This is a genomic window from Actinomadura violacea, assembly GCF_017573465.1.
Lineage (GTDB): Bacteria > Actinomycetota > Actinomycetes > Streptosporangiales > Streptosporangiaceae > Spirillospora > Spirillospora violacea.
In genome coordinates this window covers 1-230,686 of the sequence record NZ_JAGEPF010000020.1, presented here as the reverse complement: position 1 = coordinate 230,686, position 230,686 = coordinate 1, and the positions used below count along the sequence as shown (strand labels likewise).

The following is a 230,686-nucleotide window of genomic DNA, read 5'->3' as shown; positions in this document are numbered from 1 at the left end:
CTACGTGTCGGTCTACGCCGACCTGACCCGGACGACCGAGGACGCGTCCAAGGCCGCCGAGCTGCGGTGGCGGGCGCTGCGCGCGGACCTGGAGGCCCAGCACGCCCCCAAGGACACGCTCCGCGCAGTCGAGCGGACCATCGACGAGGAGATGGCGCAGCGCCGTTCCGAGGGCCTGGTGGTCTTCGCGGCGGACGGCGATGTGCTGCACACCGACCGGCTCCCCGGCCCGCCCCGGTCCGCTCACGCCTGCGTCGCCCCGCTCCCCCACGTCGTCCCCTACCTCGCCGACCGCGGCGACCGGTTCCCGCACCTGATGGTCATCGTGGACCGGCGCGGCGGCACCATCGACTGCGTGCACGCCGACGGCCGCCGCGAGCACGTCGAGGTCGAGGGCGACGAGGACTACCCGATCCGCAAGACCAAGGCGGGCGACTGGAACCAGTCGCGCTTCCAGCGCTCCTCGGAGAACGTCTGGAAGGCCAACGCCAAGAAGGTCGCGCAGAAGATCGACCGGGTCGCCGAACGCTGCGGGGCCGAGGCCGTGCTGATCGCCGGCGACACCCGCGCCCGCACCGCCGTCCTGGACGAGATCTCCGAGCCCGTCCTGGAGCGCACGGTCGAGGTCGACAAGAACACCGGCGCCGGGGACCCCGACCTGCGGGCCGAACTGGAGCGGGTCCTGAAGCTGAAGACGACCGAGCACGTCATGGCCGTCGCGGAGCGCTTCGACCGGGAGCTCGCCAACGGGCAGCGCGCCGTCGCGGGCCTCCCGGCGACCGTCCAGGCCGTCCGGCAGGGCCAGGTGGAGACGCTCATCCTGGACGACGACCCCGACTCCCCGGCCCGCCTGTGGATCGGTCCCGACCCCGCGCAGGTGGCCGCCGACCCCGACGAGCTGCGCAGCGAGTTCGGCGTCGACGACCCGACGCCCGAGCGCGCCGACGCGGCGCTCGTCCGGGCGCTGACCGCCACCGACGGCGACCTGGTCGTCCTCCCGTCCGACGGCCCGAACTCCGGCCTGCACGTCGGCGCCGTCCTCCGCTACACGGCATGAAAAAGGGAGTGGCGAGGAGCCGAAGCTCCTCGCCACTCCCGACCTCGAGTGGAGCTATGGGGATTCGAACCCCAGACCTCCTCCATGCCATGGAGGCGCGCTACCAACTGCGCCATAGCCCCGCGGTCGAGGAAAAGCTTAGTGCACGCTGAGAGCACTTCGGACGCCGCGGGCCGCGGAGGACGCTCCTCCGTGGCCCGCGGCGGACGTCACTGCTTGGTCGACTTGTAGACGTACCAGTGGTCGTTGAGCGTCGGCACGTGGACGGTGAGGCTCTTCGGCCATTCGAGCGGCAGGCCGAGCAGGTTGTACTCCTGCGGCTGCTGCGCGGACTCGGAGGCCTTCTCGGACGCGGGCCGCTGCGCGGTGCCGGTGGCGGGCGCCTGCTCCTTGCCGACGGTGTTGTCCTTGCCGACGGTGCCCTGCTTGCCGGCGGTGTTCTCCGAGCACAGGATCTTGCCGAGGTCCGGGGTGCTCGGGAGCAGCTTCAGCACCGACAGGACCTTGACGGCGCGCGCGCAGTCGCCGTTGTCCGCGGGCGTCGAGGTGGTCGTCGTCGTGGTGGCAGGGCCGGGCGGCGGCGCGTCCTGCGCCGACGCGGGGGCGGCGACGGCCACGGCCGAGGCCGCCGCCAGCGCGGCGGGCAGCAGCCCTCTTACGGAGATCCGGCTTCGCATAGGTACAACCCTCATCTCGATCACATCACCACTACGTGGCGTGTTCCCGTGTGATCGAGGCGGCGAAGCGCGGCCCGGCGAAAGGTAGCCGCCGCCATGGGCAAGGCTTTGCGCTCGGCGCGGCGCGGGCATCGCCGGGGTACCGGCGCAGCGCCGCATTCCAAGAGAAGCCCCCACGGCGCCCGCATTCCGCTCAACCTGGGTAGATCACCGCTTAGGGGCGCACTCCGGCATGTCAGGTCCAGCCGAGGCGGTCTCGGACCTCGTCGGGGGCGTAGCCGACCCGGCCGGCCTCGCCGATCCACACCATCCCGTCGGCCTCGGTGACGGCGCCGACGGAGTGCTCCTGCGGCATCCGCGGCTCGATCGCCAGCCGGACCTGCAGCCGCGGATCGAACCGGCGCAGCTCGTCGATGAGGTCGCCCACGGTGACCTCGCGCTTCGCTCCCCTGCGGTGTCTGCCCATACCCCGAATGAAACCATCCCGCCGGCACCACCCAGAACATTCGTCCCAGAATGTCCGTTTGATCTTTACCTCAGGCAACCCAGGACTGTGCGCAGCGTAAGCACGCGGGGGGCAAGGGGGCGAAGCCCCCCAAAAGCGCGCAGCGCGCGCAAGGGGGCGTGGGGGCGAAGCCCCCACATCGGGGGGCACGGGGGTCGTCCCCCCGAAAAACACAGCGGACTCCGGCTAAGTCGACTGAAAGTCGACGAGCACCAGAGTCCGTCTCGTGGAGCTATGGGGATTCGAACCCCAGACCTCCTCCATGCCATGGAGGCGCGCTACCAACTGCGCCATAGCCCCGCGCGACTGCGTGGACGTTCATCCCGCAGCGCTCCGCCAGTGTATAGGACACCGGGGGTCGGTCTCGAATCAGTTCCGGCCGTCAGGCCCCGTTGTCGGTGCGGTCGTCCCCGAGGACCGGTTCGGGGAGGGTTCCGGCGTTGTGCTCCGCGAGGCGCCAGCCGCCGTCGCGCATCTCGGTGACGACGGACCAGCAGCAGTTGGACAGGCCGCCGAGGCGCTCCCAGGTCTCCTCGGGGAGGCCGATGAGGTGCGACATGCCGAGGCGCAGGGCGGCGCCGTGGGACGCGACGACGAGCCTGCCGGTGGGGGGCAGTTCGTCGAGGGCCCGTCCGAGGGCGGCGCCGACGCGCTCGGCGACCTGCGCGCTGGTCTCGCCGCCGGGCGGCTGCCAGGCGGCGTGCTCCTCGGGGTAGCGCTCGCGGATCTCGCGGGCGGTGAGGCCCTCCCAGGCGCCGCCGTCGCGCTCGATCAGGTCCTTGTCGTACTGGACGGGGAGCCCGGTGATGTCGGCGAGCGCCTGGGCGGTGTCGGCGGCCCTGCGCAGCGGTGAGGCGAGCAGGGCGGTGGGCCGGAGCCCGGCGAGGAGCCGGGCGGCGCGGTGGGCCTGCGCCACGCCGGTGTCGTCCAGGGGGATGTCGGTCTTGCCCTGGAAGCGGCGTTCGACGTTCCAGGCGGTCTGGCCGTGCCGCCACAGCAGCAGGGTGCGCTTGCCGGGCTCGCGGGAGGGGCGGGCGTCACTCACTCGCGCTCCCGACGGCGCGGGCGCGCTGCTCCATGTGGGCGTTGACGGCGTCGGGGAGGGCGATGAGGGGGCAGTCCTTCCAGAGCCGCTCCAGGGCGTAGAACACCCGGTCCTCTTCGTGCTGGATGTGCACGATGACGTCGGCGTAGTCGAGGAGCACCCAGCGGCCCTCGCGCTCGCCCTCGCGCCGGACGGGCTTGGCGCCGGCCTCCTCGCGGAGGCGCTTTTCGACCTCGTCGACGATGGCGCGGACCTGGCGGTCGTTGGCCGCCGAGCAGAGCACGAACGCGTCGGTGATGACGAGCTGCTCGCTCACGTCGTAGGCAAGAATGTCGTCGGCCAGCTTGTCGCCCGCCGCCTCGGCGGCGATCCGGACGAGCTGTGCCGCCCTGTCGGATGCGGTCACGATGCGCTCGCGATCCTCCCTGTTGGGGTCGTCTCGGCTAACACCTTCTCACGGGTGGCGGCCGGAGTCCCTGTTCGTCGATGTTCGGGCTGGTACGGGCGTCCAGTCCCATGCTCCAGGGTATGCGGCGCTCCGCGCTGATCGTCCGGCCGAAGATCCAGGTCAGCGCCTCTGTGGGGGCCGCCCCCGGAACGGCAGATTGAAGGACGCCTTACGCCCCAGGCGCCCGTCAGGCGGCGTCGGCGCGGTAGAGGTCGCGCTTGTTGATGTACTGGACGATGCCGTCCGGCACGAGGTACCAGATCGGCTCGCCGGAGTGGACGCGCTCGCGGCACTCGGTGGAGGAGATCGACAGGGCGGGGACCTCCATGAGCGAGACCCTGCCGTCGGGCAGGCCCGGGTCGGCGAGGCGGTGCCCGGGGCGGGTGACGCCGACGAAGTGCGCGAGCTCGAACAGCTCGTCGGTGTCGTGCCAGGTGAGCATCTTCTCCAGGGCGTCGGCGCCGGTGATGAAGAACAGTTCGGCGTCGGGGCCGTGGATCTGCCGCATGTCGCGCAGGGTGTCGACGGTGTAGGTCGGGCCGGGGCGGTCGATGTCGACGCGGCTGACCGAGAACGCCGGGTTGGACGCGGTGGCGATCACGGCCATGAGGTAGCGGTCCTCGGCGGCGGCGACCTTGCGGCCCTCCTTGTGGGAGGACAGGCCGGTGGGGACGAACACGACCTCGTCGAGCGAGTAGAAGTGGGCGACCTCGCTGGCGGCCACGAGGTGCCCGTGGTGGATCGGGTCGAACGTGCCGCCCATGATCCCCAACCGCCGCTTTTGCGTCATGGCGACGAGAATAGCCAGCCGGGGCGGGGCCCGGAACGTCCGCCCCGCCCGGAGGTCAGCTCAGGCCGGGCAGCGGCGGGCGGCCGTCGTCCCAGGACACGACGCGGACGGCCTTGCCGACCTCGGGCCTCGGGACGGTCCCCGCGGGCAGCACGACCACGTCCGCGGTGAGGCCGAGCGCCTCGTGCAGATCGTGGACGAGCCGCTCGCGCGGGTCGCCGGACACGGCCTCGCAGGCGACGAGGAGCCGGACGGCGGGGGCGCGCCGGTCCACGACGAGCTGGTAGTGCGGGTGGACGAGCCCGGACCCGAGCAGCACCCGCTCGACCTCGCTCGGGTACACGTTGACGCCGCGCACCACGATCATGTCGTCGGCGCGCCCGATGACCTTGCTCATCCGGACGAGCGTCCGGCCGCAGGGGCACTCGCCGCGGGTGAGGGAGGCGATGTCGCCGGTGCGGTAGCGCAGCAGCGGCAGGGCCTGCTTGGTCGGCGTGGTGAAGACGAGCTCGCCTGGCGCGCCGTCCTCGACGGGCTCGCCGGTGGACGGGTCGACGGCCTCGACGATGAAGTGGTCCTCGTTGACGTGCAGTCCGTCCTGCTGGAGGCATTCGGTGGCGACGCCGGGCCCGATGACCTCCGACAGCCCGTAGATGTCCATCGCCTTGATCGGCAGGACGGCCTCGATGGCGGCGCGCAGCTCGGCCGACCACGGTTCGGCGCCGAACAGGCCGGCCTTCAGCGCGGGCAGTTCCACGCCGGCCTCGGCGACGGCCTCGCCGAGCCGCAGCGCGTAGGCGGGCGTGCACGTCAGGACGTCGGCGCGGAGGTCGGCGAGCATCCGGACCTGCCGGTCCGTCATGCCGCCCGACATCGGCACGACGGTCGCGCCGAGCGCCACGGCGCCCTGGTGGATGCCGATGCCGCCGGTGAACAGCCCGTAGCCGTAGGCGTTGTGCACGATGCTGCCCGGCACCGCGCCCGCGCACGCCAGCGACCGCGCGCACATCGCCGCCCACAGGTCGAGGTCGGCCTTGGTGTAGGCGACGAGCGTCGGGCGCCCGCGCGTCCCGCTGGAGCCGTGCACGGCGGCGACCTGGTCGCGCGGCACGCTGAGCATCCCGAACGGGTAGCCGTCCCACAGGTCCTGCTTGGTGGTGAACGGGAGGCCGCGCAGGTCGGCGAGCGTCACGTCGGCGCCGCCCGTGACACCGGCGTCCTTGAGGCGCCGGCCCTGCACCCCGCCGGCCGCGACGAGCCGGTCCACCAGCCCCCAGAGCCGGTGCCGCTGCAGGGCGGCACGCTCGTCGGTCGACATAGCCTCGGCTCTGGGATCGAACATCGCGCCTCCCGGGCAGGCCACAGCCGGACGCGGGCCCGCAGCGGGGAACCCTCCGGCGAAGTGGTTCGTCGGAACTACCATGCCAGACATGACGGAGAACACACCGGATCGGGCACGCACGCGCTTTCCCGGGATCAGTTCCCGGGCCTACGAACACCCGGCGGACCGTTCGGCGCTGGTCGCGCTGCGCTCGCTGTCCGGGTTCGACGTCGTCCTGCGCAAACTGTCGGGGCTGGTCAACGAGCGGTCGCTGCGGCTGATGTTCCTCGGCGGCACGGTCCGCGTCGGGGACGACCAGTTCCACCACCTGAACGACATGGTGCGCGACGCCTGCTACATCCTGGACATGCCGGAGGTCCCGGAGGTCTTCGTCCGGCAGGACCCGACGCCGAACGCGATGGCGCTGGGCTCCGACCACCCGTTCATCGTGGTGAACACCGGGCTGCTCGACCTGCTCGACGACGAGGAGCTGCGGTTCGTCATCGGGCACGAGGTCGGGCACATCCTGTCCGGGCACGCGGTGTACCAGACGATGATGCAGATCCTGCTGCAGCTCGGGTCGCGGCTGGCGTGGCTGCCGCTCGGCAACATCGGCATCGCGGCGATCATCATCGGGCTGCGCGAGTGGTTCCGGAAGGCGGAGCTGTCGTCGGACCGGGCCGGGCTGCTGGCCGGCCAGGACCTGGACGCGGCCAAGCGCGTCAACATGAAGCTGGCGGGCGGGACGCGGCTGCACGAGATGAGCAGCGAGGCGTTCCTGCAGCAGGCGCGCGAGTACGACGCGGCCGGCGACGTGCGGGACGGGCTGCTGAAGTTCCTGAACCTGCTCGGGCAGTCGCACCCGTTCGCGGTCATCCGGTTCGCCGAGATCGACCGGTGGGCGCGCAGCGGCGAGTACGAGCGGATCATGGCGGGCGACTACCCGCGCCGCGACGACGACGGGAACGCGTCGGTCAGCGACGGCATCAAGGACGCGGCGCGCTCGTACCGCGAGTCGTGGGAGCGGACCGCGGACCCGTTCGTCGGCAAGGTCCGCGACATGGCGGACGCGGCGGCGAACGCGGCGGGCGGCCTGTTCGACCGCTTCAACCGCCGGGACAACTAGCCCGCGGGAAAGACCAGGACCGCCGTGACACGGACACGGCGGTCCTTTTCCTTGCCGGAACGCGGCGGGTCAGAACGGGGCGGGGACGAGGAGTTCGACGTTGCGGTCGGCGGTCTCGCCGCGGCGGTGCTCGGCGCGCTCCTGCCAGTCGTTGCCCGCCAGCTCGCGCGACAGCGACGCCAGGTGGACGGGGTCGGCGAGGCGGCCGCCGTGGGACGCGGGGCCGGCGGAGTCCAGGATGGTGGCGAAGACGGACAGGGTGCCGTCGCGGTTGTCGGCGAGTTCGACGATGCGGCTCTGCTGCGGGAAGTCGATGTGCGCGGCCGTGTTGACCTCCCAGAAGCCGCCGCCGGTCTTGCGGGCGTGCGGGATGACCTGGTTGCGGTGCGTATGCCCGTTCACCCACAGCACGACGTTGGGGTAGCGCAGCAGCAGCGCCTCGACGTCGTCGCCGAGGACGCGCCCGCCGCCGAGCGGGTTCGTCAGCGAGGCGATGGGGTGGTGGCTGAACAGGACGAACAGCCGGTCCTTCGCAGTGCGGTGCACGGTCGAGCCGTCGGCGGCGAGAGAGCGGCTGCTGCCCGCCTTGAGCTGCGCTTCGAGCCACGCGAACTGGGCCTTGTCGAGCGAGCCCTCGGAGTAGCCGTTGGGGTTGACGGTGTCGAGGACGAGCCCGCGGACGATGCCGCGGTCGAAGGCGTAGTAGGCGGTGCCGTCGCGAAGGTTGGCCTGGGTGAAGCCGTGGCCGTGCAGCGACGCCGACGTGCGGAAGTGCTCGGCGACGACCTCGCGGCGCGCCAGCATGCGCCGGTTCGGGTCGGGGGTGACCTGGCGGAACAGGCCGCCCGCTGCGCCGCGCTCGCGGCTGAGCCGGACGAGCTCGCCGGCGTCGGCCCCGGTCATCATGCGGGCGAGCCGCTGCGCCTGCGCGTCGTCCGCCGGGGCGCCGATCTTGATGCCGCCGGTGGCGAGGCCGGAGACGAGCGGGTTGACCGGCAGGTTGCCCTGGATGAGGCCGTCGTGGTTGCCGAACGCGGCGAGCCACGGCATGGTCAGGCCGGTCGCCTGGAACGGGCGGCGCGCGGCGTCGATGAGGCCCTTGACCCGCGGGAACCCGTACTTGGCCATGGGGATGTCGGGCTGCGCGCCGGGCGGCGGGCCGTCGGGGTGCCAGAAGGCACGGTCGTAGGACGCGTGGTCCATGACGCCCTCGTAGCGGTTCGGGTCGCCGGAGTCGGGGCGGATCCGGCGGCCGTCGAGCAGGTCGATGATCCAGCGCAGCTCGTTGTACTGGACGTTGTCGGCGGCGTCGCCGGTGTTGATGGTGAACGACAGGCCGAGGCCGGTGGCGGGGCCGCGGCCGACCTTGTTGATCGCCTGGACCATCGCCTCGGCGACCTGCGTGGTGAGGATCTCCTGCGGCCGGTACGCGCCCTCGACGGGCAGCATGCCGACGGCGTCCTTGAGCCGGTCGGCGAACTCGACGCGCGCCGGTGACTGGGCGTCGATGATGTGCACGTCGGTGAGCTGCCCGAACGCCAGGACGCCGCGGCGGGTCGCGGCGCGCTTCGGGGAGGCGGTGCCGCCGAGGTCGCGGCGGAGCAGGTGCGGCTCGCCCGGACCGGCGGTGACGGGCCGGTAGCCGCCGGCGCCCGGCTTCCCGAGCAGGTACGTCCGGTCGAGGGTGGTGCCGGCGGCGGGGCCGCGCAGCGGGGGCGCGGCCGCCGCGGCGGGACGGGCGGGGAACGCGGCGAGTCCGGTGGTGGCGATCCCCGCGCCGAGGGCGGCGCCCTTCAGGACGCGGCGGCGGCTGATCTCAGGATTCACAGCCGCATCAGACCATGCCGAGCAACGTGACATCAAGGGTCACAGTGTCACAATTCCGCCTGAGCCGCCCCCGGCGCGGCGCTCCGCCCGCGGCTCAGCCGCGCAGATGCCCCTCGCCCGTGACGACGTACTTGGTGGACGTCAGCTCCGGCAGCCCCATCGGGCCGCGCGCGTGCAGCTTCTGCGTGGAGATGCCGATCTCCGCGCCGAACCCGAACTCCTCGCCGTCGGTGAACCGCGTCGAGGCGTTCACCATCACCGCGGCCGAGTCGACCAGCGCGACGAACCGCTTCGCGGCCGGCTGCGACGTCGTGACGATCGCCTCGGTGTGCCCGGACCCGTACGTGCGGATGTGCGCGACGGCGTCGTCGAGGGAGTCGACGACGCGGCCCGCGATGTCCAGCGACAGGTACTCGGCGAACCAGTCGTCCTCGGTCGCCGCCACCACATCGTCGCCGTACGCGCGGATCCGCTCGTCGCCGTGGACGGTGACACCGGCCTGCTTGAGCGCCTCAAGCGCGCGCGGGACGAACGCGTCGGCGACGTCGGCGTGCACCAGGAACGTCTCGGCGGCGTTGCACACCGACGGGCGCTGCGTCTTGGCGTTCAGCAGGATGTCGACGGCCATGTCCACGTCGGCGGCGGCGTCCACGTACACCGCGCAGTTCCCCACGCCCGTCTCGATGACCGGGACGGTCGACTCCTCCACCACCGAGTTGATGAGCGAGGCGCCGCCGCGCGGGATCAGCACGTCCACCAGCCCGCGCGCGCGCATCAGGTGCTTCACCGACTCGCGGGACGTGCCCGGGACGAGCTGCACCGCGTCCGCCGGGACCTCCGTCCCCGCCAGCGCCGCCTGCATCACCTGGACCAGCACGGTGTTGGAGTCGTGCGCCGACGACGAGCCGCGCAGCATCGCCACGTTCCCGCTCTTCAGGCAGAGCGCGGCGGCGTCCACGGTCACGTTCGGGCGGCCCTCGTAGATGATCCCGACGACGCCGAGCGGCACCCGGACCTGCCGCAGCTCCAGCCCGTTCGGCAGCACGCCCCCGCGCACCGACTCCCCCACCGGGTCGGGCAGCGCCGCGACCTGACGCACCGCGTCGGAGATCGCGGCGATCCGGCGCTCGTCCAGGCCCAGCCGGTCGATCATGTACTCCGAGATGCCGGCCTCGCGGGCCCGCGCGACGTCCGCCGCGTTCGCCTTGACGATCTCCGGGGCCGCCGCGACCAGCGCGTCCGCGATCGCGTGCAGCGCCGCGTCCTTCGCCGCCCGCGGCAGCGGCGCCAGCCCCGACGCCGCCTCCCGGGCGCGCCGCGCCACCATCAGGAACTGCTCGCGCTCGCTCATCGCGAACTCCTCACTGCTCGGTCAGGACCACCAGGTGGTCGCGGTGGATGATCTCGCGCTCGTACTCGGCGCCCAGCTCGCGCGCCAGCCAGCGGGTCGAGCGCCCCATCAGCTCGGGGATCTCGGACGCGTCGTAGTGCACCAGGCCGCGCGCGACGACCCGGCCCTCCGGGTCGCACAGGTCGACCGGGTCGCCCGCCGCGAAGTCGCCCTCGACGCCCGTCACGCCCGCGGGCAGCAGCGACTTGCGCCGCCGCACCACCGCGTCCACGGCGCCCGCGTCCAGCGTGACGCGGCCCTGGCCGGTGGTCGCGTGCGCGAGCCACAGGTCGCGGGTCGACCTGCGGCGGCCGTCCGCCGGGTGGAACAGGGTGCCGACCTCGTCGCCCGCCAGCGCGTGCGCGGCGGACGCGGCGTCGGTCAGCACCACCGGGACGCCCGCGATCCGCGCCGCCTCGACCTTGGTGACCATCCCGCCGGTGCCGACCCGCCCCGACCCGCCGAGCTCGACCTGCGCGAGGTCGGCCGGGCCGTGCACGTCGGTGATGCGCCGCACGCCGGGCCGCCGCGGGTCGCCGGTGTAGAGCGCGTCGACGTCCGACAGCAGGACGACCGCGTCCGCGCGGGTCAGGTGCGCGACCAGCGCGGCGAGCCGGTCGTTGTCGCCGAACCGGATCTCGTCCGTCGCGACGGTGTCGTTCTCGTTCACGATCGGCAGGATCCCGAGCGTGATCAGCTGCTCCAGGGTGCGCTGCGCGTTGCGGTGGTGCGAGCGGCGGATCATGTCGTCCGCGGTCAGCAGCACCTGCCCGACCGTCGCCCCGTAGCGGGCGAACGAGGAGGTGTAGCGGGCGAACAGCAGGCCCTGCCCGACGCTCGCCGCCGCCTGCTGCGTCGCCAGGTCGCGCGGCCTGCGGGTCAGCCCGAGCGGGCCGAGGCCCGCCGCGATCGCGCCGGACGACACGAACACGATCTCGGCGCCTGCGGCGCGGCGCGCGGCCAGCACGTCCACCAGCGCGTCGATGCGGTTCGCGTCGATCGTGCCCTGCGCCGTGGTGAGCGACGACGAGCCCGCCTTCACCACGATCCGGCGGGCCTTCGCGATCGCCTCGCGCTCGCTCATCGAGCCTCTCTCCTGCGGGGGGTGCGGTCGGTGTCTCCCAGGGAGCCTCGGGGACACCGTCGGGCCTAGCTGTAGCCGTCCAGGCGGCGGTCGGTGCCGCGCGGGCCCGCCGCGACCTCGCCGGCGACGATCTCCGGTTCCCAGTCGAACACGACCGAGTCGTCCGGCGTGCCGATCAGCACGGTCGCGCCGGCGCTCGCGCCCGCCTCGGTCAGCGCGTTCTCCACGCCGAGCCGCGCCAGCCGGTCCGCGAGGTAGCCGACGGCCTCCTCGTTGGCGAAGTCGGTCTGCCGCAGCCACCGCACCGGCTTCCCGCCGGTGATCAGGTAGGTGTTGTCGCCGAGGTCCTTCACCTCGAACTCGGCGCCGCCGTCGACCGGCTCCGGCCGGATCACGATCCGGGTCGGCTCCGCCGGCGGCAGCGACGCGCGGTACTCCTCGACCATCGCCGCCATCGCGAACGACAGCTCCCGCAGCCCCTCGTGGGACGCCGCGGACACCTCGAACACCTTCAGGCCGCGCGCCTCGAACTCCGGCCGCACCAGCTCGGCGAGGTCGCGGGCGTCGGGCACGTCCACCTTGTTCAGCACGACGATGCGGGGCCGGTCCGACAGCGGACGGTCGCCGAGGACGCGGTCGTAGGCCTGCAGCTCGCGCTCGATGACCTCGAAGTCGCTGACCGGGTCGCGGCCCGGCTCCAGCGTCGCGCAGTCCAGCACGTGCGCGAGCGTCGAGGACCGCTCGATGTGGCGGAGGAACTCGTGGCCCAGGCCGCGGCCCTCGCTGGCGCCCTCGATCAGGCCCGGCACGTCCGCGACGGTGAACGCGATGTCCCCCGCGCTCACCACCCCGAGGTTCGGGACCAGCGTCGTGAACGGATAGTCGGCGATCTTCGGCTTGGCCGCCGACAGCGCCGCGATCAGCGACGACTTGCCGGCGCTCGGGAAGCCGACCAGCGCGACGTCCGCGACGCTCTTCAGCTCCAGCACCACGTCGCGCTCCTCGCCCGGCTCGCCGAGCAGCGCGAACCCGGGCGCCTTGCGCTTGGCCGTCGCGAGCGCCGCGTTGCCGAGCCCGCCCTGCCCGCCGCGCGCGATGACGAACCGGGTGCCCTCGCCGACCAGGTCCGCGACGACCGTGTCGCCCTCCTTGACCACGGTGCCGTCCGGGACGGGCAGCACCACGTCGGCGCCGTCCGCGCCCGTCCGGTTGCCGCCCTGCCCGGGCCGCCCGTTCGCCGCCTTGCGGTGCGGCCGCCGGTGGTACTCCAGCAGGCTCGCGGTATTGGAGTCCACGACCAGGACGACGCTGCCGCCGCGCCCGCCGTTCGCCCCGTCCGGGCCGCCGAGCGGCTTGAACTTCTCCCGGTGGATCGACGCGCAGCCGTTGCCGCCGTTGCCCGCGGCGACGTGCAGCACCACCCGGTCGACGAACTGGGCGCCCGTTCCCGCACCAGCGGCCACGGTGGATCCTCCTCGGTGTACGGCCCCATGAACAGGGCGAAGGGGCGGACCAAGACCGGTCCGCCCCTTGGAAAACGTCTGATGCAGGCGGACTACTCCGCCGGCGGGACGATGCTCACGGCATTGCGGCCGCGGTACCGGCCGAACTGCACCGCACCCGCGACCAGCGCGAACAGCGTGTCGTCGCCGCCGCGCCCGACGCCCGGGCCGGGGTGGAAGTGGGTGCCGCGCTGCCGGACGATGATCTCGCCCGCGTTGACGACCTGGCCGCCGAACCGCTTCACGCCGAGGCGCTGGGCGTTGGAGTCGCGACCGTTACGGCTGGACGATGCGCCCTTCTTGTGTGCCATGTGACCGCTCTCCCTTACTTGCCGGAGCTGATGCCGGTGATCTTGACCTCGGTGTACGGCTGACGGTGGCCCATCCGCCGCTTGTAACCGGTCTTGTTCCGGTAGTGCATGATGTTGATCTTCGGGCCCTTGACCGCGCCGAGGATCTCGGCGGTCACCTCGTAGCCGGCGAGGTCGGCCGTCTTGCTGACGACGTTGTCGCCGTCCACGACCAGCAGGGCCTGAAGCTTGACGGTCGAGCCGACGTCGCCGGCCAGCTTGTCGACGGTCAGCACGTCATCGACGGCGACCTTCTCCTGCCTGCCGCCTGCGCGGACAATCGCGTACACCGCGGAAACCTCTCGTCTGCGCGCGCTTCCGGACTGAACCGGTCCCGCGCGTGGTCCACCAGCCCCCGGATGAGGGCCTACCCCCGGCACCGGGCCGAGGGCGGCACGCCAGGGCGGAGCCCCGGCGCTCTCTGCTTCTCCCCCGCCGGATCGGCCGGGGTGCGCACCGAACGGGACCCGGTTGGGGCCTCGCGGTGCAGGTCCGGACACGTCACAAGACGCGCCGAACCCCAAGTGTACTGCATCCCCCGCGCCCGCCAGGTCGCGCCGGCCCGGCCCCCACCGGGCCGGCACGCCGTGCGGGCTACTCGCTGTCGGCCTGCGCCGTCGCGCGGGGACGGCGGGCGCGGCGGCGGCGCGGCGCCTCCTCGGCGGGCTCCGCCTCCTCGGCGGGCTCCGCCTCCTCCGCGGCCGGGGCGGCGTCGGCCTCGGCCGGGACGGTGCCGTCGGCCTCGGCCGGCGCGGTGCCGTTCGAGGAGACGGCGACCGGCTCGTCGTCGAGGATCCCCGGCGAGGTGCCCGCGACCTCCTCGGCGGCGTCCGCGGCCTCGACCGCCGCCTGCGCGGGCGGCTCCTCGCCGTCGACCTCCGGCGGCGGGCCCGCAGGACGCTTGGCCGGACCGGACTTCTTCGGCCGCGACCGGACCGGCTCGGGCCGCGCGGCCTCCGGCTCCTGCGCCGGGGCGGGCTCGGCCGCCTTCTTCGGCTCGGCCGGCTCCTTCTTCGCCTCGTGCTGCGCCAGCTTCTCCTCGACGGCCTTCTCGACCTCGCCCTTGCGCTTGCGGCGGCGGCCCGACTCCTTGCCGGCGGCCTTGTCCGGCTTCGGCTCGACCGGCGTCAGGTGGACGTGGATGCCGCGGCCGTTGCAGGACTCGCAGGTCTCCGAGAACGCGTCCAGCAGGCCCTGCCCGACCCGCTTGCGCGTCATCTGGACCAGGCCCAGCGAGGTGACCTCGGCGACCTGGTGCTTGGTACGGTCCCGCGACAGGCACTCGACGAGGCGGCGCAGCACCAGGTCCCGGTTGCTCTCCAGCACCATGTCGATGAAGTCGATCACCACGATGCCGCCGACGTCGCGCAGCCGCAGCTGGCGGACGATCTCCTCGGCCGCCTCCAGGTTGTTGCGGGTGACGGTCTCCTCGAGGTTGCCGCCCTGCCCGGTGAACTTGCCGGTGTTGACGTCGATGACCGTCATCGCCTCGGTCTTGTCGATCACCAGCGAGCCGCCGGACGGCAGCCACACCTTGCGGTCGAGGGCCTTGGCGATCTGCTCGTCGATCCGGAACGCGCCCAGCACGTCCTGGTCGCCCGTCCAGCGCTCGACCCGCTCCGCCAGGTGCGGGGCGACGTACTCGACGTACTCCGAGACGGTGTCCCAGGCGCCGTCGCCGGAGACGACGAGCTTGGAGAAGTCCTCGTTGAAGATGTCGCGGACGACCCGGATCGTCAGGTCGGGCTCGCCGTACAGCAGCGACGGCGCCGACGCGGTCTTGACCTTCTTCTGGATGCTGTCCCACTGGGCGGCCAGGCGCGACACGTCGCGGCCCAGCTCCTCCTCGGTGGCGCCCTCGGCGGCGGTGCGGACGATCACGCCCGCGTTGTCCGGCATGACCTTCTTGAGGATCGACTTCAGCCGGCTGCGCTCCTTGTCGGGCAGCTTGCGGCTGATGCCGGTCATCGAGCCGTCCGGCACGTACACCAGGTAGCGGCCGGGCAGCGAGACCTGGCTGGTCAGCCGGGCGCCCTTGTGGCCGAGCGGGTCCTTGGTGACCTGCACCAGCACCGACTGGCCGGACTTCAGCGCGGACTCGATCCGGCGCGGCTGGCCCACCAGGCCCGCCACGTCCCAGTTGACCTCGCCCGCGTACAGCACCGCGTTGCGGCCCTTGCCGATGTCGACGAACGCCGCCTCCATCGACGGCAGCACGTTCTGCACCTTGCCGAGGTAGACGTTGCCGACGTACGACTGGTGCGTCGCGCGGTTGACGTAGTGCTCGACGAGGACGTCGTCCTCCAGGACGGCGATCTGGGTCCGCTCGCCCTCCTGCCGCACGACCATGACCCGCTCGACGGCCTCGCGGCGCGCCAGGAACTCCGCCTCGGTGATCACCGGCGGGCGGCGGCGGCCCTGCTCGCGGCCCTCGCGGCGGCGCTGCTTCTTGGCCTCCAGCCGGGTCGAGCCCCGGACGGACTGGACCTCGTCCTCGGCGGCGGCGCGCTCCTCGCGGGCCGTGCGGACGTGCACGACCGTGTTCGGCGGGTCGTCGGAGCCGGTCGGCTCGGCGTCGGTGCCCGAGCGGCGCCGCCGGCGGCGACGGCGGCGGCTGCCGCCCGGGCCCTCGCCGTCCTCATCGCCCTCGGCCTCGTGGTCGGCCTCGGCGTCCTGCTCGTCCTTCTCCTTGTCCTTGTCCTTGGCCTTCGCGGACCTGGACTTGGACTTGGCCTTCGCGGGCTTGGCGGCCTCGTCCTCCTTGGCCTCCCTGCCCTCCTTGGCGTCCTTGGCGTCCTTGGACTCCTTGGCCTCGGCCTCGTGGTCCTCGGTCTCGTCGCCCTCGTCGCCGTCCTTGCCGCCGCGGCCCCGGCCGCGGCCGCCCCGGCGGCGGCGCCGGCGCGACGGGCGGTCCTCGGACTCGTCCTCGTCGGAGGGCCCGTGGTCGCCCTCCTCCTCGGCGGTCTCCTCGGACGGCTCGGCCTTCGGCTCGTCCTTGGGCCGCGCGGCCGGCTCGGCGGTCGGCTGCGGCGGCTGGAAGACGACCATGGGCGGCTGGAACGTCACGCCCGGGACGCCGACGCCGCTGGCGGGCTCGGTCTCCGACACCTGGGCGGCCTCCGGCTCGGCCCCCGCGACCGGAACGGAGGGGACCTCCGGCACGGACGGCACCGGCGGGACGGTCGGCGCGGCGGGCGCCTCGTCGTGCTGGGCGGCGGCGGTGGTGCGGCGGCGGGTGCGGGTGCGGCGCGCGGGCTCGGCGGGCGCCTCAGCGCCCTCGGCCTGCTCGGCGGTCTCAGTGGTCTCGGCGGCGGCCTGGGCGGGCTCGGCCACGACCTCCGGGGACGTCTCGGCGCCCGTCGGCGGGACCGGCTCCGCGGTCTCGGCGGCCTTCGCGGCGCGGGTGCGGGTCCGGGACCGGGTGGTCTTCTTCGCGGGCGGCTCGGCGGCCTCGGCGGCTGCCTCGGGTTCAGCCTCGGCCGCGGCGGCGGGGGCCTCGGCCGCGGGCGCCTCCTCGACGTCCGGCGGCGGTCCGGCCGGGCGGCTCGCCCGGCGGCGCGGCCGCGACGTCACGCCCGAGGCGGCGCCGTTGCGCGTCCCGTTCTCGGTGCCCGCGCCCTCGGCCGCGGTTCCGGTGGTCTCTTCTTCGGTGCCTTCGGCGGTGGCCGCATCGGCTTCGTTATCAAGCATCCGGGCAATCTCCCGTCAGGCTCCCGGGCGCGACCGCCCGTTCCGCCAGGGGGCGGATCGGTGCGGTGCGCCGCGCGGGAGCGCTCCGTCAGTCATCGGCGTCGTCACCGCCGGACGGTGGTCCGGTCGTGACGACGAAGTCGTCGGGGGTGCGCCCGCCGTCCCCTGCGGGGCCGGTTCCGTGTCGCCACGGCTTCGGCCTCACGATCAGGCGCTGACGGCATCCGCGCTCGCGGGGTCCCCGGGCCGCGGCGTTGCGCCGCCGGCCGTCCCGGCTTCGTCGCCGGACGGCAGGCCGGTCTCCCGGTCCGGATCCAGCGGATCCGCGAGGCCACCGGTGGCCGCGTCCAGGGGCCCCTGCGCCAGCCTGGTCACCAGTGGCGGTGACGGCGGCGCTAGGTCGGCGACCTGGCGCAGTCCGGTGAGGATGTCGTCGGGTCGTACGGCGGGTGTGGAATGCCGAACAACCATTCGAAGTATCGCACAAGGGGCATCCGCCGCCTCCGCGGCGCGCCGGTCCAGCTCGCAGGCGGACACGGCAGCGCGCACGTCGAACCGGCGCCGCCCCTTCTTGGTGAGGCGCTCCACCTCGATGCTCCCGGCGGCCAGGAAGGCGGCCACGGCAGCGGCGGCGGCGTCCTGCGCCACCCCGTCCAGCCGGATCCGCCATTCGGACGCCTCGAGCCGCTCGGCGAACGCGGCCGGCCTGGCCTGCGCATCGCCGCCGCGTCCCGGCCCGGCGGGCACGACATCCAGGATGTCGAGCCCCGGGGGCAGGGCCGCGTCGAGATCGGCCTGCACCCGCGCAGGGTCGCGGGTCTCGGTCAGTCCGATCTCGAGGTACTCCGCCTCACTGGCCACCCCTGTTGCCGCCGCACCCGCGTACGAGATCTTCGGGTGCGGGGTGAATCCGCCGCTGAACGCGACAGGGATCCCGGCGCGCCGTACGGCGCGTTCCACGGCCCGGGAAATGTCGCGGTGGCTCGTGAACCGCAGCCTGCCGCGCTTGGCATAGCGCACGCGCAGTCGCTGGGTCACGGGGGCCGGCGCCGGTCCCTCCGGCATGGGTGCCAGGGTTCTGGTCCTTCCTACTCGTGCCGAGTCCAAAAACAAGGTCTCTCTATAGAGTACGGGGCGGCGGGCATCGTTGCGCCGGGGCCCGGCCCCGGAGCGGCCGCGCCCCGGCCCGCGACGGGCCCGGAAAGCCCGATTCCACCGGCGGTTCGCGGCGCCGGAGGGCCCCGTCAGACCACCGAAAGCGGAAGCAGCTTCCGGCCCGTCGGGCCGATCTGGATCTCCGTGCCCATGGTCGGGCAGACGCCGCAGTCGTAGCAGGGCGTCCAGCGGCAGTCCTCGACCTCGGTCTCGTCGACGGCGTCCTGCCAGTCCTGCCAGAGCCACTCGCGGTCCAGCCCGGCGTCGAGGTGGTCCCAGGGCAGCACCTCGACCTCGTCGCGCTCGCGGACGGTGTACCAGTCCAGGTCGACGGGCCCGCCGGCGAACGCCTTCTCGGCGCAGGCCGTCCAGCGCTCGTAGGAGAAGTGCTCGCTCCAGCCGTCGAAGCGGCCGCCGTCCTCCCACACCGCGCGGATGACCTTGCCGACGCGGCGGTCGCCGCGCGACAGCATGCCCTCGACGATCGACGGCTGGCCGTCGTGGTAGCGCAGGCCGATCGCGCGGCCGTACTCCTTGTCGCCGCGCAGCTCGTCCTTGAGGGCCTTCAGGCGGCGGTCCACCGTCTCGTGGTCGCACTGGGCCGCCCACTGGAACGGGGTGTGCGGCTTCGGCACGAACCCGCCGATCGACACCGTGCAGCGGATGTCCTTGCGGCCGGTCGCCTCGCGGCCCGCCTGGATGACCCGCTTGGCCATGCCCGCGATCGCCAGGACGTCCTCGTCCTCCTCGGTGGGCAGCCCGCACATGAAGTACAGCTTGACCTGCCGCCAGCCGTTCTCGTAGGCGGTGGTGACGGTGCGGATCAGGTCGTCCTCGGTGACCATCTTGTTGATCACCTTGCGCATCCGCTCGGAGCCGCCCTCCGGCGCGAACGTCAGCCCGGACCGCCGGCCGCCGCGGGAGAACTCGTTGGCGAGCGTGATGTTGAAGGCGTCCACCCGGGTGGACGGCAGCGACAGCGAGGTGTTGGTGCCCTCGTAGCGGTCGGCGAGGCCCTTGGCGACGTCGCCGATCTCGCTGTGGTCGGCGCTGGACAGGCTGAGCAGCCCGACCTCCTGGAACCCCGACTCCTTGAGCCCCTGCTCGACCATGTCGCCGATCGTGGTGATCGACCGCTCCCGCACCGGGCGGGTGATCATCCCGGCCTGGCAGAACCGGCAGCCGCGGGTGCAGCCGCGGAAGATCTCCACGCTGAACCGCTCGTGCACCGTCTCCGCCAGCGGCACCAGCGGCTTCTTCGGGTACGGCCACTGGTCGAGGTCCATGACGGTGTGCTTCTCGATCCGCCACGGCACGCCCGGACGGTTCGGCGCGACCCGCTGGATGCGCCCGTCCGGCAGGTACGTCACGTCGTAGAAGCGCGGCACGTACACCCCGCCGGACGCCGCGAGCCGCAGCAGCAGCTCGTCGCGGCCGCCGGGCGACCCCTCGTCCTTCCACTCCCGGACGACCTCGGTGATCGCCAGCGCGATCTCCTCGCCGTCGCCGAGCACGGCGGCGTCGACGAAGTCGGCGATCGGCTCGGGGTTGAACGCCGCGTGGCCGCCCGCGACCACGATCGGGTGCTCGTCGGTGCGGTCCGCCGCCTCCAGCGGGATGCCCGCGAGGTCCAGCGCCGTCAGCAGGTTGGTGTAGCCGAGCTCGGTGGAGAACGACACCCCGAACACGTCGAACGCGGCGACCGGGCGGTGCGCGTCCACGGTGAACTGCGGGATGCCGTGCTCGCGCATGACGGCCTCCATGTCGGGCCAGACCGAGTAGGTCCGCTCCGCCAGCACGCCGTCGCGCTCGTTCAGGATCTCGTAGAGGATCTGGACGCCCTGGTTCGGCAGCCCCACCTCGTAGGCGTCCGGGTACATCAGCGCCCACCGGACGTCGGTGCCGTCCCAGTCCTTGATCTGCGAGTTCAGCTCACCGCCGACGTACTGAATCGGCTTCTGCACGCTCGGGAGCAGCGGCTCCAGGCGCGGGAAGAGCGACTCGACAGGCATGGCGGTGTCCTCCGTGCTGCAGACATGGGATGAACGCCCAGCCTACCGCCGCCCGGCCGGTCGAACGGGCGGTGCTCAGTCGAACGGGCGGCGGCGGATGTGCACGGCCTGCAGCAGGCCGAAGGCGATCATGTTGGCGAACGTCGCGGACCCGCCGTAGGACACGAACGGCAGCGGCAGGCCGGTGATCGGCATGATGCCGAGCGTCATGCCGACGTTCTCGAACGTCTGGAACGCCAGCCAGCACACCACGCCGGTCGCCACCAGGGTGCCGAACAGGTCGGCGGCCTGGGAGGCGATCCGCAGCCCGCGCCACAGCACGAGGCCGAGCAGCAGGACGATCACCGCCGCGCCGACGAAGCCGAGCTCCTCCCCCGCGACCGTGAAGATGAAGTCGGTCTGCTGCTCCGGGACGAAGTGCCCGCCGGTCTGCTGGCCGTGGAACAGGCCCTTGCCGAACGGGCCGCCCGAGCCGATCGCGATCCGCGCCTGCTGGGCGTTGTAGCCGGCGCCGCGCGGGTCCGCGGACGGGTCCAGGAACGCGGTGAACCGGTCGATCTGGTACTTCTTCAGCAGCCCGAAGAAGAACACCGCGGCGCCGGCCGCCGCGCCGCCCCCGACGAGCGCCACCAGCCAGCGCTTCTGCGCCCCGGAGACCGCCAGCATGCCGAGCACGACGGCGATGAACACCAGCGTGGTGCCGAGGTCGGGCTGCAGCATGATCAGGACGCCGGGCACCCCGGCGAGCGCCAGCGCGAGCAGCACGTCCCGGCGGCCGGGGCCGATCTCGCCGTCCCGCGGCTCGCCGAGGATCATCGCGAGCAGCACCACCAGGCCGACCTTGGCGAACTCCGACGGCTGGATCTGGAACCCGCCGCCGAGCACGATCCACGAGTGCGACCCGTTGATCGTGGAGCCGAGCGGGGTCAGCACCGCGAGCAGGCCGACGCACGCCAGCGCGTACAGGATCGGGACGTAGGCGCGCAGCAGCCGGTAGTCCAGCACGGTGACGACGCCGCCGAGCACGAACCCGATCAGCAGGTTGAGGACGTGCCGCTTCAGGAAGCCCTCGGGGTCGTCGCCGTGCTCCAGCGCGAGCTGGAACGTCGCCGACCGCACCAGAAGCGCGCCGACGACCGACAGCACCAGCACGGTGACCGTCAGCGGCCAGTCGAGCTTGCGCAGCCCGGCGAGCCGCCCCTGCCACAGGCTCCGGTCCCCGTACCCGCCGACCGACCCGGCCCCGGTGGTGTTCAGCATCGTCCCGCTCCGATCGGCGGCTCGAAGCCCCTCGGGGCGGTCACGGCGGTCCCGGCGGTCACGGCGCGGTCCCCTCGACGGGCGCCTTCGGCAGATCGGAGGGGAGCCTGCCGTCCGTCAGCAGCGGCTTCTGCTTCTTCGTCCCGTACATGGCCTCCCAGATCTCCCGGACGGCCGGGGCCGCCGTCACGGCGCCCTGCCCGCCCTGGGCGACCATGACGATCACCGCGTACCGCGGGTTCTTCACCGGGCCGAACGAGGCGAACCACGAGTTGTCGTCCTTGCCGTAGACCTCCGCGGTACCGGTCTTGCCGGCCACGTCGACCTTCTTGAAGTCGAAGCCGTTGAACGCCCCGGCGGCGGTGCCGCTCTTGGTGACGCCCGCGAGGCCGCCCCGGATGTAGGCCAGCACCTTCGGGTCGACCGGCAGCTTCGTCGGCGGCGGCGTGGTGATCCGGCGCTCGACGCTGCCGTCCGGCCGCAGCACCGCCTCGCCGAGGCGCGGCGTGAACAGCCTGCCGCCGTTGGCGACCGCCGCGTACGCGCGGACGAGCTGCAGCGGCGTGACCAGCACGTCGCCCTGCCCGACCGAGAAGTTCGCCGCGTCACCGGCGCGCCACACGTAGCCGTCGACGCAGTTCTCCGCCGCGACCGCCTTCAGGTACGCGGCGCGCGCCGGGTCGGTCTTCTGCACGTCGGGAAAGCCCGTCTTGGCGGCCTTGCAGTCGCCCTTCTTGGTGGCGTCCCAGTAGTCCTTCTTCCACCCCCGGTCCGGGATGCGGCCGCTGGACTCGCTCGGCAGGTCGATGCCGGTGGCCTTCCCGAACCCGTAGCTGCGGGCCATCTTCACCATCGGGTCCGACGGGTTCCTCTTCGGGTGCATCCCGCCGTCGCGCAGCCACTCCTCGTACGCGAACTTGTAGAAGACGGTGTCGCACGACTTCACCAGCGCGGTGTGCAGGCTCATCGAGCCGAGCGCCTCGCCCTCGAAGTTGTGGAACGCGCGGCTGCCGACGTCGAACGAGCCGGGGCACTGGTAGGTGCCGTTCAGCGCGTAGCCGTCGCTCACCGCCGCCGCCACCGAGGAGACCTTGAACGTGGAGCCGGGCGCGAACTGGCCCTGGGTGACCCGCGAGATCAGCGGCTCGCCCTTCTTCTTGCCGAGCAGCGCGTCGTACTCGTCCTGGGAGATGCCGCCGGTCCAGATGCTCGGGTCGTAGGTCGGGTAGCTGGCCATCGCGACCATCCGGCCGGTCTGCACGTCCATCACCACGGCGGCGCCCGCGTCGGAGGGGTGGCCGGACTTGCGGCCGTTCTCGATCGCGTGCTTCAGCGCCTTCTCCGCCGCGCCCTGCACGCCCGCGTCGATGCTGGTGACGAGGTTGCCGCCGGGGATGGCGGCCTTCTCCTCGGCGGTGCCGGTGACGCGGCCCTGGCTGTCGACCAGCACCCGGCGGAACCCGGGCTCGCCGCGCAGCGCCGCGTCGTACTGGGCCTCCAGCCCGGCCCGGCCGATCAGGTCGACGCCGCTGTAGCCGGTGACCTTCAGGCCCTTGCGCTTGTCGAGCTCCTCCTGGGTGATCGGCTGCAGGTAGCCGAGCACCTGCGCGGCGGTCGCACCCTCCGGCCGCGGGTAGTCGCGGACGGCCTGGACCTGCGCGGTCACGCCGGGGAAGTCCTCCTGGCGCTCCATGATCTGCAGCGCGCGCTTGGGGTCGACGTGGTCCTCGACAGGGATCGGCTGGTACGGCGAGCCCGGCCAGCACGGCCGCTTGATGCCGGGGCCGCACAGCCGGATGCGGTTCGCCACGTCCTGGTAGTTCGTGCCGAGGACGCCGGCCAGCCGCGACAGGACGGCCTTGCCGCCGTCCTTCTGCCGCGACAGGGTCGTCCGGTCGACCGACACGACGAGCGCGCTGCGGTTGCGGACGAGCGGGATGCCGCGGTCGTCGAGGATCATCCCGCGGACGGCCGGGACGACGATGTCGCGGGTGCGGTTCTGGTCGGCGAGCTGCTGGTAGTGCGAGCCGTCGAGGATCTGCATCGACCACAGCCGGCCCATCAGGACCAGCAGCAGCAGCCCGACCATCACGTACAGGACGACGAGGCGGAAGTGGGTGCGAGGGTTCACAGGCCGCCGCCCCGCCCCGACATCGCGCGGTAGCGGGCGGCGGGCACCGACAGCCGGTCCCCGCGGGAGCGTTCGCCGCGTTCGTACCTGCGGGTGACGCGCAGCACCGCCCACACGATGAACGGGCTGGCGACGACGTCGTATCCGACCTGCAGCGGCACCATGCCCGACACGGTGCCCCACTGGGCGCGCGGGTCGCCGAGGATCATGCCGGTCACCGCGTACAGCACCGTGCCCGCGAGGGCGCCGGCGGCGACCGCGAAGAACGGCACGACCGTCTGCCGGTCCATCTCGGCGGACGCGATGCCGCACAGGTAGCCGATGAGGCAGTAGACGAGCGCGTACCGGCCGATGGTGTGGTCGGCGGGCGGGATGATGTCGGCGGCGAGCCCCGCCAGGAACCCGGTGACCATCCCGGTCATCGAGCCGAAGACGAGCGCGAGCGCCACCACGGCGAGCAGCACCAGGTCGGGCTGCACCCCGCCGGGCAGCGGCAGCCGGTTGGCCACCGACACCTGCAGGATCAGCGCGACCACGATCACCAGCACGGTGGTGAGGGTGCGGCCGGTCTGCGACGTCTCCGGTGGGTTCAGCACGTCATCCCCCCGAGCTCGGGTTCGCGGACGGGGTGGCGGTGCCGCCCGCTTCGGTCTTGGGTCCCTTCTTGCCCTTCTTCTTCTTGCCGCCGGGCGAACCGCTGGGGGACGGCGTCGGGCTCGGCGAGGGCGGCGGCGCCGGCTTGGCCGGCAGCACCGCGTCGCGCGGGTCGGTCTTCGGCGGGGCCACCACGACGGCGACCACGTCCAGGCTGGTGAAGTGCACGAACGGCTTGACGTAGGCGGTGCGGGTCAGCCCGGTGGAGGAGGCGTCGATGCGCTCCACGGTGCCGATCGGGACGCCCGGCACGTACGGGCGCTCGCCCTGCGAGCCGAGCGTGACGAGCCGCTGCCCGACCCGCATCGGCGCGGCCGCGTCCAGCAGCTGGAACCGCAGCGGGGTGGCGCCGCCGCCGAGACCGCGCCGCCCGGAGCCCTGCACGATGCCGATCTCCTTGGAGTCCTCCAGGCGGGATCCGACGGAGGAGGTCTGGTCGGTGGCGAGCAGCACGGTCGAGGTCGCGGGGCCGACCCGGGTGACCCGGCCGACCAGCCCGTCCGCGCTCATCACGGTCATGTCGGCGCGGACGCCGCTGCGGCTGCCGACGTCGATGGTGACGGTGTCCTCGAAGCCCTGGCCGGCGGAGATCACCTGCGCGGCGAGGATCTTGTAGCCGCCCATCCCGGCGGTGCCGAGCAGCCGCTGCAGCTGCGCGGAGCGGTCCTGGTCCAGCCGGTTGGAGCGCAGCTGCTCGCGCAGCCGCTGGTTGTCGCGGGCGAGCCGGTCGGCGCGGCGCTTCTCGCCCGGCGCGTCGGTGATCGCGTCGAAGGTGCCGCCGACCGGCCGCACCACCGACGCCGACGCCCGCTCGACGGGACCGAAGACGGCCGCGCCGGCGCTTCTCAGGCCGCTCAGCGGCGAATGGTCCCCGCCGCGGTAGTCCACGGTGATCATCGCGAGGGCCGCGACGAGCAGCACGCCGAGGACCGTGCGGGTGCGCCGGGTGTCCTTCACCCACCGACCTCCGGATTCTGTGGTCGCCGCCGGGAGTTCAGTGCCGCGACTCCGGCACGAGGACCTGCCGGAGCGACTCGAAGTCCTCGACGCACTTGCCGGTGCCGAGCACCACCGAGTCGAGCGGGTTGTCCACCAGGTGGATCGGCATCCCGGTCTCCTCGCGGAGCCGCTCGTCCAGGTTCTTCAGCAGCGCGCCGCCGCCCGTCAGGGCGATCCCGCGGTCCATGATGTCGCCGGAGAGCTCGGGCGGGCACTTGTCGAGCGTGGTCTTCACCGCGTCCACGACGGCGTTGACCGGTTCCTCGATCGCCCGCCTGACCTCCTCGGCGGAGATCACGACGGTCTTCGGCAGCCCGCTGACCAGGTCGCGGCCGCGGATCTCGGCGTGCGGCTCTTCCTCGCCGCCGGGATAGGCGGACCCGATCGCCATCTTGATCTCCTCGGCGGTCCTTTCCCCGAGCATCAGCGAGTACTCCTTCTTGGAGAAGGAGATGACCGCCTGGTCCAGCTCGTCGCCGCCGACCCGCACCGACTGGCTCGTCACGATGCCGCCGAGCGAGATGATCGCGACCTCGGTGGTGCCGCCGCCGATGTCGACCACCATGTTGCCGGTCGGCTCGTAGACGGGCAGCCCGGCGCCGATCGCGGCGGCCATCGGCTCCTCGATGATGTAGACGCGCCGGGCCCCGGCCTGGTAGCCGGCGTCCTTGACGGCGCGCTGCTCCACCCCGGTGATCCCGCTCGGCACGGCCACCACGATGCGCGGCTTGGCGAAGTGCCGGCGCTTGTGGACCTTCTGGATGAAGTACCGGAGCATCCGCTCGGTGACGTCGAAGTCGGCGATGACACCGTCCTTGAGCGGGCGGACCGCCACGATGTTGCCGGGCGTGCGGCCGATCATCCGCTTGGCCTCGATGCCCACCGCGACGATCTTGCCGGTGTTGGTGTTGATCGCGACCACGGACGGCTCGTTGAGGACGATGCCGCGCCCCCGCACGTACACGAGCGTGTTGGCGGTGCCAAGGTCGACCGCCATGTCACGGCCGAGAAACGACAGCTTGTTACCCATGAAGAAAGGGAGCCCTTCATGATTGTCGGGCGTGTATAGCGGCGCGTCCATCGTAACGTGCCGGCGCGCTCGCGGGCAGTCGCCCCCGCACCGCGCGTCTCCCAAAAAACGGGTCCTGACCAGCCCGCTTTTAGCTAAAGCAACGCGGGCCGGAGAGCTCCGGCCCGCGTGTCGTGCGCGTCCCCTGCCAGGCCGTGGGCAGGCCTCGCCGACCGTGGCAGGGGTTCCCGGGGGTCGCCCCCTGGGGAATGTCAGCCGAGCTCGGGGAAGAAGAGCTTGATCTCGCGCTCGGCGGAGTAGGTGGAGTCGGAGCCGTGGACGATGTTCTCGCCGATCTCCAGGGCGAAGTCGCCGCGGATGGTGCCGGGCGTGGCGCTGACCGGGTCGGTGGCGCCGGCCAGGGCGCGGAACGCCTCGATGGCGCGCGGGCCCTCGACGACCATGGCGACGAGCGGGCCGCCGGTGATGAACTCGACGAGCTCGCCGAAGAACGGCTTGCTGGAGTGCTCCTCGTAGTGGGCCTCGGCGGTCTCGCGGGCGAGGGTGCGCAGTTCGAGCGCGACGAGGGTCAGGCCCTTGCGCTCGATCCGGGAGACGACCTCGCCGACGACGCCGCGCCGGACGCCGTCGGGCTTGACCAGGACGAGAGTGCGCTCGGACACGTGTGTTTCTCCTTGGGGAATTCAGATTGGGTGAGCGCGCGAATCCTACCCGGCTTCGGGCGCCGGGGCGGATTCGGCGGCGGTGCGGCCGTTCCGCTCGGCGCCGCGGTTCCGTTCGACGGCGCCGTTCCGTTCGGCGGCGCGGCCGTGCCGGGCGATGAGGCGCAGGGTGAGGGCGGCCAGCAGGACGGCCGCCGTCCCGGCGACGAGGAGCCAGGTGCGGTAGCCGCCGGCGAGCGCGTCGAGGTGCCGCGCGCCGGTGAGCGGGTGCGCCCGCCGCAGCCGGGTGGCCTGCAATGAGAGGACGAAGAGCTGCCCGGTGAGCACGGCGGGGAAGCACAGTGACAGGCCGAACAGTGCGGCGCCGGTGTGCGCGTCGCGCAGGGAGGCGGCGAGCGCGAGCCCGGCGCCGGTGCCGAGCGGGACGAGGAGGACGAGCGGGGTCCAGCGTCCGGCGGGCCCGGCGGCGAGGGCGAGGCCGATGCCGGCGGCCATCAGGGCGTAGCCGGCTGCGACGGCGGCGCGGGGGCGCGCGCGGGACGCGGCGAGCGCGCCGGTCACCGCGGCCAGCGCGCCGGCTACGGGCGGCAGCGGCCCGGCGGCGGGGGCGCCCGCGGCGGCGAGGCCGGACAGCGGCGCCGCGAGCGGGTAGGTGAGCAGGCCGGCCGCCACCATCACGACGGCGCAGCCGAACGGGCCGCCCTCCGCGCCGCCGGCCGCCGCGAGGCCGGCGAGCGCGGCGAGCGCCGACACGGCGACGGCGAGGCGGGCGCCCGGCGACCATCCGTGCGCGGCGACGACGGCGAGGAACGCGAGGGCCGCGACGGGGACGGACGGCAGGGCGAGCCGTCCGCGTTCGGCGAGGCGCGGCGGCGGCAGCGCCCACGGGACGCGCCCGCGCAGCAGGGCGCCGAGGACGGCGGCCGCCGCGGCCGCGGCGGCGAGCCAGGGATAGGGGGCGAGCGCCGCGTGCCAGCCGGACGGCGCCGAGCCCGCGCGCGGCGGCGGGACGGCGTGCAGCGCGGCGTGCATTGCCAGGGGCATCGCGACCAGCAGCGCGGCGGCGAGCACGCCCGCCCAGAGCGCGGAGACGACCGCGTTGCGCCGTTCCCACACCAGGACGAGGGAGGCGGGCAGCGCGATCCCGGCGCCGGCGCCCTGCACGGCGCGGACCGCGCCGGCCAGCGGCACCGAGCCGGCGAACCGGACGGCGCCGAGCCCGCCGAGCAGCACGGCGAGGCCGGTGGCGAGGACCGCCCACGCGGGAAGGCGGCGGGCGGCGACGGCGGCGAGCGGGACGGTCAGCGCGAGCGCGGGCAGCGACAGGCCGGTGGCGCGCAGCAGCGCGGGGATCTGCGCGTCGCGCAGGCCGAGCGCGTGCGCGGCGGCGGGGACGGTGCCGGCGGTGGCGTCGGGCACGACCAGCACCGCGGCGGGGACGGCGGTGACCGCGGCCAGCAGCGCGCCGAGCGCCGCGCTGCGTTGTGCCGCGGTGGGACGGTCCGGCGCCGCGATCGGGACGCCGGGGTGGTCGTGCGCGTGGGAGAACTGCGCGTGGGAGGACACGGCGCGCTCCTTCGGAGGTCGCCCCCACCGAACGCACTATTTCCCAATAACGAAGAATGTCGGAATTAATGGTGTGCGGAACGCGGGGATCGGCGGAGGAAATGATGCCGTCCCCGTGAATTTAGCGCGCCGCGAGCCCGCGCACCTTGCGTCCCATCCAAAAGGCCGTCAGCCACAGCGCGCCGAACACCGCGCCGAGGAAGAACATCGCCGGCACCATGAACCCGGTCGCGATGATCGCCACCTGCAGCACCGAGCCCGCCGCGAACGACCAGCGGAACCGCAGCAGCCCCGCCATCAGCAGGCACACCACCGCCAGGCCGCCGCACACCGCCCCGGCCGTCGCCCCCGGCACGTCCAGCACCGAGATCGCCACCGGGATCGCCAGCGCGATCACGATCGCCTCGCAGGACAGCACGGTGGCGTACAGCCGCCGCACCGGGTCCGCGGCCTTGCGGCCGCCGCCCGCCGCGTCCTGAGTCGTGCCCTCGGTCATCGCGGTCACCGGCCCTCCTCGACCCGCAGCAGTGTCCTGGCGTCGCCCGCGGTGACCACCGAACCGGTGATCAGGACGCCGGCGCCGCGGTACTCGCCGGTCTCCTCGGCGAGCCCGATCGCGCGGTCGATCGCGTCGTCCAGCCGCTCGGCGACGTGCACCCGCTCCGGGCCGAAGATCCCCTCGGCGAGCTCCGCCAGCTCCTCGGGCGGCAGCGAGCGCGGCGAGGAGTTGCGGCTCACCACCAGCTCGGCCAGCACCGGTTCGAGCTGGTCGAGGACCCCGGCGACGTCCTTGTCCGCGGCGACGGCGAGCACGCCGACGAGCCGGGTGAAGCCGAACGACTCGGTGACGGTGGCGACGGTCGCCGCCATCCCCGCCGGGTTGTGCGCCGCGTCCAGCAGCACGGTCGGCCCGGTCCGCGCGACCTCCAGCCGCCCCGGCGACGCCGCCTTGGCGAACCCGCTGCGCACGAGGGCCGGATCGAGCTGGCCCTCCTCGCCGCCGAGGAACGCCTCGCCGGGCGCGATCCGGGTGGCCGCCTCCAGCGCGACCTCCCCCCGGGTCGGCGCGCCGCTGGCGAACGCCTCGACGGCGGCCAGCGCGGTCGCCGCGTTGCTCGCCTGGTGCTCGCCGAACAGCGGCAGGAAGACCTGGTCGTAGGAGCCGTGCAGGCCGCGCAGGCTGATCATCTGGCCGCCGACCGCGACGTCCCGGTCCAGCACGCCGTACTCGATGCCCTCGCGCACCACGGCGGCGCCGGTCTCCACGACCCGCCGCAGCAGCACCTCGGCCGCCTCGACGGACTGCTGGGACAGCACCGCGACGGAGCCCGGCTTGATGATCCCCGCCTTCTCCCCGGCGATCTCCTCGATGGTGTCGCCCAGGTAGCGGGTGTGGTCCAGGCCGATCGGGGTGACGACGGCGACCGTGCCGTCGGCGACGTTCGTGGCGTCCCACGTGCCGCCCATGCCGACCTCGACCACCGCCACGTCGACGGGCGCGTCCGCGAACGCGGCGAACGCCATCGCGGTGAGGACCTCGAAGAACGACAGCGGCACCTCGTTCTTGCCGTCGATCAGCTGCACGTAGGGCAGCACGTCCTGGAACGCCTCGGCGAACCGCTCCTCGCTGATCGGCTCCCCGTCGATCGCGATCCGCTCGCGCAGCGTCGTCATCTCGGGGCTGGTGTACAGCCCGGTGCGGAGGCCGCGCTCGCGCAGCAGCGACTCGATCAGCCGCGCCGTGCTGGACTTGCCGTTGGTGCCCGCGACGTGGACCACCGGGTACGCGCGGTGCGGCTCGCCCAGGACGTCCACGAGGTCGCGGATCCGGTCGAGGGTCGGGTCGATCTCCCACTCGACGCCCCGGCTCATGATCGCGTTCACGGCGCCGCGGTAGTCGAGCGGCTCGGTTGCCTGGCTCACGGTGAGAGCCTATCCGCCGCCACCGGGCGCCCCGTCCGCACCCGTGGCGGGCGGGGGCGCGCGGAGTGGAAGCATGGAGGGTATGCGGGCTGACGAGGTTTTCTTCCGGGAATGGGAGCGGCGTCGTCCGGGCGAGACGCGCAGCCTCGCCCGCGCGCGCGAGTTGGCGGAGGCGCTCGACGTCCTGTCCCCCGGCGTGCCGGTGCTGACCGTCGTCGGGTCCAAGGGCAAGGGGACGGCGGCGACGTACGCGTCGGCGTTCCTCGCCGCCTCGGGCCTGCGCGTGTGCACCGTCACCAGCCCCGGCCTGCGCACCAACCGCGACCGGATCAGGATCGACGGCCAGGCCGTCTCCGAGCCGGAACTCGCGCACCTCGACGATCTGCTGGACACGGCCATGGCGGAGCTGGGGCCGCCGGTGGACGGCTACCTGTCGCCGTCCGGGCTGTTCACGCTGGCGGGCGTCCTGCACGCGCGCCGGACCGGCGCCGACGTGCTGGTCCTGGAGGCCGGGATGGGCGGCCGGTCCGACGAGGTCTCGCTGTTCCCGCCGGACGTGGTCGCGATCACGCCGGTGTTCCTCGAACACGCCGGGGTGCTCGGCGGCACGCCCGCGGAGATCGCCGCGGAGAAGCGCGGCGTGGCCGGGCCGGGCGCGCGGATCGTGTCGGCGCCCCAGTCCCCCGACGTCGCGGACGTCCTCGGGCCGGTCGAGTACGCGGGCGACGGCGGCGCCCCCGCCGGACTGCTGCCCGCCGGGCTCGGCCGCGCGGCCGCCGCCACCGGGATCACCGCCGCCCGCCGCCTCACCGGCGGCGATCCACCGGAGGAGACGCTGCGGGCGGTGCTGTCCACGGTCGTGCTGCCGGGGCGCATGTCCTGGCACACCGTGCCCGGGACGGCCACCACGCTGCTCATCGACTCCGCCATCGACGGGACGGGCGTCGCCGCCGCGCTCGCCGCCGCCTGGGACCGCTGGGGCGAGATCGACCACGCCGTCGTCTGCCTGCCCGACCACAAGGACCTCGACGGGGCCGTCCGCGCGCTCGGCGACCTGCCCGTCACCTACGTCCGGCTGCCGCAGCCGCACCTGCGCTTCACCCGGCCGCTGCCGCCGGCCTGGGACGTCGTCGGCGCCGGCGCCGTCACCCCGGAGGCGCTCGCCACGCTCGGGCACCGGGTGGCCGTGCTCGGCACCGTCTACTTCACCGGGCTGGTCCTCGACCGGATCGACGCCGGCACCGAGCGGCTGTTCCTCCCGCCGGCTACCGTGCCGGCTTCTCGACGTCCTTCCGGATCCGGCGCATGACGTCGTCCATCAGCGAGAAGTCGGGGTTCACGGTCGGCCGCTCGGACGCGACGACCCCGTAGGAGTCGCGGGTCGCCCACGCGCAGTACGTGTGAGTCTCGGCCAGCACCGCGAACGTCCCGCACTCGGCCCGGCCGCCGTTCTGCCCCGGGTTGCCCTGCCCGCCGGAGATGAACGTGCTGGGCCGCAGCTTGCGCAGGTACGCGGCCGGATCGCCCACCGCGCCCGTCCCGCCGACGAACAGCACGCTCGTGCGCCCGAGCGGGTCGGTGTACACCGCCGAGCCGTTAGGGGAAGCCGGGACGCCGGCCCCCCGCACGGCCGCCATGACGAACGGGAACGCCGCCGCGGCCGCGGGCGCGGTCGCGTCCTTGGTCATCCCGCCGGCGCGCGGAACCGCGGTGATCCGCCGGCTGGACGCCGTGGACAGCCCGCCCTTCCCGCCGTTCCCCGCGACCGGGCCGTCCGGCTTGAACGCCAGGAGGCCGACCAGCAGCACGGCGACCAGCGCCACGCCGATCCCGGCGCCGAGCAGCAGCCCGGAGACCTGCCTGCGCTCGCGTACCGGCTCCGCCGGGCCCGGGAGGGCGGAGCCGAGCGGAGCCGCGCCGAGGGGGGCCGCGCCGAGCGGCGCCGGCATCGCGTGCGGGCCGGTCCCGTCCACCAGTGCGATCGGCCCGGTGCCGTTCGGCAGGGCGATCGGGCCGGTGCCGTTCGGGATCGGGTGCCCGCCCGTGCCGTTCGGGAGCGGATGCCCCCCGGTTCCGTTCGCGATCATCTGTGGTCCCGTCCCGTCCGCGGCCTCCGCCGACCACCACGGCGGCGAGGTCCCCCAGGGCGCCGGGGCGACAGCGAAATCCTCGGGCGCCCTGCCGTCCTCATCGACCTTCCGGCGGCTGGGTTCGTCGCCCGGCACACCAGGGCGGGAGGGTGGTTCGGCCATTTCACTCCCGAGGATTCCGTACCGCGTCAACTTGTCGGCCGCGAACGACCGGGCTCGTCGCCTCAGCCGGCCACACCGATTCATGCTCTCCGGCGCGGCCGGCTGCCGCGCGCGCAGTCACATCCGCCGCGAACCCGCGGCGCGGGACCGTTGACCGGGCCCCACGCTGGGACGAACCCAGCGACATCCACGCGATCAAGGCCATCTGAACCGTTTCCCCGGCAAGCCGGTTCGTGCCTTCCAGGCTCACGAGCGGACACGAAGACAGTACCGGACCGCCGCATCGTCCATAGCGGGAAACACAAGTGCTTCGACCGTGGGCACCGCCGGACCGCGCCGCGCTCAGGCCGGCGGCAGCGCCGCGAGCTGCGCCTCCAGCCGCTCGATGGCCGCCTCCGACTGCGCCAGCCGGTCGCGGTTCTTGGCGACGACGGCCTCGGGGGCCTTCGCCATGAACGCCTCGTTGCCGAGCTTGCGCCGCGCCTGGTCGGCCTCCTTGCGCGCCGCCGCGAGGTCCTTGTCGAGCCGCTTGCGCTCCGCCGCGACGTCGATCACGCCGGCGGTGTCCAGCCGGACCGTGACGCCCTCGACCGGCAGCGACGCGGTGGCCGCGAAGCCGTCGCCCGGCGCGGTCAGCCGCAGCAGGGCGCGGACGCCCTCCTCATGCGGGGCGAGCGGCGACCCGCCCCACTCCAGCGCCGCGGCGACCTTCTGGCCCGGCTTGAGCCCCTGGTCGGCGCGGAACCGGCGGACCTCGGTGACGAGCCGCTGCAGCGACTCCACGACCGCCTCGGCGTCCCGGTCGGCGCGCGCCGCCTCGGCGGCCGGCCACGGCGCCGTCACGAGCGTGCCGGCGCCGGTCAGCGACGTCCACAGCTCCTCGGTGACGAACGGGACCACCGGGTGCAGCAGCCGCAGCAGGTTGTCGAGCACCTCGCCGAGCACGCGGCGCGTCGCCTCGGCGCGCTCGTCCGCGAGCTGGACCTTCGCCAGCTCCACGTACCAGTCGCAGACCTCGTCCCACGCGAAGTGGTAGAGCGTCTCGCACGCCTTGGCGAAGTCGAACGACTCCAGCTGCGCGTCGACCTCCGCGATGACCGCGTGCAGCCGCGACAGGATCCACCGGTCCACCGTCGTGAGCTCGGCGGGAACATCGCCGCGGACGTGCGCACCGTTGATCATCGCGAACCGGGTCGCGTTCCACAGCTTGTTGCAGAAGTTGCGCGAGCCCTGCGCCCACTCCTCCGCCACCGGGACGTCGCCGCCCGGGTTCGCGCCGCGCATCAGCGTGAACCGCGTCGCGTCCGCCCCGTACCGCTCGATCCAGTCGAGCGGGTCGACGACGTTGCCGAACGACTTGGACATCTTCTTGCCGTGCTGGTCGCGGACCATCCCGTGCAGGGCGATCGTCTTGAACGGCTCGGCGCCGTCCATCGCGTACAGCCCGAACATCATCATCCGGGCGACCCAGAAGAACAGGATGTCGTACCCGGTGACCAGCACCGACGTCGGGTAGAAGCGCTCCAGCTCCGGCGTCTTGTCCGGCCAGCCGAGCGTCGAGAACGGCCACAGCGCCGAGGAGAACCAGGTGTCCAGCACGTCGGCGTCCTGCGTCCACCCGGCGGGCGGCTCCTCGTCCGGGCCGGGGCAGGCGGTCTCGCCGTCCGGGCCGTACCAGACCGGGATGCGGTGGCCCCACCACAGCTGCCGGCTGATGCACCAGTCGTGCATGTTGTCGACCCACTCGAAGTAGCGGGACGCCATCTCCGGCGGGTGGATCGCCACCCGGCCGTCGCGGACCGCGTCGCCCGCGGCCCTCGCCAGCGGCTCCACCTTCACGAACCACTGCAGCGACACCCGCGGCTCCACCACCGTGGAGCAGCGCTGGCAGTGCCCGACCGAGTGCTCGTACGGCCGGATCTCCTTGACGATCCGGCCCTGCTCGCGCAGCGCCGCCACGACCGCCGGACGCGCCTCGAACCGGTCCAGGCCCTCGAACGGGCCGGACGCCGTCACCACGCCCCGCTCGTCCATCACCGACATCGAAGGCAGCGAGTGCCGGCGGCCGATCTCGAAGTCGTTCGGGTCGTGCGCCGGGGTCACCTTGACCGCGCCGGTGCCGAACGCAGGGTCGACGTGCTCGTCGGCGACGACCGGGATGCGGCGCCCCGTCAGCGGCAGCTCGATCTCCCGGCCGACCATGTGCGCGTACCGCTCGTCGTCCGGATGGACGGCCACGGCGGTGTCGCCGAGCATCGTCTCCGCCCGCGTCGTCGCCACGACGAGCTCGTCGTCGCCCGAGCCGTACCGGATCGACACCAGCTCGCCGTCGACGTCCTCGTGCTCGACCTCGATGTCCGACAGCGCCGTCAGGCAGCGCGGGCACCAGTTGATGATGCGCTCGGCGCGGTAGATCAGCCCGTCGTCGAACAGCCGCTTGAAGATCGTGCGGACGGCGCGGGCGCGCTGGTCGTCCATCGTGAACGCCTCGCGCGTCCAGTCGACGGAGTCGCCGAGCCGCCGCATCTGGCCGAGGATCCGGCCGCCGGACTCGCCCTTCCACTTCCACACCCGCTCGACGAACGCCTCGCGGCCGAGGTCGTGCCGGGACAGGCCCTCCTTGGCCAGCTCCCGCTCCACGACGTTCTGCGTGGCGATGCCCGCGTGGTCCATGCCGGGGATCCACGCGGTCTCGTACCCCTGCATCCGGCGGCGCCGGACGAGGGTGTCCTGGATCGAGTGGTCGAGGGCGTGCCCCATGTGCAGCGAACCGGTGACGTTCGGCGGCGGGATCACGATCGAGTACGCGGGCCGGGACGGGTCGCGGGACGGGTCTGCGGTGAACAGCCCCGCCGATACCCACCGCTCGTAGAGCCGGCCCTCGACATCGGCCGGTCGGTACTGGGTGGGCAGGTCGACGTCCGCGGCGGCCCCCTGGCCGCGCTCACTGCTGGGCTGTGTCACGGCCAACAATTCTACGGGGACCGCGCCGGTCCCACGGCCCGCCCCGCGAGGTCCGCCCCCGCCTCCCCCGTCCAGAGAGCGTTTTCCCGCCGCGGACGGGACACAGGTCACCTGACACCGGGTCGCCTCCACGGAAAGGGTGATGCCGAGACGCCCGCGACACCGGGGCGAAGGGAGATGGGACGGGATGCGAGCGGTAGTGGCGCGCACCGCCGTGGTGGCCGGCGCGTTCGCCGCGGGAGCGGTCGCGGCGCACGCCGCGGCGATCCCGCACCTGCTGCGCCTCACCCGCGACCTGCAGCGCTCCCGCGAGCGGATCCTCGCCAGCCGCGAGGAGGAGCGCCGCCGGCTCCGGCACGATCTGCACGACGGGCTCGGCCCGACCCTCGCCAGCCTCGCCATGTCGCTGGACGCGGCGCGCATCACCCTCGCCGCCGAGCCCGAGCGGACCGACCCGCTGCTCGCCGACGTCCGGGACCGGCTCGCCGGCGCCGTCGGCGAGATCCGCGACCTCGCGCACGGCCTGCGCCCGCCCGCGCTGGACGACCTCGGCCTCGTCGCCGCCATCGAGTCGTTCGCGGAGGGCTGCGCCGAGCGGGTGGACGTCCGGTTCGACGGCGGGCCCGCCGAACTGCCCGCCGCCGTCGAGGTCGCCGCGTACCGGATCGTCCAGGAGGCGCTGACGAACGTCCGGCTGCACGCGCCCGCCAGCACCGCGATGGTGCTGCTGCGCCGCGACGCCGACCTGCACCTGACGGTCGCCGACACCGGCCCCGGGATGCCCGACGCGGCCCGAGGCGGCGACCGGCCGAGGCCGCGCCGCGGGCTGGCCTCGATGAAGGAGTGGGCGGCCGAGCTCGGCGGCGGATGCACCGTCACCTCGCGGCCCGGCGGCGGGACCGTCGTGTCGGCCCGGCTGCCCCTGCCCGCGCCCGGCGCCGCCGGGTACCATCGTGCTCCGCCCGGACGCCGGAGCGGGCACCCCTGAGCAGGTGAGCGGAGGCCGCCGATGACGGACGCGATCCGGGTCCTCATCACCGACGACCACCCGGTGTTCCGGCAGGGGCTGAAGGGCCTGCTGCAGGCGCTGGGCGTGGAGGTCGTCGGCGAGGCCGAATGCGGCCCCGACGCGGTGCGGATGGCCGCCGAACTGCAGCCCGACGTCGTCGTGATGGACCTGCACATGCCCGGCGGCAACGGCATCGAGGCCACCCGGACCATCACCCGCACCAGCCCCCGCATCGGGGTGCTGGTGCTGACCATGTTCCGCGACGACGACTCGGTGTTCAACGCGATGCGCGCGGGCGCCCGCGGCTACCTGCTGAAGGAGTCCGGCGCCGAGGAGATCGCGCGGGCGGTGCGGGCCGTCGCGGCCGGCGAGGCCATCTACGGGCCGGAGATCGCCCGCCGCGTCCTCGCCTACTTCACCGACATGCCCGACCCGCGCCAGGCCGCGTTCCCGCAGCTCACCGAGCGGGAACGGGAGGTCCTCGAACTGATCGCGCAGGGCCGCAGCAACGCCGAGATCGCCGCCACGCTGTTCCTCAGCCAGAAGACCGTCCGCAACCACGTGTCGAACATCTTCATGAAGCTGCACGTCGCCGACCGCGCCCAGGCCATCGTCCTCGCCCGCGAAGCCGGTCTCGGCGAATCGCGCGCGTAACCCGCCGACCGCAACCGGCAGGGGGCAGGGGGCGCGGGGGCGGAGCCCCCGCATCGGGGGTTCCAGGGGGTCGCCCCCCTGGGGGATATGTGATCGGGGCAGTGGTCCGCGCTTTCTGCGGACACACTGCCCCGATCACACCCCGATCAGGCGCTCTTCTCGCGCGGCTCCCGCTTGGGGCGGTCGCGCGGGACGAGCGTCGGGTTGACGTGCTCCAGGACCGCCTCGCGGGTGATCACCACGCGCGCGACGTCCTGCCGGCTCGGCACCTCGTACATCACCGAGAGCAGGACCTCCTCCATGATCGCGCGGAGGCCGCGGGCGCCGGTGCCGCGCAGGATGGCCTGGTCGGCGATCGCCTCAAGGGCGTCGTCGGTGAACTCCAGGTCGACCCCGTCCAGCTCGAAGAGGCGGTGGTACTGGCGCACCAGCGCGTTCTTCGGCTCGGTCAGGATGTTGATCAGCGCTTCCCGGTCCAGGTTGTGCACCGAGGTGATCACCGGGAGCCGGCCGACGAACTCGGGGATCATGCCGAACTTCAGCAGGTCCTCCGGCATCACGTCGCCGAGCACCGCCGAGGACTCCTCGAAGTCGGACTTGGAGCGGATCTGGGCGCCGAAGCCCATCCCCTGCTTGCCCACCCGGGACTCGACGATCTTCTCCAGGCCGGCGAACGCGCCGCCGCAGATGAACAGCACGTTCGTGGTGTCGATCTGGATGAACTCCTGGTGCGGGTGCTTGCGGCCGCCCTGCGGCGGGACGCTCGCGGTGGTGCCCTCCAGGATCTTCAGCAGCGCCTGCTGGACGCCCTCGCCCGAGACGTCCCTGGTGATCGACGGGTTCTCGCTCTTGCGGGCGATCTTGTCGACCTCGTCGATGTAGATGATCCCGGTCTCGGCCTTCTTGACGTCGTAGTCGGCCGCCTGGATCAGTTTGAGGAGGATGTTCTCGACATCCTCGCCGACATATCCGGCCTCCGTCAGCGCCGTGGCGTCCGCGATGGCGAACGGGACGTTGAGGAGTTTGGCGAGCGTCTGCGCGAGCAGCGTCTTGCCGGATCCGGTCGGGCCGAGCAGCAGGATGTTGGACTTGCCCAGTTCCACCTGGTCGTCCCGGCCCACGTCACCCGACTGGATCCGCTTGTAGTGGTTGTAGACGGCGACCGACAGCGCCTTCTTCGCCGTCTCCTGCCCGATGACGTAGGAGTCCAGGAACTCGTAGATCTCCCGCGGCTTGGGCAGGTTGTCCCACTTCAGGTCGGAGGTCTCGGAGAGCTCCTCCTCGATGATCTCGTTGCAGAGATCGATGCACTCGTCGCAGATGTACACGCCCGGACCCGCGATGAGCTTCTTGACCTGCTTCTGGCTCTTCCCGCAGAACGAGCACTTGAGCAGATCACCACCGTCGCCGATGCGTGCCACCCAACTGTCTCCTTTTCGTGGGGCCGCCCGTCTGAGAGGGTGCGGCGCGGCCGGCTGGCGTCCCGAGGGCTCTCGACGTTGGACTCGACGTTACCGCCTCCAACGGACTCGGTGAGCCCCTCGCCCGGAAGTATGGCCACCGGGCTCGGGACTCCCGCGTCCTACGTCCTCAGGACGACACTACCTCCGCCTTGCGCTTCCTGCTGGCGAAGACATCGTCGATGAGACCGTACTCCTTGGCCTCATCGGCGGTGAGGATCTTGTCGCGCTCGATGTCGCGGCGGACCTCGTCGATGCTCTTGCCGCTGTGCTCGGCCAGGATCGTCTCCAGCAGCTCGCGGATCCGCATGATCTCGCGGGCCTGGATCTCGATGTCGCTGGACTGGCCGTAGGTGCCCTCGGTCGCGGGCTGGTGGATCAGGATCCGCGAGTTCGGCAGCGCCGCCCGCTTGCCCGGCGTACCGGCCCCGAGCAGCACCGCGGCGGCCGAGGCGGCCTGGCCGATGCAGACCGTCTGGATGTCGGGCTTGACGAACTGCATCGTGTCGTAGATCGCCGTCATGGCGGTGAACGAGCCGCCGGGCGAGTTGATGTAGATGCTGATGTCGCGGTCCGGGTCGATCGACTCCAGCGTGATCAGCTGGGCCATCACGTCGTTGGCGGACGCGTCGTCGATCTGCACGCCGAGGAAGATGATCCGCTCCTCGAAGAGCTTGTTGTACGGGTTCATCTCCTTGACCCCGTACGTGGTGCGCTCGACGAAGGAGGGGATGATGTACCGGTTGTCGACCGGCGTCGGGGACCCGCCCGCCTGGACGCCGGGCCGGGTCAGATCGCTGAAGCCGGGTCGGATGAGATCGCTCACTGTGTGCCTCCGATAGTGATTCAGGTCGTCAGGAGACCGTGCCCTCGGAGGGCACCTGGTTGGCGCTGAGCACCACGTGGTCGACGAATCCGTAGTCCTTGGCCTCGTCGGCGGTGAACCAGCGGTCCCGGTCCGAGTCGCGCTCGATCTGGTCGAGCGGCTGGCCGGTGTGCACGGCGATCTTCTCGGCGAGCGTCTTCTTGACGTACAGCATCTGCTCGGCCTGGATCTTGATGTCGGACGCGGTGCCGCCGATGCCGCCGGACGGCTGGTGCATCATGATCCGGGCGTGCGGCAGGGCGTAGCGCTTGCCCGTGGTGCCCGCGCACAGCAGGAACTGGCCCATCGAGGCGGCCAGCCCCATCCCGACCGTCACGATGTCGTTCGGGACGTACTGCATGATGTCGTAGATCGCCATGCCGGCGGTGACGGAGCCACCTGGCGAGTTGATGTAGAGCGTGATGTCGCGGCGGCCGTCCTCGGCCGACAGCAGCAGGAGCTCGGCGCAGATGCGGTTGGCGATGTCGTCGTCGACCTGCTGGCCGAGGAAGACGATGCGCTCGCGCAGCAGCCGCTGGAACAGCTGGTCGCCCAGGGGCAGCAGGGGCGCCTCGGCCACCCGCGCCTGGATCCGCGACGACTCGTCGAAAGTCGGAGGCATGCTCACCGGGTGTTCCTCCGGTCCTTTTAATCGGTTCGGATGATTGGACAGTAACGCGCTCACGACCCCCTTTAAGCCCGGGGGGCCGCGTTTTCGCCAGGGGCGTACCCACGCCCTCGCGAGGTATGGACGATCTCCGCGAACGCGACACGCCCCGCACCCGGAGCTCGGGTGCGGGGCGTGTCGGGAACGCGCAGGACGGCCTGTGCCGCCCTCGCCCTACTTCTTGTCGCCGTCCTCGGCGCCGGCCTCCGGGGCCTCCTCAGCGGCGGCCTCAGCCGTCTCCGCGAGGGTCTCCTCGGCGGACTCCTCGGCGGACTCCTCGGCGGACTCCTCGGCCGCGGCGGTCTCAGCCTCGGTGTCGGCGTCGGTCTCGGCTTCAGCCTCGGCGGCCTCGCCGTTCAGCTCGCGCTGCACGGCCTCGACGTCGATCTCGTTGCCGGACTCGTCCTTGACCTTGACGTGCTCGACCACGAGGTTCAGCGCCTTGCTGCGCAGCACCTCCGACACGATCGCCGGCAGCTGGTTGTTCTGGGTGAGGTACTCGGCGAGCTGCTGCGGCGCCACGCCCATCTGCATGGCCTGCGTGACGACGTACTCGCTGAGCTCCTCGTTCTCGACGTTCAGCTCCTCCTGGACGGCGAGCTGGTCGAGGACGAAGCCGCCCTTGACGGCGAGCCGGGCCGCGTCGGCGACCTCGGTGTCGAACTCCTCTTCGGACTTCTCCTCGTCGGAGAGGTAGTCCTCCTTGGTCATGCCCGCCATCTGGAGCTGCTGCTCCAGCTGCTGGTTGCGGCGGCCGATCTCCTCCTCCACCACCTTCTCGGGCAGCGGGATGTCGATCTTCTCCAGCAGCGCCTCGAGGGCCTTGTCGCGCGCGTCGGACAGCTGCTGCAGCTTGACCTGCCGGCCGAGCCGGACGCGGACGTCCTCGCGCAGCTCGCCGATGGTGTCGAACTCGCTGGCGAGCTGGGCGAACTCGTCGTCCAGCTCGGGCAGGTTCTTCACCTTCACGCTCTGCACCGTGACGGTGATCTCGGCCTCCTCGCCGGCGTGCTCGCCGCCCGCGAGGGTGCCGGTGAAGGTCTTGTCCTCGCCGGCGGACAGGCCGACCAGCGCCTCGTCCAGGCCCTCGATGGCCGACTTGCTGCCGACCTCGTAGGAGTAGCCGGTGGTGGAGGCGTCCGCCACCTCCTCGCCGTCGATGCGGGCGACCAGGTCGACGGTGGCGAAGTCGCCCTCCTCGACGGCGCGCTCGGCGGTGGTCAGCGACGCGAACCGCTCGCGCAGGTTGCCGACGGTCTCCTCGACCTGCTCGTCGGTCACCTCGGCGTCGTCGACGACGACCTCGATGCCGTCGTAGTCCGGCACCTCGAACTTCGGCCGGATGTCGACCTCGGCGGTGAAGGCGAACTGGGAGCCGTCGTCCAGCTCCGTCACCTCGACCTCCGGCTGGCCGAGAACGAAGATCTCGGTCTCCTCGACGGCGCGGCCGTACAGCTCGGGAAGCGCGTCGTTGACCGCCTCCTGCAGGACCGCACCCCGGCCGACGTACTTGTCGATCAGCGGGGCGGGGACCTTGCCGGGCCGGAAGCCCTTGATCCGCACCTGCTGCGAGATCTCCTTGTACGCCTTGTCGAGGTTCGGCTTGAGCTCGTCGAACGGAACCTCGACGGTGAGCTTGACCCGGGTGGGGGTCAGCTCCTCGACATCGGTCTTCACTGGGGTAGGTCTCCTTGATCGGGCGCTGTCTCCGCCGCGGCGTTCGACGCGTGCTCTTTCCTGCCTGCGAGCGCCCGGCCTCGGCGCACACGGCCGCGATGCCGCGCCCGTCTGCGTCTTCTCAGCCGGTCGGTCTTCGCGGGCGCGGGCATGCCGAGATGCGGCTCCGCGCCCTCGCGCGCCAAGTCTATGGGGTAGCGGCGGCGTCTGCGGACATCGCGGGGGGCTCGGACCGGCGAATCCCTGTCAACAATCCCGTACAGGCAGTGACATTTGACACCCGGACCCCCCATACTCGTCCGGGATGAACGGGATAGCCGCGGCCTTCAGCGCGACCGGCCTCTACTACCTGGGGTTCGCCGTCTTCAAACTGGCGGCGGACCGGATGGCCCCTGTGCGGGGCAACCGGATCCTGCACATGATCTGGACGATCGTGAGCAACTGGATCTTCCTCCTCGCCCTGGCCGTCGTGCTCGGCGGGCTCGGCCTGCAGATCGTGGCGCTCGGCAAGCTGCCGCTGTCCACCGCGGTGCCGATCTTCATGTCCGGGGTCGTCCCGCTGCTGCTGATCGCGATGGTGTTCTTCGGCGAGCGGCTCACCGCCCGCGAGTGGCTCAGCCTGCTGCTGATCGCCGCCGCGATCCTGCTGCTCACCGCGTCCATCAGCGGCCACGAGCCGATCCGGTCGGGCGGCGTGCCGCTGTGGAAGATCGCGGTGGTGGTGGCGCCGGCGGTGCTGGTGCCGGTGCTGATCCTGGTGCTCGGCGACCACCGGCCCGACGGCCGGCACGCCCGCCCCGTCACGGGCATCGCCTACGGGCTGAGCTCGGGGTTCCCGGTCGGCACCGCGGAGCTGGCGATCAAGGGGTGGAGCGACGACGCGCACGCCACCGGCCTGCGGATCGCCGCGACGCCCTGGCCGTACCTGACGGTGCTCGCGGCGGCGATCGGCTTCGGGATCATGGTGATGGCGTTCCAGCGCTGCCGGGTGTCGATCGTGGCGACCGTGATGACGGTGAGCGCCAAGTCGTTCCTGCTGACCATGGGCACCTTCATGTACGCCGAGTCGTGGCCGAAGGACATGGGGCACTCGGCGATGCGGTTCGGCGCGCTGCTGCTCGGCGCGGTCGCCGTCCTGCAGTTCCCGCGGCACCGCCCCGTCGCGGAGGACGACCGCCCGCACGAGGAGGTCTCCGCCGCGCAGGACCCGTTCGGCGGTCCGGCGGTGGGCGGCCCGGCGCTCGGTGGTCCGCAGCTCGGGCAGCAGCGGCCGCCCGCCCCGCAGGTGCCGCCGCAGGCCGCGCCGGAGCAGTACTCGGTGCCGCCGCAGCGCAGCCCGTACGCGCAGGATCCGCTGGGCACGGGCCCTTACAACATTCCGGGCCGCCCGCCGCCCGGGCCGCCGCGCCGCTCCCCCGCGCCGGAGCAGCACACCGAGACGGGCTCGGACGGCCGCTGGCGCGGGACCGGCCGCTGACCGGAACGGGCCAGATCGCCGCCGGGCGACGCTGAACCGCCGCGAGCCGCCGCCCCGGGGTGACCGGGGACGACGGCTCGCAGCGGATGAACGCCCGTCGGGGTCGGCTCAGCGGGACTTACGGTCGCCGCCGGGCAGGCCCTTGTCGAGGCCGGCGCGCCGGAGGGCGTCGGCCATCGCGCCGCCGCCGGAGGAGCCGCCATGACCGGACCGGCCGCGTCCGCCGCCCTGGCCCTGGTTCTGGCCGCGCCCGCCGCCGCCCTGGCCTTGGTTCTGGCCGCGTCCGCCCTGGTTGCGACCGCCCTGCCCGCGCCCGCCCTGGTTGCGTCCGCCGCCCTGGCCGCCGCCTTGGCCGCCGTTCTGGCCGCCGCCGCCCTGGTTGCGGCCGCCGCCCTGGGCGCCCCGGCCCGGCCGGCGCTGGTCGCGGTCGCGGGGCTCGCCGCCGCGTCCGCCCCGCTGGTCGCGGCCCGGCTCGTCGTCCAGCCGCAGGGTCAGCGAGATCCGCTTGCGCTGCAGGTCGACGTCCAGGACCTTCACCCGGACGATGTCGCCGGGCTTGACGACCTCGCGCGGGTCCTCGACGTACTTGTCCGACATCGCGGAGATGTGGACGAGCCCGTCCTGGTGGACGCCGACGTCCACGAACGCGCCGAACGCGGCGACGTTGGTGACGACGCCCTCCAGCAGCATCCCGGCCTCGAGGTCGGAGAGCTTGTCGACGCCCTCCTTGAACGTGGCCGTCTTGAACGCCGGGCGCGGGTCGCGGCCGGGCTTCTCCAGCTCGGCGAGGATGTCGGACACCGTCGGCAGCCCGAAGGTGTCGTCGACGAACTCGCCGGGCTTCAGCGAGCGCAGCACGGCTGTGTTGCCGATGAGCGCCTTGATGTCGCTGCCCGCGGCCTCCAGGATGCGGCGCACGACCGGGTAGGACTCGGGGTGCACGCTGGACGCGTCGAGCGGGTCGTCGCCGCCCGGGATGCGCAGGAAGCCCGCGCACTGCTCGAACGCCTTCGGGCCGAGCCGCGGGACGTCCTTGAGCCCGGAGCGGCTGCGGAACGGGCCGTTGGCGTCGCGGTGGGCGACGATGTTGTCGGCGAGGCCCTCGCCGATGCCCGACACACGGGTGAGCAGCGGCGCGGACGCGGTGTTGACGTCCACGCCGACCGCGTTCACGCAGTCCTCGACGACGGCGTCGAGGGAGCGCGACAGCTTCACCTCGGACACGTCGTGCTGGTACTGGCCGACGCCGATCGACTTCGGGTCGATCTTGACGAGCTCGGCGAGCGGGTCCTGCAGGCGGCGGGCGATGGACACCGCGCCGCGCAGCGAGACGTCCATGCCGGGCAGCTCGCGGCCCGCGTACTCCGACGCCGAGTACACCGACGCGCCCGCCTCCGACACCATGATCTTGGTGAGCTTGAGGTCGGGGTACCGGGCGATCAGGTCGGCGGCGAGCTTGTCGGTCTCGCGGGACGCGGTGCCGTTGCCGATGGACACCAGGTCGACGTTGTGCTCGCGGGCGAGCTTGGCGAGGGTCTCGATCGACTCGTCCCACTTCCGCCGCGGCTCGTGCGGGTAGATCGTGTCGGTCGCGGTCACCTTGCCGGTGGCGTCGACCACGGCGACCTTCACGCCGGTGCGCAGGCCCGGGTCCAGGCCCATGGTGGAGCGGGTGCCGGCGGGCGCGGCGAGCAGCAGGTCGCGCAGGTTCGCGGCGAACACCCGGACGGCCTCGTCCTCGGCCTCCTGCCGCAGCCGGGTGCGCAGGTCGATGCCGAGGTGCACGAGGATGCGGGTGCGCCAGGCCCAGCGGACGGCGTCGGCCAGCCACCGGTCGCCGGGGCGGCCCTGGTCGGCGATCCGGAACCGGCGCGCGATCTCCGCCTCGTAGGAGCTGCGGGCGGCCGGGTCCTCGGGCGCGTCCTCCGGCTCCAGGTCGAGGTCGAGGACCTCCTCCTTCTCGCCGCGGAACAGCGCGAGGACGCGGTGCGAGGGCAGCTTGGCGAACGGCTCGGCGAACTCGAAGTAGTCGGCGAACTTCGCGCCCGTCTCCTGCTTGCCGTCGCGGACCCGGGACACCATGCGCCCCTGGTTCCACATGCGCTCGCGCAGCGCGCCGATGAGGTCGGCGTCCTCGGCGAACCGCTCCACGAGGATGGCGCGCGCGCCCTCCAGCGCGGCGGCCGCGTCGGCGACGCCCTTCTCGGCGTCCACGTAGCCGGCGGCCTCGGCCTGCGGGTCGCGGGACGGGTCGGCCAGCAGCAGGTCGGCGAGCGGCTCGAGGCCGGCCTCGCGGGCGATCTGCGCCTTGGTGCGCCGCTTGGGCTTGTACGGGAGGTAGATGTCCTCCAGCCGGGCCTTGGAGTCGGCCGCCATGATCTGCGCGCGCAGCTCGCCGGTGAGCTTGCCCTGCGACTCGATCGACTCCAGGATCGCGGCGCGGCGCTCGTCCAGCTCGCGCAGGTAGCGGAGCCGCTCCTCCAGCGCGCGCAGCTGCGCGTCGTCGAGCGCGCCGGTCGCCTCCTTGCGGTAGCGGGCGATGAACGGGACGGTCGCCCCGCCGTCGAGCAGGTCCACCGCGACCCGCACCTGCCCGTCGCGGACGCCGATCTCCTCGGCGATGCGCTCGGTGATGGGCCGGATCGAGGGCTCGTCGCCCTCCTGGCCGGCGGACGTCTGGCTGATGGTCGCTGTCACAGCTTCGATTCGCTTTCTCCCCTGGGTGTCGCCTGTGCATTGTCCAGGGATCGGGGCCGGTTGTCTTGTCACCGGTCGAATGACGGTGGGTCCAGCACCACCCGTCCGGCGGGGGAAGAGTGGGTCTAGCACCACCGAGCCCTGGATCGCGCTCGACCACAATGGTGGAGATCCACCGCTATGGCGATTCCTTGGAGGACCGGGTGAGCGAGCTACTGCGCAAGTACTGGCGCCGCGCGCTGAGCTGCACGCTCCCCAGCCTGCTGCGCGGGGTGCTCCAGATCGTCGTGGCGTTCGCGGTGAACCTGCCGCTGTTCATCGTGGCGGTGCTGGCGATCGCGTTCATCCCGCTGGGCGTCGGCGTCGTCCTGGTGCCGGAGGTGTTCCGGGCGATCCGGTCGGTCGCCGACCAGCAGCGCACGTGGGCGGCCGAGTGGTCCGGCGTGAAGATCCCCGTCCCGTACCGGCCGGAGCCGGCCGGGCTCGGGCCGTTCCGGCGGCTCGGGCGGCTGCTGGCCGATCCGGCGTCGTGGCGCGACCTGCTGTGGACGATCGTGAACGTGCCGGTCGCGCTCGTGCTCGGCGTGCTGGCGGGAGGGCTGGCGCTGTACGGGCTGGAGGGCATCTTCGTCGCGCCGTGGCTGGCGTGGGTGAGCGACTACGGGTGGGGCCCGTTCTGGCCGCTGAAGGACTGGGGCGTCGTCGGGATCGCCGGGCCGGTGGTGCTGGGCGCGGTGCTGATCGCGGTGTCGGGGCCGGTCGGGCCGGTGTTCCTGAAGGCGCACGCGCTGTTCTCCCAGTCGCTGCTGGCGCCGACGCGCGCCGCGCTGGCCGCGCGGGTCGAGCAGCTCGCGGAATCGCGGTCGGAGACGGTGGACGCCTCCGCCGCGGAGCTGCGCCGCATCGAGCGGGACCTGCACGACGGCGCGCAGGCCCGGCTGGTGGCGCTGAGCATGAACATCGGGCTGGCCGAGGAGATGATGAAGCATGACCCGGAGATGGCGGCGAAGCTGCTCGCCGAGGCGCGCGAGTCGAGCGGGACGGCGCTGACGGAGCTGCGCGACCTCGTCCGGGGGATCCATCCGCCGGTGCTGGCCGAACGCGGCCTCGACGGCGCGGTGCGCGCGCTGGCGCTGACCCTGCCGCTGCCCGTGGACGTGCACGTCGACCTGCCCGGACGCGCGGAGGCGCCGGTGGAGTCGGCGGCGTACTTCGCGGTGGCGGAGATGCTGGCGAACGTGGTCAAGCACTCGGGTGCGGCGCGGGCGTGGCTCCAGATCGAGCATTCCGGCGGCCGGCTGATTATGATCATCGGGGACGACGGGACGGGCGGCGCGGACCCCGCGGCGGGGAGCGGCATGCGCGGGATCGAGCGCAGGCTCGCGGCCTTCGATGGGACGATGGCCGTGACGAGCCCGCCCGGCGGGCCGACCGTCGTGACCCTGGAGCTGCCGTGCGCGTTGTCATCGCCGAGGATCTCGCCCTCCTCAGGGACGGGCTGATCAGGCTGCTCGGGGCGTTCGGCTTCGAGGTCGTGGAGGCGGTGGACAACGGGCCGTCGCTGCTGCGGGCGCTGACGACGCACCGCCCGGACGTGGCGGTGGTGGACGTCCGGCTGCCGCCGACGTTCACCGACGAGGGGCTGCGGGCGGCGCTGGAGGCCCGCAAGCAGGTGCCGGGGCTGCCGGTGCTGGTGCTGTCGCAGCACGTGGAGCAGCTGTACGCGCGGGAGCTGCTGTCGGACAGCTCGGGCGGCATCGGCTACCTGCTGAAGGACCGGGTGTCGGACGTCAAGCAGTTCGTGGAGGCGGTGCGGCGGGTCGCGGGCGGCGGCACCGCGCTGGATCCGGACGTGGTGGCGCAGCTGCTGACCCGGCACGCCCGCGAGGAGCCGCTGCAGCAGCTGACCCCCCGCGAGCGCGAGGTGCTGGGGCTGATGGCCGAGGGCCGCTCGAACGCGGCGATCGCCGCGAAGCTGTTCGTGACGGAGAAGGCGATCAGCAAGCACACGAACAACATCTTCGGCAAGCTCGGGCTGCCGCCGTCGGAGGACGACAACCGCCGCGTGCTCGCGGTCCTGGCCTATCTCGGCGGCTGACCCGCCGCGCGCCGGTGCAGGGTCACTGCGCCCATGGCGGGACGATCCGCTCGTCGCCCTGCGGCGCCAGCTCGCACTTGCCCGGGTCCACGACCGCGTCGGGGTCGTAGGCCAGGCAGCCGGCGTGGGCGGCGACGAGAGCGGTGAAGCCCTTGTCCGAGGCGGTCAGCTGGCGGGGCAGGTGGGGAGGCAGGACGACGGTGTCGCCGGGTCCGGCCTCCATCTTCCGGCCGTCGAGGTCGACGGTGACGGCGCCGTCGATGAACGTCCACACCTGCTCTGTGTCGAAGGCGTGCAGCGGGCCGGTGCGGCCGGGCGTGGCGTCGACGCGCCAGACGGCGATGCCCTCGGTGCCGCCCTGGGTGGGCGTCGCGAGGGTGGTCATCACGCCGTTCGGCGTCTCGGTGCGGCGGCGGTCGGCGTTGCGTACGAGCGTCATGGTTCCCCATCCCGTAAATTGGTCAATGTGGTTGTCCATATAGTCAACGAGGTTGTCTTTCATGTCAAGCGCCCCGCCCGACCCGCCCGGCTTCGAGCTGCCGCTGCGGCTGCTCCTGGCGTTCCAGGCGATCCTGGATGAGCTGCACGCCGAGCTCGCCCGCGAGGGCCATCCCGGCATGCGGCCGATGCACGGCTTCGTCTTCCAGGCGATCGGCCCGGACGGCACCACGGCCGTGGAGCTCGGCCGCCGGCTCGGCGTGTCCAAGCAGGCCGCGGGCAAGATGGTCGAGTCGCTGGAGCGCGCCGGGTACGTCGAGCGCGCCGCCGACCCGGCGGACGCGCGGCGCAAGATCGTCCGGCTGACCCCGTACGGCGTCGACGCGCTGATGCGATCCGCGCGGATCTTCGACCGGATCCGGGACGACTGGAGCCGGCGGCTCGGCGCCGACCGGGTGCGCGCCCTGGAGGGCACCCTGCGGGCGATGACGCCGGCCGATCCGTGGCGCCTCGACATCCCCGGGTGGTTCGGGACGGCCTGAACCACCGTTCCGGTCTTTCTCCGCGAGGCCGTCCCGTACGTCCCCAGGCAGGCGCCCAGACCACCGGCGCCCGGCCGCCCGGGGCCTCCGGGAGGGCTTGAACGGCCGTGTTCACCCGGTTACCATCACCCCAATTTCTTAGGAAACTTTCCTAAGAGAAAAGCGGGGATTCCTGTTGGTTCGGGGGCACGGACGAACGGAGAATCATGTCCAGACCGGGCGGAAGGCGAGCCGTCGCGCTCGCCACCGCGGCCACCCTCGCACTCGCGACGTCCCTGCTCACGGCGCCACCGGCGCCCGCGGCGGGGGCGGTGACGGCCACCTGCGCCAAGACCTCGGACTGGGGCACCGGCTTCGAGGGCAACTGCACGATCAGCAACGGGACGGGCGCCGCCATCAGCGCCTGGAAGGTCGAGGCCGACCTGCCGTCAGGCACGTCCATCACCTCGGTGTGGAACGCGACGAAGACCGTCTCCGGCGGCCACTACACCTTCGCCAACTCGAGCTGGAACGGGACGGTCGCCGCTGGCGCGACCACGAGCTTCGGCTTCGACGGCACCGGCTCCGGCTGGCTCACCGGCTGCAAGGTCAACGGCGCCGCCTGCGACGGCTCGGGCACCCCGCAGCAGGACACCCAGGCTCCCACCGCTCCCGCGAACCTGCACTCCACGTCCAAGACCGCCACGAGCGTCTCGCTGGCCTGGGACGCCTCGACCGACAACGTCGGTGTCACCGGCTACGACGTGTACAACGGCGCGACCAAGGCCGCCACGGTGTCCGGCACGAGCGCCACCGTCTCCGGCCTGTCCGCCAAGACCGCCTACAGCTTCACCGTCAAGGCGCACGACGCCGCCGGCAACGCGTCCGCCGCGTCCGGCGCCGTGTCCGTCACCACCGACGACGGTGGCGGCGGCAACCCGGGCGGCGGCGGGAACAAGGTCGTCGGCTACTTCACCGACTGGGGCGTCTACCAGCGCGCCTACTACGTGAAGAACATCGACACCAGCGGGTCCGCCGCCAAGCTCACCCACCTCAACTACGCGTTCGGCAACGTCACGGGCGGCCAGTGCGCCATCGGCGACGCCTACGCCGACTACCAGCAGACCTACACCGCCGCGAACAGCGTCGACGGCGTCGCCGACACCTGGGACCAGCCGGTGGCGGGCAGCTTCAACCAGCTCCGCAAGCTGAAGAAGAAGTACCCGAACCTGAAGATCCTCTGGTCGTTCGGCGGCTGGACCTGGTCCGGCGGGTTCGGGCAGGCCGCCGCGAACCCCGCCGCCTTCGCCGACTCCTGCTACAAGCTCGTCAAGGACCCGCGCTGGGCGGACGTGTTCGACGGCATCGACATCGACTGGGAGTACCCGAACGCCTGCGGGCTCTCCTGCGACACCAGCGGCCCCGACGCGTTCAAGAAGCTGATGGGCGCGCTGCGCGCCAAGTTCGGGTCGAGCAGCCTGGTCACGGCCGCGATCACCGCCGACGCGAGCGACGGCGGCAAGATGGACGTGACCGACTACGCGGGCGCCGCCCAGTACGTCGACTGGTTCAACCCGATGACCTACGACTACTTCGGCGCCTGGGACGCGCAGGGGCCGACGGCCCCGCACTCGCCGCTGACGTCCTACCCCGGCATCCCGCACGCGGGCTTCAACACCTCCGACACCATCGCCAAGCTGAAGGCCAAGGGAGTGCCGGCGGGCAAGCTGCTGATCGGCATCGGCTTCTACGGGCGCGGCTGGACGGGCGTCACCCAGTCCGAACCGGGCGGCACCGCGACCGGCGCCGCGCCCGGCACCTACGAGGCCGGCATCGAGGACTACAAGGTCCTCAAGGGCAAATGCCCGGCGACCGGAACCGTCGCGGGCACTGCCTACGCCAAGTGCGGCAGCGAGTGGTGGAGCTACGACACCCCGTCCACCATCGGCGGGAAGATGGCCTACGCCAAGGGCCAGGGCCTGGGCGGCGCCTTCTTCTGGGAGCTGAGCGGGGACACGACGGGCGGTGAGCTGATCACCGCCATCAAGAACGGCCTCGGCTGACGCTGCTCCCCGGGGCGCGCCCTCCCAGCGTCCCGTGAAGCGCGGCCGAGCCCGATGGGGCCCCTGACCGAAACCGGACGCCGGTCAGGGGCCCTTCCACGCGTTCACTCCGGCCACGCGGGCGGCGGCTCCTCCGGGTAGAACACCGGCCACATCAGCTCCCGCACGACGGCCCGGATGTAGTCCCGCGCCGAACCGCGGACCATGGGGTGCTCCGCCCGGAACGCGTCCCAGTCGAAGCCGTCCTCGATCCGGTCGCCGTAGCGCCACACCATGCCCACGAGCAGCCCCGCGTCGGCGAAGTCGTCGTCGGCGGCCAGCAGCTTCGCGGAAGGCCGGACGGCCCTGAGCAGCCAGGTGTCGTACAGGTCCTTGCATTTGGGCTGCGATTCCGTCCACAGCCAGCGGAGCTTCCAGCACAGCGACTGCTCGGGGGTCGCCGCCTTCAGATACAGCGGCGCCTCTCCCGACGGCCGCGGCACGGCGGTCCGGCACGGCGGGACGTGCAGCGGCTCGTCGAAGGCGAAGTCGACCTGGACCGTCCCGCTCGCGTCGCCGCAGTGCCAGGGCAGCGTCAGCCGGAACCCGAACCGGTCGTCCGCCCTGTCGCGCACCAGGCTGTAGTCGTCGCCGTAGGCGTAGATCCTCGACCGCACGACCCGGCTCGGGACGAACCGCAGGCCCTCCATCAGCTCGGTCCGGGGCGCGAGGTCGATGGCGTCGAAGAGTTCCTCGAAGATTCCCGCGGTCCGCCGCTCGTCGTCGTCCCAGACGTCCGAGTCGACCACGAAGTCGAGGTCGTGGGGCCGGCGGGCGTCCTGCCCGTACCAGGCGCGCATCAGCGCGCTGCCGCGCAGCACGAGGTGCTCGCCCCACTTCGACCAGGAGATCGCGTCGAGGACGTGGTCGAGCGCACCCTCGTGCGCGATCTCCTGCAGGGTGGGCTCGTGCGGGGCCATGCCCAGGAGCGGCGGGTCCTCCGTCATCGTGTCTCCTCCGGGTTCTCCTCGATCCAGCCGTCGTCCAGGGACTCGTCGGCGTCGTGCACGACGAACTCCCGCTCCACCGAGACGATCTCGTGGCCGCGCGCCCGCAACTCGCCCGCCAGCGCGTCCAGGCGCCGGGCCGCCGTGCGGGCGCCCACGCACCGGCAGCGCTGCGTGACGAACCGCTCCTGCCGGCCGTCGGCGCGGACGCGCCGGGCGTTGCGGGACAGGTGCGCGGTGTGCGGGCGCGCGGCGCCGGCCAGCGCGGCCGCGTCGAATCCGGGGTCGAGCAGCAGCTTGAGGTGGTGCTCGAAGTAGTACCCGGGGCCGAGCGCGTCGGCGTCGTCGGCGGGGACGCCCGCGTTCCACGGCGCCGCCTCGACCTTCACCCGCGCGACCTCGAAGCCGTCCGCGCGCAGGTCGGCGGTGGTCCGGACGGCGTCGCCGAGGGCGTCGGCGAACGTGCCGCGGGTGCGCAGCGTCAGCATCGGCTGCGAGGCGACCCGGCCGCGGTCCAGGACGATGTGGACGAACTTCAGGCCGCGCGCCGCCGCCCACCCCGCGAGCCGCTCGGCGGCGGCGGGGCGGGCGGTCAGGTGCGTCTCGAAGTCTCCGGCGAAGTCCACACACGGATGGTCGCAAACCGGCCACCGCGGGACCTACCGGTTTTCCGGACGCCGCCTCCGGGAGGCCGCCGGTCCCTAGAAGTCCTGGCCCCCGTCGATCGTGAGGATCTCGCCCGTCATGTACGGGTTGGCCATGAGGAACAGCACGGCGGCCGCGGCCTCGTCGGCGGTCCCGAAGCGGCCGAGCGGGGTCTGCAGCCCGGCCTCCGCCATGGCCTCGTCCCCGGCCCGGTCCGCGCCGGCGCTCAGCACGCCGCGCGCCAGCGGGGTGTCGATCATCCCGTAGCGGACGGTGTTCGCGCGCATCCGGTGCGGCGCGAGGTCCACGGCCAGGGCCCGGGTGAGCGTCTCGATCCCGCCGAGGGCGGAGAGCACCGTCATGCCGGGCCGTGGCCTGACGATCAGGTTGCCGGACGTCAGCGTGATCGATCCGCCCGGGTTCATCCTCGGCACGGCCGTGCGCGCGGCGGCGAGCGCGGGCCACAGCCGCCCGTCGAACGCCCCGCGCGCGGCGTCCCGGGTGACCTCGGTGATCGGCTGGGTGCCGGCGAACCCGCCGGCGGTGAGCAGGACGTGGTCCACGGTGCCGGCGCGCTCGAAGGTCTCCTCGAGCGCCGCGTCGTCGGTGGCGTCGCCCGCGACGCCGAGGACCTCGGCGTCCGGGCCGGCGGCGCGGGCGTGCTCGACGGCCGCGTCCAGCCGCGCCTTGTCGCGCCCGGTCAGCACGACGCGCGCGCCGAGCGAGGCCAGCATCGCGCCGGCGGCCAGGCCGATGCCGGAGCTGCCGCCGAGGATGACGGCGCTCTGCCCGGCGAGGCCCTGGGGCAGCGGGGAGCGGACGGGGATCGGCGTCTCGATGGCGGTCATCGCGTTCTCCTCAAATAAAACATCCGGTTGGTTTAACCATGGTCCACCGGGAGGGGCGAAGTCAACCGGATGGTTTAATTCAGGGCATGACGTACGACGCGGAGGCCACCCGGCGGCGGATCTTCGACGCCGCCACCGCCGAGTTCGCCGCGCACGGGCTCGCCGGGGCCCGGATCGAGCGCATCGCGCTCAAGGCCCGGGCCAACAAGCAGGCGATCTACCTGTACTTCGGCGGCAAGGACAAGCTGTTCGGCGAGGTCGTGCGGTCCAAGGTCGACGAGGTCTGCCACGGCGCCGAGCTCCGGGCCGCCGACTTCGCCGAGGGGATCGGCCGGCTGTTCGACTGGTACCGGGAGAACCCCGACCTGGTCCGGCTGCTGCTGTGGGAGGCCCTGGAGGGCAGCGGCGAGGTCCAGGGCGAGCCCGAGCGCCGCGAGGACTACCGGGCGCGGGTCCGCGAGTTCCAGACCACCGGCGTGGTCCGGGCCCCCGCCGGCGAGGAGGGCACGCGCCTCACGCAGGACCGGATCTTCACCATCCTCGGCCTGGTCGCGTGGAACTTCGCCGTCCCGCAGCTGCGCCGCCTCGTCCTGGACGAGGACGACGACGAGGCGGCCCTCGCGCGCCGCCGCGCGTCCGTCGTGGAGACCGCGCGCGCCCTCGCCGAGGCGGGGATCTTCACGTGACCGGACCGGGCCCGAGCGCGCTCCCGGCGCCGCGCGCCGTCCTGTTCGACCTGGACGGGACGCTGCTCGACCACGCCGGCGCGGCGGCCGAGGCGATCGCCGCGTCGTTCCCGGACGAGGAGCCGGGACGGCTCGTCCGGCGCTGGCTGGAGCTGACCGAGACCTCGGTCGACCGGTACCTGGCGGGCGAGCTGACGTTCGCCGAGCAGCGGCGCGCCCGGATCGTCCCGCTGGCCCGGGAGCTCGGGCTCGGCGACTGGGACGACGCGCGGGCCGACGCGTGGATCGGCGGCTACATCGAGCGGTACGCGGCCGCGTGGCGCGCGTTCCCCGACGTGGCCGGCCCGGTCGCGGCGCTGGCGGGGCGCGGCCTGCGGCTCGGCGTGATCACCAACGGGGACGCCGGCCAGCAGCGCGCGAAGATCGAGGGGATCGGGCTCGCGGACCGGCTGCCGTACCTGGTGACCTCCAGCGAGACCGGCGCGGCCAAGCCCGACCCGGAGATCTTCCGCGTCGCCTGCGCCGGGCTCGGCCTGGACGCGCGCGACGTCGTCTACGTGGGCGACCGGCTGGACGTGGACGCGCGGGGCGCCGCGTCCGCCGGGCTGGCGGGCGTATGGCTCGACCGGTCCGGCGCCCCCGCGCCGGACGGCCTGGACGTGCCCCGCATCACGTCCCTGGACGAGCTGCCCGGGCTGCTCACACCGTGATGCCGGCGAGCGCCGACCGCGTCGGCTCGATCGCGATGATCTCGTAGCGGACGCGTCCGGTGCGCAGGAACGGGTCCCCGGCGGTGATCTCCTCGATGCGCTCGCGGTCGGTGCCGTCGGCGAGGATCACCCCGCCGACGCGCGGGTCGCGGCGCGCGGTGAGCAGGAACGTCCCGGCCTTCATGTGCCGGTCGACGTACTCGTAGTGCTCGGGGATCAGCGCGTCCAGCTCGCCGAGGACGCCGTCGTCGTAGTGCAGCAGCAACAGGAACATGCGGGCAGTGAACGGCGCGTGCGGCCGTCCCGTCCACGAGGCGCCGCCTAAGCCGGATGAGGACGCGCCTAACGCCGCAGACGGCGGGCTATCGCCTCGGCGCGCGCGTGACCGGCATCACGGCGCCAGGCGAGCGCGAACCTCAGGCGCGGCGCGTCCGCGGCGAGGGGCCGCCACACGAGCCCGGGTTCGGCCGCCCACGCGGGGCGCAGCGCGACGATCGGCTCCCCGGACGCCAGCTCGGCCCGCTCGACGGCGCGCCGCGCCGTCGAGACGCGGGTCTCCGGGTCCCAGCCCGCCGCGCGGCAGGCGTCGAGGACCGCGTCGTGGTAGCCGGACGCGAGGCCGCGGTCGAACCACAGCAGCCGCTCCCCCGCCAGGTCGCGCCACGCGACCGCGTCCCGCGCGGCGAGCCGGTGGCCGTCCGCCATCAGGACGCCGAGCGGCTCGTCGTGGACGATCTCGCGCGCCAGCCCGGCGAGGTCGGCGGGCAGCGTCACCACGGCGAGGTCCAGCTCGCGGCGGCGCAGCGCGACGAGCTGCCGGTCGGTCGCGGCATCCTCGTACACGGGCCGGACGCGGGCGTCGCGCGCCGCCGCGCCGAGCCGTCCGGGCAGGTCGGGCGGGACCCCGGGCGGCACGCCGACGACCAGGGCCGCGGTGGCCGACGACGCGTCCGCCACGGCCCGCGCGCCCCGCTCGGCGGCGGCCAGCGCGGCCCGCGCCTCCGGCAGCAGCGCGGCGCCGGCCGGCGTCAGCTCCATCCCGGCGGCGGTCCGGTCGAACAGGGCGGCGCCGAGCTCGCGTTCGAGCCCGCGGATCTGCTGGCTGAGCGAGGGCGAGCGCAGCCCGAGCCGTTCGGCGGCGCGGGTGAGGTTCGCCTCCTCCGCGACCGCGACGAAGTATCTGAGCCGCCGCAGTTCCACGGCCCCAGTCTCCCGGACGCCGCTACCGGTCCGGTGGCTCGGTCCGGGCGAGGACGGCGCGGGCGCGGCTCTCCCCGGCCGCGTTCCCGAGGCTGCGGTACAGGTCGAGGGCCTCGCGGGCGGGCCGCGCCGCCGCCGCGCGGTCGCCGGCGTCCAGCAGGATCTCGGCGAGGGTGCGGCGGCCGCGCGCCTGCCACCAGCGGTCGCCCAGCCCGTCGAACTCCGCGACGGCCCGCCGGACGGTGCCGGCGGCCTCCGCATGGCGGCCGAGCCGGGCGAGCGCGTTGGCCTCCGACACGCCGGTGCGCGCGACGCCCCAGGTGTCGCCGAGGTCGGCGAGGACCCGTCCCGCGGTCCGCACGAACGTCAGTTCGCGCAGGCCGTTGCGGGGATCGCCGACCTCGCCCGCCGCGCGCAGGCAGCGGGCCTCCTCCCACTGCTCGCCGCGCAGCCGGAACGCCTCGGCGGCGCGTTCCAGCGCGGGCGCGGCGAGGCTGTACTTGACCTCGGCCGCGGCCTCGTCGCCGGACGCGTGCAGCGCGCGCCTCGGACGCGAGCACTTCCCCGAGCGCGCGCAGCGTCTGCGCCTCCGAGTACCGGTTGCCATTGCGCTGGAACACCGCGAGCGCGCTCTCCAGCAGTTCGCGGGCCTCCGCATAGCGGCGTTGCGCGAGCCGCAGTTCAGCGAGATTGCGGCGGGTCCGCGCCTGCCACCACGCATCGCCCTCCGCCTCGAACGCCTCGATGGCCTCGGACAGGTAGCGCTGCCCCTCGTCCAGATTGCCCGCGTCCCTGAGGCACATCCCCGTTGACCTCAGCGCGCGCGCCCGCCACCACGTCTCCCGGTTACCGGTGAAGATGCGAAGCGCTTCGGCGGCGTCCTCGCCCGCCAGATCGATCTGACCCTGGTCACCGCGCACCGACGAACGCTCCAGCAGCGCGATGCCGAGCGAACGGTCGTCCAGATGGCCCGCGGCGGTGCAGGTCAGCTCCGCCGCCGCCTTCCACTCCGGCCAGAACACGCGCAGCGAATGGAACAGCGAACACGCCGCCCGCCCCAGCCGCCACACCAGCGTCCACATCCCGCGCTCCGCGCCCTGCCCGAGCAGCGCCGGCAGCGCCGGACGCTCGCTCGTCAGCCAGTCGACCGCCGCGAACCCGAGGCCCGGCACCTGCCCCGAGCCGCGGTGCCAGTCCTGCGGCCACCGGCTCGCCGCGACCCGCTCCGCCCGCTCCCGGTACCCGTCCAGCAGCCGCTCGACCGCCGCGTCCCGGTCCTCCCGGGAGTCCTCCTGCTCGGCCCGCTCCAGGGCGTAGAGCCGGACGAGGTCGTGCAGCCGGTACCGCATCCGGCCCGTCGCGTCCGTCCCCGAGCACTCGGCGAGCTGCGCGTCCACGAGGGCCTCCAGCAGGTCCTCGCCCTCCAGGTCGGACACCCCGAGCAGCGCGCCCGCCGCCCACGCCTGCACGTCCGGCGCCGCCTGCACGCCGAGCGTGCGCAGCAGCCGCCGCTGCGTCGGGCTGCAGTCGTCGTAGCTGAGCGCCAGGCTCGCCCGGACGCCGCGGTCGATGCCGTGCTCCAGCTCCCCCAGCCGGCGCCGCTCGTCCCGCAGCCGATCGGCCAGCACCCGCGGCGTCCACGACTCGCGCGCCGCGAGCCGTCCCCCGCAGATCCCGACCGCCAGCGGCAGCCGCCCGCACAGCTCGGCGATCTCCGCCGCCGCCTCCGGGTCCGCGCCGACGCGGTCCCGCCCGGCGAGCCGTCCGAGCAGCTCCACGGCGTGCCCGGCGGTGAACTCGGGCAGCCGCCGGTCGAGGTCGTTCAGCAGGCCGAGCGGCTGCCGCGACGTCACCAGCACCGCGCAGCCGCCGCCCGGCGGCAGCAGCGCCCGCACCTGCGCCGCGTCGCGCGCGTTGTCCAGCAGCACCAGCAGGCGCCGCCCCCGCGTCCACGTCCACCACAGTTTCTGCAGCTCGGGCAGGCCGCCGGGGTCGGTCGCCAGCCGTACCCCGAGCGCCTGCAGGAACCCGAGCAGCACGTCCTCCGGCGGCACCCGCGCCCCCGCCGCGCCCCGCAGGTCGAAGTACAGCGCACCGTCCGGGTACCCGTCGGCGATCTCGTGCGCGAACCTCGCCGCGAGCACCGACTTGCCGACGCCCGCCGGGCCGTGCACCGACACCACCAGCGGCGACGCCGGCGACCCGGACCCGGCGGCGACCGCACGGCGCAGCTCGGCCAGCGACGCGTCCCGCCCCGTGAAGTGCGCGATCACCGGCGGCAGCTGCGCCGGGACCGCCCCGCCCGTGGCCTCCGCCGCCGGCCCGGGCCGCTCCGCCGGCTGCGCGCCCCACGCCGCGACCCCGGCCAGCGCCGCGACGCCGCCGGTCACGGCCAGCTGCACCGGCGCGGGCAGGCTGAACGCGTCCAGCGACGTCGTCACCGCCGTGATCACCGCGGTCAGCCCGCCGACGAGCCACGGCGCCGCCAGCCGCGCCCGCCGCACCGCCGGGGCGGCGCCGTCCGGCGCCTCCGGGGCAGCGCCGTCCGGGTCCGGCCGCGGGCGCGCCCCGGACGTCCCGTTCGGCATCGGCGCCCTCCGTCCCGTCCCCACCGATCATGGGGCGCCGGGCCCGCGCGGCGGCGGAACCCGCCGGGAACAGGCGGTTAACAGCGCGTTCCGCCCTCACTCCGTCCGCAGCACCGCCTCGATCTCCAGGACGATCTCGACCTTGTCGCTCAGCCCGAGCTTCCCGCCCGGCACGGTCGCGGCGTCGCCGACGCCGAACTCCAGCCGGCTGATCTCGCCGGTCGCGGTGAACCCGGCGCGGGCGCCCTTGAACGGGTCGTCCTGCCGGAACGCGTCCGGCCCGAACCCCTCGACCACCAGGTCCAGCGAGACCGGCTTGGTGACGCCGTGCAGCGACAGCTCCCCGTCCAGCACGAACCCGTCGCCGGCGGCGCGCACGCCGGTGGACCGGAACGTCATCTCCGGGTACTTCTCGACGTCCAGGAAGTCGGCGGACCGCACGTGCTCGTCGCGCTGGGCGTTGCCGGTGTCGACCGACGCCAGGCCGATCGTCGCGGTCACCTCCGAGCGCAGCGGGTCGTCGCCGGTCACGACGGTCCCCTCGAAGGTCCCGAAGCGGCCGCGCACCTTGCTCACCATGAGGTGCCGGATCGCGAACCCGACCCCGGAGTGCAGGGGGTCGATCGTCCAGGTGCCGGCGACGTAGTCGGGGATCTCGACAAGCTCGGCGGTCATCGTGTCTCCTTGGTTATGACCAGTAAGGCGGTTCCTTTCGGGAACCGTCTCCATGGTGCGGATCCACGCGCCATCACCACAAGAAGGCACTTTTTTCTGCCTCGGTTCCCTGGAGATAACCATGGACGTCAACGAGCACACGGCCGCCGGATGCCGGGGCCGGGAGATCCTCGAGCGGATCGGCGACAAGTGGTCGCTCCAGGTGATCGCCGTGCTCGGCGAGCGGACCCTGCGCTTCACCGAGCTGAAGCGCGAGATCGAGGGCGTCAGCCAGCGGATGCTGACCGTCACGCTGCGCGGCCTCGAGCGGGACGGCATCGTCGTCCGGACCGTCTACCCGGTCGTGCCGCCCCGCGTCGACTACACGCTCACCCCGATGGGCGCGACGCTCCTGGACGCCGCCATCACGATGGTGGCCTGGGCCGAGAGCCACCTCGGCGAGATCGACGCCGCCCGCGCCGCCTACGACGCGCGCACCGCCGAGACCGAGGCCCTCAAGTCCCGGTGAGCCCGCCGTCGCAGAACACGCACACGTAGTACTCGTCCTTGACGACGTTCAGCTCGCCGCAGCCGGGGCAGCGCCGGAAGACGAACGCCGCGGTGAAGCCGTCCGGGCGCGCCAGGCCCGCGCGGTCGAGCGCGCCGGCGACGTCGGGCCAGCACGCCGGGTCGGGGCAGTAGCCGGTCGACTGGTTGCTGACCTCGGTCGCGCGCCACTCGCCGCGGACCCGCTCGAACGTGATCTCTCCGGCGGCGAGGACGGGGCTCCCGGCGGCGCAGGCGACGTGCTCGGTGCGGCGCGGCGCCAGCCGGAGCGTCCCCGCGAGGTCGACGACGTAGGTGAACGGCTCGTCGTCCGGCTCCAGGCGGTCGATGTCGGCGGATGACGTGACGGGCGCGCCCATGACACCGGGACGCACGTGGGCGAGGAGTTCGGGCGGCCCCGTGTACGCGTACACAGGCGCAACCGTAAGGGGGCCGGCGGTCGGGGGCGAAGGGAATTCGCGGTGCCGAACGAGGGTCGGCTCGGTTAGCGTTACAGGGAACGTGTCCGCGAACGGGAAAGCGTCCGATGGTCTTTCACGAGGTGGGGCGGCGAGCTAGCCGCGCCGAGCTGGGGAACGAGCAGTCGTGCCCGGCCCGGCTCGGCGGTGTGCGCCGTCATCCCATCGACCTCGTGAGGCCGTTCCATGCGCTCTTCTGAGATCCGTTCCACCTTCCTGGACTTCTTCCGGGAACGCGACCACCGCGTCGTCCCGTCCAGCCCGCTGATCCCGCCGGATCCGACGCTGCTGCTGACGAACGCGGGCATGAACCAGTTCAAGCCGTACTTCCTCGGCGAGACCGAGCCGCCGCATCCCCGCGCGATGTCCGTGCAGAAGTGCGCGCGGACGTCCGACATCGAGAACGTCGGCCGGACGACCCGGCATTCGACGTTCTTCGAGATGCTCGGCAACTTCTCGTTCGGCGACTACTTCAAGGCGGAGGCCGTCGCCTGGGCGTGGGAGCTGTTCACGCGCCATTACGGCCTCGACCCGGAGCGCATCTGGGTCACCGTGTACCTCGACGACTCGGAGGCGGAGGACCTGTGGCGCCGGGTCGGCGTCCCGGCCGAGCGCATCCAGCGGCTCGGAATGGAGGACAACTACTGGTCCATGGGGACTCCGGGCCCCTGCGGGCCGTCGTCCGAACTGCACTACGACCGCGGCCCCGCGTTCGGGCGCGAGGGCGGTCCGGCGGTGGACGGCGAGCGCTACCAGGAACTCTGGAACCTGGTGTTCATGCAGAACGTGCGCGGCGAAGGAACCGGTAAGGGCGATTACCCGATCCTCGGCGAGCTGCCCGCGAAGAACATCGACACGGGCCTCGGCCTCGACCGCCTCGCGGCCGTCCTGCAGGACGTGGACACCGTCTGCGAGACGGACCTGCTCGCGCCGACCCTGCGGCTCGTCCAGGAACTCGCGGGACGCCCCTACCCCGGACGCGACGGCGGCGAGGACTCCATGTCGTTCCGCGTCGTCACCGAGCACGCGCGGTCCATCGCGTTCCTCATCGCCGACGGCGTGCTGCCCGCGCGCGACGGCCGCGGCTACGTGCTGCGCCGCCTGATGCGCCGCGCGGCCCGGCACGCGCGCCGGCTCGGCGTCGACGAGCCCGTCCTCGCGCCGCTGACCGGCAGCGTCATCGGCAACCTCGGCGGGACCTGGCCGGAGCTGGAACGCCAGTCCGAGCTGATCGAGCAGGTCGTCACGGCGGAGGAGGAGGGATTCGAGCGGACGCTGCGGCAGGGCACCCGGCTGCTGGAGTCCGCGATCTCCCGGGCGGACACCACGCTGTCCGGGCAGACCGCGTTCGAACTGCACGACACCTACGGCTTCCCGATCGACCTGACCCTCGACGCGGCGCGGTCCGCGGGCCTCACCGTGGACGAGGACGCGTTCGCGGAACTGCTGGAGAACCAGCGGCGGCAGGCGCACCGGGCGGGCCGGGACCGCAAGGGCGACGCCGTCGCGCGCCGCGACCTGTACCGGCGGGTCATCGCCGAGCACGGCCGCACCGACTTCGTCGGCTACTCCGCCACCCGCGCGGACACGCGGATCGTCGCGCTCCTCGACGGGACGGGCACCGCGCCGGTCGCGTCCGAGGGCGAGGAGATCGAGGTGGTCCTCGCGCGCAGCCCGTTCTACGCGGAGGGCGGCGGGCAGGTCGGCGACACCGGCACGATCCGCACGCCCGGCGCCGTCCTGGAGGTCGTGGACACCCGTCCCGGCATCGACGGGCTGCACGTGCACGCCGTCCGTATCGTGGACGGCGAGGTCCGTCCCGGCGACGACGCGGAGGCGGCCGTGGACGCGGACCGGCGCGCGGCGACCGCCCGCTCGCACAGCGCCACGCACGTCCTGCACGCGATGCTGCGGCGCGTCCTCGGCGACCACGCGGCGCAGCGCGGATCCCGCGTCGAACCCGGCCGCCTGCGGTTCGACTTCGCGCACTTCTCCGCCGTGCCCGAGATCGGCATCGTCCAGACGCTCGTCAACGAGTACCTGGCGGACGACCCCGACGTACGCGTGTGGGAGGCGTCCCGCGCCGATGCGGAGGCGGCGGGCGCGGTCGCGCTGTTCGGCGAGAAGTACGGCGACGACGTCCGCATCGTGGACATCGGCGACGCGTCCCGCGAGCTGTGCGGCGGCACGCACGTCGGGCACGGGTCGCAGGCGGGGCCGGTGCACATCGTCGGAGAGTCGTCCATCGGCACCGGGCTGCGCCGCATCGAGGCGCTCACCGGACCCGATGCGCTCCGCCACTTCGACCACGAGCGGTCGCTGCTGGCCGAACTCGCCGCGCTGCTGAACGTCCCGCCCGACCAGGCGCCCGGCCGGCTGCGGCAGCGCCTCGACCTGCTCGCGGAGACGCAGCGCGAACTCGACGCGCTCCGCCGCAACGAACTGGACGCGCTCGCGGCACGCCTGGCATCACATGCCGAACCGGTGCCGTCCGGCTGGCTCGTCGCGCAGCAGGTGGACGACGCGACCCCCGCCGACCTGCGCACTCTCGCGTCCGCGATCGTCTCGTCCGGCGACGGGCGCGGCCTCGCCGTCCTCGGCACCGCGTCCGGCGGCAAGGCGCAGCTGGTCGCGGCGGCCGGGCCCCGCTCGGACGTCCGGGCGCGCGATCTGCTCACCGACGCGGCACGCGAGGTCGGCGGCGGCGCGGGCGGCAAGGGCGCACTCGCGAACGCGGGCGGCCGCCGGCCCGAGAACCTCGCGAAGGCGATCGCGGTCGCGGCGGCGCACGCGCGAACCCTCTGAGACCTTCGGCGCACCGGCGTTTCCGCCGGTGCGCCGGGGCTCATCCGTTGGGCAGGATCACCGCGCGCCCGTTGATCCGCCCCGCGTGCAGCCGCTCGTACGCCTCCGGCGCCTCGTCGAGCGAGTACGTCTCGACGTGCACGTCCACCACCCCGGCCCGGGCCAGCTCCAGCACCTCGATCAGCTCGGCGCGGCTCCCCCAGTACGGCGCCCGCACCGACGCGTCGTACGGCACGACACCGAACCCGAGCTGCGCGATGCCGCCGCCGATCCCGACGATCAGCACGTCCGCCTCCACGCCCGCGACGGCGGTCGCCGTCGCCACCGTCGGCGGGGCCCCGACGAAGTCGAACACCGCCTGCGCGCCGAGCCCGCCGGTCAGCTCCCGCACCCGCGCCGTCGCCCGCTCGTCCGACAGCACCGTCTCGTGCGCGCCGACCGTCCGGGCCAGCTCCAGCTTCTCCTCCGACACGTCCAGCGCGATCACCCGCGCCGGGCTCATCGCCCGCAGCACCTGGATCGCCACGTGCCCGAGCCCGCCCGTCCCGATCACCACCGCGGCGCTGCCCGGCACCAGCTTCGGCAGCGCCCCCTTGATCGCGTGGTACGGCGTCAGGCCCGCGTCCGTCAGCGGGACGTTCCGCACCGGGTCCAGGTCACCGAGCGGCACCAGATGCCGCGCGTCGTCGACCAGCAGGTACTCGGCGATCGCCCCGGGGGCGCCCAGCCCCGGCGGCCGGATCCCCAGCTCGTCCGCCCGCAGGCAGTAGTTCTCCTTGCCCTGCGCGCACATCAGGCAGGTCCCGCACCCCCACGGCCCGTACACGGCGACCGACTCCCCGACCGCCACCCCCTCGACGCCGTCCCCGAGCGCCGCCACCATCCCGGCGCCCTCGTGCCCGAGCGTCAGCGGCAGCGGGAACCCCAGCTGCTCCGCCGGCCAGCTCATCACCGCGATATCGGAATGGCAGACCCCCGCCGCCGTGACCTTCAGCAGCACCTGCCCCGGCCCCACCACGGGATCCGGCACCGTCACGACCTCCGGCGCCCCGCCCACCTCGCGATACTGCACCGCCTTCATGGCTCCCCCTCCGACGACGGCCGCCCCGCCCGGGCCGGCCTTCTCCCTCGCCGCAGGGCATGCCCCCGAACCCCACATTCCACCCACTCCAGCGGGCGGGCTCACCAGGACGCCGGCTCGCCGCCCTCCCGCCGGACACACTCGATCCAGTACCGTCCGTCGCCGTCCCGGCGGGCGCCGTGGATGTCACGCCGCCGTGCGGGTCGCGCCGGACGCAGCCGAGCGCGTGTGCCAGACCGGCGAGGTCTGGGCGCTGCGGCGCAGGCGAGAGCTTGAGGTCCACCAGAACCAGGAGTTCCGACATGGTCCAGGAGGCTCCGCGGCCCCCGTCGGCTGAGCTACCTGTTGGGTCCCGCGCGCAGCTGCGCGCGGGACCTTCTTGCGTACGGACTCAAGCTGCCGATGCCTGAGATGCTCGACCGCGGTCAGTGCGGGGTGAGCGTGTGCAGCCGCTCAGACGGGACGAGGATGACGTCGCGGGATCCGAAGCGGGGCAGCGGCACGTCCGCGTTCAACTGCTCGTCGGTGATGGCATGGAGGGACGTGTCGCCGATCGCGCGGACCTCGTAGCCGGCCCCACGCAGCTCGCAGATCAGCTTCCGCAGTCGAGGCACATTCTTGAGCACCTCGATGACGATGGTGGGGCGCTGGGCCAGCAGCCAGGGCCGGACCGATTCCAGCACTGTCGCCTCGTAGCCTTCGATGTCGAGCTTCAGCAGGTCGACGCCTTCGACCAACTCGCTCATCGGCCGGGTGGGGACGGTCACCGTGGTGCCGGCCGGGCGGTCGTTGATCCCTTCGGCGCCTTCCGACAGGTAGGCGCCGGTGGGTGCGGCGTACTGCTCCTGGTCGGGCAACGCCAGCTGCATGGTGGCGGGCGCGCCGTCGCCGACCACCGCGGCCTGCACCACCTGGACGTTGCCGAGCCCGTTGAGTTCGACGTTGCGGGAGACGATCGCGGCGGCCTCGGGGTTGGCCTCCACGGTGGTGTACGGGGTGCCTGGTGCGGCGTTGGCGCCTTGGACGGTGTAGTAGCCGATATTCGCGCCGACCTCCAGGATCCGGCCGGCCTGGGCGCATAAGACGCGCCACCAGTGCGTCTCCGCACCCTCGTAGCCGGTTGCGCCGTACCAGAACAGCAGCTGCACCAGGCGGGACCGGACCACGGTGAGGCGGACGTCCGGTCGGTCCGGTAGCGCAATCTCCTCAAGCGGGGTGAGGGGCCGGTGGCGGAGGACGCCGGCGAGCGGCCCCCACAGCCGTCGGGTCGCGCCGGACGCCGCGAGGTTCCGGTTCCGGACGGCGATGACGGCGCCCATCGGGGTGATCGTCAGTGCGTGGGAGAGCGCGATCCGGGCGCGGACGCGCGCTCGCGTGGCTGGGGAAAGAGACATGGCGGCCTCGCTCGCTGCGAAGGTTAAGGGAAAGTGAGCGGGAGGTAAACCGTGCCCTAACCAACGCGGCGAAGCAGCCGTTGTGGCCTTTCTGGACCAAAGGCGGCCAAAAGGGGGTCCGGATGCGGCCACCGGGGTTTCGGCTGCTTCAATCCAGCTGCTCCGGCAGGAAGATATCGCCCTTCCGTGTTTCCACGGAAAGGGCTCGGCGCCGAGCCGCCCGACCGAATACCACCGACGGTTTCGGAAGCGCACTGTGTGCGTTGCCCATCAGCGGTGACCACGGCGCGTGTACTAGCCGTATACCGGCTCCCGGCACAGTGCATCCACAAGCATCGAGACGGCCCAGGTGGGCCTTCACAAAGGGGAGTGACGTGCGAAAGATCGCGAAAACCGCCATGGCCGCCGCGCTGACCGCGAGTGCGGCACTGGGGGCCGGCATCACAGGCGCGTTGCCCGCCCACGCCGGAAACGCTCCGATCCCGGCCGACTGCAGCGGCAGGTCCGGTGAAGCCCACCTCCACCGCTTCGTGCGCTACAACAACGTGCACATGCGGAAGTACAACAACGTCGATGCCCAGTGGGTGGCCACGCTGTCAAAGGGCAAACGACTGCACAGCTTCTACCCCGAGGTCGACACGCAGGGCCGCCGGATGTGGGCGTCCCGGGCTTACGTCCACGGCAAGTACGTCTGCGGCTACGTCTACGCCTCGAGCATCCTCTGGAACAAGAGCTGGTGAGGCTGCCGGCCCGCGCGATCTGCCGCCGGTTCGAGGTCTCCGAGCCCCTGGCGGTCGTTCACCCGGCCGGCCCCTCCCGCGCAGGGGCGTCCTCGGCCTCGTTCGGTCTCTCCAGTCGATGAACCGTCGGCCCCGCGCGCATGACAGGAGGCCCCGCGCCGAATTGCGCAGGGCCTCCTCGATGCGGGACTCCTCAGGGCCAACCGGACGCGCCGCGGCGGGGTCCGAGCACCGATTCCAACGCGTTGCGCCTGATCTAGTCAGGCGGCGTGGTGACCTGCTCGAGTCGTCAGCGGTCAGTCTGGAAGGGGCTTGGCCTCCTCGCCGAGGACGGCGTGCGGTTGCCGTTCAGGCATCGCGTGAGGCTCTCGCCTCTGCGTGCAGCCTGGCTACCTGCTCGCGGAGCCGAGCCGGCTCCGTGTTCGCCTCGCCCAGCTGGCCTTCGAGCTCGGTAGCGCGGTCCTTGGCTTTGCGGGGTGGGCTTCCCGGCCCGCTGGAGCCTCGAGCGTCCTCACCTTCCGGCGAGGAGACGCCCCCTCCCGGGAACGACTCCCCGCCCGCCCAAGACGGCCCGGATGCCCCGGGGCCCGGCACCCTCTCACCGTCCACCTGAGTCACCGACCCTCGATCCGGCCGACCAGCCCGACGACGTCGAGCCGGCCTCCTGGCTGCCCCTCTTCGACGAAGCGCTGCCCGCGCTGGCCCCCCCTTCTCTGACCCTCCCGAGGAGCGTTGACGGCGTACGCCGAACGCCGCGGCGACTACTACCGCGGCCGCTACAAGAACCCTCCCGCCGTGGAGGGCGTGTCGGTCGAGGAATGGCGGCGGCTCCCGGAGGGGCTGCGCCGCCCGGCCAACGGAGGCCGGGACCCCAGCGCCGGCGACATCACCCTGGCCGCGTGGCTGGAGGCGGTCTGGTGGCCGGCCCAGGATCTCGCGGACCGCACCGTCGACCGGTACACCTACTGTCCGAAGGGGCAGATCCTGCCGACCTTCGGGGTCGTCCGATCAACTCGCTGGTCCACCCGCAGGAGTTCGGCACCTGGGAGCGGGGCCTGCAGCCTGTCGACGGCGTCCAAGGCGCGTGCGCTGCTGTCGACGATCCTGGCGGACGCCAAGGCCGCCAGGCTGGTGGAGGACAACTGCGCAGCCCGCCTTCGGGGCCGGAGCCGCAGGCGCGGCCGGGTCCACCGGCAGGGCCCCAGGGACAGCAGGAAGGCGTGGCCGACCGGGGCGCTGCTGGTGGCCGAGCGGTGCGCGCTGCTCACCGGGCAGGACGACGACCTGGTGATGTGGCTGACGTGCGCCTGGTGCGCGCTGCGGTGGGGCGAGCTGATCGGGCTGCAGCCCGAACCACCGCCACGGCAGGCTGTTCGTGGAGTAGCAGCTCCGCGAGCTGGACGGCCGGTTCACCCGGGAGGACCCCACGGACGACTCGTTCCGCAACGACAGCGGCGACTACTTCGAGGCGCTTGACCTGCCGCCGCTGCTGGGCGAGCACGTCCTGCCGGCAGGGCCGGTCCTGGCCGACGTCGCTGGGGCATGGCCCAGCGAGCCGCTGCGTCCCGCGTGGCCGTTCGCGGCCGATGATGACTGGGCGCCGCCGCACCGCCAGGGGCGTCCGCGGTTCGACCGGCCGGCGGTGCAGGTGCGGGCCGTCGCGTGCCGGACTGCCCGGCCGTGGAGGGCCAGCGGCGCGTGACGCGGGCCGGCGGGGCCGCCGAGGACCATCGGGGGCGGCGTGCCCTGGCCGCCGCCTCCGGGCTCGTCCAGGACCGGGCGCTGGCGTCGTGGCTGCCTCTGAAGCCGGGGCTAACGCCGCACGGGCACAAGGTGTGGCTGGACGAGGAGAGGATGCTCGAGATCCTCCAGCATGATCGGTTCGGGCATTCGATGTCGGCGATCGGCGGTACCTACTCGCACGTGTCGGAGGCGATGCGCGCCGATCTGAGGGCGGTGCTGCAGGAGCGGTGGGAGACCGCGCTAGGCCAGCGGGCGGCGCTGTCGCCCCGCTCCCCCGTACGGTTGCTGGATGAGCTACTCGCTCCCCCGCGGGAGACCTGTCCGGAGATCGTCTCCCGATCTCCGTGTCGACTCCCCCACGTGAGAGAGCCGAACACCGTCTGACCTGCGTCGGGCTGGCGGGATTCGAACCCACGACCCCTGGCACCCAAAGCCAGTGCGCTACCAAGCTGCGCTACAGCCCGCGACCGCCGCCGTCCCCGGCGACGCGTGAAGTCTAATGCCGATCAGGCCCGTCCGCCTCGCTCAACCCGGCATTCCGGCCGCGGACCCGTTCGCCCACCGCAACCCGGTACGCTACCGTTGACGAGCGAGGGCCCAGTCGGCCCTCCAACCCCTCGCGGGCGTAGCTCAATGGTAGAGCCCCAGTCTTCCAAACTGGCTACGCGGGTTCGATTCCCGTCGCCCGCTCCCACTGAGAAGGCCCAGGTAGGAAGCCTGTTTCCCCGCCTGGGCCTCGTCTTTTCTCGAGATCGCTTTCGCTCACGTGCACGGTCGTGTGGGGGGCGGGCGAACGTTGTTCGTTTGGGGGCTTGCCTGCCTGGTGGCACCGTAGGTGGCAGCAGGGAAGGGGAGCCGTGACCACTTACGCCTTCGACGAGGACCGTCACGCGATCATTGCGATACAGGAGATCGGCGCGAGTCGCGCCGCCTCCACGTTCGCCGAGGTGCGGCGTGATGTTCCGGCCGACGCGATCCGGCACCTCGCTGAGGCTCTGAGCCGGCTGTCCGCCCAGGTCTGGCGTACCTACACCCATCCGGCCTCAGCCGCGGACGAAGAGGGCGCGCAGGAGCGGGAGGCGTTCACGGTCGTGGAGGTGGCGCTTACCCGGCCGAACCTGCCGTCGGGCGGCGTGTTGGAGGTGGCGTACAACCCGGTCGAGGAGGGCGCGCACCGTGTCGGCCGTGCTCTGCACGACATCGACGACGACGATCTGAGCAAGCGGGTCAGGGCCGAGGTGCGTGCCGAGCTGGCCGCCATTGAGCAGGCCGAACTCGGCGATCTCAGCGGCCGCGCCCGCCAGGCTCTGGCTCTCACGCGCGCGGACGCCTCGCCCGTCCAGGTCCAGGCCGCCGACAAGATTTTGGACGCGGACCCGTTCGGTGGTCCGGGCCTGTTCAAGGACATCGAGCCCGCGGCCGCCGCCATCGCGGCGGCGCACTGGCTCCAGGCCGCCGCCGATGTCACCACGGATGCGACCGGCTACGCGACCACGGAGATCCTCCAGGAGGCCGACAACATCGAGGCCCTCGCGCACGAGACCCCGACCCTCGTGCTCGAACAGCTTGAACTCGGCCTCAGCCCCTACGAGACGATCACCACGCTGATCCGGGGTGCGATGACCGTCGCCGAAGGCAGGATCCCCGATCTCGGCGAACTGCTCGAACACGTCACCGAAGTCGAGATGCTGGCCCGCCAGGACCCGGGACTTCGCTTCGCACTGCTCAAAGAACTGCGCACCACTCCCCTGGACCCCAAGCGTCCGGCTCACGGCCTCCTGGAGGACATCCTCGGCGGCATCCGCGGATGCTGGCTCATCTACCAGGAAGACGCCTCGGAGGACGACAGCGACTTCACCGAAGAGGTCCGTGCGGAAGCCAATGCGCACCGCGATCGCCTCACCTGAGATGTCAGGCGGACGTCTTGGCGGCGGCGAGCAAGGCTGTCGTCAGTGCGCGCCGGGTGGGGCGGGGCACCGCCAGTGCGGTGGGGACGAGGATCGGCGGGTCCGGCTCGACGAAGGAGACCGCCGCCGATTCCGCGCGGACGGCGCTGGTGGGGAGCAGCGCCCAGCAGCGGCCGGCGGCGATGGGCCCGGCGAGGATGTCCTGGGCGTGGGTGAGGGTGGGGCCGGGACGGGGAGTGAAACCGGCGGCCTGGCAGGCGTCGGTGATCAGGTCGTGGGTGCCGGGGTCCTCGTCACGGGCGGCGAGGGCGAGGGGCAGGTCGGCCAGGGTCGCGAGGTCGGCGGCGGTGCCCGCACGGCGTGCGGGGACGGCGAGCAGGAGCGGCTCGTCCCACAGGTGGTGGGCGGCCACGCCGGGCGTGCTGCGCGGTGGGGCCGAGACGAACGCGGCGTCCAGGTCCCCGGAGGCGACCGCGGCGAGCTTGTCCGGGACCGACGACGTGGTCGTCAGCTCGACCGTGACGTCGGGGTGGGTGGCGCGGAACGCGGCGAGGATGTCCTCCAGGCGCCTGCCGAGTCCGCGTGCGCTGCCGACGCGCAGGGTGCCGGTGCCTCCGGCGGCCAGGTCTGCGGCGGCTTTCGCGGCGCGGTCGATGCCGCGTAGCGCGCGCCGGGCGTGGGGCAGGAACGCCTCGCCGTCGGCGGTGAGCCTGATCTGGCGACGCGAGCGGTCGAACAGGGTGAGCCCGAGTTCGCGTTCGAGGGCGGCGATCTGCTTGCTCACCGCCGGCTGGACGATGTGCAGCGACTCCGCGGCCCTGCCGAAGTGGCCGGTCTCGGCGACGGCGACGAAGTAGCGAAGCTGGCGGACCTCCACCCGTGACCTCCACTGATTCCCATCGGTGATTGTTCCACGGTGAATTCGCTGATTGATGGCGGCTCTCCCGCACCGCTGCACTGGAACCGCACATACGCGATGGGGGGAGAACCGGTGCCGGAGAGTGAGTCGAGACGATGGCGGGCTTTCGCGGTCTGCCTGATGGCCGGGTTCATGACGCTGCTCGATGTCAGCGTGGTGAACGTCGCGCTGCCATCCGTGCAGGCGGGTCTGCGGACCTCGCCTGCGCAGCTGTCATGGGTGGTCGCCGGCTACACGCTGGCGTTCGGGCTGGTCCTTGTTCCCGCGGGCAGGCTCGGTGACGGCCTGGGCCGCCGCCGGGTGTTCCTGCTCGGTCTGGCGGCGTTCACGGTGGTCAGCGCGGTGTGCGGGCTGTCGGTGTCCGGGGGCTGGCTCGTGGGGGCCCGGCTCGGGCAGGGCGCCGCGGGAGGGTTGCTGACGCCGCAGATCGTGGGGTTGATGCAGCAGTTGTTCCAAGGGCGCGAACGCGGCACCGCCGCCGGGTTCTACGGCGCGATGGTCGCGGCGGCCACCGCGGTCGGCCCGTTGATCGGCGGCCTGCTGATCCAGCTCGCCGGTTCGGCGGACGGCTGGCGCTGGGTCTTCTTCGTGAACCTGCCGCTCGGCGCGGTGACGTTCGTTCTCGGGGTCCGGCTGCTCCCCCGCGACCGCGGGCGCGAGCGGGGAACCCGTCTCGACCTGGTCGGCGTCGTGCTGCTCGGCGCCGGGATCACCGCGGTCATCCTGCCGCTGATCCGGGCCGAAGGGGCGCAGCGGTCCGTGCCGTGGTCGCCGGTCGGGCTCGGCGTCGTGCTGCTGGCATGCTTCGTCGCCTGGGAACGGCACTACGGCCGCGGTCACGGGTCGCCGCTGGTCGACCTCCGTCTGCTGCACCATCGGCCGTATGCGATCGGGTCCGTCATCGGGGTCGTCTACTTCGCCGGCTACACCGGCCTGGTGTTCGTGCTGTCGCTGTACTTCCAGCAGGGCCTGGGATATTCGGCGCTCGCCGCGGGTGCCGCCGGGGCGCCGTTCTCGATCGGCTCGTCGGTCAGCGCCGCGCTCGGCGGTCGTGCGACGTATCGCTTCGGCCGTTCACTGGTCGTCGCCGGAACTCTGACCGTGGTGCTCGCGCTGGTGACCGTCGGCCTGCTGATCCGCCTCTACGACGGGACTCCGATGTGGGCGGTGCTCGCCGGGCCGCTGCTGATCGCGGGTGCGGGCAGCGGGCTGGTGATCGGACCGAACCTGACGCTCGCCCTCCAGGACGTCCCGCCCGTCCAGGGCGGCACGGCGGCAGGGGTCCTCCAGACCGGGCAGCGGCTCGGATCGGCGTTCGGCCTCGCGGTCGTCGCATCGTCGTTCCTCGGTGCGCTCGCCGCGTCCCATCGCGATTTCTCCCTTGCCGCCGGACGGGGCGTGTTCACCTCGGCCGCCTTTGTGGGCGTCGCACTGGCGGCCGCCGTCGCAGACGTACTCGGCTCGGCGTACCGACGCCGGCGGACGCCGCCTCGTCGGCCGGGCGGCGACCGCAGCGGGCGAAGCCGGCCCATACGGCGATGACATTACGGTCCGGGGCGGCCCGCCGGCGTTGGGGCGCCGGCGGGTCGCGTCCTGTCGGTCAGTTGTAGAAGGTCGCGCTGTGGAGGTCCACGGGGTTGGCGGTGTCGCCGGTGGCCACGCCGTACACGGTCGTGAAGGCCGAGCCCGTCGAGACCAGGCCGGTGTAGTCACCGAGCATCCGGCCGGAGCTGGTCGACGGGACGGCCCGCGCGTCGAACGGGCCCTCGATGTGCCGCTCGCGCCACGAACCGGGCTTCGTGCAGTCGCTCGCGCAGGTCACGGCCCAGAGGTCGGTGGGCAGGGTGGCGGCGGAGGTGTTGTGGCGGAAGTCGTAGTACGTGACTGCCAGCGCGCCGTCGGGGGACGCGGCGATCGCCGGGACCGCGGCCGAACCGGTGGGGGTCTTGTCCACGCGGACCGGGCTGGACCAGGTCTTCCCGCTGTCCGCCGACCGGGCGTACGCGACGTGGAAGGTGCCGTCGGCGTCCTGGCTCTGCCAGACCGCGTTCACCGTCTTGCCGTTCGGCTGGGCCGCCAGCAGCGGCAGCGTCGCGTTGCGCACCGGGTCGCCCGAGCCGTCCGGGTCCGGGATCTTGGTGCCGACGGTGAAGGGGGCCGCCACGTCCAGCGTCGGCGCCGACCAGGTGCTCCCGCCGTCGGATGAGCGGATGACCTGGGTCGCGGCGCCGGTGTCGGTCTCCTGGTGCATGCCGATCAGCAGCGTCCCGTCGGCCATCGGCACCAGCTCGGTGCCGATCGCGCCGCTGTTCGCGGGGAAGTCGTACGCCTTCTTCGTGGACCAGGTGCGCCCGTCGTCGGTCGACTTCGCCAGGTAGACCGGCTGCACCCACTCCCCGTTCGACCGGGTGTCGACCCGGTCCCAGACCGCGTAGACCACGCCCGGGTGGTACGGGTCGGCGGTGACCGTCGGACGGTCGTTGAAGAACTCGGGGTCATCGTCGCGCTGCAGGGTCGCCGGGGCGTCCCAGTGCTTGCCGCCGTCACCTGACCGCGACACGAGGATCGCCGTCGTCTCACCGGTGCGCGACAGCGAGAACGACGCGGCGACCGCCGCACCGGACGGCGTGACCGTGACCCAGTGGTCGGTCGTGACGTCGTAGTCGCCGCCATCGCAGCGGGAGAAGGCGGGCCGGTTCGCCGACGGATGCCAGCTCGCCCCGTAGTCGTCGGACACGGCGGTGACGGCCCCGTTGCTGCCGTACCGGTTCCACCGGTCCTGCTGGTACACCGTGACGAGATGCCACGGCCGCTTCGGGTCCCGCGCCACCATGGGCTGGACCTCGGTGTTCGGGTTGAGCACGTATCCGTCGCCCGCGGGCGAGCCGCAGTCGGCGGACAGCGCGCTGGCACCCGAGACGGGCACCACGCGGGCGGGATCGGAACCATCTGCAAAGGCGGGCTGAGCCGCGACGGTGCAGGCGAGAACGGTGGCCGCCGCGGCCATCACCGACGTGGAACGTCGTTTCAACGTACCTTCCTCACTTCGGGAGCGTCGCCGCGGGAAAGCGCCGGTACAAGCGGATACCGCCACCTGCCCCGCAGGCGTCGAAGGGCACGCCGACCCTACAATTCCAAGATCAAGAAGATGCCGCCGTTGACACGATGTTGCGCGCCGGAAGAACGACCCGTGACCCTCGCGGCGAGTGGCCTACATCGGGATCGGTCCCGGGTCGCTAAGGAATGCCGCAGACCCGCCATCGCGCGCTTCCTGCAGCGCCGCAATTCGGGTGAACAGGCGCGGGCTCATCGTCGCCTTCCAGGCACTGAGCGGTTGCACCAGCCAATCCGTGTGCTCGGCGGGATCCAAGACGATCCGTTCGAGTTCGGAGGCCGTGAGCACCCCGCCGTCGAAGACGGCGAACGGGTCCGCGTCGCCGTGCTCGACGTTGCCGCCCGGAAACTGCCAGGCCTCCACACCGTGCGCCGAGCGCAGAGCGAGCGGATTGCCCTCGGTATCGGTGAAGTACAGAGCCGCGTACATGGTGGCGTTGGGAAGAGTCCGCACGTACTCGTCAGGGGGCAGCCAGCTCACGGGCGCTCCTGCTTTCCTCGGCGAGTCATTCGCCGAGAGGGTGGCCGGTCGTCGCGTCGACGTGCGCCGGGATCTCGTCGTGGCGGTCGCCGACCGTGAGCGTCCCGGTGGGCTCGAACATCAGGATCGCCGCGCCCGCGGCCGAGGACGGCTTGTGCTCCGTGCCGCGCGGGACGGTGAAGACCGCCCCCCGGACGAGCCGGACCGTGCGCTCCCCGGCGGCCTCCCGCAAGGCGATGTCCAGCTCGCCGTCCAGCACGAGGAAGAACTCGTCGGTGTCGTCGTGGACGTGCCAGACGTGCTCGCCCTCGACCTTGGCGATGCGCACGTCGTAGTCGTTGACGTGGGTCACGACGCGGGGGCTCCACAGCGCGTCGAACGAGGCCAGGGCCGTGGCGAGGGTGACGGGTTCGTTGTTCATGGACCGATCCTCGCGGGTGGAGCATCGCGGAGAGAAGTGCTAGGAATCGCACATGGCGCAAGATTCCTCTCACGCGGGTTCCGCGGCGGGCCCGCACCGTGTCGTGGTGATCGTGGACGAGAACTCCAACCCCTTCGAACTCGGCTGCGCGACCGAGGTGTTCGGCCTGCGCAGGCCCGAGATCGGCCGCGACCTGTACGACTTCCGCCTCTGCGCGTCCGAGCCGCGCACCCTGATGCGGGACGGCTTCTTCACCCTGACCGGGGTCGCCGGCCTGGACGCGGTGGACGCGGCGGACACCGTGATCGTCCCGAACCGGCCCGACGTCGAGGTGCGCCGCCGCCCGGCCGTGCTCGACGCCGTCCGGCGGGCCCACCGGCGCGGCGCGCGGCTGGTCGGCTTCTGCAGCGGCGCGTTCACCCTCGCCGAGGCCGGCGTGCTGGACGGGCGCCGGGCCACCGCGCACTGGCAGTGGGCGGACGCGTTCCGGGCCCGGTTCCCCGCCGTCCGGCTTGAGGAAGACGTGCTGTTCGTCGACGACGGCGACATCCTCACCGCCGCCGGGAGCGCCGCCGCCCTCGACCTCGGGCTCCACATCGTCCGCCGCGACCACGGCGCGGAGGTCGCCAACGCGGTCAGCCGGCGGCTGGTGTTCGCGGCGCACCGGGACGGCGGGCAGCGGCAGTTCGTGGAGCGCCCCGTCCCCGACATCCCCGACGAGTCACTCGCGCCCGTGCTGGCCTGGGCGCAGGAGCGGCTGGACGCGCCGTTGACGGTGGCCGGTCTCGCGGCGCGCGCGGCGGTGAGCCCGGCGACGCTGCATCGGCGCTTCCGCGCGCAGCTCGGCACGACGCCGCTGGCCTGGCTGACCGCGGAAAGGCTCACCTTGGCCTGCCGGCTGATCGAGCGCGGCGAATCGCGCCTGGACGTGGTCGCCCACCGCAGCGGCCTCGGCACCGCGACGAATCTGCGCGCCGTGATGCGCCGCGCGACCGGCCTCTCTCCGTCCCAGTACAGGCACCGTTTCGGCCCGTCCCCGCAGAAGACGCCCCGCAACAAAACCTTGTCGTCGGCAAGCGACACCACCGAAAAGCATGCCGCCGGATAATGTTCCGCTCTCCACGCGCCCATGCGCGAGCGCGAGGTGATAGGGGCGGGATCGGAATCGGGTTTGCGGACAAGGTGATCACCGGGGATGGCAACCCATTCCGGGCCGGCGGGCATCTCACAGGCCAGGAACTCGAATTCAGGTGTGCGATGCTGCGAATTCATTTCACCGGTGAGGATCTGTCGCGTACCCGCCTCGCGAAGGGCCCTGATGCGATGTGGGAGACGGTGCTCAGCCTGTACCGGTTGCGCCGCGTTCAGGGCTCGGTCGTGTTCGGCCATTGGCGGCGCGCGGTCCGGGCGCAGGTTCCCGCCGATGCGCGTTTGCTGACCGATCTGGTGCCGTCCAGCGGATACGCGGTCGATTTCCTCACGCCGGCGACCGCGACCGGCACCCTGCAGGACGGCATGGAGGCGTTGCGGGCGACCCCGGCGCGGCGGCTGCACGAGGACGTGACCGAGCTCGCGGCGCGCCACCCCGGGAGCCCGGTGCCGGCGTGGGCCGGCGGGCTCGCGCGGGGCGAGCGCGGCACGCTGGAGCGGGTCGCCGACGCGGTGAGCCGCTACACCTCGGCGTGCCTCGCCCCGTACTGGGACCGGGTCGCGAAGGGCGTGGGCCGCGACCTGGCGATGCGCCGCCAGACGCTCGCCGAGGCCGGGTGGCCCGGGGTGCTCGCCGGCATCCATCCGTCGGCGCGCTGGGACTCCCCCGTCCTGGAGCTGGCCTACCCGGCCGATCACGACATCGTCCTGGACGGCCGCGGCCTGGTCCTCCAGCCGTCGTTCTTCTGCTGGGGGCAGCCGGTGACCTTGCTGGACACGGCGCTGCCGCCGGTGCTCGCCTATCCGGTGACGCCGCGTCCGGACTGGGCCGGCTCGGTCGTCCAGGACGACCGCGCCTCCGCCGCGCGGACCGGCGGCCGCGCCTTGGCCGCCCTGGTGGGCCGGACTCGTGCGCGCGTGCTGGAGGCGGTGGCCCTCGGAGACTGCACCACCACGCAACTGGCCGCGCGCACCGAGCTGCCGCTGCCGACCGCGAGCCGGCACGCCTCGGTGCTGCGCGACGCCGGCCTCATCGGCACCGAGCGGGACGGGCAGGGCGTCCGGCACTGCGTCACCGCGCTCGGCCGGTCCCTGATCGAGGGCCGGCCCCGGCGACCGTGATCGCGCTCGGTCGCCGGGGCGGCGGGCCCCCGTCCGCCGGGTCGTGCGTCAGTGCCAGTGGCCGTCGCAGGTCCGGTGGCTGCCTCCCTGCTTGCAGACCTGCATCCAGAAGTCCTTCATCTTGTATCCCGACTCGTTGGTCCAGTTGCGGATGCTGAGCGTCTTGGGCGACTTGTAGCCCTTGGTGGTGCGGATGTAGGTGGTGACCGTCTGCCACTTCACCAGGTTCCAGTAGCGGAACTGGACCCGGAACGCGGCGTACTTGCCGTCGGCCTTGCTGTCGCGGACGTATCCGTTCGCGAAGATCTGGTCGGGGTTCCAGCACAGCGTCCCCCATGCCTTGGCGCCGCTGATGCTGCTGGACGCCTTGCGGCACTTGGTGCTGCGCGCGTTCTCCCCGGCCGCCGGCCTGGCCGGCGCCTGCCGCGCGGCCGCGGCGGGACGGGCCGCCGGACGTGCGGCGGCGCCGGCGGGAGCCGCGGCGGCCACGGCCACGAGGCCGGCGCCCGCCAGCCCGGTGGCCATGACCGCGGAGATGGTCCTGGCACTGCTCATTTCGCTCACCCCGTTCGTCGCCGGGCTCCGTACGAGCCCGGGCCAGTGGTTCAGGGCGACTATCGATCGCCGCGGCGGATGCCGGAAGACCTTTCCATCACCGCGCAAAGGCGTAGCGCCCCGGGCGTCAGCGGCGATCGGGGGCGGTCGGTGGGGTCGAGAGCCGGGGTGTGCGGGCTACGCCGATGAGGGCGGCCGCCGCGAGCAGCAGGAGCGCGGTCACGGCCAGGGCTCCGGAGAGGCCGGCGTGGTCGGCGACCGCGCCGCCGCCGAGGGCGCCCAGCGCGATGGACAGGTTGAAGGCCGCGACGAGCAGCGATGACGCGCTCTCGGTCGTGGCGGGCGCGGCCTTGAGCATCCAGTTCTGCAGGCAGACCGACACGCCGCCGTAGGCCAGCCCCCAGACGATCAGGAGTCCGGTTCCTCCGGCGGGCCCAGGTTCGGCGAGTGCGAGCACCGCCGTGACGGCGCCGATCGCGACGCAGATCTGCAGCAGGGTGGTGCGCAGGTGCCGGGCGGAGCGGGCTCCGGCCGCGAAGTTGCCCGCCACGCCCGCGACGCCGTACGCCATCAGCAGCGCCCCGACCAGGCCGTCCTCGACGCCGACGGCGTGGAGGACGGGCCGGACGAAGGTGTAGGCGGTGAAGTGGCCGCCGACGACGAGGACGGTGATCAACACTCCGAGCCGCACCGCCGCGTTCTCCCGCAGCAGCAGCCCCAGGTCGCCGAAGCCGATCGTGCCCTGCGAGGGCAGCTTGGGGACGAGCGCGAGCAGCCCGGCCAGGGCGAGGAGTCCCAGCACGCCGACCGCCGCGAACCCGGTGCGCCACCCGGTCAGGTCTCCGATCGACGTCCCGGCCGGCACGCCGAGGACGGACGCGGTCGACACCCCGCCGAACACGACTGCCGTCGCGCGGCCGACGTGCCGAGGCGGCACCAGCCGGACGGCGAGTCCCCCGGCGATGGCCCAGAACCCGCCGACGCCCACGCCGATGACCACCCGTGCCAGCAGCATCACCGCGAAATGGGTCGCCGCCGCGCAGGCCAGGTTCGCCACGGCCACGAGGCCGACGAGACAGACCAGCAGCAGCCGGCGGTCCGCCCCGGCGGCCAGGACGGTGATCAGCGGCGCGGACACCGCCGCCACCAGGCCCGGGACCGTCAGCATCAACCCGGCCGTCCCGTCCGCGACACCGAGGTCGCGGCCGACCGGAGTGAGCAGGCCGACCGGCAGCAGCTCGGAGGTCATCAGGGCGAAGATCCCCAGCGTCACCGCCAGCACCGCCGCCCAGGCGCGGGCCCCGGCCGGGGTCTCCGTCATCTGCATCCGGCCCGCCGGGGTCGTCCGGGGCCTCCGGCGACGCGGCGCCCGCGCAAGGCAATGATCAACATAAATCTGGATGTTACATATCCAGATTGCGGTTCACCAGCCGCCCGTTCACGTTCTGTCGTTATCCACAGGAAACCGGGCCCGTCTCCGGCCGGTTCTCGTAGGGGCGCTCCCCAGCCTCCGGTACTACGCTGCTTTGCCGTGACGCGCCTCGACACCGCCCGGATCCGGGCGGCCCGCAAGGTGATCGACCCGGTGTTCCTCGACAGTCCGCTGTACCGCTGCGAGGCGCTCGAACCCGGGCTCGGATGCGCGGTGAGCATCAAGCTCGAAACGGCGAACCCGGTCCGCAGCTTCAAGGGCCGCGGCACCGAGGTCGTCGCGAGCCTGCTCGCCGACGAGGGCCGGGACGCCGTGGTGTGCGCCAGCGCGGGCAACCTCGGCCAAGCCCTCGCCTGGTCCGGCCGTCGCCGCGGGCTCGACGTCACCGTCGTGGCGTCTCGCGCCGCGCCCGCCGCCAAGCTCGACCGCATCCGCGCGCTGGACGCCAGGTTGGAACTGGTGGACGGCGACTTCGACGTGGCGCGCGAGCACGCCGCGGCCATCGCGCGCCGCGACGGCGTCCGGCTCGTCCAGGACAGCCTGGACATCGAGACCTGCGAGGGCGCGGCGACCATCGGCCTGGAACTGGTGGAGGACGCGCCGCCGTTCGACGCCGTCCTGATCGCCCTCGGCGGCGGAGCGCTCGCCACCGGCGTCGGGCACGTGGTGAAGGCGCTGGCACCGGGCGTCGAGGTCATCTGCGTCCAGCCGGCGGGCGCGCCGGCGATGACGCGCTCGTGGCGCGGGCGGCGCGTCGTCACCACCGACACGGCCGACACCATCGCCGACGGCGTCGCCGCTCGGTATCCGATCCCCGCCGTGCTGGACGACCTGCTCCTGGTCGCCGACGACGCCGTCCTGGTCGAGGAGGCGTCGATCGTCGCCGGCATGCGGATGCTCTTCGAGCGCGCCGGGCTGGTCGTCGAGCCGTCGGCCGCGCTCGGCATGGCGGCGGTCCTCGAAGACCGCGACCGCTTCGCCGGCCGCCACGTCGCCACCATCGTGTGCGGCGGCAACGCCGACGTGGACGCCTACCGGCGCTGGATAGGGAGCCCGTCTTGAGGCGCAGGCTCGATCCCGGCGGCTACGACGCCGAACTGCGGCGGCACGGCGAGGACCCGGCGCCGCGGCACGCGCGGTTGAGCGGCTGCGCGAGACGCTCGCGGCGCATTTGAGCGACGACGGCGTCCGCTTCGACTCCCGCGCCTGGATCGTCACCGCCCGCCGTCCCTGACCCAGGCGGGGCGCAGAGACGGCGGGGTGGTCACGGGCTCAGGCGGTCAGGTCGGCCACCACCGCCTTCACCCGGGTGTAGGTGCGGTGGGCCTCGTCGCCGTTCTCGCGGCCGAAGCCGGAGTCGCCGTTGCCGCCGAACGGGACCTGGTCGCTGAGGACGCGGTAGGTGTTCAGCCAGACGACGCCCGCGCGCAGGTCACGGGCGAGGCGGTGGGCGCGGGCTCCGTCCCGCGTCCACACCCCGGCGGCGAGGCCGTAGCGGGTGTCGTGCGCCTTGGCGAGCGCGTCGGCCTCGTCGGTGAACGGCGCGGCGGCGAGGACGGGCCCGAACACCTCCTCGCGCATGAGGTCCGAATCCGGGTCGGCGCCGTCGAACAGGGTGGGCGGGGTGTAGTAGCCGCCGGCGAGGCGCGGGTCGTCCGGGAGGGGCGCCTCGGCCAGCAGGCGGGTGCCGTCGGCGCGGGCCCGGTCGATGGCGGCGAGGGTCTTGTCCCGCTGGACGGCGGTGATCTGCGGGCCGAGGACGGTGCCGGGCTCGCGCGGGTCGCCGACCCGGATGGCCGCGACGCGCTCCGCGAGCCGTTCGACGAAGGCGCCGTAGACGTCCTGCTGGACGTAGAGCCGCGACCCGGCGACGCACATCTGCCCCGTGGTCGTGTAGAGGCCCCCGACGACGCCGTCGACGGCCCGGTCCAGGTCGGCGTCGGCGAAGACGAGCTGCGGCGACTTGCCGCCGAGCTCCAGCACGACGGGGGTCAGCCGCTCGCCGGCGGCGGCCGCGATGCGGCGGCCGTTCAGGGTGCTGCCGGTGAAGCTGATCAGGTCGGTGCCGGGGTGCGCGACCAGCGCCTTGCCCAGGTCGGCGCCGCCGAGCGCGATCTGCACGACGCCCTCCGGGACGCCCGCGGCGTGCAGCGCGTCCAGGAGCCGGAGAGTGGTGAGGGGCGTCTCGGGGGCCGGTTTGAGGATGCAGGCGTTGCCGAACGCGATGGCCTGCGCGGCCTTCTTCGCGGCCATGCGGAGGCCGACGTTCCACGGCGTGATGCCGAGGACGACGCCGTGCGGCTCGCGGACCGTGTAGGCGAGCAGGTCGCCGGAGACGGGGACGGTCGTGCCGGTGGCCTTGTCGGCCCAGCCGCCGTAGTAGGCGAGCGCGGACGCGCTGCGCCGCACCTCGTTGCGGGTGATCGACGGGAGCTTGCCGGTGTTGTCGGTCTCCAGCTCGGTGAGCTCGTCGGCGTCGGCGGCGAACAGGCGGCCCGCCTCGACGAGGATCCGGCCTCGCTCCGGCGCGGGGGTGCGCGCCCATTCCCGCTGCGCGGCGCGGGCCGCGGCGAACATCGCGTCGAGGTCGTCCGGCGAGGTCTCCGGCAGCTCGGCGAGGGTGCTCCCCGTGATGGGCGAGTGGACGGTGAGCATCGTCAGTCCCCTTCGTCGAGGCGGGTCGCGGTCCCGGCGAGGAGGCCGCCGTCGATGACCAGCTCGCTGCCGGTCATGTAGGACGACTCGTCGGAGGCGAGGTAGACGACGCCGGGCGAGATGTCGGCGGGCGTGGCGATCCGGCCCATCGGGTAGTCGCGGACGCGCTTGGCGAGGCCGCCGGTGGCGCGGGCGCGGGCCAGGAAGTCGGTGTCGACCATCGGCAGGATCAGGCAGTTGACCCGGATACCGTCCTTGACCAGCGCCATCGCCGCGTTGCGGGTCAGCGCGCGCACGGCGCCCTTCGCCGCCGCGTACGCGACGCCGTGCGCGGGCGGGCGGACGCCGAACGTGGACGCGACGTTGATGATCGACCCGCCGCCGGCGCGGCGCATCGCGGGGATCGCCGCGCGCATGCCGAGCCACTGGCCCTTCTGGTTGACGGCGACGACGTGGTCCCAGTTGTCCTCGGTCTCCTCGGCCACGTCGCCGGGCGTCATCATCCCGGCGTTGTTGACCAGGACGTCGAGCCGCCCGTGGCGGTCCTCGGCGATGCGGACGGCGGCGTCCCAGTCGGCGGCGAGCCGGACGTCGAGGTGCACGTAGTGCACCGGCAGGCCCTCGCCGCGCAGCCGTTCCGCGGTCGCCTCGCCCGCGTCGTCGAGGATGTCGCCGATGACGACGCCCGCCCCCTCGCGGGCGAGCATCTCGGCGTGCGCGGCGCCCTGCCCGCGCGCCCCGCCGCTGATGAGCGCCACCTTGCCGTTCAGGCGCATGCGTCCCCCTTCGATCTTCCGCGCGGCGTCCGGCGCGCCGCGGTGCCCCGCGTCACTTGGCGTAGTCCGGGGTGTAGCCGGCGATGTCCTTGCTCTCGTGGCGGGTCTCGCTGATGGCCTTCACGCCGCCGGGGACACCGGCGTCCGGGCGCAGCAGCAGCGACTCGGTCGCGGGCGCGTGGCCCTTCACGGTGTAGTCGAGCGGCGGGAGCAGGCCCTCGGTGTCGACGTTCTTCAGCTGGCTCACCGCCTTCAGGACGCCCTCGCGCGTCAGGTCCTTGTCGTCGCACGCCTGCTGGAGCACCTTGGCGTACACGACCGCGGACGACTGCCCCAGCGTGACGTTGCTGTCGAGCTTCGTGTTCGGGTACTTCTTCTGGTACGCGGCGACGAAGTCCTGCACGACCGGCAGCTTCATCGACGGGACGGCCCACGACTGCGCGACGGTGACCCGGTCGAGGGCGGGCTTCTTGGACGCGCCCTCCAGCAGGTCGCCGCTCCAGCCGGCGCCGTTGACGACGATCGGGACGCGCAGCCCGGCGGACTCGCTGGCGACCGCGACGGAGCCGAGCTGCTTCGGCGACGCGCTGACCAGGATCGCCTTCGCGCCGGCGTTCTTGATCCCGGCGATCTGCGAGGTCAGGTCGGTGTCGGTCGGCTTGATCTTGACCTCCGTCAGCTTCAGCCCGTGCTTGCGCGCCATGTAGCGGCTGCCGCTGATGGCCGTCCCGCCGTAGTCGCCCTCCAGGTAGACGTGCGCGATGGTGTCGCCCTGCTTGACCGTCCCGTCCTGGAGCCACGCGTCGAGCGCGTTGATGACCTCGTAATCGTAGGTGGAGCCGGCACCGAGGATGTTCTCGCTCTTCAGCAGCGGTCCGGCGCCGCTGGCGGGGTAGACCAGGACCTTGTCGCCGGCGTACTTGTCGATGAGCGCGGCGTTGACGCCGGAGCCGAAGACCTGGCTGAAGCCGAGCACCTTGCGGGCGAGGTCGGAGTAGAGGGTCGTCGCCTTCTGCACGTCGTAGCCGTGGTCGACGACGTCCAGCCTCACCTTGCGCCCGCAGACGCCGCCCTTCTCGTTCAGCTGGGAGAAGTACAGCTGGTGCGCGTTGGTGATCTTGGTGTCGTTGGCGGCGAACGGGCCGGTCAGGTCCGCCATCTCGCCGAGCGTGATGGTGCCGGCGGTGACGCCGGGGCCGGTCTTGACGCCGTCGGAGCCGACGGAGTCCTGCTTGACGGCCTTGGAGCTGCAGCCGGCGGCGAGCAGGGCGAGCGCGGCCAGGCCGGCGAGGGTGCGCGTGCGGTTCATGGACGTCCTCCGCGGGGGTGGGGTGTGGTGGATGGGTGCGTGCGGACGGCGGGGGGCGCGGGCAGCAGGGCGCGGACGCGGCGGGCCACCGCGGCCAGCCCGTCCGGCTCGAAGATCATCAGCACGATGACCAGGGCGCCGTAGAGGTAGCGGGCGAACGAGGACGGGTCGACGCCGCCGGAGCCCGGCTCGGCGAGCAGCGGCAGGGCGTCCACGTAGCGGCCGAGCAGCAGCGGCAGGCCGGTGACGATCGCGGCGCCGACGACCGAGCCGCCGACGACGCCCATCCCGCCGAGCACCGCCATCGCCAGGTAGTCGATCGACATCGTGAGGCCGAACGAGTCGGGCACGACCCGCCCGACGATCAGCGCGTACAGCACGCCGGCGACGCCCGCGTACACCGACGACAGCACGAACGCGGAGGTCTTGGCGCGGCGCACCGCGACGCCCATGACGGCGGCGGGGACCTCCCCGTCCCGGACGGCCTGCAGGCCGCGGCCGGGGCGCCCGGCGACGACGCCGCGCGCGAACCACCAGGCGAGCGCCGCGAGGACGACGCCGAGGTACCAGAGCAGCTCGTACTGCCCGAGCGGCACGTTGAACACGGTGATGCCGGAGTCGTCGCCGAACTTCAGGCCGAACAGCGACAGCCGCGGGGTCGGGCGCCCGTCGTAGCCGCCGGTGAGGTCGGTCGCGCTGTAGAGCACGTGCTGGCCGATGTAGACGAGCGCGAGCGTCGCGACGCCGAGGTACAGGCCGCGCAGCCGCGACGAGATCGGGCTGAACGCGAGCCCGGCGAGGCCGGCGAGCGCGGGCGCGAGGACCGCGGCGAGCCAGGTCGGCAGGCCGAGCCCGATCCGGTCGTCGGTCCCGGCGAGCGCGACGTACCCGTACGCGCCGACCGCGAGGAAGAACGCGTGCCCGAGCGACAGCTGCCCGGCGACGCCGCTGAGCAGGTTCAGGCCGATCGCGCCGATCGTGGCGGCGCAGACGAACAGCCCCATCTGCAGCAGCGAGGTGTCGGCGTAGAACGGGACGACCGCGAGGACGACGGCCGCGACGGCGAGCAGGACGCGCCTAGACACGGGCGGCCGCCTTCGTCCCGAACAGCCCGGACGGCTTGACCAGCAGCACGAGCAGCATGACCACCCACGGCATGACGGACCCGAAGCCCTGCCCGAGGAAGGTGAGCTGCCCCTGGTAGCCGGACGCGAGGCTCTCCGCCAGGCCCATGATCACGCCGCCGACGAGCGCGCCGGTCATCGAGTCGAGCCCGCCGACGACCGCGGCGGGGAACGCCTTGAGCGCGGTCTGCCCGGTCGCGGCGTCCATGCCGGGCGACGGGGAGGCGGTCAGGAACACGCTGGCGACGGCGGCGAGCGCGCCGGCGATCGCCCACGCGCTGAGCGTCACCCGGTTGTGCCGGACGCCCGACAGCATGGCGGCCTCGGTGTCCTCGGCGGTGGCGCGCATCGCCACGCCCCAGCCGGTCCGCTGGAACGCCAGCCCGAACAGGCCGATGAGCACGAGCGCGGTGGCCATCGCGGCGACGCGCGTCTGCGCGACGGTGACCGGGCCGATGTTCACCACGGCGTTCCCCCACGGGTCGCCGAGGTGCAGCATGTCGGACCCGATCCGCCGGGTGAGGTCGGTGAGCAGCACGATGTCCAGCCCGATGGTGACGATCGCGGCGACGTCGTGGCGGGCGCCGCGCTGGCGCAGCGGCCGGATCAGCAGCCGGTCCACGAGCATCGCGAACGCGGCGGTCGCGGCGACGCCCGCGAGCGCGGCGAGCCAGAACCCGGTGTGCGGGGACAGCCGGGCGATGACGTAGCCGCCGCCGAGCAGCGTCGACCCCTGCGCGAAGTTGATCACGTCGGTGCTGCGGAACACCACGACGAACCCGACGGAGATCAGCGCGTACAGCATGCCCAGCGACACGCCGTTGACCAGCAGCTCGATCAGCTTGGTCACTTGTCCTCCTGATGCTGGTCCTGGTTGGCCACGGCCTCGGTCCCGGCGCCGGTCCCGGCCTCGGTCCCGGCGTCGGTCCCGGCGTCGGTCTCGCCGAGGGCGCCGCCGAGGTAGGCGCGCAGCACCTCGGGGTGGCGGCGCACCTCGTCCGGGGCGCCGTCGGCGACGAGCCGGCCGAAGTCGAGGACGGTCACCCGGTCGGAGACGTCCATGACGAGGGTCATGTCGTGCTCGATGAGCAGGACGGACACGCCGGTGCGGTCGCGGACGTCGCGGATGACCCCGGCGGTGCGGGCGGTCTCCTCGTCGTTCATGCCGGCGACGGGCTCGTCCAGCAGCAGCACCGACGGCTCCATCGCCAGCGCCCGGGCGAGTTCGAGGCGCTTCTTGTCGCCGTAGGACAGCAGCCCGGCGGGCCGGTCGAGCAGCCGGGACATCCCGACGAGCTCGGCGATCTCGGCGGCCTTCGCGCGTCCCTCGCGGGCCTCGCGGCGCGCGGACGGCAGCCGCAGCCCGGACGCGATCACCCCGGCGCGGGTCAGCACGTGCCGGCCGAGCAGGATGTTCTCCAGCACGGTCTGCCGTCCCGACAGGGCGATGTTCTGGAACGCGCGGCCGATGCCGAGCCGCGCGATGCGGTGCGGCGCGAGCCCGGTGAGCCGGTTCCCGCCGAGCGTGACGCTCCCGCGGTCGGGGGCGTAGACGCCGCAGATGACGTTGAAGGTGCTGGTCTTGCCGGCGCCGTTCGGGCCGATGACGGCGTGCACGGTGCCCGGCTCGACCCGGAACGACACCCCGTCCAGGGCGGTGACCCCGGCGAAGCTCAGCGCCACGTCCTCGACGGCCAGTACCGCGTCTTCGGCGGCCTGTTCCCCGGTCACGGCTTCACCCCCATGTACAGCTCGCGGACGCGGGCCGCGTCGATCTCCTCGCCGACGCGTCCGGACAGCGAGACCCGGCCGACGTCCAGCACGTAGGCGGTGCCGGCGAGGCTGAGCGCCATCGCGGAGTTCTGCTCGACGAGCAGCACCGCGGTGCCCTGCCGGTTGATCTCGTGGACGGCGTCGGCGATCCCGGCGATGATCTTCGGCGCGAGGCCGAGGGACGGCTCGTCCAGCAGCAGCAGGCGGGGCCGCGCCATCAGCGCGCGGCCGATCGCGAGCATCTGCTGCTCGCCACCGGACAGCATCCCGGCGCGCGCGCCGAGCTTCCTGGTGAGCGCGGGGAACAGGGTGAGCACGCGTTCGCGTTCCCGCGCGCGCTCGCCGCGGTTCTTCAGCGCGCTGCCGCCGACCCGCAGGTTCTCCTCGACGGTGAGCCGGCCGAACACGTGCCGTCCTTCGGGGACCTGCACGATCCCGCGGCGGACGATGTCGGCCGCGTCCCGGCCGGTCACGGGCTTGCCGTCCCAGCTGATCGAGCCCTGCCGGACGGCGCCGCGGTGCAGCCGCAGCGTGGAGGAGATCGCGCGCAGGACGGTGCTCTTCCCGGCGCCGTTGTTGCCGAGCAGCGCGACGACGGACCCGGCGGGCACCCGCAGCGACACGCCCTTGAGGACGCGTCCGGCGCCGCCGTACTCGACGTGCAGGTCGTCGACGACGAGGGCCGGCCCGCCGGTCATGACGCCCGCTCCTCGCGCAGCCGCTTCTTGAGGATCTTGCCCATCGCGTTGCGGGGCAGGTCGTCGACGAACTCGACGGCGCGGGGCCGCTTGTACCCGGCGACCCGCCCCTCGGTGAACGCGACGAGGTCGTCCTCGGTGGCGTCGGCGCCCGCGGCGCGCTCCACCACCGCGTGGACGCGCTCGCCGAGGTCGGCGTCCGGGACGCCGATCACCGCGACGTCGGCGACGGCCGGGTGGGCGCGCAGGGCCTCCTCGATCTCGGCGGGGTAGATGTTCACCCCGCCCGCGATGATCATGTCGGTGCGGCGGCCGGTGACGTAGAGGTAGCCGTCGGCGTCGAGGTGGCCGAGGTCGCCGGTGCGGAAGTAGCCGCCGGCGTCCAGGACGTCGGGGCCGAGCGGGCCGCGGCCGAGGTACTCGGGGATCATCCGCGGGGTCCAGACGAGGATCTCGCCGGTCTCCCCCTCCGGCAGCGGGGCGCCGCCGTCGCCGACGATCTTCACCTTGACGTGCCGGAACGGCCGGCCCGCGGCGCCGGGCTTGCGGCGGTGCTCCTCGGGCCGCATCCCGGCGATCATGCTGGCCTCGGTGCAGCCGTAGCCCTCGTAGAGCAGGCCCTCGCCGAAGTACTCGAACACCCGCTCCTTCAGCACGTACGGGACGGGCGCGGCGCCGACGCTGACCTTGCGCAGGCTCGACACGTCGTACTTCGCGCGGACCTCCGGCGGCAGCGCGAAGATCCGCTGCAGCATGGTCGGGACGGCGTGCCAGTGCGTGACCCGGTGCTCCCCGATCAGCCGCAGGGCCTCCTCGGCGTCGAACCGGCGCTGCAGGACGGCGACGCCGCCGTTGCCGAGGCACGCGTTGGCGTGGTTCGGGCCGGCCGCGTGGTGCATCGGCATGTTCAGCAGCGCGCGCCGGTCGTCGCCGGAGGAGAAGTCGTCGAACCGGGTGGAGTCGAGGTAGCAGCTGAGGATGTCGGGGTCGGCGGTCGGCGTCTGCCGGAACGCGCCCTTGGGGCGGCCCGTCGTGCCGGAGGTGTAGACGATGAGCTGCGCCTGGTTCCGCGCGACGCGCGGCTCCGGGTCCGGCTGCTCGGCGAGCAGGTCCGCCAGGCCGAGCAGTCCGTCCGGCGGGTCGACGTGCGCGACGAGCCCGGCGCCGGCGGCGCGCAGCGCGTCCTCCACCGGGCCGGGGTCGCGGACGTCGAGGAACGCCGCCTCGGTGCGGCTGTCCTCGGCGATGTAGGCGAGTTCGGCGGGGGTGAGCCGCAGGTTCATCGCCACCTGGATCGCGCCGAGCTTGGCGAGGGCCGCGTTGACGACGAACCATTCGATCCGCGGCCGGACGGCCACGCCGATGCGGGAGCCGGCGCCGTAGCCGCGGGCGGCGAGGGCCGCGGCGAGCCGGTCGGCGCGCTCGTTCCACGCCGCCCAGGTCAGGCTCCGGCCGCCCTCGACGAGGGCGGCGGCGTCCGGACGGGTGCGGGCGAAATGTTCGGGTCCGGCTGTCGCTTGTGCGTTCAGCTCCGCCTCCTCGGCTGGTGCACACGGCGCTGACCTGCACAGATCGGGCCCGGTGCTGTGTCGTCGATCACAATGGCGAGGACGATAACAAACTTCTTGGACATTCAGCAAGGATTCCCTCATGCTGGGCCCATGCCCGAACCCCACCCCGCGGCCCCCGCGGCCGCCATCGCCGACCCGCGCCCCTCCGGCCCGCCCGACCTGCGCGGCGTCGCCTGCACCGCCTGCGGGCGGGTCGCCTTCCCCGCCCAGGACCTCGGCTGCGAGCGGTGCGGCGCGGACGGCGCGGCGCTGCGTCCCGCCGCCCTCGCCGGCACCGGGACCGTCGCCGCGGCCGCCGTCGTGCGCCGCCACGACGGCCCCGGCATCGACGCCCCGTTCACGGCCCTCGCGATCGTCCTCGACGACGGCCCCTTCGTGCACGCGCTGCTGGACGGGGACGGCGGCCCCGCGCCGGGCACCCGCGTCGAGGCCGTCGCCGCCGGGACGGACGGCGACGGCGCCATCGTGGAAGTGCGGTTCGCCGTCTCGGGAGACGCCGCGGGAGGTGCCGCGTGAAGCTGCGCGACATGCGGCCGGTGTACGTGATCGGCATCGGCCTGCACCGGTACCGGCCGCTCAGTGACGTGCCCTACGTCCGGCTCGGGCTCACCGCCGTGCGGGCCGCCCTCGCCGACGCCGGCATCGCCTGGCGCGACGTGCAGGGCGCCTACACCGGGGCGACGCGGCTCGGCATGGCGGTGTCGCGGCCGATGCTCCGCCACCTCGGCGCGACCGGCATCCCGATGACGCAGGTCGAGAACGCCTCGGCGTCCGGGTCGTCGGCGTTCCGGCTGGCGTGCATGGAGGTCGCCGCCGGGGTGTCCGACGTCGTCCTCGCCATGGGCGTCGACAAGCCGGCGCCGGTGAAGCGCGCCGAGTCGCTGGCCGGGCTGCCGAGCCTCGCGGGCGGGCACATCGTCCCGTTCACCAAGTACGCGCTGCTCGCCGACGAGTACATGACCCGGTACGGCGCGTCCCCCGCCGACATCGCCGCCGTCGCGGTGAAGAACCACCGCAACGGCGCGAGGAACCCGTTCGCGCACCGGCAGAAGGAGCGCACGCCCGAGGAGGTGCTCGGCGACCGGCCGATCGCCGGCCACTTGACCCGGCTCCAGTGCTGCCCGGTCGGCGAGGGCGCCGCCGCGGTGATCGTCGCGTCCGCCGAGGCCGTCGAGCGGCTCGGCGTGGACCGCGCCCGGTGCGTGCGCGTGACCGCGTCGGCGCAGCGCAGCGAGGAGCTGTACGGGCCGAAGAGCTTCGACGCCGAGCTGACCCGCGAGACGACCGCCGCCGCGCTCGCCGACGCCGGCGTCGCCCCGTCCGGCGTGGACGTCGTCGAACTGCACGACGCGTTCTCGATCGAGGAGCTCCAGTACGTCGAGGCGATGGGCCTGTGCGGCGAGGGCGAGGCCGCCGGACGGCTCCGGGCCGGCGAGTTCGACATCGGCGGGCGGTGCGCGGTGAGCCCGTCCGGCGGGCTGCTCGCCATGGGCCACCCGGTCGGCCCGACCGGCGTCGGGCAGGTCGCCGAGGTGACCCGGCAGCTGCGCGGCGAGGCCGGCGACCGGCAGCAGCCGGGCGCCCGCACCGGGATCGCGCACATGGTCGGCGTCGGCGCGGTGTGCATCGTCCACGTCCTCGAAGGCCCCGCACCGCAAGGCGAGGCACGGTGAAGGTCGACGCGCGCCTTCCGCAGGGCCTCCCGCTCGACGGCGTGGCACGCACCGCCCGGGCCTGCGAGGACGCCGGATACGACGGGCTGTGGGCGCGCGAGTCGGCGCACGACCCGTTCGTCCCGCTCGGCGTCGCGGCCGAGCACACCGCGGCGCTGCGGCTCGGCACGTCCATCGCCGTCGCGTTCGCGCGCAACCCGATGAACCTCGCCCACCTCGGCCACGACCTGGCCTTCTACAGCCGCGGCCGGTTCGCGCTCGGCCTCGGCAGCCAGGTCCGCGCGCACATCGAGCGCCGCTACTCGATGCCCTGGAGCGCGCCCGCGCGGCGGATGGCCGAGCTGATCGCCGCCGTCCGCGAGATCTGGCGGTGCTGGGCGAGCGGCGACCGGCTGGCGTTCGAGGGCGACTTCTACCGGCACACGCTGATGACCTCGGCGTTCACCCCGGCGCCGCACCCATTCGGGACGCCGCCGATCCTGCTGGCCGCCGTCGGGGAGAAGATGACCGAGGTCGCCGGCGCGGCGGCGGACGGGCTGCTCGTCCACGGCTTCACCACGCCGCGCTACCTGCGCGAGGTCACGCTGCCGACGCTCGGCCGCGGGCTCGCCGCGTCGGGCCGCGACCGGATCGAGGTGAGCGCCCCCGTGCTGCTCGCCACGGGCGCGACCGAGGAGGCCATGGCGGCGTCGGTGCGGGCCGTCCGCAAGCAGATCGCGTTCTACGGCAGCACCCCCGCCTACCGTCCGGTCCTGGAGCTGCACGGATGGGCGGAGCTGGCCGACGAGCTGCACGAACTGTCCCGCGCGCAGCGGTGGGACGCGATGACCGGGCTGGTCGGCGACGACGTGCTGAACGCGTTCGCGGTCGTCGCCGAACCGGACGGGGTGGCCGGCGCGGTCCGGGACCGCATGGACGGCCTGGCCGACCGGATCAGCTTCTACACCGTCGCCGACACCGATCCCGAGATCCTGGCGCGGGCGGCCCGCCGGCTCGGGGCTTAGCTCCGGGCCGTCAGGCGGCGCCGTCGAGGACCTCGCGCAGCCTGCGCGCGAACGCCTCGGGCTCGCCGGGGTGGCCGAACTCGTCGCCGAGGAAGCCGCTGTGGTGGCTCGGGAACCCCGTCGCCGGCAGGCCCAGCAGCGCGGCCGCGGCCTCCGAGGTGCGTCCGGTCAGCAGGCCCTTCGACTCCTCCCCCACCGCGATCACGATCCGCGTCGGCGCCGCCTTCAGCGCCTCGACGTCGAGCCGGTACCCGCTGACCGCCCAGGAGCGGTCGGACAGCAGCGGGTCGCCGCGCGAGCCGTCGTCCTCGGCCGGCATCCCGAACTGCGCCGGGTCCGGCGCCGGGAGCGCGAGGTAGTCGTCGGTGAACTCGCCCTGCCACGAGGCCATCGCTATGAAGGCCGCCATGCCGGCGCCCGAGCCCTTGGCCTCGTAGACGTCCCGGACGGCGGCCCGCGCGCGCTCGGCGGCCTTGGCGTCGGGGAGCGCCGGGATCAGCGGCGGCTCGTGCGCCACCAGGACCGTCACGTCGCCCGGATGGGCGGCGACGAGCGCGAGCGCGGTCACCGCGCCGCCGCTGCTGGCGAACATCTCGACCGGGCCCGCGCCGAGCGCCTCGATGATGGCGTGCACGTCCTCGGCCTGGACCTCGGGGGCGTGGTCGGTCCTGCCGTCCTTGCGGACGCTGCGGCCGAGGCCGCGCGGGTCGTAGGTGACCACGGTGCGGTCGGGGAAGTGCGACGCCGGCGTCGCGAACCCGCTCGCGTCCATCGGCTGGCCGATCATGAGCAGCGGCGGGCGGCCGCCGGCGGGAGGCAGCGGCCCGCGGACGTCGTAGACGAGGTCGGCTCCGGGGGTGTGCAGTGTCCTGGTGTCCATGCCCGTACCGACCGCCGGCGCGCCGGGAACTCATCGCCGCGCAGAGGCGGCATTCGTTCAGGGGCGGCATTCGTTCAAGGGCGGCATTCGTTCAAGGGCGGCATTCGTTCAAGGGCGCAGGCCGTTGACCACCGACGAGACCGCGGCGCGCCGCGCCTCGTCCAGGTCGAACCCGTCCGGGTCGACGAGGAACTGCAGCGTGATGCCGCGCAGGATGCCGCCCAGGTAGACGGCCGTGCCGCCCGGGTCGACGTCGGCGCGGACCGTCCCGTCCTCGACGCCGCGGACGATCCACTCCTCGAACTCGGCGCGCATCTCCGCCAGCCGCGTCGCCATGGCCTGCCGCAGCTCGGCGAGGTCGCCGACCGACTCCAGCGCCAGGACCAGCACCACCTTCGCCGGCACCGGGTCGCGGCCGAGCCGGGACAGGTACGAGTCGAGCATCAGCTCGATCGCCTCCAGGCCCGGCAGGTCCTGCTCTTTTCGGCGCAGCACCTGGCTGACGTAGGAGTCGCGGATCGTCGTCAGGACCGCCTCCATCAGCCCCTGCTTGGAGCCGAAGTGGTAGCCGACCAGGCCGCGGCTGACCCCGGCCTCCTCCTGGATCCGCGCGACGGTCGTGCTGCGGTACCCCTCGTCGGCGATGATCCGCATCGTGGCGTCGACGAGCGCGCGCTTGGAGGCGTCGCTGCGTTCGCCCTGGGTGAGCTGCCGGCCCGCCACGGGTCCCCCTGCACGAATTCCCATTGGTGACTGGGTCACATTACCGGCGCGGGGCCGTCATTTCCGCCAAGACGGCGCACGGCCCTCGCCGAAGGCCTTCAGGCCCTCGTCGCGGTCGGGCGAGTCCAGCGCGGGCCGCGCGACGGCCATCTGCGCGTCGAACGCCTCGTCCTCGCCGCTCCACTCGAACGCGCGGCGGACGATCTCCTTGGTGGCCCGCACCGCGAGCGGCCCGCCGAGCAGGATCCGCTCGGCCAGTTCGAGCGCGGCGTCCACCGCGTGCCCGGGTTCGGCGAGCTTCCCGACGACGCCCCAGCGCTCCAGGTCGCCGGCGCCGTAGCGGTCGCCGGTGAGGGCCATCATCATCGCCGCGTGGTACGGCATGCGGCGCGGCAGCCGGATCAGCCCGCCGCCGACGGCGACCAGGCTGTGCCGGACCTCGGGCAGCCCGAAGAGCGCGTCCCGCGCCGCCACGATCAGGTCGCAGCTCAGCGCCAGCTCGAAGCCGCCGGCGAGCGCGTAGCCCTCCACCGCCGCGATCACCGGCTTGCCGACCGACCGCCGGGTGAACGCGGCGACCTGCGCCTGCCGGTTCCGGTAGCTCGGCTCGCCGCGGCGCGCCGCCTTCAGGTCGCGGCCGGAGCAGAAGTTGCCGCCCGCGCCGGTCAGCACCGCGACCGAGGCCGCGTCGTCGGCGTCGAACCGCTCGAACGCCTCCTGCATCGCCTCCCGCAGCTCCAGGTCGATCGCGTTGTACACGCGCGGCCGGTTCAGCGTGATGATCTCGACGGCGCCGCGGCGCTCGGTCTGCACGACACTCATGTGGTCCTCCTCAGAGCGCGAACGAGTAGCCGCCGTTGACCGGGACGGTCTGCCCGGTGATCCACGACGCGGCGTCGGAGGCCAGGAACAGCACGAGGTTCGCCGCGTCCTCGGGCTCCCCGGCGCGCCGGATCACGTACTTGGCCATGATCTTCTTGAAGCGCTCCTCGTCGGCGAACCGGCCCTCGGTGCGCGGCGTCCGCGTCGCGGCGAGCGAGATGCAGTTGGCGGTGATCCCGTACCGGCCGGTGCTCGCGGCGACCGACCGGGTGAACCCGGCGGCGCCGCCCTTGGCCGCCGAGTACGCCTCGCGGCCCGGCTCCCCGACCCGTCCGGCGTCGGAGATGACGGTGACGATCCGGCCGTAGCCGCTCTCGATCATGCCGGGCAGGACGGCGTGCACGTTGTTGAGCACGCCGAACAGGTTGGTGCCGAGGTAGCCGTGCCACTCGGCGGGCGTCTGCTTCCAGAACGGCCGGGTCATCTCCTCGGTCGGCTGCGGGCCCGCGTTCCCGGCGTTGTTCACCAGGATGCCGATCGGGCCGAACTCCCCGGCGGCCCGCGCGACCGCGGCCGTCACCGCGTCGAGGTCGCCGACGTCGCCCGCGACCGGCAGCGCCTTGACGCCGAGCGCGCGCACCTCCTCGGCGACCTTCTCGGCCCGCTCGGCCCGGAAGTCGTTGACCACGACCGCGCCGGCGCCGTGCTCGGCGAAGTGCAGGGCCACCCGGCGGCCGACGCCCTGCCCCGCCCCGGTGACCAGCGCCGTCCGCCCCTTGAGGTCAAGGATGTCCGCCATCGCTACCGCCTCTCACGCAACTTGTTTGCTGATCGTACAGCATAAAAAGTCGCCGTCCAGCGGCCGGCGCCGGCCCGCCGGGCGATCACCAGACGAAGGCGGCCATCTTGTTCCCCTCGCCGCCGAGCCCGGTCGGGGTGCGGGCGCCGGTCGCCAGGTTCATCCGCATGCCCTTGCCGTTGCGCAGGTAGAGGACGAACCGCCCGCTCGCGTCGACCACCGGCCCGCCGTTGTCACCGTCGCCGGGCACCCACTGGTCCAGCACCTTCGAGGACGCGCCCGGAGATCCCGGGAGCCGTACGAGCCGCACGGAGTACTGCCGGTCGAGCACGATGATCCGGTCGCCGCCGGGCAGGAGCACGGGACGGTCCGCCTCCCCCGTTCCCGCGAACGTGCGGGTGGCCCGCAGCACGCCGCCGCGGCTCCGCGGGCCGAGCCGTCCCGCCGACGCGTCCGAGGTCCACAGCAGCGACCCGTCCGCGCCCCAGGCGACGGACAGGACCGGCACGCGGCTCCCCCAGGTGGTGGCGCGGCCCGTCCGCAGGTCCCAGACCGCGACGCCCTCCCCGGACGGCGTGCTCACCAGCATCGCCAGGCGGGTGCCGTCCGGCGACGCCGTCAGGCCGTCGAGCGACGACCAGCGCGACGGCGCGGCGGTACCGGTCGGCGCGGCGGTACCGGTCGGCGAGGCGGACGGCACGACCGCGTCCAGGTCGGCGGCCCTCGGCGCCTGGGCGACGAGGACCGCGTCGCCGTCCGGCCGTCCCCGGTCGTCCACGTGGACGCGGGCCACCAGCGCCCGGCCGGCCGCCTTCCTCCCCACCGTGAAGAAGAACGTGCGGTCGTCGGCGGCGGCCGTCGCCTGCCCCGCCCAGAGGGGGCGGTAGCCGGCCGGGGGCCGCACCGTGCCGAGGACCTCGCCGGTGCGCACCCGCACGACCTGCGGGTCGTGCGCGTCCTGAAGCCGGAGCGCGAGGTCGGGCGACCGGGCCGGCCGCACCGGCGTGACGTCGAGGGCGCGCGGTACGAAGGACGGATCGTCGGCGCTCCCGCCGCCCTTGAGGAGGCCGGCGGTCAGCAGGACGGCCAGCGTGGCGGCGACCGCCGCCGCGACCGCCAGGAACGGGTACGCCCCGCGCCGCGCCCGGCCGTCCTCCGGCCAGTCGGGTTCCGGCGGTGCCTCGACGCGGGCCGTCGCGTCCTCGAACGCGGTCCGCAGGCGGTTCTCCAGTTCGGCGCTCATCCGTTCCCTCCCAGGAGTTCCTCGAGGCGGCGCAGGGCGCGCGAGATCGTGGACGAGACCGTGCCGCGGCTCACTCCGAGCGTGGCCGCGATCGCGTGGTCGTCGAGGTCGAGGAAGAAGCGCAGCACGACGACCTCGCGCTGCCGGCGGGTGAGCCGGTCCAGCGCCGCGAGCACCTCCGTCCGCTCCTCGCGCAGCAGCACCGCCTCCGCCGCCGAGCCGTCCGGCACCGGCCGCGGGACGCGGGCGGACGCGGCGACCTTCCGCCGCCGCAGCGCCGACCGGCAGCCGTTGACCACGGACGTGCGCAGATACGCCTCGGGGCTCTCCGGCGAGCCGCGCCGCCTCCAGCGGCGGTGCAGGCCGAGGAACGCCTCCTGCACGACCTCCTCGGCGACCCCTTCGTCGTCGATCAGGAGCACGGCCGTGCGGACGAGCGTCCGCGCGTGCTCCTGGAACAACGCGGACAGAGCTTCTCTTGACACGCCGGTGGCCGCCCTTCCTAGAGCCTCTACCAAGAGAAGACGTGCGACCGCCCCGATTGCTGAAGACCGTTTTCCGCGAGCCTTGGAACGCGGAAGCGGCGCCACGGCCGTTCGCCGGGGCGCCGCTCGGATCACGGGTCAGAGGAGGGCGTACATGCGGATGGCGACGGTCTCCTCCTCGGGTGCGCGGGCGAGTCCGACGAAGACGGTCCGGGCGAGCCACCGGTGCGCCGGCGCATCGGTGCGGAAGACGGGCGACGTCCGGTAGTAGACGCCCGGCCAGGACACCTGGAGGTCGCCGTCGTGCTGCTCGGGGCTGCCGGCCTCGTCCTCGTGGTAGTAGCCGCGGTTGACGATGTCGATGACCGCGCCGTCCTCGGCCCGCAGCAGGTAGCGGGCGTCGAGCTGGCAGACGTCGCCGCGGGTGCTCGACCAGTCGCCGCCGCCGGGCAGGACGGTGCCGCGCAGCAGCGGGCCGTGGACCGTGCCGCCGGTGATGGGGGTGAACTCGGTACGCTCGCCGTCGCCGTGTCCGACGTGGAGGGTGGGGGCGAGCTCGGCGCGGATCTCGAAGGCGAAGGTCAGGGCGGGGGCGAACGGGGGCTGCGTGTCGGGCATGGCGGCAGGCTAGCGACCCTGCGCGCGATATACAACGGCGTTGTACATCATTGTTGCATCTCGTCGCCCGGCCCGGCCAGGGCGGCGAGGCGGCGGGCCAGCCGGGCGGCGGCCTCCCGCAGCTCCGGCGGCTCCAGCACCCGCGCCTCGAACCCCAGCCGGACGACCTGCACCGCCAGCCGGTCCAGGTCGTCGCCGCCGACGACGAGCACGCACCACCCGTCCCGGTCGTCCTCGACGCGTCCCACCTGCGGCGGCACCAGGTCCAGCACCTCTTCGGGACGGGCGCGCACCCGGATCCGCGCGAGGTGCCGGTACGGCGCCTCCGCCACCGAGCGCTGCACGTAGGCGACCGGGTCCGGATGCTCCCGCACCGGGAAACCCCAGGTCGTCGCGGTGACGTCGCGCATCCGGTCCAGCCGGAAGGTACGCCAGCCGGCGCGGTCGACGTCCCAGGCCATCAGGTACCAGCGGCGGCCCGTGGCGACCATCCGGACCGGCTCCACCGCCCGCTCGCCCTCGGCGCCGCCGCGGGCGGCGTACCGGAACCGCACCCGCACCGCGTCGCGGCAGGCCCGCGCGAGCGTCACCAGAACCTCCGCGTCGACCACCGCCCCGGGCCCGGCGAGCGTCTCGGTGGCGCCGTGCACCGCCCGCACCTCGGCGCGCAGCCGGGGCGGCATCACCTGGTCGAGCTTCGCGAGCGCGCGCAGCGCCGCCTCCCCCGCGCCGGCGACCGTCCCGCCCGCCGCCAGCCGCAGCGACACCGCCGTCGCGATCGCCTCCCCGTCGTCGAGGAGCAGCGGCGGCAGCCGGGTGCCCGCGCCGAGCCGGTAGCCGCCGCCGACGCCCGGCGCGGCGTGCACGGGGTAGCCGAGCGCGCGCAGCCGCTCGACGTCGCGGCGCACCGAGCGGTCGGTGACGCCCAGCTCGGCCGCGAGCTCGGCGGCGGTCCAGGACGGCCGCGCCTGGAGCAGCCCGAGCAGCCGCAGCACCCGCTCGGTCGTCGCCTCGACGGTCACGCGCCCATCGTTCCACGCGATCGCGGAACGAACCTGTCCGCGATATGGGGAAGGCTGGGGGCCATGACGAACCACAAGGCCCGCGAGGTCCAGATCACCTTCGACTGCGCGGACCCCGCCGCCCTGGCCGCCTTCTGGGCCGACGCGCTCGGCTACCGGCTCCAGGACCCGCCGCAGGGCTTCGACTCCTGGGAGCAGGCCCTCGACGCGATGGGCGTGCCGCCCGAACGCCGCAACGACGCCTCGGCGGTCGTCGACCCCGGCGGCTCCGGCCCGAGGCTGTTCTTCCAGCGGGTGCCGGAGGGGAAGCAGGCCAAGAACCGCGTGCACCTCGACGTGCGGGCGGCCCCCGGCCTCACGGGCGACGCGCGGATGGCGGCGCTGGAGGCGGAGGCGGACCGGCTCGTCGCCCGCGGCGCCGCCCGCGTCCAGCGCCACGAGCCCGCGCCCCCGCTCGGCGCCGGCCACATCGTGATGACCGACCCCGAGGGCAACGAGTTCTGCCTGGACTGACCGCCCGCCGGCCCGAGGTCAGCGGGCGTCCCGGGACCCGGGCGCGAGGCGGCGCAGGACGTTGTGGGTGATCCGCTCGGTGAACGGGTCGCGGGCGATGAGCCCGCTGACCCACTCGCAGGTTCCGGCGTTGAAGACGGTGCCGCCGCGCTCGAAGACACCGATCATCGCCGCGCCGTACCGGGCGTCGCGCCGGAACTCGGGCGGGTCCCCGTCGTAGAGGGCGCCGATGAGGCCGATGGCCTCGCCTTCGGGCGCGCCGAGCGGGACCCGGCCGCCCCAGCGGTCGATCTCGCCGACGACGGCGGGCGCCATGGCCAGGATCTCCAGGTTCGCCGGCGCGCCGTCCTCGTGCGTCGGGTACGGCAGTCCCTTGCGGAACGTGTAGTCGACGCCGTCCACCTCGAACGACACGATGCACGCGTCGCCGCCGAACACGTCCCCGTAGTAGAGGTCGGTGCCCTCGAACGCCCAGTGGTCCGGACGGTAGACGGTGTACCCGCCGCTGGAGCGCGGCGTGGTCGAGCCGTAGCGGGCGTAGGCGCCGCCGAGACCGGTCAGGCCCATCGTCGCGGCGCCCGGGCGGCCGATGCCCGGCGCGTCCCAGGCGGTGGTGTCCCGGGACGGGGCGGCCGCGGCGACCGGGTCCGCGCCAGGGGCCTTGTGGCAGATCTGGGTGGCGCCGCCGTCCTCGAACCGCACCTGCCAGATGTAGTTGGCGCCGAACCGGGCGAGGTTACCGCCGCCGTCGACGAACGCGTCGGCGGCGTCGCGCATCTCGGCCGTCCAGTACTCGTCGTGGCCGACGATGACGAGGCTCTCGTAGCCGTCGAGGAGTTCGGGGCGGTAGTGCAGGTCGTGCTGGGTGAGGTAGTCCAGCCGGTAGCCGTTGCGCTCCGCCCAGCCCGCGAACGGCCGCTCGTAGGTCGCCCAGAGGGCGTCGGCATGGTGGCGGGAGTAGCCGTTGGCGTAGGCCCATTCGTAGGCAGGGTGGCGCGGCTCCCACCCGATCGGCGGAACGTCGGTGTGCCGGTTGCGGGCGGCCCCTTCGGGCTTGCGCAGCATTCCCCGCGCGATCGGACGCAGCGCGGACTGCCGAGGCGTCGGAACGTCGACATACGGGTCGTCACCGAGTCCGCGATAGGCGTTCGCACCGCCCCAGTCGTTGTAGGCGAGCATCGTGCTGGTGGTGAGGACCAGGGCAGCTGCGGCACGCTCCCCCGCCTTCGCCCGGACGACGAAGAAGTGCTCGCGCTCGTGCCGGCGCCCGTGCTCGTCGTCGATGCCGACGATGACGAGGTAGAACCCGGACGGCCAGTCCGCCCCCACCGGCACCGTGAACGCGACGGGCCAGCCGCAGCCGGTGGCGTACGCGTCGTCGGGCGTGGGGTGCGCCGCACCGGGCAGGCCCGTCCGGCGGAAGTACGTTCGCGGCGCGGCACCGTCCCTGACCACCTCGACGTCGTAGACGTCGGCGGTGGTGTGGACGTGCACGGCCACCTCGTCCCCCGGGTCGTAGCCGAAGCGGTCGGTGTAGCACCAGATCTCACCGACGGCGGGATCGTTGCGGGGCCGTTCTGGCTCCCAGCCGGGGATGGACCAGGCGTAGCGGGGCGGGAGTGTCATGGCGTCCTCTCAGGAGGCGAACGGGTCGGTGGAGCCGACGCGGGCGTAGACGTCGGGCCGGGCGGACCGCAGCCACAGCGCCCGGACGCACCCGGCGGCGAACGCGACCGGCAGCGGGAGCATGATCAGGGTGTTGCCGGTGGCGCCCATGCCGGTGAGCACCGGCAGCTTCGTCAGCAGCAGGACCAGGACGGCGCCCAGCACCAGCACGGACGCGCCCGGCGCGACCAGCCGCTGCCACGGCGACTCGCCCGCGCGGCGGCGGCCGAGGTACCCCACGACCGCGGCGGACGTCATGATCTGCAGCGCCAGGACGCCGACGAGCGTCGGCGTGTTCGTCCACACGACGACCTGCCGGTAGGGGTCGAGGCCGGACAGCCCGAACCCGGCGAGCGCCACGACGACGATCGACGTCTGCAGCACGCACGCGACGCTCGGCGTCCCGGTCGACGCGCCGACCCGGCGCAGCGCGGCGGGCAGCAGCCCCTCGCGGCCCTGCGCGAACAGGTACCGGCCGCACGCGTTCTGCAGGGCCAGCACGCCGGCGAGGTAGCTGGTCACCATCAGCACCTCCATGACCTTGGTCATGGCGCCGCCGACGTAGGCGTCGTCGAGCCGGTACACCAGCGTCGACGGGTCCCCCGAGAGCGCCGCGGCGAGCGCGTTCGGGCCGATCGCCATGTAGAGCGTCCAGCTGATGAAGGTGTAGAAGACCGCGAGGAACGCGACGGCGATGTAGGTGGCCCGGGCGACGGTGCGGCGCGGGTCGCGGGTCTCCTCGCTGTAGATGGCGGTCTGCTCGAACCCGATGTAGACGACCAGCGGGATGACGAGCATCGCGCCGAGGCCGGAGGTGAACACCCGGTCCGGCGCGAAACTCCCGGCCGACAGCCCCTCGTGGCCGCCCCGGAGAAGGACGGCGGCGGCGAGCACGAGCAGGACGCCGATCTCCCCCGTGAGCAGCACCGCCATGACCTTCGCGCCGATGTCGACCCGCCGGTACGCCATGGCGCCGACCAGCAGCGACAGCGCGACCGCCGCCACCGCCCACGGGACGTGCACGCCGAAGAGGTCCTCGATCGTCGTGGACGCGAACAGGCCCGCGGCGGCGGCGAAGCCGATCTGCCCGAGGGCGTACGCGGCGTAGGCGAGCACGGCGGCGCCGGCGCCGGGCGTCCGCCCGAGCCCCCGGGTGATGTAGGCGTAGAAGGCGCCGCTGCCGGACACGTGCCGGCTCATCGCGGCGAACCCGACGGTGAACAGCAGGTAGATCAGGCCCGCGAGCAGGTAGCCGGACGGGGTGGCCGCGCCGCCGTACACGAACGCGAGCGGCCCGAACCCGGCCATCACAGTGAGCGGCGCGGCGGCCGCGACGACGAAGAACACCAGGTCCCGGGTGCCGACGGCGCCGGATCTGAGTCCGGCGGACGGGGCGTCCGGACCGGGCGGGGCGACTGTCATGGGGGTCTCCTTCGGCGAGTTGGAGACACGCTAAAGCCGCAGGTCGGCGCGGTGCCCCTGCCGATCGGGCGGGTCCGGCGGGCCGTTTTCGCCCGATCGGAGGGTCGCCCGCTAGGCCCCCGGCCGCGGCTCGGGGCCGGCGGCGCCGTCGGCCGCCTCGCGGGCCGCCAGCGCCATCCACACATCGCCCAGCTCCCGCGCGGCCAGCCGCTTGCCGGTGAGGCGCTCCACCCGCTGGAGGCGTTCGCGCAGCGTGTGCCGGTGGATGCCCAGCCGGTCGGCGGCGCGCTCGTAGGAGCAGTCCGCCTCGATCCAGGCCCACAGCGTCCTGATCAGCTCGTCGCCGCGGCCCTTGGGGAGGCGGTCGATCGGGCCGAGGATCGCGTCGGCGTACGCGCGCAGCACCGCCGGCGGCCCGAGCCCGAGCAGCATCTGGAAGTTCGGGCGCGCCAGCGCGTCGTAGACGCCGGGGCCGCTGCGCCGTTCGAGCGCCAGCACCTGCCGGGCCTGCCGCAGGCTCAGCTCCAGCCCGTCCGGCCCCACCGGGCCGCCCATCCCGGCCGCGAGCCCCGGCAGCTCCGCCGCGAGGCGCTCCGCCAGCGCGTCCTCCTCGGGCATGATCGCGACGAGTCCGGACGCGTCGGCGGCGGCCGCGGCGCCGGGGAACGCCTCCGCGAACGACTCCAGCCGGGCCGCCGCGTCCGGGACGTCCGGCAGGTCCGGCACGACGACCACGCGGACGCGGCCGCCGCCGAGGCCCAGCGACGCCAGCACCCCCGCCGCCGCGTCCGGGGCGTGCCGTCCCGCCAGAAGCTCGCAGACCAGCCCCGCGCGGCGCCTCCGCTCGGCGCCGGCGAGCGCCTCCCGGTGCTCCAGCTCGATCGACATCAGCGAGACCGCCGAGCCGATCAGCATCCGCTGGAACGCGCCGAGCTCAGCGCCCGCGCCGCAGACCAGCACGCCGCGCAGCCGCCCGGCGCCGAGCGGCTGGAAGAGGACGTCGTCGCCGCCGTCGGTCCGGCGGGCCGACGCGTGCGGGCCCTTGCGGACGACCCGGGCGAGGTCGGCTTCGAGCGCGCCGAGCCGTCCGGCCGCGTCCTGCGGGACGGCCGCGAGGGGGCGGCCGGTCCGGTCCGTCACCACCACCCACAGGCCGGCCTCGGCGGCGAGGCCGCGCGCGATCGCCAGGACGCCGCCGGGCCGGACGGCCGCGCCGGTCAGCACGCGCTGCGCCCGCAGCGCGTGCTCGACGTCGCCGTAGCGCAGCTCGGCCAGCCGGCGGTACACCGCGTCGGTGACGGCGATGAACGGCGTCTCCTCGGGGACCTCCAGCAGCGGCAGCCCGAGCTCTTCGGCCGGCTCGGCCCACTCGGCGGGCGCGCGCCGGTACGCCAGCGTCGAGCCGAGCCCGAGCGCCACGGCGGCGACCCCGGCGCCGGCGAGCCGCCGCAGGAACGCGGCGGGGCCGCCCGCCTCGCCGGCGCGCATGCCGGTCGTCATGAGCAGCTCCCCGCCGCGCAGCCAGGGCGTCGGGTCGGGGAGCTCGGCGACGTGCGCGGACCGGATCCGGCGGCCGAGCCCCGCGCGGCCGGCCACCACCGCCAGCCGCAGCCCGGCGGCGGCCGCGATGTCGTCCACGGTCAGCCCGGAATCGCTCATTCTCCATGCGTAGCAGACGGTCCGCCGCCGGCGCTCCCGCGGTTCAGAGGCACTGGGCGGCGGGGACGATCTTGGCGCGCATGTTGAGGTCCATCATGCGCAGCGCGGCGTAGCCGAGGTCGGGGTGGATGTGGGCGACCGCGTCCCGCACCACCTTGATCTTGAAATGCCGGACGTAGGCGTCCAGCGCGCTGTAGAGGACGCACTGCTCGGTCACCTGGCCGGCGAGGATGATCTCCTCCACGCCCTCGCGGGAGAGCAGGTACTCCAGCGGCGTCCCGTAGAAGGCGCTGTGCCGGACCTTGGCCAGGAAGTCGCAGTCGTCCGGCGGGAGGATCGGCTCGACCAGGTCGGGGCGCTCGCCGTCCAGCGCGCGGCGGACCAGGTCCCGGCGGTCGGCGGTGAAGTCGCCGTGGTTGTCGTTGACGTACAGGACGCGCACGTCGCCGCGCTCGCGGGCGCGCTCCAGCAGCCGCCGCAGCGGTTCGATGATCCGCTCCACGCTCGCGGTGAGCAGGCCCGCGTCCTGGTGGCCGTAGGGGTTCAGCATGTCGACGACGATCAGCGCACTGGTGCTCACGGCCGGTGCCTGCCCGGCCTGGGCCGTCGCACACCTGGTCCGGGCGGCGCGGCGCAAGGACGGGGTCTGCCAAGGTTGGGCCGCCAGGATCGGGGATTCTCACCGGCTCCCGACCGGCGCCGCGGGCTTATGGTGACGGGTCGTCTCCCTTGGCACCCTCGGAAGGACGTGTGATGGACGAACCGCAGGGCCCGGCGCCGCGCTGGTGTTCGTGTCGAGTGCCGGACGAGCCGGCCGGCGGCCATGAGGGCCATCGGCACGGCCTCAGCCGCCGGCAGGCCCTCGGCGGGCTGACCGCCGCCGGCGCGCTGGCCCTCGCGGGATGGCCCGGGTCGGCGGAGGCCGTGACGCCCGGCAGGCGGCCCGGACGCGACGTGACGATCACCGTCATGGGCACGTCCGACATCCACAGCCACGCCCTGGACTGGGATTACTACAAGGATGCGGCGTACAGCGACAGCGCCGGGAACGTGGTCGGGCTGGCGCGGGTGTCGAGCCTGGTGAAGCAGATCCGCCGGCAGCGCGGGCGCGGTCACACGCTGCTCTTCGACGCCGGGGACACCATCCAAGGCACCCCGCTGGGCTTCTACTACGCGACCGTGGAGCCCATCACCAAGACGGGCCAGACGCACCCTATGGCGACGCAGATGAACGCCATCGGATTCGACGCCGTGGCGCTCGGCAACCACGAGTTCAACTACGGGCTGCCGTTCCTGAACAAATGGATCAGCCAGATGGACGCGCCGGTGCTGGCCGCTAACGCGGTGCACGCGGGAACGGACCGTCCGGCGTTCCGCCCCTACGTCATCAAGCGGATGCACGTGCCGGGGCATCCGCCGATCAGGGTCGGGCTGCTGGGCCTGACGAATCCTGGCGTCGCGATCTGGGACAAGGCGAACGTGTCCGGGAAGCTCGATTTCCTCGACCTGGTCGAGACCGCCAAGAAATGGGTTCCGATCGTGCGGGCGCAGGGCGTCGACGTCATGGTCGTCAGCGCGCACGCGGGCGACAGCGGACTGTCGTCCTACACGGGCGACATTCCGGTGGAGAACGCGTCGGCGATGGTCGCCCAGCAGGTCCCGGGCATCGACGCGATCCTGTTCGGGCACGCGCACATCGACGTCCCCGAGCGGTTCGTCACGAACGAGACCACCGGCGAGCCGGTGGTGATGAGCGAGCCGAAGTGCTGGGGCGAGCGGCTGTCGGTGTTCGACCTCACGCTGCGGCGCGAGCGGGGCCGGTGGAAGGTCGTCGGGAAGTCCGCGACGACGGTGAACACGAACACCGTCGAGGAGGACCCGGCGCTCGTCGGGCTGGTGAAGAAGCAGCACGACGCGGTGGTCGCCTACGTGAACCAGGTCGTGGCGACGTCCACCGAGGAGATGTCGGCGGCGGAGTCGTGCTGGAAGGACACCGCGATCCTCGACTACGTCAACGCGGTGCAGACCGCGAAGGTCACCGAGGCCGTGGCGGGAACCGAGTACGCGACCCTTCCGGTGGTTTCGATCGCGGCGCCGTTCAGCCGCCTCGCGACCTTTCCCGCCGGGAAGGTCACCATCAAGGACATCGCCGGGCTCTACATCTACGACAACACCCTTCTCGGCAGCGTCCTGACGGGTGCGCAGATCAAGGACTACCTCGAATACTCGGCGCGGTACTACAAGCAGGTCGCCGCGTCCGACCCGGTCGATCCGGCGTCGTGGACGAACGCCCACGACCTTCCCGACTACAACTACGACCAGTTCTCCGGGGTGACGTACGACATCGACATCGCCCAGGCGGAAGGGTCGCGGATCCGCAATCTGGCCTTCAACGGAACGGCGGTCGCGGACGACCAGAAGTTCGTCGTCGCGGTGAACAACTACCGCCAGTCCGGCGGCGGCGGCTTCCCGCACATCACGACGGCCCCGGTCGTCTACAACGCCCAGCTCGCGATCCGGGAGGCGATCGTGGCGTACGCGTCCGCGGCGGGGACGATCGACCCGAAGTCGTTTCACGTGGAGAACTGGAGGCTGGTCCGGAACGGCACGCCGGTCTTCTAGGTGCGGACCCGTGCGGGCCGTGGGACCCTGGTGGCGTGACCTCGGAAGGCGGGACGGCCGGCCGCCAGCGGGCCATGGGCAGGCCGCGCGCGACCTCGCCGGCCGTCCTGGAGCGGCTGGCGTTCGAGCTGTTCGCGCGCAAGGGGTTCGACGCGACGACCGTCGACGACATCGCGGCGGCGGCCGGCATCGCGCGGCGCACGTTCTTCCGCTACTTCTCCTCGAAGAACGACCTGGTGTGGGGCGACTTCGAGGGGCAGCTGCGGAGGCTGCGCGCGCTGCTCGACGAGGCGGACCCGCACGCCCCGATGATGGACGCGGTGCGCCGCGCCGTGGTCGAGTTCAACCGGTTCGACCCGCAGGACGTGCCGTGGCACCGGCAGCGCATGCAGCTGATCCTCGGGGTGCCGACCCTGCAGGCGGACGCGACGCTGCGGTACGCGTCCTGGCGGTCGGTGATCACCGCGTTCGTCGCCGGGCGCACCGGCGCGCCGGCGTCGGCGCTGGTGCCGCGGCTCGCGGGCAACGTCGTGCTGTCCGCGTGCGTCTCCGCGTACGAGTTCTGGCTGGCGTCCGGTGAGGACACGGTGCTGGCCGACGTGCTGGACGAGGCGCTGCGGCAGGTGAGCGCGGGCCTGTCGGCGGTACCGGACGGCGCCGGCTCGGTGTCGGCGTAGCCCTGGAATCGGCGTGACGCGAGCGGCATCAGCCGCCGGCGCGGACCGCTCGGGCGATCACCTCGCCGATGAGGACGGCCGTCGCGGCGGGCCCGCGCAGCGGCGCGTCCGGCAGGATCGAGGTGTCGGCGACGCGCAGCCCGGTCAGGCCGTGGACGCGGCCGTGGCCGTCGACGGCGCCGCCCATCGGGACGGTTCCGCAGGTGTGCTGGGACGTGCCGAGCCGGGCGAGGATCCACGCGTCGAGCAGGGCGTCGTCGTCCAGGGGACGGGGCGCGGGTTCGACCGGGCCGCCGGAGATATCCCCGAGTGCTTCGACGACGGCGCCCGCCGCCCGCACCGCCTCGCGCATCCGGCGCCGGTCGTCCTCGGTGTCCAGGTAGCCATAGGTGATCCGCGGTGGGACGTCGGGGTCGGCGGAGACGGTGCGGAGCGTCCCGCCGCGCCGGGGCGTCAGCACCGACACGAGGAAGGGCAGCGGCGCGCCGGGGACCGACGCCGTCCCGCCGACCAGGCCCATCACCGGCACGAGGGACTGGAGGATCTCCAGGTCGCCCGCCGCGGCGCCGCCGGACGAGGGCAGATGGAGGGCGCCGCCGAGCCAGGTACCGGACGGCGCGGGCAGCGGCCGCCGCGGCGTCCATTCCACGGTGACCTGCGGATGGTCGCTGAGCGCGGCACCGACGGCGGGCAGGTCGTGCACGACGGGGACGCCGTGCGCGGCGAGGTCGTCGGCGGGGCCGATGCCGGACAGGTGCAGCAGGTGCGGTGAGGAGAGCGAGCCCGCGCACAGGACGACCTGCCCCGCGTCCAGCACCGTCCGCCGACCGCCGCGTTCGAGGACCACCCCGGTCGCCCTGCCGCGGCTGACGACGACCGACCGCGCGACGCAGTCGCCGAGGACGGTGAGGTTGGGCCGGCGGGCCGCCTCGCCGAGCAGGTAGGCGATCCCGGTGTTGATCCGGCGGCCGTCCACCGTGTTCGACGGCACGGGGCCGAACCCGGGCGCGGCCTGGGCGTTCTTGTCGGGGTCGTCCGGGTGCCCGAGGGAGCGGGCGGCGGCCTGGAACGCGGCGGCGGCGGGATGGCCCAGGTCGGTGCGGCGGACCGGGACCGGGCCGTCGCCGCCGTGCAGCGCGGTGGCGCCGAGGTCGAGGTCGGTCTCCAGCGCGCGCATGAGCGGCAGGACCCGGTCGTAGGACCACAGGTCGCCGTGGACGGACCAGCGGTCGAAGTCCTCGCGCCGCGCCCTGATGAAGTAGCCGCCGTTGACGGTGGTCGAGCCGCCGAGGAACCGTCCGCGCGCCGCCGCGTAGGGCAGGCCGGGCGCGAGGCGGGCCGGGAACGTCCGGACGGCGGGGTTGCCCGGCTGCGCGCCGGGGACGAGCCGCGCGTCCAGCAGCCCGCCGGGGAAGTCCGAAAGTTCGGACGGCACAGGCCCGGCCTCGGCCAGCAGCACCTCGCAGCCGGGGTCCTCGCTGAGCCGGGCCGCCAGGACGGCGCCGCTGCCGCCCGCCCCCACCACGAGTACGTCGGGCCGGCGCGGGGACAGGGTGCTCACCCGGGATTCCGGCGGATCATGGAGCGGAACCTTCCTTTATGGCACTCGATGCATTTAGTATCCGTCCAGGACCGATGGTACGAGCCGCGCCGCACGCCGGAACGGCCGGGCCGTCGCACGCCGCACGAAGGAGGACCCATGGAGAACACCGCTCCGCAGAACCAGGCCGCCGAGCAGGCCGACGACCGCGCCCAGGACATCGACGTCGCCGAGTCGCTGATCGAGGAGGTCTCGATCGACGGCATGTGCGGCGTCTACTAGGCCGTCCGCCATGACTCGGCCCGTGCCGGACCTCGACCTCGACCGCGCCTGGGACCTGCACCCGCAGGTCTCGGTGCGGCCCGAGCCCTTCGGCGCGCTCCTCTACCACTTCGGGACGCGCAAGCTGTCGTTCCTGAAGGACCGCCGGCTCCTGGAGGTCGTGCGGTCCCTCGGGGAGGCGCCCACCGCCAGGGAGGCGTGCAGCCGGGCCGGCGTGCCCGCGGCGGACCTGCCGAGGTTCGGCGCGGCGCTCGGCGCCCTCGCCGGCTCCTCCATGCTCGTGGAAAGGACCCCATGACCCTCGCTCCGCAGAACCCCGCGCAGCGGTCCGGGACGCGGCTGGTCGACCTGTTCGAGTACGGGCTCGACGCGCCGATCTGCCTGACCTGGGAGCTCACCTACGCCTGCAACCTGTCGTGCGCGCACTGCCTGTCCAGCTCCGGGCGGCGCGACCCGCGCGAGCTGAGCACCGAGGAGTGCAAGGCCGTCATCGACGAGCTGGAGGCCATGCAGGTCTTCTACGTCAACATCGGCGGCGGGGAGCCGACCGTCCGGCCGGACTTCTGGGAGCTGCTGGACTACGCCACCGCGCACCACGTGGGCGTGAAGTTCTCCACCAACGGCGTCCGGATCACCCCGGAGGTCGCCGAGCGGCTCGCCGCCAACGACTACGTCGACGTGCAGATCTCGCTGGACGGCGCGACGCCCGAGGTCAACGACGCGGTCCGCGGCCCCGGCTCCTACGACACCGCGATCCGCGCGATGCGGAACCTGCGCGACGCGGGGATGAAGAACTTCAAGCTGTCGGTGGTGTGCACGCGGCACAACATCCCGCAGATGGACGCGTTCAAGGCGATCGCCGACGAGTACGGCGCGCAGCTGCGGCTGACGCGGCTGCGCCCGTCCGGCCGCGGCGCGGACGTGTGGGACGAGCTGCACCCGCGCCAGGAGCAGCAGCGCGAGCTGTACGACTGGCTGGTCGCGCACGGCGACAGCGTGCTGACCGGCGACTCGTTCTTCCACCTGTCCGCCTACGGCAAGGCGCTGCCCGGCCTGAACCTGTGCGGCGCGGGGCGCGTCGTCTGCCTGATCGACCCGGTCGGCGACGTGTTCGCCTGCCCGTTCGCGATCCACGACGAGTTCCTCGCGGGCAACATCCGGCAGCCGGGCGGGTTCGCCCGCGTGTGGCGCGAGTCGGACCTGTTCCGGAACCTGCGCGAGCCGCAGACCGGCGGGGCGTGCGCGTCCTGCGGGTTCTACGACACGTGCAAGGGCGGCTGCATGGCCGCCAAGTTCTTCACCGGCCTGCCGCTGGACGGCCCGGACCCCGAGTGCGTGCAGGGGCACGGCGAGACGCTGCTGGCGCGGCGTCCCGAGGACCGGGCGGGGATCCCGAAGCCGTCCGCCGACCACTCGCACCGCACCTCGCCGCCGCGCCGCCGCCCGGTGCCGGTCACGCTGATGACCAGCCGCCCGGAGCGTCCGCCGGTGAGCGCCTGCGAGGAGAACCCGCTGGCCGGGCTGCGGCTGACCTAGCCGCCGCCCCGCCCACCCATCCTGGAGACATCGAGATGTTCAAGAACCCGTGGTTCGAGACCGTGGCCGAGGCGCAGCGCCGGGCCAAGCGGCGGCTGCCGCACATGGTCTACGGGGCGCTGGTCGCGGGCTCGGAGCGCGGCCGGACGATCGACGCCAACACCAAGGCGTTCGGCGACCTCGGCTTCGCGCCGCGCGTCGTCGGGCACAAGGCGGAGCGCGACCTGTCCACCACCGTGATGGGCGTGGAGACCTCCATGCCGGTGCTCATCTCCCCCACCGGCGTGCAGGCCGTGCACCCCGACGGGGAGGTGGCGGTGGCGCGGGCCGCCGCGAACCGGGGCGTGATCATGGGGCTCAGCTCGTTCGCGAGCAAGCCCGTGGAGGAGGTCGCGGAGGCCAACCCGAACGTCTTCTTCCAGATGTACTGGAGCGGCGACCGGGACGCGATGATCCAGCGCCTCGACCGCGCGAAGAAGGCGGGCGCGAAGGCGCTGATCGCCACGCTGGACTGGTCGTTCTCCAACGGCCGGGACTGGGGCAGCCCCATGATCCCGGAGAAGATCGACTTCAAGACGGCGGCGAAGCTCGCGCCGGGCGTGCTGCCGCACCCGGGCTGGCTGTGGAAGTTCGCCAAGGAGGGCCGGATCCCGGACCTCACCACCCCGAACCTGAAGCCGCCGAACGGCCCCGCGCCGACGTTCTTCGGCGCGTACGGCGAGTGGATGCAGACGCCGCCTCCCACCTGGGAGGACGTCGCGTGGCTGCGCGAGGAGTGGGGCGGCCCGTTCCTGCTCAAGGGCGTCACCCGCGTCGACGACGCCAAGCGCGCGGTGGACGCCGGGGTGACCGCGCTGTCGGTGTCCAACCACGGCGGCAACAACCTCGACACGACGCCCGCCACGATCCGGGTGCTGCCGTCGATCGCCGAGGCGGTCGGCGACCAGATCGAGGTGCTCCTGGACGGCGGCGTGCGGCGCGGCGGCGACGTCGCCAAGGCCCTCGCGCTCGGCGCGCGCGCCGTGCTGATCGGCCGCGCCTACCTGTGGGGCCTGGCCGCGAACGGGCAGGCGGGGGTGGAGAACGTCCTCGACATCATGCGCGGCGGCCTCGACTCCGCCGTGCTCGGGCTCGGCCACTCCTCCGCCGGCGAGCTGAACCCGGACGACCTGGTCGTCCCGCCCGGCTTCGCGCTGACGCTCGGCGGCGGCGGCGGTTCTGCGGGCTGACGTGGCCGGTTCCCTTGACCTGGCGGGGGCCGCCTGGACGGACGTCCGGGCGGCCCCGCTCGTCCTGGTGCCGGTCGGCTCGTGCGAGCAGCACGGGCCGCACCTGCCGCTGTCCACCGACACGGTGATCGCCGAAGCCGTCGCCGCGCGCGCGGCGGACGCCCTGCGGCCGGACGCGCGCGGGCAGGTGCTCGTCGCGCCGCCGATCGCGTTCGGGGCGAGCGGCGAGCACGCCGACTTCCCCGGCACGGTCTCGATCGGGCACGAGGCGCTGACCTCGGTGCTCGTGGAGACCGTGCGGTCGCTCGCCCTGTGGGCGGGACGGGTCGTCTTCGTCAACGGGCACGGCGGCAACGTCCCCACCCTCGACGCCGCCGCCGGCCGGATGCGGATCGAGGGGCACGACGCCGGCTGGGTCGGCTGCGGCGTCCCCGGCGGCGACGCGCACGCCGGCTTCACCGAGACGTCCGTGATGCTGCACTTGGCCCCTGACCTGGTGCGGCCGTTCGACGCCGTCACCGGGGACACCCGCCCGCTCGCCGCGATCATGCCGGAGCTGGTCGCGGGCGGCGTCCGCGCCGTCTCGCCGTCCGGCGTGCTCGGCGACCCCGCCGGGGCGTCCGCCGAGCGGGGCCGCGAGATCGTCGCGGCGATGGTGGCGTCGGTCGTCCGCCGGATCGGCGGCGGGCGCGCGGACGAGCGCGGCCGGCTCCTCGACCCGGCGGCTCCCCGGCCATGAGCGCGCCGAAGAACCGGTTCCGGCTACCCGACGGCCTGCCGATCGCGCTGGCCCGCGACACCTCGCTCTGGTCGGGCGGGCGCGTCGCCACCGGCGGCGCGCCCTGGAAGGTGGTGCGGCTCGCGGACGCGGCGCGCCCGCACCTGGCGGCACTGCGCCGGGCCGGCCGGGCGGGCCTCGCCGACCCCTCGCCGCTCGGCCGGGCGCTGGCCCGCAGGCTCCTCGACCTCGGCATGGCCGACCCGCTCCCGGCGCCGCGCCCCGGCCCGCACGACGTGACGGTCGTGATCCCCGCCTACGAGCGGGCCGACGAGCTGGAACGGTCGCTGGCCGCCGTCGGCGACGTGCCGGTGATCGTCGTGGACGACGCCTCACCCGCCCCCGGGCCGCTGCGGCGGGTCGCGGAGAAGTACGGCGCGCGGCTCGTCCGGCACTCCCGCAACCGGGGCCCGGCGGCGGCGCGCAACACCGGACTGCGCCTGGTGGAGACCCCGTTCGCCGCGTTCGTGGACTCCGACTGCCGCCCGATGGACGGCTGGCTCGACGTCCTCGTCCCGCACTTCGACGACCCGCGCGTCGCCGCCGTCGCCCCCCGGATCGTCCCGCTGTCGGCGGACACCGGGCTGCTGGCGCGCTACGAGACCGCGCGCTCGGCACTGGACATGGGGGTGCGTCCCGCGCTGGTCCGCCCCGGCGGCCGGCTCGGGTTCGTGCCGACCGCGACGCTGCTCGTGCGGGTAGCGGCCGTGCCGGACGGCCCGTTCGACGAGGACCTGCGGCTCGGCGAGGACGTCGACTTCGTCTGGCGGCTCGGCGACCAGGGGTGGAACGTCCGGTACGAGCCCGCCGCGCGGGTCGCGCACACGCCGCGGCTGCACCCGGCGACCTGGGCGAAGCGGCGGCACGAGTACGGCACGTCCGCCGCCGACCTGGCGCGGCGGCATCCCGGCAGGCTCGCGCCGGCCCGCCCGTCGGCGTGGAACCTCGCCGTGCTCGCGCTGCTGGCGCGGGGACGTCCGGGCGCGGCCGCCGGCGTCGCGGCGGTGACGGCGGCGCTGCTGGCGAGGCGGCTGTCGCGGCTGCCGGCCGACTGGAGCCTGGCCGCCGCGATCGTCGGCAAGGGCGTCGCCGCCGACGCCGCCGCGATCGGGCACGCGCTGCGCCGCGAGTGGTGGCCGCTCGGCCTGCTCACGCTCGCCGCCTCGCGCCGCAGCAGGGTCGCCCGCGCGGCGGCCGCGGCGATGCTCGCGCCGATCGCGCTGGAATGGGCGCGACAGCGGCCCGCCATCGACCCCGTCAGCTACACGGTCCTGCGGCTCGCCGAGGACGTCGCCTACGGGTCCGGGGTGACGGCGGCGTCCGCCCGCGCGCGCTCGGCCGCTCCCCTGCTCCCGGAGGTCCGGCTCCCCGAGTCGTTCCCGTCCGTCCGCGACCGGGCGCGCAAGGCCGCCGCGCGGTGGATCGCGGCCGTCCGCCCGGCCGGCCGCGATCTCCGCTGACGCCTTCTATCAGCGGTTGAGCGCGCCGAGGTCGACGGGCAGCTGGGCGCCGGTGATGTACTTGCCCTCGTCGGAGGCCAGGAACGCGACGATGTTCGCGATGTCCTCCGGCTCGACCATCTCGTAGGGCAGCGTCGGCATGTAGATGGGCCCGAGCATCGGGGACTGCTCCAGCAGCTCGGTCATCTTCCCGGCGGTCATGCCGGTCCGGACCCCGTGCGGATGGACGGTGTTGACCCGGATGTCGTGCTCGCCCAGCTCGTTCGCCAGCACCTTCGCCAGGCCCACGACGCCGTGCTTGGACGAGGCGTAGTGCGCGAGGAACGGCAGCCCCTTGAGCCCGGCCACGGAGCTGGTGATGATGATCGACCCGCCCTGGCCCTGCTCGATGAGCGTCGGGACGGTGGCCTTGACCGTCTTCCACACCCCCGTGAGGTTGGTGTCGATGACGTCCTGCCACTGCTGCTCTTCGAGCTCCCAGGTGCGGCCGTAGTTCACGATCCCCGCGTTGGCCACCACGACGTCCAGCCGGCCGAGCTCGGCGACGCCGTCCTGGACGGCCGACTGGAGCGCGGCGAGGTCGCGCACGTCCGCCTTGCGGGTCACCACGCGGCGCCCCTGCGCCTCCACCAGCTTGGCGGTCTCGTCCAGGTCGGACTGGGCGGCGGGCTCGTAGGGGACGTAGGAGCTGGCCGACCCGACGAGGTCGACCGCGATGACGTCGGCGCCCTCGGAGGCCAGCCGGACGGCCTCCGCGCGCCCCTGCCCGCGCGCCGCGCCGGTGATGAAAGCGACCTTGCCTGTCAAACGCATGCCTGCCGAACGCGCCATGGCTTCTTCCTCCACATGGGTCAGACCCGGCGACGCAGGGGTGGAAGGCCATTTCGGGCGGACAACGGCTGCGCTGCCATCGGGCCGATAAGCGGTCCACGCCATAGTGGCACTGAGTGCCAAAAGGGGCAAGAGGTCACTTATGCCATGGCGCGGTCACCCCGCGTAACCAGCGGGAACGGTGCTCGCGCGCGTCCTGGAGCCCGCCACCGCCACCGGCGCCGACAGCACGGTGACGATGGCGGGGATCAGGTCCCGGCGGCCGGGGGGTTCCCCCCGGATCCCCGGCCGCCGGGCAGGCGGACCGCGCGGGAGCGCCGCGCTCCCCGTCACCGGAACGGCCCGTGCCCCCTGCGGCCGGTGCCCATCCTGGCGGAGCGCCCGGCGTCCGCCATCGGTAGATGAACCGATCTCCCCTACCGATTCGAGGTCGCCTTCCGTAGCGCCGCGACTACACTCCAAGAGTCCCTCTGGTCGCCGGAAGCCCGGCGGGAACTGACTCGGAGACGGCGTGGCGCTGAATGTGACGCTGGAACGGCAGACGGGAAGACTCCCCGCGGAATTCACCAGCTTCGTCGGACGCGAGACGGAGCTCGACCAGGTCCGGCGGCTGATCGACGGGCACCGCCTCGTCACGCTGACCGGGCCCGGCGGGGTCGGCAAGACCAGGCTCGCGGTCCGCACCGCGGCCCGCGCGCGCGACGCCTTCGACGGCGGCGTCTACTTCGTCGCGCTGTCCGGCCTCACCGAGCCGTCGCTGCTGGCGCAGGCCGTCTGCGACGCCCTCGGCCTCGTCGAGCAGGGCGGCGAGCCCGCCGCGTCCCGGCTGGCCGACCACCTCGCCGACCGGCGGGTGCTGCTCGTCCTCGACACCTGCGAGCACCTGCTCGACGAGTGCGCGGCGCTGGCCGAGGCGCTGCTGCAGAGCGCGCCCGGGCTGCGCGTGCTGGTGACCAGCCGCCAGCCGCTCGACGTGCTGGGCGAGCAGACCATCGCGGTCGCGCCGCTCGGCCGCCCGGGCCCCGGCCGCGCCGGCGCCTCGGGCGGCGAGGAGTGCGACTCGGTGAAGCTGTTCACCGAGCGCGCGGCCGCGGCCGTCCAGGGCTGGACGCTCCACCACGGCAACCGCGACGCGGTCGTCCGGCTCTGCGACCGGCTCGACGGGATCCCCCTCGCGATCGAGCTCGCCGCGGTGCAGCTGCGCACGTTCTCCGCCGACCAGGTGCTCAGCCGGCTCGGCAGCCGGCTGTTCCAGGCCCGCGGGATGCGCACGAGCGTGCCGCGGCACCAGACGCTGCGCGCCGCGATCGACTGGAGCCACGCGCTCTGCTCGCCCGGCGAGCGGCTGCTGTGGGCGCGGCTGTCGGTGTTCGCCGGCGACTTCGAGCTCGACGCCGCCGAGCACGTCTGCTCCGCCGACGACCTGCCCGCCGAGCACGTCGTCGAGCTGCTCACCGGGCTGGTGGACAAGTCGATCGTGCAGCGCGCCGACCGCGGCGGCCAGGTGCGGTACCGGATGCTCGACAGCCTGCGCGAGTACGGCGTCGAGCGGCTCGCCGCGCAGGGCGGGGAGGCGCTGCTGCGGCGGCGCTGCTTCGACTGGTACGCCGGGCGGCTGCGGACCGCCCGCGGCGAGCTCGCGGGCGCCGGGCAGGCCGGCTGGCTCACCTGGTTCGGCTGCGAGCGCGCCAACATCCGCGCGCTGCTCGGCCACGTCATGGCGACCGCGGAGACCGCGACGATCCGGGACGCGATGGAGGCGCTCGGCCGGCTGTGGATGCTGCACGGCATGGCGGGCGAGTGCCGGCACTGGATGGACCGGCTGCTGGAGGTCCGCGACACCACCGGCGAGGGCTGGTCGGGGTTCCTCGGCGTCGCGGCGCTGACGATGACGCTGCAGGACGACCTCGCCGCGGCCGGGGCGCTGCTCGACCGGGCGCTGGCGCAGGCACGGGCCGAGGGCGACCCGGACACCGCGGGCATGGTCGTCGCCTGCCAGGGCGTCGCGGCGCTGTTCGCGGGCGACGTCGACCTCGCGCTGCGGCTGCTCGGCGCCGCCGACGAGGTGAGCGCGGAGGTCGCCGGCGCCGACGTGCTGTTCCTGCTCGTCGAGGTGTTCCGCGGCGTGGCGTACCTGTTCAAGGGCGACTACCCGGCGGCCGTCGCGCACGCCGGGCAGGGCGCGCGGACGGGCGAGGAGCACGGCGAGCTGTGGGTGCGCTCCTACGGCATGCTCGTGTGCGGGCTCGCGCTGTGGCTCGCCGGCGACCTGGCCGCGTCGATCGAGCGGCTCCGCCGGTCGCTGCGGATCAAGCGCGACCTCGGCGACGAGCTCGGCATGACGCTCGGGCTGGAGGCGGTCGCCGGGTGCCTGTGCAGCGGCGGCGAGTACGTCCGCGCCGTCCGGCTGCTCGGCGCCGCCGACCGGATGCGCGAGTCCACCCAGACCGCGTGGTTCGGCCCGCACCACGCGATGCTCCGGGAGATCCACACCGGCCGGGCCGCGGAGGCCCTCGGCGAGCGGCGCTACCGCGCGGCGTTCGAGGAGGGCGGGCGGCTCGCGCCGGCGCAGGCCATCCGGGACGCGCTCGGCGAGGCCCCCGCCCCGGACGGCGCCGAGGACGCGCCCGGCGCGTGCCCGCTCACCGAGCGGGAGCTGCAGGTCGCGGCGCTGGTGGCGGAGGGCCTGTCCAACCGCGACATCGCCGAGCGGCTGACGGTCGCCAAGCGCACCGCCGACTCGCACGTCGAGCACATCCTGTCCAAGCTCGGCTTCTCCTCCCGCGCCCAGATCGCCGTCTGGATCACCGAGCGGCCCGCCTGACCGGCGCCTGGAGCGCGCCCCCCGGAACCCGGACGGTGCGTGTGTCCGCAATCACGGAGGGTAGGGCCGGGTCAGCAGCGGCGGCGCCGATCGGGGAGGCAGCGGGGATGACGACGTTCCGAGCGGCCGCGCGCGGTGGACCGGGCGCGGCCGGGCGGCGGGCCTGACGTGCAGGGCTTCTCCAGCGCGACGGTCTACGAGGGGCCGCTGGCCGAGGTGCCGCCGGACGGGCTGCGCAAGATCTGGCTCTGGGCCGTCCTGATCGCGGTCGGCGGGTTCCTGTTCGGGTTCGACACCGGGGTGATCTCCGGGGCCCTGCTGTACATCAAGACCGACTTCGGGCTGAACTCGTTCGAGCAGTCCAGCGTGGTCAGCGTCCTGGTGCTCGGCGCGATGGTCGGGGCGATGGGGTCGGGGCGGATCGCCGACCGGATCGGGCGCCGGCGGATCCTCGGCCTGGAGGGGCTCGTCTTCCTGGTCGGCACGGTGATCGCCGTGCTGTCCACCGGCTACGCGATGCTGGTGCTCGGGCGGCTCGTCCTCGGCCTCGCGGTCGGCGGCGCGTCGGCGACCGTGCCGGTGTACCTCTCCGAGATCTCCCCGAAGGAGATCCGGGGCCGCACGCTGACCCTCAACCAGCTGCTGATCACGATCGGCATCCTCGTCGCCTACCTGACCAACCTCGCGTTCTCGGGAGCCGGCGACTGGCGGGCCATGATCGGGATCGGCGCGGTGCCCGCGGCGGTGATCGTCGCGGCGTCGCTGTGGGTGCTGCCGGAGTCGGCCGCCTGGCTGGCCGCGCGCGGGGACCGTGACGAGGCGCGCCGGCTGGTCGCCTCCGTCACCAACGAGGCCACCGCCGACCGGCTCCTCGACCGCTACGACCGCGGCCGGGCGCGGGAGGGCGACGGCGGCGGCGCGGCCGGCTGGCGGACGCTGCTGGCCGCCGACGTGCGGCCCGCGCTGGTCGTCGGGCTGGCGCTCGCGGCCGTGCAGCAGTTCGGCGGCATCAACACGATCATCTACTACGCCCCGACGATCATCGAGGAGACCGGGCTGACCGCGTCCAACTCGATCGTCTACTCCATCGCCATCGGCGTCATCAACCTGGTGATGACGCTGATCGCGATCCGCGTCATCGACCGGTCGGGGCGCCGCCCGCTGCTGCTGTTCTCGCTCGGCGCGATGACGGTGATGATGGCGCTGCTCGGGCTGTCGTTCGTCGCGGACTGGTCGTCCGGGCTGTCGCTGGTGTGCATGGTGCTCTACATCGCCGGCTACGCGGTCGGCACCGGGCCGGTGTTCTGGACGCTGATCGGGGAGATCTTCCCGCCGCGCGCCCGCGCCGCCGGGTCCAGCGCGTCCACCGCGGTGAACTGGCTGGCGAACTTCGTGGTCAGCCTGATCTTCCTGCCGATCGCGAAGGTGATCGGGCAGGGCGAGACGTTCTGGATCTTCGCGGTGATCGCCGGGATCGGCTGGGTCTTCGTGAGCCGCTTCGTCCCGGAGACCAAGGAGCGCGACTTCACCGAGGTCGACGCGGACCTGCGGTCCCGGTTCGGGCGGCCCGCCCCCGCCTCCGCCGACCCGGACTAGCCGGACCGGTCAGGCGGGGGACGGGCCGGGCATCCGCTCCCACCGGCGCAGGACGTCGTCCCAGGGAAAGTGCGGACCGGGGTCGATGCGGCGCCGCACCGGCACGTCCGGGTCGTCGGACGCGGGGATCGTCTCCTGGTCCAGGTCGCTGTGCCGCACCAGGTGGGCGAGCGCGGGATGGGTCTCCTTGAGGACGGTCAGCAACCCGATGAGCGCGGCCGTCTGCTCCGGCGGGAAATCCTCGTCCGGCTCCTGCGACCGCGAATGGAAATGGTCCGGATGGCGGCCCGTATTGACCAGCTCGATGCCGATCGACGGGGTGTTGTGGCCGGCGGCGTGGGCGGCGACCCGGTCGAGCGGCACGAACCGGTGGCAGCCGCCGTCGCGGTCGACGTAGAGGTGGCCGCACACCCCGGTGCCGTCCCCGGTCCCGGTGGCGCTGCGCTCGGCGTAGTCCCACGCCTCGTCCAGCGTCGGGATCTCCGTCGCGTGCAGGACGACGGTCGTGATGGACTCCGGGGCCCGCCGCTTCAGCGACTCCCACCAGGAGACGAGCCGGTCGTCCACGGGCGGGCCTGCGGGCGCGTTCATGATCCCCATGCTAGCCGCGGCGAACGGCAGGAAAGGCTTCTATGCCATGGGGTTGCCATTATTTGGCGATATGCCTGAAATGATGGCAACTCACGCATATCGGAGCGCCAGCGGGAATTCCTCCTGGCGCCGGAGCATCGGGGGATGCCGTGAGCGATCTGATCGCCGTCGCCTACCCGGACGTCGACACCGCGGTGACGGTGCGCGACCGCCTGATCGACATGCAACGCCGGAAACTGATCACGCTCGGCGACGCCGCGGTGGTGGAGAAGCGCCCCGACGGCAAGATCAAGCTGCACCAGATCCACAGCACCACGCGGTCGGGCGCCATCTGGGGCGGCGTCTGGGGCGGCCTGCTCGGCATGCTGTTCTTCGCGCCGCTGGTCGGCGCCGCCGTCGGCGCGGCGGCCGGGGCCGCGGGCGGCTCCATGACCGACGTCGGCGTGGACGACTCCTTCATGCGGGACGTCGGCGAGAAGCTCCGTCCCGGCGGCGCGGTCCTGTTCCTGCTGGTCATCTCCGTCACGCCGGACCGCGTCATCCCGCAGATCGCCGAGTACGGCGGCGAGGTGATGCAGACGTCGCTGAGCAACGAGGCCGAGGCGAACCTCCGCGAGGCCCTCAAGGCGGCGCAGCACGCACAGCCCGCCGGAGCGTCCACCCACTGACCACCGCGCCCCTGGGGCCGGCCCGCTGCCGGGGCCGCCCCAGGGCGTTACTCCTCGCCGTTGTCGTCGGGCTCGGGTTCGGGTTCGGGTTCGGCCAGCCGCGCACTCAGCCGATGCGACACACGAACGTCGCGGTACGTGACGTTCACTTCCGCGGGACGGGGCAGATTCTCCCGCTCCGTCCGGGCGCCCGACTCCCCTTCCGGGGCCGCGCCCGCCTGCTCCTCGACGTCCGGCTTCTCGCGGAAGACGACCTCGTCCGCCTCGACGGAGGCGCCGATCTCCACATCCGGTTCCCGCATCGTTCCCTCCTCGGTTCGCCTCAGATCCCCGGCAGCCGCTTGAGCACGCCGCCGATCAACTCTCGGCCTGCACGCACGGACTTCCTGGTCAGCGCCCCCACGAGCTCCCCCGCCGCCAGATCGTCCGGCCGTTCCCGGGGCTCGCGTTCACTCCGCCGCCCTTCCTGGTCCCTGTGGTCGCGCCGGTCTCGGCGATCGTGCTCGCGCTCGTCTCGCGGCTTACGCTCCTCTCGCCGCTCGCGCGCGTCCGGCCGCCCGCGCAGGCTCGGTCGCTCGTCTTCGTCCCAGTGGTCCCGCCGGTCCCGATGGCCGCGCTCGTGCCGCCGCTCGGGTTCGTCCAAGGGCCCCTGCCGATCTCGCCGCTCGTGCTGGTCCCGCGGCTCGCGTTCAACTCGCCGCCCGCGCAGGTCCGGCCATTCGTCGTGGTCCCAGGGGTCGCGCCAGTCGTGCTCGGCTCGCCGGTCGCGTTCGCGCCTGGGGTCGCGGTCGTCCCGGGGCTCGCGCGGGTCCGGCCGTCGACGCTGGGTCCGGTATTCGGGCGGGCGGGGCGCGGGGCCGGAGTCGCGGCCCACGTGGGGGCGGCGGGGCAGGCGCTGGGCGTCGGGGTCGCCGCGGGGACGTGCCGGTTCGGCGCGCGGCAGGGCGCGGCCGGTGTCCGGGCCCTCGACGGCGCGGGCCGCCTCCCTGGCGCCGTCCCCCGCGCGGGCGAGGAGTTCGGGGTTGGCGTCCACCGTCGTCAGCACGCGGTCGATGATCTGCGCGACGTTGTCGAGCCGCACCTTGAGCAGGGCCTGCGCCTCCACGCCGCGGAGGGTGAGGTTGACGCGGCCGAGCGAGACGTCCGCGCCGACGCCGAGGGAGAGCACGTCGAGGACGGCGGCGTGCAGCGACACCCCGGCCTGCAGCTCGTCGACCTCGATCTCGACCTCGTCGACCTTGACGACGGGGACGTCGAGCAGGACGTCGGGTTCCTCGCCGGCCGCGCCGCCGGACGGCTGGTTCATGGCTTCTCCTCGGGTGCGCGCGTGCGGCCGTTCCGGTGTCCCCTTACCGGCCTGCACTGCGCGTACCCTCGGCTCCGCCCGGTTTTGCCCGGATATGGCGATGAGATGCCGCCGTCATTCCCTGCCCGGACGCGGCGTCACGTCTCGCGCTTGCGGGCGGCGACCGCGAGCAGCGCCGCCAGCAGTGCGAACGCGGCGCCGATCAGCCAGACTGCGACGTAGCCGCCCTCGCTGGGGTCGTCGCGTCCGGCGGGGGCGGCGAGCAGCGTGCCGAACAGGCCGCCGGCGACCGCGCCGCCGACCGTCTTGACGTTGTTGTAGACGGCGGTGGCGACGCCCGTCCGGGACGGGTCGGACGCCTCGGCGATCACCGTGGGCATCGCGCCGAGCGCGGTGCCCATCCCAAGGCCCATCACGGTCAGCTCGGCGATCACCTGCCAGAGCGCGGCGTGCGCCGCGGCGAACGCGACGAACCCGGTGCCGACCAGCAGGAACGAGCCGATCAGCGCGCCGCGGTAGCCGATCCGCCCGGCGATCCGGGCGGTGCACGCGGAGCCGGCGATGCTGGCGACCATCGCGGGCAGCATCGCCAGCGCGATCGACAGCGAGGAGAGCCCGAAGCCGTAGCCGGCCTTGTCCGGGTCGGTGGCGAAGAAGGTGGAGTTCGGGGACTGGCCGCCGAAGTAGACGACGCCGAACGCGAACGAGGCGAAGTAGAACGGCGCGACGTGCCGTCCGGCCATGGCGCGCAGGTCCACGAGGGGTTCGGCGGTGCGCAGCTCGACGAACGCCCAGACGCCGAGCAGCACCAGGCCCAGCAGCGCGGGGACGAGGACGCGGCCGCTCAGCCAGCCGTGGTCGCCGGCCGCGGACACCCCGGCGAGCAGGCCGAGGACGGCGAGGCCCAGCAGCACGACGCCCGGCCAGTCGACCCGTCCGGTCGCGCGGCTCACCGACTCGGGGATCGCGACCATCGACACCGCGACGCAGGCGAGCGCGAGCACGGCGGGGACGGCGAGGGCGAGCCGGACGTCGCCGAAGACCTTGCCGGCGATGCCCATGCCGAGTCCGCCGAGCAGGCCGCCGAGGGTCAGCGCGCCGACGAGCCGGGCGATCGCGCGGCGGGCGAGGCCGACGGGGAGCCGGTCGCGGACGAGCGCGATCTCCAGCGGCATCAGCGCGACCAGCGGGCCCTGCAGCAGCCGTCCCACCAGCAGCACCGGGAAGGCGGGGGCGACGGCGCACAGCACGGAGCCGGCGGCGACGCAGGCCAGCGCGATCCGCAGCATCCGGCGGTGCCCGTACAGGTCGCCGAGCCGGCCCATCGCGGGCGCGCAGACGGCCGCCGACAGCAGCTGGACGGAGACGACCAGCGCGACGGCGGAGTCGGAGACGCCGAAGGTGTCGCCGATGCTCGGCAGGATCGGCGCGATCCCCGCCTGCAGGAACCCGCTGACCAGCTCGAACAGGACGAGCAGGCCGACCACGGCGGTGACCGAGCGCACCGGCGGCGCCGCGCCCTCATCGGTCGCGGCGCCGGCGGCGGCCGTCACGCGTCCCCCAGGCGGCGCACGGCGAACTCGGTCAGCAGCGCGGCCGCGTCGGGCAGGACGGCGTCGTCGTAGGCGGCCTGCGGGGAGTGGTTCATCGGCGCGGTGGCGGGATCGCGGTCGGGCGGGCAGGCGCCGAGGCCGATGAACGCGCCGGGGACCTGCTGGAGGACGAACGAGAAGTCCTCGGACCCGGCCATCGGGCGCGGGACGTCGAAGACGCGGGTGTCCCCGAACAGCTCGCGGGCGGTGCCGAGCGCGAACGCGGCCTCGCCGGCGGCGTTGACGGTGACGGGGTACTGCTCGACGTAGTCGATGTCGGCCTCGACGCCGTGGGCGGCGGCGATCCCGCGCACGGTCCGCTCCACGCCCGCGCGGACCCTGCGGTGCGCGTCCTCGGAGAACGACCGGACGGTGACGTCCATCGACGCGGTCTCGGGGATGACGTTCCCGGCCGTCCCGGCGTGGATCGAGCCGACGGTGACGACGGCGGGGTCGAAGATGTCCAGTTCGCGGGTGACCATCGTCTGGAGGGCGCCGACCATCGCGGCGAGCGCGGGCACGGGGTCCTTGGCGGCGTGCGGGGACGAGCCGTGCCCGCCCTGGCCGCGGACGACGACGTGCACCGCGTCGGACGCGGCCATCGCCGTCCCGCCGCGGCTGACGACGGTGCCCTGCGGCAGCGCGGTGGAGAACACGTGCAGGGCGTAGGCGGCGACGGCGCGCCCGCCGGCCGCGTCCAGCACGCCCTCGTCGATCATGATCTTGGCGCCGCCCATGCCCTCCTCGCCGGGCTGGAACATCAGCACGACGTCGCCGGGGAGCTCGGCGCGGCGGGCGGCGAGCAGCTTCGCGGCGCCGACGAGGCCTGCGACGTGCAGGTCGTGCCCGCAGGCGTGCATGCGCCCGGGGATCGCCGAGGCGTAGTCGAGGCCGGTGTCCTCCTGGACGGGCAGCGCGTCCATGTCGCCGCGCAGCAGCACGGCGGGCCGGGTCCCGTCCGGACGGGACGCGCCGCCGCGCAGCACCGCGGTGACCGAGCTGAGGCCCTTGCCAGTGGTGATCTCCAGCGGCAGCCCGTCCAGCGCGGCCAGCACCTTCTCCTGGGTGCGCGGCAGGTCGAGGCCGAGCTCGGGCTCGCGGTGCAGGGCGCGGCGCAGCTCGGTCAGTTCTTCTCGCAGGTCAGCGGCATCGTCACAGACAGACATGGGGGTATGGTGCGGAGTCGAACCCTTTCCACCCGGCTTCTGCCGGTATCCACCGTGAGAGCCGCGCCGCATGCCGACATCGACCACCCTCGACGAGCTGGACCACATGCTCGTCACCGCCCTGCAGACCGCGCCGCGGGCCGACTGGCGGCGCATCGGCGCGGCGCTCGGCGTGGACGCCTCCACCGCCGCGCGCCGCTGGGCACGGCTGACCGGCGCCGGGCTGGCCTGGCTGTCCTGCTTCCCGGTGGCGGTCGAGTGGATCACCCCGGTGGTCGCGTTCATCGAGATCGACTGCGTGCCGGGGCGGCTGCACGAGGTGGCCGCGGCGCTCGCCGAGGACCCGCACGTGTTCAATCTGGAGCACGTCACCGGCGGCCGGGACCTGCTGATGACCGTGGTGCTGCGCGACAACGCCGAGCTCGCCCGCTACGTCGGGTTCCGGCTCGGCCGGCTGGACGGCGTCGCCGCGACCCGCACCCAGCTCGCCACCACCCTGCACTCCGAGGGCAGCCGGTGGCGGCTCGACCGGCTCGACAAGGAGCAGCGCGACCTACTGCTGCACGACCGGCCGCGGGGCGAGGGCGACTGGGCGCTGCGCGCGGAGGACCGGCGGCTCGCGCGGCTGCTCGGCGAGGACTGCCGGCAGCCGGTGGCGCGGCTCGCCGAGCGCACCGGTCTCAGCCCGACCACGGTGCGCCGCCGCCTCGACCGGATGCACCGGGGCGGCGCGCTGATGTACCGCTGCGAGGTCGCGCGGTTCCTGTCCGGCTGGCCGGTGAGCGTGTACCTGTGGGGCAGCGCGCCGCCGGACGAGGTGGCGCGGCTCGCGGCCCTGCTCGCCGGGCTGCGCGAGACCCGGATGTGCGCCTCTCTGACCGGCTCGGACAACGTGCTGTTCGTGGTGTGGCTGCGGTCGGTGGAGCGCGTCCAGTCTTTCGAGACGGCGCTGCGGCGGCGCTTCCCGGAGCTGACGATCACCGACCGGGCGGTCGCGCTGTGGCAGATGAAGCTCGCCGGGCAGCTGCTGGACCCGCAGGGCCGGCACCTGCGCACCGTGCCGTTCTGGACGTGGGACGACCCGGGCGCCGAGAGCGCGCTCGGCGACCTGGTGTCGCGGCTGCGGGCGGGCCCGGGCCCGTCGGCCGCCGCCCCCTGACGGGCGTCGTCGTTTATCGTTGTCTACCGTCTGCGACGCGCCCCGTCCCGCCCCACCGCGGCGGACGCGCGAGACGGTGCCGCGGGTGCCGAGGCCAGGGAACTCGATCGGAAAGGCGGGGGCGTGACTCAGCGACGACCGCGGCTCTCGGCCGACGACCCGGCGGGCGCGGCGGAGCCGGCGGGCGCGGAGCCGGCGGGCGGCGATCCGGCGGGCGGCGGAGCCGGCGAGGTGCCGGACGACGTCACCGCCGCCGTGGAGCGGGTGCTGAGCGCCGCCGCGCTGCTGTGGAGCCGCGCCGACCAGGGCCTGGAGCCGGCGGTGTCGCCGATCCAGCTGCGCGCCGTGGAGGCGATCGCCCGGTTCGGCACGCCGAACCTCGGCCGGCTCGCCGAGGAGCTCGGCGCGATCCCCTCGTCCGCGAGCCGGCTGTGCGACCGGCTGGAGGCGGCCGGGCTCGTGGTGCGCGAGAGCGCGGTCGCGGACCGGCGGGAGATCATCGTCCGGCTGAGCAAGCAGGGCGAGCGGCTGTACTCGGAGCTGACCCGGCGCCGCCGCGCGGCGGTGCGGGAGGTGCTGGCGCAGCTGTCGCCGGGGTCCCGGGGGCGGCTGATCGACGCGCTCACCGAGTTCGACCTGGCCCGCGAGCGGCAGGACGCGGGCGCCTCCGAGGCGCTCGGCTCGCGGACCGCCTGACCCGCCGGCGCGCGGCCCCACCCGTCCCCCGCGGGATTCCGGAAGGAATTCGGGTGCTCCTCGACATCAAGTATTTGCCATGTGGCAAGCTTTTTGACAGTCTTCCCCTGCGGTTCCCCGTCCCGGGCCGGACGGTCCGCGGAGGAACCATGCCCCGGGAGCGGACGGCCCGGACCACAGAGATGGGGACGCAATGAGCACGCACGGCCGCGCGGCCGAGGTCGAACGGGCGCTGCGCACCGCCCCCGCGCATGCGCTCCCGGAGACGCTGACCGCCGTCCTCGGACGGGAGCTCCCGCGGATCCGCCGGGCGCGGCTGCTGGTGAACGACTACCACTCGCGCGTCCTGCTGCCGGTCGAGCCGTTCCTCCCGGTCCCGGCGCGGCCGGCGGGAGGGGAGCCGGCCGCGCCGATCTGGATCCGGGGCTCGGCGGCGGGACGCGCGTTCGTCTCCCGGCGGGCCGTCGTCGCCCCCGGCCCGGCGGAGCGCCCCGGGCCGCCGGACGGCGCCGGTGCGGCGGACGGCGACGGCGCCGGTGCGGCGGTGTTCGTCCCGGTCACGGCGCGGGGCGAGCGGCTCGGCGTGCTGGAGTTCGAGACGTCCGGCGGCGCCTGGGACGACGCCGGGCTGACCGCGCTGGAGGAGATCGGCGCGCTGTTCGGCTCGGCGCTGCGGGTCGCGTGGAACCACACCGACCGGTACGAGCGGGCCCGCCGCAGCCAGCGGCTCACGCTGGCCGCCGAGCTGCAGTGGCAGTTACTGCCCGGGCACGCCTGCGCCGGGGACGGCTACAGCCTCGCCGGGCACCTGGAGCCCGCCTACTCGATCGGCGGCGACAACTTCGACTGGTCCGCCGAGCACGACCATCTCGCGCTGACCGTCACCAACGGCTCGGGCACCGGCATCCAGGCGGCGCTGCTGACGTCGCTGACGGTCGGGGCGCTGCGCAACGCGCGCCGCTCCGGCGCCGACATCGGCGAGCAGGCGAGCCTCGCCAACGACATGGTGCACGTCCGCTACGGCGGCCGGGAGTTCACCGAGACGCTGGTGATGCGGATCGACCTGGCCGACGGCGTGGTGCACGTCATCGACGCGGGTTCGCCGCGGATCCTGCGGCTGCGCGGCGCCGAGGTGACCCGGATCCCGCTGGAGCAGCAGCTGCCGCTCGGCATGTTCCCCGACACCGAGTACCGGCCGCAGCGGTTCCGGCTGGAGCCCGGCGACCGGCTGGTCATCGTCAGCGACGGGGTGTTCTCCGCGCGGTCGGCGCGCGGCGAGTTCGGCACGCACGCGCTGGAGCAGGCGACCCGGCGCAGCCGCCTGCAGGACGCGGCGGAGGTGCCGCTGACCCTCGTCACCGAGCTGATCGAGCACCACGAGGGCGCCGATCTCGCCGACGACGCGGTGGTGGTCTGCCTGGACTGGCACCGCCCCGGCGCGCGGCCCGCCGCCGAACGGGAGTAACCTCCCGCTTACCGAGCCGAGCGGAGGAGGCGCGATGAGCGGGCTGTACGCGATGGAGACCGTGCGGGCGGCCGACGGGATCATCCACGACGTGGGCGCGGCGTGGATGCTCGACCCGGCGACCCCGGAGCGCGGCGAGCAGGTCGGCTATGACAACCCGTTCGCCTTCTACTTCGCGGGCCGCGGCGGCGTCCTCGGGGACGTGGACGCCGGCGTGGTGTCGGCCGCGATGGGCTGGTTCCCGCCGCAGGTCGTCCGGCTGTTCTGGGACGAGGGCGTCGCGGTCGCCGGGGCGCGCGAGGCCGCCCGGCGGTACACGGCGACGTGCGCGGAATGGGGCCGCGAGCACGTCGGCGACGCCGGCGGCGAGCGGCTCTGCGAGCTGGCCGGACGGGTCGTCGACGCGGCCGAGGGGTCCGGGCTGCCGCTGTTCTGCGGCTGGCGGGCCGAGCCGCTGCCGGACGACGTCCCGGCCCGCACCGCGCAGCTGGTGCACGTGCTGCGGGAGTGGCGGGGCGCACTGCACCTGGTCGCGACGACGGCGGCCGGGCTCGCGCCGCTGGAGGCCGTGCTCGCCGGCTCCGACGAGGGCCGCGCGCGCTTCCTCGGCTGGCGCGGCGACCTCCCGGACTGCTCCGCGCTCAAGGGCCGCTGGGCCGAGGCGGAGGAGACCACCGACCGGCTGGCCGCCGCCGTGTACGAGCGGGCGCTGTCGCCCGCCGAGCGCGCCGAGTACGCCGAGCTGATCCGCGCGGTCGGCGCCGCGTCGCTCGGCCGGTAGGCGCTTTTTTATCGCCGGAAGCACAAGAACGGCCCGGCGATTGTGGCGGTGGACGACTGTCGCGGCGGCCGAACGGCGTTCATTGTTGCCCCGTATCCGTTCGCGTCCGGAAGGAGAACGCGATGGGGCGACCACCCCACCCCCTCGTTCGCCGCCCCTCGCGCCGGCTCGGCGGGCTCCCTGGGCTCGCCGTGCTGGGCGCGTCGGCGCTCGTCGCCGCCGCGGTGCTGCCCGTCCACGCCGGTGCCGCCGCCGCGTCCGACCGGGTCGAGACGCCGGTCGCCACGGGGTCGCCCGTCACCGGCGTCGCCGAGTCCATGGTGCGGGTGCGGATCCCGCTGCCGTCCTCGGCGGGCCCGCACCCGGCGGCCTGCGACTGGCTGTCCTACCTGCGCTTCCGTGACGCCAAGGGTCCGGCGGCGTCGGCTTCGGCCGACCGTATCCTCGTCGCGCAGCCCGGGATCCTGGAGGGCGCGGGCGCCTTCGACAGCGTCGCCCGCAACACCGTCGCGGCCGCCGCGAAGAACGGCAGGCACATCGAGTTCTGGGCACTCGACCGCCGCTCCAACTGCCTGGAGGACCACACCGGCGTCCAGGCCGGGCTCGCCGCGAAGGACGTCCACCTCGCCGTCGATTACTACTACCGGCACAAAGAAGCCGACGGCCGGAAGTTCGCCGGGTACCAGTCCAACGACCAGGTGAAATGGCTGCAGAACGTCGGGCTGGAGCAGACCGTCCGCGACCAGTACGACCTCATGCGCCACGAACTGCCGGACCAGAAGGCCCGCAAGCAGAAGATGCTCTGCGGCGGCCATTCCCTCGGCGGCATCCTGACCGCGTTCTTCGCCGAATGGGACTTCGACGGGAACCATTCCACCACCGGCGACGCCGGCTACAACCAGTGCTCCGGGTACTTCGCGCTCGACACCCGCATCAGCACGAGCCTGCCCGGCATGGACGGCCAGATCCCGACCGACCTGGTGCCGCTGCTGAAGTTCGGCGCGGGCGCCGTCCAGGCCGGACTGGAGAGCGGCGTCGTCCCCCGCGCGCTCTCGGCTCCGGCGCTGATCAACACCGAGACGATGAACCTGCTGTCCATCGCGGGCCTCGCCGCCGACGTCGCCCCGGGCGGTCTGTCCGACCTCGCGACCTACGTGCCGTCCTCGTTCAACACCGACACGACGTACCGGATGCTGTTCTCCAAGGACTACCCGACGTTCGTGAAGGGCTCCCCGTCGGTGAAGGACTTCCGCTTCACCAACGCGGCGGCGCTCGGCGGCCTCCTCGACGACAACTCCGAGCCGCTGGCGTTCATGCAGGCCAGCGTCGGGTTCTGGGACGGCGGGAGGATCGTCGACAAGGAGTTCCCGGCGCCCAACGACCTCGACGCGATCGGGCTCGGCGGCCTCGCGCAGCTGCTCGGCCCCGACAAGAAGGCCATCCCGGACGAGCCGAACGGCCCGCTCTACACCTGGCGGAACTACGACCAGGTCGGCGCCGGCGTGCCCGCGTCCAAGGACGGCACCCCGTTCACGTCCGCCGCCAAGGAGGTCACCGACATCGGCGAACTGGCCCGCAGCCTCGCCGAGCAGCCCCTCGACTTCACCGAGCACTACTTCCCGACCAAGATGGTCACCGACATCGCGCTGGCGACGGCCCCCGGCATCGCCGACGACGCCGTCCACACCAACGGCCCCACGGCGAACCCGATCATCAACCTGGAGGCCGGTGACGGGCTCGGCGGCCGCGACCCGCAGCCCGGCGACGTCATCGCCCCCGGCTACCAGCACATCGACGTGCTCACCGCGTCCGCGAAGCAGAACGACGGCAGGCCCGAGATCGTCTCCACGAGCCTCGCCGCCTTCGCCGGCAGGTGACCCGCCCGCGCCCCGCACCCCGTGTTTCGGGGTGCGGGGCGCGGGTACGAGGCGGCCCGACGAGGTGAGGGGGTCGGGATGGGCGTCCGCCAGTGGATCGGATCGTGGCCGGTGTACCGCCAGGTCACCGGGGACGACCCGCTGGGCCGCGGCGCCGCCGCCAAGAGCGGCGTGAGCGAGCGGCTCGCGCCACGGGTGAGCACCGCCGACCAGGTCGTCAAGTCCGTCTGCCCGTACTGCGCGGTCGGCTGCGGCCAGAACGTGTACGTCAAGGACGACAAGGTCGTCCAGATCGAGGGCGACCCCGACTCCCCCGTCAGCCGCGGCCGGCTCTGCCCGAAGGGGTCCGCGAGCCTCCAGCTGACGACCGGCTCGGCGCGCGAGCGGCACGTGCTCTACCGCCGTCCGCACGGCACCGAATGGGAGCGCCTCGACCTCGACACCGCCATGGACATGATCGCCGACCGCGTCATCGCGGCGCGGCGCGACGGCTGGCAGTGGGAGCAGGACGGCAACCGGACGCGGCGTACCCTCGGGTTCGCCAGCCTCGGCGGCGCCACCCTCGACAACGAAGAGAACTACCTGATCAAGAAGCTCTTCACCGCGCTCGGCGCCGTACAGATCGAGAACCAGGCCCGCATTTGACACTCGTCCACCGTTCCCAGTCTGGGAACCTCGTTCGGACGCGGCGGCGCGACCACCTTCCAGCAGGACCTGCAGAACTCCGACTGCATCGTCGTCCAGGGCTCGAACATGGCCGAGTGCCATCCGGTCGGGTTCCAGTGGGTGATGGAGGCGAAGGCGCGCGGGGCCAAGCTGGTGCACGTCGACCCGCGGTTCACCCGCACCAGCGCGCTCGCGGACGTGCACGTCCCGCTGCGCGCCGGCAGTGACATCGCGTTCCTCGGCGGGATCGTCAACCACGTCCTGCGGAACGAGAAGTACTTCCGCGAGTACGTGCTGGAGTACACCAACGCGTCGGTGATCCTGAACGAGGACTTCCGCGACACCGAGGACCTCGACGGCGTGTTCTCCGGCCTGGACCCGAACGGGCGCTGCTACACCCCGGACAGCTGGCGGTACGAGGGCCTGGAGATGCAGGCCGCGGCCGGCCAGCGCGACATGGAGTACGACGCGCGCGTCGAGACGGCGACGTCGGGACACGCCGAGGCGACCGGCTCCGGCGGCACGGCGCTCGGCGAGGGCGACCCGAACCGCGACCCGTCGCTGCAGCACCCGAAGTGCGTGTTCCAGGTGCTCAAGCGGCACTTCTCCCGCTACACGCCGGAGATGGTGGAGCGGATCTGCGGCGTGCCGCGCGACCAGTTCCTGCAGGTCTGCGACCTGGTCACGGAGAACTCCGGACGGGACCGCACCACCGCGTTCGCGTACGCGGTGGGGTGGACGCAGCACACCGTCGGCGTCCAGTACATCCGGACGGCGGCGATCCTGCAGACGCTGCTCGGCAACATCGGCCGTCCTGGCGGCGGCATCCTCGCGCTGCGCGGCCACGCCTCCATCCAGGGCTCGACCGACATCCCGACGCTGTTCAACCTGCTGCCCGGGTACATCCCGATGCCGGTCGCCCACGCCAACGAGGACCTGGACGCGTTCATCGCCGCGGAGGCCGCCAAGAAGGGCTTCTGGGGCGAGATGCGCTCCTACTTCGTCAGCCTGATGAAGGCCTACTTCGGCGACGCGGCGACCGACGGCAACGACTACTGCTTCGACTACCTGCCGCGGCTCACCGGTTCGCACAGCACGTACGAGACGGTGATGGCCCAGATCAACGGCACCTGCAAGGGCTACTTCCTGCTCGGCGAGAACCCGGCCGTCGGGTCCGCGAACGCGAAGATGCAGCGGCTCGGGATGGCGAACCTCGACTGGCTCGTCGTCCGCGACTTCTCCCTCATCGAGTCGGCGACGTGGTGGAAGGACGGCCCGGAGATCGAGACCGGGGAGATGCGCACCGAGGACATCGGCACCGAGGTGTTCTTCATGCCGGCCGCCGCGCACACCGAGAAGGACGGCAGCTTCACCAACACCCAGCGGATGCTGCAGTGGCACCACAAGGCGGTCGAACCGCCCGGCGAAGCGCGCAGCGAGCTGTGGTTCACCTACCATCTCGGCCGGATCATCCGCGCCAAGCTCGCCGGCTCGTCCGACGAGATGGACCGGCCCGTCCTCGACCTGACCTGGGACTACCCGGTGGAGAGCGGCACCGCCGAGCCGGACGCCGAGGCGGTCCTCGCCGAGATCAACGGCCGCGACGCCGACGGGAACCCGCTGTCGTCCTACACCGAGTTGAAGGAGGACGGCTCCACCGCCTGCGGCTGCTGGATCTACGCCGGTTGCTACGCCGACGGCGTGAACCAGCCGGCCCGCCGCAAGCCCGGCAAGGACCAGAGCTGGGTGGCGCCCGAATGGGGCTGGGCGTGGCCGATGAACCGCCGCATCCTGTACAACCGGGCGTCCGCCGACCCCGACGGCAACCCGTGGAGCGACCGGAAGGCGCTCGTCTGGTGGGACGCCGAGAAGGGCGAATGGACGGGCCACGACGTGCCCGACTTCGTCGCGGACAAGGCGCCCGACTACAAGCCGCCGCACGGCTCCACCGGCGCCGACGCCCTCGCCGGCAACGACCCGTTCATCATGCAGGCCGACGGGAAGGCGTGGCTGTACGTCCCCGCCGGGCTCATGGACGGCCCGCTGCCCACGCACTACGAGCCGCAGGAGTCGCCGTTCGAGAACCTGCTGTACAAGCAGCGGCGCAACCCCGTCCGGCACCTCATCGACCCGCATCCCGCGAACCTCTACGAGCCCAGCGGCGACAGTCCCGGCGCGGCGGTGTTCCCCTTCGTCACGACGACGTACCGGCTCACCGAGCATCACACGGCGGGCGGCATGTCGCGCTGGCAGCCGTACCTGGCGGAGCTGCAACCGGAGTTCTTCTGCGAGGTGTCGCCGGAGCTCGCGGCCGAACGCGACCTGGAGCACAGCGGCTGGGCCACCATCGTCAGCGCGCGCGGCGTCATCGAGGCCCGCGTCATGGTGACCGACCGGCTGACCCCGCTCGCGATGGACGGCCGTGTCCTGCACCAGATCGGCCTGCCCTACCACTGGGGCTCCAACGGCTACAGCCGCGGCGACTCCGCCAACGAGCTGCTCCACCTCGCCCTGGACCCGAACTCCCACATCCAGGAGGCCAAGGCGATCGCCTGCGACATCCGGCCGGGCCGCCGCCCCCGCGGCGAAGCGGCCCTCGCCCTGGTCCGCTCCTACCGCGACCGAGCCGGCATCACCGACCGAACCGGCACCGAAGCCTGACGTCGACTTGCGGCGTGTCGGCCTTATGAAGCGCTCCATAAGGCCGACACGCCGCAAGTCAACGGATGAGGAGGGGGTGGTCGGTGGCGGGGATCAGTTCGCCGATCACGGGCTGGTCCGGGAGTTCGGCGGCGACCAGGAGGCCGCCGGAGGTCTGGGCGTCGGCGAGGAGGAGGCGGTCCTCCTCGGAGGCGGCGCCGAAGTCGGTGTGCGGGGCGACCCAGTCGAGGTTGCGGCGGGTGCCGCCGCTGACGTAGCCGTCGCGGACGGCGTCGCGGGCGCCGTCCAGGTAGGGGACGGCGGCGGCGTCGACGACGGCGGTGACGCCGGACGCGCGGGCGAGCTTGTAGAGGTGGCCGAGCAGGCCGAAGCCCGTCACATCGGTGGCGCACTCTGCGCCGGCGGCGAGCGCGGCGGCGCAGGCGTCCCGGTTGAGGGCGGCCATGGACGCGACGGCGTGCGGGAAGACCTCGCCGGTCGCCTTGTGCCGGCTGTTCAGGACGCCGACGCCGAGCGGCTTGGTCAGGGTGAGCGGCGTCCCGGGCTTGCCGGTGTCGTTGCGGAGCAGCCGGGCCGGGTCGGCGACACCGGTGACGGCCATGCCGTACTTGGGTTCGGGGTCGTCGACGCTGTGGCCGCCGCCGACGTGGCAGCCCGCCGAGGCGGCGACGTCCAGGCCGCCGCGCAGCACCTCGCGGGCCAGGTCGAACGGGAGGACGCCGCGGGGCCAGGCGAGCAGGTTCACCGCGACGAGCGGGCGGCCGCCGACGGCGTACACGTCGGACAGGGCGTTCGCGGCGGCGATGCGGCCCCAGTCGTACGGGTCGTCGACGACGGGGGTGAAGAAGTCGGCGGTGGCGACGACGGCGGGGCCGCCCGGCCCGTCGGGGAGGGTGACGACGGCGGCGTCGTCACCGGTGTCGAGGCCGATGAGCAGTTCGCCGTTCGGGTCGGCGGGGGCGGCGGCGAGGCCGGCGACGACCTCCTCCAGCTCGCCGGGCGGGATCTTGCAGGCGCAGCCGCCGCCGTGCGCGTACTGGGTCAGCCGCTTGGAACTCATGGGGTCCTTTCGGTGCAGCGCCGGCGCAGGTCGTCCACGCGGACGGTGAGGCCTTGCTCGTCGAGGTGCTCCAGCAGCGGGACGGCGACGCGGCGGGTGGTGCCGAGCGCGCGGCGCGCCTCGCTGAGGGTGAACGGCGGGTCGAGCTTCGCGAGCAGTTCGGCGGCGCGGGTGTCGGCGCCGGGGAGCAGGACGATCCCGTCGGCGACCCTGAGCAGCGCGCCGCTCGCGGCGGCGGCGGCGATCAGCTTCGGGGTCAGGCCGAGTTCGGCGAGCCGGCCCGCGTCGGGCGCGTTGAACGGGGCGCCGGCGAGGTCGCGGCGGACGGCGTCGACGGCCCGCCGGACGTGCGGCGGCAGTTCGGGGCCGGTGGCGGTGCCGTAGAGGCGGCCGTCGCGGCGGTGCAGCCCGGTGGCGAGGGCCTCGACGAGGGCGCGGTCGGGCAGGCCGAGGGCGCGGCGGGCGGCCTCGGCGGGCAGCCCGGGGTCGGTCGGGTGCTCCTTCGCGTGCTGCTCGACGGCGCCGTGGAGACGACGGCGCAGGTCGTCCCAGTGGCCGGGGTCGGCGAGCCAGTCCCCCGCGACGGGTTCGGACGGCGGCGGCACGCCCATCGCGACCAGGTCGGCGCGGCGGACGAGCCCGCGGCGGCGCAGTTCGGCGGCGCCGTCGGGGCGGGCGCCCATCGCGGCCAGCTCGCGGGCCCGCGCGGCGGCGGCGCCGCGCCGGGCGAACGGCCCGGGCCGCACGTCGAGGACCGCGACCCCAGCCGGGACGCGGTGCCGGCCGGGGTCGCGCAGCAGGGCGGCGTCCCCGGCGCGCAGCGGCAGCGGCCGTTCCAGCGCGAGCCGCGCGGTGTCCTCGCCGAGGGCGCGGACGCGCACCGGGACGGCCGCCGAGCCGATGTGCAGGACGAGGTACCGCGGCAGGTCGCGGGCGGGGTCGCCGTGCAGCCGGACGTCGATCAGCTCGGTGGGGAGCCAGCGTCCGGGGGTCAGCAGCGCGTCGCCGCGGCGGATCGCGTCCGTGCCGCCGTGCACGTTGACGGCGACGCGGGCGACGGCCCCGACCTCGTCGCGCCGCTCCTTGAGGCTCTGCAGCCCGCGGACCCGGACGGTCTCGCCGCCGACCGCGAGCCGGTCGCCGACGCGGACCGTCCCGGCGCCGAGCGTGCCGGTCACGACCGTGCCGCGGCCCTGGACGGTGAAGACGCGGTCGGCCCAGAGCCGCACGTCGGCGGCCCGGTCGGGTTCGGGGAGCGCGGCGGCGAGGTCGCGCAGCGCGGCGCGCAGGTCGCCGAGGCCCTGCCCGGTGGCGCCGCTGACCTCGACCGCGGCGACCTCGCCGAGGGACGTCGCGGCGATCCGCTCCAGCGCCTCGCCGCGGACGCGGGCGATGGTCGCGGCGTCGGCGAGGTCGCGGCGGGTGACGGCCAGCAGCCCGTGCCGGACGCCGAGCGCGCCGAGCACCGCGAGGTGCTCCTGCGACTGCCGCTGCCAGCCCTGGTCGGCGGCGACGACGAACAGCGCGGCGGGCACGGGCCCGACCCCGGCGAGCATGGTCGCGACGAACCGCTCGTGGCCGGGGACGTCGACGAAGGCGAGGGGCCCGCCGCCGGGGAGGTCCGTCCAGGCGAAGCCGAGCTCGATGGTGAGGCCGCGGCGCCGCTCCTCCTCCAGCCGGTCGGGCTCCATCCCGGTCAGCGCGCGGACCAGCGTGGACTTGCCGTGGTCGACGTGCCCGGCGGTCGCGACGACGTGCATGCTCACCGTCCTTCCGTGGCCGCGGCCACCGCGGCGGCGACGGCGTCGTCCGCGCCGGGCGGGACGGCGCGCAGGTCGAGCAGGCAGCGGCCGTCCTCGACGCGGCCCATCACGGCGGGCGCGCCCTGCCGCAGCCGCGCGGCGTACGGCTCGGGCAGCGACACCGCCGCGCTCGGCAGGACGACGCCGGGCGCGCCGCCGCCGCCGACCGCGGCCTCGCTGTCGACGGCCGCGGCGTCGACACCGGCCTCGTGCAGGCGCCGGGCCAGCCGCCGCGCGCGCTCCCGCAGCACCTCCACATCGGCATGCAGCGCCTCGTCCGTCGGCGTGCGGGGGCCGCGGACGGTCGCCTCCAGCGCGGCGAGCGTCAGCTTGTCGACGCGCAGCGCGCGCGCCAGCGGATGCCGGGACAGCCGCCGCACGTACTCCTCCTTGCCCAGGACGAGCCCGCACTGCGGGCCGCCGAGCAGCTTGTCGCCGCTCGCGGTCACCAGGTCGGCGCCCGCCTTCAGCCAGGTGGCCGCGTCGGGCTCGTCGGGCAGCAGCGGCTCGGGTCCGAGCAGGCCGGAGCCGATGTCGGCGACGACCGGGACGCCGAGCCCGGCCAGTTCCGCGACGCCGGCCGCGCGGGTGAAGCCGGTGACGCGGAAGTTCGACGGGTGCACCTTGAGGATGAAGCCGGTGTCCGGGCCGACCGCCGCCGCGTAGTCGTCCGGCGAGGTCCGGTTGGTGGTGCCGACCTCGCGGAGCCGGGCGCCGGTCGCGGCGAGCAGCTCCGGGATGCGGAAGCCGTCGCCGATCTCCACCATCTCGCCGCGGCTGATCACGATCTCGCGGCCGCCGCCGGCGAGCGCCGTCGCGGCCAGCACCAGCGCCGCCGCGCCGTTGTTGACCGCGTGCGCCGCCTCCGCCGCCGGGACCGCGTCCAGCAGCGCGGCCAGCGCGGACCGGCCGCGGCGCGCCCGCGCGCCGGTCGCGAGGTCGAGTTCGACGTCGGTCGCGCCGGACGCGACGAGCATCGCCTCGCGCGCGGCGTCCGACAGCGGCGCGCGCCCGAGGTTGGTGTGCAGCAGCACGCCGGTCGCGTTGAGCACGGGCCGCAGCCCGGCCGCGGTGCCCGGCAGCGCTTCGGCCGCCGTGTCCGCGACCGAGCCCACCGGGATCTCGCCCGCCCGCGCGCGGCGCTGCGCCGCGACCACCGCCGCCTTCACCACCCCGCGCCCGAGCCGCGCCGCCGCCTCCGCGAGCCGCGGGTCGGCGAGCAGCGCGTCCGTGCGCGGGATGCGCCGCCGCCCGTCCGGCTCGCCCGGCGGCGCCGGAACCGGCGCGGGTCCACGATCCATGCGGCGACCTCCGTTGCGAGCGGCGCCGCGGAGCTCCGGGGCGGCGCACGAGACCAGCAGGGGCTACCCGTCAGGATCGCACGCCAAACGGTCCGGCCCGAGGCCCGCCCGCAGGGGTTGCACGGGCCGCCGGCGCTTGTTATGCATGAGTCATGCATGATCGCCTCGCCAACCTGCTCGGCGCCGCCTCGCTGGCCGTCACCGACCTCGCGGTGGGCGGCGCGACCCGGGCCGCCGGGGTCAGCGCGAGCGGCGCCGGCGCCCTGGTCGTGCTCGCGCACGCGCCCGGCCTCGGCGTCACCGAGCTGGGCCGCCGCGTCGGCCTCACCCAGTCGGCCGCCGCCCGCATGCTGGACGGCCTGGAGGCCGCCGGGCTCGCCCGGCGCGACCGCGGCCCCGGCCGCGGGGTCGAGGTGCGGTTGACCCCGGCCGGCGAGGAGGCGGTGGACGCGGTGCTCGCAGCGCGCGGCGCGCCGCTCGCCACCGCCCTCGCCGCCCTCGACGCGGACGAGCGCGACAGCCTCGCCGCCCTGCTCGGCAAGCTCCTGACCGGCCTGTACGCCGAGATAGGCGACGCGGAGTCCATGTGCCGCCTATGCGACCGCGGATGCTGCACCGACGGCGCCGTCTGTCCCGTCGGGCAGGCGGAACGCGACGCCGCCGGCGGCGAGACGGCCGCGGATGCGCCGTGACGGGCGCCCTGCTCGCGCTCGGGTCGGCGCTCTGCTACGGCATCGCCGATGTCGCGGGCGGGCTGCTGTCGCGGCGAGCGGATTTCCGCACGGTCGCGTTCCTCGGCCAGGTCGGCGGGCTGGCGTGCGCGGTCGTCGCGGCCCTTTTCGTCCCCGTGCGCGAATTGGCGTGGCAGGACATCGCGTGGGGGTTCGCGTCCGGAGTGGGGACCGGAATCGCGATGGTGTTCCTCTACCGGGGAATCAGCCGGGGAACGATGAGCGTGGTCGTCCCGGTCAGCGCCGTCGGCGGCGTCGCGCTTCCCGTACTGGTGGGCGTGGCCTTTCTCGGCGACCGGCCCTCCCTCATGGCCTGGACGGGAATCGCGGTCGTCCTGCCCGCCCTGTGGCTGGTCTCCCGGTCGCGCTCGGACGAGCGGGACCGGGCCCGGTCGGCGATCGTCAACGGGCTCGTCGCGAGCGCCGGGATCGGCGTGCAGTACCTGGCCCTCGCGCAGGCCGGCGACGACGCGGGCCTGTGGCCGGTCGCGGCCGGACGCGTGGCGGCCGTCCTGACGATCGCGCCGATGCTCGCGCGCTCGCGCCCGCTTCGGTTCCCCGAGGCTCGGACCACGGTGTACGCGCTCGTGACGGGTGCCGTCGCCGCGGCGGCGCTCGCGCTCTACCTGCTGGCCACCGCCCGGCAGCTGGTGGTGATCGCGGTGGTGCTGTCGTCGCTGTACCCGGTGGTGCCGGTGCTGTGGGGCGTGACCGCGCTGCGCGAACGGCTGTCGGCCGGCCAGGTGGCCGGGCTGGTGGCCGCAGGCGCGGCCGTGCTCCTCCTCACGCTGCCCCCGCCGTAGCGACCGTTTCCGCGAAATGTGACAAGGCGCCGCGGCACTTCTTGTGTTCTCTTGCCCGGAAGGCATTGGCCTTCGTATTTCGCTGCGCGAAATCAATCCGTCCCGTACCAAAGCCCGGGCCGGCTTGTCACTCCTGTGAGTGTCGCGCGGGACGCGGGATACCTAGCCTGGCGGCCCGGGTGTCCGCTCACGGAGGTGACACTTTGACAGAGCTGTACGAAGGGTCGGCCGAGACCGACGATCTGTCGGCGCAGCCCTGGCGCGACGTCCCGCGCGAGGAGGCCCGGTGGATGCGGCCCCACCTGCCGGACCTGGTCGACACGATGGTCGAGGGGGTGCTGCGCAACGTCCCCGAGTACGCCCGGCCCGACGACCCCGTCTACACCGACGTGATCCGCGGCGCCGTGGCGCAGGGCATGGGGCACTTCGTGCAGATGATCGCCGACCCGGACACGCCCTGGCAGGAGGTCCACCAGGTCTTCTTCGACATCGGCTACGGCGAGGCCGTCGAGGGGCGCAGCCTGGAGCACCTGCAGAACGCGCTGCGCGTCGCGTCCCGGACGGCCTGGCGGTACCTGTCGCGGGAGGCCGAGCGGCTGAAGAAGCCGCGCGAGCTGGCGATCGCGCTGACCGAGGTGAACTTCGCCTACCTGGACCTGCTCGCCTCCGCCGCCGCACAGGGGTACGCGCGGGCGCGGGAGAAGGCGGCGGGCGAGCGGGAGCAGCGCCGCGGCCGGCTGCTCAGCCTGCTGCTTTCGCACCCGCCGGCGCCGCGCGAGATCGTCGTGGAGCAGGCCGGGCTCGCGGGCTGGGCGCTGCCGGAGCGGATCGCGGTGATCGTGCTGGACCCGCGGCCCGGCAGCGGCGGCGAGGGCCCGGCGGGGCTGCCGCCGTTCCTGCTCAGCGGCGTCGACCGGGGCCGCCCGTGCCTGGTGATGCCCGACCCCGACCGGCCCGGCGGCGCCGACCGGCTCACCGCGACCGTCTCCGGCTGGACGGGCGCGATCGGCCCGTCGGTGCCGCTGGAGGAGGCCGGGGTGTCCCTGCACTGGGCGCACCGGGCCCTCGACCTGATGGCCGCCGGACGGCTCGGCGCCGCCGCTGACCCCGCCGGCGCGGCGCCCGGGCGGCTCGTCCGCGCGGACCACCACCTGCCCGAGCTGCTGCTGCAGGAGGGCTGGACGCTCGCGGAGGCGACGGCGCAGCGCCGGCTCGCGCCGCTCACCGAGCTCGGCCCGCACCGCGGCGGCCGGCTGGCGATGACGCTGCTCGAATGCCTCAAGCACGGGTTCAACGCCACCGACGCCGCCGAGGCGCTGTGCGTGCACCCGCAGACCGTCCGGTACCGGCTCGCGCAGCTGCACGACCTGTTCGACTACGACATCGAGGATCCGGCGCTGCGGCTGGAGCTGATGCTGCTGCTCCCCGTCTGGCTGCGCGACGCAGGCGACGGGGAGCAGTGACGGCCGCGCCCTAGTCCTCCCGGGCGGGGACGGTGACGTACGGCAGCGTCCGGTCGAGGTAGGCCTTCCGGCACGCGGACCGGGCGATCTTGCCGCTGCTGGTGCGCGGGATGCCGCCCGGCTCGATCAGCACGAAGTCGTGGACGCGCAGGTCGTGCTGCTGCTTCACGGCGGTCCGCACGGCCTGCGCGACCTCGTCCACGTCCAGCAGCGCGATCGGCACGCGGCGGTTCCGCTCGGCGACGACGACCAGGCCCTCGGTGTCATCGACGTCCACCGACACCGCCGCGGTGTACTCGCGGCGGACGCCCTTGTGCGCGTTGGACACGGTGAACTCGATGTCCTGCGGGTAGTGGTTGCGGCCGTCGACGATGACGAGGTCCTTGATCCGGCCGGTGACGAACAGCTCGCCGCCGTGCCGGACGCCGAGGTCGCCGGTGCGCAGCCACGGCCCGCGCGGCAGGTCACCGATGTTGCCGGCGAGTTCGGCCTCGAACGTCTCCTTGCTGGCCTCGGGACGTCCCCAGTAGCCGGCCGCGACGTTCGGGCCGTGCACCCAGATCTCGCCGACCGAGCCGTCCGCCTTCTGCACGCCCGTGTCGGCGTCGACGATGATCGTGTGCTGGCCGAAGGACGTGCCGCACGCGATCAGCTGGATCGCGCCGGGCGCGTCGGCGGCGCAGGGCTCGGCGGTGCCGCGGCGCAGCGCCTCGTGGTCGAACGCGGCGCGGGTCGGCTCGCGGAACCGCGACGACGCCGACACGTACACGGTCGCCTCGGCGAGCCCGTACGCGCACACCTGCGCCTCCGGCTTGAGCCCGCAGTCCTTGAACGCCTCGTAGAACCCGGTGAGGGTGCTCTCCCGGATCGGCTCGGCGCCGTTCATGAACACCTGCACGCCGCTGAGGTCGAGCTTGGCCTTCTCCTCCTCGGTGACCTGCGCGGTGAGGTACTCGTAGGCGAAGTTCGGGCCGCCGGTGAACGCGTGCTTCTGCTTGCTGAGCAGCTCCAGCCACCGGACCGGCCGCATCACGAACGCGACCGGGTCCATGATCACGCCCGGGTTGCCGTAGACGAGCGGCAGCGCGACCGTGGTGACCAGGCCCATGTCGTGGAAGACCGGCAGCCAGTTCACGCCGGACGACTCGCGCGGGATGCCCTCGAACGTCCGCCACAGCTGCTCGGCGTTGGTCGCGAAGTTCCCGTGCGTGATGATCACACCGGCCGGGGTGCGGGTCGACCCGGACGTGTACTGCAGGTAGGCGACGTCGTCGGGGTCGATCGGCTCGGGGATCCAGTCCAGCGCGCCGTCCACCTCGTCCGCCACGATGATCTCGGCGGGCTCGCGGACGCCGTCGCCGGCGAGGAACGTGCGGACGGCCGGCAGCGACGCGCTCGTGGTGATGACGACGTCGGGCTCGGCGTCCTGGTAGACGGCGAGCAGCCGGTCGCCGTGCCCCGGCAGGTCCGGGGAGAACAGCGGGACGCCGATGACGCGGGCGTACATCGCGCCGAGGAACCCGGTGACGTAGTGCAGGTCCTGCGGGGCGAGCAGCGCGACGCGCCGCCCCGGCGAGGTGGCGCGGCGGATCGCCGCGGCGGTCGCGCGGGCGCGCCGGTCCAGCTCGCCCCAGGTGACGTCGGTGGCGACGCCGTCCGGGTCGGCCATGTAGTCCATGAACGTGTAGGCCCGGTCGTCGGGGAAGTCCTTGGCGAACCGGGCGAGCCGCTCGATCAGCGGGGTGCGGTCGAGGGCGGGGAGGTCGGTCATGCTCACAAAGCTCCTGGTACGGGAGGGACGAGTCAGGAGGAGACGGCGTCGGCGGCGGCCGGCTCCGCGGCCGCCGGTTCCGCGGCGGGCCCGCCGCGGCGGACGCGGCGGCCTTCGAGGCGCTCGTAGTCGGGCCAGCGGACGTCCCAGGCCCAGCCGAGCTTCTCGAACAGCCAGATCACGCGGGCGCTGATGTCGATCTGGCCCTTCAGCACCCCGTGCCGGGCGCAGGTCGGGTCGGCGTGGTGCAGGTTGTGCCAGGACTCGCCGAACGACGGGATGGCCAGCCACCACACGTTGCGGGCCTTGTCGCGGGTCTTGAAGTCCTCCTTGCCGAACACGTGGCAGATGGAGTTGATGGAGAACGTGATGTGGTCGCCGACGAACACCCGCATCACCCCGGCCCAGAACAGCGCGGTGACCGCGCCGTGCCAGGACTGCGTGAGCAGCGCGCCGAGCCCCATCGGGACGAGGAACGTCGACAGCACGATCAGCGCGTAGACGGGGTCGAGGGACAGGAACCGGATGTCCTTGTCCTTCAGCAGGTCGGGCGCGTACTTGCTGCGGGACGTGCGCTCCTTGCTGAACAGCCAGCCCATGTGCGCGTGGTACAGCCCCTTGGTGAGGCCCCACACGCCCGGCCCGTACGCCCACGGCGAGTGCGGGTCGCCGTCCTGGTCGGAGTACTTGTGGTGGCGGCGGTGGTCGGCGACCCAGCGGATCACCGAGCCGTGCATGGCCTGCCCGCCGAGGATCGCCAGGGCGATCCGCAGCCACCGCTTGGCCTTGAACCCGCCGTGCGTGAAGTGCCGGTGGTAGCCGACCGTGATCCCGATGGCGTTCAGCGGGTACAGGAAGGCGAAGATCGCGATGTCCGACCAGCCGATCCCCCATCCCCACAGGAACGGGACGGTGCACAGCAGCCCGATGACCGGCCCGACCACGAACACCACGACCGCGATGCGCTCGGGGATCGGGACGGTGCCGGAGATGTCGGGCTGCGGGGTTCTGCTGCCGGCGTCGGCGACACCCGCTGTCATTGCGGACTCCTTAGAGACATGAGTGCGGAGGAGGGACATGAGTGCGGAGGCCCCGCCCGCCGGTCCCGGGCGGCGGCCCGGTCCCCGCGGGCGGGGCGGTGGTTCAGCAGTTGCCCTGCGCGGGCTTGCCGGCGAACCGGTCGCCCAGGAAGTTCGTCACGTCCCCGGCGGCGCCCCAGTCGGTGGACAGGTGCTCGGTCGGGTAGGTGTTCTTCCAGGTCGTGTTGATGCCGGCCGAGCAGTAGGCGGCGTGGGTGCCGTCCTCGGTCTCGTGCGGGATGATCTCCTCGAGCCAGCCGCGGTACTGGAAGACCGGGAAGCCGATCTTGTACTTGGCGTTCGAGGACGGCGTGCCGATGTCGACGCCGAGCTTCTGCCGGTCGACGATGTCGCCCCAGCTCGTGCCGTCCGGTCCCTTGAGGGCGTAGATCTGGTCGAGGGACAGGCCCTGCGTGGAGAAGTTCTCGGCCTTCGCGCCGAGGAACACCGCGAGCGTCCCGTACAGGCAGTTGGACTTCACGTCCTTGATCGCCTGCCGGCCCTTGTCGTTCATCAGGTCGTCGAACGGCATCTCGGGGTGCGCGGCGTGCAGGCCGACCAGCGCGTCGGCGAGGAACCCGGCGAACAGGCTGCCGTTCAGCTGCTTGGCGGTCAGCTTCAGGTCGCCGGGCACGCCGCCCGCCGCCGCGCCGACGACCTTCAGCTCCGGCGCGTACGACGCGGCGAGCTGCGCGCCCCACAGCGCGGCGGCGCCGCCCTCGGAGTAGCCGGAGATGCCGACGTCGCCGTCCGCCTTGAGCGTGCCGCCGGGGATCTGCCGGGACGTGCGGACGATGTCGAGCAGCGCGTGCCCCGCGTTCGCGCCGACCATGTAGGTGTGCACCTGGCCGTCGAGGTAGCCGACGCCGTCGGTGGCGGCGACCGCGTACCCGGCCTTGAGCATGAGCTGCAGGTTGCCGCCCTCGTACATGTCGACGTACTGGCCGGCGAGCTGCTTGGAGAACGCGCACTGCAGGCCGGAGCCGAGCGTGCCGGGGTTGAAGGCGACGGTCGGGCGCGACCCGGCGCCCTTCCAGTCGGCGTCCGGCACCGCGACGGTCCCGGACACGGCGATCTTCTGCCCCTTGGCGTCGGTCGAGACGTACCTGACCTTCCAGGCGTGCATCGGCACGTCGCCGGGGATGTTGGTCAGCTTCGCCGGACGGCAGGCGAGCAGGTCTCCCGGGTTCCCGGTCACCGCGCCGGGGGCCGCGTAGATCTGCGCGTCCGTGGCGTCGCAGCCCGGCGGCGCGGCCCCGGCCTGCGGCGCGGTCAGCACCGGCGCGGCCAGGGCGGCCCCCAGTGCCGCCGTGGTGAGCAGGGTCCGAAGTCGCATTCCTCGCTCCAGGGGTGGGTCCGGAAAGTGAACGCTGATGACTGTCCCCCACGGGCGGCGCGGCGCGGAATGAAGATGCGTCACAGGGTCGGTCGGCCTTATTAGCAACCAAGTCAAAAACGGCGGGTTAGGGTGAACGCCAGGTGACGTCCGGGTACGGGGTAAGAACGCACATGGCAGAACGAAGTACCGAGCCTCCTGAGCCGTCCCGCGGCGCCCGCGGGCGCACCGGCGGGGACGGGCCCGCTCAGGAGGCCGGACTCGCCGAGGCCGAAGAGGTCACGACGGCGGTGATGGCGGCGTCCCGGCTGCTGATGGCGGTCTCCGCGCGGGCGCTGGCGTCCATCGACGACTCGCTGACGCTGCCGCAGCTGCGCACGCTGATGGTGCTGGCCGGCTACGGGCCGGTGAAGATGGCGCTGCTGGCGGCGACGCTCGGGGTGAACCCGTCGAACGCGATGCGGATGGTGGACCGGCTGGAGTCGGTCGAGCTGGTGGACCGGCGCACCAACCCGGCCAACCGGCGCGAGGTGCTGCTCAGCCTCACCGACCGGGGCTGCGACCTGGTGCGCCGGGTCGCGTCGCGGCGCGGCGCGGAGGTCGGCGCGCTGGTGTCGCGGCTCGCCGAGGAGGAGCGGGCGGCGCTGGTGTCGGCGCTGCGCTCGCTGACCGCGGTGGCCGACGACCTGGCGGTGGACCCGTTCGAGGAGGTCCGCCGGGTCGGCGGGCTGGTCGACGACCCGCTCGGGCTGTCCGGCCCGGGCGTGCGCCGGGCCCGCTCCCGCTGACCCGCCCGCTGTCCCTCAAGCGCCCGCCAGCCTGCACGGCCTATCGCGGCGTGCGGCCCGCGCCGGTGGGGCGGGTGTCGCCGGGACGCGCAGCCGGGTGCCGGTACGGGACGGCCCGCGAGCGGTAGACGACGTAGGGCCGGGCCAGGTACCAGACCGGCGCGGTGAGGGCGTGGACGAGCCGGCTGAACGGCCACAGCATGAACATCGCCATGCCGAGCAGCGCGTGCAACCGGTAGACGAAGGGCGCGTGCGCCATCGCGGCGACGTCCGGGTCGAGGTCGAACAGGCTGCGGAACCAGACCGAGACGCCGAGCCGGTAGTCGTAGGGGTTGGCGAGGCTGGACGCGGTCGCGACGAGCCCGCCGAGCATGGCGGCGGCGAGCAGCGGGTACACGGCGCGGTCGGTGCCGCTCGTCGCGCGGCGCACCGCCGGGACGCGCAGCCGCCGGTACAGCAGGATCGCCAGCCCGGCGACGGCGGCGACGCCCGCGCTCCCGCCCATGATCAGCGCGACGTCGTGGTAGGAGTTCTCGCTGACGTCCAGGCGGTCCGTCACCATCTCGGGGACGAGCAGCCCGGTGACGTGCCCGCCGATCACGAACAGCAGCGCGTAGTGGAACAGCGGCCCGCCGACGCGCAGCAGCCGCGACTCGTGGATCTGGCTGGAGCGGGTGGTGAAGCCGAACCGGTCGTAGCGGTACCGCCAGGCCGAGCCCGCGACGAGGACGACGAGGACGATGTAGGGCAGCGCGCCCCACAGGGCGATGTCGAGATGGGTCACCGGACGCCTCCTCGGGCTCGGCTGGGACGGGTGAACGGTTCGAGCCCGACGCTCTCGGCGGGCGGCCCGCCGAGGGCGAGCTCCCGGACGGCGGCGCGGTCGGCGGCGGTCGGGCCAGGCCCGGGGAGCGCGTCGCGGACGGCGAGGAGCACGCCGGTGTAGGGGCTGCCGTAGGCGTCGAGGGCGTGCCGCAGCAGTTCGAGGCCGGGCCGGTGCTCGCACAGCAGCCGTTCGCCGGGGTCGGGGCAGCGGGCGGCGAACTCCAGCAGCACGGGCAGGAAGTCGGGCAGCCGCCCGCCGCCGGGCTCCCAGCCGTGCTCGTGCAGGACGGCCTTGATCCGGGCGAGGGAGCCGCCGCGGCGGCGGGTGTCGCCGTCGGTGTAGTAGGTGAGGTCCAGGGTGCGTCGGCGGGTGCGGTCGAACGTGGCGACGTACCGGGCGGCCAGTTCGAGGGGTGCGACGCCGTCGACCTCGCCGCAGAAGCGCAGCAGCGCGTCGCCGCACCCGGCGGGTGATCCGTGGAGAACCGCTGGTTCGCGCAGGGCTGTCCGGACCGCGCCCACCCGTTCCGGCCACGTCTCGGGGTCGGGGTAGGTGAGCAGCAGCGACGCCGCCTGGTAGACCGGCGCGCTGCGGACCGGTGCGCCGCTCACAGGCCGTTCTCCTCGGAGCGGCGCGGGAACAGCCCGCGCGGCCGGCCCCGCCCGTTCCAGTTGAGCAGGTTGACGCGCCCCTTCAGCTCGTCGCGGCCGCCCGGGTCGCCGGGCCCGCTGAACTCCGCCGCCGCGACCGGCTCACGCTGCGGCGGGACGTGGAATCCCTCCACATCGCTCGGGTACATGCCGGGGCCGCCGTCGCCGTCCAGGCTGCAACCGGTGCCCGCGACGTCGTCGGGGACGGTCCCGTTGTAGGTCGTCGGGATGACGTACCGCTCCTCGTACTTGGCGAGGGCGAGCAGCCGGTACATCTCCTCGATCGCCCGCTCGTCCAGGCCGACGGCGCGGGCGATCTCCGGGTCGTGCTCCTCGCCGAGGTTGATGCGGCGCATGTGCGCGCGCATCGCCGCCAGCCGGCACAGCGCCGCCTCCACCGGCGCGGTGTCGCCCGCGGTGAACAGGTGCGCGAGGTACTCCAGCGGGATGCGCAGCGAGTCGATCGCGCCGAACAGGTTCGCCGGGTCCTCGCCGTCGTGGCCGCCCGCGGTGACCGCGTCGACGACCGGCGACAGCGGCGGCACGTACCAGACCATCGGCATCGTCCGGTACTCCGGATGCAGCGGCAGCGCCACCCGGTACCGGTTGATCAGCGCGTGGACGGGCGAGCGGCGCGCGGCGGTGATCCAGTCGTGCGGGATGCCGGACTCCTCCGCGGCGCGCGCGACGTCCGGGTCGTCGGGGTCCAGGAAGCAGCCGAGCTGCGCCTCGTACAGGTCGTGCTCGTCGGGCACGCTCGCGGCCTCGCCGACGCGGTCCGCGTCGTACAGCATGACGCCGAGGTAGCGGAGCCGTCCGACGCACGTCTCCGAGCAGACGGTCGGCGCGCCCGCCTCCACGCGCGGGTAGCAGAACGTGCACTTCTCGGCCTTGCCGGTCTGGTGGTTGAAGTACACCTTCTTGTACGGGCAGCCGGACACGCACATCCGCCAGCCGCGGCACCGGTCCTGGTCGACGAGGACGATGCCGTCCTCGATCCGCTTGTAGATCGCGCCGGACGGGCAGACCGCGACGCACGAAGGGTTGAGGCAGTGCTCGCAGATGCGCGGCAGGTAGAACATGAACGCCTGCTCGTACTCCAGCCGGACCCGGTCGTTCATCTTCCGCAGGACGGGGTCGGCGGCGAGGACGTCCGGGCCGCCGCCGAGGTCGTCGTCCCAGTTCGGGCCCCACGTCACGTCGGTGGGGCGGCCGTCCACGAGCGACCGCGGCCGGGCGGTCGGCACGTCGTCGCCGAGCGGCGCCGAGGTGAGGTTCTCGTAGTCGTAGGTCCAGGGCTGGTAGTAGTCGTCGAGCGAGGGCAGCTCCGGGTTGGCGAACAGCCGGGCGAGGCGCCGGGCACGGCCTCCCGCGCGCGGGACGAGCCGGCCGTGCTTGAGCTTCCAGCCGCCCTTCCACCTGTCCTGGTCCTCGTGGCCGCGCGGGTATCCCTGGCCGGGACGCGTCTCGACGTTGTTGAACCAGGCGTACTCGGTGCCCTCCCGGTTCGTCCAGGTCTGCTTGCAGGTGACCGAGCAGGTGTGGCAGCCGATGCACTTGTCGAGGTTCATCACCATGGCCACCTGGGCCATCACGCGCATGTCAGTACTCCACGTTCTGCGAACGGCGCCGGATGACGGTGACGGCGTCGCGCTGGTTGCCGGTGGGTCCGTAGTAGTTGGGCGAGAAGGACAGCTGGCCGTACCCGCCGATGAGGTGGCTGGGTTTGATGAGCAGGCGGGTCAGGGCGTTGTGGACGCCCCCGCGCCGGCCGGTGGCCTCCGACTTCGGGACGTTCACCAGCCGTTCCTGGACGTGGTACATGAACACGGTCCCGGCGGGCATCCGGTGCGAGACGATCGCGCGCGCCACCACGACGCCGTTGGGGTTGACCGCCTCGATCCAGTCGTTGTCGGCGGCGCCGATCTGCGCGGCGTCCGCGACGCTCATCCAGATGACGGGGCCGCCGCGCGCGAGCGTCTGCATGAGCAGGTTCTCCTGGTACTCCGAGTGGATCGACCATTTGGAGTGCGGCGTGACGTACCGGACGGTGACCGAGCGCCCGCCGCCGCCGGGATGCGGGTCGCCGCAGACGGCGGCGGCGTCGAGCGGCGGCCGGTAGACCGGGAGCTGCTCGCCGAGCTCGGCGATCCAGTCGTGGTCGAGGTAGAAGTGCTGGCGTCCGGTGAGGGTGTGCCAGGGCTTGCGGTGCTCGGTGTTGACGGTGAACGGGGAGTAGCGGCGGTCGGGCGCCTCCTTGCCGGACCATTCGTAGCTGGCGCCGACCTGGACGGGCCGCTGCTGGGTGTCGCTGAACACGACGCGGCGTTCGGCGACCGACTCGGCGAGCGCGTCGAGGCCGCCGGCGGGCCCGCAGCGCTCCGCGAGCCGCTCGAACCCCTCGGCGCCGAGGCGCCCGTTGGTGGTGCCGGACAGCGCGAGGATCGCCTCGCAGAACTTCACGTCGGTGTCGAGGAGCGGCCGTCTGAGCGTCGTCTCGTGCGCCGACGTCCCGCAGCGCGCCGCCAGCCACCGCGCCTCGGGCCCCGGGTGGACGGTCACGCCCTTCACCGTCATGCCCTCGTCCTCGGCGAGCGGCCCGAACGCGGCGAGCTTCGCGGCGATCGCGGTGTAGTCGCGTTCCACGAGCGTGAAGCCGGGCAGGTTGAAGCCGGGGACGGGGTCGTGGCCGGCCCGCCAGTCGGGCACGTGCCCGCCGGGCTGCGCGGTCTCGCCGGGCGTGTCGTGGTGCAGGGCCGTTGCGACGAGGTCGCAGGCGGTGTCCAGGCGGCCGGCGGCCAGCTCGCCGAGCCGCTCCGCGAGCCCGTGGAAGATCTCGAAGTCGGTGCGGGCCTGCCACGGCGGGCTGATCGCCGGGGAGAACGCGTGCACGTACGGGTGCATGTCCGTGCTGGACAGGTCGTGCTTCTCGTACCAGGTCGCGGCGGGCAGGACGAGGTCGGCCATCAGCGTGGTCGAGGTCATCCGGAAGTCCAGCGCGAGCAGCAGGTCGAGCTTGCCGCGCGGCGCCTCGTCCCGCCAGGTCACCTCCAGCGGCCGGTGCCCGGGCGGCGCCTCCTGCGCGGAGGCGTTGTCGCCCGTGCCGAGCAGGTGCCGCAGGAAGAACTCGTTGCCCTTCGCCGACGAGCCGATCAGGTTCGCGCGCCAGACGGTCAGGACGCGCGGCCAGTTCGCGGGGGCGTCGGGGTCCTCGCAGGCGAAGCCCAGCCGGCCCGCCTCGATCTCCTCCGCCGCCCACTCCCCCGCCGGGCGGCCGTCCGCGCGGGCGCGGCGGCCGAGGTCGAGCGGGTTCGCGGAGAACGTCGGATAGGACGGCATCCAGCCGAGCCGCGCCGACCGCGCGACCAGGTCGGCGGTGTGCAGGCCGTCGAACAGGCCACGCCCGGTCGGGGACGCGAGCGCGTCCGCGCGGTACCGCTCGTACCGCCACTGGCCGGTGTGCATGTACCAGTACGGGGTGCCCGCCATCTGCCGGGACGGCCGCACCCAGTCCGCCGCCGTCGACAGCTGCTGCCAGCCGGTGAGCGGGCGCACCTTCTCCTGCCCGACGTAGTGCGCCCAGCCGCCGCCGTTGACGCCCTGGCATCCGGTCAGCAGCAGCAGCGACAGGAACGACCGGTAGACGGTGTCGGAGTGGAACCAGTGGTTCGTGCCGGCGCCCATGAGGATCATGCAGCGGCCTTCGGTCTTCTCCGCCGTGGCCGCGAACTCCCGCGCCACCCGCACCGCCGCGTTCGCCGGCACGGACGTGATCGTCTCCTGCCACGCCGGCGTGCACGGCTGCGCCGCGTCGCCGTACCCGTCCGGCCAGTCGCCGGGCAGGCCGTCGCGGCGGACGCCGTACTGGGCGAGCATCAGGTCGAACACGGTCGTCACGCGGCGCCCGGCGACCGTCCGGACCGGAACCGCCCGCCGCACCGTGCCGTTCTCGCCGCCGCCGTCGACGTCGAAGCGCGGCAGCAGGACCTCGGCGGTCTCCGTACCGGGCTCGTGCAGCGTGAGCAGCGGCTCGACGTCGCCGAGGTCGAGGTTCCAGCGGCCCTCGCCGCGCCGCGACCAGCGGTCGCCGAGCGTGCCGTTCGGCGCGACCGCCCGGCCCGTCGCCCCGTCCATGACCACGGGCCGCCACGCCGACGCCTCGGTGCCGTCGCCGAGGCCGGCGGCCGTGACGAACTTGCCCGGCACGCACGTCCCGTCGGGGCGCTCGTCCACCTCCACCAGGAACGGCAGGTCGGTGAAGCGGCGCGCGTAGCCGGTGAAGTAGGGCACCTGGCGGCGGACGAAGAACTCGGTGAGGATCACGTGGCCCATCGCCATCGCGAGCGCGCCGTCCGTGCCGGGGTGCGGGTGCAGCCACTCGTCGGCGAACTTCGTCGCGTCGGCGTAGTCGGGCGAGACCACGACGACCTTCTGGCCGCGGTAGCGGGCCTCCGCCATCCAGTGCGCGTCCGGTGTCCGGGTGACCGGGACGTTCGAGCCCCACAGCATCAGGTACGCCGCGTCCCACCAGTCGCCGGACTCCGGGACGTCGGTCTGGTCGCCGAACACCTGCGGCGACGCGATCGGCAGGTCGGCGTACCAGTCGTAGAACGACACCATCGGCGCGCCGATCAGCGACATGAACCGGGCGCCGACCGCGTGCGAGGCCATCGACATCGCGGGGATCGGGGAGAACCCGGCGACGCGGTCCGGCCCGTACTCGGCGATGGTATGGACGTGCGCGGCCGCGGCGATCTCCAGCGCCTCGTCCCAGCCGAGCCGCACCAGCCCGCCCCGGCCGCGCGCCGCCTGGTAGCGGGCGCGGCGCCCGGGGTCGCCGGTGACGTCCGCCCAGGCCGCGACCGGGTCGCCGGTCCGCGCCTTCGCCTCGCGGTACATCTCCAGCAGGACGCCGCGCGCCATCGGGTAGCGGATCCTGGTCGGCGAGTAGGTGTACCAGGAGAACGAGGCGCCGCGCGGGCAGCCGCGCGGCTCGTACTCGGGGCGGTCCGGCCCGACGGAGGGGTAGTCGGTCTGCTGGGTCTCCCAGGTGATGATCCCGTCCTTGACGTAGACCTTCCAGGAGCAGGAGCCGGTGCAGTTGACGCCGTGCGTGGACCGGACGACCTTGTCGTGCGCCCAGCGCTCCCGGTAGGGCGCGTCGTTGACCTTCTGGTCGGCGCGGTAGACGGCCCGCAGGTCCGGCGTCGTCGGCGTGCGCCGTAGCAGCCCGCCCGCCCGCAGCAGCTGCTCGGCGGCGGCCGCGGCCGCCCGCTCCCCTCGCTCGACCGCTCCCCGACGCCCCACGCCCCGTACCCCTTCCGCACGTCCGACGGCGCACCGCGGCATGCCGCGGACGGCTGGACACGGGCGGGGTGGGAGCACGGTCCGGTCGCCCGCGGTCACGGCGGGTCACCGATTGCGTCGGGAACGTTACTCCGCATCATTGCGGTGAGCAATACTTGTACTATGCAAGTAGTAGTTCGGGCGGCGAACGGCCACCGTGCGATCGACCGGCCGAGCGAATGGTGCGCCCGCACGCTCCGGCGCCGACGGATCCGCGTCGGGACACGCGGGATTCGACGACTTCACCGGACGGGTGCGCGGGGGTCAGGACACCGGTCAAGCCTACTCCCGGTCACGGGACCCCTCGGCGTGTCATGCGCCGCACCGAATTGCGACAAGCCATTGCAAATTGGTGGAGTCTTCATTAACGGTTCGCGGTTTCGGGGCGCCGGCGCCGTACCGTCCGCGCATGCGCCGAACAGCAGCAGCACTCGCCACCGTCCTGACCGCCGGCCTCGCCGCCGGCGTGCAGCCGGCCACCGCGGCGGAGCCGGAGACCTGCGGCACACCCGCCACCCACCGGATCGCGGAGGTGCAGGGCACGGGCGACGCCTCGCCCCTGCGCGGGCAGACCGTCCGCGTCGAGGGCGTCGTCACCGGCGACTTCCAGCGCGCCGACCAGCTCAAGGGCTTCTTCGTCCAGGACCCGGCGCCGGACCGCGACCCGCGCACCTCCGACGGGATCTTCGTCTACTCCACGCAGGAGGTGAAGCCGGGCGACCGGGTCCTCGTCACCGGCAAGGCCACCGAGTACAACGGCCTCACCGAACTCTCGCCCGTCACCGCCGTCGACGTGTGCGGCCGCGGCAAGGTCGCGCCCGGCAACGTGCGGCTGCCGCTGAAGGGCGGCGCGGACCTCGAGCGGTACGAGGGCATGCTGGTCCGGTTCCCGCAGAAGCTCACCGCCACCGAGACCTACCAGCTCGGCCGCTACGGTGAGATCACCGTCTCCGCGGGCGGGCGCCTCTTCCAGCCCACCGACGGCCACGGCTCCACGCAGGCGGCCAACGACGCGCGCCAGCTCCTCGTCGACGACGGGTCGAACGTCCAGAACCCGGCGACGATCCCGTACACCGACCCGCGCGTCCTGCGGATCGGCGACACCACGTCCGGGCTGACCGGCGTGCTCACCTACCAGTACGGTGCGTACGCGCTCCAGCCCACGAAGACGGCGCACTTCGCCAACGACAACCCGGAGCCGAAGAAGCCGCAGGCGGTCGGCGGCGACGTCCGCGTGGCGAGCTTCAACACCCTCAACTGGTTCACCACGCTGAACGAGCGCGGCGCTAACAGCGCCGAGGAGCGCGAGCGGCAGCTGACCAAGCTCGTCGCCGCGCTCAAGGGCCTGAACCCGGACGTCGCCGGGCTGATGGAGGTCGAGAACAACGGCGACGCCGGCGCGCTGAAGACGCTGGTCGACCGGCTGAACGCGGCCGTCGGCGCCGGGACGTACACCTGGGTCGAGAACCCGAACCCCGGTACCGACGCGATCCACGTAGCGATGATCTACAAGCCCGCGAAGCTCACGCCGGTCGGCGCCCCGCACTCCTCCGGTCAGACGGTGTTCGAGCGGCCGCCGCTCGCGCAGGAGTTCCAGCCGGCCGGCGGTGGCACGAAGTTCACGCTGATCGTCAACCACCTGAAGTCGAAGGGCTGCACCGGCGCGACCGGCGCCGACACCGACCAGGGCGACGGGCAGGGCTGCTTCAACGCCCACCGCGTCGCGCAGGCCAAGGCCGTCGCCGACCTCGCCGCGCACGAGCAGAACCCCCTGGTCATCGGCGACCTCAACAGCTACACCGCCGAGGACCCGATCAAGGTGCTGACCGGCGCCGGGCTGGCCGGGCAGACCGAGCGGTTCGTCCGGCCGGACCGGCGCTACAGCTACGTGTTCGACGGCATGTCCGGCGAGCTCGACCACGTGCTCGCCGGCGCCGCCCTGTCCCGGCGGGTGACGGGCGCGACGATCTGGCACGTCAACAGCGACGAGCCGACGCTCCTCGACTACAACACCGAGTACAACCCGGCGCGCTTCTACCGCCCGGACGCGTTCCGGTCGTCCGACCACGACCCCGTCCTGGTCGGCCTGCGCCTGCGCTGATCCCCCGGGGTCCGGGCGTCCGGGAGCGGACGTCCGGACCCCTTGCGCCGCCGCTCACGGAGCGTATGATCCGGATCACTCTTCTAGTGATCGGTGCGCTCATGAACGAAGCAGCTCCCCGCCTCGCGTTCGGCATCGGCTCCGACGGGACCTACACGCGGTTCGGCCAGACCGCCGCGTTCGTCCTCGGCCTCCTCACCACCTTCGTCTTCCTGCCGCTGGTGGTGGTCGGCGCCCTCCTGTACACCAAGGCCGAGCGGATCTTCCCCGCCGACGCCGACCGGGCCCGCAGCCTGGTCACCTGGTCGTGGATCAGCATCACCGTGCCGGTCATCGTCGCGATCGCCGCGGTGGCGGTCCTGGTCGCGCTGAAGGGCTGACCCGGGAAGAGCGCGGGGCCCGGGCGGGTTCGCACCTGTATGAGCCTTCCGTTCTCCGTCCTCGACCTCGCGCCCGTGGTGAGCGGCGCCACGTCCGGCGACGCCCTGCGCAACACCCTCGACCTGGCCCGCCGCACCGAGGCGCTCGGCTTCCACCGGTACTGGCTGGCCGAGCACCACACGATGCCGGGCATCGCCAGCTCGGCGACCTCGGTGCTGATCGGGCAGGTCGCGGCGGCGACGTCGCGGATCCGGGTCGGGTCGGGCGGGGTGATGCTGCCGAACCACGCGCCGATGGTGGTCGCCGAGCAGTTCGGGACGCTGGAGGCGCTGTTCCCCGGGCGCATCGACCTCGGCCTCGGCCGCGCGCCCGGCACCGACCAGGCGACCGCGCGGGCGCTGCGCCGCTCGCCCGAGGCGCTGTCGGTCGACGACTTCCCCGAGCAGGTCATCGAGCTGCGCGGCTACTTCGCCGAGGACAGCACGGTGACGCCCGCGGCGGGCAACGAGCCGCCGGTGTGGCTGCTCGGGTCCAGCGGGTACAGCGCGCGGCTGGCCGGGCTGCTCGGGCTGCCGTTCGCGTTCGCGCACCACTTCAGCGCGGAGAACACGCTGCCGGCGCTGGCGCTGTACCGCGACTCGTTCCGGCCGGGGATGCTGGACGCGCCGTACTCGATGATCGGCGTGTCGGTGACGGCGGCGGAGTCCGACGAGCGGGCCCGCGAGCTGGCCGCCCCGCAGGCGCTGGCGTTCCTGCGGCTGCGGACGGGCCGCCCGGGCAAGCTGCCGACGCCGGAGGAGACCGCCGCGCACCCGTACACGCCGCTGGAGCGGCAGATGATCGACGCGCGGCTCGCCGACCAGGTGATGGGCGGCCCCGAGACGGTGAAGCGGCAGATGGACGCGCTGGTCGAGAAGACCGGCGTGGACGAGGTCATGGTGACCACGCAGGTGTTCGACCACGCCGACCGGATCCGCTCCTACGAGATCCTCGCGGGCCTGTACGGGCTGAAGGCCGAGGAGGCGCCCGCTACCGGGGCCTGACCCGGAAGCCGAAGGGAACGGTCCCGGGGTCGAGGAGCGCGGTGCCGCCGTCCACCGCCAGCACCGCGCCGTTGACGTAGGACGCCTCGGGGCCGAGCAGCCACAGCACCGCCGCCGCGGCCTCCTGCGGGGTGCCGGGGCGGCGCTGCGGGACGAGCCGCGTGACCTCCTCGTAGGCCTCCTCGCGGCCGAGGCCGAGCGGCGCGCCGAACTCGTCCATCTCCGCGTCCGCCATCTCGGTGCGGACCCAGCCGGGGCACACCGCGTTCGCGCGGACGCCCCGCGGCCCGTAGTCGGCGGCGATCGTCTGCGTGAGCATGGTCAGCGCGGCCTTGGACGTGGCGTACGCGGCGCCGTCCAAGGGGGCGCGAAGCGCCGCGACCGACGACACCGCGACGATCGCGCCCTGCGCGTCGATGAGGTGCGGGAGCGCCGCCTTCGCCAGCAGGAACACCGACGTGACGTTGGTGCGCAGGGTGAGGTCCCAGTCCTCGGCGCTCAGGTCGAGGACGGCTCCGGCGCGCATCACCCCGGCGTTCGCGACGAGGCCGTCGAGCCGCCCGTGCGCGGCGACGACGCCGTCCACCAGCGCGGCGACCGCGTCGGGCTCGGACACGTCGCAGACCCGCGGTTCGGCGCCGGTCGCGGCGGCGACCCGCTCCAAGGCGTCCTTGCGCCGCCCGCAGATCACCGCGGTGTCGCCGCGCGCCCCCGCCGCCGCGGCGACCGCAGCGCCGATCCCGCTGCCGCCGCCCGTGACGATCAGCACCCGTCCCATCCGCTTCCTTCCGTCGAGTTGCGGCGTGTCGTCCTTAAGACGGTGCTTTCAAGGACGACACGCCGCAAGTGAACGTGTTCAGGTTCCTAGGTAGGCGGCGTGGAGGACGTCCGGGGACTTGCGGAGGGGGGCCGCCGGGCCGCTGTGGGTGAGGCGGCCGCCGGCCAGCACGTGCGCCGTGTCGGCGATCTCCAGCGCCAGCGTGGCGAACTGCTCGACCAGCAGCACCGCGACGCCGCCGTCCGCCAGCGCCCGGACGGCGGGCAGCAGCCGCTTCACGATCACCGGGGCGAGGCCGAGCGACATCTCGTCGATCAGCAGCACCGACGGCGACATCGCCAGCGCCCGCGCGAGCACCACCATCTGCTGCTCGCCGCCCGACAGCAGCCCGGCCCGCACGTCCATCCGCTTGCGCAGCTCCGGGAACGGTTCCAGCGCGCGGTCGGCGGCGGGGCCGCGCCGCACGGCCCGCAGGTTCTCGGCGACGGTCAGCCGCGCGAACACCGTCCGTCCCTGCTCGACCAGCGCGATGCCGCGGCGCGCGCGCCGCACCCGGTCGAGCCGCGTGACGTCGTCACCGTCCCCGGTGATCCGTCCCGAGGCGATCGGCAGCACCCCGGCGACGGCCTCCAGAAGCGTCGTCTTCCCGGCCCCGTTCGGGCCGAGCAGCACGGTCACCTCGCCCGCCGGGACGGTCAGGCTCACGTCCCGGACGATCGGCGCCCCGCCCCGTCCGACCGACACGCCGTCCAGTTCCAGCGACCTCATGTGAGGGCCACCTCGTCTCCCAGGTAGGCGCGGGCCACGTCGGGCCGGGCGAGCACCTCGGCGGGCGGCCCGGACGCGATGACCTCGCCGAAGTCGAGCACGACGACCCGCGCGCACGCGCGCCGCACCATGTCCAGGTCGTGCTCGATGAGCAGGACGGACGCGCCGTAGCGGGCGGGCACCTCGACGAGCCGGTCGGCGAGCGCGAGCGACTCGGCGTGCGCGAGGCCGGCGGCGGGCTCGTCCAGGACGACGACCTTCGGGCGGGCCAGCAGCGCGGCGGCGACCTCCAGCAGCCGGCGGGCGCCGACGTCGAGGTCGGCGACGTGCGCGTCTTGCGGCGGGCAGCCAAGGAACGCGCGGACGTCGTCGACCTCGGCCGGGGTGACCCGGCGGTGCGCGGCGAACCGCAGGTAGGCGCCGACGGTGAGGCCGGTCGGGACGCGGTCCTGCTGGAACGTGCGGCGCAGCCCGGCGGCGGCGCGGCGGTGCACGGGCAATCCGTCGAGGCGGCGGCCGGCGAGCGTGACGCCGCCCGTCGCGGAGGCGATGAAGCCCGACAGAGCGTCGGTGAGCGTGGACTTGCCCGCGCCGTTCGGCCCGATCAGCCCCATGACGGTGCCTTCGGGGACGACGAGGTCGACGTCCTGCAGCGCGGCGATCCGCCCGTACCGGACGCTGAGCCCGCGCACTTCGAGGAGCGGTCCGGTGCCGAGCGGCGGTTCGCCGCCGGTCGTCTCGGCGCGCGGCGGCGGGACCGGCGCGGGACGCCGGGCGCGCAGCCGCCGGGCGAGGCCCTCGCTGACGCTGCTGCCCTGCGACAGCGCCTGCACGGCGCCCGCGCCGAACAGGACGTTCGCCCAGTCCTGCGAGATCCCGGCGCGGCGGAACACCTCCGGGACGAACGTCATCAGCACGCCGCCGAACAATGCGCCGCCGACGTACTCGGCGCCCGCCATGACGGCGACGACGAACAGCGCGAGCGACCCGATCGTCTGGAAGTTCTGCGCGGTGACCATGCCGACCTGCCCGGCGAGCAGCCCGCCCGCGACGCCCGCGAGGAACGCGCTGGCGGCGAACGCCGACAGCTTCGCGCGGGCGACGCTCGTTCCGGACGCGGCGGTGGCGCGCTCGGAGAACCGGACGGCCCGCCACGCGGCGCCCGTCCGGGTGCGGCCGAGCAGCTCGGCGCCGATGCCGGCGATCACGAACACCAGGCCGGCGTAGACGAAGTACTGCCGGTCGGTGGCGAGGAAGCCGGGCCGTCCGACCTGCTGGTAGGAGTCGACGCCGGGGAAGTTGACGGCCGACACCACGACGTCGGCCGCCGCCGCGAACCCGAGCGTGACGACGGCGAGGTGCACGCCGCGCAGCCGCAGCGCCGGGAGCCCGACGACCAGGCCGAACGGCATCGCGGCGAGCCCGCCGGCGAGCACCCAGACGATGATCGAGCCGGGCACGTCCCACACGCTGAGCCGCGCGACCGTCCACGCGCCGACGGCGGCGAACGACAGCTGGCACAGCGAGTTCATGCCCGCGCGGCCGACGGCGCCGAGGCCGAGCAGCGCGACCGCCGACACCAGCGCCGACGTCGCGAGGAACAGCCAGTACTCGGGGACCACCGCGGCAGCGACCGCGATCACGGCCAGCGCCGCGAGCGGCTGCCGGAGGAACTCAGCGCGCCGCATCCCACACCTCCCGCCTCTGCGACCAGATCAAGATGGCGAGGATCGCCAGGAACGGCACCGCGTCGCGGTACTGGGCGAGCTCGCCGACGTGGGCGAGCGCACCCTGCAGCGCGCCGAGCCCGAGGCCGCCGGCGACGGTGAGGCCGAGGCTGCGGAACCCGCCGACCAGGGCCGCCGTGCAGGCGGGGATCGCCATCAGCGCCAGCGACGTCTGGTCGCTGGTCTGCTGCGGCGCGACGACGAGCAGGACGGCGGCCGACAGCAGCCCGGTGACCGCCCACATGCCGGCGCCGAGGAGGCGGCTCGGGATCGCGTGCAGCTCGGCGGTCGTCGGACGCTCGGACAGGGCGCGCAGCCGCAGCCCGAGGACGGTCCGGGTCAGCACGAGCCACGCCGCGCCCGCCACCACGGCCGAGCCGAGCACGCACACCGCCGACGCCTGCGTGATCGTGATGCCGTCGACGGTGAACAGCGAGCCGCCGAACTCGCCGGGCATGCGGCGCGGGTGCGTGCCGAACGCCAGGTAGGAGACGGCGAGCAGGCCGACGAGGAACGCGATGGAGATCGCGGAGCGCTGGTCGGCGCCGGCCTCCCCGAACCACCTGCCCATCACCCAGCCGAGCGCGGCCGCGACGAGCGCGGCGGCGAGCAGCCCGGCGAGCGCGGCGAGCCCGTACGGCCAGCCGTGCCCGGCGGCGGCGGCCATCGTGTAGACGCCGATGACACCGATCGCGACCTGCGCGAAGTTCACGACCCTGACCAGCCGGAACATCAGCGTGAGGCAGAGCCCGAGCGCGGCGTAGGCGCCGCCGCCGGCGAGTCCGGCGATCGCCCCCTCAAGCATTGGGCAGCCTGATCCAGTCGGGGGTGAGCACCGTCCAGCCGCCGCCGTCCGGGCGGACGAACTTGCCCGCGAGGTTGGAGGCGTGCGCGTCGCCGGGGCCGAACGCGAACGGGGTGCCGGTCATGCCGGTCGGCAGCGGGCGCAGGGTCCGCAGCGCGCGCAGCACGGACGCGCGGGTGATGTCGCCCTTGATCGCGCGCAGCACGGTGACCAGATGGGTCGCGGCGAGGTAGCCGCCCTGGGCGAACGAGGTGAGCGGCACATGGTGCCCGGTCATCGTGGCCCTCCAGTCCTGGTTGACCGAGGAGCGGACGTCGGTGTAGGGCTCGAACTCCGACAGCGCCACCACGTCCGCGCCGGACGGCCCGAACGCCTTCGCCGCCTGGTCGGTGTAGGTGGAGGCGAGGAACAGCCACTTGATGCCGGTGACGTTCTGGGCGTGCGCGGCCTTGACCCAGCCGACGTCCATCGGCTCGGTGCCGTTGAAGAACACGCCCTGGCAGCCGGCCGCGCGGGCCCGCAGGATGTAGGGCGTGTAGTCGGTGGTGGACGCCGACAGGCTGCGGTCCTCGATGAGCAGCCGCTTGCCGGTGAGCTTCGTCCAGCGGGTCACGCCGTCGTGGTAGGCGCGTCCGGTACTGCCGATGATGGAGAAGAAGCCGCAGAGCCGGTTCATCCTCAGGTGCTCGGAGGCGTAGTAGAGCGTGAGCGTGGTGCCGAGGAACGGGCCGACGTTGGTCGGCGAGATCGTCGGGGAGCGGAAGCAGCCGGGGTCGACGCCGGTGCCCTGGACGTCGGCGATCCCGTAGCGGTCGTAGAGCGGGCCGTCGACCTGGCAGTCGACGAGGCTGGCGCCGCCGGCGAGGGCGACGGCGTGCTTGTTCTGGATGACATCGCGGGCGGCCAGCGCTGCGGTCGCCGGGTCGCCCTTGTCGTCGCCAGCGGTGTAGGCGATCTTCCGGCCGCGGACGCCGCCGGCGGCGTTGACGTCGTCGAACACCGCGCGGGCGGCCTGCGACGCCTCGGGGAAGGTGACCGCGCCGCTGAGCGTCGACACCGAGCCGATCTGGATCGGGCCGGTGCCGGCGTCCGCGCCGGCCGCGCATCCGGCCGCCGCCGCGACCAGCGCCGCCGCGAGGAGCCTGCCGATCCGCATGTCAGACGCCCTCGGCGGCATGGACGACCCGGCCGTCGAACACCGTCATCGCGACGGGCGTGTCCGGCAGCTCGTGCGGGTCGATCGCGGTGAGCGTGCCGTCGAGGACGGTGACGTCGGCGGCCTTGCCGGGTTCGAGGGTGCCCTTCCAGTCCTCGGCGAAGTCCTGCCAGGCGGCGTTGGCGGTGTAGGCGCGGACGGCGTCGGGCAGCCCGACGCGCTCCTGCGGCCCGAACGTCCGGCCGCTCGCCTTGGACTCGCGCAGCAGCATCGCGGCGATCCCCTGCCGCCAGTTCGGGTAGGTGACGGGCGCGTCGGAGCTGGCGGTGACGGGGACGCCCGCCTCGATCGCGGACCGGACGGGGTACTGGTAGGCGGCGCGCTCGTGGCCGAGCATCTCCTCCAGCATGTCGGCGATCGTCCATTTGATCGCCGGGTTCATGTTGGCGCCGAACCCGTGCGCGGCGAGCTTGCGCAGGCTGCGGCGGCCGACGAGGTCGGCGTGGATGATGTAGTGCCGGGGGTCGTCGCGGGGGTGCTCGGCCTGCGCGGCCTCGAACGCGTCCACGACGGCGTCGATGGCAAGGTCGCCGGTGACGTGCACGCCGAGCTGGTGGCCGGCGGCGTGCGCGAGCCGGACCATCTCGGTCAGCTCGCGGGTGCGCAGCGCGTCGGCGGCGCCGTGCACGCACAGGCAGCCGTGACCGCCGGTGGTGTACTCCTCGCTCATCCACGCGGTCTTGTTGGGCGGGATGCCGTCGGCGAACAGCTTCACGCCGAGGACGCGCAGGACGCGAGGGTCGACGTCCTGCGGGACGCGCGCGCTCGCCAGCCCTTCGGCGATGTCGGCGGCGGACCCGCCCATCCCGGTGAGCAGCAGCAGGACGCCGACGCGGGCGCCGAGGTCGCCGGCGCGGGCGAGGTCGGCGTAGACGTCGAGGGTGAGCTGCCCGGCGGCGCCCGCGAACAGGCTCTTGCCGCCGGGGCCGAGGCCGGGCTCGGTGTAGCTGGTGATGCCCTCGCGCTGCAGCGTCGCGACGGCCTCGCGGATCGCGCGCTCGATCTGGTCGCGGCTGTAGGCGGGCAGGTGCCGCTGGACGAGGTCCTGCGCGCCCTCGGCGAGCAGCCCGGTCGGGTTGCCCGCGCCGTCGACGTGGACGACGCCGCCCTCCGGGACGGGCGTGTCGGCGGTGACGCCGGCGAGGTCGAGGGCGCGGGTGTTGGCCCAGGTGAGGTGGCCGCTGAAGTCCTGCAGGTAGACGGGGTGGCGCGGCGCGACGGCGTCGAGGTCCGCGCGGTCGGGCATCCGGCGCCCGTCGGCGCATTCGGTGAGGTATCCGGTGTCCCAGCCGTTGCCGCGAATCCACGCGCCCTCCGGCAGCCGGGACGCGGCGTCCTTCACGGCGGCCTGGATGTCGGCGATCGAGTGCACGGCGGGGAAGCCGACGTCGAGGGCGAGCGGGGGGCGGGTGGAGCCGAACGCGCAGCCGTGCAGGTGCGAGTCGTTGATGCCGGGCAGGGCGGTGCGTCCGCGCAGGTCGACGACCTCGGTGCGCGGGCCGGCCAGCGCGCGGACCGCGTCGGTGGTGCCGACGGCGGTGACGGTCCCGCCGGTGATCGCGACGGCGCGGGCGGTGCGGAACGCGGCGTCGGCGGTGAGGACCTCGCCGTCCAGCAGCACCAGGTCGGGGGTTGCCTGGGGATCGGGGTTCGGGTGCATGTGCGCCTCTTCATTCGGGCCCAAACGTATTTGCGAACGTACGGGGCCAAACGAAGAACGGTCAATAACGGGCGGATAACGGTGTGAGCCGCCTCACAACGCCGCGCGGGCATGCGAGAACCGCCGGTGCCGTCGCGGCACCGGCGGTTCCGGCCGGGCATCGGGCGGTCAGCCGGCGAACGCCTCCTCGATGACGTCCAGGCCCTCGTTGAGCAGGTGCTCGGGGATGACGAGCGGCGGCAGGAAGCGCAGCACGTTCCCGTACGTCCCGGCGGTCAGCACCAGCACGCCCTGGGCGTGGCAGCGGCGCGCGATCTCCGCCGTCAGCTCGGGGTCGGGGTCCTTCGTCCCGGGCCTGACCAGCTCGATCGCGATCATCGCGCCGCGCCCGCGGACGTCCCCGATCGCCTCGTGCTTCGCCGCGAGCGCGCGCAGCCGCGGCAGCATGATCTCCCCGATCCGGCGGGCCCGCTCGGTCAGCTTGCCCTCCTCGATCTCCTCCAGCACCGCGAGCGCCGCCTCGCAGGCCAGCGGGTTGCCGCCGTAGGTGCCGCCGAGCCCGCCGCCGTGCACCTTGTCCATGATGTCGGCGCGGCCGGTGACCCCGGCCAGCGGCAGCCCGCCCGCGATGCCCTTCGCCGTCGCGACCAGGTCCGGGACGACCCCCTCGTGCTCGCAGGCGAACATGTCGCCCGTCCGCGCGAACCCCGTCTGCACCTCGTCGGCGATGAACAGGATCCCGTGCGCCCGGCAGAACTCCGCGATCGCCGGCAGGAACCCCGCCGCCGGCTCGATGAACCCGCCCTCGCCCTGGATCGGCTCGACCAGCACCGCCGCCACGTTCGACGCGCCGATCTGCTTGGTGATCTGGTCGATCGCCTGCGCCGCCGCCTCCGGACCGCAGTTCTCCGGCCCGGTCGGCCAGCGGAACGGGTACGCCAGCGGCATCCGGTACACCTCGGGCGCGTACGGGCCGAACCCCTGCTTGTACGGCATGTTCTTCGCGGTCAGCGTCATCGTCAGCAGCGTCCGGCCGTGGTACCCGTGGTCGAACACCACGACCGCCTGCCGGCCCGTCGCGTACCGGGCGATCTTGACGGCGTTCTCCACCGCCTCCGCGCCGCTGTTCACCAGGATCGACCGCTTCTCGTGCTCGCCCGGCGTGATCCGGTTCAGGTTCTCGCACACCGCGACGTACGACTCGTACGGCGCGACCATGAAGCAGGTGTGGGTGAACCGGTCCGCCTGCTCCTTCACCCGCGCGGCGACCCGCGGGTTGGCGTTGCCGACGCTCGTCACCGCGATGCCGGAGCCGAGGTCGATCAGCGAGTTGCCGTCGGCGTCGACGAGCACCCCGCCGCCCGCGTCCGTCACGTACACCGGCAGCACGCTGCCGACGCCCGGCGCCACCGCCGCGGCGCGGCGCTCCTGCAACTCCCGGGACCGCGGCCCCGGGATCTCGGTCACGACGCGTCGCTCCTGCGGCAGGCGGTCGCCGCTCAGGTTCTGGCTGGTCATGGCGCGAACATAAGCCGAACGGCCCCTACGATGAACCGTACGGGACGGCGAAATCCGTCCAAAGGTTTGGACATGAAGGAGTGCGCGTGCCGCCGACGCTGGCCGCCGTGGCGGCCCTGCCGCAGCTCGGCCTGCGCCCGCTCACCGGCCCGCTCCCGGACGGCCCGGTGGTGTGGGTCGCGGTCAGCGAGCTGGAGGACCCGACCCCGTTCCTCGAAGGCGGCGAGCTCGTCCTCACCACCGGCATGCGGCTGACGCCCGGCGGCGCCGCCCGCTACGTCGACCGGCTGGTCGGGCGCGGCGTCGCCGGGCTCGGCTTCGCGGTCGGCGTCATCCACCCGGACGTCCCGCCCGAGCTGCTCGCCGCCGCCCGCGACCGGGGCCTCGCGCTGCTGGAGGTGCCGCGCCCGACGCCGTTCATCGCGATCGGCAAGGCGGTGTCGCGGATGCTGGCCGCCGAGTGGTACGAGGACGTCACCCGGGCGTTCCAGGCGCAGCGGGAGCTGACCCGCGCCGCGCTCACCGGGCCGGGCGCGCTCGTGCGGCGGCTCGCGCGGCTGCTCGGCGGGTGGGCGCTGCTGCTGGACGCGTCCGGCGCCGTCCGGCACGCCGAGCCCGCCGGCGCCCGCGGCCGCGCCGCCGCCCTCGCCCCCGAGCTGGCACGGCTGCGCCGCGACCCGGCCTCCGGGGCCTCGCCCGCGAGCATGGCGCTCGCCATGCCCGACGACCACGTCGTCCTGCAGCGGATCGGGCTCGGCGGGCGGCCGCGCGGATTCCTCGCCGTCGGGACGGACGCGCCGCTCCCGCACGTCGCGCACACCATCGTCGGCGCGGCCGTCGCGCTGCTGACGCTCCAGTCGGAGACGCCCCGCACCGGGCGGGACGCGCGGGCGGCGCTGGCGGCGCTGCTCGCGGGCCTCCCGGCCGCCGGCCCGGCGGTGCCGGGCGGACCGGTCCGCGTGCTGGCCTGCGGGGGCGGCGGCGCCGTCCTGGACGCGCTGGAATCCGACCCGGCCGGGGAGCGCTGCCTGGCGGCGCCGCTCGCCGGCGGCACCGCCGTGATCGTCCCCGACGAGCTGACCGGAGCGGTGACGGCCCTGCTCACGGGCACCGGCCCGATCGGTGTCAGCGACCCCGGCGACGCCGGGGCGGGCGCCGGGGCCCTCGCCGATGCGCTGCGCCAGGCGGAGGACGCACTCGCGACGGCCCGCCGCACCGGACGGCCCGTCCTGCACCACGCGGACCTTCCCGGGCAGGGCGTCCTCGGGCTGCTGGAGCCCGACGCCGCGCGGGCGTTCGCCGACGCGCTGCTCGCCCCGCTGCGCGCCGACGACCTGGTCGGCACGGTCCGCGCCTACGTCGCCGCCAACGGGCAGGGCGAGGCCGCCGCGCGGGCGCTCGGCGTGCACCGGCACACGCTGCGGTCGCGGATGCGCAAGGCCGCCGAGCTGCTGGGCCGCGACCTCGACGACCCGGCCGCCCGCGCCGAACTGTGGATCGCACTGGCCGTGACGTCCAACGACGGCGGCCCGATTGGCCGTCCTGGAGACTCGCCATCCGGCCCCCCGGAGATAGCGTGAGGTCATGAACGTGACCCCTTTCTGGCTGGCCGGGCGCCCGGAGACCGGCGACGGTGAGCTGACCGTGACGCACCCCTACGACGGCCGGGTGGTCGGGACCGCCGCCGTGCCGACGCCCGCGCAGGTGGAAGAGGCGGTCGCGGCGGCCGACGCGGTCCGCGCGACGGCGGCGGCGCTGCCCCTGCACGTGCGCGCGGAGGCCCTCGCGCACGTGTCCGCGCGGCTCGCCGAGCGCGCCGAGGAGGTCGCCCGGCTGATCACCGGCGAGAACGGCAAGCCGCTGCTGTGGGCGCGCGGCGAGGTGACCCGCGCGATCTCCACGTTCCGGTTCGCCGCCGAGGAGGCCCGCCGGTTCAGCGCGACGACGCAGCGGCTCGACACCGACCCTGCCGCCGAGGGCCGGATGGCCTACATCACCCGCGTGCCGAAGGGCCCGGTGCTCGGCATCTCGCCGTTCAACTTCCCGCTGAACCTCGCCGCCCACAAGATCGCCCCGGCGATCGCGGCGGGCACCCCGATCGTGCTGAAGCCGGCGCCCGCGACGCCGCTGTCGGCGCTGCTGCTCGGCGAGCTGCTCGCCGAGACCGACCTGCCCGCCGGGATGTTCTCCGTCCTGCCGGTGCCGAACGACCGCGCGTCCGCGCTGGTCGACGACCCGCGGCTGCCGATCGTGTCGTTCACCGGATCGGTGCCGGTCGGCTGGGCGATCAACGACCAGGTGCCGCGCAAGCACGTCACGCTGGAGCTCGGCGGCAACGGCGCGGCGGTCGTGCTGCCGGACGCCGACCTCGACTGGGCCGCCAAGCGGATCGGGCTGTTCTCCAACTACCAGGCCGGGCAGAGCTGCATCGCCGTCCAGCGGGTCTACGTCGACCGGTCGGTGTACGAGGAGTTCGTGCCGAAGCTCGTCGAGCAGGTCGGCTCCCTCATCACCGGCGACCCGTGGGACGACAAGACGCAGGTCGGCCCGCTCGTCAGCCAGGACGCCGCCGAGCGCGTCGAGGCGTGGGTGGACGAGGCCGTCGCGGCGGGCGCGAAGGTCCTGGCGGGCGGCACCCGCGAGGGCGCGACGTACGCGCCGACCGTCCTCGCCAACGTCCCCGCGGACGCGAAGGTGTCGCGCGAGGAGGTCTTCGGGCCGGTCATGCTGGTCCAGCCCGTCGACGGGGTGGACGAGGCGTTCGCGCTGGTCAACGACTCGAAGTTCGGCCTGCAGGCGGGCGTGTTCACGCGGAACCTGGACATCGCGTTCCGCGCCCACCGGGAGCTGGACGTCGGCGGCGTCGTCATCGGCGACGTGCCGTCCTACCGCGCCGACCAGATGCCGTACGGCGGCGTGAAGGACTCCGGCGTCGGGCGCGAGGGCCTGCGGTCGGCGATGGCCGACTACACCGAGGAGAAGGTCATGATCTTCACGGGCCTGCCCCTCTGACCACCGCCCGCGCGGGCCCGCCTCGTCACCGGGGCGGGCCCGTTCGCGCGGCTAGAGCAGGCCGGCGCGCAGCGCGCCGGCGGCCTCAGCGAGGGCCTCCTGGAACCGGCCGCCGAGCCCCCACATGTTCGCGAACCCGTGGATCAGGTCCTCCTGCCGGCGCACCGCGACCCGCACCCCGGCCTCCCGGAGCCGCTCGCCGAACGCCTCGCCCTCGTCGCGCAGCGGGTCGAGCCCGGCGGTCACGAGGTAGGTGGCGGGGAACCCGCTCAGGTCCTTCGCGAGCAGCGGCGACGCCTTCGGGTCGGTGCGCCGCTCCTCGTCCGGGCAGTAGTGGTCGCTGAACCACACCATGTCCGCGTCGGTCAGGTAGAAGCCGTCGGCGAACAGCTCCCGGGACCGGCGCCGCACCGACATGTCCGTCGCCGGGTAGATCAGCAGCGCGAAGTCGGGTCTGCGGTCGGCGAACGCGCCGACGACCGCCGCGAGGTTCCCGCCCGCGCTGTCGCCGCCGACCGCGATCGCGGCCGGGTCGGCGCCGAGCGCCGCCGCGTTCTCCACCGCCCACGCGTACGCGGCGAGCGCGTCGTCCGCCGCCGCCGGGAACCGGTGCTCGGGCGCGAGCCGGTAGCCCACCGACAGCACCCGCACCCCGGCGTTCACCGCGAGGTACCGGCACACCGAGTCGTGGGTGTCGATGTCGCCGATCACCCAGCCGCCGCCGTGGAAGAACACCAGCAGCGGCGACCCCTCCGCCAGCCCCTTCGGCTCGTACAGCCGGGCCGGGACCGCGTCCGCGGCGGTCACGTCCCGCGTCCGCACGGGGCGCGCCGGCCGCCGGTCGATGCACTGCTGCCCGCGGGCGAGGCCCTGCCGCGCCGCGGCCACCGTCGGCCTGGTGAGGCTCGCGCCCTCCAGCCGCGTCATCTGCAGGAGCAGCTGCGCGTCCAGCGCGAGCCGCTGCCCGTCGCGCACCACCGGCCGTCCGGCGATCAGCCGCCGCACCGGACCGGGGAGCGCGAACACCGCGCGGAGCACGGCGCCCGCGACCGACGGCGGGACCATTTCGGCGAGCTGCGGCATCGACCCTCCAACCACTCGGACGTTCCGGACACCGTACTCTCCGGTAGCCCCTCCGGCCGAACACAGTTCGGTCTCTGGCGAACCGTCGCGGGCCCAGCATGGACACCGAGGAGGAGGCGTCTTGGAAGAGCTGCTGTTCGCGCCGATCGCGGAGCTCCGCGACCTGTACGCGCGGCACGAGGTATCGCCCGTCGAAGTGCTGGACGCCGTGCTCGCCCGGCTGGACCGGCTCGAGCCGGAGCTCAACGCGTTCGTCACCGTCCTGGACGGGCCGGCCCGCCGCCAGGCGGAACGCGCGGAGCGGGACTTCCTGCGGGGCGTCCCCGCGGCGCCGCTGGCCGGGATCCCGGTCTCGGTCAAGGACCTGATCGCGATCCCGGGCGTGCGGATGACCGCCGGATCGCGGATCCTGCGCGACCACCGTCCGGACCGCGGCTCCGCCGTCCACGCCGCGCTGCGGTCGGCGGGCGCCGTCGTGTTCGGCACGGCGAACCTGCTGGAGTTCGCCTACGGCTTCGTCCATGCGGACCACGGCCAGGCGAACAACCCGTGGGACGTGGGCCGGACGGCCGGGGGCTCCAGCTCCGGGTCGGTCGCGGCCGGGATCGGCCACGCCTCCATCGGCACCGACACCGGCGGATCGGTGCGCCTGCCGGCGGCGTTCTGCGGCCTGGTCGGGCTGCGTCCGACCCACGGGGCCATCGACATGGCGGGCGTGCTGCCGCTCGCGCCGTCCCTGGACACCGTCGGCGTCCTCGCGCGGACCCCGGCCGACGCCCGGCTGGTGCACGAGGTGCTCGCCGGGCCGCAGCCCGCGCCGCCCGCGCCGGTGCGCAGCATCGGCGTGGTGGCCGACCTGCTCGGCGAGCCGCTGACCCCGCAGGTGCGGAAGGTGTTCGACCACGCGCTGGACGTGCTGGCGCGCGCGGGCGCCCGGTGCCGGGAGGTGCGGCTGCCGGGCATCGAGGAGTTCACGGGGCAGGTCGCGACGACCATGCTGGCGGAGGCCGCGCACGAGCACCGCGCCTGGTACCCCGCACGCGCCGCCGACTACGCGGCGGGGACCCGCGCGAACCTCGCCGCCGGACGCGACGTCACCGCCACGGCCTACCTGCACGCCATGGACGAGCGGCGCCGCTTCACCGGCGTGGTGGACGCGGCGCTGCGCGAGGTGGACCTGCTGGCGGCGCCCACGATCGGGTTCACCGCACCCGAGCGTGAACCGGACTTCGAGGGCGGCGGCCTCGGCTACGTCCTGCGGACGATGCCGTTCAGCGGCACCGGGCATCCGGCCGTGAACGTCCCCGCCGGCGTCACGGCCGACGGGCTGCCGGCCGGGCTCCAGCTCGTCGCCCGGCACGGCCGCGAGGCCGACCTGCTCGCCGCGGCGGAGATGTTCGAGCGGGAGGTGGCCGGCTTCCCCCGCAGCGGCCTTTGACCGCCGGAACCGCCGCGTCCGGCGCGGTTCAGCGGGGGCGGCGGGCGGCCCAGGCGGCCTCGAACATCTCGTGCAGGGGGCGCGGCGGCAGGAGGCGGACGAACGGGCCCCGGACGCTCTTGTCACGGACCACCGTCGCCAGGTGCGCGGCGAGCTTCGCGCTCTCGATCGGAAGTTCCGGCGCCTTGAGCACGGCCCATTCGCCGGGGACGAACGCGGTACGGCCGGCGCGGGCGCGCTTGTCCTGCTGGACGAGCGCGCGGTCCACGAGCTCGGCCTGCGCGGCCTTGTGCCGGGCGGCCGTCCAGCCGTTCCACCTGCGGACGTTGCGGTCGGTCGGACGGGCGAGGGTGAGCAGCTGCAGGTAGAGGACGGCCGCGTCCTCGCTCGTGCCGGTCTCGGCGGCCGCGTCGGCGACCAGGCCGGGGACGCTCAGCAGCGGGTTCGCCTCGTAGCCGCCGGGCGGGACGGGCGTCGCGGCGGCGCGGGCGACCATGCGGTCGACGGCGGCGGAGCGCGACATGGCGGCGTCGACGAGGCGGCGCAGGTCGTCCAGGCCGTGGTCGGCGCAGAGCCGGTCGAGGCGCGCGCGGGCGGCCGGGCCGGCGAGCGCGGACGGGCGCAGGACGACGCGCGCGAGCCGCTGCCGGCCGTCGACGATCAGCAGGCCGTCGTCGTAGGCGAGCTCGTCCGGGTGCGGCTCGGCGGACACGCCCTCGCGGGTGGCCAGGCGGACGGGGTGGACGTCCGGCCCGAACAGGTCGCGCCGCAGCCCCGGGTCGCCGAGCGAGCAGGAGCCGAGCGGGAGCAGCAGACCGGGCGCGGCGAGCCGGGCCTTCAACCGCGCGACCAGATCGCCGACGCCGGCGACGGCCGGGTCGCCGACGGGGCGTTCGGTCAGCGCCCACACCAGCACGGACGCCAGCGGGACGTACGGGTCGTGGTGCATGCGCCGCGTGTTCACCGTGCCGTCGGGCGCGACGGTGTGGACGCCGATACCGTACGGTTCCTGCTCGGCGACGACGCAGGTCAGGTCGGCGGCGGCGATCGGGGACGCGGCGGGGTCGGCGAGCGCGGCGGCCCAGGTGTCCGGCAGGCCGAGGTCGCGTTCCAGGTCGGCGACCAGCGCCTCGTCCACGGCGGCGCGGCGGCCGAGGAGCCGCGACCACGCGTCCGCCATGCGCGCGGCGGCGGCCGCCTGGCCTCCGTCCGCCCACAGCTCGGCGGGGTCGTCGGGCATCCCGGCGGCCACCACCTGCCGGCGGCCGGGGACGCCGAGCCGGTGCGAGAGGTCCTCGGCCTCCTGCGCGACCTCCTTCGTCGCCGAGTACGGCTTGGTGCGCAGCATCTTCTTGTGCGCCTCGAACCGTGTGGTGCGGTCGCCGCCCTCGTAGGCGCGGCGGGGCAGGCCGTCCAGGACGAGGGCGGCGATGGCGCGGCGGACGCCGGTGCCCCGGACGAACGCCTCGACCGCGTCCTTGTCCGGGGCGAGCGGCCCGTTCCGCTCGTACCGGTCGAGGAGGCGGCGGAGGCGGGCGGCGTCGTCGCGGGCGACGGTGACCGTCTCGGTCTTCTTCGCGCCGGCCGGCTCCGGGGCGCCGGCGCGCTGCACGAACCGGTAGGCCCGCTCGGGGTCGATCGGCCCGTCGGCGGACGGGACGACCCCGACGACGACGGTCGACTCCAGTCCCGCGAGGGCGGCGCCGGTCGCGTAGCCACGCCGCCACGTGCCGGGACGCGCGAACGGCTGGTCCGCCCAGGTGCGCAGCAGCGCGGCGAGCGAGGCGCGGTCCGCGTCGCTCGTCGACGGCGCGACGAGCCGCCACGCGGCGGCGTCGATCGCGCCGAGCAGCGGCGCCCAGTCCAGGGGCCGGGCGGGCGGGCTGACGAGCCGGGTGGTGTCGTCGATCGCGCCGTCGAGGTAGCGGCCGTCGGCGGCGATCGCGGTGACGGTGGCGGGCCGCGGCGACCGCTCCTCCCCGTTGATCCGGGGCGGCGGCGGAAGCAGCCCGAGCAGCGCGTCGTCGAGGTCGGTGTCGGGCGTCTCGGCGGGCGGGCGCACCGTCGCGCCGGACCGGACGATCTCGACGTGCCGGGACGTCGCGCGGCGGCGGCGCAGCACGGCCGCGGCCCGCAGCACGGTGTCGACGACCCCGGCGGCGATCGCCGGGTCGGTGACCTGCGGCAGCTCGCGGGCCAGCACGTCCCGGACCGAGTCCGGCTCCGGCGCGGCGGCCAGCAGGGCGCGGGCGGCGGCCTCGCCGGTGCGGCGCAGCGCCTCGGACGAGGCGGTGTCGCGCGGGGCGAGGAAGTGCCAGAAGGCGGGCGGCGGGAGCAGCGGCCGGTGCCGCGGGTCCCGGCGCGGCTCGGCCTCGCCGCCGGGGAACGGGCGCCCCTCCCACAGCAGCGTGCCGTCGGACGCGTCGTGGCAGCGCATCTCGCGGAACGCGCTGTAGCGGACCGAGGCCATGACCAGGTCCGGGCCGCCGGGCATGCGGAGGACGCCCCACGGGTCGCCGCCGTCCTTGACGTACCGGAGCCGGGCGGTGCGCCCGTCGGTGCCCTCGATCGTCCAGCCGGACGGCGGGCGGCCCCGGTCCTTGCCGTGCTCGGCGACGCGGAAGCCGGCGAGGCCGCCGGAGTGGCCGAGCGGCGAGGCGTCCGCGCCGTCCGGGAGCCGGACGAGGCTGCAGTGGTCGAGGTCCCAGGACGCGTCGTCGCCCGGCGGGTCGGCGGCGAGGAAGCCGGGGAGCGCGTCGGGGGTCCGCTGCTCGCCGGTCGCGGTGTCGAGGACCGTCCACTCGTCGAGCGAGCGCGCGTAGGTCGGCGCGCTCCAGATCCGGGCGCCGTCGCCGAACTGCCGCTCGTGGTAGCCGATGCCCTCGCGGCCGCCGGGCCGCAGGACGAGTTCGCCGTCGTTGCGGCCGCCGCGGGCCTCGAACTGGAAGCCGAGCACGCCGTCGTGCGGGCCGCGCCAGGCCCGCATCCCGAAGTTGCGCTCGGGCTCGAAGACCTCGCCGGGGGCGCTCGCCCAGAACGCGTGCGAGGCGGGGCTCGAAGAGGTCTTCTTCGACCAGCCGACCAGGAAGTCGCCCCCGGCGTAGTGGACGGAGTGCGCGACCGTCCCCTCCGGAAGGGCGAACGCGCACTCGCCGCGGCGTCCCGCGTGGTCGATCGCGATGGCGCGGCTCCGCCCGTAGACGGTCAGGACGGGCCAGGTGGACGTGACGCCGGCGGCGTCCTCGCCGAGGTCGGCGAGCGCGTCGTCGAGGGCGGGCCAGCCGAGTTCGGCGGGGATCCCGGCGCGCAGCGTGCGGGCGAGCGGGACGGCCAGGTCGAGCGCCGCGAGGGCGTCGCCGAGACCGTCCAGCGCGGCGACCGTGGGCGGGTCGAGCAGGCCCTCCAGCGCGGCCGCGGCGTGTTCGGCCGCCGCGACGCCGCCGCCGGCGAGCCGGTCGATCAGCCCGCTGATCCGGGTGTGGACGGCCTTCTCCACGCCCGGCGCCTCGGGCAGCCGGGAGATCGCCGTCCCCGCCCGCAGTCCCGCGTGGACGGTGCCCTCCAGCCGGGGCCCGAGCACCGGGTCGGCGGCGAGGGACGTCAGGTCGCGGCGCGACCCCTGGCCCCAGAACTGCAGCCGCAGGCGCTCGCCCGGGTCCTCGACGGCGATACCGGCGGCGAGGCACGCGTCGACGAGGTCGGCGTCGAACAGCGACGCGCCCCGGTAGCGGGACTCGTGCAGCCGCACCGGGACGGCCTCCTCGCGCAGCCGGGCGGCGAGGCGCGGCAGGACGGCGTACAGCTCGTCCGGCATGGGCTGCGGCATGATCCCGCCGTAGGCGACGCGGACGTAGGAGTAGTGCGCGGCGAACGCGCCGAGCCAGCCGGCGAGCCCGCCGGACGGGCGCACGGCGCCGTCCGCCATCGCCTCCACGACCCCGGCGGCGTCGAGCATCCGCAGCCACGCGGACCCGTCGACGGCGCCGGTCGGGAAGATCTCCGCCAGCGCGGCGCGCAGCCCGGCGGGCGGCGGCGCCTCGGCGAACACCTTCGCGGCGCCGTCGAGCAGGCCGTCGGGGACGGCGGTGCCGCGCGCGTCGGCGAGGGCCTGCGCGAGGATCTCCGCGTCCTCGCCGAGCCCGAGCCCCGCCGCCTTCGCCGACCGGCGGACGCGTGTGTGCAGGTCGGCGGGCGGCGCGGCGCGGCCCCTCCCCCACGCCGCCACGAACTGGGCGAACTCGCGGTGCGCGCCGTCGGCCGGGTAGGTCGCGGCGAGCCACTCCTGGTGCTCGCGGATCCGCGCGGCGCCGATGGCCCCGGCGCGGGCGAACAGCAGGGCGTTGTCCACCCGGTACCGGTCGTCGACCGGCAGCGCGTGCCGGGCCTCGGCGTCGCGGGCGTCGGCGTACGCGGTCGCCGCGTGCCTCGGCGCGAACCCGCTCAGCCGGTGCCCGACCGTGTCCCAGAACCAGGGCAGGTGCGCGGCGGGAAGGCGGCGCGCCTCCCGCTTCATGTCGTCGAGGAACCGTCCGGGCCGCTCGTACGCGCGCGAGAGGCCAGCACGGACGGCGGCGAACAGCTTCTCCGCGTCGGGCGCGGCATCGGGGTCGGCCTCGTCGATCCAGTCCAGGTAGAGCGTCGACTGCGCGGGATCTGCCGGGAGCTGCGGGGACATGGCGGGCAGTATGGCAGCGTCCCCGGACATACCGTGCGGAAAACGATCAAGCCAGCGCGACCGTCACCGGCATCTCCTTGATCCCGTTGACGAAGTTGGACCGCACCCGCCGGATCCCGCCCGCGAGCCGCACGTCCGCCAGCCGCGGCAGCAGCTCCTCGAACATGATCCGCATCTCCAGCCGGGCCAGCGCGCTGCCCAGGCAGAAGTGCGCGCCCTTCCCGAACGCGATGTGGTCGTTCGGCGCGCGCGTCACGTCGAACCGGTACGGGTCGGCGAACACCTCCTCGTCGCGGTTCGCCGACGCGAACCACAGCACGACCTTGTCGCCCGCACGGATCGCGGTGCCGCCGATCTCGGTGTCGCAGGTCGCGGTGCGCCGGAAGTGGTAGACGGGCGACGCCCAGCGCAGGAACTCCTCCACCGCGACCGGCATCAGCTCCGGCTCGTCGCGCAGCCGCTCCGCCTGCTCCGGGTGCTCGATCAGCGCGCGCATCGCGTGCGTGATCGCATGCCGGGTCGTCTCGTTGCCCGCGACGACCAGCAGCAGGAAGTAGTTGTCGAAGTCGCGGTCCGACAGCGGCACCCCGTCGATCGGCGTCTGGTTGACCAGCCGGCTGACCAGGTCCGTGCCCTCTCCGCCGCGCCGCTTCGCCGCCAGCTCCCGCCCGTACTCGAACACCTCCAGCGACGCCGGGCTGCGGAACGGCAGGTCGCGGTAGCGCTCGCTCTCCTCGCTGTGCAGCAGGACGTCCGCGTAGTCCGGGTCGGTGTTGGCGATGATCCGGTTGCCCCAGTCGATGAGCCGGCCCGTGTCGCCGTCCGGGACGTCCAGCATCCGCGCCAGCACGTTGATCGGGAAGTCGGCGGCGATCTCCGCGACGAAGTCGAACGTGCCCCGCGCGAGCGCCCGGTCGAGCGTCCGCGCCGTGAGGCCGCGCAGGAACGTCGCGTAACCGGCGACCGCGCGCGGGGTGAACGCGCGCTGCAGGACGCGGCGGAGCGCCGCGTGCCGCGGGCCGTCCGTCTCCAGCAGCGAGCGCCGGATCGCGGCCTGCCGCTCGTCCACCTCCTCCAGGTTCACGAACCTCTCGGAGGTGAACCGCTCCTGGTCGCGGTCGGCGGCGACGACATCGGCGTGCCGGGTCAGCGACCAGAAGCCGCTCCCGCCGTCGGACTCGGGGTTCCAATGGACGGGCGCGGTGCGGCGCAGCTCGTCGAACATCCGCCAGGGCGTCGCGTCGTCGAGGAAGTTGCCCGGGTCGGCGAGGTCCACGGTGGTCAACACGTCTCCTCAAAGGTGGTAGGCGTACTCGCGGAACTCCCAGTCGGTCACGTGCCGCCGGAACCGCGCGACCTCGTCCCGCTTGTAGGCCAGGAACGCCGACACGAACCCGGCGCCGAGCACCTCGGTGAGCGCCTCGTCCGCTTCGAGCGCGTCCAGCGCCGCCGGGAGCCCGCCTGGCAGGACGGGCGCCTTCGTGGCGTCGTAGCCGTAGCCCTCCAACGGAGGCGGGACGGCCGACTTCTCACGAACGCCCAGGTAGACGGCCGCGAGCAGGCCCGCGATGCCGAGGTAGGGGTTGGCGGAGGCGTCCCCCAGCCGCACCTCCAGCCGGGACCCGGCGCCCCGCTCCGGCGGGATCCGCACCATCGCGCTGCGGTTGTCCAGCCCCCAGTCGACCAGCCACGGCGCGAGCGTGTCCGGCCCGAACCGCTTGTAGGAGTTGACCGTCGGGTTGAGCAGCGCGGCGAGCGCCGGCGCGTGCTCCAGCACCCCGGCGACCGCCTGGTGCGCGGTCTCCGACAGGCCGTGCTCCCCGTCGCCCTCGAACGCGTTCCGGCCGTCCCCGTCCAGGCAGGACAGGTGGACGTGGAAGCCGGAGCCGCCCTCGTCGTTGAACGGCTTGGCCATGAACGTGGCGAGCAGCCCCTGCGTCCGGGCGATCTCCTGGACGGCCGACTTGAAGCGGAACGCCCGGTCGGCCGCGTCCAGCGCGCCCGAATGGTCGAGGTTGATCTCGAACTGGCCGCCGCCGAACTCGTGATTGCCCATCGTCACGCCGAGCCCGAGGTCGCGCAGATGCCGGAGGGTCCGCAGCAGGTGGTTGCCAGGATCGCCCTTGAGACCGGACGAGTACACATTGCCAGGCGCATCCCCGTACCGGCGCCATCCGGAAGGCGAGGAGTCGTCGGGCTCGCAGAGGTAGTACTCCAACTCAGGCCCCGCGACCGGATCGAGGCCGACCTCGCCCATCCGCGCGACGACACGGCGCAGCACGTCACGCGGACCCTCAGGGCACAGTCCGCCACCGGGCTCGTAGGCGTCGGCGAGGCACGACGCGACGCCCGGCTCCCACGGCAGGACCGCCAGCGTGGACAGGTCGGGGCGCACGCAGATGTCGGGGAGCCCCGCGTCGAGCCCGCCCGCAACGTCCACCACGTCGCCCTGCGGGCTGGTGTGGTAGATCGCGCGGCAGAACGACAGGCCGTGCGCGGCGACCGCGGGCAGCCGCTCGACCAGCACGTCCCGGGACCGGTCGACGCCGATCAGGTCGGGGTACTGGACGCGGACGACGTCGACGCCGCCGGCGGTCAGCCGCCGCACGACGTCCCGCACCGGCTCGGCGGCGGGCTCCTGTCGGCTCACTCGTCGCTCCCCTCAGCTCGTTTGGGCTCAAACCATATGGCGGCCCGCAAGCCCTGACAAGAGTCCAACGAGTGACAAACGCACGCGGCACGCCTATCGTATGGGCCCAAACGAAACGGAGGTCCCGGTGGCACCAGTGCGTGGTTTCCTGCACCCGAAGTCCGCGACGGGCCGCTCGTCGCTGATCCCGAGCCCGCCCTGGCACTACTCGGGCGACCTGCTCACCGTCGAGTACCGCACCGACCCCGCCCGGGTCGCCGAACTGCTCCCCGCCCCCCTGGCCCCCGCCCCCGACGACCCCGGCGCCGTCGCGATCATCTGGGCCGACTGGCAGTCCTGCTCCGATTCCGCCGAGGAACTCCTCGACCCCGTCCGCGCCCAGTACAAGGAGTGCTTCGTCGTCGTCCGCTGCACCTTCGCCGGACGCACTTACTCCCGCTGCGTCTACATCTGGGTCAACAAGGACTTCGCCATCGCCCGCGGCCTGCACCAGGGCTACCCGAAGAAGCTCGGCTCGATCCACCAGACCCGCCCGCACCCCTACGGCCGCGGCGCCCCCCGCATCGCCGCCGGCCACCGGTTCGGCGCCACCCTCGCCGCCGCGGACCGCCGCCTCGCCGAGGCCATCGTGACCCTCCGCGAACCGTCCGAGACCAACGGCTTCGTCAACGGCCACCCGATGGCCCACCACCGCCACCTGCCGTCCATCGAACCCGGCCGCCCCCCGGCCCTGGACGAGCTGATCGAGTCCGGCGGCGCCGCCTTCGAGGCCGGCCCGGCCTGGACGGGCGACGCCGACCTCCGCCTGTTCGACTCCCCGACCGAGGAACTGTCACTCCTCACGGTCGAGGAGCCCATCGCCGCCTACTACCGCCAGGTCGGCGTCACCTGGAACGGCGGCCGCGTCCTAGCCTGACCCCCACCTCGAGCGCCAACTCGGCCAGCCGCCCCTCGACCGGAAACGGCGAGTCGAACATCAGCGCAGCCGTTTCCCGCGTGACGGTCCCGTACCCCTCGGGCGCCTTCGGAGAGTTTGGTTACGCAGCCCAGTCGATGGCAGCGCCAGGCGGCCCGGCACGACTTCCCCGCCGGGCGTCGGGCGGTGGCAGCAATCGGTAGACGTATCGCCCGTCTGGGTCTTTGGTGATGTGGATCTGGTCGGGGCTGGTGTGTTTGAACCGGTTGTGCCATCCGCAGGTGAGGGCGAGTTGATCGATGTCGGTGGGTGACTTGCCGAGTGCCCATCCGCCGACATGATCCACTTCGCACAGCGTGCCCGGCGTCTCGCATTCGCGTACCGCGCAGGTGGGGTAGAGGGTTTCGAGGACTTGGCGTTGGGCTGCGCTGGCGAATCGTTCCCGGTAGCCGAGGTAGAGCGGGGTGTTGCCGCGTCCGAGCAGGAGGGGTGACACTCCGGCGGCGAGAGCGATCCGGCGGGCTTGGGCGGCGGGGATCGGTGTCCCGTCGGTGAGGCGGGCAGGGGCGTTCCCGCCGGTCAGCGTCTCCAGGTCGCAGATCACGGTGACCTTGGTGGCCTTGTGCCCGCCGGACAGGACGCTGGACAGGGCGGCGGCGGTGCGCTCACTCACGTCCCGGCGGTCGTCGGGCCCGGCTGGCTTGGTGAGTGGGGCGAGGGTGCCGTCCCAGATCGCGGCGTCTTCGGGGTTCAGCCAGCCTTTGATGTACCGGCCGCCGTCCAGGGAGCGGGTGGTGGTGATCCACGACTTGTCGTAGCCGCGCTTGGTGTCCTCGTCCGGTGCGTCCTCAGTGCCGTCGCGTTCGGCGATGACGTCGCGGATCCGCTGCCCGAACGAGGCGACCTTCCCAGCCGAGAAGCCCTGATCGGCCATCTCCAACAGTGTGGCCTCGGCCTGCGAGCAGTCGGTGTCATCCAGGCGCGCGACCGAGTCGGCAATCGTGGTGGCGTACCCGTAGGACAGGTCTCCGGCCGCCAGCCGCTTGGCCACCTGCGGGAGGCGATGCCGCTGCCGCGCGAGCGTCAGGCGCTCCTTGGCGCGGCTCTCTCGCATGCCCAGCTTGGAACGCAGCCATGCGCGAGTGGAGGGATATCCCCACCGCTGCTGCTCTCCCGCGGCGTCCACCCGGCCGATGAGAGTCGCGAGCGCGCTTTCCTGCAGATCGGTGGCGGCTGCCAGCGTCTCAGCCAATTCCAGGGACGCGGCTGCCGATTCCGGGGCTTCTCGGGTGGCGAGTTCAGTGGCGATGGTTGAGAGCGCGTTCACCAGTTCCATGGTGGACGCGGCCCCCAACTCGACCGTCACTGATTGCATACGTAAAGAATACCATCCGTGACCGACAATCGAATCGGTGAGCCACCATTTCGTGGGTTTGATTTTCGGACTGACTCGGCCGGGAATTTGCCTGTATTCGCCCCTTCGTCTCGTCCGTCCCTTCGTTCCTTACGGAGGGGGGTGGTGGGGTGGCGCGACCCGGGGCGGGGCAGGCGGAGCCTGCCCCTAACGCTGCCTCAGGGGCCGCAGAGGCTCCAAAGTCAAGGGTGGACGAAGTCCATCGCGCAGCGACGCCGAAGGCGCCCTTGACTTTGGAGGGGCGGCCCCGTACGCCAGCGCCACCCCACCACCCGAACACCATCTCGCCGTTAACACCATCGCACGAGAACCCCTCTCACCCACCCCCCGAACCCATCTCGCCCCAAGCCCCGAACACCCCTCTTGCTGTCGCCCCCTTAACCGCCCGCGCCACGACCATTCCGCACGCACGGATTCCACTATTCCGCGCACGGACCCCTCAGGTCGGGGCTCCGATGCGGGCGTAGGAGTCGGGGCGGGCCAGGCGGAGGTAGACGGCGAAGGCCACTCCCAGAGCGGCGGCACCGAAAAGCAGGCCCGGGAGCGCCCAAGTGAGCGCGGAGCCCTTCTCGGCGCCGAGGAGCGCGTCGAAGTTGAGCAGGCTCGCAACGAACACGGCACCGAGCCCGGCGCACGCCACGGCGGGCGCGATAAGACGGTTCCAGGCATTCTCATCGCGGTGGTCGCGGGCGAAGTAGGCCACCACGGCGGCCGAGGTCAGGGCCAGCAGCAGGATGACACCGAGCGCACCCAGATTGGTGAACCAGTTGAAGAGCGTGAGGACGGGGTCCTTGCCGGTGGAGGCGAAGACCGTGACGACGACGACGGCGAGCACGGTCTGGGTCAGGGAGCCGACGTACGGCGAGCCGTGCCTGGCGTGGGTCCGGCTCAGCGGCGCCGGCAGCACGCCTTCGCGGCCGAGGGAGAAGAAGTACCTGGCCACGGCGTTGTGGAAGGACAGCAGCGCCGCGAACAGACTGGTGACGAGGAAGATCTGCGCGAGGTCGGCGAAGAGCTTCCCGACGTGCTCGTCGGAGAGGGCGAAGACGAGGCCGGGGCCGTCCTTCCGGGCTCGCCCGACGATCTGGGACGTGCCGGTGCCGACGGTCATCGCCCAGGCCGTGAAGGCGTAGAAGACGCCGATGACGGCGACGGCGATGTAGGTGGCGCGGCTGACGGTCCGGCGCGGGTCGCGGCATTCCTCGCTGTAGAGTGCGGCGGCCTCGAACCCCATGAAGCTCGCCATGGCGAAGCAGAAGGCGGCGCCGACCGCGCCCTCGCCCGCGGCGTGCAGGCCGAGCGGGGCGAGCGACACGCCCGACGGGGCGTCCGCGAGCTGGGCGACGTCGAAGACCAAGACGGTGAGGAACTCGACGGCGAGCAGCACGCCGAGGACGCGGGCGTTGAGGTCGACGCGCCGGAACCCGAGGACGGCGACGACGGCGGCGCCGAGCAGCGCGACGGTCCACCAGGGCAGGTCGAGGCCGGTCTTGGACTTCAGGAGGTCGGCGGTGGTGAACCCGAACAGCCCGTAGAGGCCGATCTGCATGGTGTTGTAGGAGATGAGTGCGACGAACGCGGCGCCGACGCCGGCGACGCGCCCGAGCCCGTGGGTGATGTAGGCGTAGAAGGCGCCGGCGTTGGTGATGGAGCGGCTCATCGCGGCGTATCCGCCGGTGAAGACGGCGAGGAGCACCGCGAGGACGACGTACAGCAGCGGGATGCCGACGACGCCGGTGACCGCGAAGGAGGTCGGCAGCCCACCGGCGGCCACGGTCAGCGGGGCGGACGCGGCGACGACGAAGAACACGGTCTCGGGGACGCCGATGCGGCGGCGTCCGGTTCCGGAGGACGAGGGGGACACGACTTCGGGGATCGCCATGTGCGGCTCCAGTGCCGGGGCGGGCCTGCGGGCACAGATCGTTTGGGCCCGCACGATTTTCCTCGACGCGGATCGTACGGCCTCAAACGAGCGTCGGCAAGGGTAGATTCGCAGTCGGCCCGCGCGCAGGCGCCGGGCCGCACCCGGGGAGGACGCGCGTGACCGGCCATCACACACTGCAAGAGACCGAGCAGGCGATCCAGCGGCGGCTCGGCGACGTCCCGCTGCGCCACGACGCGATGATGGCGGTCTCGAACATCTACCGCGCCGCCGCCGCGATCCGGCAGCACTTCGAGAGCTCGGTGCTGCGCGGCGCGGACCTGACGTGGACGGCGTTCGTCGTGCTGTGGGTCGTGTGGATCTGGGACGAGATGGAGACCCGGCACGTCGCCGAGGAGGCGGGGATCTCCAAGGGCACGCTCACCGGGGTGGTCAAGACGCTGGAGGGGCGCGGGCTGATCGAGCGCGGCTCGCACGCGACGGACGGGCGCCTCGTCCTGCTGCGGCTGACCGACAAGGGCCAGGAGCTGATGCGCGGGCTGTTCCCGGCGTTCAACGCCGAGGAGGCGTTCGTGGTGGAGCGACTCAACGCGGACGAGAACCGCAACCTCGCAGACACGCTGCGCTCGGTGGTCGAGCACCTGGAGGAGGAGGGCGACGCGCGCCGTGAGGCACTGCGAGCCGAGTCGCCGTTCCCGCCCCGCCGCTCAGGCCGCCGCCCCCGCACCTGACGACACCCACCGCCACACCACCCGACCCGCCGCCACACCCGACCCGCCACCCCCACCACCCGACCCGCCGCCACACCCGACCCGCCACCCGCACCTGACGACCCGCCACACCCACACCCACACCCACACCCGACCCACACAAACGCCGTCCCCGCCACCCGGCCCACCGCACCCACGCCTGCCTCGAACCCGCCGTCCGCACCACCGCCGCGGCACCCCTTGCCGTCGATCGTTTGGGCCCTTACGATGCGCCCATGACTCCCCGCTTCGTGCTCGTGCTCAGCGAGAACTGGACCCTCACCACCGGACGCGACCTGCCCGTGCTCGTCCGCTGGGCGCGCGAGGCGGAGGACGCGGGGTTCGACGCGGTGATGGTCAGCGAGCACGTCGTGCTCGGCCCCGACGCGGGCGCGGACGGCGTGATGGGCAACCCGCGCGAGTACGCGCTGCCCGGCAACCAGGACCCGTTCACCCCGTGGCCCGGCTCGCTGATGCTGCTCGGCGCGATCGCGTCGGCCACCACCCGGATCCGGCTCGCGGCCGCGGCGGTCCTCGCGCCGCTGAAGCACCCGCTCGCCCTCGCCCGCGACATCGGCACGCTCGACCTGCTGTCGGAAGGGCGCCTGGTCGTCCAGCCGACGGTGAGCTGGAGCCGCGACGAGTACGCGGCGCTCGGCGTCCCGTTCACACGCCGCGGCGCGATCCTGGACGAGCAGCTGGAGATCTGGGACCTGCTGTGGCGCGGCTCGCCCGTCTCCTACCACGGGACGCACTTCGCGTTCGAGGACGTCTACTTCGAGCCCCGCGCCTATCGTCCGGACGGCCCGCGCATGTGGTTCGGCGGGCAGCACCTGCACGACCGGCTCCTAACCCGGCTAGTCCGCTACGGGCACGGCTTCCATCCGCTGGGCCGTCCCACGCCGGACGAGCTGGAGCGCCTTCAGGCCGCGATGGCCGCGGAAGGACGGGACGCGGCGGACCTGGAGATGATCGGCGGCTGCCGCCCGGTGTTCCCCGACGACGCCTCCGTCTCGCCGCTGGAGCCGGCCCTGGAGCGCATCCCGGAGCAGGTCGCGCAGGGGTTCACGACGTTCTGCATCAAGCCGTCGCAGTTCACCGACGATCCCGACGGCGTCGGCGCGTTCTGCCGCGAGGTCGTCAAGCGCACCGACGCACTGCTCTCCTAGAGAGACGTCCGGGCCTGCGCGCGCGGCGCAGGCCCGGACCCGGGCCCGGACCGCACCCGGGCCGAGGGGTCACCGGCGCGGCCCGCGAATCCCCCGGAACTCCCAGTCGCCGCCGAACGCGGTGGAGATGACCTCCTCCGACTCGGTCGGCTGCGCGCCGCAGTCGTCCCGGATGGGCACCGGACCTGCGACGATGTGGTTGCGGAGCCGTCCGAGCCCTTCCGCTTCGACTTCCACGACGTCGCCGGGCCCGACGGGACGCGAGTTCGCCGGCGTGCCGGACAGCAGCACGTCCCCCGGGTACAGGGTGATCGTGCGGGCGATGTCGGCGACGAGGTAGTGCATGTCCCATTCCATCTCGTCGGTACTGCCGTCCTGCACGAGCGCGCCGTTCACGTACGTGCGCAGGTACTTGCCGCGGAAGTCCCAGCCGGTGACGAGCCCGGGCCCGAGCGGGCACAGCGTGTCGGAGCCCTTCACGCGCAGCATCGACCCGGCGTCGGTGTCGCGGAAGTCGTGCAGCCCGTAGTCGTTGGCGACGGTGTATCCCGCGATGTACCCGCCGGCGTCCCCGGGCGCGATGTTGCGGGCCGTCCGGCCGATGACGATGGCGATCTCGCCCTCGTAGTTGAGGTACTTGCAGCGCTCCGGGCGGACGACCGCGCCGCCGTGCGCGTTCAGCGCCGAGACCGGCTTGTGGAAGTAGGTCGGCGCGGGCGGCAGCCTGGTCTGGAACTCCTGGACGCGGCTGCGGTGGTTGAGGTGCACCGCGATCACCTTGGACGGCTCGCAGGGCGGCAGGTGGACGGCGTCGGCGGCGCGCACCCGGCGCCCGTCCGCGCTGACCAGCTCGTCGCCGTCCCGCACGACCTGCGTGGCGGCGCCGTCCAGCAGGATCCGCCGGTACTCCCGGGTCCGCGACGCGTCCTGCGACGCGTCCTGCAACGCGTCCTGCAATGCGTCCAGCGGGGCGTCCAGCGGGGCGTCCTGCGAACGAGCGGCGTCGGGCATCAGGAGGTCCATCCGTTCTCGGGCCGGTCGAACCAGATGTGCACCTGGCCCGTTCCGACGGAGTTCTCGTACCGGCTGTAGAGGCGTCCGGGGGCGCGGCACGCGTGCTCCCCCAGAGCGCCGATCATCATCAGGTAGTGGCCGAAGCGCGCCTCGGGCCGGAAGGCGAGGAACTCCGGCATGGTGTCGAGGACGCGGGCGTGGTCGCCGTCCCGCAGCCAGGCGATGCGCTGCTCGTCGGCGGCGCGCGCCTCGGGGGTGAAGATGTGCTCGGGTCCGGCCGCCTCGTGGTCGCGGATGGCGCGCAGCGGCCAGAACGTGTGCGACAGCGCGCCGGACGCGATGAGCAGCACGCGCCGGTCGAGCCCGGCGATGGCGTCGCCGAGGGCGCGGCCGAGCCGCAGGAAGTCCTCGGTGTCGGCGGTCTGGCATACCCCGATCGACATCCACCGCTTGCCGGGCAGGCCGAGGTAGGGGTCGTCGCGCACGCCGAGGTGCGTCCACAGGTTGACGGTCGCGTAGAAGATCGGCAGGTAGGGGTCGTCGATCGGGGTGATGTACGTGCCGTGCTTGTCGGCGTACCGGGCGACGGCCCGCGCCAGCTCCGGGTCGCCGGGGAAGTCGTACGGCATGCGGCACATGCCGCGCGGCAGTTCCTCGGACGTGTACAGCCCGGCGCGGCGCTCCTGCGCGGTCGTGACGAACTCGACGGTGGTCGCCCAGTGCGAGTCGAGGACGACGACGGTGTCGTAGTCGTCGCGTTCGAAGACGTCCGCGCGCAGCCGCCGCAGCCCGGAGACGAGCGTGGTGTCCTCGCCGTTGTTCAGTTCGCGGCGGGTGACCTCGGGCAGGACGATCGTGGGGACGTGCGCGAGGAGTCCCGCGCCGGCTACCTCGCCCATGGGGCCGTCACCGTGTTCTTCACGTCGCAGTAGAAGTCGAAGCTCCAGTCTCCGCCTTCGCGTCCCATGCCGGATTCCCGGGCTCCTCCGAACGGCGCGCGCAGGTCGCGGACGAAGAAGCAGTTGACCCAGACGGTCCCGGCGACGAGTTGCGAGGTGACGCGCCGCGCGCGCTCTGGGTCGCCCGTGGCGAGGGTGGCGGCGAGCCCGAACCGGGTGCCGTTGGCCATGGCGACGGCCTCCTGCTCGGTGTCGAACGTCTGGAGCGTCAGCACGGGCCCGAAGACCTCCTCTGAGAGGATCTCAGCACCATCAGGAGCCCCGGTGAGCAGCGTCGGACGGTAGTACAGCCCACCCAGCTCCTCGTTGGGGCCACCGCCGAGGACAGCGCGCGCGCCCGCGTCCTTGGCGCGGCGCACGAAGCCATCAACGCGTTCGAGGTGGCGGCGGTGGATCTGCGGGCCGATGTCCGTCGCCTCGTCGCGCGGGTCGCCCTGCTTGAGCGCGGCGGCCTTCGCCAGGAACCGCTCGGTGAACTCGCCCGCGACCGACGACTCGACGAGCAGCCGCGTCGCGGCGAGGCAGACCTGCCCTGCGTTGTCGTACTGCTCGACGGCGAGGTCGGCGGCGAGGTCGAGGTCGGCGTCGGCGAACACCAGCAGCGGCGACTTGCCGCCCAGCTCCAGCGACAGCGGCGTCAGGTTCGGCGCGGCGGCCGCCGCGATCGCCTTCGCGGTCGGCACCGAGCCGGTGAAGCTGATCCGCTTGACGTCCGGGTGCGCGGTGAGGGGGCCGCCGACCTCGGCGCCGTAGCCCTGGACGACGTTGAACACCCCGTCCGGCAGCCCGGCCTCGGCGGTGATGCCGGCGAGCAGGGACGCGGTCAGCGGCGTCCATTCGGCGGGCTTGAGCACGACGGTGTTCCCGGCGGCGAGCGCGGGCGCGATCTTCCACGTCGCCAGCATCAGCGGCGCGTTCCACGGCGTGATGAGCGCGCAGACGCCGGCCGGGTCCCAGCTGACGTGGTTGGCGTGGCCGCGGGTGTCGAAGTCCTCGTGGCCGAGCTTCAGCAACCAATCGGCGAAGAACCGGAAGTTGTGCGCGACGCGCGGCATCACGCCGCGCCGGTGCGAGCGGATCAGCGCGCCGTTGTCGGCGGTCTCGACCTGCGCGAGCTCCTCGACGCGCTTGTCGACGCCGTCGGCGATCGCGTGCAGCAGCCGCGCCCGCTCCTCCCGCGACGTGCGGGACCAGGCGGGGAACGCGGCGCGCGCGGCGGCCACCGCCGCGTCCGCCGCGTCCGGCCCGCCCCGGGCGATGTCGGCGAGCGGCCGCTCGCCGATCGGCGAGACGTCCTCGAACGCGTCGGCCGCGCCGACCCGCTCGCCGCCGATCCAGTGGCCGGGCTCGACGGCGACGCCGGCGACTGTTGCCATCGCTGCACCTCCAGTTTGTTTGGTCCCAAATAATCTAGGAAGCCGGGATGGCGGAGGTCAACCCGCCCGGGTTAATGTTCGGTCCCAAACGATTCTCTCAGGACCGTGCACGCAGGAGGGCACCCGTGACCGACGTCCCGTACCGGGAGTGGCTCGACCGGGCCGCCCGGCTCGACCCGCACACCGGCCACCACATCGACGGCGCGTTCCGGGACGGCGGCGCCACCGCCCCGGTCGTCTCCCCGCGCGACGGCGCGGTCATCGCGCGCGTCGCGTCCGCCGGGAGCGCCGAGGTCGACGCCGCCGTCGCCGCCGCCCGCCGCGCCTTCGACACCGGCCCCTGGCCCCGCCTCGCGCCCGCCGAACGCAAGGCCGCGCTGCTGCGCTGGGCCGACCTCGTCGAACGCGACCGCGAGACGCTCGCGCTGCTCGTCAGCCTGGAGATGGGCAAGCCGGTCGGCGAAGCGCACGGGATCGAACTGCGCGCCGTCATCGGCTGCCTGCGCTGGTACGCCGAGGCCGCCGACAAGCAGCCGGACGAGGCGCCCCGCACCGCGCAGGGCTCGTTGGCGCTGGTGACCCGCGAGCCCGCCGGGGTCGTCGCGGCCGTCGTCCCGTGGAACTTCCCGCTGACGATGGCGGCGTGGAAGATCGCCCCGGCGCTCGCCGCCGGCTGCACGGTGGTGCTGAAGCCCGCCGAGGAGTCGCCGCTGTCGGCGCTGCACCTCGCCGCGCTCGCGGCCGAGGCGGGGCTGCCGCCAGGCGCGTTCAACGTCGTCAACGGGCCGGGCGAGGTCGCCGGGCGCGCCCTCGGCGAGCACCCCGGCGTGGACGTCCTCGCCTTCACCGGCTCCACCGAGGTCGGCCGCCACTTCCTGCGCTACGCCGCCGCGTCCAACCTCAAGCGCGTCTGGCTCGAACTCGGCGGCAAGTCGCCGAACATCATCCTGCCCGACGCCCCCGACCTGGACGCCGCCGCCGACACCGCCGCATGGGGGATCTTCTTCAACGCCGGTGAGATGTGCACCGCGCCGTCCCGGCTGCTCGTGCACCGCTCCGTGGCGTCCCGGGTCGTGGACCGCGTCGTCGCGCGCGCCGAGTCGCTGCGCGTCGGCGACCCGCTCGACCCCGCCACCGAGATGGGCCCGCTGGTCTCCGCCGCGCACCACGCGCGCGTCCTCGCCCACATCGACGCCGCCCGCGCCTCGGGTGCCCGCCTGCGCACCGGTGGGCCGGACACCGGCACCGCCGACGGCCCGTACCTCTCCCCCACCGTGTTCGACCAGGTCACCCCGGACATGCCGATCGCCCGCGAGGAGGTCTTCGGGCCCGTCCTCGCCGTCCTGGAGTTCGACGACCTCGACGAGGCGATCACGCTCGCCAACGGCACCGACTACGGCCTCGCCGCCGCCGTCTGGACGTCCGACCTGTCCACCGCCCACCGCGCCTCCCGCGCGCTGCGCGCCGGAACGGTCTGGGTCAACTGCTACGAGGAGGGTGACATGAGCGTCCCGTTCGGCGGCGTGAAGCAGTCCGGGCACGGCCGCGACAAGTCCCTGCACGCCCTCGACAAGTACACCGATCTCAAGACGACCTGGATCGAACTGTGACGCACCGCCCTCTCATCGCACTGCCCGCACGCTTCTCCACGAGCGCGTCAGCGCTGCGCTACAAGGCCGAGGTGGCCGCCCGAGCGCTCGTCGAGGCCGTGTACCGGGCGGGCGGCGAACCGTTCGTCATGCACCCCGCCGCGCCGTTCGACCCGTCCCGCCTGGACCGCTGCGACGGCCTGCTGCTGCCCGGCGGCGGCGACCTGCACCCGCGCCACTACGGCGACGCCACCGAGCACGAGACCCTCTACGACGTGGACGACGCGCAAGACGAGTTCGACCTGGCCGTCGCCGCGCACGCCCTCGCCACCGGCCTGCCCACCCTGGCGGTCTGCCGCGGTTTCCAGGTGGTGAACGCCGTCCTCGGCGGCACCCTCGACCAGCACATGGACCCCGACCACCGGCACAAGGTCCACCCGGTCGACGTCGCGCCCGGCACGCTCCTCGCCAAGGTGCTGGAGACCGACCGGGCCGCCGCGTCCTGCTACCACCACCAGTCGGTGGCGACGCTCGCCACCGCCCTCGTCCCGACCGCCCGCGCCGCCGACGGCACCGTGGAGGCCGCCGAGCTCGCCGCGCCGCGCGGCTGGTTCCTCGCCGTCCAGTGGCACCCCGAGGACACCGCCGCGTCCGACCCGTCGCAGCAGGCCCTGTTCACGGCCCTGGTCCAGGCGTCCGCCACCCGCGCGTGACCGCCCGGCCGGCCGCCCCCGCCCGGACGTGTGACCCTCCGCACGCTGGGGCGGTGTAAGAGTTCGCCCCGATGCGCAGCGTGGTCGCGACATGACATGCTGTGGCCAAAGAGGGCGTCAGGGGGCACCCTCAGAACAGGAAAGCGATCGACATGCCGGACAACACCGAGCCCGGCCGCACGGCCGTCGCGAACGCCGTCTCCGCACGCAACTGCAAGGCCCACAGGCTCGCCGCATGGACCCTCGCGGCGCTCGCCGCCGTGGCCGCGCTCGCCGTGCTCCTCGCCTCGGCGGTCCCGCGCCGGCGCGGCACCCGGGGCCGCGCGCCTGTACGGCGCTTCCCCCGCCCGAGCCCGCGCGGGAGCTGAGGTCAGCCGGCGGCCACCCGGTCGAGGAAGGCGTCGACGAGGGCGGTGGTGCGGGCGATCGACGCGGCCTCGGTGCGGCGCAGCTCGGCCATGATCGCGTCCGGGTCGGCGCCCTCGGCGCGCATCTGGGCGTCGCCGCCGTACTCCAGCCAGAGGCCGAACTCCTCGACGGTGATCTCGGGATGGAACTGCAGGCCCATCGAGCGGCCGAGCACGAACGCCTGCGAGCAGACCTCGCTGCGGGCGATCTCCACGGCGCCCGGCGGCAGGATCCAGCGGTCGTAGTGGAACTGGAACCACGGGCCCGGCCCGACGAGCGACGGGTCGTCGGTGCGCACGTCCACCCAGCCCATCTCGGGACGTGGCGCGCGCTCGACACGGCCGCCGAGGGCTGCGGCGAGGGCCTGCCCGCCGAAGCAGATCCCCAGCAGCGGGACGCCGACGGCGTGCGCCTTGGCGAGCATCGCCAGCTCAGGGACGACCCACGACGCGACACCCGGATCGTTCACCGACCACGGCGCGCCCATCGGAACGATCAGGTCCCAGTCGAGCGGGTCGGGGAACCCGGGGCGCACGTCCGGCGTCAGGTGCCGCTCGGCGGGCACCACCGTCAACTCCGTGACGTCGTGGCCGCGCGCGGCGAGCCGGTCGGTAATCGGACCGGCGGGCGAGACGTGGTCATGCTGGACGAGCAGGGCGCGCACGGGACCTCCTTCGCGTCCCGCAAATCGTACGTACCCAAATGAAATGGGGTCAACGGGACGGCCGGTACCGCGCCTGCCGGGACGCGGCGGTGCCCGCCGCGAGGCCGGACAGCTCCCGTTCGAGCGCGGCCGAGGCGCGCCGGCAGAACTCCTCCGGCTCGTCGGCGGCGTCGGGGCGCTCGTCGACCACCGCGTCCACCAGGCCGTCCCGCAGCAGGTCGGCGGAGCGGACGCCCTGCGACGCGGCCAGCTCCGCGGCGCGCGACGGCGTCCGGTGCACGATCACCGACGCGCCCTCCGGCGGCAGCGGCGCGAGCCAGCCGTGCCGGGCCGCGAGGACCCGGTCCGCGGGCAGCAGCGCCAGCGCCGCGCCGCCCGCCCCCTCCCCCATCAGCAGGCACAGCGTCGGCGCCGGCAGCGTCATCAGGTCGGCGAGGCAGCGGGCGATCTCCCCGGCGAGCCCGCCCTCCTCCGCGTCGGCCGACAGCACCGCGCCCGGCGTGTCGACCACGGTGACCAGCGGGAGCCCGAGCTCGGCGGCCAGCCGCATCCCGCGCCGCGCCACCCGCAGGCCGGCCGGGCCGAGCGGGTGCCCGGCGCGCTGGCCGTGCCGGTCCTGCCCGACGAGCACGCACGGCGCGCCGCCGAAGCGGGCCAGTGCGAGCGTCAGCCCGCGCCCCGCCTCGCCCTGCCCGGTGCCCGACAGGAGCGTCACGTCCGCGGCGCCGTACCGGAGCAGTTCCCGCACGCCGGGACGGTCCGGGCGGCGCGACCGCTCGATCGAGTCCCACGCGTCGTCATCGGCGGACGTCCCGGACGGCGGCCCCTTGGAGGGCGGGCCCTCGGAGGGCGGGCCCTCGACGCGGCGGGCCGGGCCGACACCATGGACCGCCCCCGCGCACAAGACCGACAGGGCCCGCGACGCCACCTCCGCGAGGTCGTCCAGGCCCACCACCGCGTCCACGAGCCCCTTCGCCGCCAGGTGCTCGGCGACCTGGACGTCCGGCGGGAACGGCTCCCCGTACAGGCCCTCGTAGACGCGCGGCCCGAGGAACCCGATCAGCGCGCCGGGCTCGGCGGCCGTCACGTGCCCGAGCGACCCCCACGACGCGAACACCCCGCCCGTCGTCGGATGCCGCAGGTGGACGAGGTAGGGCAGTCCCGCGGCGCGGTGCGCCATGACGGCGGCGGTGATCCGCGCCATCTGGACGAACGCGGCGGTCCCCTCCTGCATCCGCGTCCCGCCCGAGGACGGCGCGGCGAGCAGCGGCAGGCCCTCGGCGGTCGCGCGCTCGACCGCCGCGACGATCCGGTCCGCGGTGGCCGAGCCGATCGACCCGGCGAGGAACCGGAACTCCGACACCACGAACGCGACCCGCCGGCCGCGCAGCAGCCCCTCGCCGGTGACGACGGCCTCGTCGGTGCCGGCGCGCTCGCGGGCCGCGGCGAGATCGTCCCCGTACGGCGTGCCCGGCTCCGGCTCCCCGGCGGGCGGCACGTCCCAGGACGTCCAGCTCCCGCCGTCCAGCACGCGCCGCAGCAGTTCCCGCGCACCGACCCGTTCCGTCACCGTGCCTCCCCTGCCCTTTCCGGACGACCGCCCTCCCGGATGATGACCGCCTTCCCAGAATGATGGCCGCGAGCACGGCCGTACGGTCACCCGGGGTGGAAACTGAGATCGACACGGCTCTGAGATCGACACGGCTCAGGGAAGGGAAACGCCGGTGCCCTCCGAAAGCGACGAGATCTGCTTCTCCTCCGCCCGCGGCCTCGCCCGCCGAATCCGCGCCCGCGACCTGTCCGCGCGGGAGGTCGTGCGGGCCCACCTCGACCGGATCGAACGGACGAACCCGCACGTCAACGCCATCGTCACGCTCGCCGCCGAGCGGGCACTGGACGAGGCCCGCGCCGCCGACGAGCGGCTCGCGTCCGGCGCGGACCCCGGTCCGCTGCACGGGCTGCCCATCGCGCACAAGGACACCCACGCCACCGCCGGGATCCGCACCACGTCCGGCTCGCCGATCTTCGCCGACCACGTCCCGGACACCGACGAGCTGGTCGTCGAGCGGATGCGGGCGGCCGGCGCCATCACGATCGGCAAGACGAACGTGCCGGAGTTCGCCGCCGGGTCGCACACGTTCAACCCGCTGTTCGGGCTGACCCGCAACCCCTACGACCCCTCCCGTTCGGCGGGCGGCAGCAGCGGCGGCGCGGCGGCGGCGGCGCTGGCGTGCGGGATGCACCCGCTCGCCGACGGCAGCGACATGGGCGGCTCGCTGCGCAACCCGGCGTCGTTCTGCAACGTCGTCGGGTTCCGCCCGTCACCGGGCCGGGTGCCGTCCTGGCCGGTGCCGGCGGGCTGGGCGACGATGGGCGTGCAGGGCCCGATGGCCCGGTCGGTCGCGGACGCGGCGCTGCTGCTGTCGGTGCTCGCCGGGCCGGACCCGCGCAGCCCCATCGCGCTGGAGACGCCCGGCTCCGCGTTCGACGTCCCCCTGGAACGCGACATGCGTGGCGTGCGGCTGGCGTGGTCGCCGGACTTCGGCGGCACCGTCCCCGTCGATTCCGCCGTCACCGCCGTCCTCGAACCGGCCGTGAAGGTCTTCACCGACCTCGGCTGCACCGTCGAGGAGGACTGCCCGAACCTGACCGGCGCCGACGAGGCGTTCCGCACGCTGCGGGCCTGGCACTGGGACATCGCCCTCGGCCCGCTGCTGGACGAGCGCCGCGCCGACTTCAAGGCCTCGCTCGCCCGCAACATCGAGGAGGGCCGCGTCCTCACCGCCGCGGACGTCGGCCGCGCCGAGGTCCTGCACACCGCGCTGTTCCACCGCGTCCGCGCGTTCTTCGAGCGCTACGACGCGCTGCTGGTGCCGGTCAGCCAGGTCCCGCCGTTCGACGCGGACCTGGAGTACCCGCACGAGGTCGCCGGGCACGCCATGCCCGACTACCTGGAGTGGATGCGGTCCTGCTTCCTGGTGTCGGCGACCGGCTCGCCCGCGCTGTCGGTGCCCGCCGGGTTCACCCCCGGCGGCCTGCCCGTCGGGCTCCAGATCGTCGGCCCGCACCGCGCCGACCTCGCCGTCCTGCGGATCGGGCACGCGTTCGAGCAGGCCACCGGCCACGCCCGCCGCCGCCCCCCACGCCGTTGACTTGCGGCGTGTCGTCCTTAAAACGGCGCTCTTAAGGACGACACGCCGCAAGTCAACGCTCCTCGGCCGGGATCCGCAGGACGAACCGGGCGCCGCCGCCCTCGTTGTCGGCGGCCACCAGCGTGCCGCCGTGCGCCCGCGCGATGTCGCGGGAGATGGTCAGGCCGAGGCCGGTGCCGCCCTTGTCGCGGCGCCGCCCCTCGGCCAGCCGCTGGAACCGCCAGAAGATCCGCTCCCGGTCCTCGGGCGGGATGCCCGACCCGTCGTCGCGCACCTCCAGCACCGCGTCCGGGCCGTCGCGCGCCGCGGTCACCCAGATCCGCGACCGGGCGTGCCGCTCGGCGTTGTCCAGCAGGTTCGTCAGCAGCCTGACCAGCTGCTCCGGCGTCGCCCGGACCCCGATGCCATCGGGCGCGTCGATCTCCACCGGGACGCGCCGGTCCCGCCGCGCCGCCTCCGCCCGCACCAGCGCGCCGAAGTCGACCCGCTCGCGCTCCACGTGCACGCCCGCGCCGAGCTTCGCCAGGATCAGCAGGTCGGTGACGATGCCCTGCAGCCGGTCGGCGTCCGCCAGCGCCGCCCGCGCGACCGCCGGCCAGTCCTCGTCCTCCGGGTCCTGCAGCGCCAGCTCCAGCTGCGTCCGCAGCCCGGTCAGCGGGCTGCGGAGCTCGTGCGAGACGTCCCCGACGAACCCGCGCTGCCGCTCCATGACCCCCTCCAGCCGGTGCAGCGTCAGGTTCACCGACTGCGCCAGCTCCGACACCTCGTCGGCCGCGTCCGGGACGGTGACCCGGCCGGGCTCGCCGCCGGTGATGTCCGCCAGCTCGTCGCTCATCTTCCGCACCGGCCGCAGCGCGCGCCGCACCGCGCCCGCCACGATCCACGCGACCAGCGCGGTGCCGGTGACGGCGGCGCCCGCGAGCAGGCCGATGAACGCGCCCTTGTTGCGGGTCAGCTCGGTGAGCGGCGCCCCCGCGTAGATCGTCCGGAACCCGAACGACGTGCGGATGCGCTCCTCGACGACGTACACGTCCGCGTTGATGCGCTGCGCATGGACGATGTGATCCTCGGCGCGGCTCACCACCGCGGGGGACGGCACCTTCAGCGGCCGCCGCCCGCGCAGGGCGTCGCTGTAGGCGACGACCCGGCCGTCCTGGTCGAGGACCTGAAGGAGCGAGAAGTCGGGGTCCTCCACGCGCAGCAGCCCGCGCGGGTCGGTCTGGCGGACCAGCGTCGCCAGGTCGTCGACGACGAGGTCGCCGCGCTGGTGCAGGCCGCCGTACACGGTGCGCTGGACCAGCGTGTAGAACACGACGATGCCGGCCACCAGGACGAGGCCGACCATCAGGGTCGCCGCGGCGGTGATCCGGGCCCGCACCGACCAGCAGGAGGGCGACAGCCTCTTCCAGAGAACCCGCACCCCGGCGCTCTCCCCTCCCCGTCACGCAGCCGCCGGTGCGGCGCCGCGTCCCGCGCCCGGGAGGAGTGCGCAGAACTGGTTGTTACCGGACCATTGCCGGGTGAAACCTCGGCGCGGTAGTGGCCGATGCCCGCGCGGACGGCGCCTCCCACCCCTGGGGTGCCGCCCGCGCGGGCATCGCCTTCGGTGCCGCCAGCGGGCCCGCCGCCCGCGCGCCGAGGAGGAGAATCCGACGGGACCGGGCTCGCTGCCGAACGAGTCCCACTCTGCCCGCCCCCTGTGGACTGGACGCTACATCGACGTGACGATCACGTTTCCACTTCTTCCTGGGGGAACGCGCCATAATCTCCCTTCTAACGGGGATGGATGGACGCAGGAGACGCAAGGGAGTCGGGAACACCGCCATGGACGGAGACATTCGGCCGCTCGAGCCGGCGGACCCGCGTACGGTCGGCGGGCACACGCTGCTGGGCCGGCTCGGGTCGGGCGGGATGGGCACCGTCTACCTCGGCACCGATCCGGTGTCCGGCGGGCGCGTCGCGGTCAAGACCATCCATCCGCACCTCGCCGGGGACGAGTCGTACCGGCGGCGGTTCAAGGACGAGGCGTACCTGGCGAGCCGGGTCGCGTCCTTCTGCACGGCGCGGGTCCTCGCGCACGGCGAGGACGACGGCCGGCCCTACCTCGTCACCGACTACGTCGGCGGGATCTCGCTGCACCAGCGGCTCAGTTCGGGCGGCCCGCTGCCGCCCGCCGACCTGCACGGGGTCGCGGTCGGGGTCGCCTCGGCGCTGGCGGCGATCCACGCGGCGGGGCTGGTGCACCGCGACCTGAAGCCCGCGAACGTGATGCTGACGCTGTCGGGCTGCCGCGTCATCGACTTCGGGATCGCGCGCAGCCAGGACTCCGGCGGCGTCACCGCGGCGACCGGGAAGGTGCTCGGCACGCCCGGCTGGATGGCGCCGGAGGTGCTGCGCGGCGGCCCGGCGACCCCGGCCGCCGACATCTTCGCGTGGGGCTGCCTCATCGCGCACGCGGGCACCGGGCGGATGCCGTTCGGCGGCGACCCCGAGGCGCTGCGGGTCACCGACGCCGCGCCCGACCTGTCCGGGCTGCCGGAGCCGCTGCTGCCGGCCGTCCGGTCGGCGCTGTCGCACGACCCGGCGGGCCGGCCGAGCGCCTCGGACCTGCTGCTCAGCCTGGTGGAGCAGCCGCAGGCGGGCGACTGGCCGGCGGCCCCGCCGAACGGGGCGCCCGCGGCCGCGGTGCCGCCGTCGCCGCCCGGCGGGGTTCCGGCGACGGCGTCCGATGGAGCCCCGGCGACGCCGTCCGGGTCGTTGCCGCGGGCGGGCGCGGCGGGGGACGCCGCGAGGGACGCCGCGTCCACCGACACGCGGGCGTTCAACCCGATGGGCATCGCGGGCACGCTGTCCATCAACCGCACCCGGGTGCTCGCCGCGGCCGGGGCCGCCGCGGGGACCGTCCTGGTCGGCGCGGTCATCCTCGGGCTGACGCAGGGCAGGGGCGACCCGCATCCGCACTCCTCGGCGCCGGTGATGCCGACGGTGTCCGCCCATCCGGCCAAGAAGCCGCGCGCGGCGACGCCCCGCCCGTCCAAGCGGGCACCGGTGCGGGCGCACGTCACGAAGCACGTGCCGAAGCACAAGGCCAAGCACGCGAAGGGCAAGGGCAAGCACAAGCCGCGCTGACGCGCGCGCCGCCCTTGCCGCCGGTTCGCCGCTAGGTGCGCCGCTAGGTGCGCCAGATGAGGACGAGCGCGCAGTCGTCGTCGCGGGTGGCGGCCATCGTCTCGACCAGTTCCCGCGCGCCCGTGCCGAATCCCTGCGGGACGAGCCGCTCGGCCTCGCCGAGCAGCCGGTCGATCCCGGCGTCCAGGTCGCTGCCGGGCGACTCGACGAGGCCGTCGGTGTAGAGCATCAGCGCGTCGCCGGGCCGCAGCACCCCGCGCTCGGGGACGCAGTGCAGGTCGGGCACGACGCCGAGGACGACGCCCTTGGCCGGGCTGACCTGCCACGCGCCGCTGCCCGCGTCGAACTGGACGGCGGGCGGGTGCCCCGCCGACCCGACCGTGTACTCCCCGGTCTTCAGGTCGACGACGACGTGCACCGCCGTGACGAACCCCTCGTCCCAGCCCTGCTTCTGGAGGTAGACGTTGCAGGCGGGCAGGAACCGGTCGGCCTGGAGCGATCCAAGCAGCCCCCCGAAGGCGCCCGACAGCATCAGCGCCCGGGTGCCGGCGTCCGTCCCCTTCCCCGACACGTCGACCAGCGCGACCTCCAGCGTGCCGTCCTGCAGCGACGACACCACGAAGTCGCCGCCGAAGGACGAGCCGCCCGCCTGCAGCATCACGACCTGCGACGCCCAGCCGTCCGGCAGCTCGGGCATCTCGCCCTGCCGGCGCAGCCGGTCGCGCAGCTCCAGCAGCATCGAGTCGCCGCGCAGCCCCTGCACGCCGAGCTGCTGGCGGGTGCGGGCGAGGGTGAGCGCGAGCACCGCCGTGATCGTCAGCGTCGCGACGATGCCGGGCCCGATCGCCGCGACGTCCTGCAGCGCGTCGTAGGACACCATCGCGACCACGACGACCAGCAGCGCGATGAGGCTGCGCACCTTCAGCAGCAGCCCGCCGCCCAGCACGATGAGCACCAGCGCGCCCGACGGCGCCAGGCCGCGGGTGTCGTCGGCCGTCGCGACGCCGATCGCGATCGCCGCCACGGCCAGCACCGCGAAGACGTTGCGCTCCCTGGTGAGCCGCCCCTGCCGCATCGCCCGGTACAGCGCGACCAGCGGCGGGATCCTGCGCAGGAAGGCGCGGACCCGCGGCGGAAGCATCTGCACCAGTCGTTGAAGCATGTCTCCGGCACTGTACCGAGCATTCGCGGCGACCGGCGGGCATCCGGGCGACCGGTGACGCGTTGAAACGGTCCAGCTCCGCTCCCTGTGGGTAAGACCCACTCCGAGCCGAAGTTCGGAAACGCGAGGGAGGCGGCATATGGGGCAGCCGGGGATGCGCATCACCGTGAACGCGGCGATGCGGGCGCGGGACGTCTCGCGCCCATGGCCGGACGGCGTCGGCGCCCCCGCGGCGGGCGCCGAGCCGGGCGAGCGCGGCGAGGCGCCGCGCGCCGAGCCGGCCAAGAGGTCCCGGGCCGCCAAGAACGAGCGGCGCCGCCTCGGCAAGCGCGGCGGCGCCAGGAAGGCCCCGGAGAACGGGCTGTGACCCGCCCGCCGGGGCCCGGAGGCCGGAGAACGCGGGAGGGTCAGCCCTCGTCGGGCAGCGGCGGCAGCTCGCCGGTCCGCTCGTAGTCGCCGAGCATCGCGATCCGGCGGCTGTGCCGCTCCTCGCCGGAGTACGGCGTGCCGAGGAACAGCTCGACGAACCGGGTCGCGGTGTCCGCGTCGTGCTGCCGCGCGCCGATGCTGATCACGTTGGCGTCGTTGTGCTCGCGGGCCAGCGTCGCGGTGTCCTCGTTCCACACCAGCGCGGCCCGCACGCCCGCGACCTTGTTGGCCGCGATCGCCTCGCCGTTGCCGGAGCCGCCGATGACGATGCCGAGCGTGCCGGGCTCCGCCGCCGTCCGCCGGGCCGCCCGCAGCACGAACGGCGGGTAGTCGTCCACGGCGTCGTACTCGAACGCGCCGCAGTCGACGGGCTCGTGCCCGTTGGCCTTCAGCCAGGAGACCAGGTGCTCCTTCAGCTCGAAGCCGGCATGGTCGGTTCCCAGAAACACGCGCATGGGCCCGATTCTCGCAGGCCCGCGCCCCCGGCGCGCGCCGGGGGCGTGAGGCCCTGTTCACACTCGCCAGACCGGGCCCGCGCTACTGCGGCGGCGGCATCGGGTCCGGGTCGCGGGGCAGGTCGGGCTTGCGGTCGACCATCGTCCGGTCGGCGAGGTCGTCCTCGTCGTCTTCCTCGTCCTCAGTGCGCGCGGCGGGGCTCTGCAGCGCCGCGGCTTCGGGGGCGGCGCCGGCCGGCGCGGCGGCCTCGGGCCCGGGCGCCGGCGGCTCCTCGCCGTCCTGCGCCCCGGCGGCCTCGGGCTCCTGCGCGGCGGGCTCGGCGGCCGGCGCGGCGGGCTGCGGCGCCGGGGCACCGGGCTGGGGCGGGACGGGCACCCCTTCCCATCCGGGCGACTGCGCCGGGCGCGCCGGCGGGACGTAGGGGACGGCGGCCGGATGGGACGGCGGCAGGGCGGGCCGGTCGTTCGCCGTCGGCATCGGCGGCTGCGCGCCCTGCTGCGGAACACCAGGCTGCTGGACCCCCGGCTGCATGCCGTAGGGCTGCTGCGCGTACGGCTGCGGAGCGTAGCCCTGCTGCCCGTACGGCTGCTGCGGCGGCCCGGCCTGCTGGGATGCGTACGGCTGCTGCCCGGCGTACGGCGGCTGGGCGGCCCCGAAGGGCTGCTGCGGCGCGTACTGCCCGTACTGCTGCGGGGCGGCCTGGCCGCGCGGACGGCCGATCAGGTAGCCCGCCAGCGCGCCGGCGCCCGCGAGCCAGCCGTACAGCAGGCCCGCGCTTGCGCCCTTGTCGATGCCGTTGAAGATGTTGGTGCTCATCGAGGTGGCGTGGAAGCCGAGCGCCCAGTTCTGCAGCAGGCCGAACACGAACCCCGCGACGCCACCCGCGGCGATCACCGCCCACCAGCCGGTGATCAGCGCGCCGACCGGGCCGCGCGCGGCGTCGACCGACCGCGCGCCCGCCGCCACGAGCAGGGCCGTCCCGACGAGGGCGAGCAGCGTCGTGAAGTCGAGTGTCACGGCGTAGCGCCAGCTCAGCCCGTGCGGCGGCGTGAAGCGCCAGGACAGGAAGAGCAGCCGCGCCACCAGCGGGCCGATCCCCTTGTCGAGCCTGAAGTCGCTCTTGATGATCGCGTCGACGACCCATTGGTTGCCGACGAGCACGGCCAGCACGGCGAGGGGCACCAGCGAGCCGCCGGACATCATGAACATCCGCCGCATCGTCATGGCGGGCAGGGTAGTGCGGAACCGCGCGCGCCGGTAGGCCCGATGGCGCCCCGCGTAGGCCCGGCGTCACCCGGCGTAGGCGTCACCCGGCGTGCACGTCAGCCGGCGCGCACGGGTCACCCGGCGTGCATGAGGGGGAACCGGAACTCCGGGTCGACCTGCGCGGCGAGGTCCTCGCCGGTCGCGCGGTTCGCCCAGCTGCGCGCGTTCTTGAGGTGGAACTCGACGGCCTGCCGCTGGAACCTGTCCCAGTCCTTGGCCTGGGCGTCGACCTCGGCGAGCAGCCGGCCGAGCGCGGCCTCGTTCCCGTCCTCCAGCACCGCGCCGGAGCGGCCCTGCTCCATCGCGCGGACGGCGGCGGACTGGCCGAGCCACACGAGCAGGTCGTCGCCGACGTGCTCGCGCAGGTAGGCGACGTCCTCGTCCGACTGCACCTTGTTGCCGACGACGCGGATGGCGACGTCGTAGTCGCGGGCGTACTCGACGTACTGCCGGTAGACGCCGACGCCCTTCCGGGTGGGCTCGGCGACCAGGAACATCAGGTCGAACCGGGTGAACAGCCCGGACGCGAACGTGTCGGCGCCGGCGGTCATGTCGACGACGACGTACTCGCCGGGGCCGTCCAGCAGGTGGTTGAGGTAGAGCTCGACCGCGCCGGTCTTGGAGTGGTAGCAGGCGACGCCGAGGTCCTCGTCGTTGAACGGGCCGGTGGCGAGCAGCGTCACGCCGTCCACGTCCTGCCCGAGGGCGTGCACCGGGTCGTCGCCGCGCAGCCGCAGCAGCCGCGACCCGGTGCCCGCCGGGGTCGTCTTGACCATGGTGGACGCCGAGCCGATGCGCGGGTTGCCGCCGCGCAGCCAGTCCTTGATCTCGGTGAGGTGGTCGCCCAGCGCCGGGATCTTGGCGGCCCGGCCGTCGTCGAGGCCGAGAGCCGCGCCGAGGTGCTGGTTGATGTCGGCGTCGATGGCGACCACCGGCAGCCCGCGCAGCGCGAGGTGCCGGACGAACAGCGACGAGAGGGTGGTCTTGCCGCTGCCGCCCTTGCCGACGAACGCAACCTTCACGAATGCCCCCGTTTCGGATATGAAAACCGTTGCCATTTTCTCGGAGCACCGAGTCTGGCGGAGGGGGCACCGGCGCGGCAACCGGAACGGCCGAAGCCGCCCCGATCGGCCCGCACGGCGGCAGGCGCGGTGGCTCACGCGGTGGCTCAGTCGAAGATCGGCTCCCGGGTGCGGGTGCGCTTGAGCTCGAAGAACCCGTCGGTGGAGGCCACCGCGACCACGCCGTCCCACAGCTTCGCGGCGGCCTCGCCGCGCGGGATCGGCGACACGACCGGGCCGAAGAACGCGCTGCCCTCGACCTCGATCACCGGCGTGCCGACCTCCTGGCCGACCCGGTCGATGCCGTCCTGGTGCGACGCGCGCACCGCCTCGTCGTACGCCGTGGAGTCGGCGGCGTCGGCGAGCGCCGGGTCCAGGCCCGCGGCGGTCAGCGCGGCCTCGAAGTACTCGCGGTCGAACTTCTGCTTCTCGTGGTGGCGGCGCGTGCCCAGCTCCGTGTAGAGCCTGCCGAGCGCGTCGGCTCCGTACTTCTGCTCGGCGGCGATGCACACGCGCACCGGCTTCCAGGCGTCGGCGAGCCCCTTGCGGTACTCCTCGGGCACGTCCTTGTCCTCGTTGAGGACGGCCAGGCTCATCACATGCCAGCGCACCTGGATCGGGCGCAGCTTCTCCACTTCCAGAATCCAGCGCGAGGTGATCCAGGCCCACGGGCAAAGCGGGTCGAACCAGAAGTCCACGGGTGTCGGAGCGTCCTGCGGCAACGTCGCCTCCTACGGCTGCTCGAGCGTCATCGGTGAGATCTCCCCACCGACAACCCGGCCCCCGCCGCGCTGATTCCCGCCCCCGCTCCCCCGCCGGATCCCGCTCAGCCCGTCGCGGAAAGGCCGTGGCGTGCGGGCCTGTCACCCGGCCGGTTGGTAGACATGAGGACAGCAAAGAAATAAGCCGACCAAGGAGTACATGTGGCAGGCAACCTCACGCGCGACGAGGCGCGGGAACGGGCCCGGCTGCTCACCGTCGAGTCGTACGCGGTCGAGCTGGACCTCACCACCGGCGAGGAGCGCTTCGGCTCGACCACCGCGATCCGGTTCGGCTGCGGCGAGCCGGGCGCGTCGTCCTTCGTCGACCTGCACGGCGCCGTCGTCCGCGAGGCGACGCTGAACGGCGAGGCGCTGGACCCCGCGTCCTACGACGGGGAGAAGGGCCGCCTCCCGCTGCCTTCCCTGGCCGCGCAGAACGAGCTCCGCGTCGTCGCGGACTGCGCCTACTCCCGCTCCGGCGAGGGCCTGCACCGGTTCGTCGACCCGGTGGACGGGAGCGTCTACCTCTACACGCAGTTCGAGACGGCCGACGCGCACCGGATGTACACGTGCTTCGACCAGCCCGACCTGAAGGCGACCTTCGAGCTGGCCGTGACGGCGCCGCAGGACTGGCAGGTCGTCACGAACGAGAGCCCCGAGAGCGTCGAGGGCGGGACGTGGCGCTTCCTGCCCACCCCGCAGATCTCCACCTACATCACCGCGCTCATCGCCGGGCCGTACCACGCCGTCCGCGACGAGTACCGCCGCGACGACGGCACCGTCGTCCCGCTCGGCGTGTACTGCCGGGCGTCGCTCGCCGAGCACCTCGACGCCGAGGCCATCGTCGACGTGACGCGGCAGGGCTTCGCCTACTTCGAGAAGGTGTTCGGCCGGCCGTACCCCTTCAGCAAGTACGACCAGCTGTTCGTGCCGGAGTTCAACGCGGGCGCGATGGAGAACGCCGGCGCCGTCACGTTCCTGGAGGACTACGTCTTCCGGTCGCGGGTCACCGACGCCTCCTACGAGCGGCGCGCCGAGACGATCCTGCACGAGATGGCGCACATGTGGTTCGGTGACCTGGTCACCATGCGCTGGTGGGACGACCTGTGGCTGAACGAGTCGTTCGCCACGTACATGAGCGTGCTGTGCCAGTCCGAGGCCACCAAGTGGACGGGCTCGTGGACGACGTTCGCGAACCTGGAGAAGGCGTGGGCGTACCGGCAGGACCAGCTGCCGTCCACGCACCCGATCTCCGCCGACATCCCCGACATCCGGGCCGTCGAGGTGAACTTCGACGGGATCACCTACGCCAAGGGCGCGTCCGTCCTGAAGCAGCTGGTGGCCTATGTCGGCCGCGAGAACTTCCTGGAGGGCGTGCGCCGGTACTTCGACCGGCACGCGTGGGGCAACACCGTCCTCACCGACCTGCTGGACGCGCTGGAGGAGACGTCCGGCCGCGACCTGGCGTCCTGGTCGAAGGAGTGGCTGGAGACCGCCGGCGTCAACACGATGCGGCCGCGGTACGAGGTCGACGCCGACGGGAACTTCTCCTCGTTCGCCGTCCTGCAGGAGGCGAAGGCCGACTACCCGACGCTGCGCTCGCACCGCCTGGCGATCGGCCTGTACGACCGGACCGGCGACGGGCTCGTCCGGCGCGAGCGCGTCGAGCTGGACGTGGTCGGCGCCCGCACGGAGGTGCCGCAGCTCGTCGGGCAGAAGCGCCCCGACCTGGTGCTGGTCAACGACGACGACCTCACCTACGCCAAGGTCCGGCTCGACGAGCACTCGCTGAAGACGCTGGTGGAGCACATCGGCGACATCAAGGAGAGCCTGCCGCGGGCGCTGTGCTGGTCGGCGGCGTGGGACATGACGCGCGACGCGGAGATGGCGACGCGCGACTACGTCCGGCTCGTCGCGAAGGGCATCCGCGGCGTCACCGACATCTCGGTCACGCAGACGCTGCTGCGGCAGGCGCGGACGGCCGTCCAGCAGTACGCCGACCCGTCCTGGCGCAAGGAGGGCCTGGCGCTGCTCGCCGGCACGCTGTTCGAGCTGACCCGCGAGGCGGCGCCCGGCTCGGACCTGCAGCTGGCCTACACGCAGGCGTTCGCGGCGTCGGCGGTCAGCGAGGAGCACCTGGCGTTCGTCCGGGCGCTGCTGGACGGCTCGCAGTCGCTCGACGGGCTGACCGTCGACACCGACCTGCGGTGGGCGCTGCTGCGCCGCCTGGTCGTCACCGGCAAGGCCGGCGAGGGCGAGATCGACGCCGAGCACGAGCGGGACCGGACGGCGGCGGGCGAGCGGCACGCCGCGGGCTGCAAGGCCGCGATCCCGACCGCCGAGGCCAAGGCCGCCGCGTGGGACCGGATCATCGGCGGCACGCTGCCGAACGCCGTGTACCGCGCGACGCTCGGCGGGTTCGTCGAGCCGGACCAGGCGGACCTGCTCGTCCCGTACGTGGACAGGTACTTCGCCGAGGTCGGCCGGGTGTGGAAGGAGTGGACCAGCGACATGTCCCAGACGTTCGCCGAGGTCGCCTACCCGTTCCTGGTGATCGACCAGTCCACGATCGACCGCACCGAGTCCTACATGGCCGGCGAGAAGCCGCCCGCGGCGCTCGCCCGGCTGCTGTCGGAGGGCCGTGACGGTGTCGCGCGCGCGCTGCGCGCCCGCGCGAAGGACGCCGCCGCGAGCTGAGTCCGTCCCCGCTGCCGCAACCCCCGTGGCCGTGCGATCGTTGCAGGGTCACGGGGGTCCGCGGAGAGGGGATGGTCGGGTGGAGACGGCGCGGGACGTGCTGACGGCGCTGGCACGGCGGTACGCGTTCGGGGATCTGGAGGCGCTGATCGCCGACGGGACGCTCGTCCCCGCCGGGCCGGCGAAGGCCGTCGCGCCGCTGTGCGCGTTCGGGCAGCGCGTCCTGGACCTGGACGCCGAGGACTTCGGGATGCCGGAGGCCGTCGGCGAGGTGCCGCGCGACCTGCTCGACCGCGCCCGCGCGAGCCGGATGCCGCAGGCGCCCAAGGAGCGGCCGCGCGGCGCGCTGGCGAGCCTGCGGCCCGCCTACGCGCTGCTGCTGGAGGTCATCGCGATCCGCTGGCACCGGCGCGACATGGCCGCGCTGGTCGCCGCCGTGCACATCGCCAGCGAGTACCTGCCACTGCTGGCGTGGGAGCCGGTCCTCGGGCACGCCGGCGACCCGGCGCTGATCGGCGCGTCGGTGGACGGGGAGGGCAGCCGGTTCGGCGTCCCGGTCGAGCCGGGCTCGCCGCGCGCGTGCGACCACACCCGCCCGGAGCGGTCGGCGTGCGAGCGGACGCTCCGCGTCGCCAAGGAGCCGCCGCCCGGCTGGCGCGCCTACCTGGACCGCCAGCACAGCCAGGTCGCGTCCGCGCTGGGCGACTGCGCGGCCCGCTGCCGGACGCCGTGCACCGTCATGACGCGGCTGGACGACCCGGTCCGCGCCGACCTCGTCGAGCGCTGCAGGCTCGCCGCGGAGTTCACCGACAGCGCGCTGGTGAAGCTGCGGCACGCGGCACCGGTCGGGCACGGGTTCGGCGTCCCGTCCCCCGAGGAGGTCGAGGCGGCCTGGGCCCGCGCCCGCAAGTCCCTGTCCCATCAGCCGCTCGGCAAGGCGGCGCTCGACGGCCCGGAAGACGACGGCTACCCGCTGCCGGGGCTGCCGGCGCTTTTCTCGGCGATCGCGTCGGTGCCGATCGTGCCGGACACCCTGCTGCGCGACGTCACCGAGCGGATCACGACGACGCTCGGCTGACCTGCTCCAGCACGGCGCGGACCCGCGGGTCCTCGACGAGGTCGTCGAGGACGACCGGCCGCCCCTCCGCGTCGGCGAGGGGGACGCGCCAGTTCGGGTACTCGTCGATGGTGCCGGGCTGGTTCTGAGTGCGGCGCTCGCCGACCACGTCCGCGAGCGAGACGCCGATGAGGCGTGCGGGGGTGCGGCCGAGGAAGGCGTGCAGCGCGGCGACGACCTGCGGGTCGTAGGCGTCCGAGCCGTCCGCCAGCGCCCGCAGCACCTCGTCGGGCGGGATGGTCAGCAGCCCTTCGGCGTGCAGGACGCCGAGCCAGGCGGCGAGCTGCTCGCGGTGGTCGGCGGCCTCCTCGGCGGGCGGGCGGGTGAGCAGGCCGAGGCGGTCGCGCAGCGCGATGTGGTCGCCGTGCAGGAACCCGGTGATCGGCGGCATGTCGTGCGTGCCGACGGTGGCCAGCGACAGCTCCCGCCACCGCTCCGCGGGCTTCGGGCGGCCGTCCGCGTCGCGCTCGAACCACAGCAGCGACGTGCCGAGGACGCCCCGGTCGGCGAGGTCGTCGCGGACCTCCGGTTCGACGGTGCCGAGGTCCTCGCCGACGACGAGCGCGCCCGCCCGGCGGGCCTCCCACACCAGGCAGCCGAGCATCGCGTCCCGGTCGTAGCCGACGTAGGTCCCGTCGGCGGGCGAGCCGCCCTCGGGGATCCACCACAGCCGCGACACCTGCATCGCGTGGTCGAGGCGGAGCCCGCCGCCGTGCCGCAGCGCCGCCGCCAGCATCTCCCGGTACGGGACGTAGGCGTCCGCGGCGAGCGTCGTCGGCCGCCACGGCGGCTGCCCCCAGTCCTGGCCGCGCTGGTTGAACTCGTCGGGCGGCGCGCCGACGCTCATCCCGGACGCGAGCTCGTCCCGGTAGATCCAGGCGTCGGCGCTGCCCTGCGCCACCCCGACGGCCAGGTCGTGGACGATCCCGGCAGGCATCCCGGCGTCGCGGGCGGCCTTCTGCGCGCCGGCGAGCTGCTGGTCGAGGCGCCATTGCAGCCAGGCGTGGAACCCGGCGCGCGGCCGGTGGCGGGGCTCGCCGAGGACGGCGCGCGGGTCGCGGAGCGCGGCCGGCCAGCGCCGCCAGTCGGTGGTGCCCTGCTCCTCGCTGATCGCGCACCAGGTGGTGAAGGCGCGCAGCGCCGCCCCGTTGCGCTCGCGGAACTCCCGGAAGCCGGGGTCGTCGCCGATGTTCGGCACCGACCGGTACATCGCCTCCAGCGCCTCGAGCTTCGCCGTCCACACGGCGTCGCGGTCGAGCGGGCCGGCGAGGTCGCGCAGCCGCGCCGCCATGGCCGCGAACCGCTCCCTGCCTTCGGGAGGCATCGCCGCGTACTCCGGCATGTCCTCGATCCGCAGGTAGATCGGGGCGGGGAAGCGGCGGCTCATCGGCGAGTACGGCGACGGGCTGACGGGCGGCATCGGCTCCGCCGCATGCAGCGGGTTCGCGACGACGAAGCCGGCGCCGAGGTCGCGTCCGGCCCATGCCGCGAGGTCGGCGAGGTCGTGCAGGTCGCCGATCCCCCACGACCCGCGCGAGCGCAGCGAGTACAGCTGGACGGTCAGCCCCCACATCCGCGGCGGGCGCGGCAGCGACGCGGGCGCCACGAGCAGCGCCGCGCTCTCCTCCCGGCTCCCCTGTCGGACGCGGAGGCGGTGCCAGCCGAGTGGGACGTCGCCTTCCAACCCGTCCAGCGGCACGGGCCCGCCGCGCGCCGCCTCAGCGGACGGCGCATCGAGCACGTCGGGTTCGCCGGTCTCGATGCGCACGTCCAGATCGCCGCCGGGCCCCAGGGAGCGGTGCAGCTTCGCGAGGATCCGGGCATCGGTCCGTCCCCCGCTCTGGTCCTGGCGGACCACGACGGTCGGCGGCAGCGCGCGCTCGCGCTCCCGGTGGCGCTCCAGCCCCGCGCGGACGGCGGCCGGGGACGAGGCGTCCACCCCGAGCGCGCCGAGGACGGCGACCAGGGTGGCGGGCGGGACGTCCGCCTTCCGTCCGCGCCAGTCGGTGTACCGCGTCGCGACCCGGTGGTAGCCCGCCAGCCTGATCAGTTCGTCGTCAGCCACGCCTGCACACATGCCCCGGCGGCGCCGCGCCAAGCGCGGGCCGCGGGGGCTCAGGCGTCCCAGATGGGCGGCGTGCGGCCGCGCCAGGGACGCGCCTCCTCCAGCTGCGCGGACAGCGAGATCAGCGTCCCCTCGCCGCCGAGCCTGCCCGCGAGCATGATCCCGATGGGCAGCCCTTCGGCGTTCCAGTGCAGCGGGACGTTCACGGCGGGCTGCCCGGAGATGTTGTAGGCGGCGCAGAACGGGGTGAACAGCGTCTGCCGCCGGAAGTTCTCCTCGGGTTCCTGGTCGTGGAAGTAGCCGACGGGGACGGGCGGCTGCGCGAGCGTCGGGTGCAGGATCGCGTCGAACTCGTTCATGACGGGGAACGCGGCGCGCAGCGCGCCCTGCAGTGCGGCGTGCGCCCGGAACAGCTGCGGCGCGGTCGTGGCGTTCCCGCGCTCGCGGAGCCACCGGGTGAGCGGCTGGAGCAGGTGCTCGCGCCCGTCCGGGACGGGCGTCATCGTGGCCATCACGCCCCAGAGCAGCTCGAAGTGCGGGAGCATCTCCGGCCCGAACACCGGCGGCAGCTCGACGACCTCGTGCCCCAGCTCCTCCAGCAGCGCGGACGCCTCCTCGTAGGCGGCACGCAGTCGGGGTGCACCTCGGCACCCGGGACGGCGGGCTGCCGGCTGCGCGCGATCCGGAGCCGTCCCGGCGGGCGTCCGGCGTACGACAGGAACGAGCCCTCGACGGGCGGCGCCGCGTAGAGGTCGCCGGGCATCGGCCCGGCCATGACGTCCAGCAGCAGGGCGGCGTCCTCGACGGACCGGGCGATCGGCCCGTTGGTGGACAGCCCGAACAGGTCGGGGACGATCGGCCCCTGGGAGATCCGGCCGCGGGTCGGCTTGATCCCGAACAGGCCGCAGACGCTGCTCGGGATGCGGATGGAGCCGCCGCCGTCGCTGCCCTGGGCGACCGGGGCCGGCCCGGCCGCGACGGCCGCGGCGGCGCCGCCGCTCGAACCGCCCGCCGACCTGGCGGGATCCCAGGGCGTGCGGGCGGGCGGTGCGACGTCGCCTTCGGTGTAGCAGGGCAGCCCGAATTCCGGCACGGCGGTCTTCCCGGTCATGATCGTTCCCGCCTCGCGGAGCAGCCGCGCGACGCTGTCATCCGCAAAACCGGTCAAATCGGCAAAAACGGATGAACCAAATGTCATCCGGACGCCGTCCACCATGTTCAGGTCCTTGACCGGTACCGGCACCCCGTGCAGCGGCGGCAGGTCCGCCGGGTCCGCGGCGTCCAGGACCGCCTTCTCGGCCCGCGCCGCCTGCTCGCGCGCCCCCTCCGCGGTCACCGTCACATAGGCGCCCACCTGCGGGTTCAGCCGTTCGATGCGGTCCAGGTAATGATCAGTCAGCTCGACTGGGGACAGCCGCCCGGAACGGACGGCGTCAGCCGCCTCCCTAGCGCCGAGGTCATGGAGATGTGTCACGAACCGGAACGCTAGACCGCCCGCGCGCGGGCATCCAAAGAGGGCAGGGATTCTCTGCCGGGAAGAGGTGGTAGATGATTCACGTACCCGTCCTACGCGGCAGTCAATCACTCACCTGCGGCGACAAAACTATTAACCCTGCATGACTAGTCGCCGACTCGCATGATGATTACTCTGCGCACGGAGGATCATGCCCCCGATGGGAGAGGAATACGGAGCGTCACTTATGGCGATCATGGAGCGGGGCAACACACAGCAGGCACGGGGCCAGCCCAGGGACGATTCCGGGCAGCCGGACGAGGCGCAGGAGCAGCCCCCCATGCGTGAGCCGGAGAAGCGGCCGCCCGGCGACCGGACGCTCACCGGGATGCTCGCCGACCCGCGCGTCCGGGTCTGGGCATGGCGGATCGGCGTCGCGCTCGCGGTGCTCGTCGTCGCGACCGCGATGTTCGGCGGCCGGCTCGGGATCACCGCGGCGGTCCTCGTGGTCGTCGTGGACGTCGTCCGCCGGTCCCGCCGGGACTCGAGCATCGCGGCCTGGCAGAAGTCCTCGGCCGCCGAACGGCGCACCGAGAAGCAGCTGCGGTCGCTGCAGCGCAACGGATACCTCGTGCTGCACGCACGGGCCGTCCCCCGCGATGACGAGGGCGTCAGCGACGGGCGGATCGACCACCTGGTGATCGGGCCGAGCGGCGTCTACGCCATCGACTCCGAGAAGTGGGACAAGCGCCTCCCCGTGCGCACCCTGTCCCACCGCAAGCTCTTCCACGGCCCCTTCAACAAGAAGGAGCGCCTGGACGAGGCGCGCTGGGAGGCCGACCAGGCCAGCAGGATCATCGGCGGCCAGGTCGGGTTCGAGGTGCCCGTGCAGCCCTCGGTGGCGATCTACGGGCCGTCCATCCCGTGGAAGGTCATGCGGGTCAGGGACGTGGACGTGTACGCGGGCAACCGCGCCCGCTCGTACCTGCGCCGCCGTCCCAAGATCCTCACCGACACCGACGTCCAGCGGATCTTCCAGGCGGCGGAGAAGGCGCTGCCCCCCAAGTACGGCTGACGGCCGATCCCGCGACGGCACCGGGTCCCGCAACGGCGCGGGACTCCGCCGCATCGCAGGCCGCTTTCCCACCGGGCCCCTCGCGGGCCCGGCACCTTCCCTCCCGGCCCCTCTTGCGGGCCCGGCCTCTCCAGGCCCTCCGCCCCGGGCGCCCGGCCTCTCCGGTCCCGGCTTTTCCGAGCCCCGGCCCCGACCTTGTAGCATCGGGTTGCACAGGCCGGCCCGCGCGCGACCTCCGCTGAGCCGGCGGCAGCGCCGCGATCCGCCGCTGAGAGCTTCCCACCGGGCACCGCTCGCTCCCGCCCGCCGAACCCGGCGCGGCGACGCGTCCGGCGACACGGCACCACGGCACAGGTTGGAGAGGTCACAGGATGCCCCCGCTCAGGTCACGTACGGTCACCCATGGCAGGAACATGGCGGGCGCCCGCGCGCTCATGCGGGCCAGCGGCGTCGAACGCGAGGACTTCGGCAAGCCGATCGTCGCGGTGGCCAACAGCTTCACCCAGTTCGTGCCCGGCCACGTCCACCTCGACGAGGTCGGCAAGGTCGTCGCCGGCGCCGTCCGCGAGGCCGGCGGCGTGCCCCGCGAGTTCAACACGATCGCGGTGGACGACGGCATCGCGATGGGCCACGACGGCATGCTGTACTCGCTGCCGTCCCGCGAGGTGATCGCCGACGCCGTCGAGTACATGGTCCAGGCGCACTGCGCCGACGCCCTGGTGTGCGTCTCCAACTGCGACAAGATCACCCCGGGCATGCTGCTGGCCGCGATGCGGCTGAACATCCCGACGGTGTTCGTCTCCGGCGGCCCGATGGAGGCCGGCAAGCCCGTCGAGGGCGTGATGGGCGGCAACAAGCTCGACCTGATCGACCCGATCATCGCCTCCGCCGACGCGTCGCTGGCCGACGACAAGCTGCTGGAGATGGAGGAGAGCGCCTGCCCGACCTGCGGGTCCTGCTCCGGCATGTTCACCGCCAACTCGATGAACTGCCTCACCGAGGCGATCGGGCTGGCGCTGCCCGGCAACGGCACCGTCCTCGCGACCCACACCTCCCGCCGCCGCCTCTACGAGGACGCCGGCCGCACCGTCGTGGAGATCGCCCGCCGCTACTACGACGGCGACGACGAGTCCGTCCTGCCGCTGAACATCGCCACCCGCGACGCGTTCGAGAACGCCATGACCCTCGACGTCGCGATGGGCGGCTCCACCAACACGATCCTGCACCTGCTCGCCGCCGCCTACGAGGGCGGCGTCGACTTCGGGCTCACCGAGATCGACGAGCTGTCGCGCCGCGTCCCGTGCATGTGCAAGCTCGCCCCGGCCACCGGCAAGTACCACGTCGAGGACTGCCACCGCGCCGGCGGCATCCCCGCCCTGCTCGGCGAGCTGCACCGCGCCGGGCTGCTGCACGACTCCGCGCACTCGATCCACTCGGCGTCGCTGACCGAGTTCGTCGACAGGTGGGACGTCCGCTCCCCGAACGTGCTGCCCGAGGCCGTCGAGCTGTTCCACGCCGCGCCCGGCGGCGTCCGCAGCACCTCCGCGTTCTCGCAGAGCGCCCGCTGGGAGGAGCTGGACCTCGACCGCGAGAACGGCTGCATCCGCTCCGCCGAGCACGCCTACACCGCCGACGGCGGCCTCGCGGTGCTGCGCGGCAACATCGCCCCCGACGGCGCGATCGTCAAGACCGCCGGCGTGGACGAGGAGCTGTGGACCTTCACCGGCCCCGCCGTCGTCTTCGAGTCGCAGGACCAGGCCGTCGAGGGCATCCTGTCCGGCAAGATCAAGGCCGGCGACGTCGTCGTGATCCGCTACGAGGGCCCCAAGGGCGGCCCCGGCATGCAGGAGATGCTGTACCCGACGAGCTTCCTGAAGGGCCGCGGGCTCGGCAAGGCGTGCGCGCTGATCACCGACGGCCGGTTCTCCGGCGGCACGTCCGGGCTGTCCATCGGGCACGCCTCCCCCGAGGCGGCCGGCGGCGGGATCATCGCCCTGGTCGAGGACGGCGACCGCGTCGTGATCGACATCCCGAACCGGGTGCTGGAGCTGGACGTCCCGGCCGACGAGCTGGAGATCCGCCGCGAGAAGCTGCTCGCCGACCTCGGCGGCTACCGGCCCCGGAACCGGGACCGCAAGGTCAGCGCCGCGCTGCGGGCCTACGCCGCGATGGCGACGTCCGCGTCCACCGGCGCCGCCCGCGACGTCTCCCAGCTCGACGGCCTGCACGGCTGAGGCATTACCCGGCGGGTAATCGCTACCGTTCCCGCCCCCGGGCAGAGTGGATCACGTCAACGGGGCCGCCCCACCGGGCGGCCCCGGATCCACGAACCCGGAGGAGATCTCCATGACCGCCTACGTCCTCGGCCAGCTGCACGGTTGCCCGCCGCTCCACGACGAGGTGCTCACCTACATGGAGCGCATCCAGGCCACGATGGACCCGTTCGGCGGCCGCTTCATCGTCCACGGCGAGACCCCCGACGTCCGCGAGGGCGCGTGGGAGGGCGACCTGGTCCTGCTGGAGTTCCCGGACATCGCCAAGGCGCGGGCCTGGTACGACTCGCCCGCCTACCAGGAGATCAAGCACCTGCGCGCCGACCACATCCCCGGGACGATCATGCTGGTCGACGGCTGCGGCCCCGGCCACGACAGCGCCGCCATGGCCGCCGGGATCCGCGCGGCACAGCAGGACCGGGGCGGCCGGGACGAGTAGCGGCGGGCGGGGCTAGGAGCAGCAGCCTCCGCCGCAGCAGCCGCCCCCGGCGGCCGGCGGAGGCTTCGGAGCCCCGCCCCGCGACGTGCCGGTGACGGCGACCGTGGACAGCAGCTTGACCGTGTCGTCGTGGCCGTCCGGGCAGGGCGCCGGGTCGGACGCGTTGATCATCGGGCGGGAGACCTCGAACGTCGACCCGCACGCGCGGCAGCGGTAGTCATAGCGTGGCACGAGGACAGGATACGTCCCCGTCCCGGCTAGGCGGCAGGCTCGGTCACGTACGGCGCCCACTGGGGATCGCCGTCGTGGACGATGCCGATGAGCCGCCAGTGCGCGCCGCGCGGGACGCCCGGGGTCATCCCGAGCGTCCAGCCGAGCTCGGACAGCAGCCGGTCGGCCTTGCGGTGGTTGCAGGTCATGCAGGACGCGACGCAGTTCTCCCAGACGTGCTTGCCGCCGCGGCTGCGCGGATGGACGTGGTCGATGGTCTCGGCGCGGCGGCCGCAGTAGACGCAGCGGAAGTTGTCGCGGCGCATGAGCGCGGCCCGGGTCAGCGGGACGCGGGTCCGGAACGGGATGCGGACGTAGCGGCGGAGCCGGATCACCGACGGGACCTCGACCTCCATGGTCGCCGAATGCAGGGTGGCGCCCGAGACGTCGTGGTGGACGATCTCGGCCTTCTCCCGGAGCACGAGGCAGACCGCCCGCCGCAGCGGGAGCGTGGTGAGTGGTTCGTACGTCGCGTTCAGGAGAAGGACCTGTCTCATCAGACGGCCTCCGCCGGCGTGCCGGGGTTCGCCTCGGCGGACGCGGCTGAGCGCGCCTCGCACCGAGGCCGAGATATTGTCTCCGGCACCTGCGCACTCGCCATGAGGACCTCCCCAGAGGCGAACCGACCTGGAATCAGTGTGGCGGCTGGGGCAGCCCGACCGCTACCCCAAATATCCCCATCGAAGGGCCAGATCGAACGCAAAAACGGCCGCGTTGCGCCCCGGATCGGCCTGGCCGGGCGGACCGGCCGCATCGGTGAATACAGTGCATCGCATGACCGGAACGCCTTATCCGCCCGCGCGGCGCCAGGACATCGTCGAGGACATCCACGGCCACCGGGTCGCCGACCCGTACCGCTGGCTGGAGGACGCGGACAGCGCGGAGACCGAGGAGTGGCTCGCCGCGCAGGACGAGCTGTTCCACAAGGTCGCCGATGCGCTCCCGGGCCGCGACCGGCTGCGCCGCCGGCTCGGCGAGCTGCTCGGCGCGGGCAGCGTCGGCGCGCCGGTCTGGCGCGGCGACCGGCGGTTCTTCACTCGGCGGACCGCCGAGCAGGAGCACCCGGTGCTCTACACCGTCGACCCGGACGGCGCCGAGCGCGCCCTCGTCGACCCGATCGCGCTGGACCCGGGCGGCACCACGACGCTGGACGGCTGGCAGCCCGACAAGGAGGGCCGGCTGCTGGCGTACAAGATCTCGACGGGCGGGGACGAGGAGTCGCTGCTGTTCGTGATCGACGTCGCGACCGGCGAGCGGGTGGAGGGGCCGATCGACCGGACCCGGTCGTCCGGCATCGCCTGGCTGCCCGGCGGCGAGGCGTTCTACTACACCCGGCGGCTGCCCGCGCGGGCCGTCCCGGAGGGCGAGGAGCAGTACCACCGGCGCGTCTACCTGCACCGGGTCGGCACCGAGCCGGAGACCGACGACGTCCTGATCTTCGGCGACGGGATGGACAAGACCAACTACTACGGTGTCGGCGTCAGCCGCGACGGCCGGTGGCTGACGGTCTCGGCCTCGCAGGGCACCGCGCCTCGCAACGACCTGTGGATCGCCGATCTCGCCGCCTCGCCGCTCGAACGCCCCGAGCTGTTGCCGGTCCAGGTCGGCGTCGACGCCGGGACCGGGCTGCACGTGGGGCGGGACGGCCGCGCCTACGTGTTCACCGACCTGGACGCGCCGCGGGCCCGGCTGTGCGTGACCGACCCGTCCGACCCGTCGCCGCGGACGTGGCGGGACCTGATCCCGCAGGACCCGGAGGCCGTCCTCACCGACTACGCGATCCTCGACGGCCTCGAGGCCCCGGTGCTGCTCGCCGGGTGGACGCGGCACGCGATCAGCGAGATCACGGTGCACGACCTGGCGTCCGGCGAGCGGCTCGGGACCGTCCCGGCGCCGGGCCTCGGCTCGATCGGCGGGATCGTCGAGCGGCCCGAGGGCGGCCACGAGGCATGGTTCGGCTACACCGACAACGTCACACCCTCGTCCGTCCTGCGCTACGACGCCCGCACCGGCGAGACGAGCCTGTGGGCGTCCGCGCCCGGCACCGTCGAGGTCCCCGAGATCGAGACCCGGCAGGTGGCCTACACCTCCGCGGACGGCACCGAGGTGCGGATGCTGGTGGCGTCGCGGCCCGGCGCGTCCGGCCCGCGGCCGGCGATCCTCTACGGCTACGGCGGCTTCAACATCTCGCTGACGCCGTCGTACTCGGCGAGCATCCTGGCCTGGGTCGAGGCGGGCGGCGTCTACGCGATCGCGAACCTGCGCGGCGGGTCCGAGGAGGGCGAGGAGTGGCACCGCGCGGGGATGCGCGAGCACAAGCAGAACGTGTTCGACGACTTCCACGCCGCCGCGGAGAAGCTGATCGCCGACGGGCTCACCACCCCGGCGCAGCTGGCGATCTCCGGCGGGTCGAACGGCGGCCTGCTCGTCGGCGCCGCCCTGACCCAGCGCCCCGACCTGTACCGGGCGGTGGTCTGCTCGGCGCCGCTGCTGGACATGGTCCGCTACGAGCGGTTCGGGCTCGGCCAGACGTGGAACGACGAGTACGGGACGGCGGACGACCCGGTGGAGCTCGGCTGGCTGCTCGGCTACTCGCCGTACCACCACGTCCACGCGGGGACGGCGTATCCGGCGACGCTGTTCACCACGTTCGGCAGCGACACCCGCGTCGACCCGCTGCACGCCCGCAAGCTGTGCGCCGCCCTCCAGCACGCGACAGCGTCGGACGCCCCGATCCTGCTGCGCAACGAGTCGGAGGTGGGCCACGCCGCCCGCTCGGTCAGCCGGTCGATCGACCTGATGACCGACACCCTCACCTTCATCGCCGCCCAGACCGCCCTCAGCCTGCCCTGAGGCGCGCGGTGAGGCGGGTCACAGACGGCGGGCTGGCGGGACGAAATTGACGGGTGATCTAATAACGGGGGTGAACGTGTCGATGGTGCGCAGCCCGTCCGCCGTGGACCGGGTGCTCGGTCTGCTGCGCGAACCGCCCGCCGAGCCCGACCTGACGGCCGGCTACCTCGATCTCCTCGGCCCCGCCGAGGAGCGGGCGCCGTCGCTGGCCCAGTCGGTCATGGAGTCGACGTTCCTCCCGCAGATCTACGAGAAGGTCTGGCGGCCCGTCGGCTTCAACCTCGCCAAGGGCTGGCCGATCGGCCCCGACACCGCCGCCGAGCAGGCGACGGCGCGGGACTGGCTGGGTCTCGGGCAGCCGGGCGGCGAGGGCCGTCCGGACGCGACCGTGCTGGACGTGGCGTGCGGCCCGGGCAACGTGACCCGCGCGCTCGCCGAGGGCGTCGGCGACGGCGGCCTCGTCGTCGGGGTCGACGCCTCCGCCACCATGCTGGCGCGCGCCGAGGCCGACACCCCCGCCGGCGGCGAGGTCTGCTACGTCCGCGGCAACGCCGTCGACCTGCCGTTCCGCGACGCGACGTTCGACGCCGTCTGCTGCTTCGGCGCGCTGTACCTGTTCGACGACCCGTGGGCGGCCGTCGACGGCATGACCCGCGTGCTGCGCCCCGGCGGCCGGCTGATCATCCTCACCTCCCGCCGGCTGACGCCGCTGTACGCCTCGAAGGTCGGCGGCGAACTGATCCGCCGCGCCACCGGCTACACGGTGTTCGGCGACCAGGAGGTCACCGGCGCACTGGCCGACCGCGGCTTCACCGACGTCCGCCGCCGCCGCTACCCCCTAATGCAACTGGTAGGCGGCACCCTCCCCAACGCCTGAACGTCCCCGGCGCCGCCAAGGCACAGGGGGCAAGGGGCGGAGCCCCAAGGGGGTGTGGGGGCGAAGCCCCCGCCGGGGGGCGTGGGGGGCAGGCCCCCCACCATGGCGGTGGCCGAAGCCTGTAGCGGAGCGCTAGCGGAGTCGAAAGGCGCAGGCCAGCGCCATGCCCGGGGGGTGTGGGGGGTCGCCCCCCCACAATGACACGTCCCGAGCCGCAGGCGCGCGCCGCGCCGCGCCGCCGGCGCGCCGTCCCGCGGCTCGGGTGTCCTCAGCGGAATTCCTTAGCGGAGTTCCTTCTCGATGTAGATGTTGACGAAGCCGCCGATCACCTCGCGGCGCGTCTCCCTCCAGCCGAACTTGCGGTACAGGGCGAGGGCCGGGGCCTGCAGTTCGGTCGTGTCGCCGCGCAGGACCCGGTACCCGTACTCGGCGGCGCGCTCCTCCAGTGCGGAGACGACCGCGGCGCCGTAGCCGCGCCGCTGGGCGGACGGCCGCACCCGCAGCCGCACCATCTCCACCGCGTCGAGCACGGGGTCGCCCGGCGCGTAGCCGCCGAACGCCCGTGCCCGGCCCCCGGGGACGAGGTCGGCGCGCCGCAGGCCGCCCATCGCGACGATCAGCCCGTCGACCTCGCCGACGAGGAACTCGCCGTCATTGCGCAGATAGATGTCCTCCATCCGGAAGAAGTCGTGGTCGTAGTAGACGCCGTCGCCGGGTCGCAGGCCCACCTGCGCCAGGCCCTCGCGGTGCAGGGCGAGGACGGTGGCGTGGTCGCGGGCCCGGTAGCGGCGCAGCCGCAGTTCCCCGAAGCTCCAGACGGGGGGATCCCCCTGCAGCCGCACCAGGGCGCGGCGGCGGGGACGGGGGTCGGCGGCGGACGGTGCCGGGGGCCCGGCCTGCGGGCCCGCGGGTTCCGCGCCGGGCGCGGGAGGTTCCTGCGCCGAGGCGCCGTCGGGCGTTCCCATGCCCGGTCAGACCTGCTCGGCCGGGGGGACGGGGTTGCGCTCCCCGGTGGGGGCGGGCTCCTTGGTGGGGCTGGTGACCCAGGGCCCCGCGAGCGCCTCCCGGAACTCCCGCAGCCCGGCGATCTCGCCGTGCTTGGCCTGCACGGCGGCGCCGATCTGGCGGGCCCGGTGCACCAGGATGTCGGACCGGTGGTCGGGCGGCAGGTCCAGGATCGCCTCCTGCCCGCCGACCAGCGCCGCGTCCGGGTTGCCCGAATGCAGCTTGCACATCGCCCGGTCGAGGCGCACGAGAGTCAGGTCGACGCGGTCGGTCGGCGCGTACAGCGTCAGCGCGTGGCTCAGCACCTCGTCGCCGTGCTTGTGGTCGCCGAGATTGGTGAACGTGTCGCCCTCATAGAAGGCCATCTGCCGGTCGGTGAAGCCGAACACCAGGTCGTTCGTATCGGTCTTGGACAACTGGTCGAACACCGAGCGCCCGCGCACGAGCGCCCGGCGGGCGCTCGGCGCCGCGTCGCCGCGTCCGCGCAACGCCAGCATGCCGAGCGCGCGGGCCTCCACCGCGGGCGCCATGGCGGCGGCCACCCCGGGGGTGCGGCCGGCCAGGTCCTGCGCCTTGCGCGCCAGGTGCAGCGCCTCGCGGGGGTCGCCGTAGTACATCGGCACGAGCGACTCGCGGACGGTCACCCAGGCGCGCAGCCGGCGGTCGCCGGTCTCGTCGGCCGCGGTGCGCGCGGTCCGGAAGAACGAGCGGGCCAGCCGGTGGTCGCCCAGATTGATCATGATCAGGCCGGACAGCCCGGACAGCTGCGCCGCGATCCGGCACAGCCGCTCCTGCAGCTCCACCGGCTGCCGCTTGTCGCACATGCGGCGCACCTCGCTGAAGTCCAGCAGCACGTCGCACAGCATCCGCAGCGACGGCGTCGCCTGGTACTGCCGGCCGTAGCCGTAGGTGGTCTCCTCCCATTGGTCGAGCATGGTCGGCGAGACCGTCGCGCCGACCAGCGTGTCGTCCATCTTGCGCCGAAGGTTGTCGACCGCACCCAAGAACTGACCGTCGAGCGCCACGCCCGCTCCGGCCAGCAGTTGCAGAAGGGTCCTACGAAGCACGATGTCCTCCTCTCCCACATCAATGGACAGGGGGCCGTCGGCGCGGTCTGGGCCCCGTAAGTCGTTGACGTCCACCCAGTGGCGGTCCTCCGCCCTGGGGATGATCGACCCGACGAGCGGTGCGTCGGGATGCTGCGCCGCGTGCCTTTCGGGGGCGCGCGGCTGCGGCACCGTGGCGGCCCCCGCGCGGACGGCGTGTCCCCGTCCGCATATGCAGGGGCTCTTGTAGTCGAGCTGATCGGGCTCGACGCGGTACACGGCGCACAGGTAGTGCAGATACTCGGGACCGGGTCTTTTGTACCCGCTCTCATAGGCCGACAGCAGCGTCTCCCCGAGCCGGGGAAGGGGCTTGCCGTCGACCTCGTACAGGGCCTTGACCTGGGCCACGATGTCGGACAGCGCGACACCGTGGGCCAGGCGGTGCGCCTTGACCCTGCTGGTGCCGAACAGGGGGCCGCACTGCTCGTGTATCTCGTGCGCGATCTCCTGCGGGCTGCGCCCTCGGGCCAGAGCGTGCGCACGGATCCGGCGAGCCACGTCCGTTTCTTTCCGAGGGGGGTCCGACATCGATTCCGGCCTCCTCACCGTCGGGCCGGGGCGGCGCTCCTCCGGGGGAGGGGCGGTCGTCCAGGCCACGGCGACCGGTCAATAGATGGCCACGACAGATAATCTCTCGCGCACGCAGCGTAACCCTGACGGCGGGGCGGGCCAAGCGATTCCCGGGAAAGACAGGGGCTCCGGATGCGTCCTCACCCCTCAGGGTAGAGATTCTTCCTCCGCCGGGTGTGAGGCTTCCTCTGAGGTGGGGTAATCCGGTACTTCGCCGGACAGGGCCTCCCTTGACCCGCCACCGTGAGAGTTGCAATTCTCACCGGGAGCAACGGAACGGATCCAGAGGGTTGATCAATTGCCGGCCGTCCCGGCGGCCGCGCGGTCACGCGCCGCGCACGCCGGGGCCGGCGACGAAGGATCGGCGATGCAGACGACGACGCAGGAACCGGCGGCACCGGCGGCACACGAGCGGCCCGGCGCAGCGGCGCCCGGCACGACCGACGGAGGAGGAACGCAGGTGGTCAGCGACAGACGCGTCGGCTACCTCCGGGCGCTGGAGCGCGAGCTCGGCGCGCGCGGCCTGGTGGCCCGCGTGGTCCGGACCCGCTCGGGCCCGGCGTTCCTGCGGGTGGTGAACCCGGCCGCGGCGAGCCTGGCCGAGGACGTCACCTGCGCGCCCGCCCCCGAGACGCGCGACCACTACTTCTGGTGGTCGTGGGGCGAGCGCATGCACCGCGTCGACGACGTGGGCGGCGCGGCCGGCAAGCTCGCGCACGTCCTGCAGCCACTGGACCGGGAGATGCGGCCCGCGGGCCGCCCCTAGAGCCGGGCGTGCCCCGCGGGGCCGTGGCCGGAACGGCGCGGCAGCCGCGGACCCCGCGGGGCACGCTCGCCTGAACAGCCCCTCCCCGGCCTTGTCAAGACACATCGCAGGCGAGGTACGAACCGGTCGTTACCGTCCCCTACGATCGGGCTCGTACCCGCCGCAGGTCCACGGCGAGGTGTCGAGACACCCACAAAGGCCGGGGAGGGTCTGCCCGAGATGCTGGTCGATGCTCAGTCCCTGCTGCCCTGGGCGGAGAAGGGCACGCCCGAGGCGGCGTGCCACGACCCCTCGCCCAGCACGGGCTGCCGGCTCGTCTGGAACATCTCCCACAGCAACGACTTCACGAGCTTCTACAAGACCTGGCTCGACAAGCCCCTCGGCACCGTCCTGGCGATCATCCTCACCTTCGTGTTCGCGCTGGTCGTGCGGAACGTCGCGCACCGGATGATCACCAAGGTGACGGTGCGGATGGCCGAGGGCACCATGTCCGAGAAGGTCAAGGAGCGGTCCCGGACGGTGTTCGAGGGCAGCCCCGCCCTGCTGAACCAGCGGCGGGCGCAGCGCGCCAAGACGCTCGGCTCGGTGCTGAACTCGATCGCGTCCATCGTGATCATGGGTACGGCGGCGTTCAGCATCCTCGGCCGGCTCGGGCTGAACCTCGCGCCGATCCTGGCCAGCGCGAGCGTGATCGGCGTCGCGGTCGGCTTCGGCGCGCAGAACATCGTCAAGGACTTCCTCGCCGGGCTGTTCATGCTGCTGGAGGACCAGTACGGCGTCGGCGACTTCATCGACGTCGGCACCGCCAAGGGGACGGTCGAGGCGGTCACCCTGCGGGTCACCCGGATGCGCGACGTCAACGGCGTCGTCTGGTACGTGCCGAACGGCGAGATCAAGAAGGTCGGCAACGAGTCGCAGAACTGGGGCCGGGCCGTGCTGGACATCCCGGTCGACATCCGCGAGGACACCGAGAAGGTCAAGGAGATCCTGCAGACCACGGCGGACGAGCTGGCCGCCGCGCCCGGCTGGGAGGACATGGTCCTGGAGGAGCCGTCGGTGTGGGGCGTCCAGGCCCTGGCCGGCGACGCGATCGTGATCCGGGTCGTGCTGAAGACGGCGCCCGGCAAGCAGGCCGCGATCGCGCGGGAGCTGCGCGAGCGGGTGAAGAACGCGTTCGACGACGCGGGCGTCTCGGTCGCGACCCCGGCCACGGCCTGACCGCGTCGCGCCCGGCGCGGACGGGTCCGGGCAACTGATCGCGAGACGGCCGATCACCGGGCGGCCGATCGCATAGGGTGGGCAGCGCCATGACTGAACAGGTGACCTTCTACGAAGCGGTCGGCGGCGAGGAGACCTTCCACCGGCTGGTCCACCGCTTCTACCAGGGTGTCGCTGAAGACCCCGACCTTCGCGCCCTCTACCCCGAGGAGGACCTCGGCCCCGCCGAGGAACGCCTCCGGCTCTTCCTCATCCAGTACTGGGGCGGGCCGAACACCTACAGCCAGCGCCGGGGCCACCCCAGGCTGCGGATGCGGCACGTCCCGTTCGTCATCGGCGAGGCCGAGCGCGAGGCGTGGCTGAAGCACATGCGCGTCGCGGTGGACGAGCTGGAGCTGCCCGAGCAGCTGGAGAAGATGCTCTGGGACTACTTCACGATGGCGGCGCGAAGCATGGTGAACGCGCCGTCCTGAGCGGGTAGATCGCTCTGTATGACGCGAACCCCCTGGTGGCGCAACGCCGTCGTGTACGAGGTCTACGTCCGCAGCTTCGCCGACTCCGACGGGAACGGCGAGGGCGATCTCCAGGGGATCCGGTCGCGGCTGCCGTACCTGCGCGACCTCGGCGTCGACGCGCTCTGGCTGACGCCGTTCTACACCTCGCCGCTCGCCGACGGCGGCTACGACGTCGCCGACTACCGGGACGTCGACCCCCGGTTCGGGACGCTGGACGACTTCGACGCACTCGTCGCGGACGCGCACGCGCACGGCCTCCGGCTCATCGTGGACATCGTGCCGAACCACTCGTCCGACCGGCACCGGTGGTTCCGGGAGGCGCTGGCGTCACCGCCCGGCTCACCGGAACGCGACCGCTACATTTTCCGCGCGGGACGGCCAGGGGAGAGTCCCGGCGAGGTCGACCCGCCGAACGACTGGCCGTCGGCGTTCGGCGGCCCGGCGTGGACGCGCGTCCGCGACGGCGAGTGGTACCTGCACCTCTACGCGACCGAGCAGCCGGACTTCAACTGGCGCAATCCCGAGGTGCGGGCCGAGTTCGAGGACGTCCTGCGGTTCTGGCTCGACCGCGGCGTCGACGGCTTCCGCATCGACGTCGCCGCCGGGCTGGTGAAGGACGCCTCGTTCGCCGACCTCGGCGGGCGCGGCCGCCACGTCGTGAACGGGCCGATCTACAGCCGTCCCGAGGTCCACGAGATCTACCGGCGGTGGCGCGGCGTCCTGGACGGGTACGGCGGCGACCGGATGGCGATCGGCGAGGTGTGGACGGACTCGCCCGAGGACCTCGCGCTCTACCTGCGGCCGGACGAGCTGCACCAGGTATTCCAGTTCGACTTGCAGCTCGCGCCGTGGTCGGCGCCGGCGTTCCGCGACGTGATCGAGGCCGCGCTGAAGGCGGTCGCGCCGACCGGTGCGGCGCCCACCTGGGTGCTGTCCAGCCACGACTCCGTCCGCCACCTCACCCGCTACCGGCGTCCGGGCGGCGTGCCGGGGATCGAGTACGCGCGCGCGAAGGCGGCCCTGCTGATGCTGCTGGCGCTGCCCGGCTCGGCGTACCTGTACCAGGGCGAGGAACTCGGACTCCCCGAGGTGACGGACCTGCCGGACGCGGCCCGCCAGGACCCCATCTGGAAGCGCAGCGGCGGAACCCAGCCGGGGCGGGACGGCTGCCGGGTCCCGCTCCCCTGGTCCGGCACGGCGGAGCCCTACGGGTTCTCCCCGGACGGCGTCCGCCCGTGGCTGCCGATGCCACCGGATTGGGCGTCGCTGACGGCGGAGGCGCAGGCGGACGAGACCTCGTCGATGCTGGCGTTCTACCGCCGCGCCCTCGCGAAGCGCCGCGAACTCCTGGACACCCTGCCCGACGATCTGGAGTGGCTCGACTCCCCCGAGACCGCCGTCTTCTTCACCCGCGGCCCGCTCACCTGCGCGGTCAACTGCGGCGAGAACCCCGTCCGCCTCCCCCCGGGCCGCCCGATCCTGACCAGCATGCCCATGTACGGCGACCTACTCCCCGGCAACGCCGCCGCGTGGCTGCACTAACACGCCAGCCCCGCCCCCAGGCTTGAACCGCAACCACCCATCACGGGCAGGCACGCGGAGCGAGTGCAGCGAGCGGAGCGGGCATGCCCGACGACGGACGAGGCGTTTCCTGCGGAGCGCTAGCGGAGCGGGAAACGCCTCGTCCGTCGCAACGGGGGTTCCAGGGGGTCGCCCCCCTGGGAAAACACAGCCCCCTGGGTTACATCGGCGGGCGCTGCAACTGGAGCGGGTCGTCGGCGGTGGGGCCGGTGGTGAGGGTCTTGGCCTGGGCCTGGACGCCGGCCCAGCGCAGCACGTCGGCCTTCGCCTCGGCCTGCTGCGCGGCGGGAAGGTGGCCGATGAGGCGCCCGCTGTGGTTCATGCCGGGGGCGACGTAGACGGCGGAGTCGCGGCTGCCGCTGCCGAGGCGGAACGGCTCGGAGCCCCACGGGTCGTTCTGGCCGTAGAGGAACAGCATGTGGTCGGCGTGGCGCTTGACCCAGCCGTCGATGTCGCGCATCGCCTTACCGTTGTCGAAGCGCATCGGGATGTCGCGCGGGACGTAGGTGCGCGGCTGGTAGCTGCTCTCGTAGCGCAGCAGGGGGCGCAGGTACTTGAACTTGGGCGAGGGCCAGCCGAGCTGCGTGCCGGCCTGGTAGTAGTACGGGATGTAGGGGGCGAGGCCCTGGTCGCTGTAGAACGACAGTCCGGAGATGTCGTCGAGCGTCTTGTAGAGGTCGTCGTCCGAGGCGTTCACGGCGGGCAGCGAGGCGCAGTCGGACTGCAGGTGGTACTGCCAGAAGCCCCACACGTAGTCCATGACGGAGTTCTCGAAGGCGCGGTCCGGGGTGCGCAGGATGTTGAACGTCCAGCCGTTCTGCGCGGCGGCGGCCTTGAAGCGCTCGAGCATCGCGGGGCGGCGCTTGAGGAACTCGCGGGCGAGCGCCTCGACGTGGGTGCGGCAGCCGGGGTCGGTGCCGACGGTCTTGAAGAACTTGTCGTAGGCGCCGTCGGAGTCGTTGTCGACGTCGTTGGGCGCCACGTAGACGACGCTGCCGTCGACGTCGCGGGGGTAGAAGCGCTTGTGGTAGACGACGGTCATGCCGCCCTTGCTGGCGCCCGTCGAGATCCACTTGCCCTTGTAGATCGTCTTGAGCGCGCCGACGATCCGGTGCTCGTCGGTGGCGGCCTGCCAGATCGTGTCCTTCTTCCAGTCCGCGGGCTCGGGCCGGGACGGGGTGAAGTACCGGTACTCGACGGAGATCTGGTTGCCGTCGACGAGCGCGGTCGGCTCGGCGGTGAACATGGTCTCGGGGGTGTCGTAGCCGCTGGTGTAGAGCACCATGGGCCGGTCCGCCGACTTGTGCTGGAGCATGATCCGCTGCTCGAACCACTTCCCGTGCGGGTTGCGGTGGTCGACGGGCTGGCGGTATTCGAGCCAGAACCAGCGGTAGCCGGGGATCGTGGAGGCCTTCTCCGTCACCTGCATGCCGGGGATGGCCTTGAGCCGGGCGAGGATGTCGTCCGTCTGTGCCGCCTTGCCGGCCGTCGCGGGGGTCGCCGCCTGCGCCGCGGTGGCGCCGGTGCCGGCCATGCCCGCGGCGAGCAGCAGGGCGATCGCTCCTCGTGAGATGCGCCGCATTTCGTCCCTTCCACGTGGGTTCGCCACATTTCGCGACGCGACACTAGAGGGATATGTGCGGCGAAAGCGGATTGCTGTTGCCCTTGTTATTTATCCGTGACGGCACGGTCATCACCCGGACGGACCGGCAGGCGGCGCAGCGGAAAAGGACGTCCAGGTCAGACGCCATTAGTGGCGACAAAACGGGCAGTGGCGGGGCGGGCACCGGGGGGACGGAGGGCGGGTCACTCGGCGGGGACGACGTACCGGCCGATGAACTCGCGCTCCTCCGGGGTGAAGCGGCGCAGCCGGTTGGCCTCCACGTCGAACGCGACGAGCGTCGAGGTGGCGGTCGCGTAGACGTTCTCGTCGTCGCGCACCTCGTAGGCCAGCTTGAACGACGCGGCGCGCGCCTCGGTCACCCACGTCTCGACGCGGATCGGGTAGACGGTCGGCAGCAGCGGCAGCCGGTAGTCGATCTCGTGCCGGGAGATCACCATGCCGCGGACCGGCTGCTCGCCCTTGCGCACCGGGTCGCCATGGAACATCTCCAGGCGCGCGTCCTCCAGGTAGCCGAGGAACTTGACGTTGTTCACATGGCCCTGGGAGTCGATGTCCCCGAACCGGATGTTGAACTCGTAGACGTGCCGGTACTCGGCCGCGGGCAGGTCGGTCTGCTGCATGTCCTCGCCTGGGGGTCGGGTGCCTGGGGCCGGCGGCGGGGGAACTCCGCCGGACGGCCCGATGCTACCGGCCGGCGGCGATGGTCCCGGCGGCCGCCCTGGACGGCCGCCGTCAGCCCGGGGCGTCGCGGACCAGGCAGGGGCGCTTCGGGTCGAACGTCCAGCCCGGCACGAGGTACCGCATCGCCGCCGCGTCGTCGCGGTCGCCGAGGCCGTGTTCGAGGTACAGCCGGTTCGCCGCCGCGACCTTCTCCTCGTCGATCTCCACGCCGAGGCCGGGGGCGTCCGGCAGGGCCAGTTCGCCGCCCTCGATGTGCAGCGGGTCGCGGGTGAGGCGCTGCCCGTCCTGCCAGATCCAGTGCGTGTCGATCGCCGTGATCTCGCCGGGCGCCGCCGCCGCGACGTGCGTGAACATCGCGAGCGACACGTCGAAGTGGTTGTTGGAGTGCGATCCCCAGGTCAGCCCCCACGCCTGGCAGAGCTGCGCGACGCGCACCGAGCCGCGCAGCGTCCAGAAGTGCGGGTCGGCGAGCGGGATGTCGACCGCGTCGAGCCGGATCGCGTGGCCCAGCTCCCGCCAGTCCGTCGCGATCATGTTGGTGGCGGTCCGCAGCCCGGTGGCGCGGCGGAACTCCGCCATCGTCTCGCGTCCCGAGTAGCCGCGCTCGGCGCCGCAGGGGTCCTCGGCGTAGGCGAGGACGTCGGCGAGGCCGCGGCCGATCCGGACCGCCTCGTCCAGCGACCATGCGCCGTTCGGGTCGAGGGTGATCCGCGCGGACGGGAACCGCTCGGCCAGCGCCCGCACCGCCTCCGCCTCCTCGCCGGGGCGCAGAACCCCGCCCTTCAGCTTGAAGTCGGTGAACCCGTACCGGTCCCGCGCCGCCTCGGCCTGCCGGACGATCGCCTCCGGCGTCAACGCCTCCTCATGCCGAACGCGCAGCCAGCCGTCCGCGCCGTCCTCCGGCTCGGGGTAGGGCAGGTCGGTGCGGCGCCGGTCGCCGACATAGAACAGGTAGCCGAGCACCGGGACCCGCGTGCGCTGGACACCGTCGCCGAGGAGCGCCGCCACGGGCACGTCCAGATGCTTGCCCATCAGGTCGAGCAGGCACGACTCGATCGCGGTCAACGCGTGAACGGCGACCCTCGTGTCGTGCGTCTGCGGGCCGCGCCCGCCCGCGTCCCGGTGCGCGAACGCGGCACGCACGGCGTTCAGCACCGCATCGGACCGGCCGATCCGGCGGCCCACGATCAGCTCCCGCGCGTCTTCGAGCGTCCGGCGGATCCCCTCACCGCCCGGCACCTCACCGACGCCCGTGTTGCCGGACTCGTCGGTGAGCAGCAGGAGGTTCCGGGTGAAGAACGGCGCGTGCGCGCCGCTCAGGTTGAGCAGCATGCCGTCGCGCCCGGCGACCGGCACGACCCGCATCTCGGTGATCCTGGGCGTGCTCATCGTCGTCCCGACCTCCCCCGTCGACTCCACCTAGGGACGATAGGAGCCTGCGGTGATACCCGTCCAACACCGTTTGCGCATCGTCTGATGCCCGACCTGGATCAATCGGCGCCTCGCATCAGGCCGGCGACGCGGAGTCCGGTCAGCGCGTGGAAGGTGGACGAGTCGCGCCATTCATGCGACCGCAGAGTCATGCCGGGAAAGCGCGCGACCAGGCGGGGCAGGGTCTCGACGGCCTCCATCCGGGCCAGCGCCGCGCCGAGGCAGTAGTGCATGCCGCCCCCGAACGCCAGGTGCGGCAGCGGCCCCCGCGCCAGGTCGAGCGGACCCTGGCCGCGGCCGACCTCGTCGAGGTGCACCCGGACGACCTCGCCCGCGCGGACGTCGCGGCCGCCCAGCCGGTGATCGGTCAGCGCCGTCCGCACGACCTGCCTGACCGGCCCCTCCACGCGCAGCAGTTCCTCGACGGACCGCACCGGATCGGCGAGCAGGTGCGGGCGCTGCGACGGGTCGCGCAGCAGCGCCAGCACGGAGTTCGCGATGAGGTTCGCGGTCGTCTCGTGCCCCGCCGCCAGCAGCAGGACGCACGTGGAGGCGATCTCGTCGAGCGTCAGCCCGTCCGGCACCGCGAGCATGGCGCTGATGAAGTCGCCGCCCGGACGCCGGCGCCGCTCGGCGAGCAGCGGGGTCAGGAACATCATCAGCTCGGCCGAGGCGGCGGCGCTCACCACCAGGTCCTCGGAACCGGCGTCGATCTCCAGCATCCGCACCAGGTCGGGCGTGATGTCCAGGAGCAGCCCGGCGCCCTCCTCGCCGACGTCCAGCAGCTCGGCGATCACCGCGACCGGGACCAGGTAGGCGACCTCCCGCAGCAGGTCGGCCTCGTCTCCGAGCCCGGTCAGCGCGGCCTCGACGATCTCGGCGACCCGCGGCCGCAGCGACTCCACCGCGCGGGGCGTGAACGCCGGGCTCAGCAGCCGCCGCATCCGGGTGTGGTCCGGCGGGTCCATGAACAGCAGCACGCCCGGCGGGAACTCCGCGAGCTCCGGGGGCGCGAACGGCAGCCGGCGCGGGTCGCTGCTCCAGCCGTCGCCGCGCAGCACCGCCGACGCCTCGTCGAAGCCGGTGACCTGCCAGAGCCCCTGCTCCTCGTCCCACCCGACCGGCTCGCCCCGCAAGGCGGTACCCGCGTCAGCGCGCATGGACGGCTCCCGCTCCCCAGAAGGCCACGTCCAGCTCCCCCAGCTCGGTGGCGGGCGGCCCGCCACGGTCCCATTCCCGCCGGATCCCCTCCCACTCCCCGGTCGCCCGCAGCCCGCTGAGCACGGCGGACACCCCGAGCTGGATCCGGGTCAGCGTCGTCAGCTCCGGATCCATCTTGAACTTGCGGAGGAACTCCCCGTACGGCCCGCGGAGACCGAACTGGGCCCGGCTGACGTCGGCCTCCCCCGCGGGCTCGTAGGTGTAGGGCTGCGGCGCCGTCCACGCGTGCAGGGTCGTCCGCCAGAAGCCGAGCACCTGGTCGGCGGGCGGCGGGTCGGCCGGGTCCAGGCATCCGTGCCCGTACTGGATCCGCAGCAGCCGATCCACGTCCCCGTCCACGGTCGCCTCGGCGGTGTCCACCTGGTACCGCAGCATCTCCGGGGTGAAGTGCTTGACGCACCCGAAGTCCAGGAACGTCACGGACCCGTCCTCGTGGAACAGGTAGTTGCCGGGATGCGGGTCGGCGTGGAAGATCCCGATACGGCGGATGCTCCCGAGGTAGAAGCGGAACAGCACCTCGCCCCAGCGGTCCTTCAGGCCCTGGTCCGCCGACAGCGCGTCACGGTGCCGGATCCCCTCGGCGAACTCCATGGTCAGGACCCGCCGCGTCGTCAGCTCGTGGACGACCTCCGGGATCCGGACGAACGGATGCCCGCGGTAGTGGTCGGCGAACTCCTGCTGGTTGCGGGCCTCCGTCAGGTAGTCGATCTCGTCGCCGATCCGCTCCGACACCTCCTGCGCGACGCGGCGCAGGTCGAGGCTCGGGCCGCGCGGCACCATCCCCCGGCCGACCTGGAAGAACGTCGCCAGCAGCTCCCCGTTCGCCAGATCCGCCCTGATCGCCCGCTCGACCCCCGGGTACTGCACCTTGACCGCGACGCGCCGCCCGTCGCGGGTGACGGCGCGGTGCACCTGCCCGATGGACGCCGCCGCGACCGGCACCGGCTCGAACTCGGCGAACACCTCCCCGGCCGGCGCACCGAGCTCGGCCTCGACCTGCGCCGCCGCCATCTCCGCCGGCATCGGCGGCGCGTCGTCCTGCAGCCGGGCCAGCGCCTGCTGGAAGACCGGCCGGTACTCCCCGTCCACGGAGAAGTCGACGAACGACATCAGCTGCCCAGCCTTCATCAGCACCCCCTTGGAACGGCCCAGGCGCTCGACCCACCGCTCCGCGGCGCGCCGCTCCGCCGCCTCCGGGTCGCCGCCCGCCACGCCGACGCGCCGGCGCAGCGACGCCACGACCGCCTCCCCCGCCGTCCGCCCCGCGAGACCGACGAGCGGCGCCGTCCGCGCCACCCGACCGCCCCGAACGCCTCGCTCAGCCATCACAGACCTCCAGCAAGTGGATTCTTTGGCTTCCTCAGTGTTTACTTAGGCGCATGACGACGTCAACCCGCGACCGCATCATCGACGCGGCGATGGAGCTGTTCGCCCGCGACGGCTACAAGGGCACCAGCGTCGCCCGGATCGAGCGGGCGGTCGGCCTGACGCCCGGCGCCGGCGGCATCTACCACCACTTCCGCAGCAAGGAGGCGGTGCTGAAGGCCGGCATCGAGCGGCACCTCGGCCGCATCGCCGCGCTGCGCGACATCCGGCACGTCTTCGCCGGCGTCGGCGACCTGCGCACCGAGCTGACCCTCACCGCCCGCTACGCGCTCACCGAACTCGACAACGAGGCCGAGCTGCTGCGCATCGTCGCCTCCGAGGCCCGCGCCCGCCCCGACCTCGTCGAGGACGTCGTCCAGCAGATCATCGGCACCACCTACGGCGGGTTCGCCGGCTGGCTCCGCGACCACGCCGGCGTCACCCCGGAACGGGCCGACGCGATCGCCGCCGTCGGCGTCGGCGCGCTGCTGTCGTCGCGGCTCCTGCGCGTCCTGCTCGACACCGACCCCATCGGCGTCGACGACGACGCCCTGGTCGCCACCTGGGTCGACATGATCCTCAGCCAGCTGCCGTCCGCCGCGGTGCGGGCGGGTCAGTCGCGGGTGAGCTTGCGGTGCGTGACCCGGTGCGGGCGGGCCGCGTCGGCGCCCAGCCGCTCGATCTTGTTCTTCTCGTAGTCGGCGAAGTTGCCCTCG

The 230,686-nt window shown here is 73.6% G+C and carries 193 protein-coding genes, 4 tRNA genes and 2 pseudogenes (1 of these 199 cut by a window edge); 75 read left to right on the top strand and 124 right to left on the bottom strand.

Features of this window, described 5'->3' with window-relative positions:
* Positions 1 to 1,057, top strand: the 3' portion of a protein-coding gene (locus tag J4709_RS31915; RefSeq protein WP_208246204.1) for a baeRF2 domain-containing protein. The gene continues 44 nt to the left of window position 1, outside the view; only the last 1,057 of its 1,101 coding nucleotides appear in the window; its start codon lies beyond the left edge, outside the window; its stop codon occupies positions 1,055 to 1,057.
* A gap of 49 nt (positions 1,058 to 1,106) precedes the next feature.
* Here J4709_RS31915 and J4709_RS31910 read toward each other — a convergent pair.
* From J4709_RS31910 to J4709_RS31875, 8 genes are all read right to left on the bottom strand, one after another.
* Positions 1,107 to 1,179, bottom strand: a tRNA-Ala gene (locus J4709_RS31910).
* Between the two features lie 87 nt (positions 1,180 to 1,266).
* On the bottom strand, positions 1,267 to 1,734 hold the full coding sequence (locus J4709_RS31905) for a hypothetical protein (protein ID WP_208246202.1): 468 nt from the start codon (positions 1,732 to 1,734) through the stop codon (positions 1,267 to 1,269).
* 235 nt (positions 1,735 to 1,969) lie between these two features.
* Entirely contained in the window at positions 1,970 to 2,200 is a 231-nt protein-coding gene (locus J4709_RS31900; RefSeq protein WP_208246200.1) for a hypothetical protein, read from the bottom strand.
* Positions 2,201 to 2,466: 266 nt separating this feature from the next.
* Positions 2,467 to 2,539 (bottom strand) — tRNA-Ala (locus tag J4709_RS31895).
* 82 nt (positions 2,540 to 2,621) lie between these two features.
* Positions 2,622 to 3,284, bottom strand: coding sequence for a histidine phosphatase family protein (locus J4709_RS31890; protein WP_173095598.1), 663 nt, complete (start codon positions 3,282 to 3,284; stop codon positions 2,622 to 2,624).
* Positions 3,277 to 3,690, bottom strand: coding sequence for a ribosome silencing factor (gene rsfS, locus J4709_RS31885; RefSeq protein WP_208246198.1), 414 nt, complete (start codon positions 3,688 to 3,690; stop codon positions 3,277 to 3,279). Before rsfS ends, J4709_RS31890 begins: the two co-directional genes overlap by 8 nt.
* Positions 3,691 to 3,919: 229 nt before the next feature.
* The gene (nadD, locus tag J4709_RS31880; RefSeq protein WP_151598622.1) at positions 3,920 to 4,522 is read right to left on the bottom strand and encodes a nicotinate-nucleotide adenylyltransferase; all 603 of its coding nucleotides are present in this window, start codon (positions 4,520 to 4,522) and stop codon (positions 3,920 to 3,922) included.
* Between the two features lie 55 nt (positions 4,523 to 4,577).
* Positions 4,578 to 5,864, bottom strand: coding sequence for a phenylacetate--CoA ligase family protein (locus tag J4709_RS31875; protein ID WP_208246195.1), 1,287 nt, complete (start codon positions 5,862 to 5,864; stop codon positions 4,578 to 4,580).
* An 88-nt stretch (positions 5,865 to 5,952) separates the two neighbouring features.
* Here J4709_RS31875 and J4709_RS31870 point away from each other — a divergent pair, with 88 nt between their 5' ends.
* Positions 5,953 to 6,969, top strand: a complete 1,017-nt coding sequence (locus tag J4709_RS31870) for a M48 family metallopeptidase (protein ID WP_208246193.1) — start codon at positions 5,953 to 5,955, stop codon at positions 6,967 to 6,969.
* 69 nt (positions 6,970 to 7,038) lie between these two features.
* Here the strand turns inward: J4709_RS31870 and J4709_RS31865 are convergent, their stop codons facing one another.
* The 18 genes from J4709_RS31865 to J4709_RS31780 form a co-directional block, all read right to left on the bottom strand.
* A complete protein-coding gene (locus tag J4709_RS31865; RefSeq protein WP_208246190.1) occupies positions 7,039 to 8,796 on the bottom strand; it encodes a TIGR03767 family metallophosphoesterase in 1,758 nt (585 codons plus the stop codon).
* A 94-nt stretch (positions 8,797 to 8,890) separates the two neighbouring features.
* Positions 8,891 to 10,147 carry a glutamate-5-semialdehyde dehydrogenase gene (locus J4709_RS31860; RefSeq protein ID WP_208246188.1) on the bottom strand — a complete coding sequence of 419 codons (1,257 nt, stop codon included), beginning with the start codon at positions 10,145 to 10,147 and terminating at the stop codon, positions 8,891 to 8,893.
* A gap of 10 nt (positions 10,148 to 10,157) precedes the next feature.
* Positions 10,158 to 11,270, bottom strand: a complete 1,113-nt coding sequence (gene proB, locus J4709_RS31855; RefSeq protein WP_208246186.1) for a glutamate 5-kinase — start codon at positions 11,268 to 11,270, stop codon at positions 10,158 to 10,160.
* Between the two features lie 65 nt (positions 11,271 to 11,335).
* Positions 11,336 to 12,733: a GTPase ObgE gene (gene obgE, locus J4709_RS31850; RefSeq protein WP_208246184.1), complete on the bottom strand. Its 1,398-nt coding sequence runs from the start codon at positions 12,731 to 12,733 to the stop codon at positions 11,336 to 11,338.
* Between the two features lie 92 nt (positions 12,734 to 12,825).
* Positions 12,826 to 13,083 carry a 50S ribosomal protein L27 gene (gene rpmA / locus J4709_RS31845; RefSeq protein WP_151544591.1) on the bottom strand — a complete coding sequence of 86 codons (258 nt, stop codon included), beginning with the start codon at positions 13,081 to 13,083 and terminating at the stop codon, positions 12,826 to 12,828.
* Between the two features lie 14 nt (positions 13,084 to 13,097).
* Positions 13,098 to 13,412, bottom strand: a complete 315-nt coding sequence (gene rplU, locus J4709_RS31840; RefSeq protein WP_208246183.1) for a 50S ribosomal protein L21 — start codon at positions 13,410 to 13,412, stop codon at positions 13,098 to 13,100.
* Positions 13,413 to 13,716: 304 nt separating this feature from the next.
* Positions 13,717 to 16,812, bottom strand: a complete 3,096-nt coding sequence (locus tag J4709_RS31835) for an Rne/Rng family ribonuclease (RefSeq protein WP_208246181.1) — start codon at positions 16,810 to 16,812, stop codon at positions 13,717 to 13,719.
* Between the two features lie 207 nt (positions 16,813 to 17,019).
* Positions 17,020 to 17,877: a TIGR03936 family radical SAM-associated protein gene (locus J4709_RS31830; RefSeq protein ID WP_208246179.1), complete on the bottom strand. Its 858-nt coding sequence runs from the start codon at positions 17,875 to 17,877 to the stop codon at positions 17,020 to 17,022.
* Between the two features lie 179 nt (positions 17,878 to 18,056).
* Positions 18,057 to 19,979 (bottom strand): TIGR03960 family B12-binding radical SAM protein, encoded by a 1,923-nt coding sequence (locus J4709_RS31825; protein WP_208246177.1) that lies wholly within the window; start codon positions 19,977 to 19,979, stop codon positions 18,057 to 18,059.
* Between the two features lie 75 nt (positions 19,980 to 20,054).
* Positions 20,055 to 21,239, bottom strand: coding sequence for a rod shape-determining protein RodA (gene rodA / locus J4709_RS31820; RefSeq protein WP_208246175.1), 1,185 nt, complete (start codon positions 21,237 to 21,239; stop codon positions 20,055 to 20,057).
* Positions 21,240 to 21,297: 58 nt separating this feature from the next.
* Positions 21,298 to 23,370, bottom strand: coding sequence for a penicillin-binding protein 2 (gene mrdA / locus J4709_RS31815; protein ID WP_208246173.1), 2,073 nt, complete (start codon positions 23,368 to 23,370; stop codon positions 21,298 to 21,300).
* Positions 23,367 to 23,966: a rod shape-determining protein MreD gene (mreD, locus tag J4709_RS31810; RefSeq protein WP_173095611.1), complete on the bottom strand. Its 600-nt coding sequence runs from the start codon at positions 23,964 to 23,966 to the stop codon at positions 23,367 to 23,369. The genes mrdA and mreD overlap by 4 nt, the downstream gene beginning before the upstream one ends.
* A 1-nt stretch (position 23,967) precedes the next feature.
* Entirely contained in the window at positions 23,968 to 24,981 is a 1,014-nt protein-coding gene (gene mreC, locus J4709_RS31805; protein ID WP_208246171.1) for a rod shape-determining protein MreC, read from the bottom strand.
* Positions 24,982 to 25,018: 37 nt separating this feature from the next.
* On the bottom strand, positions 25,019 to 26,053 hold the full coding sequence (locus J4709_RS31800) for a rod shape-determining protein (protein ID WP_208246169.1): 1,035 nt from the start codon (positions 26,051 to 26,053) through the stop codon (positions 25,019 to 25,021).
* 251 nt (positions 26,054 to 26,304) lie between these two features.
* Positions 26,305 to 26,715 carry a nucleoside-diphosphate kinase gene (gene ndk, locus J4709_RS31795; protein ID WP_208246166.1) on the bottom strand — a complete coding sequence of 137 codons (411 nt, stop codon included), beginning with the start codon at positions 26,713 to 26,715 and terminating at the stop codon, positions 26,305 to 26,307.
* Between the two features lie 45 nt (positions 26,716 to 26,760).
* A complete protein-coding gene (locus tag J4709_RS31790; RefSeq protein WP_208246164.1) occupies positions 26,761 to 28,281 on the bottom strand; it encodes a hypothetical protein in 1,521 nt (506 codons plus the stop codon).
* Between the two features lie 121 nt (positions 28,282 to 28,402).
* Positions 28,403 to 28,777: a DUF4233 domain-containing protein gene (locus J4709_RS31785; protein ID WP_208246261.1), complete on the bottom strand. Its 375-nt coding sequence runs from the start codon at positions 28,775 to 28,777 to the stop codon at positions 28,403 to 28,405.
* Between the two features lie 5 nt (positions 28,778 to 28,782).
* Positions 28,783 to 30,153, bottom strand: a complete 1,371-nt coding sequence (locus J4709_RS31780) for a bifunctional folylpolyglutamate synthase/dihydrofolate synthase (protein ID WP_208246259.1) — start codon at positions 30,151 to 30,153, stop codon at positions 28,783 to 28,785.
* 133 nt (positions 30,154 to 30,286) lie between these two features.
* Between J4709_RS31780 and J4709_RS31775 the strand changes: the two genes are divergently transcribed.
* Positions 30,287 to 31,513 (top strand): folylpolyglutamate synthase/dihydrofolate synthase family protein, encoded by a 1,227-nt coding sequence (locus tag J4709_RS31775; RefSeq protein WP_208246162.1) that lies wholly within the window; start codon positions 30,287 to 30,289, stop codon positions 31,511 to 31,513.
* On the opposite strand, the gene J4709_RS31770 is transcribed toward J4709_RS31775, so the two are convergent.
* Both J4709_RS31770 and J4709_RS31765 read right to left on the bottom strand, forming a co-directional pair.
* The gene (locus J4709_RS31770) at positions 31,470 to 32,291 is read right to left on the bottom strand and encodes a hypothetical protein (protein ID WP_208246161.1); all 822 of its coding nucleotides are present in this window, start codon (positions 32,289 to 32,291) and stop codon (positions 31,470 to 31,472) included. The genes J4709_RS31775 and J4709_RS31770 overlap by 44 nt on opposite strands.
* A gap of 507 nt (positions 32,292 to 32,798) precedes the next feature.
* Positions 32,799 to 35,420 carry a valine--tRNA ligase gene (locus tag J4709_RS31765; protein WP_208246158.1) on the bottom strand — a complete coding sequence of 874 codons (2,622 nt, stop codon included), beginning with the start codon at positions 35,418 to 35,420 and terminating at the stop codon, positions 32,799 to 32,801.
* A gap of 187 nt (positions 35,421 to 35,607) precedes the next feature.
* On the opposite strand from J4709_RS31765, the gene J4709_RS31760 reads away from it, so the two are divergent.
* Positions 35,608 to 36,408 carry a sensor histidine kinase gene (locus tag J4709_RS31760; protein ID WP_232384308.1) on the top strand — a complete coding sequence of 267 codons (801 nt, stop codon included), beginning with the start codon at positions 35,608 to 35,610 and terminating at the stop codon, positions 36,406 to 36,408.
* A 21-nt stretch (positions 36,409 to 36,429) separates the two neighbouring features.
* A complete protein-coding gene (locus J4709_RS31755) occupies positions 36,430 to 37,083 on the top strand; it encodes a response regulator (RefSeq protein WP_208246154.1) in 654 nt (217 codons plus the stop codon).
* A 146-nt stretch (positions 37,084 to 37,229) separates the two neighbouring features.
* Here J4709_RS31755 and clpX read toward each other — a convergent pair whose 3' ends face one another.
* From clpX to tig, 4 genes are all read right to left on the bottom strand, one after another.
* A complete protein-coding gene (clpX, locus tag J4709_RS31750; RefSeq protein ID WP_151545781.1) occupies positions 37,230 to 38,504 on the bottom strand; it encodes an ATP-dependent Clp protease ATP-binding subunit ClpX in 1,275 nt (424 codons plus the stop codon).
* A 169-nt stretch (positions 38,505 to 38,673) separates the two neighbouring features.
* Positions 38,674 to 39,336, bottom strand: coding sequence for an ATP-dependent Clp protease proteolytic subunit (locus J4709_RS31745; RefSeq protein WP_208246257.1), 663 nt, complete (start codon positions 39,334 to 39,336; stop codon positions 38,674 to 38,676).
* A gap of 61 nt (positions 39,337 to 39,397) precedes the next feature.
* Positions 39,398 to 40,030 (bottom strand): ClpP family protease, encoded by a 633-nt coding sequence (locus tag J4709_RS31740; RefSeq protein ID WP_232384347.1) that lies wholly within the window; start codon positions 40,028 to 40,030, stop codon positions 39,398 to 39,400.
* 219 nt (positions 40,031 to 40,249) lie between these two features.
* Positions 40,250 to 41,752 carry a trigger factor gene (gene tig / locus J4709_RS31735; protein ID WP_208246152.1) on the bottom strand — a complete coding sequence of 501 codons (1,503 nt, stop codon included), beginning with the start codon at positions 41,750 to 41,752 and terminating at the stop codon, positions 40,250 to 40,252.
* 304 nt (positions 41,753 to 42,056) lie between these two features.
* Here tig and J4709_RS31730 point away from each other — a divergent pair, with 304 nt between their 5' ends.
* Positions 42,057 to 43,229, top strand: coding sequence for a DMT family transporter (locus J4709_RS31730; RefSeq protein ID WP_208246150.1), 1,173 nt, complete (start codon positions 42,057 to 42,059; stop codon positions 43,227 to 43,229).
* A 108-nt stretch (positions 43,230 to 43,337) separates the two neighbouring features.
* Here J4709_RS31730 and J4709_RS31725 read toward each other — a convergent pair whose 3' ends face one another.
* Positions 43,338 to 45,872: a Tex family protein gene (locus J4709_RS31725; protein WP_208246255.1), complete on the bottom strand. Its 2,535-nt coding sequence runs from the start codon at positions 45,870 to 45,872 to the stop codon at positions 43,338 to 43,340.
* A gap of 257 nt (positions 45,873 to 46,129) precedes the next feature.
* Between J4709_RS31725 and J4709_RS31720 the strand changes: the two genes are divergently transcribed.
* Together J4709_RS31720 and J4709_RS31715 are read left to right on the top strand one after the other, a co-directional pair.
* Positions 46,130 to 47,428, top strand: coding sequence for a sensor histidine kinase (locus J4709_RS31720; RefSeq protein ID WP_307801704.1), 1,299 nt, complete (start codon positions 46,130 to 46,132; stop codon positions 47,426 to 47,428).
* Positions 47,380 to 48,024 carry a LuxR C-terminal-related transcriptional regulator gene (locus tag J4709_RS31715; RefSeq protein ID WP_173095621.1) on the top strand — a complete coding sequence of 215 codons (645 nt, stop codon included), beginning with the start codon at positions 47,380 to 47,382 and terminating at the stop codon, positions 48,022 to 48,024. Before J4709_RS31720 ends, J4709_RS31715 begins: the two co-directional genes overlap by 49 nt.
* Before the next feature lie 22 nt (positions 48,025 to 48,046).
* On the opposite strand, the gene J4709_RS31710 is transcribed toward J4709_RS31715, so the two are convergent.
* Entirely contained in the window at positions 48,047 to 48,463 is a 417-nt protein-coding gene (locus J4709_RS31710; RefSeq protein ID WP_208246146.1) for a cupin domain-containing protein, read from the bottom strand.
* Between the two features lie 61 nt (positions 48,464 to 48,524).
* Here J4709_RS31710 and J4709_RS31705 point away from each other — a divergent pair, with 61 nt between their 5' ends.
* On the top strand, positions 48,525 to 49,004 hold the full coding sequence (locus J4709_RS31705; RefSeq protein ID WP_208246144.1) for a MarR family winged helix-turn-helix transcriptional regulator: 480 nt from the start codon (positions 48,525 to 48,527) through the stop codon (positions 49,002 to 49,004).
* A 206-nt stretch (positions 49,005 to 49,210) separates the two neighbouring features.
* A complete protein-coding gene (locus tag J4709_RS31700) occupies positions 49,211 to 51,046 on the top strand; it encodes a glycosyl hydrolase family 18 protein (RefSeq protein WP_208246142.1) in 1,836 nt (611 codons plus the stop codon).
* Between the two features lie 104 nt (positions 51,047 to 51,150).
* Here the strand turns inward: J4709_RS31700 and J4709_RS31695 are convergent, their stop codons facing one another.
* From J4709_RS31695 to J4709_RS31685, 3 genes are all read right to left on the bottom strand, one after another.
* A complete protein-coding gene (locus tag J4709_RS31695; RefSeq protein WP_208246140.1) occupies positions 51,151 to 52,032 on the bottom strand; it encodes a nucleotidyl transferase AbiEii/AbiGii toxin family protein in 882 nt (293 codons plus the stop codon).
* Positions 52,029 to 52,658: a hypothetical protein gene (locus tag J4709_RS31690; protein ID WP_208246138.1), complete on the bottom strand. Its 630-nt coding sequence runs from the start codon at positions 52,656 to 52,658 to the stop codon at positions 52,029 to 52,031. Before J4709_RS31690 ends, J4709_RS31695 begins: the two co-directional genes overlap by 4 nt.
* Positions 52,659 to 52,733: 75 nt before the next feature.
* Positions 52,734 to 53,525: an SDR family NAD(P)-dependent oxidoreductase gene (locus J4709_RS31685; RefSeq protein ID WP_208246136.1), complete on the bottom strand. Its 792-nt coding sequence runs from the start codon at positions 53,523 to 53,525 to the stop codon at positions 52,734 to 52,736.
* 86 nt (positions 53,526 to 53,611) lie between these two features.
* Here J4709_RS31685 and J4709_RS31680 point away from each other — a divergent pair, with 86 nt between their 5' ends.
* Positions 53,612 to 54,211, top strand: a complete 600-nt coding sequence (locus tag J4709_RS31680) for a TetR/AcrR family transcriptional regulator (RefSeq protein ID WP_208246134.1) — start codon at positions 53,612 to 53,614, stop codon at positions 54,209 to 54,211.
* Positions 54,208 to 54,921 (top strand): HAD family hydrolase, encoded by a 714-nt coding sequence (locus J4709_RS31675; protein ID WP_208246132.1) that lies wholly within the window; start codon positions 54,208 to 54,210, stop codon positions 54,919 to 54,921. The genes J4709_RS31680 and J4709_RS31675 overlap by 4 nt, the downstream gene beginning before the upstream one ends.
* On the opposite strand, the gene J4709_RS31670 is transcribed toward J4709_RS31675, so the two are convergent.
* The 4 genes and pseudogenes from J4709_RS31670 to J4709_RS31650 form a co-directional block, all read right to left on the bottom strand.
* The gene (locus J4709_RS31670) at positions 54,911 to 55,195 is read right to left on the bottom strand and encodes a YciI family protein (RefSeq protein ID WP_208246130.1); all 285 of its coding nucleotides are present in this window, start codon (positions 55,193 to 55,195) and stop codon (positions 54,911 to 54,913) included. The two genes, J4709_RS31675 and J4709_RS31670, sit on opposite strands and share 11 nt — an antisense overlap.
* A gap of 68 nt (positions 55,196 to 55,263) precedes the next feature.
* Positions 55,264 to 56,121 carry a LysR family transcriptional regulator gene (locus J4709_RS31665; RefSeq protein ID WP_208246128.1) on the bottom strand — a complete coding sequence of 286 codons (858 nt, stop codon included), beginning with the start codon at positions 56,119 to 56,121 and terminating at the stop codon, positions 55,264 to 55,266.
* A 560-nt stretch (positions 56,122 to 56,681) separates the two neighbouring features.
* Positions 56,682 to 56,924 (bottom strand): annotated as a pseudogene (locus tag J4709_RS56405) (tetratricopeptide repeat protein); the annotation flags it as partial.
* A gap of 1,881 nt (positions 56,925 to 58,805) precedes the next feature.
* Entirely contained in the window at positions 58,806 to 59,384 is a 579-nt protein-coding gene (locus J4709_RS31650) for a YceI family protein (protein WP_208246126.1), read from the bottom strand.
* Positions 59,385 to 59,505: 121 nt separating this feature from the next.
* On the opposite strand from J4709_RS31650, the gene J4709_RS31645 reads away from it, so the two are divergent.
* Positions 59,506 to 59,892 carry a winged helix-turn-helix transcriptional regulator gene (locus J4709_RS31645; protein WP_208246124.1) on the top strand — a complete coding sequence of 129 codons (387 nt, stop codon included), beginning with the start codon at positions 59,506 to 59,508 and terminating at the stop codon, positions 59,890 to 59,892.
* On the opposite strand, the gene J4709_RS31640 is transcribed toward J4709_RS31645, so the two are convergent.
* Positions 59,879 to 60,343, bottom strand: a complete 465-nt coding sequence (locus J4709_RS31640) for a hypothetical protein (protein WP_307801702.1) — start codon at positions 60,341 to 60,343, stop codon at positions 59,879 to 59,881. The two genes, J4709_RS31645 and J4709_RS31640, sit on opposite strands and share 14 nt — an antisense overlap.
* A 231-nt stretch (positions 60,344 to 60,574) precedes the next feature.
* Between J4709_RS31640 and alaS the strand changes: the two genes are divergently transcribed.
* On the top strand, positions 60,575 to 63,193 hold the full coding sequence (gene alaS / locus J4709_RS31635) for an alanine--tRNA ligase (protein ID WP_208246121.1): 2,619 nt from the start codon (positions 60,575 to 60,577) through the stop codon (positions 63,191 to 63,193).
* A gap of 40 nt (positions 63,194 to 63,233) precedes the next feature.
* Here the strand turns inward: alaS and J4709_RS31630 are convergent, their stop codons facing one another.
* Together J4709_RS31630 and J4709_RS31625 are read right to left on the bottom strand one after the other, a co-directional pair.
* Positions 63,234 to 64,274 (bottom strand): NAD(P)-dependent alcohol dehydrogenase, encoded by a 1,041-nt coding sequence (locus J4709_RS31630; RefSeq protein WP_208246119.1) that lies wholly within the window; start codon positions 64,272 to 64,274, stop codon positions 63,234 to 63,236.
* 425 nt (positions 64,275 to 64,699) lie between these two features.
* Positions 64,700 to 65,668 (bottom strand): FkbM family methyltransferase, encoded by a 969-nt coding sequence (locus J4709_RS31625; protein ID WP_208246117.1) that lies wholly within the window; start codon positions 65,666 to 65,668, stop codon positions 64,700 to 64,702.
* 374 nt (positions 65,669 to 66,042) lie between these two features.
* Between J4709_RS31625 and J4709_RS31620 the strand changes: the two genes are divergently transcribed.
* From J4709_RS31620 to J4709_RS31610, 3 genes are all read left to right on the top strand, one after another.
* Positions 66,043 to 66,408 (top strand): hypothetical protein, encoded by a 366-nt coding sequence (locus J4709_RS31620; RefSeq protein ID WP_208246115.1) that lies wholly within the window; start codon positions 66,043 to 66,045, stop codon positions 66,406 to 66,408.
* 732 nt (positions 66,409 to 67,140) lie between these two features.
* On the top strand, positions 67,141 to 67,884 hold the full coding sequence (locus J4709_RS31615) for a hypothetical protein (RefSeq protein ID WP_208246113.1): 744 nt from the start codon (positions 67,141 to 67,143) through the stop codon (positions 67,882 to 67,884).
* A gap of 186 nt (positions 67,885 to 68,070) precedes the next feature.
* Positions 68,071 to 68,535: a hypothetical protein gene (locus J4709_RS31610; protein ID WP_208246111.1), complete on the top strand. Its 465-nt coding sequence runs from the start codon at positions 68,071 to 68,073 to the stop codon at positions 68,533 to 68,535.
* Between the two features lie 6 nt (positions 68,536 to 68,541).
* Here J4709_RS31610 and J4709_RS31605 read toward each other — a convergent pair.
* Positions 68,542 to 68,615 (bottom strand) — tRNA-Pro (locus J4709_RS31605).
* Positions 68,616 to 68,770: 155 nt separating this feature from the next.
* On the opposite strand from J4709_RS31605, the gene J4709_RS31600 reads away from it, so the two are divergent.
* Positions 68,771 to 68,841, top strand: a tRNA-Gly gene (locus J4709_RS31600).
* Between the two features lie 167 nt (positions 68,842 to 69,008).
* Positions 69,009 to 70,058 (top strand): hypothetical protein, encoded by a 1,050-nt coding sequence (locus J4709_RS31595; RefSeq protein WP_208246109.1) that lies wholly within the window; start codon positions 69,009 to 69,011, stop codon positions 70,056 to 70,058.
* 4 nt (positions 70,059 to 70,062) lie between these two features.
* Here J4709_RS31595 and J4709_RS31590 read toward each other — a convergent pair whose 3' ends face one another.
* Complete coding sequence (locus J4709_RS31590) at positions 70,063 to 70,935, bottom strand: LysR family transcriptional regulator (protein ID WP_208246107.1); 873 nt, start codon at positions 70,933 to 70,935, stop codon at positions 70,063 to 70,065.
* Between the two features lie 114 nt (positions 70,936 to 71,049).
* On the opposite strand from J4709_RS31590, the gene J4709_RS31585 reads away from it, so the two are divergent.
* Entirely contained in the window at positions 71,050 to 72,519 is a 1,470-nt protein-coding gene (locus tag J4709_RS31585) for an MFS transporter (protein WP_307801700.1), read from the top strand.
* 58 nt (positions 72,520 to 72,577) lie between these two features.
* On the opposite strand, the gene J4709_RS31580 is transcribed toward J4709_RS31585, so the two are convergent.
* The 3 genes from J4709_RS31580 to J4709_RS31570 form a co-directional block, all read right to left on the bottom strand.
* Positions 72,578 to 74,008 (bottom strand): sialidase family protein, encoded by a 1,431-nt coding sequence (locus tag J4709_RS31580; RefSeq protein WP_208246105.1) that lies wholly within the window; start codon positions 74,006 to 74,008, stop codon positions 72,578 to 72,580.
* A 180-nt stretch (positions 74,009 to 74,188) separates the two neighbouring features.
* Entirely contained in the window at positions 74,189 to 74,572 is a 384-nt protein-coding gene (locus tag J4709_RS31575; RefSeq protein WP_208246103.1) for an NUDIX hydrolase, read from the bottom strand.
* A 25-nt stretch (positions 74,573 to 74,597) separates the two neighbouring features.
* Positions 74,598 to 74,993 carry a cupin domain-containing protein gene (locus J4709_RS31570; protein ID WP_208246101.1) on the bottom strand — a complete coding sequence of 132 codons (396 nt, stop codon included), beginning with the start codon at positions 74,991 to 74,993 and terminating at the stop codon, positions 74,598 to 74,600.
* 52 nt (positions 74,994 to 75,045) lie between these two features.
* On the opposite strand from J4709_RS31570, the gene J4709_RS31565 reads away from it, so the two are divergent.
* The gene (locus J4709_RS31565) at positions 75,046 to 76,101 is read left to right on the top strand and encodes a GlxA family transcriptional regulator (RefSeq protein WP_208246099.1); all 1,056 of its coding nucleotides are present in this window, start codon (positions 75,046 to 75,048) and stop codon (positions 76,099 to 76,101) included.
* A gap of 149 nt (positions 76,102 to 76,250) precedes the next feature.
* Positions 76,251 to 77,264 carry an ArsR/SmtB family transcription factor gene (locus tag J4709_RS31560; protein WP_208246097.1) on the top strand — a complete coding sequence of 338 codons (1,014 nt, stop codon included), beginning with the start codon at positions 76,251 to 76,253 and terminating at the stop codon, positions 77,262 to 77,264.
* Positions 77,265 to 77,312: 48 nt separating this feature from the next.
* Here the strand turns inward: J4709_RS31560 and J4709_RS31555 are convergent, their stop codons facing one another.
* Both J4709_RS31555 and J4709_RS31550 read right to left on the bottom strand, forming a co-directional pair.
* Entirely contained in the window at positions 77,313 to 77,819 is a 507-nt protein-coding gene (locus J4709_RS31555) for a hypothetical protein (protein WP_208246095.1), read from the bottom strand.
* Positions 77,820 to 77,946: 127 nt separating this feature from the next.
* Positions 77,947 to 79,140, bottom strand: a complete 1,194-nt coding sequence (locus tag J4709_RS31550; protein WP_232384307.1) for an MFS transporter — start codon at positions 79,138 to 79,140, stop codon at positions 77,947 to 77,949.
* 210 nt (positions 79,141 to 79,350) lie between these two features.
* Between J4709_RS31550 and J4709_RS31545 the strand changes: the two genes are divergently transcribed.
* On the top strand, positions 79,351 to 80,313 hold the full coding sequence (locus J4709_RS31545) for a threonine ammonia-lyase (protein ID WP_208246091.1): 963 nt from the start codon (positions 79,351 to 79,353) through the stop codon (positions 80,311 to 80,313).
* 210 nt (positions 80,314 to 80,523) lie between these two features.
* Here the strand turns inward: J4709_RS31545 and J4709_RS31540 are convergent, their stop codons facing one another.
* Genes J4709_RS31540 through J4709_RS31505 form a run of 8 tightly spaced genes read right to left on the bottom strand, consistent with a single transcriptional unit; the run spans position 80,524 to position 89,238 of the window.
* Complete coding sequence (locus J4709_RS31540; RefSeq protein WP_208246090.1) at positions 80,524 to 81,906, bottom strand: aldehyde dehydrogenase family protein; 1,383 nt, start codon at positions 81,904 to 81,906, stop codon at positions 80,524 to 80,526.
* 2 nt (positions 81,907 to 81,908) lie between these two features.
* Entirely contained in the window at positions 81,909 to 82,682 is a 774-nt protein-coding gene (locus J4709_RS31535; RefSeq protein ID WP_208246088.1) for an SDR family NAD(P)-dependent oxidoreductase, read from the bottom strand.
* Between the two features lie 52 nt (positions 82,683 to 82,734).
* A complete protein-coding gene (locus J4709_RS31530) occupies positions 82,735 to 83,991 on the bottom strand; it encodes an ABC transporter substrate-binding protein (protein WP_208246085.1) in 1,257 nt (418 codons plus the stop codon).
* The gene (locus J4709_RS31525; protein ID WP_307801697.1) at positions 83,988 to 85,076 is read right to left on the bottom strand and encodes a branched-chain amino acid ABC transporter permease; all 1,089 of its coding nucleotides are present in this window, start codon (positions 85,074 to 85,076) and stop codon (positions 83,988 to 83,990) included. Before J4709_RS31525 ends, J4709_RS31530 begins: the two co-directional genes overlap by 4 nt.
* On the bottom strand, positions 85,069 to 85,965 hold the full coding sequence (locus J4709_RS31520) for a branched-chain amino acid ABC transporter permease (RefSeq protein ID WP_208246083.1): 897 nt from the start codon (positions 85,963 to 85,965) through the stop codon (positions 85,069 to 85,071). Before J4709_RS31520 ends, J4709_RS31525 begins: the two co-directional genes overlap by 8 nt.
* Positions 85,962 to 86,846, bottom strand: a complete 885-nt coding sequence (locus J4709_RS31515; protein WP_208246081.1) for an ABC transporter ATP-binding protein — start codon at positions 86,844 to 86,846, stop codon at positions 85,962 to 85,964. Before J4709_RS31515 ends, J4709_RS31520 begins: the two co-directional genes overlap by 4 nt.
* Positions 86,843 to 87,586, bottom strand: a complete 744-nt coding sequence (locus J4709_RS31510; protein WP_208246080.1) for an ABC transporter ATP-binding protein — start codon at positions 87,584 to 87,586, stop codon at positions 86,843 to 86,845. The genes J4709_RS31515 and J4709_RS31510 overlap by 4 nt, the downstream gene beginning before the upstream one ends.
* Complete coding sequence (locus J4709_RS31505; protein WP_208246078.1) at positions 87,583 to 89,238, bottom strand: class I adenylate-forming enzyme family protein; 1,656 nt, start codon at positions 89,236 to 89,238, stop codon at positions 87,583 to 87,585. Before J4709_RS31505 ends, J4709_RS31510 begins: the two co-directional genes overlap by 4 nt.
* Positions 89,239 to 89,247: 9 nt before the next feature.
* On the opposite strand from J4709_RS31505, the gene J4709_RS31500 reads away from it, so the two are divergent.
* Genes J4709_RS31500 through J4709_RS31490 form a run of 3 tightly spaced genes read left to right on the top strand, consistent with a single transcriptional unit; the run spans position 89,248 to position 91,834 of the window.
* Positions 89,248 to 89,673, top strand: a complete 426-nt coding sequence (locus J4709_RS31500; RefSeq protein ID WP_208246076.1) for a zinc ribbon domain-containing protein — start codon at positions 89,248 to 89,250, stop codon at positions 89,671 to 89,673.
* The gene (locus J4709_RS31495; RefSeq protein WP_208246074.1) at positions 89,670 to 90,830 is read left to right on the top strand and encodes a thiolase family protein; all 1,161 of its coding nucleotides are present in this window, start codon (positions 89,670 to 89,672) and stop codon (positions 90,828 to 90,830) included. The genes J4709_RS31500 and J4709_RS31495 overlap by 4 nt, the downstream gene beginning before the upstream one ends.
* Complete coding sequence (locus tag J4709_RS31490) at positions 90,827 to 91,834, top strand: TIGR03617 family F420-dependent LLM class oxidoreductase (protein WP_208246072.1); 1,008 nt, start codon at positions 90,827 to 90,829, stop codon at positions 91,832 to 91,834. The genes J4709_RS31495 and J4709_RS31490 overlap by 4 nt, the downstream gene beginning before the upstream one ends.
* A gap of 10 nt (positions 91,835 to 91,844) precedes the next feature.
* Here the strand turns inward: J4709_RS31490 and J4709_RS31485 are convergent, their stop codons facing one another.
* The 8 genes from J4709_RS31485 to J4709_RS31450 form a co-directional block, all read right to left on the bottom strand.
* Positions 91,845 to 92,714, bottom strand: coding sequence for an alpha/beta fold hydrolase (locus J4709_RS31485; protein ID WP_208246071.1), 870 nt, complete (start codon positions 92,712 to 92,714; stop codon positions 91,845 to 91,847).
* Positions 92,715 to 92,822: 108 nt separating this feature from the next.
* Positions 92,823 to 93,437, bottom strand: coding sequence for a TetR/AcrR family transcriptional regulator (locus J4709_RS31480; RefSeq protein ID WP_208246070.1), 615 nt, complete (start codon positions 93,435 to 93,437; stop codon positions 92,823 to 92,825).
* Between the two features lie 57 nt (positions 93,438 to 93,494).
* Positions 93,495 to 94,259 carry a crotonase/enoyl-CoA hydratase family protein gene (locus J4709_RS31475; protein WP_208246069.1) on the bottom strand — a complete coding sequence of 255 codons (765 nt, stop codon included), beginning with the start codon at positions 94,257 to 94,259 and terminating at the stop codon, positions 93,495 to 93,497.
* A 10-nt stretch (positions 94,260 to 94,269) separates the two neighbouring features.
* Positions 94,270 to 95,058 (bottom strand): SDR family NAD(P)-dependent oxidoreductase, encoded by a 789-nt coding sequence (locus J4709_RS31470; protein ID WP_208246068.1) that lies wholly within the window; start codon positions 95,056 to 95,058, stop codon positions 94,270 to 94,272.
* A gap of 85 nt (positions 95,059 to 95,143) precedes the next feature.
* Positions 95,144 to 96,301: an NHL repeat-containing protein gene (locus J4709_RS31465; RefSeq protein ID WP_208246067.1), complete on the bottom strand. Its 1,158-nt coding sequence runs from the start codon at positions 96,299 to 96,301 to the stop codon at positions 95,144 to 95,146.
* Positions 96,298 to 96,786 carry a SigE family RNA polymerase sigma factor gene (locus J4709_RS31460; RefSeq protein ID WP_307801695.1) on the bottom strand — a complete coding sequence of 163 codons (489 nt, stop codon included), beginning with the start codon at positions 96,784 to 96,786 and terminating at the stop codon, positions 96,298 to 96,300. The genes J4709_RS31465 and J4709_RS31460 overlap by 4 nt, the downstream gene beginning before the upstream one ends.
* Before the next feature lie 138 nt (positions 96,787 to 96,924).
* Positions 96,925 to 97,404 (bottom strand): DUF3237 domain-containing protein, encoded by a 480-nt coding sequence (locus J4709_RS31455; protein WP_208246066.1) that lies wholly within the window; start codon positions 97,402 to 97,404, stop codon positions 96,925 to 96,927.
* 47 nt (positions 97,405 to 97,451) lie between these two features.
* Positions 97,452 to 98,426, bottom strand: a complete 975-nt coding sequence (locus tag J4709_RS31450) for a helix-turn-helix transcriptional regulator (RefSeq protein WP_208246065.1) — start codon at positions 98,424 to 98,426, stop codon at positions 97,452 to 97,454.
* Positions 98,427 to 98,489: 63 nt separating this feature from the next.
* Here J4709_RS31450 and J4709_RS31445 point away from each other — a divergent pair, with 63 nt between their 5' ends.
* A complete protein-coding gene (locus J4709_RS31445) occupies positions 98,490 to 98,939 on the top strand; it encodes a VOC family protein (protein WP_208246063.1) in 450 nt (149 codons plus the stop codon).
* 18 nt (positions 98,940 to 98,957) lie between these two features.
* On the opposite strand, the gene J4709_RS31440 is transcribed toward J4709_RS31445, so the two are convergent.
* The 4 genes from J4709_RS31440 to J4709_RS31425 all read right to left on the bottom strand — a co-directional run bounded on the left by J4709_RS31440 (position 98,958) and on the right by J4709_RS31425 (position 104,265).
* Positions 98,958 to 100,565 (bottom strand): N,N-dimethylformamidase beta subunit family domain-containing protein, encoded by a 1,608-nt coding sequence (locus tag J4709_RS31440; RefSeq protein ID WP_208246061.1) that lies wholly within the window; start codon positions 100,563 to 100,565, stop codon positions 98,958 to 98,960.
* Between the two features lie 9 nt (positions 100,566 to 100,574).
* Entirely contained in the window at positions 100,575 to 102,026 is a 1,452-nt protein-coding gene (locus J4709_RS31435; RefSeq protein ID WP_208246059.1) for an APC family permease, read from the bottom strand.
* Positions 102,027 to 102,137: 111 nt separating this feature from the next.
* Positions 102,138 to 103,685 (bottom strand): PucR family transcriptional regulator, encoded by a 1,548-nt coding sequence (locus tag J4709_RS31430; protein WP_208246057.1) that lies wholly within the window; start codon positions 103,683 to 103,685, stop codon positions 102,138 to 102,140.
* Between the two features lie 43 nt (positions 103,686 to 103,728).
* Complete coding sequence (locus tag J4709_RS31425; RefSeq protein WP_208246055.1) at positions 103,729 to 104,265, bottom strand: cysteine hydrolase family protein; 537 nt, start codon at positions 104,263 to 104,265, stop codon at positions 103,729 to 103,731.
* A gap of 173 nt (positions 104,266 to 104,438) precedes the next feature.
* Between J4709_RS31425 and J4709_RS31420 the strand changes: the two genes are divergently transcribed.
* Both J4709_RS31420 and mftR read left to right on the top strand, forming a co-directional pair.
* Entirely contained in the window at positions 104,439 to 106,307 is a 1,869-nt protein-coding gene (locus tag J4709_RS31420) for a bifunctional metallophosphatase/5'-nucleotidase (protein ID WP_208246053.1), read from the top strand.
* Between the two features lie 35 nt (positions 106,308 to 106,342).
* Entirely contained in the window at positions 106,343 to 106,984 is a 642-nt protein-coding gene (gene mftR, locus J4709_RS31415) for a mycofactocin system transcriptional regulator MftR (protein WP_246342853.1), read from the top strand.
* Positions 106,985 to 107,012: 28 nt separating this feature from the next.
* Here the strand turns inward: mftR and mftG are convergent, their stop codons facing one another.
* Entirely contained in the window at positions 107,013 to 108,545 is a 1,533-nt protein-coding gene (gene mftG / locus J4709_RS31410) for a mycofactocin dehydrogenase MftG (RefSeq protein WP_208246051.1), read from the bottom strand.
* Positions 108,546 to 108,683: 138 nt separating this feature from the next.
* Here mftG and mftA point away from each other — a divergent pair, with 138 nt between their 5' ends.
* From mftA to mftF, 6 genes are read left to right on the top strand one after another with little or no spacing between them, the layout of a single operon-like run.
* Positions 108,684 to 108,806, top strand: a complete 123-nt coding sequence (gene mftA / locus J4709_RS31405; protein WP_208246049.1) for a mycofactocin precursor MftA — start codon at positions 108,684 to 108,686, stop codon at positions 108,804 to 108,806.
* 10 nt (positions 108,807 to 108,816) lie between these two features.
* Positions 108,817 to 109,104 (top strand): mycofactocin biosynthesis chaperone MftB, encoded by a 288-nt coding sequence (gene mftB / locus J4709_RS31400; RefSeq protein ID WP_208246047.1) that lies wholly within the window; start codon positions 108,817 to 108,819, stop codon positions 109,102 to 109,104.
* Entirely contained in the window at positions 109,101 to 110,342 is a 1,242-nt protein-coding gene (mftC, locus tag J4709_RS31395; protein ID WP_208246046.1) for a mycofactocin radical SAM maturase, read from the top strand. Before mftB ends, mftC begins: the two co-directional genes overlap by 4 nt.
* Before the next feature lie 35 nt (positions 110,343 to 110,377).
* Positions 110,378 to 111,571, top strand: coding sequence for a pre-mycofactocin synthase MftD (mftD, locus tag J4709_RS31390; RefSeq protein ID WP_208246044.1), 1,194 nt, complete (start codon positions 110,378 to 110,380; stop codon positions 111,569 to 111,571).
* A gap of 1 nt (position 111,572) precedes the next feature.
* Positions 111,573 to 112,310, top strand: coding sequence for a mycofactocin biosynthesis peptidyl-dipeptidase MftE (gene mftE / locus J4709_RS31385; RefSeq protein WP_307801694.1), 738 nt, complete (start codon positions 111,573 to 111,575; stop codon positions 112,308 to 112,310).
* The gene (mftF, locus tag J4709_RS31380) at positions 112,307 to 113,809 is read left to right on the top strand and encodes a mycofactocin biosynthesis glycosyltransferase MftF (protein ID WP_208246042.1); all 1,503 of its coding nucleotides are present in this window, start codon (positions 112,307 to 112,309) and stop codon (positions 113,807 to 113,809) included. The genes mftE and mftF overlap by 4 nt, the downstream gene beginning before the upstream one ends.
* 9 nt (positions 113,810 to 113,818) lie before the next feature.
* Here mftF and J4709_RS31375 read toward each other — a convergent pair whose 3' ends face one another.
* Positions 113,819 to 114,640 carry a mycofactocin-coupled SDR family oxidoreductase gene (locus J4709_RS31375; RefSeq protein ID WP_232384305.1) on the bottom strand — a complete coding sequence of 274 codons (822 nt, stop codon included), beginning with the start codon at positions 114,638 to 114,640 and terminating at the stop codon, positions 113,819 to 113,821.
* A gap of 511 nt (positions 114,641 to 115,151) precedes the next feature.
* Here J4709_RS31375 and J4709_RS31370 point away from each other — a divergent pair.
* A complete protein-coding gene (locus J4709_RS31370) occupies positions 115,152 to 117,464 on the top strand; it encodes an ATP-binding protein (RefSeq protein WP_307801693.1) in 2,313 nt (770 codons plus the stop codon).
* Between the two features lie 135 nt (positions 117,465 to 117,599).
* A complete protein-coding gene (locus J4709_RS31365; protein ID WP_307801691.1) occupies positions 117,600 to 119,060 on the top strand; it encodes a sugar porter family MFS transporter in 1,461 nt (486 codons plus the stop codon).
* Between the two features lie 9 nt (positions 119,061 to 119,069).
* Here the strand turns inward: J4709_RS31365 and J4709_RS31360 are convergent, their stop codons facing one another.
* The gene (locus J4709_RS31360) at positions 119,070 to 119,651 is read right to left on the bottom strand and encodes an N-acetylmuramoyl-L-alanine amidase (protein ID WP_208246039.1); all 582 of its coding nucleotides are present in this window, start codon (positions 119,649 to 119,651) and stop codon (positions 119,070 to 119,072) included.
* Positions 119,652 to 119,800: 149 nt separating this feature from the next.
* On the opposite strand from J4709_RS31360, the gene J4709_RS31355 reads away from it, so the two are divergent.
* Positions 119,801 to 120,319, top strand: a complete 519-nt coding sequence (locus tag J4709_RS31355; RefSeq protein WP_208246037.1) for a DUF1269 domain-containing protein — start codon at positions 119,801 to 119,803, stop codon at positions 120,317 to 120,319.
* A 47-nt stretch (positions 120,320 to 120,366) separates the two neighbouring features.
* On the opposite strand, the gene J4709_RS31350 is transcribed toward J4709_RS31355, so the two are convergent.
* The 4 genes from J4709_RS31350 to J4709_RS31335 form a co-directional block, all read right to left on the bottom strand.
* Positions 120,367 to 120,621, bottom strand: coding sequence for a hypothetical protein (locus J4709_RS31350; protein ID WP_208246035.1), 255 nt, complete (start codon positions 120,619 to 120,621; stop codon positions 120,367 to 120,369).
* A gap of 20 nt (positions 120,622 to 120,641) precedes the next feature.
* The gene (locus tag J4709_RS31345; RefSeq protein WP_208246033.1) at positions 120,642 to 121,625 is read right to left on the bottom strand and encodes a hypothetical protein; all 984 of its coding nucleotides are present in this window, start codon (positions 121,623 to 121,625) and stop codon (positions 120,642 to 120,644) included.
* Positions 121,626 to 121,762: 137 nt separating this feature from the next.
* Positions 121,763 to 123,178, bottom strand: a complete 1,416-nt coding sequence (locus J4709_RS31340) for an MFS transporter (RefSeq protein WP_208246031.1) — start codon at positions 123,176 to 123,178, stop codon at positions 121,763 to 121,765.
* A complete protein-coding gene (locus J4709_RS31335; protein WP_208246029.1) occupies positions 123,175 to 124,383 on the bottom strand; it encodes a M20 metallopeptidase family protein in 1,209 nt (402 codons plus the stop codon). Before J4709_RS31335 ends, J4709_RS31340 begins: the two co-directional genes overlap by 4 nt.
* 70 nt (positions 124,384 to 124,453) lie before the next feature.
* Here J4709_RS31335 and J4709_RS31330 point away from each other — a divergent pair, with 70 nt between their 5' ends.
* From J4709_RS31330 to fdh, 6 genes are all read left to right on the top strand, one after another.
* Entirely contained in the window at positions 124,454 to 125,542 is a 1,089-nt protein-coding gene (locus J4709_RS31330) for an Lrp/AsnC family transcriptional regulator (protein WP_208246026.1), read from the top strand.
* A gap of 123 nt (positions 125,543 to 125,665) precedes the next feature.
* A complete protein-coding gene (locus tag J4709_RS55840; protein WP_208246024.1) occupies positions 125,666 to 126,238 on the top strand; it encodes a MarR family winged helix-turn-helix transcriptional regulator in 573 nt (190 codons plus the stop codon).
* A gap of 193 nt (positions 126,239 to 126,431) precedes the next feature.
* Entirely contained in the window at positions 126,432 to 127,703 is a 1,272-nt protein-coding gene (locus tag J4709_RS31320) for a PP2C family protein-serine/threonine phosphatase (protein WP_208246022.1), read from the top strand.
* Positions 127,704 to 127,737: 34 nt separating this feature from the next.
* Positions 127,738 to 128,484, top strand: coding sequence for an SCO6745 family protein (locus J4709_RS31315; RefSeq protein ID WP_208246020.1), 747 nt, complete (start codon positions 127,738 to 127,740; stop codon positions 128,482 to 128,484).
* Positions 128,485 to 128,606: 122 nt separating this feature from the next.
* Positions 128,607 to 130,361 carry a hypothetical protein gene (locus J4709_RS31310; protein ID WP_232384304.1) on the top strand — a complete coding sequence of 585 codons (1,755 nt, stop codon included), beginning with the start codon at positions 128,607 to 128,609 and terminating at the stop codon, positions 130,359 to 130,361.
* Positions 130,362 to 130,439: 78 nt separating this feature from the next.
* Positions 130,440 to 133,688 (top strand): formate dehydrogenase, encoded by a 3,249-nt coding sequence (gene fdh / locus J4709_RS31305; RefSeq protein ID WP_208246017.1) that lies wholly within the window; start codon positions 130,440 to 130,442, stop codon positions 133,686 to 133,688.
* A gap of 58 nt (positions 133,689 to 133,746) precedes the next feature.
* Here the strand turns inward: fdh and selD are convergent, their stop codons facing one another.
* The 3 genes from selD to selA are packed head-to-tail and all read right to left on the bottom strand — an operon-like array spanning position 133,747 to position 137,851.
* The gene (gene selD / locus J4709_RS31300; protein WP_208246015.1) at positions 133,747 to 134,748 is read right to left on the bottom strand and encodes a selenide, water dikinase SelD; all 1,002 of its coding nucleotides are present in this window, start codon (positions 134,746 to 134,748) and stop codon (positions 133,747 to 133,749) included.
* Positions 134,745 to 136,508, bottom strand: a complete 1,764-nt coding sequence (selB, locus tag J4709_RS31295; RefSeq protein WP_208246014.1) for a selenocysteine-specific translation elongation factor — start codon at positions 136,506 to 136,508, stop codon at positions 134,745 to 134,747. The genes selD and selB overlap by 4 nt, the downstream gene beginning before the upstream one ends.
* Positions 136,509 to 136,510: 2 nt before the next feature.
* Positions 136,511 to 137,851: an L-seryl-tRNA(Sec) selenium transferase gene (gene selA, locus J4709_RS31290; RefSeq protein ID WP_208246012.1), complete on the bottom strand. Its 1,341-nt coding sequence runs from the start codon at positions 137,849 to 137,851 to the stop codon at positions 136,511 to 136,513.
* Between the two features lie 152 nt (positions 137,852 to 138,003).
* Here selA and J4709_RS31285 point away from each other — a divergent pair, with 152 nt between their 5' ends.
* The 3 genes from J4709_RS31285 to J4709_RS31275 all read left to right on the top strand — a co-directional run bounded on the left by J4709_RS31285 (position 138,004) and on the right by J4709_RS31275 (position 140,848).
* Entirely contained in the window at positions 138,004 to 138,543 is a 540-nt protein-coding gene (locus tag J4709_RS31285; RefSeq protein WP_208246010.1) for a MarR family winged helix-turn-helix transcriptional regulator, read from the top strand.
* On the top strand, positions 138,540 to 139,385 hold the full coding sequence (locus J4709_RS31280) for an EamA family transporter (RefSeq protein ID WP_208246007.1): 846 nt from the start codon (positions 138,540 to 138,542) through the stop codon (positions 139,383 to 139,385). Before J4709_RS31285 ends, J4709_RS31280 begins: the two co-directional genes overlap by 4 nt.
* 203 nt (positions 139,386 to 139,588) lie before the next feature.
* On the top strand, positions 139,589 to 140,848 hold the full coding sequence (locus tag J4709_RS31275; RefSeq protein WP_232384302.1) for a PucR family transcriptional regulator: 1,260 nt from the start codon (positions 139,589 to 139,591) through the stop codon (positions 140,846 to 140,848).
* Between the two features lie 10 nt (positions 140,849 to 140,858).
* Here the strand turns inward: J4709_RS31275 and J4709_RS31270 are convergent, their stop codons facing one another.
* The 3 genes from J4709_RS31270 to J4709_RS31260 form a co-directional block, all read right to left on the bottom strand.
* Positions 140,859 to 142,619: a fatty acyl-AMP ligase gene (locus J4709_RS31270; RefSeq protein ID WP_208246006.1), complete on the bottom strand. Its 1,761-nt coding sequence runs from the start codon at positions 142,617 to 142,619 to the stop codon at positions 140,859 to 140,861.
* Positions 142,620 to 142,651: 32 nt separating this feature from the next.
* Positions 142,652 to 143,659, bottom strand: a complete 1,008-nt coding sequence (locus tag J4709_RS31265; protein WP_208246004.1) for an acyl-CoA desaturase — start codon at positions 143,657 to 143,659, stop codon at positions 142,652 to 142,654.
* A gap of 103 nt (positions 143,660 to 143,762) precedes the next feature.
* On the bottom strand, positions 143,763 to 145,034 hold the full coding sequence (locus tag J4709_RS31260; RefSeq protein ID WP_208246002.1) for a lipase family protein: 1,272 nt from the start codon (positions 145,032 to 145,034) through the stop codon (positions 143,763 to 143,765).
* Positions 145,035 to 145,207: 173 nt separating this feature from the next.
* Between J4709_RS31260 and J4709_RS31255 the strand changes: the two genes are divergently transcribed.
* Positions 145,208 to 145,822, top strand: coding sequence for a MarR family winged helix-turn-helix transcriptional regulator (locus J4709_RS31255; protein WP_208246000.1), 615 nt, complete (start codon positions 145,208 to 145,210; stop codon positions 145,820 to 145,822).
* Positions 145,823 to 145,862: 40 nt separating this feature from the next.
* On the opposite strand, the gene narI is transcribed toward J4709_RS31255, so the two are convergent.
* Genes narI through J4709_RS31235 form a run of 4 tightly spaced genes read right to left on the bottom strand, consistent with a single transcriptional unit; the run spans position 145,863 to position 152,647 of the window.
* A complete protein-coding gene (gene narI / locus J4709_RS31250) occupies positions 145,863 to 146,606 on the bottom strand; it encodes a respiratory nitrate reductase subunit gamma (protein WP_208245998.1) in 744 nt (247 codons plus the stop codon).
* Entirely contained in the window at positions 146,603 to 147,259 is a 657-nt protein-coding gene (narJ, locus tag J4709_RS31245; RefSeq protein WP_208245996.1) for a nitrate reductase molybdenum cofactor assembly chaperone, read from the bottom strand. Before narJ ends, narI begins: the two co-directional genes overlap by 4 nt.
* Positions 147,256 to 148,899: a nitrate reductase subunit beta gene (gene narH / locus J4709_RS31240; RefSeq protein WP_232384301.1), complete on the bottom strand. Its 1,644-nt coding sequence runs from the start codon at positions 148,897 to 148,899 to the stop codon at positions 147,256 to 147,258. Before narH ends, narJ begins: the two co-directional genes overlap by 4 nt.
* Position 148,900: 1 nt before the next feature.
* Positions 148,901 to 152,647 carry a nitrate reductase subunit alpha gene (locus tag J4709_RS31235; protein ID WP_208245994.1) on the bottom strand — a complete coding sequence of 1,249 codons (3,747 nt, stop codon included), beginning with the start codon at positions 152,645 to 152,647 and terminating at the stop codon, positions 148,901 to 148,903.
* 406 nt (positions 152,648 to 153,053) lie between these two features.
* On the opposite strand from J4709_RS31235, the gene J4709_RS31230 reads away from it, so the two are divergent.
* The 3 genes from J4709_RS31230 to J4709_RS31220 all read left to right on the top strand — a co-directional run bounded on the left by J4709_RS31230 (position 153,054) and on the right by J4709_RS31220 (position 156,169).
* Positions 153,054 to 154,745: an ExeM/NucH family extracellular endonuclease gene (locus tag J4709_RS31230; RefSeq protein WP_208245992.1), complete on the top strand. Its 1,692-nt coding sequence runs from the start codon at positions 153,054 to 153,056 to the stop codon at positions 154,743 to 154,745.
* 101 nt (positions 154,746 to 154,846) lie between these two features.
* Positions 154,847 to 155,125 (top strand): hypothetical protein, encoded by a 279-nt coding sequence (locus J4709_RS31225; protein ID WP_208245990.1) that lies wholly within the window; start codon positions 154,847 to 154,849, stop codon positions 155,123 to 155,125.
* A gap of 39 nt (positions 155,126 to 155,164) precedes the next feature.
* Positions 155,165 to 156,169, top strand: coding sequence for an LLM class flavin-dependent oxidoreductase (locus tag J4709_RS31220; RefSeq protein WP_208245987.1), 1,005 nt, complete (start codon positions 155,165 to 155,167; stop codon positions 156,167 to 156,169).
* On the opposite strand, the gene J4709_RS31215 is transcribed toward J4709_RS31220, so the two are convergent.
* From J4709_RS31215 to gabT, 7 genes are all read right to left on the bottom strand, one after another.
* Complete coding sequence (locus tag J4709_RS31215) at positions 156,156 to 156,947, bottom strand: SDR family NAD(P)-dependent oxidoreductase (protein WP_208245985.1); 792 nt, start codon at positions 156,945 to 156,947, stop codon at positions 156,156 to 156,158. The genes J4709_RS31220 and J4709_RS31215 overlap by 14 nt on opposite strands.
* A gap of 78 nt (positions 156,948 to 157,025) precedes the next feature.
* Positions 157,026 to 157,715 carry an ABC transporter ATP-binding protein gene (locus tag J4709_RS31210; RefSeq protein WP_208245983.1) on the bottom strand — a complete coding sequence of 230 codons (690 nt, stop codon included), beginning with the start codon at positions 157,713 to 157,715 and terminating at the stop codon, positions 157,026 to 157,028.
* Complete coding sequence (locus tag J4709_RS31205) at positions 157,712 to 159,403, bottom strand: branched-chain amino acid ABC transporter ATP-binding protein/permease (RefSeq protein ID WP_208245981.1); 1,692 nt, start codon at positions 159,401 to 159,403, stop codon at positions 157,712 to 157,714. The genes J4709_RS31210 and J4709_RS31205 overlap by 4 nt, the downstream gene beginning before the upstream one ends.
* Positions 159,390 to 160,247, bottom strand: a complete 858-nt coding sequence (locus tag J4709_RS31200) for a branched-chain amino acid ABC transporter permease (protein ID WP_208245964.1) — start codon at positions 160,245 to 160,247, stop codon at positions 159,390 to 159,392. Before J4709_RS31200 ends, J4709_RS31205 begins: the two co-directional genes overlap by 14 nt.
* Positions 160,240 to 161,403: an ABC transporter substrate-binding protein gene (locus J4709_RS31195; protein WP_208245962.1), complete on the bottom strand. Its 1,164-nt coding sequence runs from the start codon at positions 161,401 to 161,403 to the stop codon at positions 160,240 to 160,242. Before J4709_RS31195 ends, J4709_RS31200 begins: the two co-directional genes overlap by 8 nt.
* A gap of 1 nt (position 161,404) precedes the next feature.
* The gene (locus J4709_RS31190) at positions 161,405 to 163,123 is read right to left on the bottom strand and encodes an amidohydrolase (protein ID WP_208245960.1); all 1,719 of its coding nucleotides are present in this window, start codon (positions 163,121 to 163,123) and stop codon (positions 161,405 to 161,407) included.
* 168 nt (positions 163,124 to 163,291) lie between these two features.
* Complete coding sequence (gabT, locus tag J4709_RS31185; protein ID WP_232384300.1) at positions 163,292 to 164,641, bottom strand: 4-aminobutyrate--2-oxoglutarate transaminase; 1,350 nt, start codon at positions 164,639 to 164,641, stop codon at positions 163,292 to 163,294.
* A gap of 86 nt (positions 164,642 to 164,727) precedes the next feature.
* On the opposite strand from gabT, the gene J4709_RS31180 reads away from it, so the two are divergent.
* Together J4709_RS31180 and J4709_RS31175 are read left to right on the top strand one after the other, a co-directional pair.
* A complete protein-coding gene (locus tag J4709_RS31180) occupies positions 164,728 to 166,221 on the top strand; it encodes a PucR family transcriptional regulator (protein ID WP_208245958.1) in 1,494 nt (497 codons plus the stop codon).
* Between the two features lie 4 nt (positions 166,222 to 166,225).
* Positions 166,226 to 167,653, top strand: coding sequence for an aldehyde dehydrogenase family protein (locus J4709_RS31175; RefSeq protein WP_208245956.1), 1,428 nt, complete (start codon positions 166,226 to 166,228; stop codon positions 167,651 to 167,653).
* A gap of 51 nt (positions 167,654 to 167,704) precedes the next feature.
* On the opposite strand, the gene J4709_RS31170 is transcribed toward J4709_RS31175, so the two are convergent.
* Entirely contained in the window at positions 167,705 to 168,736 is a 1,032-nt protein-coding gene (locus J4709_RS31170) for an alpha/beta hydrolase (RefSeq protein ID WP_232384299.1), read from the bottom strand.
* Between the two features lie 121 nt (positions 168,737 to 168,857).
* On the opposite strand from J4709_RS31170, the gene J4709_RS31165 reads away from it, so the two are divergent.
* The gene (locus tag J4709_RS31165; protein WP_208245954.1) at positions 168,858 to 170,174 is read left to right on the top strand and encodes an amidase; all 1,317 of its coding nucleotides are present in this window, start codon (positions 168,858 to 168,860) and stop codon (positions 170,172 to 170,174) included.
* Positions 170,175 to 170,202: 28 nt separating this feature from the next.
* On the opposite strand, the gene J4709_RS31160 is transcribed toward J4709_RS31165, so the two are convergent.
* From J4709_RS31160 to J4709_RS31150, 3 genes are read right to left on the bottom strand one after another with little or no spacing between them, the layout of a single operon-like run.
* On the bottom strand, positions 170,203 to 174,849 hold the full coding sequence (locus tag J4709_RS31160) for a hypothetical protein (protein WP_208245953.1): 4,647 nt from the start codon (positions 174,847 to 174,849) through the stop codon (positions 170,203 to 170,205).
* Positions 174,850 to 174,895: 46 nt separating this feature from the next.
* On the bottom strand, positions 174,896 to 176,137 hold the full coding sequence (locus J4709_RS31155) for a cytochrome P450 (RefSeq protein ID WP_372442169.1): 1,242 nt from the start codon (positions 176,135 to 176,137) through the stop codon (positions 174,896 to 174,898).
* A gap of 6 nt (positions 176,138 to 176,143) precedes the next feature.
* On the bottom strand, positions 176,144 to 177,499 hold the full coding sequence (locus tag J4709_RS31150) for a glutamine synthetase family protein (protein WP_208245951.1): 1,356 nt from the start codon (positions 177,497 to 177,499) through the stop codon (positions 176,144 to 176,146).
* Between the two features lie 127 nt (positions 177,500 to 177,626).
* On the opposite strand from J4709_RS31150, the gene J4709_RS31145 reads away from it, so the two are divergent.
* Positions 177,627 to 178,415: an acetoacetate decarboxylase family protein gene (locus tag J4709_RS31145; protein ID WP_307801684.1), complete on the top strand. Its 789-nt coding sequence runs from the start codon at positions 177,627 to 177,629 to the stop codon at positions 178,413 to 178,415.
* 121 nt (positions 178,416 to 178,536) lie between these two features.
* Here J4709_RS31145 and J4709_RS31140 read toward each other — a convergent pair whose 3' ends face one another.
* Together J4709_RS31140 and J4709_RS31135 are read right to left on the bottom strand one after the other, a co-directional pair.
* Complete coding sequence (locus J4709_RS31140; protein ID WP_208245947.1) at positions 178,537 to 179,790, bottom strand: HNH endonuclease signature motif containing protein; 1,254 nt, start codon at positions 179,788 to 179,790, stop codon at positions 178,537 to 178,539.
* Positions 179,791 to 180,268: 478 nt separating this feature from the next.
* Complete coding sequence (locus J4709_RS31135) at positions 180,269 to 181,711, bottom strand: APC family permease (protein WP_208245945.1); 1,443 nt, start codon at positions 181,709 to 181,711, stop codon at positions 180,269 to 180,271.
* 158 nt (positions 181,712 to 181,869) lie between these two features.
* Here J4709_RS31135 and J4709_RS31130 point away from each other — a divergent pair, with 158 nt between their 5' ends.
* Together J4709_RS31130 and J4709_RS31125 are read left to right on the top strand one after the other, a co-directional pair.
* Positions 181,870 to 182,442 carry a MarR family winged helix-turn-helix transcriptional regulator gene (locus J4709_RS31130; protein ID WP_208245943.1) on the top strand — a complete coding sequence of 191 codons (573 nt, stop codon included), beginning with the start codon at positions 181,870 to 181,872 and terminating at the stop codon, positions 182,440 to 182,442.
* Positions 182,443 to 182,696: 254 nt separating this feature from the next.
* Positions 182,697 to 183,629 carry a TIGR03619 family F420-dependent LLM class oxidoreductase gene (locus J4709_RS31125; protein WP_208245941.1) on the top strand — a complete coding sequence of 311 codons (933 nt, stop codon included), beginning with the start codon at positions 182,697 to 182,699 and terminating at the stop codon, positions 183,627 to 183,629.
* Positions 183,630 to 183,698: 69 nt separating this feature from the next.
* On the opposite strand, the gene J4709_RS31120 is transcribed toward J4709_RS31125, so the two are convergent.
* From J4709_RS31120 to J4709_RS31110, 3 genes are read right to left on the bottom strand one after another with little or no spacing between them, the layout of a single operon-like run.
* Positions 183,699 to 184,640 carry a fumarylacetoacetate hydrolase family protein gene (locus J4709_RS31120; protein WP_208245939.1) on the bottom strand — a complete coding sequence of 314 codons (942 nt, stop codon included), beginning with the start codon at positions 184,638 to 184,640 and terminating at the stop codon, positions 183,699 to 183,701.
* Complete coding sequence (locus J4709_RS31115) at positions 184,640 to 185,542, bottom strand: DODA-type extradiol aromatic ring-opening family dioxygenase (RefSeq protein WP_208245930.1); 903 nt, start codon at positions 185,540 to 185,542, stop codon at positions 184,640 to 184,642. The genes J4709_RS31120 and J4709_RS31115 overlap by 1 nt, the downstream gene beginning before the upstream one ends.
* Positions 185,530 to 186,978: an aldehyde dehydrogenase gene (locus J4709_RS31110; RefSeq protein ID WP_208245928.1), complete on the bottom strand. Its 1,449-nt coding sequence runs from the start codon at positions 186,976 to 186,978 to the stop codon at positions 185,530 to 185,532. Before J4709_RS31110 ends, J4709_RS31115 begins: the two co-directional genes overlap by 13 nt.
* 125 nt (positions 186,979 to 187,103) lie before the next feature.
* On the opposite strand from J4709_RS31110, the gene J4709_RS31105 reads away from it, so the two are divergent.
* From J4709_RS31105 to J4709_RS31095, 3 genes are all read left to right on the top strand, one after another.
* Positions 187,104 to 188,588, top strand: coding sequence for an aldehyde dehydrogenase family protein (locus J4709_RS31105; protein ID WP_307801683.1), 1,485 nt, complete (start codon positions 187,104 to 187,106; stop codon positions 188,586 to 188,588).
* Entirely contained in the window at positions 188,585 to 189,280 is a 696-nt protein-coding gene (locus J4709_RS31100; RefSeq protein WP_208245924.1) for a gamma-glutamyl-gamma-aminobutyrate hydrolase family protein, read from the top strand. Before J4709_RS31105 ends, J4709_RS31100 begins: the two co-directional genes overlap by 4 nt.
* Positions 189,281 to 189,432: 152 nt before the next feature.
* The gene (locus J4709_RS31095) at positions 189,433 to 189,648 is read left to right on the top strand and encodes a hypothetical protein (RefSeq protein WP_208245921.1); all 216 of its coding nucleotides are present in this window, start codon (positions 189,433 to 189,435) and stop codon (positions 189,646 to 189,648) included.
* 2 nt (positions 189,649 to 189,650) lie between these two features.
* Here the strand turns inward: J4709_RS31095 and J4709_RS31090 are convergent, their stop codons facing one another.
* Positions 189,651 to 190,352, bottom strand: a complete 702-nt coding sequence (locus J4709_RS31090; RefSeq protein ID WP_208245918.1) for a type 1 glutamine amidotransferase — start codon at positions 190,350 to 190,352, stop codon at positions 189,651 to 189,653.
* A 49-nt stretch (positions 190,353 to 190,401) separates the two neighbouring features.
* Entirely contained in the window at positions 190,402 to 191,922 is a 1,521-nt protein-coding gene (locus J4709_RS31085; RefSeq protein ID WP_208245916.1) for a carboxyl transferase domain-containing protein, read from the bottom strand.
* Positions 191,923 to 192,076: 154 nt separating this feature from the next.
* Between J4709_RS31085 and J4709_RS31080 the strand changes: the two genes are divergently transcribed.
* Positions 192,077 to 193,504, top strand: coding sequence for an amidase (locus J4709_RS31080; protein ID WP_307801682.1), 1,428 nt, complete (start codon positions 192,077 to 192,079; stop codon positions 193,502 to 193,504).
* A 52-nt stretch (positions 193,505 to 193,556) separates the two neighbouring features.
* Here J4709_RS31080 and J4709_RS55010 read toward each other — a convergent pair whose 3' ends face one another.
* Positions 193,557 to 194,924 (bottom strand): sensor histidine kinase, encoded by a 1,368-nt coding sequence (locus J4709_RS55010; RefSeq protein ID WP_208245914.1) that lies wholly within the window; start codon positions 194,922 to 194,924, stop codon positions 193,557 to 193,559.
* 404 nt (positions 194,925 to 195,328) lie between these two features.
* On the opposite strand from J4709_RS55010, the gene J4709_RS31070 reads away from it, so the two are divergent.
* Positions 195,329 to 196,633 carry a serine/threonine-protein kinase gene (locus J4709_RS31070; protein ID WP_208245912.1) on the top strand — a complete coding sequence of 435 codons (1,305 nt, stop codon included), beginning with the start codon at positions 195,329 to 195,331 and terminating at the stop codon, positions 196,631 to 196,633.
* Between the two features lie 43 nt (positions 196,634 to 196,676).
* Here the strand turns inward: J4709_RS31070 and J4709_RS31065 are convergent, their stop codons facing one another.
* The gene (locus tag J4709_RS31065) at positions 196,677 to 197,795 is read right to left on the bottom strand and encodes a PP2C family protein-serine/threonine phosphatase (protein ID WP_208245910.1); all 1,119 of its coding nucleotides are present in this window, start codon (positions 197,793 to 197,795) and stop codon (positions 196,677 to 196,679) included.
* A gap of 139 nt (positions 197,796 to 197,934) precedes the next feature.
* On the opposite strand from J4709_RS31065, the gene J4709_RS31060 reads away from it, so the two are divergent.
* The gene (locus J4709_RS31060) at positions 197,935 to 198,162 is read left to right on the top strand and encodes a hypothetical protein (protein WP_208245908.1); all 228 of its coding nucleotides are present in this window, start codon (positions 197,935 to 197,937) and stop codon (positions 198,160 to 198,162) included.
* A 40-nt stretch (positions 198,163 to 198,202) separates the two neighbouring features.
* On the opposite strand, the gene J4709_RS31055 is transcribed toward J4709_RS31060, so the two are convergent.
* From J4709_RS31055 to J4709_RS31040, 4 genes are all read right to left on the bottom strand, one after another.
* Positions 198,203 to 198,679: a ribose-5-phosphate isomerase gene (locus J4709_RS31055; protein WP_208245906.1), complete on the bottom strand. Its 477-nt coding sequence runs from the start codon at positions 198,677 to 198,679 to the stop codon at positions 198,203 to 198,205.
* Between the two features lie 82 nt (positions 198,680 to 198,761).
* A complete protein-coding gene (locus J4709_RS31050; RefSeq protein WP_208245897.1) occupies positions 198,762 to 199,904 on the bottom strand; it encodes a hypothetical protein in 1,143 nt (380 codons plus the stop codon).
* Positions 199,905 to 200,020: 116 nt separating this feature from the next.
* A complete protein-coding gene (locus J4709_RS31045; RefSeq protein ID WP_208245895.1) occupies positions 200,021 to 200,968 on the bottom strand; it encodes an ATP-binding protein in 948 nt (315 codons plus the stop codon).
* Between the two features lie 146 nt (positions 200,969 to 201,114).
* Positions 201,115 to 201,729: a mycothiol-dependent nitroreductase Rv2466c family protein gene (locus J4709_RS31040; protein ID WP_208245893.1), complete on the bottom strand. Its 615-nt coding sequence runs from the start codon at positions 201,727 to 201,729 to the stop codon at positions 201,115 to 201,117.
* A gap of 201 nt (positions 201,730 to 201,930) precedes the next feature.
* Between J4709_RS31040 and pepN the strand changes: the two genes are divergently transcribed.
* Both pepN and J4709_RS31030 read left to right on the top strand, forming a co-directional pair.
* Entirely contained in the window at positions 201,931 to 204,465 is a 2,535-nt protein-coding gene (pepN, locus tag J4709_RS31035) for an aminopeptidase N (RefSeq protein ID WP_208245884.1), read from the top strand.
* Between the two features lie 79 nt (positions 204,466 to 204,544).
* The gene (locus J4709_RS31030) at positions 204,545 to 205,543 is read left to right on the top strand and encodes a hypothetical protein (RefSeq protein WP_208245882.1); all 999 of its coding nucleotides are present in this window, start codon (positions 204,545 to 204,547) and stop codon (positions 205,541 to 205,543) included.
* On the opposite strand, the gene malQ is transcribed toward J4709_RS31030, so the two are convergent.
* Genes malQ through J4709_RS31020 form a run of 3 tightly spaced genes read right to left on the bottom strand, consistent with a single transcriptional unit; the run spans position 205,524 to position 209,121 of the window.
* Positions 205,524 to 207,647 carry a 4-alpha-glucanotransferase gene (gene malQ, locus J4709_RS31025; protein WP_208245880.1) on the bottom strand — a complete coding sequence of 708 codons (2,124 nt, stop codon included), beginning with the start codon at positions 207,645 to 207,647 and terminating at the stop codon, positions 205,524 to 205,526. The genes J4709_RS31030 and malQ overlap by 20 nt on opposite strands.
* A gap of 50 nt (positions 207,648 to 207,697) precedes the next feature.
* Entirely contained in the window at positions 207,698 to 208,237 is a 540-nt protein-coding gene (locus tag J4709_RS56210; RefSeq protein WP_372442171.1) for an amidase family protein, read from the bottom strand.
* Entirely contained in the window at positions 208,159 to 209,121 is a 963-nt protein-coding gene (locus J4709_RS31020; RefSeq protein ID WP_372442168.1) for an amidase, read from the bottom strand. The genes J4709_RS56210 and J4709_RS31020 overlap by 79 nt, the downstream gene beginning before the upstream one ends.
* A 319-nt stretch (positions 209,122 to 209,440) precedes the next feature.
* Here J4709_RS31020 and J4709_RS31015 point away from each other — a divergent pair, with 319 nt between their 5' ends.
* The 3 genes from J4709_RS31015 (at position 209,441) to J4709_RS31005 (ending at position 212,887) form a co-directional block, all read left to right on the top strand.
* Positions 209,441 to 210,175 (top strand): nuclease-related domain-containing protein, encoded by a 735-nt coding sequence (locus tag J4709_RS31015; RefSeq protein ID WP_232384297.1) that lies wholly within the window; start codon positions 209,441 to 209,443, stop codon positions 210,173 to 210,175.
* 371 nt (positions 210,176 to 210,546) lie between these two features.
* Complete coding sequence (gene ilvD, locus J4709_RS31010; RefSeq protein ID WP_208245876.1) at positions 210,547 to 212,409, top strand: dihydroxy-acid dehydratase; 1,863 nt, start codon at positions 210,547 to 210,549, stop codon at positions 212,407 to 212,409.
* 112 nt (positions 212,410 to 212,521) lie between these two features.
* Positions 212,522 to 212,887 (top strand): DUF1330 domain-containing protein, encoded by a 366-nt coding sequence (locus J4709_RS31005; protein WP_208245874.1) that lies wholly within the window; start codon positions 212,522 to 212,524, stop codon positions 212,885 to 212,887.
* A 12-nt stretch (positions 212,888 to 212,899) separates the two neighbouring features.
* Here J4709_RS31005 and J4709_RS31000 read toward each other — a convergent pair whose 3' ends face one another.
* Entirely contained in the window at positions 212,900 to 213,118 is a 219-nt protein-coding gene (locus J4709_RS31000; protein WP_173095743.1) for an FmdB family zinc ribbon protein, read from the bottom strand.
* Positions 213,119 to 213,144: 26 nt separating this feature from the next.
* Positions 213,145 to 213,654, bottom strand: a complete 510-nt coding sequence (locus J4709_RS30995; RefSeq protein WP_173095744.1) for an HNH endonuclease — start codon at positions 213,652 to 213,654, stop codon at positions 213,145 to 213,147.
* Between the two features lie 277 nt (positions 213,655 to 213,931).
* Between J4709_RS30995 and J4709_RS30990 the strand changes: the two genes are divergently transcribed.
* Together J4709_RS30990 and J4709_RS30985 are read left to right on the top strand one after the other, a co-directional pair.
* Positions 213,932 to 216,010 carry a prolyl oligopeptidase family serine peptidase gene (locus tag J4709_RS30990; protein ID WP_208245872.1) on the top strand — a complete coding sequence of 693 codons (2,079 nt, stop codon included), beginning with the start codon at positions 213,932 to 213,934 and terminating at the stop codon, positions 216,008 to 216,010.
* A 70-nt stretch (positions 216,011 to 216,080) separates the two neighbouring features.
* The gene (locus J4709_RS30985) at positions 216,081 to 216,887 is read left to right on the top strand and encodes a class I SAM-dependent methyltransferase (protein WP_307801678.1); all 807 of its coding nucleotides are present in this window, start codon (positions 216,081 to 216,083) and stop codon (positions 216,885 to 216,887) included.
* Between the two features lie 281 nt (positions 216,888 to 217,168).
* On the opposite strand, the gene J4709_RS30980 is transcribed toward J4709_RS30985, so the two are convergent.
* Entirely contained in the window at positions 217,169 to 217,852 is a 684-nt protein-coding gene (locus tag J4709_RS30980; protein ID WP_208245870.1) for a GNAT family N-acetyltransferase, read from the bottom strand.
* A 6-nt stretch (positions 217,853 to 217,858) separates the two neighbouring features.
* Entirely contained in the window at positions 217,859 to 219,496 is a 1,638-nt protein-coding gene (locus J4709_RS30975; protein WP_307801677.1) for an NsdA family TPR-like regulatory protein, read from the bottom strand.
* A 439-nt stretch (positions 219,497 to 219,935) separates the two neighbouring features.
* Here J4709_RS30975 and J4709_RS30970 point away from each other — a divergent pair, with 439 nt between their 5' ends.
* The 4 genes from J4709_RS30970 (at position 219,936) to J4709_RS30955 (ending at position 223,609) form a co-directional block, all read left to right on the top strand.
* Positions 219,936 to 220,334, top strand: a complete 399-nt coding sequence (locus J4709_RS30970; RefSeq protein ID WP_232384295.1) for a hypothetical protein — start codon at positions 219,936 to 219,938, stop codon at positions 220,332 to 220,334.
* A gap of 219 nt (positions 220,335 to 220,553) precedes the next feature.
* Positions 220,554 to 221,552 (top strand): mechanosensitive ion channel family protein, encoded by a 999-nt coding sequence (locus J4709_RS30965; protein WP_208245868.1) that lies wholly within the window; start codon positions 220,554 to 220,556, stop codon positions 221,550 to 221,552.
* Positions 221,553 to 221,641: 89 nt separating this feature from the next.
* A complete protein-coding gene (locus J4709_RS30960) occupies positions 221,642 to 222,025 on the top strand; it encodes a globin (RefSeq protein WP_208245867.1) in 384 nt (127 codons plus the stop codon).
* A gap of 18 nt (positions 222,026 to 222,043) precedes the next feature.
* Positions 222,044 to 223,609, top strand: coding sequence for a glycoside hydrolase family 13 protein (locus J4709_RS30955; protein ID WP_208245866.1), 1,566 nt, complete (start codon positions 222,044 to 222,046; stop codon positions 223,607 to 223,609).
* 199 nt (positions 223,610 to 223,808) lie between these two features.
* Here J4709_RS30955 and J4709_RS30950 read toward each other — a convergent pair whose 3' ends face one another.
* The 5 genes from J4709_RS30950 to J4709_RS30930 form a co-directional block, all read right to left on the bottom strand.
* A complete protein-coding gene (locus tag J4709_RS30950) occupies positions 223,809 to 225,230 on the bottom strand; it encodes a S28 family serine protease (RefSeq protein ID WP_208245864.1) in 1,422 nt (473 codons plus the stop codon).
* Between the two features lie 224 nt (positions 225,231 to 225,454).
* Positions 225,455 to 225,892, bottom strand: a complete 438-nt coding sequence (locus J4709_RS30945; RefSeq protein ID WP_173095750.1) for an acyl-CoA thioesterase — start codon at positions 225,890 to 225,892, stop codon at positions 225,455 to 225,457.
* Positions 225,893 to 226,004: 112 nt separating this feature from the next.
* Complete coding sequence (locus tag J4709_RS30940) at positions 226,005 to 227,372, bottom strand: enolase C-terminal domain-like protein (protein ID WP_307801675.1); 1,368 nt, start codon at positions 227,370 to 227,372, stop codon at positions 226,005 to 226,007.
* Positions 227,373 to 227,443: 71 nt separating this feature from the next.
* A complete protein-coding gene (locus J4709_RS30935) occupies positions 227,444 to 228,544 on the bottom strand; it encodes a cytochrome P450 (RefSeq protein ID WP_208245862.1) in 1,101 nt (366 codons plus the stop codon).
* Positions 228,534 to 229,931: an ABC1 kinase family protein gene (locus tag J4709_RS30930; RefSeq protein WP_208245860.1), complete on the bottom strand. Its 1,398-nt coding sequence runs from the start codon at positions 229,929 to 229,931 to the stop codon at positions 228,534 to 228,536. Before J4709_RS30930 ends, J4709_RS30935 begins: the two co-directional genes overlap by 11 nt.
* Positions 229,932 to 229,984: 53 nt before the next feature.
* Here J4709_RS30930 and J4709_RS55005 point away from each other — a divergent pair.
* A pseudogene (locus J4709_RS55005) lies at positions 229,985 to 230,140 on the top strand (TetR family transcriptional regulator); the annotation flags it as partial.
* Positions 230,141 to 230,686 lie beyond the last annotated feature (546 nt).

Bases quoted from the DNA above. Each gene is read 5' to 3' on its own strand.
- J4709_RS31740 (WP_232384347.1), bottom strand. From the start codon at position 40,030: ATGCCTCCGACTTTCGACGAGTCGTCGCGGATCCAGGCGCGGGTGGCC.
- J4709_RS31160 (WP_208245953.1), bottom strand. From the start codon at position 174,849: ATGTCCCCGCAGCTCCCGGCAGATCCCGCGCAGTCGACGCTCTACCTG.
- J4709_RS30930 (WP_208245860.1), bottom strand. From the start codon at position 229,931: ATGGCTGAGCGAGGCGTTCGGGGCGGTCGGGTGGCGCGGACGGCGCCG.
- J4709_RS31120 (WP_208245939.1), bottom strand. From the start codon at position 184,640: ATGCCCGACGCCGCTCGTTCGCAGGACGCCCCGCTGGACGCCCCGCTG.
- J4709_RS30960 (WP_208245867.1), top strand. From the start codon at position 221,642: ATGACTGAACAGGTGACCTTCTACGAAGCGGTCGGCGGCGAGGAGACC.
- J4709_RS31785 (WP_208246261.1), bottom strand. From the start codon at position 28,777: ATGACCGAGGGCACGACTCAGGACGCGGCGGGCGGCGGCCGCAAGGCC.
- J4709_RS31570 (WP_208246101.1), bottom strand. From the start codon at position 74,993: ATGAACAACGAACCCGTCACCCTCGCCACGGCCCTGGCCTCGTTCGAC.
- J4709_RS31205 (WP_208245981.1), bottom strand. From the start codon at position 159,403: ATGCGGCGCGCTGAGTTCCTCCGGCAGCCGCTCGCGGCGCTGGCCGTG.
- J4709_RS31470 (WP_208246068.1), bottom strand. From the start codon at position 95,058: ATGGCGGACATCCTTGACCTCAAGGGGCGGACGGCGCTGGTCACCGGG.
- J4709_RS31345 (WP_208246033.1), bottom strand. From the start codon at position 121,625: ATGAACCAGCCGTCCGGCGGCGCGGCCGGCGAGGAACCCGACGTCCTG.
- J4709_RS31555 (WP_208246095.1), bottom strand. From the start codon at position 77,819: ATGAGCAGTGCCAGGACCATCTCCGCGGTCATGGCCACCGGGCTGGCG.
- J4709_RS31260 (WP_208246002.1), bottom strand. From the start codon at position 145,034: ATGCGACTTCGGACCCTGCTCACCACGGCGGCACTGGGGGCCGCCCTG.
- J4709_RS30935 (WP_208245862.1), bottom strand. From the start codon at position 228,544: ATGCGCGCTGACGCGGGTACCGCCTTGCGGGGCGAGCCGGTCGGGTGG.
- mftD (WP_208246044.1), top strand. From the start codon at position 110,378: ATGTTCAAGAACCCGTGGTTCGAGACCGTGGCCGAGGCGCAGCGCCGG.
- J4709_RS31565 (WP_208246099.1), top strand. From the start codon at position 75,046: ATGGCGCAAGATTCCTCTCACGCGGGTTCCGCGGCGGGCCCGCACCGT.
- J4709_RS31670 (WP_208246130.1), bottom strand. From the start codon at position 55,195: ATGTTCCTGTTGCTGCTGCACTACGACGACGGCGTCCTCGGCGAGCTG.
- mftF (WP_208246042.1), top strand. From the start codon at position 112,307: ATGAGCGCGCCGAAGAACCGGTTCCGGCTACCCGACGGCCTGCCGATC.
- J4709_RS30970 (WP_232384295.1), top strand. From the start codon at position 219,936: ATGCAGACGACGACGCAGGAACCGGCGGCACCGGCGGCACACGAGCGG.
- mftC (WP_208246046.1), top strand. From the start codon at position 109,101: ATGACCCTCGCTCCGCAGAACCCCGCGCAGCGGTCCGGGACGCGGCTG.
- J4709_RS31535 (WP_208246088.1), bottom strand. From the start codon at position 82,682: ATGCGCCTGAACGGCAAGGTGGCGCTCATCAGCGGCGGGGCGCGCGGG.
- J4709_RS31870 (WP_208246193.1), top strand. From the start codon at position 5,953: ATGACGGAGAACACACCGGATCGGGCACGCACGCGCTTTCCCGGGATC.
- J4709_RS31095 (WP_208245921.1), top strand. From the start codon at position 189,433: ATGCCGGACAACACCGAGCCCGGCCGCACGGCCGTCGCGAACGCCGTC.
- mftA (WP_208246049.1), top strand. From the start codon at position 108,684: ATGGAGAACACCGCTCCGCAGAACCAGGCCGCCGAGCAGGCCGACGAC.
- J4709_RS31755 (WP_208246154.1), top strand. From the start codon at position 36,430: ATGACGGACGCGATCCGGGTCCTCATCACCGACGACCACCCGGTGTTC.
- selB (WP_208246014.1), bottom strand. From the start codon at position 136,508: ATGCACGTCGTCGCGACCGCCGGGCACGTCGACCACGGCAAGTCCACG.
- J4709_RS31685 (WP_208246136.1), bottom strand. From the start codon at position 53,525: ATGACCGCCATCGAGACGCCGATCCCCGTCCGCTCCCCGCTGCCCCAG.
- J4709_RS31335 (WP_208246029.1), bottom strand. From the start codon at position 124,383: ATGTCTGTCTGTGACGATGCCGCTGACCTGCGAGAAGAACTGACCGAG.
- J4709_RS30990 (WP_208245872.1), top strand. From the start codon at position 213,932: ATGACCGGAACGCCTTATCCGCCCGCGCGGCGCCAGGACATCGTCGAG.
- J4709_RS31330 (WP_208246026.1), top strand. From the start codon at position 124,454: ATGCCGACATCGACCACCCTCGACGAGCTGGACCACATGCTCGTCACC.
- J4709_RS31475 (WP_208246069.1), bottom strand. From the start codon at position 94,259: ATGAGTGTCGTGCAGACCGAGCGCCGCGGCGCCGTCGAGATCATCACG.
- J4709_RS31500 (WP_208246076.1), top strand. From the start codon at position 89,248: ATGCCCGAACCCCACCCCGCGGCCCCCGCGGCCGCCATCGCCGACCCG.
- J4709_RS31835 (WP_208246181.1), bottom strand. From the start codon at position 16,812: ATGCTTGATAACGAAGCCGATGCGGCCACCGCCGAAGGCACCGAAGAA.
- J4709_RS31825 (WP_208246177.1), bottom strand. From the start codon at position 19,979: ATGCCTGTCGAGTCGCTCTTCCCGCGCCTGGAGCCGCTGCTCCCGAGC.
- J4709_RS31210 (WP_208245983.1), bottom strand. From the start codon at position 157,715: ATGAGGTCGCTGGAACTGGACGGCGTGTCGGTCGGACGGGGCGGGGCG.
- J4709_RS31560 (WP_208246097.1), top strand. From the start codon at position 76,251: ATGCTGCGAATTCATTTCACCGGTGAGGATCTGTCGCGTACCCGCCTC.
- J4709_RS31900 (WP_208246200.1), bottom strand. From the start codon at position 2,200: ATGGGCAGACACCGCAGGGGAGCGAAGCGCGAGGTCACCGTGGGCGAC.
- J4709_RS30950 (WP_208245864.1), bottom strand. From the start codon at position 225,230: ATGCGGCGCATCTCACGAGGAGCGATCGCCCTGCTGCTCGCCGCGGGC.
- J4709_RS31360 (WP_208246039.1), bottom strand. From the start codon at position 119,651: ATGAACGCGCCCGCAGGCCCGCCCGTGGACGACCGGCTCGTCTCCTGG.
- J4709_RS30965 (WP_208245868.1), top strand. From the start codon at position 220,554: ATGCTGGTCGATGCTCAGTCCCTGCTGCCCTGGGCGGAGAAGGGCACG.
- rpmA (WP_151544591.1), bottom strand. From the start codon at position 13,083: ATGGCACACAAGAAGGGCGCATCGTCCAGCCGTAACGGTCGCGACTCC.
- J4709_RS31485 (WP_208246071.1), bottom strand. From the start codon at position 92,714: ATGGACACCAGGACACTGCACACCCCCGGAGCCGACCTCGTCTACGAC.
- J4709_RS31510 (WP_208246080.1), bottom strand. From the start codon at position 87,586: ATGACCGGCGGGCCGGCCCTCGTCGTCGACGACCTGCACGTCGAGTAC.
- J4709_RS30945 (WP_173095750.1), bottom strand. From the start codon at position 225,892: ATGCAGCAGACCGACCTGCCCGCGGCCGAGTACCGGCACGTCTACGAG.
- J4709_RS31315 (WP_208246020.1), top strand. From the start codon at position 127,738: ATGAGCGGGCTGTACGCGATGGAGACCGTGCGGGCGGCCGACGGGATC.
- J4709_RS31700 (WP_208246142.1), top strand. From the start codon at position 49,211: ATGTCCAGACCGGGCGGAAGGCGAGCCGTCGCGCTCGCCACCGCGGCC.
- J4709_RS31230 (WP_208245992.1), top strand. From the start codon at position 153,054: ATGCGCCGAACAGCAGCAGCACTCGCCACCGTCCTGACCGCCGGCCTC.
- proB (WP_208246186.1), bottom strand. From the start codon at position 11,270: ATGAGCGAGCGCGAGGCGATCGCGAAGGCCCGCCGGATCGTGGTGAAG.
- J4709_RS31265 (WP_208246004.1), bottom strand. From the start codon at position 143,659: ATGACAGCGGGTGTCGCCGACGCCGGCAGCAGAACCCCGCAGCCCGAC.
- selD (WP_208246015.1), bottom strand. From the start codon at position 134,748: ATGAGTTCCAAGCGGCTGACCCAGTACGCGCACGGCGGCGGCTGCGCC.
- J4709_RS31140 (WP_208245947.1), bottom strand. From the start codon at position 179,790: ATGCAATCAGTGACGGTCGAGTTGGGGGCCGCGTCCACCATGGAACTG.
- J4709_RS31060 (WP_208245908.1), top strand. From the start codon at position 197,935: ATGGGGCAGCCGGGGATGCGCATCACCGTGAACGCGGCGATGCGGGCG.
- J4709_RS31440 (WP_208246061.1), bottom strand. From the start codon at position 100,565: ATGACACTCCCGCCCCGCTACGCCTGGTCCATCCCCGGCTGGGAGCCA.
- gabT (WP_232384300.1), bottom strand. From the start codon at position 164,641: ATGACCAGCCAGAACCTGAGCGGCGACCGCCTGCCGCAGGAGCGACGC.
- J4709_RS31200 (WP_208245964.1), bottom strand. From the start codon at position 160,247: ATGCTTGAGGGGGCGATCGCCGGACTCGCCGGCGGCGGCGCCTACGCC.
- J4709_RS31505 (WP_208246078.1), bottom strand. From the start codon at position 89,238: ATGAGGGAATCCTTGCTGAATGTCCAAGAAGTTTGTTATCGTCCTCGC.
- J4709_RS31375 (WP_232384305.1), bottom strand. From the start codon at position 114,640: ATGGCGCGTTCGGCAGGCATGCGTTTGACAGGCAAGGTCGCTTTCATC.
- J4709_RS31195 (WP_208245962.1), bottom strand. From the start codon at position 161,403: ATGCGGATCGGCAGGCTCCTCGCGGCGGCGCTGGTCGCGGCGGCGGCC.
- J4709_RS31860 (WP_208246188.1), bottom strand. From the start codon at position 10,147: ATGAGCGAGCGCGAGCAGTTCCTGATGGTGGCGCGGCGCGCCCGGGAG.
- J4709_RS31065 (WP_208245910.1), bottom strand. From the start codon at position 197,795: ATGCTTCAACGACTGGTGCAGATGCTTCCGCCGCGGGTCCGCGCCTTC.
- J4709_RS31175 (WP_208245956.1), top strand. From the start codon at position 166,226: ATGAACGTGACCCCTTTCTGGCTGGCCGGGCGCCCGGAGACCGGCGAC.
- J4709_RS31220 (WP_208245987.1), top strand. From the start codon at position 155,165: ATGAGCCTTCCGTTCTCCGTCCTCGACCTCGCGCCCGTGGTGAGCGGC.
- J4709_RS31905 (WP_208246202.1), bottom strand. From the start codon at position 1,734: ATGCGAAGCCGGATCTCCGTAAGAGGGCTGCTGCCCGCCGCGCTGGCG.
- J4709_RS31775 (WP_208246162.1), top strand. From the start codon at position 30,287: ATGCGGGCTGACGAGGTTTTCTTCCGGGAATGGGAGCGGCGTCGTCCG.
- J4709_RS31170 (WP_232384299.1), bottom strand. From the start codon at position 168,736: ATGCCGCAGCTCGCCGAAATGGTCCCGCCGTCGGTCGCGGGCGCCGTG.
- J4709_RS31270 (WP_208246006.1), bottom strand. From the start codon at position 142,619: ATGACCGACCTCCCCGCCCTCGACCGCACCCCGCTGATCGAGCGGCTC.
- J4709_RS31650 (WP_208246126.1), bottom strand. From the start codon at position 59,384: ATGACCGCCGAGCTTGTCGAGATCCCCGACTACGTCGCCGGCACCTGG.
- J4709_RS31420 (WP_208246053.1), top strand. From the start codon at position 104,439: ATGGACGAACCGCAGGGCCCGGCGCCGCGCTGGTGTTCGTGTCGAGTG.
- J4709_RS31350 (WP_208246035.1), bottom strand. From the start codon at position 120,621: ATGCGGGAACCGGATGTGGAGATCGGCGCCTCCGTCGAGGCGGACGAG.
- J4709_RS31760 (WP_232384308.1), top strand. From the start codon at position 35,608: ATGCGAGCGGTAGTGGCGCGCACCGCCGTGGTGGCCGGCGCGTTCGCC.
- J4709_RS31540 (WP_208246090.1), bottom strand. From the start codon at position 81,906: ATGCTCACCGTCCACTCGCCCATCACGGGGAGCACCCTCGCCGAGCTG.
- J4709_RS31695 (WP_208246140.1), bottom strand. From the start codon at position 52,032: ATGACGGAGGACCCGCCGCTCCTGGGCATGGCCCCGCACGAGCCCACC.
- J4709_RS31215 (WP_208245985.1), bottom strand. From the start codon at position 156,947: ATGGGACGGGTGCTGATCGTCACGGGCGGCGGCAGCGGGATCGGCGCT.
- J4709_RS31005 (WP_208245874.1), top strand. From the start codon at position 212,522: ATGACCGCCTACGTCCTCGGCCAGCTGCACGGTTGCCCGCCGCTCCAC.
- J4709_RS31430 (WP_208246057.1), bottom strand. From the start codon at position 103,685: ATGAGCGATTCCGGGCTGACCGTGGACGACATCGCGGCCGCCGCCGGG.
- J4709_RS30955 (WP_208245866.1), top strand. From the start codon at position 222,044: ATGACGCGAACCCCCTGGTGGCGCAACGCCGTCGTGTACGAGGTCTAC.
- J4709_RS31110 (WP_208245928.1), bottom strand. From the start codon at position 186,978: ATGGCAACAGTCGCCGGCGTCGCCGTCGAGCCCGGCCACTGGATCGGC.
- J4709_RS31050 (WP_208245897.1), bottom strand. From the start codon at position 199,904: ATGACGATGCGGCGGATGTTCATGATGTCCGGCGGCTCGCTGGTGCCC.
- J4709_RS31630 (WP_208246119.1), bottom strand. From the start codon at position 64,274: ATGAAGGCGGTGCAGTATCGCGAGGTGGGCGGGGCGCCGGAGGTCGTG.
- J4709_RS31455 (WP_208246066.1), bottom strand. From the start codon at position 97,404: ATGCCCGACACGCAGCCCCCGTTCGCCCCCGCCCTGACCTTCGCCTTC.
- J4709_RS31115 (WP_208245930.1), bottom strand. From the start codon at position 185,542: ATGGGCGAGGTAGCCGGCGCGGGACTCCTCGCGCACGTCCCCACGATC.
- J4709_RS31285 (WP_208246010.1), top strand. From the start codon at position 138,004: ATGCATGATCGCCTCGCCAACCTGCTCGGCGCCGCCTCGCTGGCCGTC.
- J4709_RS31780 (WP_208246259.1), bottom strand. From the start codon at position 30,153: ATGAGCCGGGGCGTCGAGTGGGAGATCGACCCGACCCTCGACCGGATC.
- J4709_RS31070 (WP_208245912.1), top strand. From the start codon at position 195,329: ATGGACGGAGACATTCGGCCGCTCGAGCCGGCGGACCCGCGTACGGTC.
- nadD (WP_151598622.1), bottom strand. From the start codon at position 4,522: ATGACGCAAAAGCGGCGGTTGGGGATCATGGGCGGCACGTTCGACCCG.
- J4709_RS31255 (WP_208246000.1), top strand. From the start codon at position 145,208: ATGGCAGAACGAAGTACCGAGCCTCCTGAGCCGTCCCGCGGCGCCCGC.
- alaS (WP_208246121.1), top strand. From the start codon at position 60,575: ATGCGCTCTTCTGAGATCCGTTCCACCTTCCTGGACTTCTTCCGGGAA.
- J4709_RS31645 (WP_208246124.1), top strand. From the start codon at position 59,506: ATGGACGTCAACGAGCACACGGCCGCCGGATGCCGGGGCCGGGAGATC.
- J4709_RS31830 (WP_208246179.1), bottom strand. From the start codon at position 17,877: ATGCCGGAGGGACCGGCGCCGGCCCCCGTGACCCAGCGACTGCGCGTG.
- J4709_RS31465 (WP_208246067.1), bottom strand. From the start codon at position 96,301: ATGAGCGCCGAACTGGAGAACCGCCTGCGGACCGCGTTCGAGGACGCG.
- J4709_RS31800 (WP_208246169.1), bottom strand. From the start codon at position 26,053: ATGGGTAACAAGCTGTCGTTTCTCGGCCGTGACATGGCGGTCGACCTT.
- J4709_RS31680 (WP_208246134.1), top strand. From the start codon at position 53,612: ATGACGTACGACGCGGAGGCCACCCGGCGGCGGATCTTCGACGCCGCC.
- J4709_RS31015 (WP_232384297.1), top strand. From the start codon at position 209,441: ATGCGTGAGCCGGAGAAGCGGCCGCCCGGCGACCGGACGCTCACCGGG.
- J4709_RS31770 (WP_208246161.1), bottom strand. From the start codon at position 32,291: ATGATCGCGAACGGAACCGGGGGGCATCCGCTCCCGAACGGCACGGGC.
- J4709_RS31875 (WP_208246195.1), bottom strand. From the start codon at position 5,864: ATGTTCGATCCCAGAGCCGAGGCTATGTCGACCGACGAGCGTGCCGCC.
- selA (WP_208246012.1), bottom strand. From the start codon at position 137,851: ATGGATCGTGGACCCGCGCCGGTTCCGGCGCCGCCGGGCGAGCCGGAC.
- J4709_RS31625 (WP_208246117.1), bottom strand. From the start codon at position 65,668: ATGTCTCTTTCCCCAGCCACGCGAGCGCGCGTCCGCGCCCGGATCGCG.
- J4709_RS31055 (WP_208245906.1), bottom strand. From the start codon at position 198,679: ATGCGCGTGTTTCTGGGAACCGACCATGCCGGCTTCGAGCTGAAGGAG.
- narH (WP_232384301.1), bottom strand. From the start codon at position 148,899: ATGCGCGTGATGGCCCAGGTGGCCATGGTGATGAACCTCGACAAGTGC.
- mftB (WP_208246047.1), top strand. From the start codon at position 108,817: ATGACTCGGCCCGTGCCGGACCTCGACCTCGACCGCGCCTGGGACCTG.
- ilvD (WP_208245876.1), top strand. From the start codon at position 210,547: ATGCCCCCGCTCAGGTCACGTACGGTCACCCATGGCAGGAACATGGCG.
- J4709_RS31710 (WP_208246146.1), bottom strand. From the start codon at position 48,463: ATGACGCTCGTACGCAACGCCGACCGCCGCCGCACCGAGACGCCGAAC.
- J4709_RS30995 (WP_173095744.1), bottom strand. From the start codon at position 213,654: ATGAGACAGGTCCTTCTCCTGAACGCGACGTACGAACCACTCACCACG.
- J4709_RS31135 (WP_208245945.1), bottom strand. From the start codon at position 181,711: ATGGCGATCCCCGAAGTCGTGTCCCCCTCGTCCTCCGGAACCGGACGC.
- J4709_RS31125 (WP_208245941.1), top strand. From the start codon at position 182,697: ATGACTCCCCGCTTCGTGCTCGTGCTCAGCGAGAACTGGACCCTCACC.
- J4709_RS31190 (WP_208245960.1), bottom strand. From the start codon at position 163,123: ATGCACCCGAACCCCGATCCCCAGGCAACCCCCGACCTGGTGCTGCTG.
- J4709_RS31530 (WP_208246085.1), bottom strand. From the start codon at position 83,991: ATGAACCGCACGCGCACCCTCGCCGGCCTGGCCGCGCTCGCCCTGCTC.
- J4709_RS31320 (WP_208246022.1), top strand. From the start codon at position 126,432: ATGAGCACGCACGGCCGCGCGGCCGAGGTCGAACGGGCGCTGCGCACC.
- J4709_RS31445 (WP_208246063.1), top strand. From the start codon at position 98,490: ATGACGAACCACAAGGCCCGCGAGGTCCAGATCACCTTCGACTGCGCG.
- J4709_RS31310 (WP_232384304.1), top strand. From the start codon at position 128,607: ATGGGGCGACCACCCCACCCCCTCGTTCGCCGCCCCTCGCGCCGGCTC.
- J4709_RS31550 (WP_232384307.1), bottom strand. From the start codon at position 79,140: ATGACGGAGACCCCGGCCGGGGCCCGCGCCTGGGCGGCGGTGCTGGCG.
- J4709_RS31730 (WP_208246150.1), top strand. From the start codon at position 42,057: ATGAACGGGATAGCCGCGGCCTTCAGCGCGACCGGCCTCTACTACCTG.
- J4709_RS31705 (WP_208246144.1), top strand. From the start codon at position 48,525: ATGTCAAGCGCCCCGCCCGACCCGCCCGGCTTCGAGCTGCCGCTGCGG.
- rodA (WP_208246175.1), bottom strand. From the start codon at position 21,239: ATGCTGAACACCACCGGGGCCGGGTCGGTCGGCGGGTACGGGGACCGG.
- J4709_RS30980 (WP_208245870.1), bottom strand. From the start codon at position 217,852: ATGGGAACGCCCGACGGCGCCTCGGCGCAGGAACCTCCCGCGCCCGGC.
- J4709_RS31435 (WP_208246059.1), bottom strand. From the start codon at position 102,026: ATGACAGTCGCCCCGCCCGGTCCGGACGCCCCGTCCGCCGGACTCAGA.
- J4709_RS31225 (WP_208245990.1), top strand. From the start codon at position 154,847: ATGAACGAAGCAGCTCCCCGCCTCGCGTTCGGCATCGGCTCCGACGGG.
- J4709_RS31235 (WP_208245994.1), bottom strand. From the start codon at position 152,647: ATGCCGCGGTGCGCCGTCGGACGTGCGGAAGGGGTACGGGGCGTGGGG.